The sequence below is a fragment of the Vibrio campbellii CAIM 519 = NBRC 15631 = ATCC 25920 genome (assembly GCF_002163755.1).
Taxonomy (GTDB): domain Bacteria; phylum Pseudomonadota; class Gammaproteobacteria; order Enterobacterales; family Vibrionaceae; genus Vibrio; species Vibrio campbellii.
In genome coordinates this window covers 2,535,853-2,766,538 of the sequence record NZ_CP015863.1, presented here as the reverse complement: position 1 = coordinate 2,766,538, position 230,686 = coordinate 2,535,853, and the positions used below count along the sequence as shown (strand labels likewise).

The following is a 230,686-nucleotide window of genomic DNA, read 5'->3' as shown; positions in this document are numbered from 1 at the left end:
TGGTACCGATGTTGCGGCGCTACCTGCGGCAATTCAGACTGTACAGCCTTGGCTAGAAGAACGTCTATAATTATTTAAAACACATCTTACGCTCAATCAATGTTCTTTGATTGGGCGTAATTTTTTTATGATAACCAAGTGGTTTAATTGACCGTATTTTAACCAGGTCATTTACGCTGCTTGGTTTTTGTTGTAACTACCGCTTATATAATTTCAATTAGTGGAATATGAGTGGTCCTAATGAGACTTTGGTCTTGGGAAGGTGAAGACTGGTGAAAAAGCCCCTTATCGTGCAAAAGTTTGGCGGAACCTCGGTGGGTTCAATTGAGAGAATCCACCAGGTAGCTGAACACATCATTAAGGCGAAAAATGATGGTAATCAAGTTGTCGTAGTTGTGTCTGCAATGTCAGGCGAAACAAACCGATTAATGGATCTCGCTAAGCAAGTAGATAGCGTTCCAACGGCTCGAGAACTTGATGTTTTGCTCTCTGCTGGTGAGCAAGTGTCGATGGCACTGCTGGCAATGACTCTGAATAAATTGGGTTATGCTGCGCGCTCACTTACCGGAGCACAGGCGAACATTGTGACGGACAATCAACACAATGACGCGACGATTAAACACATTGATACTTCTACGGTTATGGATTTGCTTGAGCAAGACCAAATTGTCATCGTAGCAGGTTTCCAAGGTGTGAATGAAAATGGGGATATCACCACATTAGGTCGAGGTGGCTCAGATACGAGCGCAGTGACACTGGCTGGTGCGTTAAGCGCTGATGAGTGTCAAATCTTTACCGACGTTGATGGTATTTATACTTGTGATCCACGTGTAGTAAAAAACGCTCAAAAGATGGCGGTGATTGATTTTCCTTCGATGGAAGCAATGGCCAGTCGTGGAGCGAAAGTGTTGCATCTCCCTTCTGTGCAGTTTGCATGGAAGAATAATGTACCGCTGCGCGTGCTTTCTACATTCGATGTGAATGAAGGCAGTTTGGTAAAAGGAGAAGCAGGCTTAAAAGCCGTCTCTGGTATAGCCATTCAACGTGACCTTGCCATGATTGAAGTCGACAACGAACATTTGTCCAGCATTACAAAGCAATGTCAGATGTTGGGTATCGACATTTGGAATGTGATCGAGGAAACAGATCGAACAGGTATCATGATAAAACAAGATGCATGTGCCAAGTTGGATCTGGTGTTCAGCGATAAAATCCGTAATAGTGAGGCTGTAAGCCTGTTGACCGCTGTGGGGCTTGAAGCCAATGTAATGGTTGACCACGCCTGCGAATTGTTGGCACAGCAAGATATTGCGATCAATTTCTGCTCAACGAATGCACTTACTATGATGCTGGTCTTACCACCCGAGTGTGTGGATGCAGCAGCAAACATTCTTCATGATGCTTACGTCACATCTAGCGAAGCAGTAAACATTCAGCAAAAACATGCCTTTTTGGGCTAACTTTCGGTCACAAGGTAGTTTACGAAAATATAACTTTTGTTGGATAATAGCTTTGTAGCAAGAATATTTAGAGATTACTCAAGGAGCAAAGAATGCTAATTTTGACTCGCCGCGTAGGCGAAACACTGATGATTGGTGATGAAGTGACTGTAACTGTACTAGGTGTTAAAGGTAACCAAGTACGTATCGGCGTTAACGCTCCGAAAGAGGTTTCTGTTCACCGTGAAGAAATCTACATGCGCATTCAAGCTGAAAAGGGCAATGGTAACGTTGCTTCTGGTAACTACTAAGCCGCTCCTGTTTACAGAGCTTAGTTTGAATGAAAAAGGCTAGCCGATGGGCTAGCCTTTTTAGTTTCTAATTAATGTCATTTTTTAAGAGAAGACTCTCTTTTTTTCATCATAATAGGGTGGTAAAGTTTGTTTAATAGTCACTTTGATTAAATCCGCATCGGTTAAGCGATTTTTGCGTTTTTTTTCAAAGAAAGTGTTTGACATATTTTCGGTAAAACGTAATATGTGCCTCCGCAAGACGGTGAGGTGGCCGAGAGGCTGAAGGCGCTCCCCTGCTAAGGGAGTATACGGTTTATCCCGTATCGAGGGTTCGAATCCCTCCTTCACCGCCATTCTTGCAACGTTGATTTATCAACAAAAAGTGCGTCCTTAGCTCAGCTGGATAGAGTACCTGGCTACGAACCAGGCGGTCGGAGGTTCGAATCCTCCAGGACGCGCCATATATCTTCTGAGATATAACAATGAAAACGGTGAGGTGGCCGAGAGGCTGAAGGCGCTCCCCTGCTAAGGGAGTATACGGTTTATCCCGTATCGAGGGTTCGAATCCCTCCTTCACCGCCATTCATTGACTGGCCCGACGGCCTTTTTTTTGTTTCGTAAGAAATGAATGTGATTTACTTCACAACTTCCTAGCAAGAAGATCTGCGCGTCCTTAGCTCAGCTGGATAGAGTACCTGGCTACGAACCAGGCGGTCGGAGGTTCGAATCCTCCAGGACGCGCCACTATTTAATAATTCGTTTGATAAACGGGTTATACAAAGTAAAATAAGACTATTGCGCGTCCTTAGCTCAGCTGGATAGAGTACCTGGCTACGAACCAGGCGGTCGGAGGTTCGAATCCTCCAGGACGCGCCACTCTTTAGGGTTTCTTTTATAGATATCCTGATATTGGGAATACCGATATCGAAAACTGCGCGTCCTTAGCTCAGCTGGATAGAGTACCTGGCTACGAACCAGGCGGTCGGAGGTTCGAATCCTCCAGGACGCGCCACTCTTTAGGGTTTCTTTTATAGGTATCCTGATATTGGGAATACCGATATCGAAAACTGCGCGTCCTTAGCTCAGCTGGATAGAGTACCTGGCTACGAACCAGGCGGTCGGAGGTTCGAATCCTCCAGGACGCGCCACTCTTTAGGGTTTCTTTTATAGATATCCTGATATTGGGAATACCGATATCGAAAACTGCGCGTCCTTAGCTCAGCTGGATAGAGTACCTGGCTACGAACCAGGCGGTCGGAGGTTCGAATCCTCCAGGACGCGCCACTCTTTAGGGTTTATTTTATAGATATCCTGATATCGGGAATACCGATATCGAAACTTGCGCGTCCTTAGCTCAGCTGGATAGAGTACCTGGCTACGAACCAGGCGGTCGGAGGTTCGAATCCTCCAGGACGCGCCACTCTTTAGGGTTTCTTTTGTAGATATCCTGATATTGGGAACACCGATGTCGAAACCTGTGCGTCCTTAGCTCAGCTGGATAGAGTACCTGGCTACGAACCAGGCGGTCGGAGGTTCGAATCCTCCAGGACGCGCCACTCTTTAGAAAAAGCCTCGCTTATGCGGGGCTTTTTTGTATCTGAGAACTGGCCCCCCTTTCTTATCGATACTGTCCTCAGTCATTCCAGCGTTTCTGTTTTAAGATTGTGCGACTTCTTGCCATCAACTCATTGCTAAACCTTCAGATCTAACCTAATCGTTTATAACCACCACAAGAAAGGATTACTCGATGTTAGGGAAGACTCTGATTGGCTGCACTCTTGGGTTGGTATGTGTAGCTCAAACCGCAAATAGCTCGGAAGGCGATGATATTCCTCAACGGGCTCAGACCGTCAGTGATGTTATAGACCGCCCAGGAGTGCTCACGCCGCGAGGACAGTGGTCATTCGACACATCACTTAGCTACACGCAAAACTCTTCAAATAAAGTCTCTGTGGTTGGTTATACCGTTTTACCAACATTGATCGTGGGACGAATTGAGGTCAGTGATGCTGATAGAACTACAGTTACGGTTGGCTTAGCCGCTCGCTATGGTTTGACCAACGCTACGGAATTGGAGGTTCGGTTGCCCTACGTTTATCGAAACGACCAGATTGCAACGCGCCCTATTCAGGACGGTTCGAATGCTGACGTGGTCAATACAACAATCGATGGTGGCGGGATGGGAGATGTTGAGCTTGCGATTCGCCACCAGTTTAATTTTGATAGTGCACCTTATTGGGTCGGTGGTTTAAGAGTCAAATCCGATACTGGGCGCTCGCCTTACGATGTTTCTATAGACGAAGGCAGTAATTCCTTTAGTGATGTGCCGACGGGATCTGGTTTTTGGAGTTTTGAACCCAACATTTCAATGATCTACCCAACAGACCCAGCGGTGCTGTATGCAAGCCTGAGCTACATCTATAACTTGGAAGAGAATGTTACTGTTGGAGATACCAAAGCAGACGTTGATCTTGGTGATACCATTGCGTTAGCGGGAGGGATGGGCTTTGCCGTCAATCCAGACTTGTCTTTTTCGCTAGGGGTAAGCCACAAAACGATTTTGAAAAGTAAAGTGAACGGCAGCTCGGCTGATGACGCGAAGTTACTTCAATTGGATGCACTGACGTTTGGTGTTAATTATGCCTTTAGCCCTAGAGCATCGCTCAACGTAAGTGCGCAAGCTGGATTAACCGAAGATACCCCAGATTTTCAATTAACGATTAGTGTGCCATTTAATCTGTAGTAGATGAATACAGAGGAATTTAAGGGTTGTTGTGATGACAGCCCCTTTTTGTACAAGCGCTTCTTGTGGGCAATTATTGGAGGTGATTCAACAGTGCGTCTTCTAGTTGCTGGTTTGCACGAATTTGATGCATTACGCCACTCACTTGCGCATCGATGTCGACCAGTGTACTTAAACCAATCACACTGTTATCTGTGGTGTTTTGAATGATGTTGATGATGCTGGAATTGATGAATTCTGAGCTAATGATATTTGGTTGATTCGGGTTCGTCACATCTGGTGAGTTTGCGCGGTTATCACTTATAAAGTTGCCTTCGCCAAATTGAATGATGTTGACGATGCCTTGATCGAGAGGGTTACCTAGATCATCTGAGCTATTGCTGCCGCTAATATTGGTAAGGTGGCCATTCTCAATAACTAAATTGGCAATGGTGGTATTTAGGATATCTTGTCCATTGATTGTGGTGGTAATACTTAATCCGATGTTGATGATGTAATCGTCAGTGACTTGAAAGCCACCACGAAGCTCGGACAACGAATTCGGTGAAAGTGGGGTTAACCCCGTTAGATCCACTTCATTCGCTAGAGAAAGTGTCGAAGTCAAAACACCGCATGTCAGAATCCACTTAGATAGCCTCATAACCACACCTCATCTAGTTCTCTCCAGCGACGGGGAGCGTAATGCTAAACACACCGAGAGAATCTCTTTGCACACCGCTTTCTAGGGGAGAGGAATGATAAATAGCAAACTTATCGTCAGTAATAAAACCAGATCGACCAACTTCAGCTTCGTTACGGATTAGAAGCACAATCCCTTGATAGTATTTCTGGAACTCTTCGTATTTCATGATCATGGTGCCCCGAGATGGATCGCCTAAGATTACGGAGTCTGCGTTCATTCCTCTGATCACCACGAAGTGCATGTAACCATCAAAATTGACGAGTGTGATCCCTGGGACCCCTACATTGCGAATCTTTTCTAATCCTACTTGAAAGCCGTCTGAGTTAAGTCCAATGGAATCGAGGTAAACTTTCATGTCTAGTAGTGAAAAGCCTTTCTCTTTGATCTTCTTTTTATCTCCCTTGTCGTACATGCTTTTAAAAATATCTTGTTCTGAAGAAGGGGTTTGATAGTGATAGGTCAATAGAGAGGCCAGTGCTGCTGAACCGCAACTGAAATCATACTGTTGACGAAATACATCACCAAATACGATTTCTTTGTAGCTTTTAACAGGCACAGAAAAATGTCCCCGATGAGGGAGAAACTCCAATGAATTGGCTGAAGCTGACAGAGCCAGCAACAGCCAAGGTAAGTTTTGCCAAACTTTCATATCAATATTTACTTGAGTGTCAGGTTAACGACGGTTGAGTTCTGGATTAGAACGTTGTTACCAGTATTCTGAATCACGCTCGATATCCCTGAACTGTCTGCGAACGCTCCTGATGAGAGTATGTTGTTTCCGCTCACGGTATTGGTCGCTACGTTATCTGAAGAAATGCCATCTACATCTGATTCTGCATAAACAAGGTCTAGCTCAACATTCTGGCCACCTCGTGCTTCATTCATTGTTTCTAGACTGACACTTTTATCAGATAACGTTATGTTTTCCGCGTGTGCGGAAAAAGCAACTATCATACCCAAGGTACACAGTGCCAAACGCATCGCTTTCTCCTAGCTTCCTTTACTCACCACCAGTAAACACACTGGCATTGGTAGCAACAGACTGTTGAATCAGTGAGTTCGCTCCGGCATTTTGTGCCACAGTTGTAATACCCGCAGCACTATCTAAACCGCCAAGGTTATTCACGTTTTCAACTTTCACTTTTGCGTCTTTCTCTCCTGCATCGTAAGTGACCGATGCTGAGTGAACTTGCCCCATCACTTCCGAGTTTGCTACGACCATATCTGTATCCATGTTGATTTGGTTGAAGCTGTCCGTGTTAGTTGTGCTTGAGTCACTGTTGTCGTTGTAGCTATCGTTTGTGCTGCTATCGCTGTTGTCGTTCGCGTAGCTTCGGTTATCGCTTTGATCACGATTATCACTTTGATCACGATTGTCCGAGTTGTTGTCAGCGTAACTACGGTTGTCACTATTGTCGTTATTACTACGTGTAGTGTTCATGCTGGAATCAGAGTTGTCGTTTGCGTAACTACTGCTGTTGTCGCTGCTATCGCTTTGGTCACGGTTATCTGATTGATCTCGGTAGTCTGCTTGGTCACGGTTATCGCTGTTGTCGTTGTAACTGCCATTCGTACTTGAGTTGGAGTTATCGTTCGCATAGCTACTGCTGTTGTCATTATTGCTTTGGTTGGTGCTCGCGTTGTGGTCACTGTTGTCGTTGTTACTACGCGTGGTGTTCATGCTTGAATCTGAATTGTCATTCGCATTATTGGTGCTACTGTTGTTGTAGCTACCGTTAGTACTTGCATTGCTACTGTCGCTGTTATCACTGTTGTCGTTGTTACTCCGAGTCGTGTTCATGCTTGAATCAGAACTGTCGTTCGCATTATTCGTACTGTTGTTGTTGTAACTACGATTTGTATTTGCATCAGCACTGCTGGCGTCATTTGTGCTGCTGTTCGTTTGTGTAGTGGTTTGTGTTGCCGTGTTTGCGCTGTTCGTCCATTGCTTATTGTCATCGCCATCATCAATACCGTTAGCAGCTAATACTGAACCACTAAAAAGAATCGCTGACATTGCGATAGCAAGCCCTGTTTTGTTAAGAGTCATGTTGATTACCCCATTTCCTGATATGTCCTAATTAAAAATGACTGCACGTAAACTTCTTGCTGCCTCCTTAACTGCGGAAGCGAGAGAATTATATGTAAGGTTTTTGGGGGGCGTTTCTTATGAATGAGAAAACTATCAGTAGTGAGTTGAATGAAGAATAGAAGCTAGCTGGCTTACTGATAAAAGCTAATTTTTATCATCAACTTAGTGAGAATAGCTCTCATTAGGGTGCTTCAAGTATGAAAATATCTAACTAATAAGGCTGAAAAAGTAGGTTTTTGCTCATCAGATGACTCAGCCTAAAATCTCAGCGGTTAAGTCGATGTTTAGACCCCTGAATTGAAGGTGTCAGTAAGAACAAGCAGTTAAATTAGGTTGGGTGGAAAGGTGTCGACTCTACATTTAAAAATGCTCAATCCTTTTGGTTATTTTACGTCGTAGGTGTGCCCGTAAAGTCAGCCTGAACTGCTATATTTTCTCTATTGATAATTTTATTGATCATCAATGTGGTGATCAGAAAACACTGGCACATGGAGGTAGGTAGTAAAGGTGTCAGCAAACAGTGGTGGATACTATGGGAACCAAGCATCTTCTCCTTCTAGCGGAGAATAATCTTCAAACCAGTTTAATAGAGGGGCAATTATCAATCGCACCTGATGTAAAAGTCAGAACGTGTTTACCAGAAGAGGCCGTCTTTCGCAGTCATACCATGAGCATCGATCTTGTACTTATTGACTATGACTTTATGAGGCGACTTGAATCCAGAGGTTTGCTCCCGGATTTTGATTTATTCGGTTGGCCGCTAATGATTCACAACGTACCAAGCAAGAGCGTTGAAAATGAATTGTTGCGATGGAAGCTACTTAAAGGCATTTTGTTACAAAGTGCTTCTGTGTCCCACATAAGTGAGAGTGTGGAATATATATTTCAAGGAGGATTGTGGTTACCAAGGGTGTATTTAGAAACGTTAATCAACAACTACCGACACTCGAATGTTTCGATGGAATGCCAACATGATTCGCTAACCAGTCGTGAGAGGCAAATTTTAGAGTTGCTGGCTTATGGAATATCAAACCAGCAGATCGCTTCACAGTTGTTTTTGTCAGAGAGTACGGTGAAAAGCCATATCTATAAGTTGTACAAGAAACTGGATGTACATTGCCGTCATGATGCTATCAAGATAGTGCGGATGAATGGGGGGTTAACCGCACAATAAGTACTCAAAAAGAATGCGTAAATAATCATAAGCTCATTCAAGAGCGGCTAGTTTAACAACCCGAGGGGCAAAGCTTTGCTCGTATCACCTTAATCGCATTTTACTTTTGGTGTGATTATTTAAGAAATAAATTGTAAACCAGTTGTTTTAATTTAGTTAAGTTGATATAGGCTTCTGTTTTTATTTTATTTTCCTCCTTAATTTAGATTGATTTTTTGAAATACCAATCGCAGTTTTTATAATCACTTTAATTTAGTGTGGTTATAAGTTAAACATTCTTATGTTCAACGATGATTTTCTCTCGAATTGTGATCTGGGTAGTGAATAAATAATCAATATTAAAGATTAATAAAAAGCTTTCTTAAACAAAATTGACAAAATTTAACCAATCGAGATAATCCATTGGTCGGGATTTGACGCTATTAGAGTCCTGCGCATTGTCAGGATGACAAAGAAAGGAAGCAACATGACAAATATAGGAAGCCTGCTAGTAGATGCGGCCACCCTGATGTTAACAGGGATGGCGGTCGTATTTATTTTCCTCACCATTCTAGTTTATCTCGTTCGGCTGATGTCCAAATTGGTACCGGAAGAAGTACCAGCGCCGATCGCAGCACCGAAAACAAATACCAAGGTTCAATCAACCTCTTCAGCTGTTAGTCCACAAGTAGTGGCGGCGATCTCGGCTGCGATTCATAAACATCGCGCCTCTGTCGCGAAGTAGCCGAAAGATAGGATTAAAAAGGAGTTTAAGAGCATGTCTAAACCACTCGCTATCACTGATGTGGTCCTTCGTGACGCCCATCAATCCCTGTTTGCTACGCGTATGCGTATCGAAGATATGCTGCCTATCGCAGCTGAGTTAGATAAGGTTGGTTACTGGTCTTTAGAGACCTGGGGTGGCGCAACATTTGATGCGTGTATCCGTTTCTTGGGAGAAGACCCATGGGAGCGTCTACGTGAGTTAAAAAAAGCAATGCCAAGCACGCCGATGCAAATGCTACTTCGTGGTCAAAACCTTCTAGGATACCGCCATTATGCTGATGACGTAGTAGAGAAGTTTGTTGAGCGTGCACACGTTAACGGAATGGATGTCTTCCGTATTTTCGACGCAATGAATGACGTACGAAACTTTCAAACGGCTGTTAAGGCTGCTGTGAATGTTGGTGCACATGCTCAGGGTACGCTGTCTTACACGACCAGCCCAGTGCATAACACAGAGACGTGGGTGGATTTAGCAAAACGCTTAGAAGACCTCGGTTGTCACTCTCTGTGTATCAAAGACATGTCTGGTTTGCTCAAGCCTTATGAAGCAGAAGAGCTGATCACTCGCATCAAAGCATCCTGTGATGTGCCTCTTGCGCTTCACTGCCATGCAACCACAGGGCTTTCTACGGCGACTGCAGTGAAAGCGGTGGAAGCGGGTATCGATATTCTTGATACTGCGATTTCGTCTATGAGTTGTACATACGGCCATACGCCTACTGAGACAGTGGTTGCGATGCTGCAAGGCACAGAGCGTGATACTAATCTGAAACTCGACCAAATCGAGCCTATCGCGGCTTACTTCCGTGAAGTACGTAAGAAATACGCCAAGTGGGAAGGTCAGCTAAAAGGTGTGGATTCACGCATTTTGATCGCCCAAGTTCCGGGTGGCATGTTGACCAACATGGAAGGTCAACTAAAAGAGCAAGGTGCTGCGGATCGTATTGATGAGGTATTGGAAGAGATCCCTCGTGTTCGTGAAGATCTTGGTTTTATCCCGCTGGTAACACCGACGTCTCAGATCGTTGGTACTCAAGCGGTAATCAACGTGCTGACAGGTGAGCGTTATAAGAGCATCACCAAAGAAACCGCTGGTGTTTTGAAGGGTGAATACGGTGCAGCGCCTGCTCCTGTTAATACAGCACTTCAAGCGAAAGTGTTGGATGGTAAAGAAGCTATTACTTGTCGTCCTGCCGATTTACTTGAAGCAGAAATGGAAAACCTAACGGTTGATTTGATGGAGAAAGCACAGTCTGATGGTATCAAGTTGGCAAGTGAGCGTGTGGATGACGTATTGACGTATGCTTTGTTCCCTCAAGTTGGCCTGAAATTCCTTAAGAATCGTGACAACCCAGATGCGTTTGAACCAGCACCAACCTTAGAAGCTGCGAAACCAGCTGCTGCACCTGCAACGCAGCCTGCTACTGGCGGTGTAGAAACCTACAGCGTGCGTGTTGATGGCCAAGTGTATGCAGTGGAGGTAGGCCCTCAAGGTCAATTAACATCTGTGACGCCAAATACAGCAACTGTACCTGCTCAACCTGCAGCGCCGAGCGCACCTGCAAATAGTGCTGCGGAAGCCGTACCAGCGCCACTTGCGGGCAACATCTTTAAAGTGAATGTTCAACCGGGTGCTGAAGTTGTGGAAGGTGACGTTCTCCTTATCTTAGAAGCGATGAAGATGGAAACTGAAGTTCGTGCAGCACGTGGTGGGGTAGTTCAAGAACTGAACGTGAAAGAAGGTGATGCCGTTACGGTTGGTTCGCCACTGTTGAGTCTAGCGTAAGGGAGTATCATGGACGGATTGATGACCCTATGGTCAGAAACAGGGATCGCTAACTTCGAGTTTGGCCAAATCTGTATGATGCTGGTTGGCTGTGCCTTGCTGTTTTTAGCGATTAAAAAAGGCTTTGAGCCCTTACTGTTATTACCAATTGGCTTTGGTGCCATCTTGGCAAACATTCCAAACGCTGGCTTTACCGATCCGGGCGGTTTGCTGTACTACGTCTACTACATCGGGATTGAATCGGGTGTATTCCCGCTGCTGATCTTTATGGGTGTCGGTGCAATGACAGACTTTGGTGCTTTGATTGCAAACCCGAAGACCTTGTGGCTGGGTGCTGCGGCACAGTTTGGTATTTTTGCGACGCTATTTGGCGCGATCTTACTGAACTATGTACCGGGTATGGAGTTCTCTATGGCGGATGCATCGTCTATCGCGATCATCGGTGGTGCAGACGGTCCGACAGCAATCTTCTTAGCGAGTAAACTGTCTCCTGATTTGCTAGGCGCGATTGCGGTTGCAGCATACAGCTACATGGCTTTGGTGCCGATCATTCAGCCGCCAATCATGAAAGCTCTAACAACCAAAGAAGAGCGTCAAATCAAGATGGCTCAGCTTCGTCACGTAGGCAAATGGGAGAAAGTATTGTTCCCACTTGCTGTACTACTAATGACGATTCTGTTCCTACCTTCGGCGACACCTCTGGTTGGTATGTTCTGTTTGGGTAACTTGATGCGTGAAGCAGGCGTCGTGGATCGCTTATCTAAAACGGCGCAAAACGAGCTGATCAACATCGTGACCATCTTCTTGGGGCTTGGGGTTGGCTCTAAGCTACAAGCCGAACAGTTCTTGAATATAGAAACGCTAGGTATCTTAGGGTTAGGTGCAGTAGCTTTCAGTATCGGTACTGGTGCAGGTGTTCTGATGGCGAAGCTTCTAAACAAGTTCTCGAAAGAAGACATCAACCCACTTATCGGTGCGGCTGGGGTTTCTGCGGTACCAATGGCGGCACGTGTTGTGAACAAGGTTGGCCTAGAAGCGAACCCGCAAAACTTCCTACTGATGCACGCAATGGGACCAAACGTAGCCGGCGTACTAGGTTCGGCCGTGGCGGCAGGTATCTTGCTGGCACTCGCAGGGTAGTCAGTAATCCTGAGTAAATTGGTTGATAATCAATGACAGAGAATTATCCACCAATTTACAAATTGGCGATTAACTTCGGCAAACAAAATGGTTTATAGTCAAAGGGATGCTTTTCGCATCCCTTTTTGTTTTCTGTCAGGGAATGGGTTATGGAACACAAACAGATAGCGATTACCGAGTTCGGCAACGTGGAAGTTCTTGCAATTCAAACTGCGTCAACGCCGACGCCTCAAGCAGGGGAAATCCTCGTTAAAGTGGCTTATTCAGGCGTCAATCCTATTGATGTAAAAACACGAGCAGGACTCGGCTGGGCTGCCGCGCAAAACAAAGATAACTTACCTTGGGTTCCCGGTTATGACATCTCTGGCAAAGTCGAGTCATGTGGAGAGGGGACATCGCGCTTTAATGAAGGTGATGAGGTGGCCGGGTTTATTGGCTTCCCAGTTCGAGGTGGTGGCTATAGTCAATATGTTTGTGTTCCCGAATCGGAGCTGAGTCATGTACCGAATACCGTGACATTAGAAGCAGCAGCGGCGCTACCCTTAGCTGGGCAAACGGCGGCTCAAGCATTAAGCAAAGCCAATGTGACGGAAGGCGACCGCGTTTTAATTCTTGCTGGTGCGGGTGGTGTTGGTCATATAGCGGTACAAATTGCAGTAGCGACGAAAGCAGAAGTGTTTACCACTTGTAGTGAACGAAATTTAGACTACCTCGCCACACTTGGCGCTCACGCAGTGAACTATCAATTTGCCCCAGTGTCAGAACGTGTTGAAGATGTGGATGTTTTGATTGATCTTGTTGGTGGCGATGCTGCTTTAGATGCCCTCAAATGTTTGACTGATAACGCTCGTGTCATTACGGTGCCTACCATTACCGCAGAGCTGATTTGTGAAAAAGCTAAACTATTGGGTTTTGAAGCCAGCGCTATGTTAGTCGAGCCTGAACGTGAGCAACTAGATACCCTACTTAACATGGTTGGGGTTGGATTGCTGAAAACTGAAATACAGCAGGTTTATCCGATGAATGAGGTTATTGAAGCTCACAAACAAGTTGAGTCGGGGCGGACGCGAGGCAAGGTCTTGCTTGATATGACATGTTAGAGGCATTTAATGCTGCCTTTGAAAACTTAGCACTCTGGTTCTCTGACTCCGCATTATGGGTGTTGTTCATGACAGGCTTTCTCAGCGCCACTTTATTACCTGGTGGCTCTGAGGCTGGATTGATTGCCACCTTATCGTTAAACCAATACTCAGTTTCTTCCATCATTATTGTTGCCACCATTGGTAATACCCTTGGCGGTCTTACTAACTATTGGCTTGGGTTGTGGATTCCAAATAAAACCCAAGATGAGAAGCACGCTCATACCGCATTGAAGTGGTTATCCGAATATGGGTATTGGGGATTGTTTTTTAGCTGGTTACCAGTGATTGGTGACCCGCTATGTTTAGCGGCAGGATGGTTAAGGATGAAATTTCTGCCGTGTTTGGTTCTTATATTTTTAGGCAAAGCCGCAAGGTATAGCTTGTTGGCCGCCATCTATCTCGGTTTATTTTAAGGAAAGCGCATGAGAATGTTTTGGGTAAGCGCGTGCTCACTATTAGTGATCACGGGCTGTGCATCAAACTCCCCTGTATCATCATTGCCTGATGGAGTTACTTTCGTCGAGTCATCGAAAGCGGAAGAAGGCAAAGTGAAAATCCCATACCAGAAATATCAACTCGATAACGGCCTTACGGTGATTCTGGCACCAGAAGATTCAGACCCATTGGTTCACGTTGATGTGACTTACCACGTAGGTTCAGCACGTGAAGAAATTGGTAAGTCAGGTTTTGCTCATTTCTTTGAGCACATGATGTTCCAAGGCTCTGAGAATGTGGGGGATCAAGAGCACTTCAAAATTATTACGGAAGCGGGTGGCACACTAAACGGCACCACTAACCGTGACCGCACTAACTACTTCGAAACCGTACCAGCTAACCAGCTAGAGAAAATGCTGTGGTTAGAGTCGGATCGTATGGGCTTCCTGTTGGATGCGGTATCGCAGCGTAAGTTTGAGATCCAACGCTCTACTGTGAAGAACGAACGTGCCCAACGTTACGATAACCGTCCGTATGGTTTGATGTGGGAACGTATGGCTGAAGCGCTGTACCCTGAAGGTCACCCATATTCATGGCAGACGATCGGTTATGTTGAAGATCTTGATCGCGTTGATGTGAACGATCTGAAAGCTTTCTTCCTACGTTGGTATGGTCCAAACAACGCGGTATTGACCATTGGTGGCGATATCGATGTTGAACAAACGCTAGCGTGGGTGAATAAATACTTCGGCTCTATCCCTCGTGGTCCTGAGGTTGAAAATGCACCGAAGCAGCCTGCGAAACTAGCAGAAAGCAAGTTCATCACCCTAGAAGACCGTATTCAGCAACCTATGGTCATGGTGGCATGGCCGACAACCTACAACGGTGAAGCAAATCAAGCGTCGCTAGATACGCTATCAAGTGTACTAGGTAGTGGTACTAACAGTGTGCTTTATCAAGACTTAGTTAAAACCCAGAAAGCAGTCGATGCAGGATCGTTCCATGATTGTGCTGAGCTGTCGTGTAACTTCTATGTCTACGCGATGGGAGACTCTGGTGACAAAGGCGATCTTACTAAGTTGTATGATGAGTTGATGGCATCGCTGGATAAGTTTGCCAAAGGCGGCGTAACCAAAGATCGCCTTGAACAATTGAAAGGCAAAACGGAAGCTGATGCGATTTTTGCTCTAGAAAGTGTGAAAGGTAAAGTAACGCAACTGGCGTCGAATCAAACGTTCTTTGGTAAACCGGATCTGATTGAAGAGCAACTTGAACAGCTTCGTGCGGTGACGCCTGAATCCGTTGAGAAAGCATACAGTGATTTCATTCAAGGTAAGAACAAGGTAACGCTGAGCGTTGTGCCACGTGGTAAGACCGAACTTGCGGTAAAACCTGCGACGTTTGTGACACCAAAGCGTACTTTGCCAGAGTACGAAAAGATCACTGATGACCAATTGGCGTACCGTCGAGCGACGGATAACTTCGATCGTTCTGTGCAGCCGCCTGCAGGTGCGCCAGTAGAAGCAACCATGCCGAAGTTGTACGACATCCACTTCAAGAATGGCTCTGAGTTACTGGGGACCATGAGCAGCGAGACACCAACAGTGACCATGCAGTTTAGTTTGCCAGCAGGGACACGATTCGTTGAGAAAGGTAAAGAGGGTCTTGCTCAGTTGACCGCGGCGATGCTGCAAGAAGGCACGACAAAACATTCAGCTGAAGAAATTCAAGCAGAGCTGGACAAGTTAGGCAGTGTGATTGCTGTTGATGCGACGGGGTATACCACAGACATCAGCGTTTCTTCTCTGGAGAAAAACCTAGCGCCAACGCTAAAGATTGTCGAAGAAATGTTGCTATCGCCAGCATTTAAGCAAGAAGACTTCGACCGCGTAAAAGCTCAAGCACTAGAAGGTTTGGTGTATGAACATCAAAAACCAAGCTGGATGGCATCGCAGGCAAGTCGCCAAGTGCTGTATGGCGATTCTATCTTTGCGCGTCCAAAAGATGGCACCAAAGCAGGATTGAAGGCTCTGACGCTGGATGATGTGCGTGACTTCTATTCGAAGCACTACACGCCACAAAGTGCCCAGATCATTGCGGTTGGTGACATCAATAAAGTAGATGTAGAGAAGCAGTTGTCTTTCTGGGCGAACTGGGAAGACGAAGCAGCACCATTGTATGCGCCACAAGCTATCGCGCCATTGGGTTCGCAAAAAGTACATTTGGTTGATAAGCCAGGCGCACCACAGAGTGTCGTCATGATGGTTCGTCAAGGTATGCCTTACGATGCTACGGGTGATTTCTATTTGGGACAGCTGGCAAACTTTAACTTAGCGGGTAACTTTAATAGCCGTATCAACCAAAACCTTCGCGAAGACAAAGGCTACACTTATGGTGCTTATGGTTATTTCTCCGGCAACGTAGAAACAGGTTCTGTTGTCTTTACAGCGCAAGTACGTGCAGATTCGACGGTTGCGTCTATCATCGAGATGGAGAATGAGTTGAACGAGTTCTCACAATCGGGCATGACTGACGATGAATTGAAATTTATGCGCCAAGCGGTCGGTCAAAAAGATGCACTGAAATACGAGACGCCAACACAGAAAGGCAAACTCATCAGTGATATTTTGAAATACAACCTAGATAAAGATTACTTACAGCAACGCAACGCTATTGTTGAGACTGTCGATAAAAAGACGCTCAACGCTCTAGCTGAAAAATGGTTCGACCCGAATGACTATCAGATAGTCGTTGTCGGGGATGCGAAATCCCTTCGCCCTCAACTAGAAAAGTTAGGGAAAGACGTGGAAGAGCTTGAAATCATTCGATAGAGTACACATTTAATAGCGGAGAGGAGACTCTCCGCTATTCGTTTCTAACTAGATAAATGACTTTTTGATGGGTTATTTATCTAGATGGATTATATATCAATAACTTAGCTTTCACTTGCCACGCTTGGCGAGTGTCCTGCTCCCAATATAAGCGAACCTCATTTTGACTGATTTTGCTGCGCGACTAAAACAAGTTGCATCAAACCCAGAAGTATTTAAGCAGTTTGGACGCGGTGTTGAGCGAGAAACTTTGCGCTATCGTCAGGATGGACACCTAGCAACAACACCTCATCCAGAGGGTTTGGGCTCAGCGTTCACAAACAAATGGATCACGACCGACTTTTCTGAGTCCCTACTGGAATTTATTACGCCAGTATCACACGAGATCCCTGAATTAATGGGGCAGTTGAAAGACATTCATCACTTCACGCAAACCAAAATGGGTGAAGAGAAAATGTGGCCACTTTCAATGCCATGTTACGTGGGTAGCGAGGATGATATTCAGCTCGCTCAGTATGGCTCATCAAACTCAGCAAAAATGAAAACGCTTTACCGTGAAGGCCTAAAACGCCGTTACGGTAGCTTGATGCAAATTATCTCGGGCGTGCATTTTAACTTCTCTTTCCCTGAGTCATTTTGGGACGCCTTGCATGGTGAACAAGATGAAGAAGCACGCCAAGACACGAAATCAGACGCGTACTTTGCGCTGATTCGTAACTACTACCGCTTTGGCTGGATGATCCCGTACTTCTTTGGTGCGTCACCGGCACTGTGTGGCTCGTTCATTCAAGGTCGTGAAACCGATCTTCTATTTGAAAAAATTGGCGGGACTTTATTCCTACCAAAAGCGACCTCTCTGCGTCTAAGTGATCTCGGTTACACCAACAGTGCGCAAAGCGTGCTTAAGATTGGCTTTAATTCTATCGGCCAGTATCTTGATGGTTTAAGTGACGCGATTCGACGTCCATCCGAAGAGTTTGCTGAGATTGGCGTGAAAGTGGATGGTGAGTACCGTCAGCTGAACTCAAACATTCTGCAAATTGAGAATGAACTTTACGCCCCAATTCGTCCGAAGCGCGTAACGAAGAGCGGTGAAAAACCTTCTGAAGCCTTGCAGCGTGGTGGTGTGGAATACATTGAAGTTCGCTCGTTAGATGTGAACCCATTCAGTGCCGTTGGCGTGAGTGAAGAGCAAGTACGCTTCCTTGATTTATTCCTAACGTGGGCAGCGCTTTCTGACTCAGACCCAATGGACAACTGTGAACTTGAATGCTGGCGTGACAACTGGAACAAGGTGATTGTCTCTGGTCGTGAGAAAGGCTTGATGCTGCAAATCGGCTGCCAAGGCGAGCGTCTATCTCTGCAAGATTGGGCACACCGAGTGTTCGCTGATCTTCGCCAGATTGCGGTTGAAATGGATAGTGCGGCTGGTGGTAATGCGTACCAAGCGGTGTGCGACAAACTAGAATCTTGGATTGATGAACCAGAGCTGACCATTTCTGGCCAACTGCTTGAATTAACAAAAGAGCACGGCGGTTTAGGTAAAGTGGGTTGTGCGCTTGGCATGAAGTTCCGTGAAGAAAACCTAGCACACAGCTATGAGCAATATTCAGCTGACGCTATGGAAACGGAAGTTGCGACATCGGTAGAGAAGCAAAAACAAGCAGAGCAAAGTGATACGTTATCTTTCGATGATTTCTTAGAAGATTACTTTGCTTATCTAAAACAATAATCAGTAGTAAGGACAGGGATTGGACATTAAGCCGTTAGTCGTGTCTGTGCTTGGGAGCGTGATTTTAGCCGGTTGTGCGACTGCGCCCCCAAAGCAACAAGACAACCTATGTGAAATATTCCGAGAAAAATCTGGTTGGTATGAAGATGCCAAAGATATGGAAGAAGAGTGGGGCACGCCAATCAACGTGGCCATGGCGATCATCAAGCAAGAAAGTAGTTTTCGCCACGATGCTCGACCACCAAAAGATTACATTCTTGGCTTTATTCCATGGGGGCGTGTAAGCAGCGCATACGGCTACGCTCAGGCTCAAGATCCTGCTTGGGATGATTTCCAAGATGCAACGGGACAAGGCGGTTCACGTACTAACTTTGACGACTCCATGATGTTTGTTGGTTGGTATACCCATGAAACTCGTCGCCAATTGGGCATCTCGTTGTGGGATCCTTACAACCAGTACCTTGCCTATCACGAGGGGCGTGGCGGATACAAACGTGGATCTTATAACAGCAAACCAAGCTTGATTAAGGTTGCAAGACGCGTAGAGCAAACCGCAAAGACATATGGCTGGCAGCTGAAACAATGCCGTCAGGAATTAGAAGACAACAGCGGCTGGTTCTTTTAGCTCATCTAATTGACTTTTAGGTGAGGGAATGAACAAAAAATAACGACCAATACTCGAGAGTGTTGGTGATTACAATCAGGAGAGATGTAATGCCTTTATTAGACAGCTTTACCGTAGACCACACGCGTATGAATGCACCAGCGGTTCGTGTGGCTAAAACGATGCAAACTCCAAAAGGAGACACCATCACGGTATTCGACCTACGTTTCACTGCTCCAAACAAAGACATCCTTTCTGAGAAAGGAATTCATACATTAGAGCACTTGTACGCAGGCTTTATGCGTAATCACCTAAATGGTGATAGCGTTGAGATAATTGATATCTCACCAATGGGTTGCCGTACTGGTTTCTACATGAGCTTGATTGGTACGCCTTCAGAGCAGCAAGTGGCTGACGCTTGGATTGCCGCGATGGAAGACGTACTAAAAGTAGAAGACCAAAACAAGATCCCTGAGTTGAACGAATACCAATGTGGTACAGCAGCGATGCACTCTCTGGATGAAGCGAAGCAAATCGCGAAGAACATTCTAGAAGCGGGTGTGGCGGTGAATAAGAATGATGAATTGGCACTGCCAGAGTCAATGCTGAAAGAGCTACGTATCGACTAACTTAGTTTTTAGTTTCGACAGCTGAAAACAAAAGAGCCTGACAATGTCAGGCTCTTTTTTGTTGATTGGAATATTGGAAGAGGTGTACTTAACTGCTCTGTTTCAGCTTTGGATACACCTTCACCAGCTTGATTCGGTTCTCTTCAATATCGACAATTTCCATTGGATGCCCAGCGACTTGAACGCTTAAGTGGCTCTCTGGAATATCTTCTAAATGCTCCAGAATCAGACCATTCAAAGTTCGTGGGCCGTCGGTTGGTAGTTTCCACTTCAAGCCTTTGTTGATATCACGAATGTTGGCGCTGCCTTCAATCAAGAAGCTGCCATCACCTTGCGGAGTAATTTCTTCCGATAAACTTGGTGCGATAGAAGTGGTAAATTCGCCAACGATCTCTTCCAAGATATCTTCCAACGTCACCAGACCGTTAATGTCGCCATACTCATCGACAATCAAACCGATACGCTGTTTGTTGCGTTGAAACTTCAACATTTGCACGTTCAGAGGTGTGCCCTCTGGAATGTAGTACACCTCATCGGCAGCACGCAGTAGTGTTTCTTTGTTGAATTCGTTCTTTTCTAGCATCAAGCGGTACGCTTCACGAAGGCGCAGCATGCCAACCACTTCATCAATCTGATCACGGTACAGCACAATACGGCCATGAGGAGAGTGAGTCAGCTGGCGGACGATAGATTTCCAATCGTCATTGATATCGATCCCCGTGATCTCATTACGTGGCACCATGATGTCGTTCACGGTGACGTGCTCCAGATCCAAAATCGAAACCAGCATGTCTTGGTGGCGACGAGGAATGAGGCCGCCCGCTTCGTTGACCACGGTACGCAGTTCTTCTGAGCTTAAGTGATCCTCAGTGGTGTGATCTGCTTTCACACCAATCAAACGAATAAAGCCATTGGTAATGAAGTTCACCAACATCACCAGTGGTGACAGTATCTTCATCAGAATGGTAAGAAGGATACTACTTGCGTAAGAAACACGCTCTGGGTAAAGCGATGCGATGGTTTTCGGCGTGACTTCGGCAAACACCAAGACAACCATGGTGAGTGCACCTGTTGCTATCGCGACACCTAAATCACCATACAAACGCATACCAAGAATGGTTGCGATGGCAGAGGCTAGGATATTCACGAGGTTGTTGCCGATAAGGATGAGACCAATCAGGCGATCTGGGCGGTCTAGTAGTTTTTCGACTCGCTTGGCCCCTTTATGCCCATTATTGGCTAAGTGCTTTAAGCGGTAGCGGTTCAAAGACATCATCCCTGTTTCAGAACCGGAGAAGTAACCTGATATGACGATAAGACACGCGAGTAGCGCAAATAAGATACCCGTAGATATGTCGTCCAAAACGCTGCTGTTCCTTGTATGTGCTTGGTTAATTTATGACCGAGCTTGGCCATTAAGTCAATGGAATAAGGGGTACTCTATTTTATTTGCCCATCAATATAAAGAATAAGGAGCACAAGGTTCCTTATTAATTGCAATTTTATAGATGGAGAACATCAACTTAAAATGATCTCTTTCACAAAGCGACTACCGAAGTATGCCAAGGTTAACAATGTCGCTCCCGCAACGGCAAACCAGGTAACCTTCTTACCACGCCAGCCTTTCTGGTAGTGCCCCCAAAGCAGAATCGAGTACACAATCCAAGCGATGAAAGAAAGAATGCCTTTGTGTGCTTTACCCTGGGCAAACATGTCTTGCACAAAGATAAAGCCAGTCAATAGAGTGCCTGTCAGTAGCAAGTTACCAATCAATATAATCTTGAACAGTTGGCGCTCAACCATCATTAAAGGTGGCAAGTTCGGGTTGATTGCTAATGACTTCTTCGCTTTAAGCTTGTGATCGAGCCACGCCAATTGCAGTGCGTAAAGCGCACCAATGGTTAAAGTCGCGTAGGAGAACAACGCAAAAGAAATGTGAATAAGTAGCTTAGGGTCGTTTTCTAAATGCTTAATAAAGGTGCTTGGTAAGAACGTAGCAGCAGTTAAATTGATGGCAGCAAAGCTATAAACCACAGGAAGAAGGAACCATAGGCGGTTCTTTAGCATCGCCACACTCATTACCAGCGAGATGATAAAGCTGATCAAAGAGGCAACATTAAGAATGCTGAGGTTTTGTCCTGAACCGTCGAAAATCAGATCACTCAGAATCCAAGCGTGAAAAACCAACGCACATGCCGCGCTGGCAAATACGGTTTTCGCTTTGATTCCAGACTGCTGAGAGAGTCCGGGAATGATGGTCGCAATTGCCAAAACGTAAAGAATGGCGGCTGCGATGGCAATTAAGCTATCCATGAATCTTAAGAGTTATTGTGCACAATGGTGAAAATTATACCTTGCATTACTCTTTGGGGCTATGGGCGATGCCTCATCAATCACGAGAGATGAGATATTGAAATTAACGAGTTAGCCCTCAAGTTAAGGATAAGAGCAGTGTTCGGGTATGACTGTGACGTTGGCTAAGGTATACTCACACTAATTAATCGCCATTTTAGCGAAGAGACAAAGATGTTTGAGAATTTAACGGATCGATTATCCAAAACGCTGAAGAATATCAGTGGCAAAGGTCGTCTGACCGAAGACAACATTAAAGAAACCCTACGTGAAGTACGCATGGCACTATTGGAAGCGGACGTTGCGCTTCCTGTTGTACGTGAATTTGTAAACCGCGTTAAAGAAAAAGCGGTTGGCGTAGAAGTTTCTAAATCCCTAACGCCGGGCCAAGAATTCATCAAGATCGTTCAAGCTGAGCTTGAAGCGGTAATGGGTGAGTCTAACGAAGCGCTTAACCTAGCAGCACAGCCGCCAGCAGTACTTTTGATGGCAGGTCTACAAGGTGCGGGTAAAACCACATCGGTAGGTAAGCTATCTAAGCTTCTGAAAGAGCGCGATAAGAAGAAAGTCTTGGTTGTGTCTGCCGACGTTTACCGTCCTGCGGCGATCAAACAGCTAGAAACCCTAGCATCAGACATCGGTGTCGACTTCTTCCCATCTTCACCAGATCAAAAGCCACTTGATATTGCTAACGCAGCAATTGATCACGCGAAGAAGAAATTCTACGACGTATTGATTGTCGATACCGCGGGTCGTTTGGCTATCGATGAAGAAATGATGGGTGAGATTAAAGATCTTCACTCTGCGATTAACCCGGTTGAGACGCTGTTCGTTGTTGATGCAATGACAGGTCAAGATGCTGCGAACACAGCAAAAGCATTCGGTGATGCGTTACCGCTAACTGGTGTGATTCTGACTAAAGTGGATGGTGATGCACGTGGTGGTGCGGCGCTATCGGTTCGTCATATCACGGGTAAGCCAATCAAATTCCTAGGTGTGGGTGAAAAGACCGACGCACTAGAACCGTTCCACCCTGATCGTGTTGCATCGCGTATTCTAGGCATGGGTGACGTACTGTCACTGATTGAAGACCTACAACGCAATGTTGACCAAGAAAAAGCAGAGAAACTAGCGAAGAAGTTCAAAGAGAAGAAAGGTTTTGACCTTGAAGACTTCCGTGAACAGCTAGGTCAGATGCAAAACATGGGTGGCATGATGGGCATGCTAGATAAGCTACCAGGTATGTCTCAGCTACCATCAGACGTAAAAGACAAAGTCGATGACAAGATGTTCAAGCAAATGGAAGCGATCATCAGCTCAATGACAATGAAAGAACGTCAACGTCCTGAAATCATCAAAGGTTCGCGTAAAAAGCGTATCGCTGCAGGTTCAGGTGTACAGGTTCAAGACGTTAACCGTCTACTGAAGCAGTTCACCCAAATGCAGAAGATGATGAAGAAAATGCAGAAGGGCGGCATGAAAGGCATGATGCGTAACATGCAAGGCATGATGGGCGGTATGGGTGGCGGCGGTGGCTTCAACCCATTTGGTCGTTAAACGATTGCCTAGACTTTAGTTTCAGGGTGTTAGCTACATCACAAACTTGAATTTCAATTTATGTTGGTGAAAAAGTAACTAAACCCCTTGCATTGCTCCGGGATAAGAGTAAAATTCCGGAGCTTTATTTTGGCACGAGACCCCAGGTTGTTCAGCTTTTTGGACGATTATTGGGGTTAATTTTATTTTTGAGAAAGCAAAGAGGACGACATGGTAACCATTCGTTTGGCACGTCACGGCGCTAAAAAGCGTCCATTTTATCAAATCGTAGTAGCGGACAGCCGCAACGCTGCAACTGGCCGTTTCATCGAGAAAGTTGGTTTCTTTAACCCAACAGCACAAGGTCAAGAAGAAGGTCTACGTCTAGACCTAGACCGCGTTAACCACTGGGTTGGCCAAGGCGCGTCTCTATCTGACCGCGTTGCTAAGCTAGTTAAAGACGCTCAAAAAGCGGCTTAATTTTACTTTAGAAGTAGAAACTAGTTTATGTCGATGAAAGGTAAAGAAACAATGAGCAACGAAAAGATTGTTGTAGGCAAGTTTGGTGCTACTTACGGCATTCGTGGTTGGCTTAAAGTTTTTTCCTACACAGACAATGCTGAAAGCATTTTCGATTACAGCCCTTGGTTTATTAACCAAAAGGGTACGTGGGTTGAGTACAAAGTAGAAAGCTGGAAGCGCCATAACAAAGGTATGGTGGCTAAGCTGGAAGGTCTGGATATTCGCGAAGACGCGCATTTACTGACCAACTTTGAAATTGCTATTGACCCTGCGGTACTGCCTGAATTGTCAGAAGATGAGTTCTACTGGCGTGAATTATTTGGGATGCAAGTAGTAACCACTAAAGGTTACGATCTAGGTGTCGTATCTGACATTCTAGAAACTGGCTCAAACGATGTTCTGGTTGTTAAAGCAAATCTAAAAGATGCTTTCGGGCAGAAGGAACGATTAATTCCGTTCCTTGAAGAGCAAGTGATCATCAAAGTTGATCGCGAAGCTCAACGGATCGAAGTTGACTGGGATCCTGGATTCTAATCTCCAAAATTACAGAGCGAGATAAACATGTGGGTTGGCGTTATTAGCCTTTTTCCTGAAATGTTCCGTTCTGTTACTGATTTTGGGGTAACAGGTCAAGCGGTTAAAAAAGGTCTTTTGTCGATTGAGACTTGGAATCCTCGTGATTTCACTCACGACAAACATCGCACTGTCGATGACCGACCTTACGGTGGTGGTCCTGGTATGTTAATGATGGTTCAGCCTTTGCGCGATGCCATTCATACCGCGAAAGCAGCCTCACCGGGTAAGACGAAAGTCATTTACCTTTCTCCTCAAGGTCGCAAGCTCGACCAGAAAGGAGTCGAAGAACTGGCAACGAATGAGAATTTACTTCTGATTTGTGGTCGTTACGAAGGGGTAGATGAGCGCATCATTCAATCTGAAGTCGACGAAGAATGGTCGATTGGTGATTTTGTGATGACGGGTGGTGAGATACCAGCCATGACGTTGATCGATTCTGTCTCTCGGTTTGTTCCGGGTGTATTAGGGGATTTCGCGTCAGCAGAAGAAGATTCTTTTGCAAATGGCTTGTTAGATTGCCCTCACTATACGCGTCCAGAAGTATTGGATGACAAAGAGGTACCAACGGTACTGATGTCAGGCAATCACAAGGATATTCGTCAATGGCGACTAAAACAGTCGCTGGGCCGAACTTGGCTTAGAAGACCAGAGCTCCTGGAAAACCTAGCTCTGACTGACGAACAGGAACAATTACTTGCTGAGTTCATTAGTGAACATAACGCAAAGTAACCTAATTTATTTAGTATCAGTTTATTCTAGGAATTTAAAAAATGAGTAACATCATCAAAGCTCTTGAAGAAGAGCAAATGAAATCAGACCTACCTAAATTTGCACCAGGTGACACTGTTGTAGTTCAGGTTAAAGTTAAAGAAGGTGACCGTGAGCGTCTACAGGCTTTCGAAGGCGTTGTAATCGCAATCCGTAACCGTGGTCTTCACTCTGCTTTCACTGTACGTAAGATCTCTAACGGTGAAGGTGTTGAGCGTACGTTCCAAACACACTCTCCAATCGTTGATAGCATCGAAGTTAAACGCCGTGGTGCAGTACGTCGTGCCAAGTTGTACTACCTACGTGAGCGTTCTGGTAAGTCTGCTCGTATCAAAGAGAAACTTGCTAAGAAGTAATGCTATAACTAGCGTTCTCATAGTAAACGGAGCCCATCTGGGCTCCGTTTTTTTATGTGCGAAAAAGGGCGCAGTGCTGAGGGAACGGACTTCGTCTTCGAGAATCGGGAACGCTACGCTTCGAGATTTGAGAGCGCATCGCTTTAGGAGCCGAGAGGTGTGGTTGGATGGTTAGTGCAAGAAATTTGGTCTCGAGGGTATTGACAGAACTTGTCCTTAGAAAGACAACATGAACCGAATCCCGAAAAACAAAAAGGGCCGATGCTCTCACATCAACCCTTCTCTTTATTTTCGAAGCGTAGCGCTGTCGTATCTCGACTCTAGCCTCTCAATTCTTTAGTACTGATCTTCAGACCAACCATCGCTGTCCGACATATCCGGAGCACCAGCAATGGTATTTTCTTCATCAGCCCATTCGCCAAAATCAATCATCTGGCACTGCTTGCTACAAAAAGGGCGGTGAGGACTTTGCTCGCCCCATTCAACGTCTGCGCCACATTGTGGGCATGGAACGACAGTAATTTTAGACATCGTCATTCGTCCTATTTATTCGGTGTTCAAAGGTATTAAGGCAATAGTAGTGCGTGTTGTGCTTAGCTACAAACCGCAAGTTCAAACTCGACGTCTTGCGTGCAAGCTTGACCACTTTCAAAGGCCATGAATTTGATGGCAAAACGGTTCTTATGACCCGAAATCATCGGGTAAACACCGTATTCCATTGGGATGTGTAAACGTAGGATATTGGCTTCATCCGCGTCACTTTGGAAGAACCCTGCGCGAGCGATTTGGGCTTTAAAATGGCCTGTTTCACGAGTCAGTTTCAGCCATAAAGCTAAGGCATCAGAGAGCGGCTTTAAGCTTGCTTGCCACTGGTCAGCATCGTGCTTTTTACGCTCAATCGGTAAGTGAAGCCAGTAATGCAAAGCAGGTAGGTCGAAACAACATGAACCACCCGGTAAGTTAAAACGCTGGCGGATTGAGCTTAAGAAACGATCTTCCTTAAGTGCTTGACCGAAACGCTCAGCCGTCATCAGTTGGCTATGAACGACATCGATCTCATTAAGCAGCTCGCCAAGTGCCTGTTGGTCGACACCATCAACATTTAACCAGTTACGATAAGCTAAACGCTGCTTCTCTAGATCTTTTGCCAACTCGCTTTTCAGCTGGATCTGCTCAAAGATTTCGACCATATCGAAAAGCGCGCGGAAGAAGAGCTGATATTGGTGGTTATCAGCAAAACTTGAGGCTAGATGAGCCTGACGCAGCAAAGACTCAACTCTTAAATAGATGCGAGTTTTTTCATTTAACGGATGTTCAAATTTGTGCGTGGTCATCGACATTAGCCTTGGTGAGTTTCATTCCTATTTTCGCAGATTTTTCTTACACATGGCTAGGTACTTTTCGTGTAAATCTGTGATTTGAAGCAAAAGATCTGGGTCATCTGGATTATTCTTCACCACATCATCCGCCAGAGCAAGCCGTTGCTCACGAGAAGCCTGGGACGCCAAGATCGCATTTGCCTGCTCTTCGCTTGCGTTATCGCGTTTTACAGTTCTGGAGATCTGGGTTTGTGGGTCAACATCGACGACAAGAACTCGATCACATAAGCTATCAAGCTTGTTCTCTACCAATAAAGGTACAACCAAGAGGGCATAGTCCGATGTGACTTGCTCCAAATCTTCGATCATCTTTTCACGAATCATCGGATGCAATAAACCATTAAGCCATGTTTTCTCTTCTGGGTTAGAGAAGATCTTTTCTCTTAATTTGGCTCTATCAAGTGTCTGATCATCGCGGACGATATCGGCACCGAAGTGCTCAATGATGGCATTTAGCCCTGGAGTTCCTGGCTCCACGACTTCGCGAGCCACGATATCAGCATCGACAATGTCGATCTTGAACTGCTGTTTGAATAGGTTTGCCACCGTAGTCTTGCCACTTGCAATACCACCAGTAAGGCCAATAACGAAAGCCATTTACACTCCTAGAATCGACGTAAAGTACCAGTTGAGGATTTGATGGCCCCAAATTAGGCTCACCCAGCCAGCAATCGCAAGGTAAGGGCCGAAAGGAAAGGCTTTCTCGATACCTTGTTTTTGCAAGCGCAGTTGGATAAGACCAAAGATGACGCCAACCACCGAAGAGAGCAAAATGATCATCGGTAGAGATTGCCAACCCAGCCAAGCGCCCAATGCCGCGAGGAGTTTAAAGTCACCATAGCCCATGCCTTCTTTGCCTGTTATAAGTTTAAACAGCCAGTAAACACTCCAAAGACACAGATAGCCTGCCATTGCACCAATGATAGAATCTTGTAGGCTGACAGGACTGATACCAGCAAAAGCAAGTGCGATACCTGCCCACATCAATGGTAGAGTCAGTTGGTCTGGCAACAACATGGTATCGAGGTCGATAAACGTGGCAGCAATCAATACAAAGGTAAAGAAAACCAGCGCTACAGTGAAGTAGCTAAAACCGAAATGAAAAGCGATAAAACCCGAACAAAACGCAGTAAGCAGTTCAATAAGAGGGTAGCGAGCACTGATGGGCGCTTGGCAGTTGTGGCACTTGCCTTTCAGTAATAGCCAGCTAATTACCGGAATATTGTCACGAATGCGAATTTGCATGCCGCATTGCTGACAAGATGAGCGCGGTACGCTTAACGTCAGCGTCTCTTTGGGTGGTTCAATCTTATATTCAGGGAAGGATTCAGCGCACTCACGTCGCCATTCTAGTTCCATGATCTTGGGTAAACGGTAAATAACCACGTTGAGGAAACTACCCACAATCAAACCGAAAATTGTGGCAAACACAACGAATAGCCATGGGTAGTACTGGAATACTTCCATATCTGTCTCTTGAGCGATGAATCAAATAAGCAAGATGCTGTTTTGATGGTATTAATTTGCTAAAGGATCATTCTATCCTAATACGCTCATCAAATTAAAGATTGGTAAGTACATTGCTGTGACTAGACCGCCAACCACCACGCCAAGAAAGACGATGATCAATGGTTCTAAAATCTTACTCAGATTATCAACGGTATTATCCACTTCAAACTCATAAATAGCGGCTATCTTGTTGAGCATATCATCCAATCGACCTGACTCTTCACCTATCATGACCATTTGCAGTACTAGCTCAGGGAAAACGTGACAGTTACGCATGGCAATATACATCGGCATACCAGCTGCAGTGTCTCGATACACTTCTTCAATTGCTAATTGATAGTGCATATTACCGGAGGTTTTTGAGGTTGTTTTTAATGCGGTGAGAATTGGAATACCCGCACTAAAGCTGGTTGCTAAAGTACGGCTAAACTTGGCAATGGCTGCTTTGGATAATACAGGCCCCAAGATAGGGACTCTTAAACTCGAACGCGCGGCTAAAAGGCGAAATGAATCGGATCGTTGCGACATAATTTTGCCGGAAATGAGCAGGCTCACAAAACTCAGTCCAATAAAGGGGCCCCAGTTTTGGGTCCAAGCAGAGAGGTTGAGTACCATCTGAGTAAAGGCGGGTAAGTCGGCTCCAAAACCTGTAAACATCTTTTCAAACTCAGGGATAACTCTAGTCAGCATTAAATAGGAAACCCCAAGCGCTACTAAAACCACCATCGCTGGGTAAATGAGCGCTTTAATTACTTTTGCGCGCAACTGCTCGCTCTTTTCTCGATAAGTTGCCAAACGTTCAAAGACTTGAGATAGGTTACCGGACTGCTCACCAGTCGCGATTAGGTCTGTATAAAGCGGATCAAAATGTGTACTGGCAGTGCGCATGGCTTTCGACATCGGTGTCCCTGCCTCTATCGCTCGTGTGACACTCATCAGAATCGATTTCATCTCGGCTTTTTTGTGGTTCTCTGAAACCAACTTAAGTGCCTGAACAATCGGTACGCCCGTCATTAGCATAGTGGCAATTTGGCGAGTAAATATCGTGATGTCTTTGCCTTTGACGCGATGACTGATCTTGGTGATAAAAGAAATGCTGCCTTTCTTCAGTTTCTTTATCTTGATGTGTTGAGCATCGAGGCGCTCTCTTACCTCGATTTCGGTCATGGCGAGCACGTTTCCAGAGGTTTTTTTACCCGAGCTATTAATGCCTTTCCAACGGTAGTTCTTGAGTTGAGGAGCGATGGTTTTCATAAACTGAGTGACTGCCTAATAATTCTTATAAATGTTAAAAGTAGAGAACGCGCTGCAATTCTCTGAAGCTGGTAATGCCTTGTTTGAGTTTTTCGATGCCAGACATTTGTAAGGTTTGCATACCATTGGCAATGGCGAGTTTTTCTAGTTCGTGTACAGAGGCGCCTTTGATGAGTGCTTCTGAAAGGGATTCGTCAAACTTCATCACTTCGTAAATGCCGGTTCGCCCTGAATAACCATGGGTACACTCGTTACAACCGTCGGGATTAGCTTGAAAGATCTGTTCGGTGCTGGTGATTCCAATATGTTGAAGTTGGCTGTTTGGATCTTGAGGTTGTCTACAATATGGACAAAGTTTTCTAGCCAAACGTTGGGCGATGATCAAACTGAGAGAGGAGGCGAGGTTAAAGCTTTCTACGCCCATATTAGACAAGCGAATAACAGTCTCGGCAGCTGAGTTTGTGTGCAAAGTGGAGAGAACTAAGTGGCCAGTCTGTGATGCTTTGATCGCGATTTCTGCTGTGTCGAGATCTCGGATCTCGCCTACCATAACCACATCAGGATCTTGACGTAAGAAAGAGCGAAGCGCCTCTGCAAAACCAAAGCCGATCTTTTGCTGAACTTGAACTTGGTTAATGCCGGGCAGATTAATCTCAACGGGATCTTCAGCGGTTGAGATATTGATTTCTGGTTTATTAAGAATGCTCAATCCAGTGTAGAGCGAGACCGTTTTACCGCTACCTGTTGGGCCTGTCATCAGGATCATACCTTGCGGACGGCGCAGGGCATCCAAATAAAGTTGTTTTTGTGAGTCGCTATAACCGAGCTTATTGATATCTAGTGCTGCAGAACTGCTGTCGAGCAAACGCAGAACAATCTTTTCTCCAAACAGAGTTGGTAGTGTGGAGACACGCATATCAATTGCAGTGTCTTGATTTAATTTGAGCTTGATGCGCCCATCCTGTGGTAAACGGCGCTCGGTGATATCAAGCTTAGATAAGATTTTTATCCGAGCTGAGAGACGACGGCTTAAATGACTCGGAGGCTGCTGAATTTCAATTAAGATGCCATCGCAACGCAAGCGCACGCGGTACATGTTTTCATAGGGCTCGAAGTGAATATCGGAAGCCCCTTTACGGACAGCATCGAGTAAAATTTGGTTGATATAGCGACTGACCGGCGATTCATCTTGGCTGAGATCTTCGATGTTCTCAATTTCATCCTCACCAATATCAACCAAACCCGCCAGTTCATCTTGGTTGATTTCTTTAAGACCGGATTTTTCTTGCCCAAGCGATCGGCCATACAAACGTCGAATGGCTGCTGTCAGCTCGCGAAAGTCAGCGAGGACAAGCTCGACTTGCAAGCCGGTTGCAAAACGAAAGTCATCTTCGGCTTGAAGGTTGGTTGGGTCAGCTACCGCGAGAATTAAAGTTGAAGAGGTGCGGTTAAGCGGCAAAGCGTTATGGCGAGTGATGAGATCGCGTAAGCCAAGCGTTTGGCATAGCGAAGCGTATTCGTATTGGTTAAGAGAAGTGCAAGAAAGCCCGAATACTGAGCTTAGGTGCTCCGTTAATTCATGAGATTGGAAAAAGCCAGAACTGAGTAAAGCCTCCGGCATCGAAATGCCAGAAGCTTTTGCTTGCTCAAGTAACGATTCTTCTTGGGAAAAGGTCAGTATTCCTGCTTGGCGAAGAACCGTTGAGAGGTTGGTTAGCATTAACAACTATGTTATTGGCAGCCATCAATTGCTGGGACTGTACCAGCACGAGCACAAGACCAACCTTCGGTTGCACTACGAGAGAAAGTTAAAGTATCAGTCGAGGCCATAGAGCTGTTTGAACCAAAAGCAAACTTTAGGGTTGGTACTCCACCTGAACCAGATCCAATTACCGATGTTAGTGTGCCTAAATCGTTAGCTGAAGCTACTGAACCTAAATCAGAAAGACCAGCAGCTGTGCTCGTTCCATTTTCTTGATAATATAGTTCAGCCGGAGTAATCAAGGATTTTAAGGTAGCAAGAGCTGATGCGGCTTCTGATTTTTTAACGTAGTCTTGATAAGCTGGTATAGCAACTGCTGCCAAAACACCAATAATCGCTACCACAATCATTAATTCAATCAGAGTAAAACCTTGCTGCTTCTTCTGTTTATTCGTGTTCATCTTGTTTCCTTAAGATAAATTTAGTTAATGCTTATGCATGGCACAGAAGAGTAAAAAGAGTAGAAACAAGTGGAAACTGGAAACGAAGGGGCTCTCGAGTGAGATAAAGATCTTTGCACTCTGGTTGCATATTGTGTGCAAGGTTTTGTGAGTGGTGTTATTTTTTAAACAGATAAAAATAAAGAGCCTTACGGCTCTTTATTGAGTTTTGATAAGTGTAACTCTATGAGAATAAGAGAGTTACTTGTGTTTTTTCACACTGGTTTACTTGAAGCGCATCGAAAGATCCATCGCTTTTAGGTGCTTAGTCAAAGCGCCTACTGAGATGTAATCTACGCCCGTTTCTGCGTATTCAGCGATAGTCTCTAAGGTTATATTGCCAGAGTTTTCTAGCGCAGCACGGCCAGCGTTGATGGCAACCGCTTCACGCATCATATCTTTGGTGAAGTTGTCTAACATAATGATGTCGGCGCCCGCTTCGATCGCTGCTTTTAGTTCATCCAAGCTTTCCGTTTCTACTTCAACTGGCTTACCTGGGTTCAACTGTTTTGCGGTGGTAATCGCTTGAGTGATACCGCCGCAAGCAATAATGTGGTTTTCTTTAATAAGGTAGGCATCGAACACACCGATACGATGGTTAAAGCCGCCACCGCATGCTACGGCATATTTCAAGGCACTACGCAGACCTGGAATGGTCTTGCGTGTATCTAACAGACGACACTCAGTGTGAGCAATTTTTTCTGCGTATTCAGCAGTGATGGTCGCGCAACCAGAAAGGGTTTGAATAAAGTTCATTGCGTTGCGCTCGCCAGTGAGCAAATCTCGAGCAGGGCCCGTCAGGGTGCAAAGCGTTTGGTTAGGCTCAACTTTGTCGCCGTCTTTGACATGCCACTCGATGGTCACTTTGCCACCTAGTTGTTTGAATACTTCATCTGCCCATGCTTGACCACAAAACACACCGTGTTCACGGGTGATGATGGTTGCTGTGTTAACAGCGTCAACAGGGATAAGCGATGCGGTGATGTCTTTGTCTTCATCCAATACTCCACCTAGATCTTCTTTTAGGGTATCGGCTACGGCGCGAGTGATTTCTAATGGAAGCTGTTGCTTAAGGTATTCTAGGCGTTCTTGGCTGTTGTGTGTGTTCTTCATCGCAAATCTTGTCTTGAAAGGGAGATGGCAACGAATGATACTCTCCGGTGTCAATAATTTCAGCAGTTAATTTGCAAAGTAGAGAGGTTGATATGTGCCTAAAAATCGAGAATGGTTGGTTGACGGAGGCTATGCACGTCCCATCGCCATTTTTTGATGCTCGTTCTGATAAAAATGACATCTCTCTGCTGGTGGTTCATAACATCAGTTTGCCGCCAGGGCAGTTTGGTGGCTCTTATATAGAAGACTTTTTCACGGGTAACCTCGATCCCAACGCCCATCCGTTTTTTGAGGTAATTCACAAAATGGGCGTTTCGGCACATTGCTTAATAAAGCGTAATGGCGAAATAGTCCAGTTTGTTTCATTTCTTGATAGGGCATGGCATGCAGGGCAGTCTAGCTTTGCTGGTCGTGAACGTTGCAATGATTATTCCATTGGTGTTGAGCTCGAAGGGACTGAGTTTGTTGCCTATACAGAAGAACAATATCAATCACTTACTGCTTTGACCCATGCGATCATGCAGACCTACCCGAAAATCACTTTACCTCGAATTACAGGGCATCAGTACATTGCTCCCTTGAGAAAAGCGGATCCTGGTCTAAGCTTTGACTGGGTCAAATACAGACAGCAATTACAAAGCTAACTTGTAGCGAAAGTGTAAATTCAAAAAACAGAAATAAATAAGGCATACACTCAGTTATGCCTTTTTTTGATACAAGAAATATGAGCGCTTGTTAAAAGTTAACTACATTTTGAACGTTTAAAACGGCTAGTGGTGCATAACTGTACAGATAATTTTGTCATTTTTTGTTTTTGTTGATCAAATTTACTAGCACGCAGACTTCCCATCTGTTTTGTTTATGTAATTGGTAATACCAATTTTATTGCTGTTTTAATGGTCGATTGTTATCAAAGTGTTGGCTGTAAGTCTGTTCTATGATTTAGGTCAACTTTTGGCTGGACAGTGACGTTTTAATTATGTTAATTTCTGCACCAACTTAAAATTGGTATTACCAATTACCTGCAAGAGTAGAAGAACAATAAATTATGGCTTATCAAAGGATTCGTCAGCCAAAGCTTTCTGATGTTATTGAACAAGAGCTAGAAAGGTTGATTGTGGAAGGAACACTCTCTCCGGGGCAACAATTGCCACCAGAGCGCGAACTCGCTAAGCAGTTCGATGTGTCTCGTCCATCTGTCCGTGAAGCCATTCAGCGTTTAGAAGCAAAACGTCTGCTTACTCGTCGTCAAGGCGGTGGCACATTCGTTAGCGAAAACATCTGGAAGAGTTTCTCAGACCCTTTGTTGAACCTATTGTCATCTCACTCCGAAACGCAGTTAGACCTGCTTGAGTCGCGCCATGCGATGGAAGGTATTTCCGCGTACTTTGCAGCATTGCGTGGTACCGATGAAGATTTTGCTCGTATTCAAGCATGCTTGAATCAAATCAGTGAAGAGCAAAAAGGCGACAACGTTGAAGCAGAAGCGGCGGCAGTTATGCAGTTCCTTATTGCTCTAACAGAAGCAGCACACAATGTTGTGTTACTTCATATCGTTCGTAGCCTTGCCCCTTTGCTTGAGCAAAATGTTCTACAGAATCTAAAGCTCTTACATCGCCGCGATGAAGTGGTCGATAAAGTAAGTAAACACAGAGCTAATATCGTGGATGCGATTGTTTCTGGTCAGCCTGAAAAGGCACGTGAAATGTCTCACTCACATTTAGCTTATATTGAAGAAACATTGTTGGATTTGACTCGAGAAGAGTCTCGACGAGAGCGTTCTCTGCGTCGAATTCAGCAAGGTAACGATTCTTAATACAAGAACCGCTTACTTAAATAAGTAGATCCAACCAACAGAAGGATAGATCGCCATGTCTGACATGAAGCATGACGTAGATGCACTGGAAACTCAAGATTGGCTACAAGCCCTTGAATCCGTTGTTCGTGAAGAAGGTGTAGAACGTGCACAGTTTCTACTAGAAACCGTTCTAGAAAAAGCACGTCTAGACGGCGTTGATATGCCAACTGGCATCAACACAAACTACATCAACACTATTCCAGCAGCACAAGAACCAGCTTACCCTGGTGATGTAACTCTTGAGCGTCGTATTCGTTCGATTATTCGCTGGAACGCAATCATGATCGTATTGCGTGCTTCTAAGAAAGACCTAGACCTTGGTGGTCACATGGCTTCTTACCAGTCAGCAGCAGCGTTCTATGAAGTTTGTTTCAACCACTTCTTCCGTGCTCCAAACGAGACGGACGGTGGCGATCTAGTTTACTACCAAGGTCACATCTCACCGGGTATCTACTCTCGTGCATTCGTTGAAGGTCGTCTAACTGAAGAGCAGCTAGACAACTTCCGTCAAGAAGTAGACGGTAAAGGTATCCCATCATACCCGCACCCTAAACTGATGCCTGAGTTCTGGCAGTTCCCAACAGTATCTATGGGTCTTGGTCCAATTTCTGCGATCTACCAAGCGCGTTTCCTTAAGTACCTAGACGGTCGTGGTCTGAAAGACACGTCTGCACAGCGTGTATACGCGTTCCTAGGTGACGGTGAAATGGATGAGCCAGAATCACGTGGTTCTCTATCTTTCGCAGCGCGTGAGAAACTGGACAACCTAACATTCCTAATCAACTGTAACCTACAGCGTCTAGACGGCCCTGTAATGGGTAACGGTAGCATCATCCAAGAGCTAGAAGGCCTATTTAAAGGCGCTGGTTGGAATGTTGTTAAAGTTATCTGGGGTAGCAACTGGGATGCTCTACTTGCTAAAGATACAACAGGTAAGCTTCTACAGCTGATGAACGAAACTGTAGATGGTGACTACCAAACATTTAAATCTAAAGATGGTGCTTACGTACGTGAACACTTCTTTGGTAAGTACCCAGAGACAGCTGCACTAGTTGCAGACATGACTGACGACGAAATCTTCGCACTTAAGCGTGGTGGTCACGAGTCTTCTAAACTGTACGCAGCTTACAAGAACGCAGCAGAAACTAAAGGTCGTCCAACAGTAATCCTAGCGAAGACTGTTAAAGGTTACGGCATGGGTGAAGCGGCTGAAGGTAAGAACATCGCGCACCAAGTTAAGAAGATGGACATGACTCACGTACTACACCTACGTGATCGTCTAGGTCTTCAAGACATCCTAACTGACGAAGCAGTGAAAGAACTTCCATACCTGAAGCTTGAAGAAGGTACAGCGGAGTACGAATACCTACACGCTCGTCGTAAAGAACTAAAAGGTTACACGCCACAGCGTCTACCTAAGTTCACTCAAGAATTCAAAACACCTGAGCTAGAAGAGTTTGCACCGCTACTTGGTGAGCAAAAGCGTGATATCTCTACAACAATGGCTTACGTTCGTACTCTTAACATCCTGCTTAAGAATAAGAACATTGGTAAGAACATTGTTCCTATCATCTGTGATGAAGCTCGTACGTTCGGTATGGAAGGTCTATTCCGTCAGATCGGTATCTACAACCCGCACGGTCAGGAATACACACCAGAAGATAAGGGCATCGTTTCTTACTACAAAGAAGCAACATCAGGTCAGGTTCTACAAGAAGGTATCAACGAGCTAGGCTCAATGGCTTCTTGGGTTGCAGCTGCGACTTCTTACAGCACGAACGATCTACCAATGATCCCGTTCTACATCTACTACTCAATGTTCGGTTTCCAACGTGTTGGCGACATGGCGTGGATGGCTGGTGACCAACAAGCTCGTGGTTTCCTACTAGGTGCTACTGCAGGTCGTACAACACTAAACGGTGAAGGCCTACAGCACGAAGATGGTCACTCGCACATCATGGCGAACACGGTTCCTAACTGTATCTCTTACGATCCAACATTCGCTTACGAAGTTGCAGTAATCATGCAAGACGGTATTCGTCGCATGTACGGTGAGAACCAAGAGAACGTGTTCTACTACCTAACTGTAATGAACGAAAACTACGCAATGCCAGCAATGCCAGAAGGCGCTGAAGAAGGCATCCGTAAGGGTATCTACAAGCTTGAGTCTTACGCTGGTGACAAGTCTAAAGTTCAGCTAATGGGCTCTGGTACTATCATGAACGAAGTACGTAAAGCAGCGACTATCCTAAGCGAAGAGTACGGCATCGCATCTGACGTGTTCTCTGTAACATCGTTCAACGAGCTAACTCGTGATGGTCAAGACGTAGAGCGTTACAACATGCTTCACCCAGAAGCAGAAGCGAAAGTACCTTACATTGCACAAGTAATGGGTACTGAGCCAGCTATCGCAGCGACTGACTACATGAAGAACTACTCTGAGCAAGTTCGTGCGTTCATGCCTTCTGAGTCTTACAAAGTACTTGGTACTGATGGTTACGGCCGTTCTGACAGCCGTGAGAACCTACGTCGTCACTTCGAAGTTAACGCAGGCTACGTAGTAGTTGCAGCTCTTACTGAGCTAGCGAAACGTGGTGATGTTGAGAAATCAGTAGTCGTTGAAGCGATTGCTAAGTTCAACATCGACACTGAAAAAACTAACCCACAATACGCTTAATAAAGCGCTTAACTAGAAGGTAAATAAGCAATGGCAATCGAAATTAATGTACCTGACATCGGTGCGGATGAGGTTGAAGTTACTGAAATTCTTGTAAGCGTTGGCGACAAGGTTGAAGAAGAACAGTCTCTGATCACTGTTGAAGGCGACAAAGCTTCTATGGAAGTTCCAGCGTCTCAAGCAGGTATCGTTAAAGAAATCAAAGTAGCGGAAGGTGATTCTGTTACGACTGGTTCTCTAATCATGATTTTCGAAGCCGAGGGTGCAGCAGCTGCTGCACCTGCTCCTGCAGCAGAAGCGGCTCCAGCAGCGGCTCCAGCTCCAGCAGCAGCGGCAGAACTGAAAGAAGTTCACGTTCCTGATATCGGTGGCGACGAAGTAGAAGTTACTGAAATCATGGTTGCAGTTGGCGACAGCATCGAAGAAGAGCAATCTCTTCTAACGGTTGAAGGCGACAAAGCATCAATGGAAGTTCCAGCACCATTCGCTGGTACGCTAAAAGAGATCAAAGTTGCTGCTGGCGATAAAGTAACAACTGGTTCTCTAATCATGGTATTCGAAACTGCAGGTTCAGGCGCAGCAGCGGCTCCAGCAGCAGTAGAAGCTCCAGCGGCACCTGCGGCGGCTCCAGCGGCAGCAGCTGACAAAGAAGTGAATGTTCCAGATATCGGCGGTGACGAAGTTGAAGTTACTGAAGTAATGGTAGCGGTTGGCGACACAGTAGAAGAAGAGCAATCTCTAATCACTGTTGAAGGCGATAAAGCTTCTATGGAAGTTCCTGCACCATTCGCTGGTACTGTAAAAGAAATCAAGATTGCAGCGGGCGATAAAGTAACGACTGGCTCTCTAATCATGGTATTCGAAGTAGCTGGCGCAGCTCCAGCTCCTGTTGCAGCACCTGCACAAGCAGCAGCTCCAGCACCTGCGGCGGCTCCTGCTCCAGCAGCAAAAGCTGAAGCGGCACCTGCAGCGAACGATTTCCAAGAGAACAACGACTACGCACACGCATCTCCAGTTGTTCGTCGTCTTGCTCGTGAATTCGGCGTTAACCTATCTAAGGTTAAAGGTACAGGTCGTAAGAGTCGTATCCTAAAAGAGGACGTTCAAGCTTACGTAAAAGATGCTCTTAAGCGTCTTGAGTCTGGCGCAGGTGCAGCAGCATCTGGCAAAGGCGACGGTGCAGCGCTTGGTCTACTACCTTGGCCAAAAGTTGACTTCAGCAAGTTCGGCGAAACTGAAGTTCAGAAGCTTTCTAAGATCAAGAAGATCTCTGGTGCAAACCTACACCGTAACTGGGTAATGATCCCTCACGTTACACAGTGGGACAATGCTGACATCACTGAGCTAGAAGCATTCCGTAAAGAGCAGAACGCGATCGAAGCGAAGAAAGACACTGGCATGAAGATCACTCCTCTTGTGTTCATCATGAAAGCTGTTGCTAAAGCACTTGAAGCGTTCCCAGCGTTCAACTCTTCACTTTCTGAAGATGGCGAAAGCATCATTCTCAAGAAGTACGTGAACGTAGGTATTGCAGTAGATACGCCAAACGGTCTTGTTGTTCCTGTATTTAAAGACGTGAACAAGAAAGGCATCTACGAGCTATCTGAAGAGCTTATGGCAGTTTCTAAGAAAGCACGTGCAGGTAAGCTAACAGCAGCTGACATGCAAGGCGGTTGTTTCACAATCTCTAGCCTTGGTGGTATTGGCGGTACTGCGTTTACACCAATCGTAAACGCGCCAGAAGTTGGTATCCTAGGTGTATCAAAATCTGAAATGAAGCCAGTGTGGAACGGTAAAGAATTCGAACCACGCCTACAACTTCCACTGTCTCTATCATACGACCACCGTGTGATCGATGGTGCAGAAGGTGCACGCTTCATTACTTTCCTAAACGGTGCACTATCAGACATTCGTCGCCTAGTACTGTAATTGAGAAAGTAATAGTTAAGGTGGCTTTCGGGTCACCTTAATTCTTTATATAAAAGACTATTTTTAGACGACAATTTCTTCCATCGTTCAGAAACTGAAAGATGAATTGTTGTCTAGCTCACAGGCTAACTTAAAGCTGCTTTCACACTGTTAACATCTCTGTAAAATATCGACCGTTTGAAAGCCTAATAATTTAAGAACATCTACTCAGCCTGTTAGGGATAATGACTACAAGAGGTCACAATGAGCAAAGAAATTAAAGCCCAAGTTGTTGTACTTGGTTCTGGTCCTGCTGGTTACTCAGCTGCATTCCGCTGTGCGGATCTAGGTCTAGAAACAGTACTAGTTGAACGTTACAGCACTCTTGGCGGTGTATGTCTAAACGTTGGTTGTATTCCATCTAAAGCACTTCTTCACGTTTCTAAAGTTATCGAAGAAGCGAAAGCGATGGCTGAACATGGTGTTGTGTTTGGCGAACCACAAACTGACATCAGCAAAATCCGTATCTGGAAAGAGAAAGTTGTAAACCAACTGACTGGCGGCCTTGGCGGTATGGCTAAGATGCGTAACGTTACTGTAGTAAATGGCTACGGTAAGTTCACAAGCCCTAACTCTATCCTTGTAGAAGGCGAAGGCGAGTCAACAACGGTTAACTTCGACAACGCTATCATTGCTGCGGGTTCTCGCCCAATCAAACTGCCATTCATCCCGCACGAAGACCCACGTATTTGGGATTCAACGGATGCACTAGAGCTGAAAGAAGTACCAGAAAAACTGCTTATCATGGGTGGTGGTATCATCGGTCTAGAAATGGGTACGGTTTACCACTCTCTAGGTTCTAAAGTTGAAGTAGTTGAAATGTTCGACCAGGTAATCCCTGCGGCGGATAAAGACATCGTTAAAGTTTTCACTAAGCGTATCAAAGACAAGTTCAAGCTAATGCTTGAAACTAAAGTGACAGCAGTTGAAGCGAAAGAAGACGGTATCTACGTTTCAATGGAAGGCAAAAAAGCACCTGCTGAAGCAGAGCGTTACGATGCCGTTCTTGTTGCTATCGGTCGTGTTCCAAACGGTGCACTTATCGATGCTGAAAAAGCGGGTATCGAAGTAGACGAGCGTGGCTTTATCAATGTTGATAAGCAAATGCGCACTAACGTTCCTCACATTCACGCGATCGGCGACGTAGTTGGCCAACCAATGCTTGCTCACAAAGGTGTGCATGAAGGCCACGTAGCGGCAGAAGTTATCTCTGGTAAGAAACACTACTTCGATCCTAAAGTTATTCCTTCAATCGCTTACACTGAGCCAGAAGTGGCATGGGTTGGTAAGACTGAGAAAGAAGCGAAAGCAGAAGGCATCAACTACGAAGTGGCAACATTCCCATGGGCAGCATCAGGTCGTGCAATCGCATCTGACTGTGCAGACGGTATGACTAAGCTTATCTTTGATAAAGAGACTCACCGCGTAATCGGTGGTGCTATCGTTGGTACTAACGGTGGTGAACTGCTTGGTGAAATCGGTCTAGCTATCGAGATGGGTTGTGATGCAGAAGATATCGCACTAACTATTCACGCTCACCCAACTCTACACGAGTCTGTGGGTCTAGCTGCTGAAGTATTTGAAGGCTCAATCACTGACCTTCCAAACAAAAAAGCAGTGAAAAAGAAAAAGTAATTTTTCTTGAACGTTGAATGATAAAAACCGCTGACTTGTCAGCGGTTTTTTTATTGGAAGAAAAGAACGCTGCGCTTGGAGATTCGGGAACGCTTCGCTTTAGGAATCGAGAGGTGATTGCTGGGAGGCTATTGAAAGAGGCTCGGCTCTAAAAGGAGTTGACGGGTTTTGTCCCTAGAAAGACAAAATAAAGCCGTTTCCCGTTTCCCGTTTCCCGTTTCCCGTTTCCCGTTTCCCGTTTCCCGTTTCCCGTTTCCCGTTTCCCGTTTCCCGTTTCCCGTTTCCCGTTTCCCGTTTCCCGTTTCCCAAAAACAAAAAAGGCCAATACCTAAGTATCAGCCTTTGATTTTTTAAGCCTAATTATTTTTTAGTGATGTTCACGGTTGTAGATGCATAGCATATCTAAGTATGCGCTTACTAGGTTCGTTAACTCAGCTTCGTTCTTAGAGCGGTTTGCTTGTACGAAAATAGAGTAGCAAATACCGTGGAATAGATTCGCCAAGTGTTCCGGTTCATGTTGGTCACAAACTTCACCACGCTCGATCGCTTTGATGAACATGTTTTGCACTAGAAGTTGGTTAGTGCGGTTTGTGGTCACGAATAATGGCCATACTTCATCACGTGTCGATGCGCTCCACTCAAACCAAACTTTCAGCCAATGGCAATCTTGGCTTACTAGCTCAATCATTGCATTAGTGATGTTGGCGATGTTTTCGCGCGCGTGGATGTCTAAGTCGATGTTATCCGACAAGAAGTTAGAGAACTGACGCACAACGTGGTTCAGAACTTCATCCACCAAATCTTCACGAGTAGGGAAGTAGTTAAATACCGTCGCAACAGAAACTTGAGCGATCTCTGCAATATCCGCGTGACCACCACGGCCAATGCCGCGACGAGCAAACACTTCAAGAGCGATTTCCATCAGTTGCTGTTTACGTTTTAAAGGGGAAAGCCTAGTACGAGGTCTCTTTGCAATTGAGTCCATATTTCTTTTTCCTTGCCATTTGAGTTGATGTTTTGGGGATAATCCCCTAATTGATTATTTTAATAGTTGCTTAAAGCACTGATGAGTGTAATGGTGCATATGTGCGAGGTCAACATCTGATGCACAATTTATAGACAGCAATGTCATTATTGATGTTTTATTTAATTAGATAAGTTCTAAAATTAAGACTTTCATTCAATAAATCAAAGCAATGGCAAGCGGCTTTTAACCCATGGTGCGGGGTGTTACACTACACGCCGCAAGATAAGGTGATCGTTTGCGTACGACCAACCTCAACCCACAAAGAAAATTGAGCACAGTATGAAACATACAGTAGAAGTCATGATTTCTGAGCAAGAAGTTCAGGAACGTATTCGTGAATTAGGCAAGCAAATTACAGAACGCTACCAAGGCAGCGAAGATCTGGTAATGGTTGGTTTGCTACGTGGTTCATTTGTATTTATGGCCGATTTGGCTCGTACAATCGAACTGACTCACCAAGTCGACTTTATGACCGCTTCTAGCTACGGTAATACGATGGAAAGCTCTCGTGACGTACGTATCTTGAAAGACCTTGATGATGACATCAAAGGCAAAGACGTACTGATCGTTGAAGACATCATCGACACAGGCAACACGCTAAACAAGATCCGTGAAATCCTATCTCTACGTGAGCCTAAGTCTATTGCGATTTGTACACTACTAGACAAGCCATCACGTCGTGAAGTTGAAGTGCCAGTTGATTATGTCGGTTTTGCGATTCCTGACGAGTTCGTTGTTGGTGTGGGTATCGACTACGCTCAAAAATACCGCCACCTACCATTTATCGGTAAAGTGGTACCACAAGAGTAATCGTTACTTTTGTCTAAAGAATACAAAAACGCCCGTTAAGCAATTAACGGGCGTTTTCTTTTATTTAGTCTGGTTAAGCTTATTGCTTAGCGACAAAGTAATTTGTTGTCTGCATTTAGAATCGTTGAGAGTGCTTTTTGGTAAGAAGCTTCCACGGTCTCTTTTGAGTTAGAACGGATGCCTAAGTACTCTAGGCGGCCATCTTCAATTCCATACACCACGCCATGAATTTCCACATCCTGACCACGTTCCCATGCGTTTTGCATGATGGTGGAGTTACCTAAGTTGTAAACTTGCTCGGCAACGTTGATTTCACCCAGTTTATCAGCGCGGTCTTCAAGGGGCATTTGGTCAAGGTAAGTGCGATGTTTAAAGTACAGATCACGAATGTGAAGTAGCCAGTTATTGATCAAGCCAAGTTGAGGGTTATCAATGGCAGCATTAACACCACCACAGCCGTAGTGACCACAAACGATGATGTGCTTCACTTTCAATACGTCGACCGCGTATTGCACTACAGAGAGGCAATTTAGGTCGGTGTGGATGACCTGATTAGCAACATTTCGGTGAACAAATAACTCGCCCGAGAAAAGCCCAGTTAATCGCTCTGCTGGAACGCGACTGTCTGAACAACCAATCCAAAGAAAGTCGGGCTTTTGACCCTCCGCTAGCTTCGCGAAATATTCTGGACGATCAGATTTGATTTCTTCTGACCACTTAGAGTTATTTTCGAATAATTGTTTAATTTCCGGCATCTGACATCTACTTCCCTAAAAATTAAAAAAACCAACCACTCACTATTGCTTATAAAGCGATCAGCGCTGTAACTATACACAATGTTACAATTTCGATCTCGTTAAATATTCATCAAAGATGACTCATCTGACGAGTTCTCGCAGTTAAAATCATAAAATATGCAGACATCATTCAGTATGCGAATAAACCTAGCCAATTCGCGGGTTTATTGTGTTTTTTTCTTTGACGAAATATTTGTTAGATTGATGGAATTTTGTCTTTTTAATGCGGGAGCAAATTCAATGTTCGGTAGTCGCTTTAAGGATATCAACTTGAAAGGGGATCTGTTTGGTGGTGTCACGACGGCCATTATTTCACTTCCTCTTGCGTTAGCCTTTGGTGTGGCATCTGGCGCGGGCGCGGAAGCTGGCTTATGGGGCGCGATCATGGTGGGGCTTTTTGCTTCGTTATTTGGTGGTTCTAATACCCTCATCTCTGAGCCCACTGGTCCAATGACGGTGATCATGACTTCGGTACTGACCAGCATGATGGCTAAGTATCCAGAAACGGGTATGGCCATGACGTTCACTGTGGTCATGATGGCAGGTGCCTTCCAGATTGTGCTTGGTACGTTAAAGCTGGGTAAGTACGTTACGTTAATGCCTTACAGTGTGATATCAGGATTCATGTCAGGGATTGGTGTGATTCTTATTATCTTGCAGCTGTCGCCTTTGCTTGGTCATGCAGCACCGTCTGGTGGAGTAATCGGGACGTTATCGGCATTGCCCGATACAATATCTAACTTAAAGTTTAGTGAGTTGTTTTTAGGCTTGTTAACGTTAGGTATCTTATTCTTCTTCCCGAAGCAGTATCGTAAATACGTTCCCGCTCAACTTGTCGCGTTGGTGGCGGTTACTTTGTTATCGGTGATTCTGTTTGATGCAGAAGACATTCGTCGAATTGGTGAAATCCCAGCAGGTTTGCCTTCTTTGGTCGTGCCACATATCGATCCTGCTATGTTCACTGAGATAGTTATTGATGCATTGGTACTGGGTACACTAGGTTGTATTGATACCTTATTAACCGCAGTGATTGGTGACTCTTTGACGCGTAAAGAGCACGATTCGGACAAGGAGCTGCGTGGGCAAGGTTTGGCAAACATGATCTCTGGTCTGTTTGGTGCGTTGCCAGGTGCTGGCGCGACAATGGGGACCGTAACCAACATCCAAGTCGGTGCTCGTTCACCATTATCCGGAGTCATTCGCGCACTGATTCTGGCATTGGTGGTACTGGTTGCCAGTGGCCTGACGGAGCCAATCCCAATGGCGGTGCTGGCGGGCATTGCGGTGTATGTCGGTTTCAATATTCTTGATTGGAGTTTTATCCAACGTGCCCACAAGGTGAGCTTCCCAGGTATGGCGGTCATGTATGGCGTGATGCTATTGACGGTGTTTGTGGATTTGATTGTCGCCGTTGGTCTTGGTGTGTTTATCTCTAACATCATTATCATTGAGCGCTTGAGCCGTGAGCAAGCACGCCAAGTTAAGGCGATCAGTGATGCAGATGAAGACGATGTTCCGCTGACTGACAGTGAGCGAGGGCTGTTAGATAGAGCCAATGGTAAAGTGTTGTTCTTTTATCTTTCTGGGCCAATGATCTTCAGTGTTTCGAAGGCAATTTCGCGTCAGCACTCCAGTATCTCAGATTACGAAGTGATGATCCTCGATCTAACAGATGTACCTATGATTGATGTGACCGTTGGTTTGGCGCTAGAGAACGCCATCAAAGATGCTCTGGATGCGAAGTGTGAAGTCTATTTACTGTGTCCAAACCAACGTACGCGTGAGCAGTTAGAGAAATTCCACGTGATTGACTTGGTACCTGATGAGAACACTTATAAGTTCCGTTACGAAGCATTGAATGCAGCGGTAAAACATGTAGAAACCGATGAGCACCAAATGCTAACGATGTAATCTAAGTCACTCATTTAAAAGCGCTATCAGAGAGGTTTGATGGCGCTTTTTACTATATGGCGTTGGGAGGATTTATAGTTATTTCTAATTTTATAGAAAGGTTTATTTGTATTCATCGTTATTCAACGATAAACTAATTCAACTTCAGTGCAATATCGCTTTCGACTCTTGAGTCGCTATCAATGATCCCCAACGGTATTGGCATTCACGATTCATCAACAGATGGCAATGATTACGCAATGTACGCATTAGAAATAGAACAGCTTCGCAAGACTTATGCGGGCGGATTTGAAGCGTTGAAGGGCATCAGCCTAACAGTAGAAAAAGGCGACTTCTACGCACTTCTAGGGCCAAATGGTGCGGGTAAATCCACAACAATTGGCATTATCTCTTCTTTAGTAAACAAAACCTCGGGTACGACGAAGGTTTTTGGCTACGACATCGATACGCATCTTGAATTAGCAAAGCAGAACTTAGGCTTGGTGCCACAAGAATTCAACTTCAACCAATTTGAAACGGTTGAGCAAATTGTGATGCAGCAAGCGGGCTACTATGGCGTATCCAAAGAGCTTGCTAAAGTTCGTGCGGAAAAATACCTAACTAAGCTCGATTTGTGGGAAAAACGCAAAGAGCGCGCGCGTAATTTGTCCGGTGGTATGAAGCGCCGTTTGATGATTGCTCGCGCTCTGATGCACGAACCTCAGTTGTTGATTCTTGATGAGCCTACGGCGGGTGTGGATATCGAGTTGCGTCGCTCAATGTGGGACTTCTTGAAAGAGATTAACCAAGAGCAGGGCATCACTATCATCCTAACCACTCACTACCTTGAAGAAGCGGAAATGCTGTGTCGTAACATCGGTATCATCAATAAAGGTGAGCTAATCGAGAATACGACCATGAAAGCACTACTCGGTAAACTGCGTGTTGAAACCTTCATTCTTGATGTCGAGTTTAATGGTGAGATGCCAGAGCTTGCGGGTGTGAATAGCCAAACAATGATCAATGGTTCATTAGAGATTGAATTGGACAAGAGCCAAGGTCTGAATTCAGTATTTAGTCAACTTTCAGAGAGTGGGGTGAAAGTACTCTCTATGCGTAATAAAGCAAACCGTTTGGAAGAGCTGTTTGTCAGCATCGTACGTGGAGGTAACCAATAATGTACAAGTTATATTGGACCGCTTTTTGTAGCCTACTGACGAAAGAGATCAATCGCTTCACACGAATTTGGGTGCAAACCCTTGTGCCGCCAGCGATTACGATGACGCTGTATTTCATCATCTTCGGTAGCCTAATTGGTTCTCGTATTGGTGAAATGAACGGCTTTAGCTACATGGAATACATTGTGCCGGGCTTGATCATGATGTCGGTGATCACCAACTCGTATTCCAACGTCGCATCGTCATTCTTTAGTTCTAAATTCCAGCGCAATATTGAAGAGTTGTTGGTTGCGCCAGTACCAAACTACGTCATCATTCTTGGTTTTGTTATGGGGGGAGTCGTTCGTGGTTTGCTGGTGGGCACCATCGTTACTTTCGTGTCGTTGTTCTTTGTTGATTTGCAAGTGGACCACTGGGGCATCATTATTGCGACGGTATTTATGACTTCGGTTGTGTTCTCACTCGGTGGCTTAATTAACGCAGTTTACGCGAGAACGTTCGATGATATCTCTATCATCCCGACGTTTGTATTGACACCACTGACTTACCTCGGCGGTGTGTTTTACTCAATCAGCCTATTGCCTGATTTTTGGCAAGGGGTGTCTAAATTGAACCCTATCGTCTACATGGTGAATGCATTCCGTTATGGCTTCCTTGGTGTGTCCGACGTGGGTATTGCCGCCTCGTTTAGCGTACTGACGGTATTTGTTGTCGCGCTTTATGCTGTGGCTCACTATCTAGTCACCAAAGGGATAGGCCTAAGAAGCTAATACAAAAAGTAATCGAAAGAGCAGCCATCAGAGCTGCTCTTTTTCTATGCACATCAATACAATCCCATACAAATTTTCGACGTTTTACATGCTAGGTTTCACTCATCTTTCGTAAATGCATCTGCTGTAAATGAGTGAAGCTATGAATGTCGTCCCATCTCCCCCTTTCTCTTTAAAATTACTGCGTCCCAAATACTGGTCTGTGTGGCTCGCTTTTGGTTTATTAGCGCTGATCGTTAATCTACTTCCTTATCCAGTGCTCCGTGCATTAGGCAGAGGTATTGGCACACTTGCTATGTCGCTGATGAAGCGCCGCAGAAATATCGCAAAACGAAACCTTAAACTCTGTTTTCCTGAATACAGTGATGCCAAATGTGATGACCTGGTAAAGGCAAATTTTAAATACACTGGCATGGCGTTGATAGAAACCGGAATGGCATGGTTTTGGCCTGATTGGCGTGTACAGCGTCTGACTCAAGTTGTGGGTAAAGAGCGCCTGCTTGAGCAAGAAAAGAATGGGCGAGGTGTGTTGGTGGTATGCAGCCATCACCTTAACTTGGAAATGACGGCGAGAATCTTTAGCCAGTTTGCGAAAGGCTATGGCGTGTATCGTCCGAACTCAAATCCCGCTTATGAATTTATTCAACATCGAGGCCGTACGCGTTGTGGGCATCAAATGATAGATCGCAAAGACGTAAAATCGATGCTCAAAGTCCTAAAGAATGGCCAGCGATTATGGTATTTGCCGGATCACGATTATGGTGCGGATAGCTCAGTCTTTGCGCCTTTCTTCGCTGTCAATCAGGCCGCAAGTACGGCGGGTTCGAGTGTATTGGTTGATGCAACCAAGTGTGCAGTGATGTCTGGTGTAACAGTAGTAAGCGACAATCAATACACCTTATATGTTGGTGGTGACTTGAGTGAACAATTTGAACGACGTAATCCGGTTAAAGCTGCGAGCATTTTAAACCAAGAGATTGAAGATATGATCCGAAGAGATATTCCAGCATGGATGTGGCTGCATAAGCGATTCAAGACACGTCCTGAAGGGCTTCAATGCGTTTATTCGTAACTCCTTTCCTCGGATACAAAAAAGGTCGGCTAAGTGCCGACCTTTTCGTTTATGTATTTCGCCTATTCAGCGCTTGCTGAGTTCGCTTCGCTTGATTCTTCTTCTTTGGTTTCTACGACCATATCAACCGTTTGGTTGTCGATTAGGCGTGCTTTACCCAAGAATGCAGACATCAGGATCACCGCTTGAGTGGTCTCAGCAGTAATAGCTTGAAGTGTACGAGCATCACGAATGAAGATTTCATCAGGCTGTAGACCCGCTGCACGCAGTTGGTCGTTCGCATCTTCAATCACTGAAGCGTAATCATCACGGCCACCACGCATCGCACTGCTGATCCAACGCATGGTGCGAGCAAGTACTGGGGCGCGTTGACGTTCATCAATGGTCAAAAGACCATTACGAGAGCTCATTGCAAGGCCATCCATTTCACGTACGGTTGGAACGCCGATGATTTCGATGTCCATCACCAAGTCTTCAACCATTTTGCGAATCACCGCAAGTTGCTGGAAGTCTTTCTCGCCAAAGCAAGCCACATCAGGTTGAACGATGTTGAACAGCTTGTTGACGATGGTTGTCACGCCACGGAAGTGACCTGGGCGAGACGCGCCTTCAAGAATGGTAGATAAGCCAGGAACATCAACAAACGTTTGTTTGTCCAAGCCTTCTGGGTAGATGATTTCTGGTGTTGGAGTGAACACCACTTCTACGCTTTCACTACCTAGTTTGCTCAGGTCTTCTTCTAGGGTGCGAGGGTAGTTATTCAAATCGTCTGCACGGTCAAACTGCATCGGGTTTACAAAGATGCTTACGACAACGACATCCGCGTATTCGCGAGCTTTACGAACAAGCGTAAGGTGGCCTTCGTGTAGGTTGCCCATCGTTGGGACAAACGCTACTTTGCGACCTTCACGCTTAAAGGTTTTTACCTGTTCACGAATCGCTGAGATTTCCGCAAAAGTTTGCATGCATTTATCCTCTAGGCAATGGTATGAGCTTCGTCTGGGAATGCACCGCTTTCAACTTCAGCCATGTATTGAGCCACGGCTTTGCGCATATCGCCTGTTTCAGCAAGGAAGTTTTTCGAGAATTTTGGCATGTAGTTCGCCGAAATTCCAAACATATCGTGCATAACAAGAATCTGACCGTCGGTCACATTACCAGCACCGATGCCGATCACTGGCACATCAAGAACTTGAGTAATACGAGCTGCCAATTCAGCAGGTACACATTCTAACAAAACAATTTGAGCGCCGGCTTCTTGCAAGGCCAATGCGTCTTTCACCATGCGATCGGCTTTTTCTTGATCGCGGCCTTGTACTTTGTAACCACCAAAGATGTTTACAGATTGTGGGGTAAGGCCTAGGTGAGCACAAACAGGAACTGCGCGTTCAGTTAGCATCTTAACGGTATCAACTAACCAATCGCCGCCTTCGATTTTTACCATATTTGCACCAGCACGCATTAGCGTTGCTGCGTTCTCACATGCTTGTTCAGGCGTTGCGTAGCTCATGAATGGCATATCAGCCATCAATAGACAGTTTGGGCTACCAGCGCGTACAGAGCGCGTGTGATAAGCGATATCTTCAACGGTTACTGGCAATGTATCTGTTTTACCTTGCAGAACCATGCCTAGAGAGTCGCCGACCAACAGTACTGGCATTTCTTGGCTTTCAAAAAGTTGGGCAAAGCTTGCATCGTATGCAGTTGAAGTAGCAAATTTACGACCTTCTTGCTTCCACTTAATCAGGTCGTTAATGGTCATTTTTTTCATTGTTTTATCCTCACTAGGAGTTGGCTATGACTGCCAAATATTGAGGCCGTTGCAATCTACTTGTTCAAGTAGTGACGACACCTCGGTCCCGTCTGGGAGTTGTAAACTTGGTGCAATTTCCGCAAGAGGGTAGAGTACGAACTCGCGCTCTCTCATTCCATAGTGTGGAACTGTCAGTCTTTCGGAATCAATCACCTCATTGCCGTATAGAATCATGTCGAGGTCCAAGGTTCTTGGGCCCCAGCGTTCTTCTTTACGGACACGCCCTTGTTCCTGCTCAATCGCTTGGGTGCAATCGAGCAGTTCAAGAGGCGTCAAATTGGTTTTAATCGCCACCACCGCATTGATGTAATCCGGTTGGTTTTGTGGCCCCATCGGCGTGCTACTGTAGAGCGAAGAGGCTTGCACAAACTCAGAGTTTGGTAGCGTTTTTAATGCCTCGATCGCTTGCTTCGCTTGGCTGACGGGATCAGCCAAGTTACTGCCAACCGCAATGTACGCTGTGATCATGATTTCGGCTTACTCTTTTTCTTGCGATAGGTTTTACGGCGGCGTTGGCCAGTTTTAGGCGCTTGGCCATCGAGATCACCAGCCATAGCTTGGCGCATTTCTCGGCCCGCATTTTGGAAAGTTTCCCACCACTTGGCAAGCTTCTGAGTGTCTCCACCCTCAATTTCACCGCGCATTTCAAGAAAATCAAAGCCAGCTCTAAATTTGTTGAGCTCCATTAGGCGGAATGCGCGTTTGCCATTGCGTCGTGGAAGACGTAATTGCAGCTGCCAAATTTCACGAATTGTCGCGGTATGACGGCGTGGAATCGCAATGGTACGTACTTGGTCATCAAGAATGATGTTGCTCGCTTCCATGATGGCGTCGTAATGGCACAGGTTATGCTGTCCCATCAGTTTGTCAGCCATTGCGCATAGCGGGTACCACAGCATGGCAGCAAACATGAATGCTGGGTTGATGCGTTTGCCTTCTTCGATACGCATATCGGTTGAATCAAGCACCAAATCAAGCATTTGTTCAGTGTGAGATTCGTAATCTTCAGTGAAGTGTTCAGCAATCGCAGGGAAAAGCTGCTGGAATAGGTTGTATTCACGCAGTAGGTGATAAGTTTCTAGACCGTGACCGGATTGAAGCATCTTCAACGATTCTTCGAATAGACGTGCCGATGGGATATCGCGTAGCAGCGGTGCCATCTCTTCAATCGGTGCTGCGGTGTCTTCTTCGATGTCGAAGTCGAGCTTCACAGCAAAGCGAATCGCACGCAGCATGCGCACTGGGTCTTCGCGGTAACGGGTTTCTGGATCACCGATCAGGCGAACAAGACGGTCTTCTAGATCCTCAATGCCACGTGCATAGTCGTGAATTGAGTAGTCTGCGATGTTGTAGTACATCGAGTTAATCGTGAAGTCACGGCGCTCTGCATCTTCATCAATAGTGCCGTAAACATTGTCACGAAGCAGCATGCCTTCTTTTGACTGCTGAGAGACGTTCTTGTTTTTTTGCTCTTGGTGGTGACCACGGAAGGTTGCAACTTCGATGATGTCTCGGCCAAACATAATGTGTGCGAGACGGAAGCGACGGCCAATCAAACGGCAGTTTCTAAATAGCTGTTTGATCTGTTCTGGTGTCGCGTTGGTTGCGATATCAAAGTCTTTTGGTTTTTGTCCAAGCAGTAAGTCTCGAACCCCGCCACCCACAAGAAAAGCATCGAAACCGGCACCGTTTAGTCGGTATAGCACCTTCAGTGCATTGTCACTGATCTGCTTACGCGAAATGCTGTGCTCTTCACGAGTAATTACATTGAGAGCGAGTTCTGGGATCATGGCAGATTCGCTTGTTGTATAGTCGTTTGTATTCATGTGCATCTGGCAATAACTGGGTTTAATCCAATCTTGCTTTGGTTAGTTTTTTACGCCACTAGGGCCAATTTTGCGGCTAATCATAGCTTACACAGCCCCGTTTGAGAATCATGGTGTGATCTCGATCTCTGCTGGAAGCTGTTCTAAACGCCAATTTTCGCAGCCCCAACGTAGGATTTCGTCTAGGTTAGCGGCTTTCATATCTTCAGGAATATCGAATCCTAAAAACGTCATAGCATGCAGCAGAGCAGGCTTCGGATTATCGACATCAATGGCTGTCGCATGATTTTGCTTCGACAATTTATTGCCGTTGCTGTCCATTGCCAATGGTAAATGTAAATAGCTGACTTCAGGCTGCCCAAGGATTTGGTACAAGCTGATTTGACGGCCTGTGGGCTCAATTAAGTCAGCGCCACGGACAACTTCAGTCACGCCTTGGTCAATGTCGTCTAATACTACCGCAAGATTATAGGCAAATAATCCATCTCGGCGTTTAATAATGAAATCTTCATTTACTAACGCTTCAGGAATGTTCATCAAACCGTGCTTCTGATCGAGGAAGTCGGCAATAGGCTTGGTCATTTTTAGGCGAATCGCGCCTTCTTTCAAGCCTTTGTCGCGGCAAGTGCCGGGATAATAACCACCGTGCTCTTTAATTTGCTTACGCGTGCACTGGCAATAGTAGGCATCCCCATTTTCTAACCAAGCATCGATTTGTGCTTGATAGAGGTGGTGTCGCTCGCTTTGATAAACCACCTCTCCATCCCAATGCAAGTGGTACACCTTAAGCGCGTCTAGAATCATTTCAGAAGCGCCTGGCATTTCTCTTGGTGGATCAAGGTCTTCAATACGAACCAGCCAAGTGCCTTGATTGGCTTTTGCTTGAAAGTAGCTGCCTAAAGCGGCCACTAAGGAGCCAAAATGCAATGGACCTGAAGGGGATGGGGCAAATCGACCCACATAGCGTGTCATGCGTGTATCTCGAAATATCCGGGTAAAACTACAAGCTTAGTGTTATAAAGCTAATCAAAACAAAAAGGGAGCCTGAGCTCCCTTTCAATAATCATAATGCTAGTTCAATTAACCTTGCATCTGTTTCTCTTTGATTTCTGCAAGCGTTTTGCAGTCAATACAAAGATCAGCAGTTGGACGTGCTTCTAGGCGACGAACGCCAATCTCTACGCCACAAGATTCACAGAAGCCGAAATCGTCTTCAGTAATTTTGTCTAGAGTTTTTTCGATCTTCTTGATCAGGCGACGCTCACGGTCACGGTTACGCAGTTCTAAGCTGAACTCTTCCTCTTGAGAAGCACGGTCAACTGGATCTGGGAAGTTTGCTGCTTCGTCCTGCATGTGGTGTACAGTGCGATCGACTTCTTCCCTGAGCTGATTACGCCAAGCTGTTAAGATCTTTGTAAAGTGTTCAACCTGCTCTGGTGACATGTACTCTTCACCAGGCTTTTCCTGATATGGCTCCACACCGGCAATGGCTAGGATGCCTATCGTTTTCTTCTTTGATTCTGGCATACAGCATCTCCTACTTACACCTAGTCAACTGCATTGCAGTCAATTTAAGGCGGGTATCTATAGCAAAAAGAGGCGGTGCAGGCAATTACTGAATCGCAAACTTATCGTCAATGTGAAGACGACATCATTTTTTCTCTTAATTGATAAACTCAATAGCAGAGAGTAACTTGACTTCAGTATTGCTCAGTTCGGCTTTGTAGCAGAGAACTTCTACTCCAGCGTCTTGTGCTTGTTTTAGTAACGTTGAATATTTCGCGTCTATATGGTGCGCCGCAGATACTTTTTCAATACCTGAATGCAAAACAGTGAATAAAAGTATGGCTCTACTTCCAGTTTGTGCCATTTCTGTGAGCTCTCGCAGGTGTTTTTGCCCCCGAGTAGACACAGCATCAGGGAAGTAACCTTGTCCTGATGGGCTTTCTTCATCAAGCAGCGTGACGCTTTTCACCTCTATATAGCACTTTGGTTTGTCACTTGCGCTGAGCAAGATATCAATTCGGCTATTTTCATTGCCGTATTTCACCTCAGTTTGAAGTTGGTCATATCCAACGAGTTCTGAAATGACATCATTTTCAATGGCTTCTACCGCTAATTGGTTAGCACGAGCTGTATTGATACAAATTCTGTGTCCTTGTGCGGTCTCACTAAGTTCCCAACTGTTTGGGTATTTACGCTTAGGGTTGTCAGAAGTGGAATACCAAACTTTGTTGCCCGGTGTTGCGCAGCCCGTCATTGCGCCGGTGTTTGCACAGTGTATGGTACGGATTTCACCACTATCTAGTTCGATATCGGCAAGGAAGCGTTTGTAGCGTTTGAGCAGAGTCGCTGACTCTAGAGCGGGTTTGAATTGCATTTGCTTATTTAGCCAAGAGTGTTTTTATGTACAATGTGGCCAACATTACAACATAGGGTATTTCCTTTGTCACAATTGCCGATTGAAGCCGTGATACCACAATTACTTACGGCGGTTAAAAATCAACATCAAGTGATCCTCAAAGCCGCCCCTGGTGCAGGTAAATCTACTTATTTTCCGCTGCAACTTCTTAAAAGACAAACCGTAACGGGTAAAATCGTGATGCTAGAGCCTCGTCGCCTTGCTGCACGAAACATTGCACGTTATTTAGCGCAGCAGTTGGGGGAGCAAGTTGGCGAGCGGGTGGGTTACCGTGTGCGCGGTGAGACAAAGGTGAGTAATCATACTCAGTTGGAAATCGTGACCGAAGGGATCATGACGCGCATGATCCAAAATGACCCAGAGTTAGATGGTATCGAGCTACTGATCTTTGATGAATTTCACGAGCGCAGCATTCATGCGGATACGGCCTTGGCATTTAGCTTAGAAGTGCAAGAAGCGCTGCGAGACGACTTAAAACTGGTGGTCATGTCGGCAACGCTTGACCAAGATGCTTTGCAATCCTTATTGCCAGAGGCGGATTACATTGAGTCGGAAGGTCGTAGTTTTGAGGTGGAAACGCGTTATTTACCGCTTGGGGCGAATGACCATCTGCCCACATCCATGGCAAAAACGATCGAGAACTTGATGGTAAAGGAATCTGGCTCTTTGCTGGCTTTCCTTCCCGGTGTTGCGGCGATCAAACAGGTCGAAGAGCGCTTGTCGCACTTACCTGATAACGTCGAAGTGTGTCCTCTGTACGGCCAACTTAGCTTTGCCGAGCAGCAAAAAGCCATCTCACCGGCTCCCTCTGGTCAACGGAAAGTCGTATTGGCGACCAATATTGCCGAAACCTCTTTGACCATTGAGGGCATTCGCTTGGTGGTGGATTCGGGCTTAGAGCGTGTGGCACGCTTTGATTTGAAAAATGGCCTGACGCGATTAGAGCAAGTGCGTGTGGCGCAATCTTCTGCGATTCAACGTGCCGGTCGTGCAGGGCGTATCGAAGAGGGGATTTGTGTTCGACTGTATGGTGAAAGCCAATTCAAGCAACAACCGCAAGTACCTCAACCAGAAATCCTACATTCAGACTTAGCAAGCTTAGTGATGGAGCTGGCATTCTGGGGCGCTGGGGATATCTCTGAGCTTAAATGGTTGAATATTCCTTCTTCTGCATCGCTTGCTCAGGCCAAACAGCTGTTAATTTCGTTGGGTTTACTCACCGAACAAGGCCAGCTTACTTCTGCAGGTAAGACGGCTCACGCTCTTGGTGTAGAACCGCGCTCAGCAGCTATGCTGATTCAGACGCAGCAGCACAGTGAAAAAATGCTAAATACCGCCTTGGCTGCGGTCGCCCTAATTGAAGAGCCGGAGCGCAATGCGACTAACGTAGCGCACAGCCTGCATCGCTGGGTAAGTGGAACACACACAAAGAAAGCCATATTACACAAGCGTTCTCAAACACTGGCGCACAAACTGGATACGGCATTCAGCCTAGCTAATGTTGATGAGCGAGCGCTGGCGTTAGTATTGAGCTTGGCTTTCCCAGATCGCATTGCGCAGCAACGTGTCAATCAGTATGGTCGTTTTACTTTGTCGAACGGGCATGGTGCAGAGTGTCGACCAGAAGAGACACTTGGTGGCTGTGATTACTTGGTCGCGATTGATTTAATGCGTTCGCATTCTAACTCAAGCCAAATTAACCTAGCTTGTGACTTAGATATCAAAGCATTACAAGAGACGTTCGATCACCTTTTCACGGTGACTGAACTGGTTGATTGGGATGAGAAAAAAGGCCGTTTGATTGCCGAACGCCAAATCAAACTGGGTCAACTGGTGATTAAGCGCGAAGCCTTGCCGAGTCCGGGTAAAGAAAAAATGACACAAGCTTTACTCACGTATGTCCGTCGTCAGGGCTTACAGAGTCTAAACTGGACACCGGCAGCGGATAATTTGTTAGAACGTATTCGCTGCGCAGTGGAATGGTTACCAGAGCAAGATTGGCCTAGTTTCGATGAAGCTCACTTGCTTAATAGTTTAGAAGAGTGGCTAGAGCCTTACATGAGCACGGTTTCATCGGTAAAAGATTTGGCAAAAGTGAACTTAGTGGAAGCGCTGAATGCTCGACTCGGTTGGCCTTTGAATCAAAATATTGATGAGTGGTTGCCAGAAGATTATCGCCTACCAACGGGTTCGAAAAAGCGCATTCGCTACCAGTTTGGTCATGAGCCCGTGCTATCAGTGCGTATACAAGAAGTGTTTGGCGAAAGTGCTTCTCCAACCGTGGCGCAAGGTCGCAAGCGATTGGTGTTAGAGTTACTTTCTCCAGCACAACGTCCTCTTCAGGTGACAACGGATTTAGCTGCCTTTTGGGCAGGAAGCTACAAAGAAGTGCAGAAAGAGATGAAAGGCCGATATCCAAAACACGTTTGGCCTGACGATCCTGCCACTCATGTAGCGACAACGAAGACAAAAAGACAATTGAATAATGACTGATACTAAAAAGCCCGGTGCAAAACGAGCACCAGCGAGGAAAACAACGTCAAGTAAAACGACAACCGCTAAGAAAAGCGGCGCGAAGCGACCGAGAAAATCGCCATCGAAAAAGCCAAGTAATGGCAAGCGCTCTTGGCTTAAAACTATTTGGTCATTTAGCTGGAAGGCGGGCGTCGCGTTAGCTGCGGTATTGTTGTTTGTTGGGATTTATCTCGATAGTGTGGTTAAAGATCGTTTTGATGGTCAGTTGTTTGATCTACCAACTGTCGTTTATGCGCGTATCCTCAATTTAAGTCCGGGTGAGAACATTACTATCAAAGAGATGCGTAATGAGCTTGATGTATTGAACTACCGTAAGGTGAGTCAGCCTCGTTACCCTGGTGAATACTCTTCTTCTTCAACGCGTATTGAGCTTATTCGTCGTCCGTTCGAGTTTGCTGATGGCCCTGAGCCTGATCGTCACGTCATGCTGCATTTCTCAAGCAGTGGTTTACAACGCATTCAATCTTTGGAATCCAAAGGCGATCTTGGTTATCTGCGCATTGAACCTAAGATGCTAGGAATGTTGGAAAAAGATCAGAATGAACAGCGCTTGTTCTTACGTCGAGATCAATTCCCAGAAGTGCTTGTCGATGCGCTGTTAGCAACCGAAGACCGTGATTTTTATCAGCATGATGGCGTTTCGCCGCTGGCGATTGGCCGTGCACTTGTTGCTAACATCAAAGCGGGTCGCACCGTTCAGGGCGGCAGTACCTTGACTCAGCAGCTAGCGAAAAACTTATTCCTGACACGCGATAAAACGTTATGGCGAAAAGTCCGTGAAGCATACATTGCACTGATTTTGGACTATCGCTACAGCAAAGACCGTATTCTTGAAGCTTACCTAAACGAAGTTTACTTAGGTCAGAGCGGTGGGGATGCCATTCATGGTTTTGCTTTGGCATCGCGTTACTACTTCGGTCAACCGATTCAAGAGCTTCGTATCGACCAACTCGCTATGTTAGTTGGTATGGTGAAAGGACCGTCTTACTACAACCCAATTCGCTACCCTGAGCGCACTAAAACACGTCGTGACTTGGTATTGCGTCTGTTGATGCAACAAGACATGTTGACAGCAGAGCAGTACGAACAAGCGGTAAATCGCCCGCTCGACACCCAGAGCAAACCTCGCATTGCAAGTCGTCAGCCTGCGTACTTCCAACAACTTAATATCGAGTTGAAAGAGAAGGTGGGTGATAACTTTAAAGCGGAAACCGGTTTACGCTTGTTTACTTCTCTCGATCCTGTTTCTCAAAGTAAGTTAGAGCAAGCTATCGCGAAGAAAGTCCCTGAACTTGCTAAACGTGCCGGAAAAGATCTAGAAGCCGCTGCTGTTGCGGTAGATCGTCATAGTGGTGAAATCCGTGCCATGGTCGGTGGTAAACGCGTTGGTTATGAAGGCTTTAACCGCGCCTTGAATGCGAGTCGTCCGATTGGCTCTTTGGTTAAACCTGCCATCTATCTAACTGCGTTAGAGCAACCCGAGAAATACAACCTTGCAACGACCCTGCACGATACGCCGTTAAGCCTAAAGGGCAGTAAAGGTTCGGTTTGGTCACCTCGCAACTTCGACCGCAAGTTCCGTGGCGATGTGCCGTTGTACTTAGCTTTGGCGAAATCCCTCAATGTACCAACGGTACGTTTGGGTATGGAACTGGGTATTCCAGAAGTTTCGGATACCTTAGAGCGCTTGGGGGTTGATAAGAACGAAATTCGTCCAGTACCTTCGATGTTCCTTGGTTCATTCTCGCTGACACCATTTGAAGTGGCACAGATGTATCAAACGATCACTAACTCAGGCAAGCGCGCTAAGTTATCGGCATTACGCTCGGTGATCGACATGGATGGTAATGTACTTTACCAGTCATTGCCGCGCTCATCTCAAGCGGTTGATCAGCAAGCTGCGTGGCTAACGACTTACGCGATGAAGCAAGGTGTTGCTCAAGGTACGGGACGCTTCCTACAAAGCCAGTTCGCATGGGCTGCGCTAGCCGGAAAAACGGGTACCAGTAACGATAGTCGTGACAGTTGGTTCGTGGGTGTCGATGGCCGTGAAGTAACCACACTGTGGCTTGGTCGCGATGATAACAAGTCGACCAAACTGACGGGTTCAAGTGGTGCATTACGTGTTTACGCGGAATACCTAAAGCAACGCGTCCCTGAGCGACTAGAGTTGCCTTGGCCAAAAGAAGTGACCACATTAGGTTTCCAAAAAGCCGCTAATGGCGCGCTGGAAATGAACTGTCGCAGTGAATACAAGCTGCCAGTGTGGGACAAGTCTGGGCAAATCAAACAGCAGTGTGAGAAAAAATCAAACTGGTTGAATAGCTTATTTGATTGGTAGGGCTACCAAAAACACCATCACTGACTTGTGAAGTTATTCAAATCTTAGTAAAAGTAATTGCTCGATATTCAACAAAGGAAGAAGTGAATGTTCAAAAAGTCGATTTTAAACCCGTGGGGGCGTTATGTTGCGCTATGGGTCTGCTCCTTTTTGATCGCGACGCCTTCCTTTGCAAAGCACGTTGATGATGATCACTCTCGCCCTAAAATCGCGGTGGTATTAGCTGGCGGTGGGGCGAAAGGTGCGGCTCATATCGGTGTACTCAAAGCACTCGAAGAAATGCACATTCCGGTCGATATTATTACGGGCACGAGCATGGGGGCTTATGTTGGTGGTCTGTACGCCACAGGCATGAGCGCCGATGAAATCGAAAGCTTTATCTACAGCGTCGATTGGAATAGCGGTTACCGAGACCGTGTTGACCGCAGCCAACGTCGTGTCCGCGACAAAGAATACGAAGACCGTTATCAAATCACCACAGACCTTGGATTAAGATTCGGGGAGATCCGTTCACCAACCGGTGTAGTGCAAGGGCAGAACATGCTACGCATTCTACGTGAAACAACGGGTAACTTAGGCCGATTCAGCTCTTTTGATAATCTTGCGATCCCATACCGCTCGGTAGCGACTGACATTGTCGAGTTAGAAGAGGTGGTTCTTGATAACGGTTATCTGGTTGATGCCATGATGGCGAGTATGTCGGTTCCTGGTGCGCTCCCGCCTTATGAACTTAATGGTCATATGCTGGTGGACGGTGGTGTTGTCAATAACATGCCAGTCGATATTGCTCGTTCAATGGGCGCAGATATTGTGATTGCGGTAGATATCAGCACCGACTACAAAAGCAGAGAAGACTTCACTGGCTTATTCACGGTTGCCGACCAACTCTCTAACTATCTTGTCCGTCGCAGCACGCAAGAACAAGCTGAAACCTTAAGTGGGGATGATGTATACATTCGTCCTGACGTAGGACAAATGGAGACGGTAGAGTTCGAAAAAATGCCAAGTGCTTTTCAAGCGGGCTATGACATTACCAAGGGGCTGCAATCTAAACTTGAAAACTTGAGTGTGTCGAATGCTGAGTACCAGCAATACATCGATCACAAACAAGAGATACGAAAAGAACTCAAATATGGTGATCAGCGCGTTGTTGATCAGATCGTTTTAGTAAATAACACCCACTACAGCGATGTACTCCTGACAAACCGTTTGGATCTGGAGACTGGGCGCTCATTGAAAACCGCAGAGATCGAGAAGGCGGTTGAAAATCTTTATGCCCTAGATCGTTTTGAATTGATCACCTACCACTTTGAAGAAATTGACGGGGTAAACCTGCTCGTCTTTGAGGTGAATGAAAAATCTTGGGGACCAAACTACCTCAACTTTCGCTTTTTTTTAGAGGACGACTTTAATACTGAAAGTCAGTATGGCATCGGTATGTCAGCTAACTTTACCAACTTTAACTCCCATGGTGCAGAGTTGAGAGTCAACGTTGATATGGGAACGGATAAGATGATCGAAACGGAGCTTTATTCACCTGTTTTATCGAGTCAGGAACTTTTCGTTTCAAGTAAGTTAAACTACAGCAACGAAAATCGAAGCGTACCTATCGGTGGTGATTTTACGACTCCAGATATCGCACGTGTATATGATTACCTACCAGTCTTGTACACCGAATTTATCACAGAGCTTTCTGCTGGGATACAGCCCACTTTGTGGCAAGAGTTAAGAGTCGGAGGCCGATATACTAAGGGAACTATCGAAGCATCGACTATTTCATCTTTTGAGGCGCTTGATTACGAGCGTTTGGGTGTATTTGCTAATTATCGATTAGATACTCTTGATGACTTTGCCTTCCCAAATAACGGTATGCTTATTGATCTGAGTTATTTGGTGTCCCATGATAAGAGTCCTGAGCTTTATAACCCGTTTCAACTGTCTGATACGATTGAAGATACCGTGTATGAAATTAGTGCACGTTTTAAAGGTGCGGTTACCTACAGTCGTCATACTCTAGTTGGGCAGGCTGAATATAGCTTTGTTGAGAGCAAAAACTCAATCGTACCACTTAACCCTAGAGAGCTCGGCGGTTTCTTGAATTTATCAGGTATCCCTCGTAATAGTCTCACTGGACAAAACTTATTTTATACAAGCTTGGTTTATCGTTATAAATGGATGGATAACGACTTCGGGCTGTTTCAAGCACCAGTATATTTAGGTGCATCCCTTGAACACGGTGGTGTTTGGTCAGACAACGATCTCAAGTTGCATGAGGCACCACTATATAATGCTGCGTCGGTTTTCTTTGGAGTAGACTCTCCAATTGGGCCGATCATGTTGGCATACGGTCGTACAGAGCAAGATTTAGACGCTGTGTACCTGATCGTTGGAACATCATTTAAATAACCGGGAAGAGGACAGCAAGATCTCCGAATATTTAGCCAAAATTTATCGGACTTTAGTCGTAAGTTGCTATGTTGGTCAAAATGATGAGATTTTAATTTAAGGTTAAATTTGCTATCCTTTCGTCCACAGTTTGGCCTCTACGGCGCTGTTTCTCAATCAGAATTGAATGAAAACAAGGGCAATGGAGAGCCAAGTTTCCAAGGATGTTCACTCCTTTACTTTGAAAAATAGTAATTAAAAAGGAGGAACCGCAATGAGAGGAAAAAAGTCGTGCTTGAAGCCTACCGTAAACACGTCGAAGAGCGTGCTGCCGAAGGAGTTGTTCCTAAACCGCTAGACGCTGAACAAGTTGCTGGACTTGTTGAACTTCTGAAAAATCCCCCACAAGGTGAAGAAGCCTTTATTCTTGACCTACTAGAGAACCGTATCCCACCGGGTGTAGATGAAGCTGCTTATGTAAAAGCGGGTTTCCTAACGGCGTTAGCAAAAGGTGAAGTGGAATCACCATTAGTAAGCCGTGAAAAAGCGGCTGAGCTACTAGGTACGATGCAAGGCGGTTACAACATCGCGCCTCTAGTTGAATTCCTAGACGATGATCTACTGGCACCAATCTCAGTTAAAGCGTTATCTCATACCCTACTGATGTTTGATGCTTTCTATGATGTGGAAGAGAAAGCCAAAGCTGGCAACGCATTCGCGCAACAAGTCCTGCAATCATGGGCAGACGCAGAATGGTTCACATCGAAGAAGAAAGTCGCGGAACAGATTACTGTTAAAGTATTTAAAGTGACTGGTGAAACCAACACCGATGACTTGTCTCCAGCACCAGATGCTTGGTCTCGTCCTGATATCCCAGTACACGCAAAAGCGATGCTGAAGATGGAACGTGATGGCATCGTGCCAGATCAACCAGGCAACGTTGGTCCTATTAATCAGATTGAAGAGCTACAAAAAGATGGCATCCCACTAGCCTACGTGGGTGATGTTGTTGGTACTGGCTCTTCTCGTAAGTCAGCGACTAACTCAGTGCTTTGGTTTATGGGCGAAGATATCCCATACGTACCAAACAAGCGCACTGGTGGTATCTGTTTAGGCGGTAAGATTGCTCCTATCTTCTACAACACAATGGAAGACTCTGGCGCACTCCCAATCGAACTAGACGTACAGAACATGAACATGGGTGATGTCATTGATATCTTCCCATACGAAGGCATTGTACGTAAAAACGGTGAAGAGATCTCTAGCTTTGAACTGAGCAAAGTACTGCTTGATGAAGTTCGTGCTGGTGGTCGTATTCCACTTATCATTGGTCGTGGTCTAACAAGCCGTGCTCGTGCATCACTGGGCCTAGAAGAAACAGACCTGTTTGCTAAGCCAGTTGACCCTTCTGAATCTGACAAAGGCTACACACTAGCTCAGAAGATGGTAGGTAAGGCATGTGGCGTTGAAGGTGTACGTGCAGGTCAATACTGTGAGCCTAAGATGACCACAGTTGGCTCTCAAGATACAACCGGTCCTATGACTCGTGATGAGCTAAAAGACCTTGCGTGTCTGGGCTTCTCAGCTGATCTTGTGATGCAGTCATTCTGTCACACGTCTGCGTATCCAAAACCAGTCGATGTAAACACGCACCATACTCTACCTGACTTCATCATGAACCGTGGCGGTGTATCACTTCGTCCGGGGGATGGTGTAATTCACTCATGGCTAAACCGTATGCTTCTGCCTGATACTGTAGGTACAGGTGGTGACTCGCATACTCGTTTTCCACTAGGTATTTCATTCCCAGCAGGCTCCGGTCTTGTTGCGTTCGCTGCGGCGACAGGTGTTATGCCACTGGATATGCCAGAGTCAATCTTGGTGCGCTTTAAAGGTGAAATGCAACCAGGTATCACGCTACGTGACCTTGTGCACGCGATTCCTTACTACGCAATTCAACAAGGTCTACTGACCGTTGAGAAAGCAGGTAAGATCAACGAGTTCTCTGGTCGCGTACTAGAAATCGAAGGTGTTGAGCACCTAACGGTTGAGCAGGCATTCGAATTATCAGATGCGTCAGCAGAGCGTTCAGCGGCAGGTTGTACAGTTAAGCTATCTCAAGAGTCTATCGAGGAATACCTAAACTCAAACATCACCATGCTTAAGTGGATGATCTCGGAAGGTTACGGCGACCGCCGTACTATTGAGCGTCGTATCACAGCGATGGAAGAGTGGTTGGCTAACCCAGAGTTGATGGAAGCGGATGCAGATGCGGAATACGCGCACATCATCGAAATCGACCTAGCGGATATTCACGAACCAATCCTATGTGCACCAAACGATCCAGATGACGCGCGTCTTCTGTCTGAAGTGCAAGGCACACAGATTGATGAAGTGTTCATCGGTTCTTGTATGACTAACATTGGTCACTTCCGTGCAGCAGGTAAACTGCTAGAGCAATTCGGTGGTCAACTAGATACTCGCCTATGGGTAGCGCCACCAACGAAGATGGACCGTGACCAACTGACGGAAGAGGGTTACTACGGTATTTACGGCCGCGCAGGTGTTCGTATTGAAACTCCTGGGTGTTCGCTATGTATGGGTAACCAAGCACGTGTAGCAGACAAAGCAACAGTAATGTCGACTTCAACGCGTAACTTCCCGAACCGTCTAGGTACAGGTGCAAATGTATACCTTGCTTCAGCTGAGCTAGCGGCGGTTGGTGCAATTCTAGGTAAGATTCCAACGAAGGAAGAGTACTTGGAATACGCGAAGCAAATCGATGCGACAGCTGCAGATACCTACCGTTACTTGAACTTCCACAAGATGGATGAGTACACCAAGAAAGCGGCAGAGGTTATCTTCCAAGAGCCTGCATAATTTTAGTGAGCTTTGCTAATACTTAATTAAGCGCCCACCATTCGGTGGGCGCTTTCTTTTTTGGAGCGCTGCGCTTCGAGAAGAGGGAGCGCTTCGCTCTAGGAATCGGGAGGTAAGCGCTGGAATATTAAAGATAACGTATGGGCTCAAAACACGTTGATAATATTTGTCCCTCAAAAGAAAAAATGAAACCGTATCCTGTGTCCTGTGTCCTGTGTCCTGTGTCCTGTGTCCTGTGTCCCGTCTCCCGCTTCTCCCATTCAACATCTCCCTGTATACTCCGCACCAAATTGATACGAAAAGGCGATCACGATGGAGTTTGAATTCATCCGCAACACATTGATGGGCGAATACTATGTCAAATGCAGCATGGGGCATGAGATTGTAGGTCGTTGGTTGCAAGAAGAAATTGGTAAAGACCCAGCGAAAATTGCGCAAGTTGAAGCCTTAATTGTTCAGGCATTTTCTTCGCCATCTCAAGAGCATAGATTAACTGGTGCAGAGATCAGTTTGATGATCCACGATGATGAGGTGCTAGTGCAAGAAAACGCACTGGGCCATGAGTATGAAGTGGAAATGGAAAGCGAGTTTGACTTCTACGATGCAGAGAGCACAGCAAGTTGTGGTATTGAGGACTTTTGTGCCTTGATAGAGCAATGGAAAGACTTTTTGAACATTTAATGCACAGTTTTGGGTAGTCGAAGTGGGATTGCCTTATATTTGTGAAAAGGGCGCACCGATATGGTGCGCCCTTTTTGTTTATAAGATTGTTATTTTTACTAATTCTATATAAATCAATTAGATAAAAAGTTGGCACGCCGCTTGGATTATTAAAAGTGTTTCAGGATGAAAGCTGCGGAGAAGATTCAATGAAAATCATTAATGCCATTATAAAACCTTTTAAGTTAGACGATGTACGTGAAGCATTGGCTGATGTCGGTATTGAAGGGATGACAGTATCAGAGGTTAAAGGTTTTGGTCGTCAGAAAGGCCACACGGAGCTATACCGTGGCGCCGAGTATCAAGTCGACTTTCTACCCAAAGTAAAACTAGAAATCGCAACGCATGCAGACAATGTGGAGCGCGTGGTAGAAGCCATCACTAAAGCCGCTCAAACCGGCAAGATTGGTGACGGTAAGATTTTTGTCTACGACCTAAACCAAGCGGTACGTATTCGTACTGGTGAAATGGACGCAGAAGCACTTTAAAGAACTCAAGGGATTGGAGAACTATCATGGAATTAACAACTACGGTAACCGAATTACGTTACGCACTCGACACCTTTTTCTTCCTCATTTCCGGTGCGTTAGTAATGTGGATGGCAGCAGGTTTTGCCATGCTGGAAGCGGGCTTAGTTCGCTCGAAAAACACAACAGAAATTCTAACCAAAAACATCTGTCTGTACGCGATTGCTTGTACCATGTTTCTATTGGTCGGTTACAACATCATGTATGTCGATAACGGCGAGGGCGGCTGGTTGCCATCATTTGGTGCGCTAATCGGCACACAGGCTGAAGGAGCTGACCACTCTCTAGAGTCGGATTTCTTCTTCCAAGTCGTATTCGTAGCAACAGCAATGTCGGTAGTATCTGGCGCGGTTGCCGAGCGCATGAAGCTTTGGTCTTTCCTCATCTTCTCAGCGGTACTGACGGCATTTATCTACCCAATGGAAGGTTACTGGACTTGGGGTGGCGGTTTCCTATCAGAAGCTGGCTTTAGTGACTTCGCAGGTTCAGGTATCGTTCACATGGCGGGTGCAGCAGCCGCTCTTGCAGGTGTATTACTTCTGGGTGCTCGTAAAGGTAAATATGGTAAAAACGGCGAAATCTACCCAATCCCTGGTTCAAACATGCCTCTAGCAACATTGGGTACCTTTATCCTTTGGTTTGGTTGGTTCGGCTTCAATGGCGGTTCTCAGCTGATGGTATCTGATTTTGAAAATGCAACAGCGGTAGGCCAAATCTTCCTTAATACAAACGCAGCAGCGGCAGCAGGTGCAATCGCGGCACTACTAGTATGTAAAACGACTTGGGGTAAAGCTGACCTAACGATGATTCTGAATGGTGCCTTGGCAGGTCTTGTTGCCATCACGGCAGACCCTCTATCACCATCACCGCTTTACGCAGTTGCAATCGGTGCTGTATCAGGTGCACTAGTGGTATTCAGCATCATCGGTCTAGATAAAGTGAAAATCGATGATCCAGTAGGTGCAATTTCAGTTCACGGTGTGTGTGGTTTCTTCGGTCTTATGGTTGTACCACTAAGCAACGGTGATGCAACGTTTGGTGCACAGCTTCTAGGTGCGGCTGTTATTTTTGCTTGGGTGTTTGGTGCGAGCTTAGTGGTATGGGCTATCTTGAAAGCTACCATCGGGGTTCGGGTATCGGAAGATGAAGAGCTAGAAGGGATGGATATGCACGACTGTGGTGTTGGTGCCTACCCAGAGTTCGTAAGTGTAAAATAATATTGATAATGTAATAAGTAGTTACAAACTTAGCTAAAAAAACCTGCTCATCTGAGCAGGTTTTTGTATAGATGAATTGTTTTCTCAAAAGACGTGCATATAATAATGCAACTGATAAACATTATCATTGATATGGTCAAGGACTGAATAATGAAAAAACTGCTAACTCTCTCCGCTCTAACTTGCGCGACTCTAGCTCCAACAGTAATGGCTGCTGAAGAAGTCAATGTATACTCTTACCGTCAACCTTTCCTAGTTGAACCAATGTTCAACGAGTTCACTAAAGAGACTGGCATTAAAGTAAACGTGAAGTTTGCGAAAAAAGGTCTAGCAGAGAAGTTGGCTCAGGAAGGCGAATACAGTCCTGCTGACGTTATTCTCACTGTTGATATCAGTCGTCTATCTGAACTGACAGAAAAGAAACTTGTTCAAAAAGTTGACAGTGAAGTTCTCGAGAAGAACATTCCTGCTCAACTTCAAGATGACGGCAATGAGTGGTTTGCACTAACGACCCGTACTCGAAGTGTTTACTCTTCTCGTGATCGCGTCGGTAAGCTAGGTGATAACTTCACTTACCTGGATTTGGCTAAGCCAGAATTCAAAGGCAAGATCTGTACTCGCAGTGGTAAGCACCCTTACAACGTTTCTCTAGTGTCTGCGATGATTGCACATCACGGTGAAGCTGAAACTAAAGAATGGCTAGAAGGCGTAAAAGCGAACCTAGCTCGTAAGCCTCAAGGCAACGATCGTGCTCAAGTTAAAGCTATCAAAGAAGGTCTATGTGACGTTTCTTTAGGTAACAGCTATTACCTAGGTAAGATGGTTAACGACAAAGAGCAAAAAGCTTGGGCGGATGCGGTATTCATCAACTTCCCTAACCAAGAGACAACAGGTACGCACGTGAACATCTCTGGTATGGCGATGGCGAAGTACGCGCCAAACAAAGATAACGCACTTAAGCTTATGGAATTCCTAGCGGGTGATACAGCTCAGAGCATGTACGCTGAAGTGAACTATGAATATCCAGTAAAGCCAGGTGTTAAGCCTTCTGAGCTAGTTGCATCTTGGGGTGAATTTAAAGCGGATACTATTTCTTTAGATGAAATCGCATCACATCATGAAGCGGCAACAAAGCTTCTAGATGAAGTGAAATTTGACCTTTAATTCCATGTGGGGGTATAACTATACCCCCATTTGATTAAAGGATATGAGATGTATTTGCAGCCGCATTTGTATTTCATACAGCCTTGCAGTATTTAGGCAATGAAGAATAAACATTCTCTATGGAAAACCAGTAGTGGGGTGATTACCCTGTTACTGGTTTTGCCGATCTTAGCGATCTTCTATACCGCCATTGGCGAGACGGATGACCTGTTCACACACTTGATGTCGACGGTCATGCCTACCTACATCTATAACACCGTAGTTCTGACTGCTGGTGTGATGCTCCTTTCTTTGATTCTCGGTATTCCAAGTGCTTGGTTTATGGCGATGTGTAAATTGCCAACTGAGAAGTGGCTGCAGTGGGCATTAGTTCTGCCGCTCGCGATGCCGGGTTATATCATTGGTTACATTTTTACGGATTGGTTTGATTTCGCTGGGCCGATTCAAATCTTCTTGCGTGATATAACCGGATGGGGACCGGGCGAATATTGGTTCCCAGATATCCGTACCTTGAGTGGTGCAACTTTCGTTCTTTCTCTTGTTCTTTACCCATATGTTTACTTGCTTTGTCGAGCCGCATTTATGGAGCAGAACGTTTCTTTGCTACAAAGTGCACGCCTATTGAAGTGTTCTCCTTCGGAAAGCTTTTGGCGCATCTCTTTACCCCTTGTAAGGCCTTCTATCGCTGTTGGTTTGTCTCTGGTTGCAATGGAAACCATTGGTGACTTCGGCACCGTCAGCTATTTTGCAGTGAACACCCTTACTACGGCGGTTTACGATACTTGGCTAGGCTACTCGAACCTAAATGCAGCCGCGAAAATCTCAGCAATGATGTTGATGATCGTGGTGCTATTACTGAGCGCAGAGCGTTATAGCCGCCGCAAACAGAAGTTGTTCCAAAGCCAGTTTAATAGCCATGAAGATTTTCGCTATGAACTTCAAGGTTGGCGAAAGTGGGGTGCACTGATTTGGTGTTGGGGGCTCGTTGCAGTAGCCTTTATTTTCCCATTGCTACAGTTAATTGATTACGCCATTACTTACTTTGCACAAAGCTGGACTCCGGAATTTCGTGCATATGCGTGGAACAGCTTAGTGGTATCTGTTGTGGCTGCCATCATCGGTGTTGCAATTGCATTGACTGTGAACTTCAGTCAACGTGTAAACGGCGGCCGCTCTAGCTTAGCTTTCATGCGTCTGTCTTCGATGGGCTATGCCGTCCCTGGTACGGTGCTGGCTATCGGCGTGATGGTTGCGGTGTTGTTTATGGATCACCGTGTTAACGATATTGCTAAAGCGATGGAATGGGGCAGACCTGGACTGATTTTTTCTGGCTCTATGTTTGCGCTGATTTTCGCGATGGTGGTGCGTTTCTCCGCTGTGGCGATTGGCAGTGTGGAAAGTAACCTAAACAAGATTTCCCCGTCGCTGGATATGGCTTCCCGTACCATGGGCTGTACGCCAAATACCATGCTTTGGCGAGTGCACTTCCCTCTGGTTAAGCGTGGTGCCCTAATTGCTGGTTTGTTGGTGTTTATTGAGTCGATGAAAGAGCTCAATGCTGCACTACTACTGCGACCATTTAACTTTGAAACCTTGGCGACGTACGTTTACAACTTCGCCTCGGATGAGCATTTGGAACTTGCTGCTCTACCAGCAGTATTACTGGTCCTTGTTGGGTTGATCCCGCTTGTTGTTGTTAACCGTTCACTGGAGCAAAGCCACTGATGAGCTGCGCATTATCTATTAAAAACCTAACTTGTCAGTATGACGATCAGACTGTTCTTGAGTCACTTTCTTTAGAAGTGGAACAAGGGCAGATTGTGTGCTTGCTTGGCGCGAGTGGTTGCGGTAAGACAACGCTTTTGAAAGCCATTGCAGGCCTGCTTCCTCTAAGTTCAGGTCAAATGAGCTTGAACTGCCTGACTATTGATGACGGCGAAAACTGGTTACCACCAGAGCAGCGTAATATTGGTATGATCTTCCAAGACTACGCTTTATTCCCGCATCTGACAGTGGCTGAGAACATTGCTTTTGGCTTGAAAAATGAAACGGCGCAGCAAAAGCTCCTCAAAGTAGAAGAAATGCTCGGCTTGGTTCACCTTAAAGGTTACGGTGATCGTTATCCTCACCAGCTTTCTGGTGGTCAGCAGCAGCGCGTGGCGATTGCCCGTTCACTGGCTTACAAACCGGATCTTCTGTTGTTGGATGAACCATTTTCCAATATCGACACTCAAGTTCGTCATGAACTGATCCGTGAAATTCGCAAGATCTTTAAAGAGCAAGGCGTAACCGCGATTTTCGTTACTCACAGTCGTGAAGAAGCGTTTGCTTTTGCTGATAAGATGGCAGTCATGAATCATGGTGTGATTGAACAGTATGGTACGGCATCGGAACTTTACTACCAACCTTCAAGTAAGTTTGTCGCAGACTTCTTGGGCGGTGGTAGTTATCTTGCTGCGAAGCGCATTTCTGACAGTGAATTTGAAACTCATCTCGGTGTGGTGGAAGCTAATGCTCAGCAAGAAATCCAAGTAGATGCTGAATGTGCATTACTGTTACGTCCTCAACATGTTCAAATTGCTGCTGATGAAGAGAGTGCGGTCAAAGTACTTGAGCAGCACTTTATGGGTGACCACTGTCGCTACGTGATTGATGTCAATGGTGACCGACTGTTAGCAACTTCAACTCAAGCGTTGAATGTTGGTGATAGTGTGACGGTGAAAGTCGAAACTCAAGGCGTGTTGGCTTTCGCCTAAGTAGTATCGTCAAAAATAAAAAGGCCCGGCGGGTATGTCGCCGGGCAAGTGCTCTTCACCTATAGGTACTGTGCTCGAAGCGGGCACAAGGTGCCAGTTATAGAGACAAGAAGTCTTTAAACTGCTGTAGAACACGTTCTGCAGTGTCTTTATCTTGCATCTCTGCAAAAATTCGTAGTAATGGTTCAGTACCTGAGAAGCGAGCGATGATCCAACCGCCGTTCTTGAAGTACACTTTCGCACCATCTTCATAGCTGACTTTTTCGATTTCAAACTCAAACTCAGGCAACTGCTTTTCAACATAAATCTTGTTGAACAGCACTTCTTTTTGCGCCGGTTTGAATTTGCAATCGCCTTCCGCCATGTGGGCATAACCGTACTTGCCGTAGATCTCATCCAGCAACTCAGACAGCTTTTTGCCAGTTACTGAAATCATTTCTACCAATAGGCTTGATGCGAATACGCCGTCTTTACCTTTGATGTGGCCGCGAATAGTCAGACCGCCAGAGCTTTCACCACCAATCAGTGAATCGTCAGCTTCCATTTGAGAGCTGATGTGCTTAAAGCCTACCGGAACCTCAAAGCATTTCTCGCCGTAATCTTCTGCAACTTTATCCAACAGGTGAGTGGTTGCGATGTTACGTACCACTGAGCCTGTCCAGCCTTTGTATTCAAGTAGGTAGTAGTAAAGCAGCAGTAGTACTTCATTTGGATGAATGAAGTTACCTTTCTCGTCGATAATACCAAGACGGTCTGCGTCGCCATCGGTACCGATACCGATGTCATAGCCTTCTTGTTTCACTAGGTGCATCAAGCGGTAAAGGGTTGCAGCACTTGGTGATGGCATTAAACCACCGAAATCTGGATTTTTGCCGTCGTTGATCACGTCGACTTCACAACGGCCGTTGATCAGCACGGTTTGTAGCGCGTTTTTCGCAACACCAAACATAGGGTCGATCAACACGCGTAGATTCGTCTTCTTGATCGCCTCGATGTCGATAAAGTCGATGATTGAGTCAACAAATTCGTTCATCGGGTTGATGATTTCAATGAGCTTATCTTCCACCGCTTGTTCAAAATCGACGCTTTTAACATCTTGCGCAGTGAGCGTAGCGATTTGCGATTCGATCTTTTCAGTGATGATTTCATCTGCGTCACGACCGCCTTCGATGAAGACTTTAATGCCATTGTAATCGGCAGGGTTGTGCGATGCGGTAATACATGCCGAGTACGCACAGCTCATTTCCTTCGCTTTAAACATTACGATAGGCGTTGGGACAAATTTGTCGATAAAGCTAACCACAATGCCGTTTGCTGCTAGAACTTCAGCGAACCAACGACCTGCTTTATCGGAAAGAAAACGACGGTCATAGCCAATCACAAAACCGCGATCAGCAACCGATTCATTATTCGTGATGTTTGCAACTGCTTGAGCGACCAAACGTACATTATCTTTAGTGAACTCCTCACCGATAAATGCACGCCAACCGCCGGTACCAAATTTGATCATGATTCGATCCTCGATAAGAGCGGCATCCCACCGCCTCTTAAATCTTTGCTAGCGAACCGATGCACTTATCAAACTCAAGTGCATCAGAGAAATCAAAGGGGAGAAGCTCTCCCCTAAAAGATGATTAACCTAGAGTAACGATAACTTCGTTTACTGAACCTTCCGCTTGAACTGGTACCGATGCACCATTTACTGCTTCACCGTTCACAGTAATTGACTTAACGCCTTTGCTTACTGAGTCTGGGTTAACCACTTTGATGTTGTACGTTGCGCCTAGCCATTGGCGAGTCACTTCGAAACCTGGCCAGTTTGTTGGGATACATGGATCGATAGTCAGACCATCGAAGCCTGTACGCACACCAAGGATAAAGTTGGTAACCGCGAAGTAAGCCCAGCCAGATGTACCTGTTAACCATGGGTGGTTTGCACGACCGTGATCTTGGTGGTCACGACCCATGATGAACTGCACGTATGAGTAAGGTTCTGCAATACGTTTTTCGATGATGTCGTTCTGGTTGTATGGGTTTAGTGCATCGTAGAATTTCATTGCACGGTCACCACGACCCAGTTTCGCTTCAGCAACCCAAGCCCATGGGTTTGGATGCGAGAAGATTGCACCGTTCTCTTTTACGCCTTGGTAAACGCGAGTTACGAAGCCGATGTCATCATTTGGTGTTGCAAAAGATGGTGAGTTTAGGTGAAGGCCGTATTCGGAGAACAGGTTCTCATCTACTGCGTCCATCGCTTTTTCGCCGCGCTCTTGAGATACCGCACCAGAAAGTACCGCAAGCGTGTTTGACTCTAGGTGTACTCGACCTTCTGCTTGTTGCGCAGTACCGATCTTGTCGCCATTCTTCGTTAGACCGCGGATGTACCAACCGCCTTCATCATCCCAAAGGTGTGTTTCACACGCTTCACGCACGTTTGCTGCCATTTCCGTGTATTTTTCAACGTCGTCTTCTTTACCTAGGTATTTCGCTAGGTCGATGAACTCTTGCAGTGCCCAGAAGTGTAGGAACGACACCATTGAAGATTCACCACCACCTAAGTTTAGACAGTCGTTCCAGTCTGCACGCAGACCTTTACAGATACCGGTCTGACCCACGTACTCCGCAGAGAAGTCTAGCGCTGCTTTCATGTGGTCATAAACGCTCGCATCACCGCCATCTGCGTAAGGGATCACTTCATCAAAGAAAGTGTGCTCACCGGTTTCCATCACGTACTTACAGATGGTTGGAACTAGCCATAGATGGTCATCAGAACACGTGTCTTCAATACCGTGGATCTTGTCTTCATCAGACGGAGTAGGAACAACTGTTGGTGATTTCGATGGTTTAACGTCAGCTTTCTCTGGATCGAACCAATCTGGATCGAATAGGTGTAGACCGTAACCCGCTTTCACTTGGCCGCGCAGCAGGTCAACGATACGTTTACGCGTCATTGCTGGGTTAGCATGAGGGACTGAGATTCCATCTTGAGCTGTATCGCGGTAACCAAGGCCAGTACGACCACCCACCTCAATGAATGAAGCAAAACGAGACCACACCACACAAGTTTCTGCTTGGTACAGTGTCCAAGCGTTGATCATGGTATCTAGACCTTCGTTTGGCGATTTCACTTGGAACTTGCCACAACGCTCATCCCAGTGTGCTTTGATGCCTGCAAATGCATTGTTGACTTCTGCAAGGTCTTGGTACTTAGCACGTAGACGCTCACCGTTGCCTTTACCGATACCTAGAATGTAAGCAAAGCGAACTTCTTCACCCGGTTGGATAGTAAATTGCTTGTGTAGAGAGCCACAGTGGTTGTAACAAGTTTGTGCTGTGTTGAAACACTTACCTTGTTCTACCGCTAGCGGGTTCGCTTCGTCACGGTACAGACCTAGGAAGCTGTCACGTTGGCCGTCGTACGAATCTGGGTCAAATGTTGAAGCTAGGTAGTAGAAACCTTCAAAATCGTTCGTGTTGTAGTACAGGTCGTACTCAATCACACCTTCGTTGTATGACGTACCAGCAGAGTACAGAGACATCTGATGGTTTTGGTTATCAGATTGAATGTGGCTGAATGAGAACTCAACAAATGAGAATGCGCTGATCGTACGTGGCTTATCTGAGGTGTTTTTAATCACTACATCCCAGATTTCAGCGTCTTCGCCTTTTGGCACGAACAGTGTTTTTGTTGCGGTAATACCGCTGTATTCACATTTGAACTTAGAGTAAGACAAACCGTGGCGAACTTCGTAGTTTGCTTGGTCAAGGCTTTTCGCAACTGGTTGCCAAGAGATTGACCAGTAATCACCTGTCTCATCATCACGTAGGTAAACGTAGTGTCCTGGGCGATCGAATGTCGCATTTGGACGGAATTTAGTAACACGGTTGTATTCTGGAGAGTTGTAGAACGAGTAGCCACCCGCGTTGTGCGAGATAACCGTACAGAACTTCTCAGTACCTAGGTAGTTTGTCCATGGTGCTGGTACGTCAGGGCGAGTGATAACGTATTCGCGATTCTCGTTATCGAAATAGCCGTATTTCATTTGTGTATTTCCTTTTTACTAAGCTGCGCCTGCAGCCAAAAATTTAAAAACTCTTTAAGCGTGATGCGTTGGCATCTGGCTTGGTATTACTTCCAAGGTTTGCGGTAATTCACTCCCTGCAAGTCGAGCAGAGGAAGGTGACCTTTCAAACGTGATAAATAGTCGGTCCAATCGCGGTGTTGTTTTTCAGTCCAACATGCTTCTGCCATGGCAGTCAGGCGAGGGAAAATCATGTAGTCCAGGCGCGATGGGTTGTTGATGATTTCGCACCATAGAGCGGTTTGAATGCCCCAAATGCGTTTTCTGATTGGGTCGTCAGCAGGGACTTCTGCTAACGGCTCGTAGTTGTAAGCTTTTTCTAGTGGCAGTGGATTTGCCCAGTCCACGCCCGGTTCTTCAGGTGCGTAGTCTTGGGCCATATCTAAGTAAGTGGTTTGTGCGGGTTGCAGCACTACATCGAAGCCTTGGCGAGCACAGTTCAATGCCGCTTCTTCGCTTAGCCATGAGTAGATCACCGTATCTTTGCTGACTTTGTTGCCGTGTTGAGCTTCTTCCCAACCCAGCATACGTTTACCCAGTTTGCGCAGTTTGTCTTCAGCATGACGTAGGAAGTGGCCTTGCAGTTCTTTGTAATCGGTGTAACCCAACTTCTCCATAAACGCTTGGCAAGCAGGACTTTTCGACCAGACTCCATTAGGCACTTCGTCTGCACCAATGTGAACATATGGGGCAGGAAAGAGCGCTGCGATTTCTTCAAGTACTTTGTCTATAAACTCGTAGCTACCCGGCAGAGCAGGGTTGATGACGTTGTCGTTGTAGTGCTGAATACTGCGATACTCAGTGGTGTCTTCTGCTTCAACCAATAGGTGTGGCAGAGCCTTAATCGCGGCACGACAATGGCCAGGTACATCAATTTCAGGAATGATGGTGATGCCACGTTGTGCTGCAAATTCGATAACGTCTTTGATTTCTTCTTGCGTGTAGAAACCGCCGTAGCGTTGAGACAAATGGGTGTATTGCGGCTCGATTGTTTCATCAATTCCGCGCCACGCCCCAATATCGGTAAGCTGAGGAAGAGACTTGATCTCGACACGCCAGCCTTCATCGTCAGTGAGGTGCCAATGGAACGTGTTGAACTTGTAGTGTGCCAATAAGTTGATCAGGCGTTTTACTTGCTCTACGGAATGGAAATGGCGAGCGCAATCCAGCATCATGCCGCGGTATCGAAAACGAGGGCTGTCTTTGATAGAGCAGCACACCACTTCCATGGTGTTGGTATTCTCGTCTCGTTTTAGTAGTTGCAATACGGTCGCGCAAGCATGAGTAAAACCTGACGAAGAGCCAGCTTCGATCTTGATCGACTCTTCAGAGACTTTTAGCTTGTAGGTGCCTTCATCCAAGGTTGGATTACTTTTGAACAGGATTTTTCCACTGTTTGAAGAAGGTAATTCAAATTGATAGATTCGCTTCAACTCATCCTGTAACCACGACTTGGCAGAAGTGGCTAAGTCGGTATAAATCGCGACACCAGCTTGCTCATCAAAGGTAAAAGAGTGATCGCTGACTTCAATATGATTTGGCTTAGGCAGTAAAGGTTGAGCATGTGTCAAGCTTGCAGGAATCTCACTGCGTTCACGATACGGTGAAGCGAGAACGATAGGAGTGACGTCCACTTGTGCACGTTGAGGAGTACCATCAACCACAAAGTCGATCATCGCTTCGTTAAAGCCATCCGAGTAATAACGGAATGGGTTGGAGCCAATACTAAATTCACAGTAATAATGGTGGTTGGCTGCCAGTACCATGCCCTCAGGCTCGAGCGTACAAAAGCTACCAACTTGAGTCAGGTGGCCATTTGAAACGCTATCAGGAAGGATGTAGCGATCAAAAGCAAAAGTTAAGCTCCAGCTGTTTAGGTCTTGGTCACTCAAGTTATGAAAGGTGAGTCCGAAGCGGCAGTTTTGTTTTTGCTCAGAAAGGACCACTAAATCAACACGGTATTCCATCTTCACTCCTACTCGACACTCACTGAGTAAAGGTTATGCTCTGGTTTGCCAGCAAACATAATGGCTCCTTCAATCGCATCAAACTGAGGCTCTACCACCCATTGTTGGACTGGTGGAGATAACCAATGCAAGATTCGCTCGGCAATGCTGCCCATCAAACAAATACGAGTTGCACCGCGCTTATTCAAAGCCACTAAAAACATCTCAATATCCGCTGCGGTTTGTTTAAGCATTTCTATTGCCAACACGTCACCTTGTTCTGCATGTTGGAAAATAGCAGGAGAAAATTGACCGTAATCGCGAGGCAAAGCCTGTTTAGACCACGCCACCACGTTGTCGACGTCATTTTCAAAATGATTCATAACATGGGCGGCTAGAGGTGTTTTTTCACGGATGCCATCTTCTGCTAGTAATACTTGTTGGATCAGACGCAGCCCCATGACTGCACCGCCACCTTGATCTGAGATCGGGAATTCACGCCCACCGACGACATGTTGCTCAAGGCCTTTAAGGAAAATGCCGCAAGAACCAGTTCCTGCAATCATGATTGCGCCATCTTCACCATTGTGTGCGCCGATACAAGCACCGTATGCGTCAGTGTTGAGTGTCATACTGGCAAAAGGATGTTCTAAAGCCATGAATGCTTGCCAAGAAGTTTTATGTTCAGCCCCCGCAAGCGCTAAACCTACGTGCATTGAGGCAAAGTCTTGTTGAGTGAGACCGCCTTGCTGCGCTGCTGAAGCAATAGATTCTAGAATCGATGCCATTGCGACTTCTGCTCCCAACATAATGTTGGCACTGCCACTTTTTGCTTCACCGATGAAGTTGCCTTGCGCGTCTTTGATACGAGCGCGACATGAGGTGCCGCCGCCATCAATACCTACAAAATACATCCCCATGTTTATTGCTCCTTCAATGCTTGATTAGTTGCTAAAGTTGAGATGTGCTGAGCCTGACTCATTACGGCGAGTAGGTACCAAGCACCATGTGGGATCCATTGTTCTCCCCAGCGCCAGTTTTGAAGCATGTCGTCTTTTTGTGCTGGTGGATTAAATGCGATGTCTTCCTCATCTTCGAAACCGCCAGTGATGCCGTTACACACACCACCTTTTGCGTTGAAGAAACCATATTGAGGAAGGTAATCAGGGTTATTGCGGCCATGACCGTCCAACATACACATGTCGTACGGGTTTAGACCCACAACCCAGTTGATAGAATCTTGTGCAAGTTTAGAAAGCTGTTGTTTTAGAATTTCTGACTCGATAAAAGGTTGTGCTAAATACGCCATGGTTGCCAGTGAACCCAAGCGGGCATTCTCACCTTGCCACCAATAACCGGACTCGTTGTTGTGCGCCACGAAGAACGCGTCACGTTTGGCTTCATCCACACCTTTTACGTATTGGCGAGGGTAGCCAAATGGGTTCTTCACTTTGTTGGTGATAGAAACTTCAAACTTACAAGCGTTATTGATGGTTTGTTTTATTGATGATGCGCGCTCAGAGTCGTCTTCAATCGACAAGTACTCACATAGTGCAATAACAGGAAGCCCCGCTTCGGCTGCATGGAAGTACGGTCGACTGCCATCTTGGTTCGCAGTCCAGAAGTGTTGAATGTGTTCATCACTTGTTTGACGAGCTGAAAGACGTTTTGCCCACAAGCGGCTTTCTTCTAGGTAGCGTGCTTCTTTCGTTGTTTTGAATAGCTCGACAGCGGCAAGCAGTGCGCAGTATTCATCGATGATGTTCTCTTGACCATCGTTTAGATATTGGGTGTTGTGTTCTTTTAGGTGCCAATAACCATTTTCTGCCGCATTGCGATATTTTTGTTGGTCGAACTTACCGTGAAAGTCTAGGCGTGCTGCTGAGGCTAATGCCGCAATGCTAACGCCAGCTCCTTGTCGGTAACCAGCTTGGTAGTCATCAAACTTATGACCAAGTTGAGTTTCGTAGGCGCAGATTTCACGTTGAGCTGTGTCCTTACTCCACTTGTCGAACACCGTCATGTAGAAAAAGCCTTTTTCGTTTTGCATACGGACAAGGAAATCAGCGCCGAATAGTGCTTCTTCAATGAGGCGAGTTGCTGTGAATTTAGCCAGTTTCTCGTTGCCTTGGAGCAGAGACAAACCTTTCAACATATTCCAAACCACCATAGGGATTTGTTGAGGGTTGAGGTAATTGGCATAAGACAAGTGGCTTAGGTATTTGCTGACGTCACCTGATGCGTCATACCAACCGCCGTGAACATCAGCCGTCTCGTTAGAGTTAAGTAGTGGTGCTTGACGATCTTGTTGATCGAAAATACCGCCACAGCGTTGCGATTTAAAATAGTGGATCACATCGGATAGAGTGTGATCGAGAAGAATGTGTTCGCCGATCTCAAAGTGAGATGAGCGTAAATGATCGAAACGAAGATAGTAGTGACCTGGAGTATTAAATGAAGAAAAGTCGATCAGGTAGAAATGACCTTGATGCCAGTTCGCTACTTTACCTTGCTTCTCAACGGTTAGGGTAGCAACCGTCTGATGACTATTGGCGCAAACCAATAAAGCCGTATAAGAAGAAAGGCGTGATCGGCTCGTCTGGATGATCGCTTTTTTAGGGCCCAGACGCTCATAACCAATATGGTTAGTCAGTAGCAGCATTCAATTTCTCCGGGAAACAATAAAATATAAAGGGAAAAAGGGGTCAGGTTGATGCCTGACCCTCGTATGATTAATCTTCGAATAAGTAACAACGAACAAAGTGGTTATCGGACAGTTGCGTCACACCAGGCAGTCGCTCGCGACATTTTTCTGTGGCATGAACACAGCGCCCAGCGAATGGACAGCCCACGGATTCTGGTGTCCACAGTGGGATCTCACCTTTGTTGCCTTTCAGTTTCTCGTGGATTGACTTCGATGGATCTGGCACAGCTGAAACCAGTAGCTGCGTGTACGGGTGTTGAGGATCATGAATGATTTCCTCTGTATCACCCCATTCAACCATGTGGCCCACGTACATAACTGCGAGATCTTCAGCGATGTAGCGCGCTGTTGCGATGTCGTGAGTGATATAAAGTAGAGACATTTGCTTCTCAAACTTCATCTCTTCCATCAGGTTAAGAACACCGGCACGAATTGAAACGTCGAGCATTGACGTTGGTTCGTCAGCCAGTACCACTTCTGCGCCGACCGCAATGTTACGAGCCAAGTTCACACGTTGGCGCTGACCACCAGAAAGCTGGTGTGGGAACTTTTGCGCGGTCTCTTTTGGCGGAATCAGACCAACTTGTTCTAGTAGGTCGTACACTCGCTCTTCCAGTTCCTTCTTGTTGCCCGGTGAAACCTTCTTGTGGATCAACAGTGGGCGAGCAATATGGTGGAAGATATTGTGTGTTGGGTTTAGCGAGCCAAACGGATCTTGCCATACCATTTGCACGCCTTCGCGGTAAGCCATCAAATCGTTACGAGAGGTGATGTCTTGGATATCACGACCTTTGTACTCGATGATGCCATCCGTTGGTGCGTACATTTTCGCAATCATTTTTGCGGTAGTAGATTTACCTGAACCAGATTCACCTACTACTGACAAACCGCGGCTTTTGTACATTTTGAAAGATACGTCGTTGATTGCACGCATCTTAGATTGCTTGATTGAGTTACTGTTTAAAGGGAAGTCCTTAACGACATTTTTACCTTCAATCAGCAGTTCGCCGAATTGTTTGCTCATAATTCTCTCCAGTGTAATTTTCTTCTTAGCTAGCGTTATTTTTTGTTGTTAAACCTTAGCTTGAGCAATGGTGTCGCCGTACAAGTGGCAGTTTGAGAGACGACCTGGTTCAATTTGACGTAGCTGAGTCGGTACTCGTGTACAAGCTTCGTGAACGCGGTCACAGCGAGCTTGGAAGCGGCAGCCTTGTGGAACTTCTAGTAAGTTCAGAGGGTTACCCGGAATACCAGTTAATTTGGTCTTAGGACCAGTTAGTGGAGGGAAAGAGCTACCCAAACCTTTGGTGTAAGGGTGGTAAGGACTTTCCAAAATTTGCTTAGAAGGTGCAACCTCAATTAGCTCACCCGAGTACATGATGCCGATGCGGTCAGAGAACTCGACCATCAATGACAAGTCATGGGTGATGAACAGAATCGAGAAGCCAAATTCTTCTTTAAGCGCGTAAATCTTTTGCAGAATTTCACGTTGAACCACCACATCTAGTGCTGTAGTAGGTTCATCCATGATGATCATTTTCGGGTTCAGAGCCAAAGCGATAGCGATAACCAGACGCTGACGCATACCACCAGAGAACTGGTGCGGGTAATCGCTCAGACGGCTAGGGTGGATATCTACGATTTCCAATAGACCTTCTGCACGTACTTTGGCTTGAGCGCGAGTCATGTTGGTATGACGCATGATTACGTCACAGAACTGCTCTTCCATCGTCAGTACAGGGTTCAAAGCGTTCATCGCACTCTGGAATACCATCGACATTTCGCTCCAGCGGAACGACTGCATACGCTCATCGCTGTATTGAAGGATATCTTCGCCGTTGAAAATAACTTCACCACCTGTGATAAACGCTGGCGGCTTATGAAGGCGCATTAGCGAGAATGCAACGGTTGATTTACCACAGCCAGATTCACCAGCTAGGCCAAATACTTCGCCTGGTGCAATATCGAAGCTGACGTTGTTACAAGCGCGGACATCGCCCGCATCTGTAATGTAGTCCACGCATAGGTTACGGATAGAAATTAGTGGTGCAGTCATGATTATTTATCTCCGCTCCATAGTGCATTTTGTGGTGCCAATTCTGGCTCACGTTCTTTCTTGTCTTGTGCTGCCATTTTCTTCCAGCGCTTCATACCTTTGTGAGAACGAAGCTGAGGGTTGGCAATTTCATCGACTGCGAAGTTCAGTAGAGCAAGGCCAGTAACCAGTAGAGTCAGTGCAATACAAGGAGCTAGTACTTCCCACCAAGCGCCGATAAGCATCGCTGATGAAGTCTGTACGTTGTACAGCATGATGCCCCAGCTGATGGTGTTTGCATCGCCTAGACCTAGGAACGAAATTACCGCTTCTGTGTTGATTGCTAGCATTACCGAGCCGATGAAGCTTGCGCCTACGATTGGGATAAGGTTTGGTAAAATTTCAACGAAGATGATACGCATGGATGATTCACCAAGAACCTCTGCGGCTTTAACGAATTCTTTCTCGCGTAGTGCCATGGTTTGAGCTCGCACAACACGTGCACCCCAAGCCCAGGAGGTCCCGGCGATAATCAACGCAATGGTGAGCGGTCCTGCCTCCCCGATAAACGCAGCGAGTACGAACAGTAGTGGTAACTGTGGGATAACCAGCATGATGTTCATTGCAGCACTCAGTACGTCATCGACACGGCCGCCGAAGTAACCTGCTGAGATACCAATGACTGTTGCTAAGAAACACACGATGATACCAGCGCCGAAACCAACACCCAGCGATACTCGAGCGCCGTAAGCAACTTGAGACCAGATGTCACGACCCATACGAGATGTACCTAGAACGTGGTCTGCCTTTTTCGACATAAGCAGCGAACGACGATCATCTGCTAGGTTTTTTGCAACCCAGCCATCAGGGTTGTTTTGTGCTTGTTTTACAACAAAGCCAGGGTATTCGTGTGGGTTACCAGTACGTTTGTCTGGCGCGTGTTGAGTGATCAAAGGTGCAGCTACTGCCACAAAGATGAATACTGAGATAATTGCCAAACCAACACGTGCGAACGCGTTACCTAAAATCAGTTTAAATAGTTCTTTCATGATTATTTGCCTCCCTTACGTAGGCGAGGGTCTAGAATCATGTACAGCATGTCAGCCATTAGGTTGAAGCACAGCATGAACATCGTCATGATGATTAACTGACCTTGAAGTACTTGGTAGTCACGTGCGTGAATTGCGTTTAGAAGAACCGTACCTAGACCCGGGTAGTTGAAGATCATCTCGATGATTAGCTGACCACCGATTGCCATACCTAGAGACATTGAAAGTGCGGTTACACTTGGTAAAAGTGCGTTACGAGCTGCGTAGTTGAATACTACTCGGTTTTCGCTCAGACCCTTACCTTTTGCCATTGTGATGTAATCTTCAGCAAGAAGGTTGATCATGTTGTTACGCATGTTTACTAGGAAGCCACCAATCTGAACAATCGTCGCACAGAACAATGGAAGAATAGCGTGGTAACCCACGTCTTTTAGGAACTCCCAGCTTGTCCAATCTGGCACAGTACCCGGGGTGTAGGCGTAGCCTGATGGGAACCACTTAAGACCGATGGCAAAGATGAACATCGCTAGCATCGCGATAACCATTTGTGGAATCGCTTGAACGATCAGTGTGCCCGGTGTTACGAATGCATCGTATCGGCTACCACGTTTCCAAGCTGCGAAGATGCCTAGTACAGAAGCAATCGAGAATGATAGTACAACTGCAGTACCTGCTAGGAACAATGACCAACCGAATGCGCCACCTAGTAGAGAGTTAACTGAAAGCGGGTAGAACTGGATAGAAGTACCTAGCTCCCAGCTTAGAATGTTTTTGATGTACGACAGGTACTGAATGTAGATTGGACCATCTACGAAACCCAGCAGTTCTTTCATTGCTGCGATTCGCTCTGGCGTTACCTGTACTGATGCGTTAGCAAACATCATGGTAACTGGGTCACCAGGCATTGCTCGCGGAATAATGAAGTTTAACGTCGCTGCAACCAAGAGCGCGACAAGATAGAACGACAAACGTCTTAAAAAATAACCCATAACTCACACCTTACTCACCCAGATTTTTTCCCTGTTTCTGGTTTCAGGTCGCTCATAGCGAAATTTAGAGCGAAAAATCCCCTGACGACGAGCGCCATATGTTGGTTTAGTAACAAGGGGATTTTTATAGGCGGCACACGGGATGTGTGCCGCTAGAAATGAACTTCTACTTATTTAACTGGTTTTAGGTCCAGTACGTGAAGTAGACGCTCTGGGATACCAGCCCAAATGTTTGGACGGCCCTTAGGATTTTCTTCGTTCCACCAACCAGTGAAGCGAGTTGTGTTGTATTGGTACATGTAAGCACCAGACATCACAGGGATAGTCACTTGGTCTTGAGCGATGATTTGCTGAATACCGTGAGCGATTTCTAGCTGCTCTTGCTTGTCAGCTGTCTTGTAGAAGCTGTTTAGAAGACCATCTAGCTTGTCGTTCTTGTAGAAGTGCATCGCGAAGCGAGGCATACCGTCACCAGATTGTAGTGCTGAGTTGTAAGCACTGTTCCAGTAAGTGTATGGGTCTGCACCGTGGAAGTAGTTGGTGTACGCAACGTCGTAAGTACCTTCAAGCATTGCTTGGTTGTACACAGAGAAGTCTGGTGTACGAGCACGTGCTTTGATGCCTACTTCTGCAAGTTGCTCAACAGCAAGCTGTACAGTGTTGTTGAAGTCAGTCCAACCGTTTGGAGATTGGATTAGTAGCTCGAAAGACTTACCAGATGGTGTGTCAACGAAACCGTCTTTGTTTACATCTTTAAAGCCAGCTTTCGCTAGAAGCTTCTTAGCACCTTCAGCGTTGTACGAGTTGTAACCTTTGTACTTGTCGTGAGTCTTCTCGTCAGACCAAGCTTCGAATGCGTAGCCAAGACCAGATGCGAAGTCGTTCACTGTACCGCCGCCGTAGAATGCGATATCAATGATAGTTTGACGGTCAAGAGCCATAGAGAATGCGCGACGGAAGTCAACGTTAGTTAGTGCTTCGTTTTTCGCTGCATCTGGGTTCTTGAAGTTTACTACGAACGCTTGAGTACCTGCTGGCGGGTACCAGTAGTGGTGTTTAGGGCTCGCTGCTGCGTAAGTGCGGTCGATGTCTGGAACGAATGAAGAAGTCCAGTCCATTTCGCCGTTAACAATCTTACCTAGGAACTGGTCATTGTTCGCGATTTGAGGAACACGCAGACAGTCAACGTCTAGGTTCGCTGCATCCCAGTAGTTCGGGTTTTCACACTGGATGTATAGTTGCGGAGTGAAAGTGTCGATCTCTGTAAATGGACCAGTACCTACTGGGTTTTCGTTCGTGAACGTTGAAGGATCTTTCACTTTGCTCCATACGTGCTTAGGTACGACAGGTACTTTAGCAATTTCGTAAGGAACGTTTGAGTTTGCTTCGCTTAGACGGAACTTAACTTTGTAATCGTTAACTTTCTCTACGCCAGTAACCCAAGAGTTGATGCCAGATTGGTCTAGTTCTGGCTTCTCTTTTACTAGGTTGAAAGAGTAAACAACGTCATCAGCGGTAAACGCTTGACCGTCAGACCATTTCACGCCTTTACGAATATCGAAAGTTACGCTCATTAGGTCGTCAGACATTTGGAAGTTTTCTGCTAGACGGAATACTGGCGTGTTGCCGTGCATTTCGTTGAAAACAACTAGCGGCTCGTAGATAAAGTCAGTAGTTGTGTGCAGGTTAGTTGCACCCAAGAAAGGGTTAAAGTTACGAACAAAAGTTGTAAACTCTTTTGGGTGGATAGTCAGTTCACTGCGCTCAGCGGCTGTAGCTACTGATGCGAAACCTGTAGTAGCCGTTGCAATAATTGCTGTTGCTAGTGCTGTTTTTTTAATATTGGCAAGCATAGCTGTTCCTTACTATTTGCTTTCATTTCACTAATGGAATTGAATGTCATCAATTGATAAACACTCTCCAAGGCCCACCTCTTCGCTCCACGTTAAATTTGTTTCGCTCTAAGAGTGGCCTGTAGGCCTTAGGCAGGAGTAAGAAAACACCTTATCCACAAATTAATCAAACTTGATTCCCGTTAAAAACGTTAAAAACCACAGCAACTCCGTCATAAACGTCATTTTGCTTGTTTTTAAGTCAATCCATGCGAGAAAATAAACTTTGATATGCGTCGCAGTCTATATCCTGATTAATGTTGTGTGTTAGTAGTTACTTACTCATTTGGTTCCTTTCAGTCAGTGTTTTCTGTTGTTGTACGGTATTGGCGATCTGGCTCACACCTGAAAATTTTGTTAATTAACTAGGTGAAATTTAATCTGCCGTTCTGTTGTGATTGACTTCGCAATCTGTATCAAATGTTGCTCAATTTTCCCTTGTAGAGGAAAAATAAGTAAGTTTTGACAGCAAAATTTGGCTACTGATTATGCTTTTTTTATTCAGGGAAGGAAGTGATTTGAAGGCACTTTTGAAGAAAGTTATGAGTTAAAAATGACGATGAAAAGTGTGGTATTGGAATCGCTTTGGTTAAGCGCTTCATACGTGTTTTTGATAGCTTGCTTCCAGCTTCTTATACGCTAAATGCTCAGCCTCATCGTTGCTCTGTACGCTAAATCGCTTGTTTCTTGTTCTGAGTAAGGGGAAGCATGGCATTGAAATTGATAAAGGCAGGGATAAAAAAGCCCCGCTGAGTCGCGGGGCTGATATTTGGTGATTTGCGTTAGCTCGTAAGGAGTCTTTGCATCTTATCGCGCTGTGCCTCTATGTAGGCGCGTTCTGGGCTTTGTTCTTTACAGTGCTCCAGAATGAACTCAATTGAGCTTAGTACTGTCCTCCAGCGCGGTGTCTTAGGCAAAGTCTCAATACGCATGTATTTATCGAGCGTACGTGTTTGCAATGTACTGCGGTCGAGGTAGACGCGCCATAAACCACTTTGTTCAGCAAAGGCAAACTTGGTTTCTCCAGTCACCGATTCCCAATATTCCAATGCATGAGTCATCGTATCGACTAATACTTCGCGCATCAGCTCTTGTTTGTCCTTCTTGTTACCCAATGCTTTATCAGCAAGGCGAGTAAACTCACCGCCAAGTTCTTTCAGCTTCTGCAGCTGGTCTTTATCACCATCAAATGCGTAACTTGAAAGTACTTCAACTGCCGTCTCTAGGTTATGGATACGAGCTGCATTCGCTCCGCCTCCTACATTGAAGATATACATGACATCTAAACCAGAGCCTTCAGGCAGCTTGAGGATGTCTGCTTCAATGTTTTGACGAATATCTTCGATGTAGATATCAATCTTGCCACAGTAGTGCGGCTGCTTAACCGTAAGGAACTTAGGTGCAATTAGCTCATCAGCGGAAGAACGTTTTAGCTGTTCTAGGCTACGTTTAAATAGCTTACATGCTGCTTCGTTTGCAAAGCGAATACGTTGATCTTCACGAAGACAAATAATCGCCTCAGGTGCCGATTCTAGCTGTTCTAGCAGTCTACCTTGTGTCTCGAGCAGGCTGGCTTCGACTTCAGCACGCTGGCGTAGCTCCGATTCCAGTAACTTGTTCTCGATGTGGCGCATTTCAGCCTGACTTGCCGTCAAGTGGGCCTGAATACGTGCCGCGAGCTCTTGCTTATTAAATGGTTTGGTTAGGTAATCGTTCGCTCCCGCTTCAAAGCCCCTAACGCGGTCTTCGGTTTGGCTTAGCGCTGTGAGCATAATGATTGGCAGCTCTGCATGATCGTAAGTTTCACGCAGTTCACTACAAACCTGATAGCCACTCATGCCTGGCATCATAATATCCAGTAGCAGCAACTCAGGCTTCTCTTGTTCAATTAAAGCGAGTGTCTCAGGGCCGTCTGAAATGGTACGAACTCGGTAGCCTTCAAGTCTTAAGAAGCTTTCAAGAACGCGCAGGTTGACGGGCTCATCATCAGCAACGTACAGCAATGGACCATCTGGGTTTTCAGGTAGAGACAAGTCGTCATTGTTGTCAAAGTTCGCTTCTGGAATTTGGAAATGCCCGCGAGCGGCAAGGCTTTCCGTCGCTTTGATTTCTTCTTCACTAGCGAGTGGCAAGGTGAAGCTGAATGTCGTTCCGACCATAGGTTGGCTGCTGACATATAATGAACCGCCCATCAACTCGATAAGTTGACGGCTGATTGATAGACCTAGACCTGCACCTTGGCGGTAGCGACTAGCATCTTGACCTGCTTGGATAAGAGGTTCGAAGATATGCTCTAGGTGTTCAGCTGGAATACCCTGACCAGTATCGACCACTTGTACTCGGACTTGATCGTCTACAACGGTCGCTGAGATAACGATTTTGCCTTCTGAAGTGTACTTAATAGCGTTGCCAATTAAGTTATACAGCACTTGTTCCAAACGCTGAGGATCTGCTGAGACTGCTTTCAGATCCGCTGGCACTTGATTAATGATGCGGATGGTTTTGTTACCCAATAGGTGACCAGAAAGCTCCAGCACCAAGCGTGTTGCACTGGCTAGGCTCACTGCAGACTTTTGGATATCCATGCTGCCGTAGCGCATCTTGTGGTAATCCAATAGATCATCAACGAGGTTTGCTAGGCGCTGACCACTCTTGATGATGATGTCCAATTGGTACTTCTGGCTCGCAGGTATCGCGCCATTTGCACCAGACACCAGTGTCTCTGCAATGCCAACCATACCGTGCAATGGTGTGCGTAACTCGTGAGAGGTTGTCGCTAGGAATTCATCTTTCAGCTTATCTGCCAACTGCAATTCTTCGTTTTGCTTTTGGATCAGTTTGATGTTGCTCTCTAGCTCTTCGTTTTGTTGCTTGATGGTTTGGATCTTTTCACGAATTGAGCGCTGCATACGCTCAAAGCTGATCGCTAGTCGACCGATTTCATCTTTACGTTCGGTATTAAAGGTGGTTTCGTCCAGATCGCCAGCAGATACTTTCTCCGCTGCCCAAGTCAGCTTAAGCAGCGGAGATGTGATGAAATTAGATAAGTAGTGTGAAGCAATCACAACCAAGATGATCGCTATTAGCATCGCAATGACAAACAGTTTCTCGAGCTGATGGACACGTGCAAAGGCCTCTTTCTCAGGAAGCTGTACAACGAGAGCCCAAGTGAGACCGCGAGTCTCAATAGGTGCAAATGCTGCAATCATCTCTTCGCCTAAACGGTTGCTGTATGTGCCCACTTCCGTTTCGCCAGCTAAAGCTTTGTCGACGATCTCTAAACTGTTTTGGATGTCTTCTTGCTTGGTGTTGATGGTACGAGGTTTGTGGTCACTGCCAATTAATAAGGTATCAATTGAAGAGTCACGATTGATCTCTGCAATCAGCTTTGTGATGCCATTGTTCGGCAAGCGGAACATTGCATAGCTGTGCAGATAGCCTTGCTGAATAATAGGCGCACCCAACCAAGCGACTTGCTTACCGTTTTCAATGTCAAAGTCGGATACCACGACAGGCGTGTAATCTTCATTCACTTTTCGGCGCGCGCTTACATCCTCGGAGAGGCGTTTAAATGTTTTTCCCAAAGCGGTGTCTTTGTAACGGCCGCTGAGGAGGTTGGTGCCAAAGTTATCATCTTTATTGATTGAATAAGTAACGTTACCGTCGATATCAACTAATAAAATATCGTTGAAATCAGAGCGTTTTAATAGCTCGAGGTAAGCCCAGTGATAACGTTTATGCAAAAGACGATAACGTTCACTGCCAACGTAGTTGGAAGATTCTGGCAAAATCGACGTTTTGATTTGATCGCCGCTGCCTTTGATATAGCGTTGCTGTGCATTCTCTCTTGCTTCATCGATATCGTGGCCTAATCGGCTAAAGGCATTGACCAAACCGTAGAATCGTCCGCCACTGGCATAAGCCAACTCTGAGCGAACAAAGCCCATAACTTCGGTTTCTTGAGCTGCAAAGTAGTCGATGATCTGTTGTTGTTTGGTATCACGGACTGAGAGTAAATGGGATGTGCTCTGTTCTTCCAAATCTTTACTGTGGGATTGGAGGAAGAAAATAGCAGTTATCGTCAGTGGCGTAATACTAAGAACCAAAAACGCGGTCATTAGCGTGCTTTGCAGTCGCTTAAATTTCTGCTTTTTGTAGAATTTAAACATGGATAAGATTACAACTCATTAAAGGGCAGCGACCAATTTACTGGGGCTTACCGAGGTTCTCGTTAAAACGGACAAGAAGTTAAATGCGATAGAATTAACAAAATTAACGAGTTTTTTTTCTTTGACAAGAAAGTTGATTGCAAAGCGTGGGGAGCGACGCAGTTTTTCGTTGAGTTGGGCGGTTTTTGGCAAAGAGTTGCGCAGGATTTCACCTGCGCAACCAAGGGTTAGGATTTTTTCGCGTAGTAGATAGAGAATTTGTTGGTCTTATTTAGCGTCTCGCAATTATTGAAGGCTTTCTGAATAATTGGCGGATACTGCAAGAAACTGTTCGCCACAATGATCATTTCACCGTTGGCCATCATGTACTTTGGTGCTTGACCTAACAGAGTTTCTGCTGCGTTGTAGTTGGTGTCTAAGCCACTGTGAAATGGTGGGTTACTGACAATAAAACGGTAGTCTTTAGCCGTGTCTGAGTAGATATCTGAGGCAAAAACTCGACCTGATAACCCATTCGCCTCGAGTGTTGCTTGGCTAGAGGTAATGGCATAAGCGTTAATATCACACATCTCAATCGCGATCTCTGGGTTTGCTTTAGCCATAAATGCACCCAGCACACCAGCACCACAACCAAAGTCGAGTACCTTGCCTGAAAGCTTAGGTAAGGTTTCAAGCAGAAGACGACTGCCTAGGTCAAACTCACCATGGCTAAATACACCAGGTAGACTCTTAACGGTAAGAGATTGTTCACCGAGTGTAATTTCGTAAGATTTAAACCAGTCGGCTTGATTGAACGGTTTTGGTTGGTTAAGGCAAGTGCCCCAGTAAAATGAACAGCGACGAGCAGAGTCGTATTTTTTAACCGGGCCGTATTCTTTGAACATCTTCTCAATGCTCTTGATGCCTGAGCGGTTCTCACCAACGACGACGATTTCTGTATTGATGCCTAACTTAGCCATCAACATTGCCAGTAAGTATTCTGCTTCCGCCTTGGCTTTTGGCCAGTATAAAAGCACCATGTCTGCTTGAGTCTCAATATCAAACTCTGAACCAAAGTGACTCTTCACTTTGTCCGATGTGCGAATTTGACGGTAGCAGCTGTAGTTAGAAGTAAATACTTCAACAGAATCACAATGAGCTACTAACTCAAGAGGGAACAGGTCTTCAACTTCTCCAGCAACTAAAACGTGTTTGCCGTTGAAGTATTCAAGTTGGCGCTGAGCTATTTGGCTAGGAGCGATATAAGCAGACATAAATTTGGTTCATCAGAAATAATTAGGGCCAGATTTTCGCATAATCTGGCCCAAGCTTGAAGTGAATAAGCGGTCGTTAGCTATTGTCTTGTTGATTGAGGAAGTCTTTAAACTCCTCTTCGTAGATATTGAATAGCACCATTGTCACGGCAAAGATCAGTGGACCGTAAATAAGACCAATCAAACCAAATAGATGCAGACCACCCAGCAGTGAGAAGAAGATCATGAGCGTGTTCATGCCTGCACTGCCTTGCATCAGCAGTGGGCGCAGCAGGTTATCGATCGAGCCAACTACGAGAACACTCCACACTGTTAGGAATATAGCCCAAGTTGTGTCGCCAGTTAGGAACAAGTAAGCGGCTGCTGGAATCCAAATTAGCGCCGTGCCAACTACAGGGATAAATGACGCAAAGCCCATCATAGTGCCCCAGAACAAGCCAGGGAAACCTGCAAGCCACATACCGATACCACCAGCAAAGCCTTGAGCAATCGCGGTTAAGAATGACCCCATTACAGCGGATTTTGAGACCTGTTCAATCTCGGTCAGGATCTTATCTTCTTGGCTGCGAGAGAGCGGCAGAATATGGCGCATCGCTGAGATGATCTTGTCGTGGTCACGCAATAGGAAGAACAACACGAACAACATCAGGAAGAAGTCCATCAGGAAGTTGGTTGCATCCCCTAGGATTTTGGCACTGATAGCAACAAGGTTTGAACCAAATGATGTGGCGAATTGGCCAATTTTCTCAGCGATGGCTTGTGGTTCGATTTTGTCGAAAGGTAAGTACTCATTAACCAGTGCTAACCCTTTGACAACCCAAGGATGTTGGAAGATATCTTGGATACCACCATTGCTTACCCACTTGTAGGTGTTTTGCGAAAATACCGACCCTTGCTGCACGATAGCAGCAAATACAAACAATAATGGAATCACAATAATAAAGGTGAGAACCACACAAGAGAGCAGTGAAACCAAGTTTTTGTGGTTTGGCAGTTTTCGTTCAAACCACTCATGTATTGGGAACATGAGTAGAGAAATAATAAACGCCATTACGATCGAGTTGATGTAAGGCTCGACCAATAAATAGCAGGCAAAAGCAGCGGCGAGCAGCGCAACAACTAGCACTCGATGACTCGACGTGATTTTTACATTATTCGGCATGTGATTAATCCAACTTAAGGATGATTTATGTTTTACGCCTTATACCACAGCGCAAAATCTTTATTACTTTGCACCTACGATTCTTTCAAGCTTATGACATAGCTGAATTGGGAAGGGGCAATTGACCTTGTTATAATGACCACAAATCAGACTGTTATCAATCAAGAGATAGAAAGATGGGTTGTTGTAGCGGCGATAAGAAGTGCAAAAGTGAAAAGAAAGCCAAACGTATACCATGGTTTGGTATTGTTCTTGGCGTGTTAGCTATCCTCGTGATTGTGAATTGGCAAGCCTAATCCAGATAATAAAAAAGGACCTTGAAGGTCCTTTTTTGAGATTGTTGTTCTGGTAAAGAACGCTTATTTTGCTTCTTCAGCCAGAATTGCGAAACAGCGATCAGCAGCTTCTAGTGTTGCATCGATTTCTTTTGAACCGTGAGCAAGAGAAGTAAAGCTTGCTTCGAATGCTGATGGTGCAAGGTATACACCGTGTTTTAGCATTAGGTGGAAGAAACGCTTGAAGCGCTCAACATCGCACTTTGTTACGTCTTCGTAGCACGTTACGGTTTCTTGGTCAGTGAAGAAGAAACCAAACATGCCGCCCACTTGGTTTACTACCATTGGGATACCGTGCTTTTCTGCCAGTACTTTGAAGCCTTCAGCAAGTTGTTTGGTTTTTGCTGCAAGACGTTTCTCGTTGCCTTCTTCTTTTAGCAGGTTCAAACATGCAAAGCCCGCAGCCATTGCTACTGGGTTACCTGAAAGTGTGCCAGCTTGGTAAACTGGACCTGTTGGTGCAACGTATTGCATTACTTCTTTACGACCACCGAAAGCACCTACTGGCATACCGCCACCGATTACTTTACCTAGCGTCGTTAGATCAGGCTTGATGTTGTAGTGTGCTTGTGCGCCGCCTAGTGCTACGCGGAAGCCTGTCATTACTTCATCAAAAATCAGTAGTGCACCTTCTTGGTCACAGATTTCACGTAGACCTTCGTGGAAACCTTCTACTGGTGGGATACAGTTCATGTTGCCCGCTACTGGTTCAACGATGATACATGCGATCTCGCCTTTGTTTGCTGCGAACAACTCACGTACTGAATCTAGATCGTTGAATGTTGCGGTTAGTGTGTGCTTAGCAAAGTCAGCAGGAACGCCAGGAGAACTTGGTTGGCCAAGAGTTAGCGCACCAGAGCCAGCTTTTACTAGCAAGCTGTCTGCGTGACCGTGGTAACAGCCTTCAAACTTCATGATTTTGTCACGGCCAGTAAAGCCACGAGCAAGACGGATTGCACTCATGGTCGCTTCTGTACCAGAGCTCACCATGCGGATTTGTTCCATTGATGGCACTAGCTCAGACACTAGCTCTGCCATGGCAATTTCCATTTCAGTTGGCGCACCAAAACTCAGGCCACGTTGTGCAGCATCGATAACAGCTTCACGGATAACCGCGTGGTTATGACCTAGAATCATTGGACCCCAAGAGCCAACGTAATCAATGTACGCTTTACCATCGGCATCAAAAATCAGTGCACCGTCTGCTCGTTCGATAAATAGCGGAGAACCGCCAACGCCGTTGAATGCACGAACTGGTGAGTTCACACCGCCAGGAATGGTTTGCTGAGCCTTTTGATATAGCTCTGATGATTTGGTCATGGGGTTATCCTCTTTTGATTGCTCGGACCAAGTGGAGCGCATTGTACCTAGCTAATCTCAAGTTAGAAACGTTTTGGGTAATTTATGTTGGTACGGACGATGTAAACTTACATATCAGTATCTGTTCTAAAGAATCAGCGGTGAATACTTGAACGAGTTTGTCAGGTATTGGATAATCGCCCTAATTAGCAAAAATTTGACGTCTCGCTTCAGGCTTGACGCATTACACGAGTGAGAGAGGTCTTCGTGAGCGAAGTAAACGTACCATTGTCTTTTTCTGATGCAGCAGCATCACGCGTTAAGGCGCTGATTGCAGAAGAAGAAAACCCAGCATTGAAATTGCGCGTATATATTACTGGTGGTGGCTGTAGTGGTTTCCAATACGGCTTTACATTTGATGAGAGCGTAAATGAAGGCGACACAACCATCGTAAACAGTGGCGTAACACTGGTTGTAGACCCAATGAGCCTGCAATACCTAATTGGTGGCGTGGTTGATTACACGGAAGGTTTAGAAGGAGCACGCTTCTTCGTTAATAACCCAAATGCGACGACAACTTGTGGTTGTGGTGCATCATTCAGTGTTTAATTAACACGACAACAGGCAGCCAATTGGCTGCCTGAGTTTTACGTAGCAGGGAGTCACGTAAACGCACTCCAGTTCCACAGAGGGCTGTGAGCTAAAAATAAAAAGGACTTTGTATGTCTGAAGCTTCTCTCGGACGACGCCTTGTCGAACGTCCATGGCTAGTTTCTTTAACACTGATTCTCGTACTTGCTGCATGGCTTACAATAGGCCAACTTAAGGCGCAAGACGAAGCGAGGTTATCATCTTCCCCTCAATCCGATGACACGCCTGTTGCTAAGGTGATGTTCAACTCTTTTACCGCCCAGCCAACCAGTAAAACCATAGAGTTATATGGACGAACTGCGCCGAATAGACAAGCTCGTTTAGGGGCAGAAGTTGCGGGTAAGATCATTCGCTTGAACGTTCAGAAAGGGCAACGTGTTAAAGAAGGGCAGGTGATTGCCAACATCGACGAGCGCGATCTCGATATTCAACTTAAGCGCGCTAAAGCGATGTTGCATGTCAAAGAGAAAGAATTTAAAGCGGCAGAATCTCTGAAAAACCGAGGTTTGCAAGGTGAAGTTGCCTTTGCCACGGCACAAGCTGCACTTGTTGATGCTCGCGCAAACCTGAGTAATGTTGAAACCGCACTTAAAAACACCAAAGTCAGAGCGCCTTTTGACGGCATTCTTGACCATCGATTCGTTGAAGTGGGGGATTTTGTTGGTGTTGGCGATCCTATTGCGACCGTCATTGACTTAGAGAAGTTAGTCATTGAAGCGGATGTGAGTGAGCGTCATATCCAATATTTAAAACAAGGCCAGCAAGCTGATGTCAGAACCATTGATAACACCCACCATCAAGGTGTTATCCGTTATATCGGGCGCGTATCTTCTACTTCGACCAACACTTTCCCGATTGAGATTGAAATCAGTAACGATGAAAGTGCAATGCCTGCGGGTGTTAGCGCTGAGGTGGTATTGTCGCTAAGTGAAGTGATGGCAGTGAAAGTAACCGCTGCAATGCTCGCGCTCGATGAAGAAGGCAACCTTGGCATCAAAGCACTGCGTGATCAGCATGTCCACTTTGTTCCTATTCAACTTGTGAAAGCCGAAAAAGATGGCGTTTGGCTCTCAGGACTGGGCGACCAAGTGGACATCATCGTACTCGGGCAGGGCTTTGCTCGTGATGGTGATTTAGTAATGGCGACCAAAGTGGATGACGCCATTGAAGCTGCGAACCAGCAATAAGGAGGCAATATGTTTGCTTTGATTGATGCTGCGTTATCGCGTGCACGTACGATGCTCACCTTGTTGGTGATGATTTTGATTGCTGGTGTGATCACCTACATTACGATTCCTAAAGAATCGAGTCCAGACATCACCATCCCTATTATCTATGTTTCGGTAGGTCACCAAGGCATTTCGCCAACTGATGCGGAGCGCTTATTAGTTCGCCCAATAGAGCAAGAGCTGCGTTCGATTGAAGGCGTAAAAGAAATGACCGCGGTTGCTTCAGAAGGCCATGCCTCGGCTACGCTTGAATTTAGTGTCGGTGTTGATCTGGCTGAAGCGATGGCAGATGTGCGTGACGCCGTCGATCTTGCCAAACCTAAATTGCCTGAAGACAGTGATGAGCCAACAGTAAATGAAGTGACGTTCGCATCAGAAGAGCCTGTCCTCACTTTGGTTCTGTATGGCACCGTCCCTGAGCGCACAACAGTACAAATTGCTCGAGCACTGCGTGACAAGCTAGAAAGCTACCGTCAGGTGCTTGAAGTTGATATTGCCGGTGATCGTGAAGACATTGTTGAGATCGTCGTCGATCCGCTGTTGATGGAAAGCTATGGTCTGGATCAAGCAGACATCTACAACTTGATTGCTCTCAATAACCGAGTTGTGGCAGCGGGTTTCGTGGATACTGGCTATGGCCGTTTTTCAGTCAAAGTTCCTTCCGTATTTGATTCTCTCAAAGACGTATTAGAGTTACCCATTAAGGTAAACGGCAAAGAAGTGATTACTTTTGCCGATGTGGCGACTGTGCGCCGAGCCTTCAGTGACCCTGAAAGCTTTGCTCGCTTGGATGGTGCCCCTGCTGTTGTATTGAATGTGAAAAAGCGTGCTGGCGAGAATATCATTGAAACGGTGGAACTCGTTAAAGAGGTTCTGACTGAAGCGCAAAAGCGAGCGGATTGGCCAAACAACTTGCAGGTCAAATATACGTGGGATCAGTCCGATGACGTCAAATTGATGCTCAACGACCTACAAAACAACATCCTTTCCGCGATTATCTTAGTGGTTATCGTCATTATCGCGATACTTGGTGTGCGGACCGCTCTTTTGGTGGGGATCTCTATTCCTGGCTCATTCCTTACCGGCTTATTAGTGCTTTCGGTGTTTGGCTTAACGGTCAACATTGTGGTGCTATTCGCGCTGATCATGGCCGTAGGTATGCTGGTGGATGGCGCTATCGTGGTGACCGAATTTGCTGATAGGCGGATGCAAGAGGGCACGCCACGTAAAGAAGCATATCGGGACGCGGCAAAACGAATGGCGTGGCCTATCACCGCTTCGACGGCAACGACCCTTGCTGCGTTTGCTCCGCTATTGTTCTGGCCGGATATTACCGGCGAGTTCATGAAGTATCTGCCGCTAACATTGATTGCAACGCTCACCGCTTCGTTGATGATGGCGCTGCTGTTTGTTCCGGTTATTGGTGGGATTATTGGTAAGCCACAAGTGGTTAATCCTAAAAGCCAGCAAGAGATAATTGATCTTCATAATGGCGAGTTTGATAAGGCTACTGGTATTACCAAGCTCTACTATCAAGCGCTCTCGGTCGCTATCAAGCATCCACTTAAAGTTCTGTTCAGTGCCATACTACTCGCTGGTGGTGTCGGTTTTACTTATAACAAAGCAGGACTAGGGGCAGAGTTCTTCCCAGAAGTGGACCCCGCTTTCTTTACCGTCAAGGTGCGTTCTTACGGCGATTTATCGATCAACGAAAAAGATGTCGTGATGAAAGAGATTGAAAAAGTCATGTTAGGGCATGATGAATTTGAGAGTGTCTATACGCGCACCGGAACGGATTCAAATGATGGTGATGAGATTGGTCAGATTCAAATAACGCCCGTCGATTGGCAATATCGTCGCAAAGTGAAAGACATCATTGAAGAACTCAAACAAACCACTAACCAATTCTCGGGTGTTGAGCTGGAGTACAAGTTTCCCGATGCAGGTCCGCCGGTTGAACACGATCTTGTGATTGAAATGTCGGCGCAAAACTCAAGCATTGACCAGTTAGACAATGCAGCCAAAATGGTTCGTTACTGGGCTGACCGTAATCCTGCTTTAACTAACTTAAGTGATACAACCAATAAAGAGGGGATTGATTGGCAGATTGATATCCGCAGAGACGATGCCTCTCGCTTTGCAGCTGATGCAACTCTGGTTGGTAATACTGTCCAGTTCGTGACTAACGGTTTGAAGATAGGTGATTATCTACCCGATGATGCTGATGAAGAAGTCGATATCTTAGTGCGCTACCCACAAGATAAGCGGGATATCGGACGTTTTGACCAGTTACGTGTAAAAACGGCGGCAGGTTTAGTGCCGATCACAAACTTTGCGCAGATTAAACCAGATCATAAGCAAGATACAATTCGACGTGTTGATGGCAGACGCGTGGTGAACATCAAAGCAGATATGGTTGAGGGTTATAACCTTGCCCTTGAATTGCCCAAGATAGCCGCAGAAGTAGAGCAGTTGGGCTTGCCTGCTAGTATTGAGTTTAAAATTCGCGGGCAAAACGAGGAACAAGAAAACTCTTCTGCTTTTTTACAAAGTGCTTTCATGGTTGCACTTGGCGTGATGGCTTTGATCCTGATTACTCAATTCAACAGCTTCTACCAAGCATTTTTGATTTTAAGCGCAGTGCTGTTTTCTACCGTTGGCGTGTTTGCTGGCTTGCTTATTTTTCAGAAGCCTTTTGGTATTATTATGTCGGGTATTGGGGTGATCGCATTAGCTGGTATTGTGGTGAACAACAATATCGTATTAATTGATACCTATAACCAAATGCGCAAGCGTGGGTTAGAAAAATCAGACGCAATTCTACGTACGGGCGTACAACGCCTGCGTCCAGTGTTACTGACCACAGTCACTACTATCCTGGGTTTGCTGCCAATGGTGCTAGAGATGAACATCGACTTAGTTAACCAGAAGATTGAATTTGGTGCGCCAAGCACGCAGTGGTGGTCTCAATTAGCAACCGCAGTTGCTGGAGGTTTGGCTTTTGCCACTGTGTTGACGCTGGTGCTTACACCGTGTCTTTTGATGCTTGGCCGTGAACACAATATTGATGAACCAGATCCCGAAACAAAAGAGGCAGCTTAGGCTGCCTCTTTGTCATTGTTCAATTTAAATCGTTTTAGCTACTTCATCGCCAGTAATTTACTGTAGCGATCCAGCTTAGCCATGCTGATCTTTGCGTTTGCCAAGAAAGTTTGTTTTGCTTTACCAGTCAGAGATTTCGACTGCGGTAAGTTTACCGTTCTTGGGTTTTTATGAACGCCGTTAACCAAGAATTCGTAGTGCAAGTGTGGGCCAGTTACACGGCCAGTACCACCCAACGTACCGATGGTTTGACCTTGCTTAACGCGTTGTCCCGTTTTTACTGTTCGCTTAGTTAAGTGTAAGTATTTAGTAATATAGGTATTGCTGTGTTTAATAAACACGTAGTTACCATTGAATTTGTTGTACGCTGATTTTTGCACAACACCATTGCCCGCAGCCCAAATTGGTGTGCCTACAGGCGCGGCATAATCGGTACCTCTGTGAGGGCGAACTCTCCCGGTAACTGGGTGTAAGCGACGAGGATTAAAGTTAGAGGTAACACGACGGAAATCCAAAGGTGCTCGTAAGAAGGCTTTCTTCATCGCTCGGCCATTTTCATCGTAGTACTTACCGCTCTTCTCATCTAAGATTGCGGTAAAGGTGTCTCCTTGGTTGTAAAAGATTGCAGCAATGATTTTTCCGCGTCCAATCACTTCGCCTTCAACCACTTCCTCTTGGTAAAGCACGCGGAAGGTATCGTTTTTACGAATGTCCAAAGCAAAGTCGATATCCCAACCAAAAATTCCCGCCAGTTCCATAATTTGGTTTGCATTCAAACCGGATGAAATCCCTGCATTCCAGAAGTTGGATTTGATTGTTGCTTCAGCGTAGTTGTATTGGTAATCGACTTCTTTTTTGTCTACCTCAGAAACGTATTTGCCACCTTGCAGTTTAATGCGGAACGTTTCAAAGGCATTGAGTGTGCGTTTTAGTTGAATAAAGTCGTTATTTTCATCAAAGCCAAATTGCAGTCTGTCGCCGGGGCGTAGTCGAGTGAGTTGCTGTTTGATTTCTTTATCTGAAGTAATCAGTTCATGCAGAAGGCGAGGAGATAAACCGACGCGGTTGAAAAGTACAGCGGCACTTTCACCATTTTTGACTTTGTATGTTTCCCAGCGCAAAACAGAAGGAAGAGTAGAAGAAGCGCTTCGCTCGGGAGATTCCACAGAAATCGGTACCGAGTAATGCTCACCGACTTTGAGTCGGCTTTGCTGCGGATCGAGGTCTTGCGGATCGGGTAAGAAAAACAGCGCGACGATGATCAGCGCACTAAAAAAACCGATCAGTACTTTGTGCAAGAGCGGTAGTCGGACAAAAATCGAATGCATGAGGTACTTGATTACTAAATTAAACGTAAAAATTGACAACTACCTAGTCTAACGTGTTTCAAAATGCATCGCTATTCAAGTAAGATGTTCAGCTATTATATTTTTGCCAAATCTGTGGGAGTGAACAAGAATGGCGAGCATTGAAGCTGCATTAGCCGAGATTAAGCGCGGTGTTGAAGAGCTGATTCCAGAAGAAGAGCTGATCGCAAAACTAAAAGAAGGTCGTCCTCTACGTATTAAATTGGGCGCCGATCCAACAGCACCTGACATTCACCTAGGCCATACGGTTATTTTCAATAAGCTTCGCTTGTTCCAAGAACTAGGTCATGAAGTGACGTTCCTAATCGGTGACTTCACTGCAATGGTTGGTGACCCAACAGGTAAGAACTCAACTCGTCCACCGCTAAGCCGTGAAGATGTTCTGCGTAACGCTGAAACGTACAAAGAGCAGGTGTTCAAAATCCTAGATCCAGCTAAGACAAAAATTCAGTTCAACTCTGAGTGGCTATCTGAGCTTGGCGCAGAAGGTATGATTCGCCTTGCAGCGAACCAAACCGTTGCTCGTATGCTAGAACGTGATGACTTTAAAAAGCGTTACGCTGGTGGCCAGCCAATCGCTATTCATGAGTTCATGTACCCACTACTTCAAGGTTGGGACTCAGTAGCAATGGAAACGGACGTTGAGCTTGGTGGTACTGACCAGAAGTTCAACCTACTGATGGGTCGTGAACTGCAAAAATCTCACGGTCAAAAGCCTCAAGCTGTACTGATGATGCCGCTTCTAGTAGGTCTAGATGGTGAGAAGAAGATGTCTAAGTCTTCTGGTAACTACATTGGTATCAGCGAAGCTCCAAGCGAAATGTTTGGTAAGATCATGTCTATTTCTGACGTTCTAATGTGGAGTTACTACGAGCTACTGTCTTTCCGTCCATTGGAAGAAATTGAACAGTTTAAAGCTGACGTAGAAGCAGGTAAGAACCCTCGCGATATCAAAGTTCTGCTAGCGAAAGAAATCATTGCTCGTTTCCACAGTGAAGCGGATGCAGATGCAGCAGAGCAAGAGTTCGTTAACCGTTTCGCGAAAAACCAAATTCCTGACGAAATGCCAGAGTTTGATTTTGAGGCCGGCACGCCAGTAGCAAACCTACTGAAAGAAGCGGGTCTATGTGCTTCAACTTCTGAAGCAATGCGCATGGTTAAGCAAGGTGCTGCTAAGATTGAAGGCGAGAAAGTTGCTGATGCGAAGTTTGCTCCTGAAGTAGGCACTTACGTATTCCAAGTAGGTAAACGTAAATTCGCACGTATTACTATCAGGTAATCCATAACTGCTCAAAATGAAAGCGCCCACTGGGCGCTTTTTTTGTATGAAAATTTGGTGAATCCACAAGAGATTGACTGTAAAAGTGACGCATTTTTGCTACTATACGCGCGCTGCTAGGTGAGCAGCTTTATCGGAGATTTACATGAACAATACCGACCATCCTCCCAGTTGTTGGGTGAGTAAGATTAAGGGAGCGAAATAACCCGCTTCGGTATTGGCGATCTCCGCCTTACCTGAGTGGTGAGGCATCTTTTCTAATTTTTCCTTCTCGTTATTTCCTTTCATAAATTCTGAATAGACAGTGCTTTGGTATTGATGTTTTCGCATATCCAGTGTTTCTAATACACGCATGGACTGTGCTGAAGGCTTTTTGCGTGCGTTGTCGATGGTCGTTACCAATGCCAATCGGGAGATTCGCCATGACGGTAATGAACAACACTTTTATTGAAACAACACCAAACTTTTCTGAAGTAGAAATTGGTGCCGCTCGTAATGCGTTTTTGCGATACGAGCAAGAGCAGCAACTGCATTTACTCACCATTATGCCTATCGATGAGGCGGTTGGTATTTTGCAGCACTGTTCAGTTGGCTATGTAAATAGCTTGATTGCTCAACTTGAACAAGCTGGGCATGACAAACGTGCTCGTCACTATGCTCACCAGTTAGGTCTGCATATGTCGGAGGTTGATACACCAGACGGTTATCTTTCTACGAGCGTGCTAGGGCATGTGAAGCAGCGTATTGGCTGGATCGTTGCTCTTGCGTTACTAGGGATTGTGTCTGGCTTAATCATTGCTCAATATGAAGACACATTGAGCCAACTTGTTTTGCTGGCGGTTTACATGCCGGTTATCGCGGCGGCTGGTGGCAACACGGGAACTCAAGCTGCAACTTTGGTGATTCGTGCTCTTGCAACAGGAGAGCTTAAGAAGCGCCAATGGTTGGAGGTTTTGTGGAAAGAAAGCCGCGTAGCTCTGTTTATCGCGTTAGCGATTGCTATCGTGATGGTCGGCCGCATCATGTTATTCAGTGGCGGGCAATCGACAGGAGGCTTTGCGATTGAGGATATCGCGTTGGCGATTGCCGTCGCGTTGTTTATTCAGGTGACCATTTCAACCACGCTAGGCGGATTACTTCCTATTATTGCTCGAGCTTGTAAACTGGACCCAGCCGTTTTGGTGAGCCCAGTCTTAGCATCGATTGTCGATATTTCAGGGATGTGGATCTACTTTTCCGTGGTGAACTACTTCTTAGGCATTGCCTGACTGAAACTCACAATGTCTTGGTAGAATAACTTCTCAAACTGCGTAATAGGGGGGACGACAGGCTTGTTATCGTCCCTCTTTTCTGGAAAGTAGTCCGATACAAACTGAACAAATAAAGTATTTGGTTTTCCGTTCTTATCTAATCCATAGCCTGCCATGTTATAGGTTCCGTACAGCGAACCGCTCTTCGCTATCAACTGACCTTTGATCGGTGCTTTACGCATACTTTTACGGTATTGCAAGGTGCCCGACTCACCAGACTTCGGCATAATTGCGATCAGGTTAAGCTCCTTCTCATGCTGCCAAATATAACGCAAAATGGCCGCCATAGAAGTGGCTGAAATTCGGTTATTGCGCGATAAGCCAGAGCCGTCTTCCAGTCTTGCATTACGAATATCGACACCCGTATTGGCAAAGATAATTTGTTTGATGGCTTCTGTACCGTTAGTAAAGCTTCCCGGTTGAACAAAAAACTTCGCACCAAGGGTTTTAGTCAGCGTATCTGCAATCAAGTTGTCAGAGTGTTTGAGCATTTGGTCTAAAAGTTGTGGCAACGGTTTAGACTTATGTACAGCGAGCAACTTACGAGGCTTTTTTGGTGCTTTACCAATTCGAATATTGCCTTTTAATGAGATACCAATTTGCTTGAGTAACTTTTGTACTTTTTGGCTGGTATAGCGTTCAGGATCTTGCACAGCAAATTTAAGAGGAAGCGGTTTGTCGCCGCGGTCAACCAGACAGCCTGTCAGTTCATATTGGTTGTCAGGGTTGGCTATTAGGTCTAAATCACAGTGGCGGCTCTTCTGAACGCTTCTAGAGACGGTTTGAACACTGGTTTTTACGTTTATTGGTTGATGTTCTGGGACGTAGACGCGAGTAGAACCATTTTTTTGCGTGTAGATAGAAGCTTGGACACAGTTATCATTCAACGTAATCGCAGCAGCTGGGGCACTGTAGCAAACCCCAAGAATATCCCATGGCCAACCTACAGCACGATTATAACCAGTAAAAGCGCTGTTATCTAACCAAAGGTCGCCTTTGATTTGACTCAAGCCATTTTTCTTGGCTCGTGTCAGCATGGTCTTTAGATCTTGAGTCAGTAGCGTTGGGTCCCCAGAAAAAGTAAGTACCGTGTCTGAGTTTGAGCTCTCTAAGGTGGTGCGAAACGCAAAGCTGTTTCCCAGTTCAAGTTTTGCCGCTAATGCAGTGACGACCTTTAGCGTGCTGGCTGGTGGGAAATACTGCTCAGTGGGATGAACGCCTTTTAGCTCACTTTGCCCATTAAGTTTTTCAGCAACCAAGCTGACACGAGAGCCTTCTGGCAGAACCTCTTGATGAGGATAAGCCATTGATGTGATAGGGACGAAACTAGAAAAAAGTAATAAAGACCAACTTAAGCGCATAATGACAGTTCGAGAGGTTAGTTATGCAATTGAGTATATAACGAAAAATTGCAGAATTCTGGATATAAAAAATGCCCGCATAAGCGAGCATTTTATCTTCAAGTCGTAAGACTGAATTAGAAGTCGTAACGTAGACCTAGAGCTAGCTCGTCTTCTGCGTCAGCTTTAGTTGCTGGTACTGCAGAACCATTGCCGATCTTATCACCTTCAGAAATTAGGTTGAAGTTGTACGATACGTAGCCACGGAAGTTAGGCTTGAAGTAGTAAGACGCGTCAACAGCAAAGTTGTTTGCAGACGTTTCGCTGTTAGTTTCTGCGTTGTTGTATGTAGTTGTGAATACTGTCTGGCCTAGAGTGTATGCAGCTGCTAGTTCGTAGCCCGTGTAATCATCACCGTCAGTTAATAAACCTGCAAAGTATAGGTCGTTCATTGTGTATGATGCTGCTAGCATGTATTCACTGACGTCGAATTGGTCTGCGTAACCTGCACCAAGTTCAAAACCAGTGTCTGCGAAAGCGTAAATTGCAGATAGAGAGTAGCCATCTGCGCCGTTGTCAGTGTATTCAGTGCCTGCTTCGTTCAGTTCACGGTCAGCAAAACGGTAGCTAGCTTTAACAGCTAGGTTTTCGAATTGGCCTTTGTAAGATAGCATGTTGTCAGAACGGTCAGCTGCAGGTAGTTTGTCAGCAGCAGAGTTGCCAGCGTATGCCATGATATCTGTGAAGTCAGTAATAACGCCTAGCGCACCGTCGTTTTTACCGTAAGTTACTTCACCGAATGCACCGCCAAGACCAGCGTATGCGTAACGAGTGTCTAGATTGCTGTTGCCGTCTACGTCGCCGTTTTCAGCTGTAGTGAACTCACCTTCCCAGAAACCAACACCGTATAGGTTGTCGTTGATTGCTTGAGTACCAAGGAAGTTTAGACGGATACGAGAGTTGTCCGCTACATCGCCATCTTGAATAGATAGACGTGCTTCAGCACGGCCGCCCATTTCTAGAGAAGTACCGTCTTGGTTGTAAAGCTCAGCTGCGTTCACGCCAGTTGCCATAGCTGCTGCAGATACAGAAAGAGCAATTAGAGTCTTTTTCATCTTATTTGTCCTAGTTAGCTGTCCATAATCATTGTTTTATGGGGGAGAGGTTATCTCTCACAAGTTATCGTTGTGCGTATGGTTTCATTCGTGAGAATCGCCCACATTTGAAAAACCGATGACGTAACAACTTGCCGGACATGTTTTACTGCTAAAGTTTCCCTATGAGTTAGTAAAATGATATAAATCCAACTAATGAACAGTGTTCAATTGTTTGCTTTTGTTTTTTAAGTTGTTGTTAAATATTGATTTGTGTCGCTATGACATTAGTCTGACATTGATTTGTTTTTATCTTTTTTGATGTTTTTAGTGTAATGAACAGTGTTGTTTTTCAATAAACTGCGATGATGGTTAAATCTAAAAGCCATTGATGACAAGGTATTAAGCACGCAATTGGATGGCAAAATCGAATTAGGGTGATTTCATATCCCAGTTTGTTTAAACTAATCAAAACAGAATCTTTGAACGTACTACCCAATCATCATGATTGGGTAGGCTTTTTTTGTCCAAAGACACCTTTGGCCTTGAGGTTATATAATGGAAAAAGTTCCAATGACACTACGTGGCGAACAATTGCTACGTACCGAGCTTGATCGTCTACTAAAGCTTCGCCCGCAAATTTCAGAAGCAATCGCAGAAGCGCGTGAACTAGGCGACTTGAAAGAAAACGCTGAATACCACGCAGCTCGTGAAGAGCAGGGTATCTGTGAAGCACAAATTCGTGACATTGAATACAAACTGTCTGTCGCTCAAGTAATTGACGTAACATCGATGGACAACACTGGTAAGGTGATTTTTGGCTCAACCGTAACTCTGATTGATTGTGATACGGAAGAAGAGAAAACCTACCAAATCGTGGGTGACGACGAAGCAGATATTAAAGCAGGTCGTATCTCAATCAGTTCTCCAATTGCTCGTGGCCTGATCGGTAAGATGGAAGGTGACGAAGTGGTTATTCAAACCCCTGGTGGTGCGAAAGACTTCGAAATTGACAGCGTTGAGTACATCTAATTAGGCGATGCTGTCTATTCGCTGATATAAACAGTAGATGCAAAAAAGGTCGCCCATGGCGACCTTTTCTTCTTCCGCTGCGTAAGTAGGGGTTACTTACGTGGGATTTCGATTTTACGCTCTTCAGACTGGCGGTATAGCACAAGTACTTTACCAATTGTCTGAACTTTTTCAGCGCCCGTCTCACGTACGATAGCGTCGATGATCAGCTGTTTTGTCTCACGGTCTTCTGATGCAATTTTAATTTTGATCAGTTCGTGGTGGTCAAGAGCGATTTCAATTTCTGCTAGCACGGCTTCTGTAAGTCCATTTGCGCCCATTAGCACAACAGGTTTTAAACTGTGAGCCAGGCCTTTTAGGTGCTGCTTTTGTTTGGTGCTTAGGTTCATTACGCGGCCAATTTTCTTTAAAATAAGGGTTGAAAACAGCTATTTTAACGCCATCTATTGCTGAAGACTATAATTTATTGAGTAATAGGTTGAGCCTATTAAAACAATAGCTCCTAATTACGCCTTGTTGGGATTAAAATGAGTAAACAAAAACATTCGGCTAGTTCTGGTCGTTGGTTGAAAGAACACTTTGATGATAAATACGCAAACGAAGCTCGTAAAAAAGGCTACCGTTCTCGTGCTTACTTCAAAATTGAAGAGATCCAAACAAAAGATAAATTGTTGAAATCTGGGATGACTGTCGTCGATTTAGGCGCCGCTCCAGGTGGATGGTCTCAATATGCTGCTAATATAATAGGTGAAGAAGGTCAAATCATTGCATGTGACTTATTGCCTATGGATCCAATCGCTGGCGTAAGCTTCCTACAAGGTGACTTTCGTGACGAGGCAGTATTAGATGCTCTGTTAGAAAGAATCCAACCTTCAATGGTAGACGTATTAATGTCTGACATGGCGCCTAACATTGCTGGTAATAATTCTGTAGATCAGCCACGAGCTATGTATTTAGTTGAATTGGCTTTAGATATGTGTCGACAAGTTCTAGCACCTAATGGTAGCTTTGTCGTAAAGGTTTTCCAGGGTGAAGGCTTCGATCAATTTGTGAAAGAAGTCCGAGACATGTTTAAAGTCGTAAAAATCAGAAAACCAGACTCATCGCGAGCTCGCTCACGAGAAGTCTTTGTTGTAGCCACTGGTTACAAAGGTTAACCATTTCGCTGGTTTAGAGTATGGTTAACACTATAGCTACAGGTAATGAACTGTAGTACCCTACCTTTAATTACAATTAGTTATCGAGAGGCTGACACCTTGAGTGACATGGCAAAAAATTTAATTCTGTGGCTTGTTATCGCTGTCGTATTGATGTCGGTATTCCAGAGCTTTGGCCCTGGAGAAAGCAATGGCAGAACCGTGGATTACACCACGTTTGTACAGGAAGTTGGCCAAGGCCAGATTCAAGAAGCAACTTTTAAAGACGGTGAGATTAGCTTTGTTCGTCGCGGCGGCGGTGCCAAAATGGTTACTTACATGCCAGTGTATGATCAAAAGCTTCTGGATGACCTAATCAATCAAAACGTGAAAGTGCAAGGTACGCCTCCTGAAGAGCAAAGCCTACTTGGCACAATTTTCATCTCTTGGTTCCCTATGATCTTACTGATTGGTGTATGGATTTTCTTCATGCGTCAAATGCAAGGCGGCGGCGGTAAAGGCGCTATGTCTTTCGGTAAGAGCAAAGCTCGCATGATGAGCGAAGAGCAAATCAAGACTACTTTTGCCGACGTTGCAGGTTGTGACGAGGCAAAAGAAGATGTTAAAGAACTTGTTGATTACCTACGTGACCCAAGCCGCTTCCAGAAATTAGGCGGTAAGATTCCAACAGGTGTTCTAATGGTTGGTCCTCCTGGTACTGGTAAAACGCTTCTAGCGAAGGCTATTGCCGGTGAAGCAAAAGTGCCGTTCTTTACTATCTCTGGTTCTGACTTCGTAGAAATGTTCGTAGGTGTTGGTGCATCTCGTGTGCGTGACATGTTTGAGCAAGCGAAGAAAGCAGCACCTTGTATCATCTTTATCGATGAGATCGATGCGGTAGGTCGTCAGCGTGGCGCTGGTGTTGGTGGTGGTCACGATGAACGTGAACAAACCCTAAACCAAATGCTGGTTGAGATGGATGGTTTCGAAGGTAACGAAGGTATCATCGTTATCGCAGCAACTAACCGTCCTGACGTATTGGACCCTGCGCTATTGCGTCCTGGCCGTTTTGACCGTCAAGTGGTTGTTGGTCTTCCAGATGTACGTGGTCGTGAGCAGATCCTTAAGGTACACATGCGTAAAGTGCCTCTAGCAGGTGACGTAGAGCCTTCTCTAATCGCACGTGGTACTCCAGGTTTCTCTGGTGCTGACCTAGCAAACTTAGTAAACGAAGCTGCATTGTTCGCTGCGCGTGGTAACAAGCGCAACGTTTCAATGGTTGAGTTTGAACTGGCGAAAGACAAAATCATGATGGGTGCAGAGCGCCGTTCGATGGTGATGTCTGAAGAAGTAAAGGAGTCAACAGCTTACCACGAAGCAGGTCACGCGATTGTTGGTCGCCTCGTACCAGAACATGATCCGGTGTACAAAGTGTCTATCATTCCACGTGGTCGTGCGCTTGGTGTGACTATGTACCTACCAGAACAGGACCGTGTGAGCATGTCTCGCCAACATCTAGAATCAATGGTTTCTAGCTTGTACGGTGGTCGTCTAGCGGAAGAACTTATCTACGGTGCTGATAAAGTATCGACGGGTGCATCGAACGATATCGAACGTGCCACTGATATTGCTCGTAAGATGGTGACGCAATGGGGCTTCTCTGAGAAACTTGGTCCGCTACTGTACGCGGAAGAAGAAGGTGAAGTGTTCCTTGGCCGTAGTGTGACACAGACTAAACACATGTCTGATGACACGGCGAAGCTGATCGACGACGAAGTTCGTAAGATCATCGACCGCAACTATGACCGTGCGAAGAAAATCTTGGAAGATAACATGGACATCATGCATGCGATGAAAGATGCGCTAATGAAGTATGAGACCATTGATGCTGGCCAGATTGATGACCTAATGGAGCGCAAATCTGAGATCCGTGAACCTGCTGGTTGGGGCGACAAGCCAAGCAATCCAGAAGATAACGATAAGCCTCAAGCGAAGCCTGAAGTAAAAGTAGAAGAGAAGCCTGTTGAGCCTACAAAACCTGTAGAGCAATCAACGTCTCAAGAAGCGACTTCAAGCGGAGCGCCAGAAAAGAAAGACTCTGAATAAAGAGTAGTCTTTGATAATAAACCCCGAGTTAAGCTCGGGGTTTTTGTATCTGTTGTGATTATTAACACTATGATTATTAAAGCAAACAACAAATCTCTCGATCTTTCTCGCCCACATGTTATGGCAATCCTCAATGTCACGCCTGACTCATTTTCTGATGGTGGTAAATTTAACTCACTTGAATTAGCGCTTGCTCAAGTTGAGAAAATGATCGCCGCTGGTGTGAGCATCATCGATATCGGTGGTGAATCAACGCGACCAGGTGCCCCTGATGTTGAATTAGAAGAAGAACTGCAACGTGTGATTCCTGTTATCCAAGCGATACGTGATAGGCACGATGTTTGGATTTCTGTTGATACCAGTAAAGCTGAAGTGATGCGCCAAGCGGTTGCTGCTGGCGCAGACCTCATTAACGATGTTCGTGCGCTTCAAGAGCCAGGAGCATTAGAGGTCGCAGCAGAAGCTAACTTGCCAATTTGCCTGATGCACATGAAAGGCCAGCCACGTACGATGCAAGCCAATCCTCAATACGATGATCTGATGGAAGATGTCTCTGCATTCTTTCAAGAACGAATTGCTGCTTGTGAGGCTGTGGGTATCGATAAGTCTCAACTTATCCTTGACCCAGGTTTTGGTTTTGGCAAAACCATAGAACACAATTATCATTTGCTCGCTCATCTCGATAAGTTCCATGAATTTGGCTTGCCAATCCTTGCTGGTATGTCGCGTAAGTCCATGATTTTCAAGTTGTTGGATAAGCCAGCGGCTGACTGCACCAATGCGAGTGTCGTCTGTGCGACTATCGCGGCGATGAAAGGCGCGCAAATTATTCGAGTTCATGACTTTGAAGAAACCATTGAAGCAATGAAAGTGGTTGAGATGACGAACAAAAATATCTAAAAGAATTAAGGAAAGTTTTATGTCTGATAAAAGACGTTATTTCGGTACTGATGGCGTACGCGGTAAAGTTGGACAATACCCAATTACTCCAGATTTTGTACTGAAGCTTGGCTGGGCAGCTGGTCGTGTACTAGCGAAACAAGGCACAAAAAAAGTTATCATCGGTAAAGATACGCGTATCTCTGGTTACATGCTTGAATCTGCTCTTGAAGCCGGTCTTGCCGCTGCTGGCCTGAAAGCAACCTTTACTGGTCCAATGCCAACCCCAGCGGTTGCTTACCTAACGCAAACCTTCCGAGCGGAAGCGGGCATCGTTATTTCAGCGTCTCACAACCCTTACTACGACAACGGTATTAAGTTCTTTTCATCTGAGGGTACTAAGCTTCCGGATGATATCGAGCTTGCTATTGAAGCTGAGCTAGATAAAGACATTGAATGTGTGGAGTCAGCTGAGCTTGGTAAAGCAACCCGCCTGAACGACGCGGCTGGTCGTTACATCGAGTTTTGTAAGAGCACCTTCCCACCAGATCTTAGCCTAGCGAACGTGAAGATTGTGGTTGATTGTGCCCATGGTGCTACTTACCACATCGCTCCTAATGTATTTAAAGAGCTAGGTGCTGACGTTGTTGCAATGGGCGTTGAGCCAAACGGTACTAACATCAATGCTGAAGTCGGTGCGACAGACGTTCGTGCGCTACAAAAACGTGTTGTAGAAGAGCAAGCTCACCTGGGCCTTGCGTTCGATGGTGACGGTGACCGTATCATCATGGTTGACCATTTGGGCAACAAGATCGATGGTGACCAAATTGCTTACATCATTGCTCGTGATGCACTGCGTCGCGGCGAACTCAAAGGCGGTGTCGTTGGTACGCTAATGACTAACTTAGGTATGGAAAATGGCCTGAAGCAATTGGGTATTCCGTTCGTGCGTGCTGCGGTTGGCGACCGTTACGTGATGGAGCAACTACTTACTAAAGGTTGGAAGATCGGTGCAGAAAACTCAGGCCACGTTATCTTGCTAGATAAAGTGACTACTGGTGACGCTATCGTAGCAGCGTTACAAGTACTTGCCTCTGTTGTCGGTAGCGAAATGACATTGCACGATCTGTCTCAAGGTATGACGCTTTACCCACAAGTACTAGAGAATGTACGTTTTGCTGGTGAAAGCAACCCACTAGAAGCGCATGCAGTGCTTGACTCAGTTGCAGAAGTAGAAGCAGAGTTGGGCGACAAAGGCCGAGTATTACTGCGTAAATCGGGCACTGAACCACTTATTCGTGTAATGGTGGAAGGTGAAGATGCGGAACTTGTTCAAAGCTCTGCGCTTAAGATTGCAGAAGCTGTAAAAGCAAGTTGTTAATCATTGCTTTAACCCATTCTGCGAGAGGAAAGGGCAACTTTTGCCCTTTTTTTGAGCGCTTAGTGCGTTGGTGGTGACTTTTTACTAATTTTCCCTTGTCAGCGTTACTGGCTTTCGCTAGTATTGCTCCGCCTCCCGTTAGGAGGTCGCTAGCCTTGTTCATAAATAAACGCGATTGTTTTTGAACGGCGCTGGCTCAACAATTTGGAACATAGGTGGAAAAAAATGTTTTCAGTTCTACTTGTGATTTACCTGTTGGCGGCGCTTGGTGTGATTGGCCTTGTGTTGATTCAACAAGGTAAAGGCGCAGATATGGGAGCCTCGTTCGGTGCAGGTGCTTCAAACACAGTGTTTGGTGCAAGCGGCTCAGGTAATTTCTTAACCCGAACAACTGCTATTTTAGCAACCGTATTTTTTATCGTTAGCTTGCTACTTGGTCGTATGTCTACGCATAAGACTGAGTCACAATGGGTAGACCCAACACTAGGTCAACCAGTTGTAGAACAAGTTAAAGATGCAGCAAGTGAAGTTCCAGCACCTACAGGTGATGAGATTCCACAATAAGCTGTAAAGGTTTATGTAGCCGAGATGGTGAAATTGGTAGACACGCTAGCATGAGGTGCTAGTGCCTTAGGTGTGAGGGTTCGAGTCCCTCTCTCGGCACCATGAATTTACAAACTTGTAAATCACTTAGTTGAGCGTATAATGCTCAGCAAGTCGGACGCGGGGTGGAGCAGCTTGGTAGCTCGTCGGGCTCATAACCCGAAGGTCGTCGGTTCAAATCCGGCCCCCGCAACCAATCTCTTCTTTCATATGGAAAGAATGATTCGATTGGCAAGTTTGCACAGTGCTAACCACATTGTGAGTTAAGAAAAGCAATTTTTGGCTATTCTTAACGTATCAGGGTCCAGCAGCATAAAACCCCGACTTTCGGGGTTTTTTGTTATCTGAGTTTTTGTAATTTAACTCGGATCACTGCTTGGTTTTTTGATTGGGCTCTGAGCCCTTTTTTTGTTTCTGGAGTGGTTCAAATGACTGGTTTAGAAAGACAACTTACTGAAATGCTTGAAGCTCCTGTAGAAGCAACAGGCTACGAGTTGGTTGGATTAGAATTTATTCGTGCGGGTGCGCACTCAACGTTGCGTATCTACATCGACCATGAAAATGGTATCAACGTAGATGCCTGTGCTGAAGTTAGCCATCAGGTAAGCGCAGTATTAGACGTTGAAGATCCAATTTCTGTTGCTTACAGCCTAGAAGTTTCTTCTCCAGGCTTAGAAAGACCACTTTTCAAAGCAGCACATTACGAGCAATTTATTGGTCACGAGGTCAGCATCGTATTGAAAATGGCTGTTGCAAACCGTCGTAAGTGGAAAGGTATTATCCACAGCGTTGATGGTGAGACAATTGCAGTTACTTGTGAAGGGCAACAAGAAGAGTTTGCTCTAAGTAACATTTCAAAAGCTAACCTGATCCCTAAATTTTAGTTCCCTAAAAAATTTGAAGCTTAGAGGCTAAATACAATGAGTAAAGAAATTTTAGCGGTAGCAGAAGCGGTATCGAACGAAAAAGCGGTACCTCGTGAGCGTATCTTTGAGGCTCTTGAGATTGCTCTAGCAACTTCTACAAAGAAAAAGTACGAAATCGAAATCGATGTACGCGTAGCTATCGACCGTAAAACGGGTGAGTTTGAAACATTCCGCCGTTGGTTGGTTGTAGAAGATGTTGAAAACCCAACAAAAGAAATCTCTCTAGAAGCTGCACAATACGAAGATGCAGACATTCAACTAGGCGATTTCGTAGAAGACGATATCCCATCGGTTACATTCGACCGTATTACGACGCAAACTGCTAAGCAAGTTATCGTACAAAAAGTACGTGAAGCTGAGCGTGCGCAAATCGTAGAGCAGTTCATCGACAACGAAGGTGATTTGATCACTGGTGTTGTTAAGAAAGTAAACCGCGAGACGGTTGTACTTGATCTTGGTAACAACGCAGAAGCGGTAATCCTACGTGATGACCAACTTCCTCGTGAAAACTTCCGTCCAGGTGACCGTGTTCGTGGTCTTCTGTACAAAGTTGCTCCTGAAGCGCGTGGTTTCCAGCTGTTCATCACTCGTTCTAAGCCAGAAATGCTGGCTGAACTGTTCCGTGTAGAAGTGCCAGAGATCGCTGAAGAAATCATCGAACTTAAAGGCGCTGCACGTGATCCAGGTTCTCGCGCTAAGATCGCTGTTAAAACAAACGACAAGCGTATCGACCCTGTAGGTGCGTGTGTTGGTATGCGTGGTGCACGTGTACAAGCAGTATCTGGTGAGCTTGGCGGTGAGCGTATCGATATCGTTCTTTGGGACGATAACCCAGCTCAATTCGTTATCAACGCAATGGCACCAGCTGATGTTGCTTCTATCATCGTTGATGAAGATGCACACTCAATGGACATCGCTGTTGAAGCTGACAACCTAGCGCAAGCTATCGGTCGTAACGGTCAAAACGTACGTCTAGCATCTCAACTAACTGGTTGGGAACTGAACGTAATGACTGTGGCAGATCTTCAGAAGAAACACGCTGAAGAGTCTCAAGCGTCTATCGAAAACTTCATGAAGTACCTAGACATTGAAGAAGACTTCGCTCAACTGCTTGTTGAAGAAGGTTTCTCAACGCTAGAAGAAATCGCATACGTTCCAGTTAATGAACTGCTAGACGTAGACGGCCTAAACGAAGAGCTTGTAGAAGAACTTCGTAGCCGTGCGAAAGACGCACTAACGACAATTGCCCTAGCGCAAGAAGAGTCTTTCGAAGGTCTAGAACCTGCTGAAGACCTACTAGGCCTTGAAGGTCTAGAGCGTGAGATGGCATTCAAGTTGGCAGCAAAAGGTGTAGCAACACTAGAAGATCTAGCCGACCAAGGTATCGATGATTTAGAAGGTATTGAAGGCCTGACAGAAGAACGCGCAGGTGAGCTTATCATGGCTGCACGTAACATCTGTTGGTTCGGCGAAGAAGCATAATATCAGCAAGGAGGAAGCGGCATGACACAATTAACAGTTAAAGCTCTGAGTGAAGAGATTGGTACTCCAGTCGACCGCTTAATGGAACAACTTGCTGACGCTGGCATGAACAAAGCGAGTTCTGACCATGTATCGGATGAAGAGAAGCAAAAGCTTCTCTCTCACCTGAAGAAAGAGCACGGCGATAAGTCGGGCGAATCTGAACCTACTAGACTGACGCTTCAACGTAAGACTCGTAGCACGCTAAGTGTTGCAGCAGGTGGCGGCAAAAGTAAGGATGTTCAAGTAGAAGTGCGTAAGAAGCGCACATATGTGAAGCGCAGCACTATCGAAGACGACGCAAAACGTGAGGCTGAGGAAGCAGCAAAACGTGAAGCTGAAGAGCTTGCGAAGCGTGAGGCTGAAGAACAAGCCAAACGTGAAGCTGCAGAGAAAGCACAGCGCGAAGCCGATGAGAAAGCGAAACGTGAAGCGGATGCAAAACGTGAAGCTGAAGAAAAGGCAAAACGCGCACAAGCTGATAAGGCTAAGAAAGAAATGAATGCAAAAAACGCGGATGCTAATACGCAAGCGAAGAAAGAAGCTGACGAGCTAAAGCGTCGTCAGGAAGAAGAAGCCCAACGTAAAGCTGAGCAAGAAGCGGCTAAGCTAGTTGAAGAAGCTCGTAAACTTGCAGAAGAGAACGAAGCTCGTTGGTCTGAAGAAGAGACTAAAAAGAAAGAGCTTGAAAACTCTGACTACCACGTAACTACTTCTCGTTACGCTCGTGAAGCTGAAGATGCAGCTGACCGTAAAGAAGAAGGTGGTGCTCGTCGTAAGAAGAAGAAACCAGCAAAAGAAGAGCAATCACGCGGTGGTCGTAACCAACGTGGTGGCAAAGGCCGTAACAAAGGCAAACTTGCTAAGCCAACTTCAATGCAACACGGTTTCGATAAGTCTGCGACTGTAGCAAAACAAGACGTAGTAATCGGTGAGACAATCGTTCTCTCTGAACTTGCTAACAAGATGTCGGTTAAAGCGACAGAAGTTATCAAAGTAATGATGAAGATGGGCGCTATGGCGACTATCAACCAAGTGATCGACCAAGAAACAGCACAACTTGTTGCTGAAGAAATGGGTCACAAGGTAGTTCTTCGTAAAGAGAACGAACTGGAAGAAGCAGTGCTATCTGATCGTGATACAAACGCAGAAGCAGTACCACGCGCTCCAGTAGTAACAATCATGGGTCACGTTGACCACGGTAAAACGTCAACACTTGACTACATCCGTCGTACTCACGTTGCTTCAGGCGAAGCGGGTGGTATCACACAGCACATCGGTGCTTACCACGTTGAAACTGACAACGGCATGATCACGTTCCTTGATACTCCTGGACACGCGGCGTTTACTGCTATGCGTGCTCGTGGTGCTCAAGCGACAGATATCGTTGTTCTTGTAGTTGCAGCAGACGATGGCGTAATGCCACAAACAGTTGAAGCGATCCAGCACGCGAAAGCGGCAGGCGTTCCTCTGATTGTTGCTGTGAACAAGATCGATAAAGAAGACGCGAACCCAGACAACGTTAAGAATGAGCTAGCTCAATACGACGTAATCCCTGAGGAATGGGGCGGTGAGAACATGTTCGTTCACATCTCTGCTAAACAGGGTACAAACATCGACGGTCTTCTAGAAGCAATCCTTCTTCAATCTGAAGTTCTAGAGCTTACAGCTGTAGCAGAAGGCATGGCATCTGGTGTTGTTGTTGAATCTCGTCTAGATAAAGGTCGCGGTCCAGTTGCAACAGTACTTGTTCAATCAGGTACGCTAAACAAAGGCGATATCGTTCTTTGTGGTCAAGAATACGGCCGTGTTCGTGCAATGCGTGACGAACTAGGTAAAGAAATCACAGAAGCTGGTCCATCTATCCCTGTAGAGATCCTAGGTCTTTCAGGCGTACCATCTTCAGGTGATGAAGCAACAGTAGTACGTGACGAGCGTAAAGCGCGTGAAGTAGCGAACTACCGTGCTGGTAAGTTCCGTGAAGTGAAACTTGCTCGTCAGCAGAAATCTAAACTAGAGAACATGTTCTCTAACATGACTGCTGGTGAAGTTGCTGAACTAAACGTAGTACTGAAAGCTGACGTACAAGGCTCTGTAGAAGCAATCGCAGACTCTCTACTGAAACTGTCTACTGACGAAGTAAAAGTGAACATCGTTGGTTCTGGTGTTGGTGGTATTACTGAGACTGACGCAGTTCTTGCAGAAGCTTCAAACGCAATCATCCTTGGCTTTAACGTACGTGCGGATGCATCTGCTCGTCGTGCGATTGAAGCAGCAAGTGTTGACCTACGTTACTACTCAATCATTTACCAATTGATTGACGAAGTTAAACAAGCAATGGGTGGTATGCTTGCTCCAGAATTCAAGCAAGAAATCATTGGTCTTGCTGAAGTACGTGACGTATTTAAGTCACCAAAACTGGGCGCAATCGCTGGTTGTATGGTTACTGAAGGTCTAATTAAGCGTAACAACCCAATCCGCGTTCTACGCGACAACGTTGTTATCTACGAAGGTGAGCTAGAATCACTTCGTCGCTTTAAAGATGACGTTCAAGAAGTTAAGAATGGCTACGAGTGTGGTATCGGCGTTAAGAACTACAACGACGTTCGCGTTGGCGACCAGATCGAAGTATTCGAAATCGTTGAAATCAAACGTACTCTAGACTAATTGACTAAAATTACTAACCGTCTGAAAGACAAACAGTAATTGGTTGTTGAATACACCATGGGGGGCTGGCTTGACCATCCCCCCATTCTTTCTATTTAAGAGAATGAATATGTCAAAAGAATTTAGCCGCACGCAGCGCGTATCACAGCAGCTGCAAAAAGAACTTGCGATGATCCTTCAACGTGAAGTTCGTGACTCTCGCCTAGGCATGGTTACGATTTCAGACGTAGAAGTGTCACGCGATCTTGCTTACGCAAAAGTATTTGTTACTTTCCTATGTGTGGGTGAGCAAACACCAGAATCATGCTTAGCAGCACTACGTGAGCACGAAGTGCACATCCGTATGATGCTTGGTAAGCGTATTCGCCTACGTCTAACGCCTGAAATCCGTTTCTACTACGACAACACACTAGTAGAAGGTATGCGCATGTCGAACCTAGTTTCTGAGGTTGTGAACGAAGATAAACGTAAACAGCAAGATTCAGGTCGCGAAGAAGATCAGGCAGGGGAAGAGTAATGGCTCGTCGTCGTAAAGGTCGTCCAATTAATGGCGTTATCTTGTTGGACAAACCAACAGGTATTTCTTCCAATGATGCACTGCAAAAAGTAAAGCGTATCTACTTTGCTGAGAAAGCGGGTCATACGGGTGCATTGGACCCACTAGCGACGGGCATGTTGCCAATCTGCTTAGGTGAAGCAACCAAGTTCTCTCAGTTCTTGTTAGATTCAGACAAGCGCTACCGCGTAATCGCAAAGTTAGGTGAGCGTACTGATACGTCTGACTCTGATGGCGAAGTGGTAGAGACGCGTCCTATTGATGTGAACCTAGAGAAGTTAGAAGCGTGTATTGATACGTTCCGTGGTGAATCAGACCAAGTTCCTTCAATGTTCTCAGCATTGAAGTACCAAGGTAAGCCATTGTACGAGTACGCTCGTAAAGGCATCGAAGTGCCACGTGAATCTCGCAAGATCAAGGTATACGAAATCGTACTTCACCGTTTTGAAGGTGATGAAGTTGAGATGGAAGTACATTGCTCAAAAGGCACTTACATCCGTACTATCGTTGATGACCTAGGTGAAATGCTTGGCTGTGGCGCACACGTGACTATGCTTCGTCGTACTGGTGTTGCTAAGTACCCATACGAAAAAATGGTGACGCTAGAACAACTTAATGAGTTGCTTGAACAAGCACATCGCGATGAAGTAGCACCGAAAGAGTTGCTTGATCCACTGCTGTTGCCAATGGACACTGCCGTTGAAGATTTGCCTGAGGTAAACCTAAACGCTGAGCTAACTAACTTAGTACAACACGGTATGCCAGTGCAGGTACTGGGTGCGCCAGAGGGTACCCCAATTCGCATGACTTCTGGTGAAGATAAGCTGTTTATTGGCGTTGCTGAAGTGAACGACGATGGAAAAGTGGCACCAAAACGTTTGGTGGTTTTCCGTGACGAAGAGTAACTTCACTAAGCTCTAGAAAATACCGGCGATAATGCCGGTATTTTTATATTGCGCGGGTGAGGAAACTTCCCTATAATTCGCGCTTCGCGTAGCGGCTGAATCAGAGATTGGCTGCTACAACTTTAAACCTACTCTTATTAGGAGAGAATTATGTCTCTGAATGCAGAAACTAAAGCAGCAATCGTTGCAGAATACGCACAAGGCGAAGGCGACACTGGTTCACCAGAAGTTCAAGTAGCTCTACTTACAGCTTCTATCAACCACCTACAAGGTCACTTCAAAGCACACAAAGGCGATCACCACAGCCGTCGTGGTCTTCTACGTATGGTTTCTCGTCGTCGTAAGCTTCTAGACTACCTAAAAGGTAAAAATCTAGCTCGCTACCAAGACCTAATCAAGCGTCTAGGCCTACGTCGCTAATCAGCGACTGCATAGCAGTTTGTCTAAAAGGGGCTTTATGCCCCTTTTTTGTTGCCCGTTACTTATTTTGACTGCTATAGCTTAGCCAAATCAGACTTATGCCGTTATACTACACGCGGCTCAATCTCGTTTAGAGATTTTCACTAGGCTCATTGCATTACAGTCAACCACGTCGACCAAAAGGTCGCGACTATTAAAAGTGAACTGAACGCCACATTAGTTTGTTTTTACTAGTCGCGATTCGTAATGCCTTGGGTATCAATCAATACTCTCTAAGCAAATCAATCGATGCGCTTGGAAACAAGGAATAACAATGTTCGAAAAACCAGTTGTTAAAACGTTCCAGTATGGTAACCACACAGTTACTCTAGAAACTGGCGTTATCGCACGTCAAGCTACGGCTGCAGTAATGGTTACTATGGACGATACAGCAGTATTCGTTTCTGTAGTTGGTAAAAAAGAAGCGGTTGAAGGTCAAGACTTTTTCCCTCTAACAGTTAACTACCAAGAGCGTACTTACGCAGCAGGTAAAATCCCTGGTGGTTTCTTCAAGCGTGAAGGTCGTCCTTCTGAAGGCGAAACGCTAACGGCTCGTCTAATCGACCGTCCAATCCGTCCACTATTCCCAGATGCATTCAAAAACGAAGTACAAGTTATTGCAACAGTAGTATCTGTGAACCCAGACGTTCAACCAGACATCCCAACAATGATTGGTACGTCTGCTGCGCTAGCTATCTCTGGTATTCCGTTCAACGGTCCTATCGGTGCTGCGCGTGTTGGTCACATCGATGGTCAACTAGTACTTAACCCAAGCAACACTGAGCTAGAAACATCTAAGCTAGACCTAGTTGTTGCGGGTACTGAATCTGCAGTACTAATGGTTGAATCAGAAGCTGACAACCTAACTGAAGAAGAAATGCTATCTGCTGTTGTATTCGGTCACGATCAACAACAAGCTGTGATCAAAGCAATCAACGAATTCAAAGCTGAAGTTGCTACTCCTGCTTGGGATTGGGTTGCTCCAGCAGAGAACACTGCGCTGGTAACTAAGATTGCTGAACTTGCTGAAGCAAAACTGGTTGAAGCTTACCAAATCACTGAGAAGATGGCTCGTTACGACCGCATCCACGAGATCGCTGGTGAAGTTAACGAAGTGCTGCTTGCTGAAGATCCAGAAGCAAACACAAAAGAGATCCACACTATCTTCCACGATCTAGAGAAGACGGTTGTACGTCGCAGCATCATCGCTGGTAACCCACGTATCGACGGTCGTGAAAAAGACATGGTTCGTGCGCTTGACGTACGTACTGGTGTTCTTCCTCGTACTCACGGTTCTTCACTATTTACTCGTGGTGAAACTCAGGCGCTAGTAACTGCGACTCTAGGTACGCAGCGTGACGCTCAAATCATCGACGAACTAACGGGTGAGCGTAAAGATCACTTCCTACTACATTACAACTTCCCTCCATACTGTGTAGGCGAAACTGGTTTTGTAGGTTCTCCTAAGCGTCGTGAAATCGGTCACGGTAAACTGGCGAAACGCGGTATCGCAGCAGTAATGCCTTCTGTTGATGAGTTCCCATACACAGTACGTGTTGTATCGGAAATCACTGAATCTAACGGTTCTTCTTCAATGGCTTCTGTATGTGGTACTTCTCTTGCTCTTATGGACGCAGGTGTGCCAATCAAGTCTTCTGTTGCGGGTATCGCAATGGGTCTTGTTAAAGAAGGCGACGACTTCGTGGTTCTTTCTGACATCCTTGGTGACGAAGACCACCTAGGTGACATGGACTTTAAAGTAGCAGGTACTAACACTGGTATCACTGCACTTCAAATGGACATCAAGATCGAAGGTATCACTAAAGAGATCATGCAAATTGCGCTTAACCAAGCTCAAGGTGCACGTAAGCACATCCTATCTGTAATGGATGAAGCTATCTCTGGTGCTCGTGAAGACATCTCTGAATTCGCTCCTCGCATTCACACAATGAAGATCAGCGCAGAGAAGATCAAAGACGTTATCGGTAAAGGTGGTGCAGTTATCCGTGCTCTAACTGAAGAGACTGGTACAACTATCGAAATCGAAGACGACGGTACTATCAAGATTGCAGCAACTGAAGGTGCAGCAGCGAAAGAAGCTATCCGCCGTATCGAAGAGATCACTGCTGAAGTTGAAGTAGGTCGTATCTACACTGGTAAAGTTGCACGTTTGGCTGACTTTGGTGCATTCGTAACGGTTCTTCCTGGTAAAGATGGTCTAGTACACATCTCTCAAATCGCTGAAAAACGCGTTGAGAAAGTGTCTGACTACCTAACTGAAGGTCAAGAAGTTCAAGTTAAAGTTCTTGAAATTGACCGTCAAGGCCGTGTACGTCTAAGTATGAAAGAAGCAGTAGAGAAGCCAGCAGAAGAAGCAAACGACGCTTCTGAAGCAAAAGGCGAGTAATCTAAGTTTCGACTTTTGGTCTTTTATTAGCTTAAGAGCCTGAAAGCATGCTATAAAAGGGGAGCATTTTCGCTCCCCTTTTTTTTGGCCTGTTTCACCAATTATCGCCTCAAGCGAAGTTAACTAGCCTATAGTGCATAAAGAGAAACAGACCCAGAGCGGTCCAAACAGGAGTACCAATTAGTGAAATGGTTTCAAACCGCAAGTTTATGTGTTGCTATCGCGCTGACCGGTTGTGCTAATACCTCTCAACAATCGGCACAACAGTGGATCTACCCTCCGATGGCGGTACCGCTACAACCAAGCGTGCAACAAGAAGTTCAGATTGCGCGCCTTTCCCAGCTTTTACAGCGTCCAGACCTGAGTGATGAAGTTCGCGCTAAGATGCATTACGAGCGTGGTAACTACTATGACAGTGTTGGCCTGCGTGATCTTGCTCGTTTGGACTTCAATCAGTCTTTGCAACTTAACCCTGCTCAACCAGACATCTTTAACCTACTAGGCGTGTATTTCACTCAAGTTGGCGAGTTTGATGCGGCTTACGAAGCGTTCGATTCGACATTAGAGCTAGCACCAGAGAATTCATACGCAGAGCGTAACCGTGCGATAGCTTTGTATTACGGCGGCCGCATCGACCTAGCTCTGGAAGACATGACTAAGCATTATGAAGAAATGCCGAGTGACCCGTTTCGCGCACTGTGGCTTTACATCATTGAAGCTGAACAAAACCCAGAGCAAGCAAAAGCGAACTTAGAGAAACGTTACCAACGCGATCGAAGCGAAGAGTGGGGCTGGGTTTTAGTTGCGATCATGCTGCGTGACGTGTCTGATGATGCTGCGCTTAAAGCTATCATGGATGGCACGCGTGAGAACTACCGCCTTGCTGAGCGTTTAACAGAAACTTACTTCTACCTTGGTAAGCGTTACCAACTCGAGGGTGATATTGCTGACGCGATTTCGTTGTACAAGCTGGCGATCTCTTTCAACGTTTATGAATACGTAGAGCACCGTTACTCTTTCTTGGAGTTGGCGCAAATCTACGATCAGTTGCAGCAAGAACAACTTGCTAAGCTCAAAGCTGAGCAAGAGCAATAAGAAGAAAAATAACCATGAGCCGCTCAACCAGAGCGGCTTTTTTGTGCTTGAAGAACTTGGATGTCTTCACTAAAATAGTTAGCCTTGCTAACTAAATGGGCAAAGCATAATGGCATTAGAAAAAAGCCTGATTGATTTAGAACGCTTTTGTGCCAAAGCGTGGCGTGTTTATGCTAAAGAAGATCCACTTTCGCACCTGAGTTTTAATGAGTTTGATTACTTGCGAGTGATTCAACTGCACCCAGAAGGTGTACGCATTACCGACTTAGCGGAAGAGCTTCAAGTTACCAAACCTTCGGCTTCAAATATGGTGGTTCGTTTGGAGAAAAAGGGCTTGGTAAGGCGTATTGCTTGTAACGAAGATGCTCGCTCTAAACGCGTGCTATTAACGGAAGAAGTGATAGCTGAAATGTCTTTGGAACAAGTGGTGTATAAAGATATTTCACAGCAGCTTATGCGTAAGTTGGATGCGAAAGAAGCACAGCAATTGAAAGCGCTATTAGATAAAGCGCTAGGAAATTAAACCTATTTTTATTCTTTTATCAATTTAGTTAGCTTTGCTAACTATTGGTGGTAGTCATGCAAAACTCTATTTATAAACAGTTTTGGAAATACACAATTCCGACCGTTGCAGCCATGCTGGTTAACGGCTTGTATCAAGTGGTGGATGGTATCTTTATCGGTCGGTATGTCGGTGCTGACGGATTAGCGGGGATCAACGTTGCTTGGCCAATTATCGGCTCGATACTCGGTATCGGTATGATGGTGGGTGTAGGTACGGGCGCACTCGCCTCTATCAAACAAGGTGAAAAAGACAGTGAGGGCGCGAAACGCATTCTCTCAACTGGTCTATTGCTTTTAGTCGCTCTGATGCCAATAGTGGCGACAACCTTGTTTTTCTTCGCCGATGAATTTATTCGCTGGCAGGGCGCTGAAGATCGTGTTTACGAGCTTGGTTTGCAGTACCTGCATATCCTGAGTGTCGCGTGTGTGTTCTCGCTGGGTTCGATTGCAGTACCGTTTTTGCTGCGTAATAATGATAGCCCTAACTTAGCCACCATCTTGATGGTGATCGGCGCGGTAATCAATATCGTGCTCGACTATATCTTTATCGCTTGGCTGGGCTGGGAGCTTACCGGTGCTGCAATTGCGACCGCTCTGGCGCAGATGGTTGTGACGATTTTGGGGGTAGGGTACTTCTTTACTTCCAGAGCAAACATGCGCTTGTCTTTCGGCGATTTGAAGATGCAGTTTGATGTCATTCCTAAGATTGTCATGATAGGCACGTCTAGCTTCTTTATGTATGCGTATGGCTCAATGATGGTTGCGCTGCACAATGCATTATTTGCCCAGTACGGTAGTGCGTTGTTGATTGGTGCTTACGCCATCTTGGGTTATATCGTGACAGTCTACTACTTGATCGCTGAAGGCATTGCTAATGGTATGCAGCCTTTGGTGAGCTATAACCATGGTGCACGCAATCAAGACAATATTCGTAAGCTGTTGAAGGTCGCAATGGGCACGTCAGTACTCGGTGGTGTCGCGTTTGTTATTCTCATGAACATCTTCCCTTACGAGTTTGTGTCGGTGTTCAACAACGCAGACCAACATCTGATTGATGCGACGGTGGTCGGTATCCGTCTACACATGTTTGCGCTGTTCTTAGATGGCTTCTTAGTGGTTGCGGCGGCGTACTACCAATCGGTAAACAAAGGCAGCAAAGCGATGTTTGTGACCATTGGTAATATGGTGATTCAATTGCCTTTCTTGTTCATCATGCCGAAGTTATTGGGAGTGACGGGTATTTGGATTGCGTTCCCATTGTCTAACATCGCCTTGAGTCTGGTGGTGATGACAATGTTGTGGCGTGATATTAAGAAGATAATGAATGAGAGCTCTCCAGAGCCGAGTGTTCAAGTCTCTTAACCGAATATTAATACGAAAAAGCGAGGTCAGTACCTCGCTTTTTTATTGGCTTGAAACCCTGATTAGGGCTTAGATGTTTTTCACCTCTAAGCCAGCAAGTTGATGCCAGTAACCGTTACATTGGCGGTCTTGGAGCTTGCCTGGGTTGGTGCCTTTCTCATTGGAACGGAACTGGTCTAGCTCAGAGAAGGTGCTAAGGCCAAGTGGGCTTAGACGAACCACATCAACCAAACCTTCCATACTTGGCAGATCGTTGATCAGGTTGTAGCAGTAACCAGACTGAGTTTGGATGCCGTTGAGGTTAAATACTTCCTGACCTTCTTGGCTGCTTACTTGGATACCTGTTGGGTACTTAATACAGCAAGTTTCGCAGTCGTCTTTAGCTTTGTTTTCTGCACGAGCGGTAAAGCAGCGCGCCGAGTAAGCCAGCGGTAGGTAGCCGTGGCTAAATACTTCCACTTCAAACTTATTGCGAATGCCAAGTTCATCACATTGAACCAATGTATTGCTTAGCCATTCGCGAGACAGCTCTACAGGCATACACCAGCGGATCATGCCCTGTTTTAGGAACAAGTTAAGCGTGTGCGCGTTGTAAGTGTTAACCGCTGGGCCAACGACGAAAGGCACTTTGTGCTCAGAAGCCAGTTGAACCGCAGACACATCGTTGGCTTCAATCGCGAAGTCACCGTTGTCGATGTACTTCTTCATGATGTTCACTTCACTTGGCGCTTCTAATAACGCCATCGTGGAAAGCACGACTTGTTTGCCAGATGCAGACAGTTCTTTCGCGATATAAAACCAATGTGCAGGCTTCATTTCACGACGTTTTGAACATACGGTCTCACCAAGGTAGATGATGTCCGCAGAGCTTGATTTCGCTTGTTCATAAAACGCTTCAACGTCTTGCTTTGGCCAGAAGTACAACAACGGACCAAGTGCGTATTTCATTGAGTTATCCATCTTAACCTCTACTGCCATTTACGGTGGTAAGCACCAAGTGTGGTTTGCGTACCTTCAGACACGTTTGCCAATGCTGCATTCCAAGCCGCTTCAACTTGGTAAGCCTCTGGATTTGCTTGGTAACGATCAATCGCTGCACGCCACGTGCGCGTCACTTGTTCTACGTAAGCAGGGCTACGTTGGCGACCTTCAATTTTTACGGAAGCGACATTGGCAGCAAACAGCTCAGGCAACATAGAAAGGGTGTTCAAACTGGTTGGCTCTTCCAGTGCGTGGTAGCGTTTTTTCTCACCTTCAATTTCAGCTTCGAAACGACCTTTACACAAGGTTGGGTAGCCCGCGTTTTCACCAGCGCTGTAACGATCGATCAGGATGTCGTTAAGACGAGATTCCAGACCGTTTTCTGTTTCTTGCCAGCGAACGTATTTCGCCGGAGAGCACGCACCAACGGTGTTTGGTGATTCGCCAGTCATGTATGAAGACAGGTAGCAGCGACCTTCTGACATGATGCACAGGCTACCAAAAGCAAACACTTCTAGCTCGACATCGCTGGTGATGTTGCGAGAAAGCTGTTTTACCTGATGGATAGACAGTACGCGAGGCAGTACAACACGTTTGACGTTGAAGTTTTGCTTGTAGAAATCTACCGCAGCAACGTTGGTGGCTGATGCCTGTACAGAAAGGTGCAGTTCGAGCTCTGGGTATTTGTGAGCAGCGTACTCAAGTACCGCAATGTCAGCCACGATCAGTGCATCGACACCCAGTGCCGCTGCGTTGTCGACAGCGTTTGTCCAACGTTCAAAACCATTCGGGTGGGCAAAAGTGTTAAGTGCAACGTGGATCTTTTTGTTGCGGTCATGAACGTATTGCACCGCTTTTTCTAGCTTCTTGCCGTTGAAGTTCAGACCAGCAAAGTGACGAGCGTTGGTGTCGTCTTTAAAGCCGATGTATACGGCGTCTGCACCGCAATCAATCGCGGTTTTTAGCGCAGGCAAGTTACCTGCAGGACACAAGAGTTCCATATGCTCACAATCATAGAGAATAAAAAGGTGCCCGCATTTTATGAAGAATTATGAATAGCGAAATTGACCTAAGTTAGGTTTAGCGCAATAAAGTTGAGATTTACCCCTTGAGAGTAAGGGGTAACACTCAGATTTTGTTGCAGTTGAGATCAGTTCTTATGACGGCGGTTTTGCGCAAACAACTCTTCAACCTCGTGTTTAGGTTGAGGACGGTAAAAATGGAAGCCCTGAATCGAGTTACATTGCAGGTTCGATAGCAGTATCGCTTGTTGGTGGGTTTCCACACCTTCGGCGACCACGGTCAAATCCAATGATTTACCAAGGTTGATGATGTTCTCAATCACTGTTACCTGTTTCGGGAGCGTATCGATATCGTTGATAAACGCGCGGTCGATTTTTAGCTCATCGATAGGGAAGCGTGCTAAGTAGGAAAGGGAAGAATAACCTGTACCGAAGTCATCGATAGACAATGCGAAACCAAGCTTCTTGATCGCATTAAGCATTTGCAAAGTGTGTTCGCTGTCGCTCATTACCGCACTTTCTGTTAGCTCGAAGGTAATGCAGCTTGGGTCAAGTTCGGTCGTGCGCAGTAACTTCTCCATGTAGTCGATCAGTTGTGGGTTACCAAACTGCTCTGGAGAGAGGTTGATCGCCACGCGTCCCGGTAGAATGCCTTGCAGTTTCCAGCGTTTTACTGTGTTAAACACATCACGCATGACCACGCGACCAAGGTTTTCAATCAAGCCTGCACGCTCTGCTACGGGGATAAATGCGCCCGGGCTGATGTAGCCTTCGACTGGGTGTTTCCAACGCACAAGTGCTTCGGCACCGTTAATGCTGAAGTCACGTGCGTTAACTTTTGGTTGGTACCACACTTCCAAGCCGTTTTGCTGCAAGGCTTTTTGTAGCTCAATCTCCAGCCACAAACGCATGCGCGCCTCTTTGTTCATCTGATCATTAAATTTAATCAGACGATTACGACCGCGATCTTTTGCTTCGTACATCGCGGTATCAGCGTTTTGCAGTAGAATGCGCGCGTCTTGTCCATCTTCTGGATAGCGGACACTACCGATAGAACACGCAAGGCGTTTACTGAAATGATGCAGATCGAAAGGTTGGTTGATCAGAGAAATAATGCGCTCAGAGAGGATCTCCGCCATGCGAGTGTTTTCTGGCTCAGGCAGGATAATGCCAAATTCGTCGCCACCCAAGTGACCAATGATGGCTTGATTAGGTAAAGAACGTTTTAGGCGGGCGGAGACTTCTTGAATCACTTTGTCACCGATGTGATGGCCCAGTGAGTCGTTAATGTTCTTAAAGTTATCGATATCGAGGTAGAAAACCAGCAGCGGTGTCTGACTCTTGATGAGTTGTTCTAGTCGCTTGGTAAAGCCAAAGCGGTTATACAGCTTGGTCAGCGAATCGATGTGCGCGTCTCCGTTGGAGTTGGAAGAGAGCAGCTTTGGTGCGTCATCGGCGTCTTGAATCAAAATGATTTGAGAATCACTACCGAGAATCGCCGTGGTATCGGCATGCAACTGTACTTTTCGTTCGAACCCACAACGCGCGCTAGTCAGGCACACAAAAGGTTTTTCAGAAAGCAGCGTACTGATGCGATGGGTGAAGACTTTTTTGCTGTTTTCATCGATAAATAGCCGAGTCAGCTCTTCACCAAGTAGCTCATGTGGTGAATTCAACCCGAGTAAACGTGCGGAGGCTGGGTTGGCAGAAATGATGATGTCATCTTCCACCAATAACAAACCGTCAGGTAGGAGTTGAGTTAACTTGGCGAATTTGCTTTCTGACTCTTCTAACGAGCGAACCAGAATTTGTTTTTCAGACGTATCTATGGCATGGAAAACCACGAAGCGGATTTCGTTTTCTTCATGAACCGGAGAAAGACTGAAGTGAAGGCTGGTTTCAAGGTCGGTCTCGTCTAGCGTGATTTCTGCTTCAACATGATCGCCTTTGAACGCGCGTTGGTATTAGGGCGTGAGCTTTTTGTAGAACTGCTCTCCCAGTACTTGGCTGTCGTTTAGACCAACGATGTCGTCGTGTCTTAAGCCTGCAATGTCACAATAGCGATCACTCACCATTCGATAATTGTGTTTATTATCAAGAATAGCAAAAAAGAATGGGCTATTTGAGGTAAGCGTTGCAAACCAATGTTGTAATTGCTGGGAAGGCATTAAGGTGTTACCGATCTCCAATGAGCCTGATTATTCGTCCGTGTAATAAAAACGCTATTTTGATAACTATAACTTTGAACATACCGTTATTAAAGCGTTTATCCACGACTTAGCGTCAATAATACACGTAAGGTCAAAAAAACGACGCTTGAGTGAGAAAAACTGCCTACTTCTAAAACAAACAGATTTATTGATACACAACAGGTACTGGTATTACGCTATTGCGTAATATAGGCGACCTTATGACAAAGTAACGGATAATTAGCGTGTTAAACAAGATTCGCAGTCAACTAGTAAAGAACGCAGCATCAATTTTGCGATCTCCAGTCCAGTTATTGCCACAAACTGTTCAGAAAAAAGCCTTGTTAGAAGGTTTGAAAATGGTATTTAAAGAAGCGCTTGAAGATGGCGATTTTGAATTCCTTGAAGATAAGTGGCTGAAAGTTGCGATTAAAGACTTGAACTTAGCATGGTATATCAGCTACCAAGACGAAAAATTAGTGGTAGCAAAGAAACCGGTTCAGGAAGATGTGAGTTTTAGTGGTAACCTTAACGACCTAGTACTTATTGCTGGTCGTAAAGAAGACCCTGATACACTGTTCTTCCAACGTCGTCTTTCTATTGAAGGCGACACTGAGCTAGGCTTAGAAGTGAAAAACCTGATGGACAGTGTCGACTTAGAGCAGTTACCAAAAGCGATGCAAGTAGCACTGAACCAATTGGCTGACTTTGTTCAGAAAGGGGTTCAAGCGCCTGCACAAGAAACCGGAGTAGCGAATGCTTATTCGAACTGAAGCCCCTGCGGACATTCTCACCATTGACCGCTTATTAAAACATGCCTTCCCAACGGAAGCGGAAGCCAACTTAGTGATGAGTTTGCGTGAAAACGGTAAGCTCACTTTGTCTTTGGTGGCATGCACCGATGAAGGTGAAGTGGTTGGTCACGCGCTGTTTAGCCCTGTGACGTTGAATGGTGAAGATTTGTCGTGGCAAGGTCTTGCGCCTTTGGCTGTACATGAAGATTACCGTCGCCAAGGTATTGCAGCTGAGTTGATCAAAGAAGGCTTTGATTCACTACGTGATTTTGGTTACCCAGTGTGTGTGGTGTTGGGCGCTCCTGACTACTACGGGCGTCAAGGTTTTAGAGCCAGCGAAGAGATGGGCTTCGATTGTGCGTGGGAAGTACCACAAGGTGTATTTCGCGTCGCAGAATTGGTGGAAGGGCAATGTGACGGACGTTCAGGTCGCATCGATTATTCACCAGAGTTCTCTGAGCTATAATCGCTAAATTGAATGACAAAGCCCGCTGTAAAAAGCGGGCTTTGTTTTTGAGCGGGCTATTTTTCAGTCGTCAATAGGAAAGCGGTTTAATCCTGCTCTTTAACGCGCTTCTTACCCCAGATTTCGATTTTTGCTTTTTTGCTCATACCAGCGGCATTCAGTGTCATGTTGCCCCAGCTTTTGTATTCCATCTCTAGACGTTTGAACTTCGCGTCTTCAGATCCGGGTAATGTCCAAGGGCGTGTCGACATGCCTTTTGTCAGAGTGCCAACCATAGTTTTGAGCTTTTTCTCACTGCCGTCGGTCATGGTCACTTTCATTTTCTTAATGCTCATGGTGCCTTGAGTGCACTTGATTTTGATCTTGCTGAACTGACGATTCTTAAACAGACCGTTTGGTTCTACTGTGTCGGTTTCAGTTTGGAAGCTCACGGTTTTTTCGGCGATCAGCTCCCAACCATCGTTGCTATCCTTAGCGAAAGTGTTAAAGCTGGTGGTTGCGATAAGTAACGTAATAGCGAGTGATTGGAAAAGCTTCATAACACCTCTGACTTTAAATACGAAATTTTGATAGGATTGCCTCGTTCAAATAGGTGACAAAAGATGTCAATTAACGAGAAACAATATTTACACGAAATGGGGATCAGCACTTGGGAGCTGAGTCACCCAGAAAGACTGGAAGGCTATCAATCGCCATTATTGGATTTGCAGAGTTCTTGTAAACTACTATTGGTATCGCCAATGTGTCCAGAAAACGAGACAGCTTTGATGTTTGAGCGTGTATTAAAAAGCATTAAGCTCACGCTCGACGACGCTCTGCACCTAGAGCCTGAGCGCTTATCCATGCTGGGTGAGCATCAACTAGAATGGGTGTGGTTCGCAGGCTGTGAGGCAGATGCCAGCATTAATGCTAAGCAACTGACGTCACCGCTATTACAAGATATTGATGGCAACAACGAACAACGCCGCGCATTGTGGCAACAAATCTGTTCGTACTCTTAACGGAGCTAACGCGTGACAATTGAAATTACGCCGATGCGTGCTGAGCACCTCGACCAAGTTTGGCAGATCGAGCAACAAGCGCATTCTCACCCTTGGGCAGAATCTTTGGTGCGTGACTTATCCAGTCGCGGCGCTTGCCATCATGTGATGCTGGAAGGTGCTCAAGTGATTGGTTACTTCTACGGACAGAATATTGTCGGAGAAGTGACGCTATTAAATATTGCCATCGCACCCTCTCAACAGGGGAAAGGGCTAGGGCAAAAATTGCTGGATGCATTTATCGAACACTGCGAGCAAGCGAAAGCAGAGAGCGCCTGGTTGGAAGTGCGCGAAAGTAACCACTCAGCTATCCATATTTATGAGCAAGCAGGCTTCAATGAAGTGGACCGTCGTTACAACTATTACCCAGCCAGAACGGGCAATGGTAAAGAGGACGCCATCATTCTGAGTTACCTATTTGTGATTTAGTTTTAATTCACTACGAATTACCTCATCAACACTTACGCTATAAATGCTTATCTGACTTCGAGGCTTGTGAACATGTAATAATAATTTTTTTAATTTTTTACATCTCTTGTGTGGAGCTAGTTTTCGATTGCTGGCGCTAGGGCATGTGAGCCTTTGTGAAAGAGAGAAATGAACTGAGCACATTGAGTTCATGTCTTTCCTGTTTGCTAGCATAGCGATAATAAGCGAGAATACGCACAATATCGAATAGTAGATATGCTTGCCCATTTTGTGAGCATGAAAGTAATTTAGAAGATAAACTAATGTCAAATCCCCTTTTTTTAGGCGAAGTTTCTAAGCGCAGAACGTTCGCTATTATTTCTCACCCGGATGCGGGTAAAACCACCATTACTGAAAAAGTACTGTTATTCGGAAACGCGATCCAAAAAGCAGGTACGGTTAAAGGTCGTGGTAACGCACAGCACGCAAAATCAGACTGGATGGAAATGGAAAAGGAACGTGGTATCTCGGTTACTACTTCTGTAATGCAGTTCCCTTACAACGATTGTCTGGTAAACCTACTTGATACTCCTGGACACGAAGACTTCTCGGAAGATACTTACCGTACTCTAACGGCGGTTGACTCATGTCTAATGGTTATCGATGCGGCGAAAGGTGTCGAGGATCGTACTCGTAAGCTGATGGAAGTAACGCGTCTGCGTGACACGCCAATCGTAACCTTCATGAACAAACTTGACCGTGACGTTCGTGATCCAATGGAAGTATTGGATGAGGTAGAAAACGAACTTGGCATGATGTGTGCGCCAATTACGTGGCCAATCGGCTGTGGTAAAGAGTTTAAAGGCGTTTACCATATTCACCGTGACGAAACGATTCTGTATGAATCTGGCCACGGTCACGAGATCCAAGAAGTTCGCATCATCAAAGGTCTAGACAACCCTGAACTTGATGAGAAAGTAGGTGAAAGCCTAGCCGCAAGCGTTCGTGAAGAGCTTGAGCTTGTTATGGGCGCTTGCCCTGAGTTTGATCACGAAGCATTCCTTGTTGGTGAACTAACGCCAGTTTACTTCGGTACAGCACTAGGTAACTTTGGTGTTGACCACATGCTAGATGGCTTAACTGAGTGGGCGCCAGCGCCGAAAACTCGTCAAGCGGTAGAGCGTGATGTGGAAGCGACAGAAGACAAGTTCTCAGGCTTCGTATTTAAGATCCAAGCAAACATGGATCCAAAACACCGTGACCGTATCGCCTTCATGCGTATCGTATCGGGTACTTACACACAAGGTATGAAGATGAACCACGTTCGTCTTGGCAAGCAAGTAAGTATCTCAGATGCGGTTACCTTTATGGCGGGTGACCGTTCTCGTGCAGAACACGCTTACGCGGGTGACATCATTGGTCTACACAACCACGGTACGATTCAAATTGGTGATACATTCACTCAAGGTGAAGCGCTGAAGTTCTCTGGTATTCCAAACTTTGCGCCAGAACTGTTCCGTCGTATTCGTCTAAAAGATCCATTGAAGCAGAAACAGCTACTGAAAGGTCTGGTTCAGCTTTCTGAAGAAGGTGCGGTACAGGTATTCCGTCCATTGCAAAACAACGACCTGATCGTAGGTGCGGTTGGTGTGCTTCAGTTTGACGTGGTTGTGGCTCGCTTGAAGTCAGAATACAACGTTGAAGCGATTTACGAAGGTGTAAACGTAGCAACCGCTCGTTGGGTTGAGTGTGGCGATGCGAAGAAATTGGATGAGTTCCAACGTAAGAACCAAACTAACCTAGCATTGGACGGTGGTGATAACCTAACGTACATCGCGCCAACTATGGTTAACCTAAACCTAGCGCAAGAGCGTTTCCCTGATATCGATTTCCGTGCGACTCGTGAGCACTAATCGAATCTAACTCGCTTTATATCGCGTACTAGATCATAAGCCGCCGTTAGCTATACACTTAGCTAACGGCGGTTTTTGTTTGTTAAACAGAAGAGGTTGCAATGAGCTGGTTTAAGAAAGGACTCAAACGCTATGACGATTGGTGCAAAGAGATGGGGCTAACGCCTGATCAAAAGCGCAGTTGTGTACCGTATAAACAAGACCCGGTTCATGAAGACGAGCCTGCTAAAAAAGCAGAGCAAGAGAAAGCAAACAATGAAACTGTTTGATACCCACTGCCATTTTGACTTCGAGGTCTTCCAGGATGACTTTGCAAATCAAGTTGAGCTTGCGCGTGACCAAGGAGTAGAGCGTATCTTGATTCCTTCCGTCGGGCCGAGTAACTGGGCTCGTATTCAAGCGCTGGCCAACCAATACTCTGACCTTTATTACGCGCTGGGCTTTCATCCCTATTTTCTACAAACAGGGTTTGAGCAGTCTGTTCCAGAGCTGGAATCGTTACTTTCCTCGTCCAAGCGACAATGCGTTGCGATAGGAGAGTGCGGTTTGGATTTTGCAATAGATGTTCCCACCGAGCTTCAAGAGCAGGCACTGGAGTTGCAATTCGAACTGGCAAGACGGTTCGATCTGCCCGTTATTTTACACAGCCGAAAAGCGCATAATCGTCTCATCCAACTAGTCAAAGCTGCCAAGCTTCCTAAAGGTGGTGTATTGCACGCGTTCTCTGGCAGTCATCAGCAGGCGATGGAATGGGTTCGATTAGGTTTTCTTATCGGAGTCGGAGGCACAATTACCTATCCAAGAGCCAATAAAACTCGCGACGCGATTCAAAGATTATCACTTGAGAATATCGTTTTAGAAACGGACGCTCCGGATATGCCTATACTTGGCTATCAGGGCGAGCCTAATCACCCTTCAAAACTGATTCATGTATTGAATGAGCTCTCTCTGTTGCATACAGAAAGCAAGCAATCGATTGCCTCTCAGCTATGGGAAAATAGCAATTCTGCCTTCTTTATATGTGAATAAAATCTAAAGATGGTGTTTAAAAGCGAAAACGTTTCCCTTCTTATTGTGAGATAACTCACAAACGGGAGTGAATCAATGATGAATCTTATAAGAAAGTGTGAGGGTGGCATTACTTTAATTGATTCTGCATGAGTATAATTGCCCCCGCTTTATAGCTCCATTTTGTAACACGCCAATAAATAACTTATAAGGAAGTCATAAACTATGAGCCTGTTTATGAGCCTAGTCGGTATGGTAGTGCTTCTTGCTATTGCATTTGCATTCTCATCTAACCGCAAAGCTATCAACTTTAGAACTGTGGGTGGCGCATTTGCTATCCAATTCATCCTTGGTGCATTTGTTCTTTACGTACCTTGGGGCCGTGATCTACTAAACGGTTTCTCTACTGGTGTTTCTAACGTTATCAACTACGGTAACGATGGTTCATCTTTCCTATTCGGTGGTCTTGTTTCTGACAAGATGTTCGAAGTATTCGGCGGCGGCGGCTTCATCTTCGCATTCCGCGTTCTTCCTACACTGATCTTTTTCTCTGCACTGATTTCAGTTCTTTACTACATTGGCGTAATGCAGTGGGTTATCAAGATTCTTGGTGGTGCACTACAAAAAGCGCTTGGCACTTCTCGTGCGGAATCAATGTCTGCAGCAGCTAACATTTTCGTAGGTCAAACTGAAGCACCTCTAGTTGTTCGTCCATTCGTACCAAAAATGACTCAATCTGAGCTATTCGCGGTAATGTGTGGTGGTCTAGCATCTGTAGCTGGTGGTGTACTAGCAGGTTACGCTTCAATGGGTGTTCCTCTAGAGTACCTAGTAGCTGCATCATTCATGGCAGCACCGGGTGGTCTACTATTCGCTAAGATTCTTCACCCAGAGACTGACCAGCCTCACGAAGACATCGAAGAAGCAATGGACGGTGGCGACGAGAAGCCAGCTAACGTAATCGACGCAGCAGCGGGCGGTGCGGCTTCTGGTCTACAACTAGCACTAAACGTTGGTGCAATGCTAATCGCATTCGTAGGTCTTATTGCTCTTATCAACGGTATGCTAGGTGGCATCGGTGGTTGGTTCGGTATGCCTGAACTAACACTAGAACTTATCCTAGGTTACGCGTTCTCTCCACTAGCATTCCTAATCGGTGTTCCATGGGACGAAGCAGTTGTTGCTGGTTCATTCATCGGTCAGAAACTAGTAATCAACGAATTCGTTGCATACTTGAACTTTGTTCCTTACATTGGTGAAAACGCTCAAGTCGTTGCGGCAACTGGTGAAGTAATGTCTGAGAAGACAACAGCTATCATCTCATTCGCACTATGTGGCTTCGCGAACCTTTCTTCTATCGCGATCCTACTTGGTGGTCTAGGTAGCCTTGCACCAAACCGTCGTTCAGATATCGCTCGCATGGGTATTAAAGCAGTTCTTGCTGGTACGTTGTCTAACCTAATGGCAGCGACTATTGCAGGCTTCTGCCTTAGCCTTGCAGCACTTTAATTAGAATCGGTTCTTAATATATAGACGCCGTTTTAAATCATGCCCTGTAGCAAGAGATTGCTGCGGGGCATTTTTCGTTTTTCGGGCCTAAAAAATTAACCGCACGTAGGTCTACGTGAGTGGCTTACGCAGTTGGTGGAATAGGGGCTGGAAAATTTTGAGATACAAACCGTTTGCGCTCTATTTGGTGCTACAGTTTTGCGGTGAATATCTATAATGTAGTAATCACGATATCGTGGTAATGAATACCACCTAATCACAGAGTGAATGTTACATACTCGATGGGCAAATGAATTGCCCTCAATATCAAATCAAACAAGCGTTTTATTGTTTGATGTGATATTAAAGACACCGCAATCATAGATTGTTGTGCCATAGGCCAAACTGGTACTGTGCGGTGACAAGGATAGCAATTGGTATATGATTTTTCGCAGTATATGCCGAGTCTTCAGGGAACCAAGTCCGTTCATAAATAGACTGTTTAGCCAATTTCTCACACTGTCTTGACTTGTTGATTATAGTTAGAGAAGTGATGTGAGGCTGAGTAGTGAATTTTTTGAATATTGATCGGAGATAGAAATGAGCGATTTAAAAGCAGCAGCGCTACGTGCACTGAAACTTATGGACCTTACTACGCTAAATGATGATGACACTGATGCAAAAGTGATCTCACTATGTCATGACGCGAAATCAGCAGTAGGTAACACAGCTGCAATCTGTATTTACCCTCGCTTTATTCCTATTGCTAAGAAGACACTTCGTGAGCAAGGTACGCCTGAAGTTCGTATCGCAACGGTAACGAACTTCCCACACGGTAACGACGACATTGAAATCGCCGTTGCTGAAACAAAAGCGGCGGTTGCTTACGGTGCAGACGAAGTAGACGTAGTTTTCCCATACCGCGCTCTAATGGCGGGTGATGAGAAAGTTGGCTTCGAACTAGTTAAGCAATGTAAAGAAGCTTGTGGTGACATTCTTCTTAAAGTGATCATCGAAACAGGTGAACTTAAAGAAGAAGCACTCATCAAGAAAGCATCTCAAATCTGTATCGAAGCAGGTGCTGACTTCATTAAAACTTCAACTGGTAAAGTGCCAGTAAACGCAACACCAGAATACGCTCGCATGATGCTTGAAGTTATTCGTGACATGGGTGTTGCAGAAACTGTTGGTTTCAAACCAGCAGGTGGTGTGCGCACTGCTGAAGATGCAGCTGCATACCTAGCAATGGCTGACGAAATCCTTGGTGACAACTGGGTTGATGCTCGTCACTACCGTTTCGGTGCTTCTAGCCTGCTAACAAACCTACTTAATACATTAGAAGTATCGGACGAAGTCGCTGATCCAGCAGCGTACTAATTCCAACAATACGTCTGAACGGTAGCACCAGCTTTGGTGCTACCAATCCTCTTCTATCCTACTTTTTCCATGGCTCATAATGAGCTTGGGGAGGCACTAATGTATTTACCACAAGAAATTATCCGTAAAAAACGTGACGGCGAAGTTCTAACAGCCGACGAAATCAACTTCTTCATTCAAGGCGTAGCAAACAACAGTGTATCTGAAGGTCAGATCGCCGCATTTGCTATGACAATCTTCTTCAATGAAATGACGATGCCAGAGCGTATCGCACTAACGTGTGCAATGCGTGATTCAGGTATGGTTATCGATTGGAGCCACATGAACTTTGGTGGCCCAATTGTCGATAAGCACTCTACTGGTGGTGTGGGTGATGTGACTTCTTTGATGCTTGGCCCAATGGTGGCAGCATGTGGCGGTTTCGTACCTATGATCTCTGGTCGTGGTCTTGGCCACACTGGCGGAACGTTGGATAAGCTTGAGTCTATTCCTGGCTACAACATCACTCCGACAAACGACGTATTTGGTCAAGTAACCAAAGATGCAGGCGTAGCAATCATCGGTCAAACTGGTGACCTAGCGCCAGCGGATAAGCGCGTTTACGCGACTCGCGATATCACAGCAACAGTAGACAACATCTCACTGATCACGGCGTCGATTTTATCGAAGAAGCTTGCTGCAGGTCTTGAATCTTTAGTGATGGACGTAAAAGTTGGCTCTGGTGCATTCATGCCAACTTACGAAGCGTCTGAAGAGCTAGCAAAATCAATCGTTGCGGTAGCAAACGGTGCTGGCACTAAGACTACGGCAATTCTTACGGACATGAACCAAGTATTGGCTTCTTCGGCGGGTAACGCAGTGGAAGTTCGCGAAGCGGTTCGTTTCTTAACGGGTGAATACCGTAACCCTCGCCTACTTGAAGTGACCATGGCTTCATGTGCTGAAATGTTGGTGCTTGGCAAATTGGCTGAGAACACAGAAGACGCACTTGCGAAACTGATGGAAGCGCTAGATAACGGCAAAGCGGCTGAGTGCTTCGGTAAGATGGTAGCTGGTCTAGGTGGTCCTGTGGATTTCGTAGAAAACTACGATAACTACCTAGAAAAAGCAGAAATCATTAAACCAGTATACGCAACAGAAACTGGCGTTGTATCTGCGATGGATACACGTGCTATCGGCATGGCGGTTGTTTCAATGGGCGGCGGTCGTCGCGTTGCGACAGATGAAATCGACTACGCAGTTGGTTTCGATAACTTCATCCGTCTTGGTGAAGTAGCAGATAGCGACAAACCTCTTGCGGTTATCCACGCTCGCACTGAAGAGCAGTGGGAAGAAGCAGCAAAAGCACTTCGCAGTGCAATCACTGTAGGTGGTGAGTACACACCAACTCCAGAGGTTTACCGCCAAATCCGTGCAGAAGATCTTTAATCGAATAAGTAATTACACAAGGCCTACTCAACCATAATAAGAAGCCGAGTGGGCCTAAGGAACGAGCAATGAAAAGAGCATTTATTTTAGTACTAGACTCATTCGGCATCGGCGCAGCTGCAGATGCAGAACAATTCGGTGATGTAGGTTCAGACACGCTAGGTCATATTGCTGACCAGTGTGAGCAAGGCTTAGCAAATAACGACAAGCGTGAAGGCGCGCTTCGTCTTCCAAACCTATCTAAACTAGGTCTGGCAATGGCGCACAAAGAGTCAACCGGTCGTTTCGCACCAGGCCTAGACGCAGACGCTGAAATCATCGGTGCATACGGTCACGCTGCAGAGCTTTCTTCAGGTAAAGACACACCGTCTGGTCACTGGGAAATCGCAGGTGTTCCTGTTCTGTTTGATTGGGGTTACTTCACTGATAAAGCAAACAGCTTCCCGAAAGAGCTGACTGACCGCATTCTTGAGCGTGCTGGTCTGGACGGTTTCCTTGGTAACTGTCACGCTTCTGGTACTCAAGTTCTTGACGATCTTGGTGAAGAGCACATGAAGACTGGTAAGCCAATCTTCTACACATCTGCTGATTCTGTATTCCAAATCGCATGTCACGAAGAGACTTTTGGTCTAGATCGTCTACTTGAGCTTTGCCAAATTGCACGTGAAGAGCTAGAAGATTACAACATCGGTCGTGTTATCGCGCGTCCATTCGTTGGTGCTGGTAAAGGTCAATTTGAGCGTACCGGTAACCGTCGTGACCTTTCTGTTGAGCCACCATCAGCAACTGTGCTTCAGAAGCTAGTTGAAGAGAAGCAAGGTGATGTGGTTTCTATCGGTAAGATTGCGGATATCTACGCAAACTGCGGCATCACTAAGAAAGTGAAAGCGACAGGTATCCCTGCATTGTTCGAAGCAACGCTAGAGCAAATTAAAGAAGCGGGTGACAACACCATCGTATTCACTAACTTTGTAGATTTCGACTCAGCTTACGGTCACCGTCGTGACGTAGCGGGCTACGCAGCAGCACTTGAGTACTTCGATGGTCGCATCAATGAAGTGCTAGAGATTATGGAAGAAGACGATGTGCTTATTCTAACGGCAGACCACGGCTGTGATCCAACATGGCCAGGTACTGACCATACTCGTGAGCACATCCCAGTGATTGTTTACGGTAAGAAAGTATCAGCAGGTTCACTAGGCCGTCGCGATAGCTTTGCTGATATCGGTCAAACATTGGCGACTTACTTCGGTACTTCTCCAATGGATTACGGTAAGAACTTCCTATAATTAGTTAGGTTTTGAAAACTAGGAGCTTGATGGCTCCTAGTTTTATGTTGGCAGCATGGAAGTGCTGCTTGTCGGAAATGAGATTATTCTAGCCAAACCGCCAGTAGCAGTGCGGATCGCTAGAGACAGGTTAAGGAAAAGAAACATGGCAACTCCACATATCAACGCAGAAATGGGTGCTTTCGCAGACGTCGTTCTGATGCCGGGTGACCCGCTACGCGCAAAATACATCGCAGAGACTTTCCTTGAAGATGTAGTTCAAGTGTGTGACGTTCGTAATATGTTTGGTTACACAGGCACTTACAAAGGTCGCAAGATCTCGGTAATGGGCCATGGCATGGGTATCCCATCTTGTTCTATCTACGTGACTGAGCTGATCAAAGACTTCGGTGTGAAGAAAGTGATCCGTGTAGGTAGCTGTGGCGCTGTGAACGAAGACATCAAAGTACGTGATGTTGTTATCGGCATGGGTGCTTGTACTGATTCTAAAGTGAACCGTATCCGCTTCAAAGGTCATGACTTTGCGGCTATCGCTGACTACAAAATGGTTCGCGCAGCAGAAGAAGCAGCAAAAGCTCGCGGCGTTGATGTGAAAGTAGGTAACCTATTCTCAGCGGAACTGTTCTACACGCCTGATCCAGAAATGTTCGACGTAATGGACAAGTACGGCATTGTTGGTGTTGAAATGGAAGCTGCTGGTATCTACGGTGTTGCTGCAGAGTACGGCGCAAAAGCGCTAACTATCTGTACTGTTTCTGACCACATCAAAACTGGTGAGCAAACGACATCTGACGAGCGTCAAACTACGTTCAACGACATGATGCTGATCGCTCTAGATTCAGTATTGCTAGGTGATGAAGAATAAGGTGAGAGCCATCTACTCTTCTGCTTATCAGCATTAAAAAACAGCCCGCATCATGCGGGCTGTTTTATTTTCTAAATTCGCTTTTTGAATTATTTGGTTAGCAACAGGTTTTCTGCTTTCTTGCGGCGGATCGGCTGTCTGCGCAAGATCATGATGAACAACATGCCACACACAAAGCTCATCAGTACCATCATGTACATGTAGTGATCACTCTTGCGGTAATGGTGATCAGAAATGGCGGTGACTCGACCGGTTTCAAATGTCACTCTCACAAAGCCAATCAAGGCACCATCCGATAACACAGGTTCTACGAGCTGTTGTCGGCCAATGGATGCGGTTGCAAGAGGGGTGTCTAGCCCCAAAACTTCACGCACCGACAGGGCTTCTTCACTAGACGCTAAGCGCACGCCTTGTGCGTCGTAAATAGTCGCGTCGAATACCAAGCGGTCTTGAGCAAGCTGGTTGGTTAGCTTCAATAGACGCTCTTGGTCTTTATTGATGATCATCTCGCCGGCAGACAATGATGCCTGCGAAATCAAAACTTTGGTCAGGGTTTCAAGCTGCTGTGCTTGTATCTTCTCATTACCCTTACTGATCACGACACTGTTCTTGATGGTGATGAAAAGCATCACACACAACAGGATCAGAGCCAGAATTCGTAGGGCATTCCTTACTGAGAACAAGGATTCACTCATGCTCTTTACTCGTCCATTCAAATCAAAACAAAGACTTGCCTTTTTAGCTTGTTAAGGTAACGTTTTAGCAAAGTCACAAGGGATTATATACATGGACGCGTCAAAAAGCTTGCCTATCAGAAAGCATACGACTCTTTTAAAACGACTACCCGAAACTCGGTTTGCGACACAACTCGATAAAGCCAAGGCGAATTGGATTGTGTTTGGCGAACATCTTGAGCCTCGTAACTTCGAAGACATCGACTTCTTTACCGGTTTCTACAATCCTATTCTGGATACGTGGAAAGTCGGCCAATATGAAGTGGCATTAATGGCGGGCAATCTTACGCCTGAACATGAAACCATCCTAAAAAGCCTAAAATTGGATTACGCTTCTCTGCAGGAAGTGCCAGATCTTTCTGCGCCGGGTTTGGTCGTGTTTGATATGGACTCAACTGCGATTCAAATCGAGTGTATTGATGAAATTGCTAAACTTGCTGGTGTTGGTGAAGAAGTCGCAGAGGTGACTGAGCGTGCCATGCAAGGTGAGTTGGATTTCGAGCAAAGTCTACGTCAACGTGTCGGTAAACTGAAAGGTGCCGATGAAGCGATTCTTGAACAGGTGCGCAGCCAGTTGCCATTCATGCCAGATTTCGAAGCGCTGATTGCAACTTTTAAAGCGCTTGGGTGGAAGACTGCTATTGCTTCCGGTGGTTTTACTTACTTCTCAGACTTCATTAAAGACAACGTGGGATTAGACTTTGCGCAGTCCAACCAACTGGAAATCGTGGATGGCAAGCTGACCGGTGAAGTACTGGGTGAGGTTGTATCAGCTCAAACAAAAGCGGATATCTTGGTTGAGCTTGCGGAAGAATACGAAATCGAACAACACAATACGGTTGCCGTCGGTGATGGTGCGAACGATTTGGTGATGATGGCTGCGGCAGGCCTTGGTGTTGCTTATCACGCCAAACCTAAGGTTGAAGAACAAGCACAAACCGCTGTTCGATTCGCAGGTTTAGGTGGCGTACTGTGTATTCTTTCTGGTGCGTTGGTTAAGCAGCAGAAAATCAGCTGGAAAGCGAAACCTTAGTTGGTGCTTCTTCCAAATAAACATAGAAAAACACCGCCATCTCGGCGGTGTTTTGTTATTCCGTTAGCTCTAAGCGAACAATCACTTCTTCGGTAATATCTTCAAATTCACTGTAGCCAACTAAGGCGGTTAACTCTTTTTCTAACTTGCTGGCTTGATGAACCCCAAATTGGGTTAAATCGCTCAGATCTTGACGCAGTAATGATGTCATTGGATCGAAGATCGGCGCCGTCGAGATACGTGTGGCATAGAACTCACCCATCATCCGCGCTTTCTTGATGAATTGAATCCGCTCTTTCACGCTGGTGAAGTCTTGCTGCATTTTCGACTCAATCGCAGTGATCTTATGACCGACTTTATTCACGCTAATATAAATATCTTGGTGACGAGCCTGCGCGCCATCAATACGTTTGATCGGATCGGCAATCAAAGTATTTGAGCGGCCTTTAAACAGTGGTTCGAGCGAATATTGTTGGTTGTGACCGAGACGTGCGTACAACTCGATGTGTTTTGCCAACGGTAAGTTCACTCCGATCACCGGTGTCTTGACCGAAGAAGCGGCGCTTTTGCTGATAAAGATCGGGGTGCTTAACGTTCTTGAGAGCAATACGCTGTGCAGCCGCTCTAAGAGAGCATTACTTGGTAGCATCTCTTTTTGTGGGATCAACTTGTCTTGGTTGTGCTCAATAATGCTGTTGAAAAAAGCAATCACACGCATGGTTTTGCTTTGTTCATCGATAACCAATTGAACACTTCGACCGTCAGGGCTAATACGAATCACACGGTATGGCACATCCGAGAGTGGTAGCTTTTTATCGTAAAGCTGCAATTCACGAAAGTTAATCTGCACTTCTTGCCCTGAACGCAGCGCAGTGGGCTCGTCCAATTTCAGCCCTAGGCCTCGCTTGGAAATGTCCATAGTGAAGCCAGTTGCTTTGGCATTGCCAATGTCTAGCTCCAAAGGCGTTTTGAAGCGATAACGAGGCTCTTTACGGCGCGATTGCGCATCGAAGTAAATTCCTTTTGGACTACCAAGGATTTTTCTTGGATGGCGAAACTCATTCAGGGTATTTGCTGGCACTCTTGGCTTTTCAGTCAGCAAGTAATCTTGGCCTGATTTTTCATCGGCAATTTCTTGTAAGATACCAACGTGTGTCAGCTTCTGTGAACTTTCTGCTAACTCAGAGGAGAAGGCCGCAAGATCATTTTTCTCTTGCTCAGATAACTCGAAGATAGAAATGCGGAAAGCGCGCCAACTTTTTCGCTTGGCGCCTAAATGCCAGAAGAGTTGACGCTGTTCTCTTGTCGCCTCTGGACGTAGCATCGAATAGAAGTAGGTTTTGCCTTCATGCTCATGGGTAAAAGAGTACAGCACATTGGTTGCTCCTTTAACGCCGGGAGCAATTAACGAAGCCATTCTCTTCGGGTTGAATAGCGAGCCGAAGACTTGTTGGTTGCGCTCATCATGCCAGTACTGCCACATCTTTTGGTTATTGGGCGTGAGCATGGCGAGTTTGAGCTCGCTGCCTTCAAAAAACAGCGGCAGATTACTGGTGTGCTTAAGCGCAATGTGCTCATAGCCGCGCGTGCGAGCACGAATGATTTTGTCCTGATTGTCATGTCGAGCGCGTTTCGCTGTACTGTTGAGTGCCTCATCAATCACGCGAGCAATGACATTGGTTTCCGTTAACCGCATAGTTCTTAGGTAACGAACGGAATCATTCTCGTAGCAGTCATCTACCGCCAGCACACGATACGTGATCGGTTTTTCGACGCCCGCCACTTGAGACATACTGGCAAACTCGGTAAAGGTAACTTGAATGACTTCACCCAAGCTGTACTTGAAGGCGCTAGGTACTTTGAATTTCGCTCCCGAACAAGAAAGGTCAATACTCAGACCGTGGATCACTTGTTCTTTTGAACGAACGATTTCCACTTGAGACTGTACTTTTAAGCGTTTCTCTTGACGTTTTAAGTCATACCCGAGGTGCACAGGCTCTGCGAGAAAAGGGCTTTTCGGATCGGTAAGCGATCGTTCTTCATTCTTACCATTGTTTTTGCTCATTACACGGAAGTTATTACGTGTATTGACCAAGGCTTCCCACATGCCCTCGGTGTAACCACCATACTTTTTCAGGTTCTTGTGGTAAGCGTTAAAGGCGACATCATCCAACCAATGTGGGATGCCATCTAATAAGTATTCACGACATTCGCCTTTCACTCGACCTCGTAAATCAATGCTCTTTTTACAAGGAGCCATGACACGGTTGAGTTCCATCTTCACTAGAATTTTGGCCGATGGTGGTTCTCCTTCGGTCAATTGACCCAGGACGAAATCAAAGTCATCAGCGCCGTAAACAGGGATCAGGCGTTCTGCGAGCGAGAGAATTTCAGATTGCTGCATTATTTCTGTTAAAGTATGTCGTTATTCGAATTATATCGGCTAAGCAGAGCAAAGCTTGAGTATATCAAGAGTTCATCTTCGATACGGTCATGACATGGCGGTGCTTGGTCACATTTGTTGAAAAAACCGAGTGTTTAAGAATTGAGGCATCATGGCGAAAGCAAAACGAGCGTATGTTTGTAATGATTGTGGCGCGGATTTCCCACGTTGGCAGGGGCAGTGTAATGCGTGTGGTGCATGGAACACGATTACTGAAGTTCGTATTGCTGCATCGCCAACGGTAGCACGCAACGAACGCTTATCTGGTTACGCAGGCTCAGCAACGGAATCACAAGTTCAAACCCTGTCAGAGATTGATCTGCAAGAAGTGCCCCGTTTTACGAGTGGCTTTAAAGAGCTAGACCGAGTACTTGGTGGTGGCGTGGTTCCGGGCGCTGCGATTCTTATCGGTGGTAACCCCGGCGCAGGTAAGTCGACTTTGCTTCTGCAAACCATGTGTCTGTTGTCTTCGCAAATGCCTACTCTCTATGTGACGGGTGAGGAATCGCTCCAGCAAGTGGCAATGCGTGCCTCACGACTTGGGTTGCCAAAAGAGCACCTGAAGATGTTGTCGGAAACGAACGTCGACAAGATTTGCCAAATTGCAGAGAAAGAACAGCCGCGCATTATGGTGATTGACTCGATTCAGGTAATGCACGTGTCTGACGTTCAGTCCTCGCCAGGTAGTGTCGCGCAGGTACGTGAATCGGCAACCGCGCTGACGCGTTATGCAAAGCAAAATAATGTGGCCGTCTTTATTGTTGGTCACGTAACAAAAGATGGTACCCTTGCCGGCCCTAAAGTACTTGAGCACATTATTGACTGTTCAGTTCTACTCGATGGTGGCACTGATAGTCGCTTCCGAACCTTACGTAGCCACAAAAACCGTTTTGGTGCGGTGAATGAACTTGGCGTCTTTGCCATGACGGGGCAGGGACTGAAAGAGGTCAATAACCCTTCGGCGATTTTCCTATCCCGCGGTGAAGAGGAGACGTCGGGTTCGTCCGTTATGGTGGTGTGGGAAGGCACGCGTCCTCTATTAGTAGAGATTCAAGCGCTGGTGGACTACTCACAATTGTCAAACCCACGTCGCGTCGCGGTGGGCCTAGAACAAAACCGTCTGTCTTTATTATTGGCGGTGCTGCATAAGCACGGTGGCCTACAAATGGCCGATCAAGATGTGTTTGTGAATGTCGTTGGTGGTGTAAAAGTCACAGAGACCAGTGCTGACCTTGCGCTAGTTATGGCGCTTTTGTCGAGTTTTCGCGATCGTCCACTACCAAAAGATGTGGTGGTGTTTGGTGAGGTCGGCCTAGCGGGAGAGATTCGCCCAGTGCCGAGTGGCCAAGAGCGTTTGAATGAAGCATTCAAGCACGGCTTTAAGAAAGCGATCGTACCAGCAGCGAATATGCCAAAGGGCGGTATTCCTGGTATGCAAATCCATGGCGTTAAAAAACTGTCGGAGGCTATCGAAGCATTTGATGAGTTGTAAACGCCATCTTGTGCCCCAATTTAAGGGGTAACAATAATGTTGAATCTATTCTCATTATTATCGAATTAGCAGACAAATTGCGAAGTTTGACTATTATTTGAGGGTGGAAAATCGACGTTAAAATTTTTTTTGTTCCAATAGCACGCAAAGGTATCCGTCTTGACAGATTGTGATATACTCTGCGCGCACTTTATACCTTATTAACAGAGTAAGACAATGACTGATTTATCAAAATACAGAAACATTGGTATTTTCGCGCACGTTGATGCGGGTAAAACTACCACAACTGAGCGTATCCTGAAGCTTACTGGTAAAATCCATAAGACTGGTGAAGTACACGACGGCGAGTCTACAACTGACTTCATGGAGCAAGAAGCTGAGCGTGGTATTACAATCCAGTCTGCAGCAGTAACTTGTGAGTGGAACGGTCACCGCCTGAACGTAATCGACACTCCTGGACACGTAGACTTTACAGTTGAAGTATACCGTTCACTTAAAGTTCTTGACGGTGGTATCGGTGTATTCTGTGGTTCTGGTGGTGTTGAGCCTCAGTCAGAAACAAACTGGCGTTACGCGAACGACTCAGAAGTTGCTCGTCTGATCTTCGTAAACAAACTAGACCGTATGGGTGCAGACTTCTTCCGCGTTGTTGACCAAGTTAAGAACGTACTAGGTGCAAACCCACTAGTTATGACTCTACCAATCGGTCGCGAAGACGACTTCGTTGGTGTTGTAGACGTACTAAACCGTAAAGCTTACGTTTGGGACGAAACTGGTCTGCCAGAAAACTACGAAATCCAAGACATCCCAGCTGACATGGTTGACGATGTAGAACAGTACCGTGAAGAGCTAGTTGAAACTGCTGTAGAGCAAGACGACGATCTAATGGAAGCTTACATGGAAGGCGAAGAGCCAACTATCGAGCAACTAAAAGCTTGTATCCGTAAAGGTACTCGTGACCTAGCGTTCTTCCCAACGTTCTGTGGTTCTGCATTCAAAAACAAAGGTATGCAACTTATCCTTGACGCTGTTGTAGATTACCTACCAGCTCCAACTGAAGTTGATCCTCAGCCTCTAACAGATCCAGAAACTGGTGAGCCAACAGGTGAAGTTGCTACAGTTGACGCTGACGCGCCACTAAAAGCACTTGCGTTCAAGATCATGGACGACCGTTTCGGTGCTCTAACATTTATCCGTATCTACTCTGGTCGCATGAAGAAGGGCGATACTGTTCTTAACTCTGCAACTGGTAAGACTGAGCGTATCGGTCGTATGTGTGAGATGCAAGCTGACGAACGTAACGAACTTACTGAAGCTCAAGCTGGTGACATCATCGCTGTAGTAGGTATGAAGAACGTTCAAACTGGTCACACTCTATGTGATCCTAAGCACGAATGTACTCTAGAAGCTATGATCTTCCCAGAACCAGTAATCTCTATTGCTGTTTCTCCAAAAGACAAAGGTTCTACTGAGAAAATGGGTATCGCGATCGGTAAAATGGTTGCAGAAGATCCATCATTCCAAGTTGAGACTGATGAAGATTCAGGTGAAACTATCCTGAAAGGTATGGGTGAACTTCACCTAGACATCAAGGTAGACATCCTTAAGCGTACTTACGGCGTTGAGCTAGAAGTAGGTGCTCCACAGGTAGCTTACCGTGAAACTATCACTCAAGCAGTTGAAGATAGCTACACGCACAAGAAGCAGTCTGGTGGTTCTGGTCAGTTCGGTAAGATCGACTACCGCATCAAACCAGGTGAGCCAAACTCAGGCTTCACGTTCAAATCAACAGTTGTTGGTGGTAACGTACCTAAAGAATTCTGGCCTGCGGTTGAGAAAGGCTTTGCGTCAATGATGGATACTGGTGTTCTAGCTGGCTTCCCAACTCTAGACGTTGAAGTTGAACTATTCGACGGTGGTTTCCACGCAGTTGACTCATCAGCAATCGCTTACGAAATCGCAGCTAAAGGTGCATTCCGTCAGTCTATGCCTAAAGCAGGCGCGCAACTTCTTGAGCCAATCATGAACGTTGACGTGTTCACTCCAGAAGACAACGTTGGTGACGTAATCGGTGACCTTAACCGTCGTCGTGGTATGATCAAAGACCAACAAGCTGGTACTACAGGCGTTCGTATTAAAGCAGACGTTCCTCTATCAGAAATGTTTGGTTACATCGGTCACCTACGTACTATCACTTCTGGTCGTGGTCAGTTTTCTATGGAATTCGCTCGTTACGCAGCATGTCCATCGAACGTTGCTGAGCAAGTAATCGCAGAAGTTAAAGAGCGCGAAGCTAAGAAGTAATTCTTAAACTAACGCTTTAAAATATCAAAGCCCCGCCTAGTGCGGGGCTTTTTAATATCTCTCGATAGGCAAGCGGTCCTATATTGCTCGTTTACCTTACGCTTCTTTTAATTGAATCGCTGGCTTTTCTTCAATGGTGTTACCTTTAAGGCATCGCTTTTACTTCGACAGTTATCGTGTCTTGGTATTTACCAGCTCGGGCAAAGTCGATATTTCCTAGCGTCACTTCGAGTGGTACTCCCCATCGCTTAGTACTCTCGTTGTTAGAGAAGGTATAAACCGCTTTCTGGTTAACCAAAGCGTTATTGAATCGCAATGTATACGGTATAGTAATATTGGGTTCTGATTTCTGTTTCAACTCTCCATACTTTTGTTTCACAACCAGCCTAACGTTAGAATTTGAGAGAAGATCGAAGTCAGAGCGGTAAGTTCGGTTCGATTCCAGATCGCCAAGCTGAAAGCGATAACCTGAGTTACCAGAGCGTTGCATGTTTGGGGCATTAGGGGCAGAGTTAAAAGCAACGAAAGCAGGAACGTTGAGCTTCACTTTTGCGTTTTTTGACTTTTGCTTTTTGCCCAAGGATATTGTGGCTTCGAGCAGTCCGTTGTAATTACCAGATGCAGCAACTTTCGCTTCTGGAACCTTTATCCAGAACTTTGTCCTTTGGCTATTATCCAAAGGTAGCTGAAAACCTTTATTAGGGAAGTGACTCAACTGCCGAAAGTTTTTGTCCAGAATCGTCACAGATAAACTGGCTCCAATTGAACTTAAGTAACTGGACTGTTTATTGTTGACCGAGACCATCGCCATCGGAAATCGACAGGTCTGAATATCGCGAGATAGCTCCAAATAAACTGGAATATAAGCCCCTAAGTCACGTTTAAATTCAACGTTACTTCGGTCAACGTTTAGTGTCCATTTGCCACTGCATTCTGCCCATACGGGTTGAGATAATATGGCGAGACTGAACACTGATATTTGGAATAAGTGTTTCATTGTTTATCCCTCTTTAATAAGTAAAGTGGGTAGATAAATCAGATTTTTATTGGTTTCTGGTACGTTTAGTTTTGTTGGGCTGAATCCTTCAACCGTGATGGTGTAGGTGCCCGGAGCAATACCTTCTACAACAAATCGACCTGATCGATTGGTGAAAAAGTCATAGGTTTTCTGTTGTCCAACTAACTGCCCTTGGTAGAGCTTTAGTGGTTTTTTAGAACTGATTTCAAGTGTGCCAATTATGGTCTTTGACGCGATTGAGCCGATGTTTATTAGATGGCCAGTTTGTGACCCTGGTGTGATGTTGTATTCGTGGTCACCAAAGTCATAGCCGACAGGAGCATCTGGGACATTGATGTAGACACTAGACAACTGATGCCCACCAGATAGTTGAACGGCATTATTTATCGCCGAAGTTGAAATCGCTTCAGCTGGGTCGTCGGCAACGGCGTTGATTTCAACATCAGCATCCAAAGAGTCATGAACGGCGACGATGGCAACAGGTCCATTGATAGGACGTGACCAAGCTAAGTTGCCATCAGCCAGCGTCAGCGCCGTACTTGCTCGCAATGAAGCGGTTTGGTAACTGTCGGAATTGTCAAAGTCGAGGTGAGAGACTTTAGCATCAGTGATGAAGCGGTTTGCCACATAATTGCCCTCTACAGAATAAGTTTGAGAGTCGGCATCACCTTCTGCTGTCAGCGCATAGCCATAGCTGCCTGTGTAATCATCGGAAGGGCGTTGAAATTGAGCTCTGTAAGTATCGGGCTCGTTGGAGTAAGAGACGTTTGCATTGTACTCCCCAGACACAGAGTTCCAGTCCCAGTCTGCAGAGAAAGTGAAGCGCGTCTCGTCAATGTTATCGTTTGGATTCTCCTCTTTCTCTACACCAGCAGAGAGTGACAGGCTGTAAAATTGCCAAGCGACTTCAGATGAAGCAAGCCATTCAACCTCTTCCTCTTCGAAGTCACGATAGTCTCCACTTAATATTAGACTAAGGTCATCTGTAATGGTGAGCACGTAGTTAGAGAATATGCGTAAGCCTGTTCTTGGTTCGGCTATTTGCCAAGGTAATGCGAAGTACTTATCTTGGTATTCGACGCCGAGACGAAAGTTTGGAGAGCCATAGCTATCCGTTCCCCACACTTGATGGGAATAGTCTAGGCTGTAGATACTGCCAGTTTCATCATTAGGTTTATTGTTTTGCGCAGATGCTCGAACACCTACATTCCCCCAATCAGAACCGATAGTGGCAATAACGCCAAGTTGTTGGCCCTCAGGGTGGTAAAGTCCGTTTACACCCAGCGTTAATATGTCGCTGATACCGTAGTCGTAGTATCCCGACGTGACCCACTGTTCATCGTCGTATTTAAAGTTGTTATCCTCGATCGTCGAGATTAACCCAGAGTAAAAACCGAAGTCAGAAATGCCCTCACGAAGTAAACGAGAGTTAAAAAATTGACTGTAAACGATAGTGTCGGTGCGGCCTGATTGATAGCTAATGTCTAACCGCACATCATTAGTACCTGACACGAGAGGCAGATCATCCAGTGTATATCGGCCCGGTGGCAATCTAATCTCGGTGAGGAAGATATCGTTAATGTAGATTTCGACATCGGCGCTTTCATTTAATACTAGAGGTTGCGTCCCGCCGTTCTGAATGTTTCTGGTGGGCTGTAAATCTTGGTACAAACGTTCAAAAGCGACTCCGCCCAGAGGCGTGCTCGGCAGATGGCCAGCACTAGTTTGGGTCACATCCCCAAAGGTTAAGCGCCAAGGTGTGCTGGGTTCATCGAAAAAAAGACGAGCTTCACCACGATAGACATCGGAATTGACATTATTACCGCCAGTGACGAAGCCGGAGACATCAAGGTTTGCCCCTCGAACGCCACCAATATTGGCTCGAACTAACCATTCCCCTAGCCAAGTTTGCGTGTCTTCGGCGTTAGAATCGCTAAATAAGGTGTAATCAGTACTGGCGTTCAGTGTATTTTGTATCGTCCAGAATGCGCTTTCCGAGTACTGTGCAGGCTCGTATTTGCTTCCGAAGGAGAGTAAAAAGTCCGCGGCTGCAGACTCATCTATGACTAGATTAATGCTTTGGTCGGATGTGTCGAAATTTGCGTTGATTCCCATACGAGCCAATTGTTCAACCGTGATATATTCTTCAGAGAATCCTCTCAATGCCACGAGAGTTTCATCATTTATCAGTTTCTCTACTGACTGAGCGAGCTGTTCAACGTTGATTGAATCTACGGTCATACCGTCTGAGTACGCGCTCACTTGGCCGATAGTATTTTCACCCCAAATGACAGGGAATGGGAACGACCAGCTATGAGCTAATGCAGCTTTTACAGTGAAAACTAGAATAAAGTGTAAAATGAGATTTTTCATAAAAACCTCACTAGTCTATTGTTTTAACAGAAACTGTTTGGGGCTGCCCCAACTCACTTGGTAGAGTGTACTTTACCGTTGACCCCGGCATTAAATAAGCACTGGTTTTGTTACTTAACGCTTCCCAATCGACTGTTTTGTTTGACTTACCACCTGAGAAACTAAATTCCATGCCATTCATGTTCAGTACGCGTTTACCGTCATTTCTGATTGCAATTTGATTGTTTTTAATGGTAGCGGTTGGAATGGACTTACTTGAAGCTGGAGAAACAAAAGCTAACGTAGCAAACTCCAATAGCATGGAGATAGAACTATCTTCTTCATTCTCCTCAGTTTGGTTGTCGAGTTCTATCTGGGTAAAGACGATTCGATATGTCTCAGTTTTTTTTATTGGTCTTTTGGGCGTGTAACGGACGCGAAAGGTTTGGGACTTTTGCCCGTCGATTTTAGCTTGAGGGGGGAGAATGAGAAACTCGTCCTCCGATGGTGTCAGGATTTCCTCGCCTGAAGAGAAATCGGCTTGATAGACATGGACTTCCAGCAGTATTGGGTCGTCCTCCACATTCGTTACTTTGTACAACCCTTGAGAGTTTCGGCCAACGTCGTCTAGCTCTAAATAGATTGGACTGACCTCGTACGCGAAAATAATTGAACTGAACAAAAAAGAAAAAAGAAGTGTGGTGATCCTAGCCATAGATATTTCTCCCTAAAACAAGCTTGGCCCGATTATCGAGCCAAGCTTGTATCTGCCTTTTAAGACGATATCTATAAAGTGTCGTTCGGTTACGGCATTACAGGGCCTGATGCAGAAAGGCTCACTTTGATACGACCTTTATATTTACCAGCTCGTGCAAAGCCTGAATCTTCAGGTTTGACGTAAATAGGATGTTTGTTGATCTTGTTCACTAAGTGCTCGCCCACTGAAGGAATTGGCGACGCCATTTTTTCCATACCATGATCGTTCTTAGTATTCGCAACGGTTTCAGAACCGATTTTCACTTTGTAGTTAATTTTTTCGCCCATGTTGTGCTTGGTCACACCGCGCAGTTTGTATGCGGTTACGGAGAAATCTAGGTCTGTGCCGTAGTTACACCAAGCTCTTAAATTACCCACTAACACTTTCTTGTTGTTAAAACCGTTGTCCCACGAATCGGTGTGCACTTTATTGGCCTTGCGTAGAACATTGTTTTTCACATCTTTCTTACCGATTCGAAGCAGGCAGCGTTTTGGTACTCGGCCCTCAATTCGGATTGTTTTTTGGTCGGTTTTACTCAGTGTTGTAAAGTCCACTGGGTTGTTAAATTGAACCGCAGAAGCGCCAAAAGAAAGCGATGCGGCTGCTACTGCTGTAGCAAGAAGTAATTTTTTCATAACTCAATCCCTCGTTAGTCACAATGCGTTGTTTAAATCGCATTATCAGCTTATGAGGGACTCAGCTTCTCCACATCACCAACAAAGGTGAGACCCTGGTAATAGTTGGGGTGAAAAAGGGATGAATTTGTTTCTACTCGATTTTACTTCACCTTTCTATTGTTGAATTGGTCAATAATGTCCTTTGTTTCTTATATTTAGGTTAGAGTGTTTTTTTGCCATCGCCATTAATTCGTAGCGAGAGTGTACATTTAGTTTGTGTAAGACGTTTGAAGCATGAGTTTTGATGGTATTGATGCTGACATTTGATTGCCTTGCTATCTGTGTATTTGAGAGCCCTTGAAGCATCAGCTTGCAAATCTCACCCTCTCTTTTCGTAAGCAGAAACTTTGTGCTTAAGTAGTCTGCTGTGAGAGTAGGATCCTCACCACCTTCTTGATAGTGGTAGATAGCTTTATTCAAAATAGGGCGAGGAAACCACACGTCTCCTTGAGAAACGGCAGAAAGCGCCTTTGGAAGAAGTTCTAAACGGGAGCACACTTGCCCTGAATACCCCTTTTCTAGCCATTCAAGTGAAGAGACAGATGAAACATTCATTGCGACCCACTTTTCTTTTCTCTCCATGGGACAAATTCCGTATCGCTTTGGGCAAGGCATGGATTTTACGTCGAAAAGGATAATGCGTTGTGATGCCTCTTCATCCAAATGGGTGAATGTATCGCTAGTGGTGAAGCTCACTAAGGGAAAAGAAAGTTTAACTAAGTCGCGAATCACTCTTGTGTATGACATATCTTTGCTTAGCAGATGTACTGCTAAAGGTTGGGTGCTTAGTTCCATTGCAACAAATCCTGTTGGTCTAATTCTGCTTTAATTTTTGATATATATGGTTTTTTATATTTTTAATATTGGCAGTTTAGCGTGTTACGCAACCTCATTAGTTATGGGTTGTACGCAACTTGTGTATTAAAAGGTTAGTACCAAATGATGAGATTACAATGGATAGGGGGGATGGGTCTTAGGTTGAATCAAAAGTGAGAATTGTGTGTGAGGAGAGATTAAGCGGGCTCACCCTCGCTTAAAGAAACAGCAAAGCAAGGGTGAATTTGGAATGAGACGGTACTAGGGGGTTATAATTCTTCTTCCCAAACAACCAGCTCGCCTTTTGGCCAGTTGTGGCCAAGTTCATGGTACTTCTGTTCTAGGACATGGCGTTTAATCTTCAAGGTCGGTGTTAGAATACCGTTCTCGATACTCCACGGCTCTTGAATCATCAGCACACCTTTTATTTGCTCGTGTGATTCCAGTTCTTGGTTCATACGAGCGATCACTTTGCGAGTCGTTCGTGCGTAGCGTTCTTTATCGAAGTTCGGGAAATCGTGAGGTACAACCAACAAGATTGGCCCTGGCAAGCCTAGGCCGATCAAACACATCATTTCGACGCGGCTGTATTCGAACAGTTTCTTCTCAATAGGAACCGGTGCTACGAACTTACCTTTTGAAGTTTTAAAGGTGTCCTTCTTACGGCCTTGGATAGTGAGATAACCATCCGCATCGATTGAGCCGATGTCACCCGTGTGCAGCCACCCTTTGGAGTCAAACGACTCTTGTGTGGCGATATCGTTTTTGTAGTAACCTGAAAACAAGCCTTTACCACGGACCATGATTTCTTCATCGTCAGCGATCTTCAGTTCAATACCAGGGCCGGCATTACCTACTGAGCCAATTTTATCGGCACGGAATGGGTAGTTAAGTGTGCTGTAGGCGAAAGACTCCGTCATGCCCCAAGCTTCCGTGATGTTTAAGCCTACGCTGCGATACCACTCGAGCAATGCCGGTGATACAGGCGCAGAGCCACAACCAAGAACACGCGCTTGATCTAAACCAAGGCCATCTGCCAGCTTCTTCTTGATCAGTGAGTTAATGAACGGGATCTTTAGTAGAATGTTGAGCTTTTTCTGCGGAAGTTTGTCTTGAATACGTTGCTGGAACAAGGTCCACAAACGAGGCACGGAAATAAACAGTGTCGGACGATGCATTTTTACATCTTCGATAAAGGTATCGAGAGACTCTGGGAAAGCCGTAGTTACACCACCCATAATGGATGAGCCGAAGATGTATACACGCTCAGTAATGTGAGCAAGTGGCAAATAAGAGAACAATCGGTCGTTTTCTTGAATCCCAATATGATTAATTAACTGCTGAACTGACCAACTGAACGCACCGTATGTCAGCATTGCCCCTTTCGGCAGACCTGACGTTCCTGAGGTGTACACTAGAGACATGAGCTTGTCATCATGGTGTTGTGGACGCTCTGCGCTTGGTTCTACATCGGTAATAATCTCAGTAAACTGATATTGGCATTTCGGCGCAGTATCGTAAGGAAGTGCAATGCTAATTAAATCTGGCATTGATTCGATCACTTGTTGCGTTGCCGCTGGATCATCTAACTTACCGCCGATCAGAGCTTTACTCTCACTGTGTGTCACACAGTACTCGATTGTATCCGCACCCGCAGTTGGGAAAACAGGCACACTAACGTAATCGCCAAGCATCATGGCCAAATCACAGATGAACCATTCTGCACAGTTTTTCGAGACTAAGGCCACTTTATCGCCTGGCTGTACACCAAGGTTACGTAAAGCGCTGACAAGCCTTAACGCTTGATCGGCAACTTCCGCATAAGTGAACTCAACGAATTGTCGGTTGATGATTTGTTTTAGGTAGACTTCATCTGGGCGTTCCGCTGCCCATTTGAGAATCATTTCATTTGGCGGCGGGAGAGCGCAACCAGCGGTTTGTTCTGGGTTAGGCTGATTCATTGTAGATGACTCCATGTCTTCTCTCGTTTGTATTTGTAGTTGTTAAAACATTGTTAACCTTAGCATGTTAGCTCATTATACGGGAATGCATTTAGATGAAATCTGTGCGAAAGGTAGCGTTAGATAATGAAAGCGGCTCAGTCATCATTAATTAAAACTGCTTACGATGGCTAGCGGGGGGAAATCCGTCTTTCTTTTTGAAGGTACGCTAGAAATACGACACATCTCGATAGCCACACTGGTTAACAATATAGGCAATCCTCATATTCTTTTTCCAATGACATCTTTCCATTTCAACGATGGTTGAATTGGTATTGCCCAAACAAAGTAAACGCAGTTAGGGTGAGGTGTGTTGATCGATGTTTGATATTCTGAGCAGCACATCGCCATTTAAACAAACCACATTCCAAAGAGTTTGCTAAGCTCGAAACTTATGACAAACGTTAGCGTTTATAGGAGAGTCCAAACATCCATGCTGGCGGTGATTTGACCATGGATAATCATGCCAGTCATGATGCCTGATGCGACAAAGAATACAATCATCCAAAGCACTGACAAGTTAAGTTTCTTATGTAAGTAGAAGCCAGCTATCACAAGAGCGATGTCAATTGGAGCAACCACAGCGCTGCTGAATACCGGTTGGTAAAGGGCTGCTAATAGTAAACCAACGACCGATGCGTTTACGCCGTTGATTGCACCTGACACTGCAGGTTTACCAGCCAGCGCTTGCCAATTCTTTAGCACGCTAAGCAGCAATAAAAAGCCCGGTAAGAACACACCCAATGTTGCGACCAACGCGCCTAGGACAGGTGCATCAGACAGCTCGTAACCAATATAAGTTGCGAAGGTAAACATCGGTCCCGGTACCGCCTGCGCTGCGGCGTAGCCCGTTAGGAACGCGTCTTGGCTGAGTTGATCGCCAACGATGTTTTGCAATAGCGGAAGTACCACGTGACCGCCACCGAACACTAAGCTACCTGCTTGGAAGAAGTCGCTAAACAATCCAAGCATTGGCAGGGTGTGAGCCACAAACGGCAAACCAATCAGAAGTACCGCGAACAGTGCCAATGGTGCAATGGTTGGTTCAAAAGGTTCGGCAGGCGCTGCAGATTCCCTCTTTAGGTATTGAGTACCAATCAACCCCGCCACCACAAGCACCAGCATTTGAGTTGCGATGCTCGGTGCAACCAATAAGGCAATCGCGGTTGCCACACACAAGCCGGCTGTTAGTTTGGTTTGACAGAAGTTTTTGTACATTCCCCAAGTCGCATCCGCCACCACAACGACCGCAAGCAACTTCAAGCCATGAATGATGTTTTGGAACAACGCCGTATCGGTGATCTGGCTGCTTACCATCGCAAGCGCCAACATGATGATCACGGAAGGCAACGTGAAGCCAAGAAATGCCATGCATGCGCCGCCTAGGCCTCCGCGTTTGTAACCCAGAGCAAAGCCAACTTGGCTAGAACCAGGACCCGGTAAGAATTGGCTCAAAGCCACGATCTGTGCGTATTCGCTGTCATCAATCCATTTGAGCTTTTCAACGAACGTTTGGCGGAAGTAACCGATGTGCGCCGCAGGGCCACCGAAACTGATCCAACCAAGCCAAAAAAAGGTTTTAAAAATGGTAAACATGTTGAGCCTGTTAAATCTCCGATAAAACTGCATCTACTGTAAGAAATGTACTAAGATGATTCAAATTAATAGTTTTAATTTCATCTATGAATGAAATGGGATAGGGCTTGTTCTGTGAAAGATGACATCCAGTGGCGAAATATCGACTTAAATCTGTTGGTGACCTTTTCTTATCTATACCGCTATCGCAGTGTGAGTTTGGCGGCGGAGAAAAGCTTTGTCAGTCAGTCTGCCATGAGCCACAGCTTGTCGCGCTTGCGCGTGTTGTTTGATGACCCATTGTTTGAGCGTAAAGGCCATAAGATGGACCCAACCGAGCACGCGCATCATATCGCGCCGACGGTGCATCATTTATTGGACTCGATTGCCAAAGACTTACTGACGAAGTCGGCTTTCTTGCCAGAAAACTACGTCGGCGTGTGCCGTATTGGTTTAACTGATTACGCTGAATTTATCTTCGCCCCACTGCTTTATGATGAAATCCGTAAGCATGCGCCAGAAGCCCAAATCAGTTTTATTAACGTCAACCGCAGCAATTACGTGGCGATCACGGAGCACGATAAGTTAGATGTCATCATCGGAAGTATGCCTGTGCTCGACGATAACTTTGAGAGCCAGTACCTCTACACAGAAAAGCACGTATGTCTGTGTGATAAGCGAGTTCTGAAGGGTGAAACACAATTGTCGATTCACGCTTTTGCCAATATTGAACAAGCCCTAGTGAGTCCTGATGGCAGCTTGAGTACACAAGTAGACAAAAAGCTTGCGGAACATGGCTTGAGCCGAAAAGTCACCGTTGCTTCACGTAACTTCCTGACGATCCGAAACTTACTTAAACAGCGTGAGTTGGTTGCGATAGTGCCGGAGAAAATGGCGCAAGCGGAAGGGTTCTCGGACGATTTGGTGAGCGTCCAGCCGCCGATTGCCGTGGCGGATTTTGATATCACTATGTTGTGGCATACCAGTCGTAATAACGAGGATAAAGGAATTTGGCTGCGACAGCTGGTATACCTGCTCCTTAGAGCTGAACAGGATAGTAGCCGACTGGAAACGAACTAAAATTTTGCACAACTGAATCTAGCTATTTAAGAGCTGCTATAGTGATTTCAGTTAAATTCTCGTTATTCTGGGATATTGATTGACTTTGTGGTACCACGAAGTTTTAGCTTGTTTGGTACATAGACTTTTAGAGGTATCTGACGGCTATCTCGATGTTTTTCTACTAACAAGTTGACGCCTTGGATCCCCATCATCTCCGCATTAATACGTATTGTTGATAGTGGCGGAAAGGTAAAGCTTGCGGTTGGAATATCATTTGTGCTGATCAAGGCTATATCCTCGGGGATTTTCAATCCAAACTCATGCACTGCGCGCAAAACACCAATTGCAATAGAGTCTGAGTTGATGAAAATCGCGGGTGGGAAATTACCTTTCGATAGCATGTCTTTTGCTAAGTTGTAACCTGATAAGCTCGAAAACTCACAACGGTAGATGTCTCTTTCTGATACCAAACCTTTCAGAGTGCCGTACTCCAAAAAAATATTTTCACCTATATTCTCAGTGTTTGAAGAGGTCTGCCCACCAATAAACCCGACTCGCTTATAGCCCTGCTCGACAAAGACGTTGATTGCTTGCTTAGTTACTTCATTGAGGTCAGAGCTTACACTGTCGTATAGGCTTTTATCGTCAGAAAAGTTGATATAGCAGATGCTATGAGTGAGACGCTTTGGTAAATTATCGATACTCGTTTGACTTGCTCCGCCAACGAAAAGAACCCCCGTAATTGTTTGGGTGTCAATATTCATTTCGCCTTGGTAGTGATTGGTAAGAGTTATTCCTAACTTTTCGCATTGAGCTTCCATTCCGTGACGTATCGACAAGAAATAAGGATCATTTACCTCAAGTTCTTGGCTGTAGTTGTAAAGAGCCCAAAAGTGGTGTTTTGGCGTGCCCTCTCGTATTGCTTTTCTAGAGCTGCTGGTGCGATATTCCATTTTTTTCGCTATTTCTAATATTAGAGCCCTCGTCTCTTTTTTGACATTCAGAGTGGGATCGTTATTCAACACACGCGATACAGTCGCGAGTGATACATTCGCTTCCATTGCTATATCTTTTAATGTTGCCATGTTGTCCTTTATGCCGAGAGGCTTTAAACCTAGGGAAATGCGATTGATGAGTGCTGATTGTATTCAGTCGTATTTGGGAGCACAAATAATAAGTTCGTTCTAAAAGGTAAATTAGGTATCCCCAGATGTTTGAAGCGGGGACAAAAACCACAACGACAATGTATATACTGTTGTGGTTTTTCGTTCAAACTTGCTTTACTGATATCTGAGATTATGACTGATGTGGGTTTTCTTTGCTTTGCTAATGATGAACGAGTACATGATCGAATACTTGTCGAATAAATGGTGCACCTACTTTTGAGCCTCCGTTTCCGTGTTCGATCACGACCGTTGCCACATACTTTGGGTTCTCGTAAGGGGCAAATGCAGTAAATAAAGCATGATCAAGCAGATGGTTTGCCAGTTTTTTCGAATTATAGATTTCGTCTTTTCGTAGACTGTATACTTGTGCTGTGCCAGATTTACCGCCACTACTGTACTCCGCGCCCTTAAACGCGCGGCGACCAGAGCCATGAGCACCATTGTTTACAAGGCGCATCGCATTGATTGGAATATCCCAGAATTTATCCGGTACGTTATCGATTGACGGTAAGTCTTTAGGTTCTACGTCGACTTGTTTTTCAAAGTTGTCCCCATGTTCAATCACCGCTTTGAGCAGATGTGGTGCTTTGATTTCACCGTGGTTGATAAGCAAAGATGTCGCTTTCGCTATCTGCATTGGCGTTGCTGTCCAGTAACCTTGCCCAATACCAACAGGCACGGTATCGCCTTGGTACCAAGGGGTTCGATGACGAGCTACTTTCCACTCTCGTGTTGGCATATTGGCGCTGCTTTCCTCGTAGATGTCGATGCCAGTTGGTAGGCCAAAGCCGAATTTATTCATCCACTTCGAAATGCGGTCGATACCAAGATCAAAGGCGATTTGGTAGAAGAAAGAGTCCACCGATTCCTCGATAGCTTTAGTTACATCAACGTTGCCGTGGCCCCAGCGTTTCCAATCTCGCCATGCTTTGGAATTAGGCTTGGAGCCAGGAATGCGCCAAACTCCGTGATCATTGCGCACCGTGTTTGGTGTAATAACATGCTCTTCAAGTCCCGCAACAGCCATAAAAGGCTTAATGGTAGAGCCTGGAGGATAGACACCGAGCGTAGCCCGATTAACGAGAGGGCGAGCAGGATCGTTCAGTAGCGTGTTGTATGCTTTACTGGAGATACCGCTGACAAATGGGTTCGGATCGTAGCTTGGGCTGGATGCCATTGCGAGTACACTGTTATCACGTGGGTCAAGTACAACTGCGCTACCCTGACGATTGGCGAGTGTTTCGTATACGAATTGTTGTAATTCAATATCAAGGTTCAAAACGATATCTTTACCAGCGATAGGAGGCACATATTTAATGGTGCGAATCACACGACCTCTGCTGTTTACTTCGACTTCTTCATAGCCTTTGGTACCGTGAAGAATATTTTCGTAGTAGCGCTCCACACCCAGTTTGCCGATGTTTCGCGTTGCTTGATAGTTCTTGGCTTGCCCCTCTTCCTCTAGACGGTGTAAATCTCGGTCGTTGATGTGAGAGACATAGCCAAGGACATGAGTCAGTTGTTCACCGAAAGGGTAGAAGCGTTTGAGATCCGCTGTAACAAATACACCATTAAATTCGTGTTGATGAACAGAAAAGCGCGCGACTTGTTCGTCATTCAACTCATGCTTGATGGTGACAGCACGGAACCTACGGGTGTGGTTGTAGCGTTTTTTGAATGATTCAACTTGCTCAGGTGTTATGTCGATATAGTGGGTCAATTTTTCTATTAACACATCTAAATCACCTGCTTGCTCAGGGATCATGTCTAGGTTGTACACTGGGCGGTTCTCGGCAAGCAAAACGCCATTTCTGTCATAAATTAACCCGCGTGTTGGCGCGATAGGAAGAATTTTAATTCGGTTATCGTTTGAACGAGTTTGATAATCTTTAAACTGGTTAACCTGCAGGTTGTAAAGATTCGCGACCAATCCCCCTAACAAAATAACCATGCCGATGAAAGCTACGATGGCACGGTTTTTAAACAACCGCACTTCTTGGTTGTGGTCTCGAAATTCATTTCGTTTGCGTAGCATGAGAGGCCTTCAGATCTGTTTTTATTCTTCGCATGCCCCGATAAAAGGAAAAGACACGATCGAGTCTTGTTACAAAATGTTACAGTTGGGGCGAGACTACTGTAGCGGGCTTTATCTCTCGTTTTGTAAGAGCAATGTCAGATATCGACTGCAGGAAATCGTCAGGTAGCCCGTCGCGAAAATACAGACAAGTTGATGGTTAAACAAGTGGTAGTGCTGTGTAATCTAGCAAAAGCTAAGATGCGTGGTGAAACCTCTGAGTGCATGTTGCTGTGTGCCGAAACTGATGACGAATCAGAAAGTGTTCTGCTAACGCCGGAACGCGCCATGCCTGCTGGTGTGAGAATCGTTTAGTGTCTAATCATATATTGTTTGTATAACAGTTATTTATGCTTTAGATCTCATTTTATAAACGAATCAATAGAATCATATTCACCTTTATTTATAATTTCTGCGCTTTTAAAAGCTGTCTAACAGTATGAAAAAATTAGGAAATTATAATGAAAAAAGTATTGCCATTATTGGCTTTAGGAGCAGTGGTTGCTTCGGCGTCGGTTCAGGCGGAAGGTAATTGGTACATTGGTGCGGATATTTTAAATTCTGATATCAAGTCAGACTTTCATTTTAAAAAGGATTCAGCGTCTGGTCTAAGTCTTAGTGTTGGGAAGGAGCGAGTATATTCGCAAAATCTCACATTGGCTTTCGAGGGGGAGTTCATTCACTTCGGTAGCACTGATTATAATGGTTACGTTAATGATGGTTACGGTACCTACCCAGCAAAGCTCGAAGTTGAAAGCTATGCAGTGAATCTTAATATGAAACCAAAGTATTATTTTTCAGGCACTGGTATCTATGTGGGCGCTATTGCTGGATTTGGTGTTATGGGAGTAGATTTGAATAGGAAGGTACCATCTAAACCTACTTTATCTGCTGCAGATGATGCTAGCAGCATAGGGTTTAACTACGGTGTTGAAGCGGGTTATGAATTTGCTTCAGGCCTGATCGTTTCCGGTGGTTACCGTGCTTCCTCAGTAACGATCGATGTTGAGGGCGGTGGTGATAAAGATTTTGATTTCAACAGCCTGTACGCTGGTATTGATTACAAGTTCTAATCTTGAACAAGCAGAGTATGAATAATAAAAGGGAGTCTCTAGGCTCCCTTTTTAATTAGGTTGTCAATCAACTCATAATGATGATCTTGTACGCCCGCTAAGTTGCCATATTTTGGCTGGTGGCGGTCGTTTTCTTTGGCATGATGCCAACCAAGGGTATGGCGAACGAAGTGCTCAGCAAACGCGTGAGAGACTTCCAAGCATCCAGCGAGAACAGTATCCACATAGCTTTGCATGATGGGACTGCGCGAGCAGGGTGGCAACGGATCGTTTTTCACATAAACCCAAATGCTGTGCTCCGAGTTAAAAGTGGTCTCTGCTTCAATCTGATCAGGACGGATTTGAATACGATGGTAGCCACGCTCGCGTCGGTCAAATTCCACCAGCGCTAGATCGTCGACTTCAAGCAGCACGCCATTGACTTGCCCTTCGCCTTCATTCACAACCAAGGGTGACAAGATATAGCTGTCGTCAACTTTGCCCCAATAGCGCACCAACCCATGAGCGGTGACTGGGATGGCTTCTCCCGTTTGACCCGTTAACTTGCGCGAGGCGGCATTGATTAAACTGCCGTAGCCAAATATATACATCGTGATTGTTCCCTTTTACTTCGACGAATTCCGTTCTCTCCGTTATACCTAAATATGATATCTAAGTCATTCTTACTGAGCCCAGCATTTTCGTTCTTGGGAGGAAATGCCTCCACGGCATCAGGCGCAATGTTTTACCTCTAAAGGGTAGGTAGTATGATCTTATAACATGTATTTTTTATGCGTGTTTGTGTTAAGATCGAACGCGTAGAATTTTTGAACGGTATCATATGGGTACTTAAGGGCATCACAATGCTGAATATCACCGATAAAAAAGTGGAAGAGAAAATCCCTGCATGGCTGCGATTAGGGTTTAGACCGTTTTTCCTGTTTGGCTCTATTTATGCTGTTGTCGCAATTGCGGTATGGGTATGGATGTTCCAAACCGGACAGCCAAGTGCATTGAGTGTTCCGGCGTTGTGGTGGCACGTTCATGAAATGTTGTTTGGTTTTTCAATGGCAATAGTAGTGGGCTTTGTACTGACTGCAGTGCAAAACTGGACGGGCATTAACGGCACGAAGCACTACACCTTGCTAGCATTGTTTTTTTTATGGCTTGCTCCTCGAGTTCTACTTTGGACGCCTGCACCACTTTGGTTAACTAGCAGTGTTGAAGCGCTGTTTTTACTGTTTGTAGCGTATGAGATCGGCATACGAGTTTATCGTGCTAAAGGGTGGCGTAACCTATTTTTTGTTCCGTTATTCTTGCTCGCCATCTTTGCCAACTTTGCCAGTTACGCAACGGTGAAAGGCATGCCGCCATTTTCCTCTTCTGCGGTATGGCAAGCGATGCTTTGGTGGTTCACTTTGCTGCTTTCTATCATGGGCGGACGAGTGATTCCATTTTTCACCGCTCGTCGCTTTAACTTCGAAAAGGCTAAACCGCTGATGTGGTTAGATTGGCTCGCCAACCTACCTTTGGTTATGTTGTTCGTGTTGAGTTTCTTCCCTGTGACGTTTGCGGAACTTGGTCAGCCACTTATGTTGTTTGCTGGAGCGGCACAGTTGGTTCGATTCCTGCGCTGGAAGCCTTGGCTGACACTTAGCGAGCCGTTGGTGTGGTCGTTACATGCGGCTTATTTGTGTCTGCCTTTGAGTCTGATTTTACGTGGTAGTTGGGATAATGCGTTTGCGAACCACAACTTAATTCATCTGTTTGCTATCGGCGCGTTGGGTGGATTGATCTTAGCGATGATTGCTCGAGTGACTATGGGGCACACAGGACGCATGATTTACAAAGGCCCAAACATGAGCATCGCTTTTGCTGCCGTGATTGGTGCGGCGTTAGCAAGAAGCCTAGGCGTGATTTTTGACCCTTCACACATGCTACTTTGGATCGATGTCAGTGCCTCCTTGTGGATTCTGGCTTTCGGTATGTTTGTATGGCGATTCGGAATGATGCTGATGAAACCAAGAGTGGATGGTCATCCCGGATAGTCACAGTTAAGATTTGATAAAGAAGGGCTCAACCAACGGTGTGAGTCCTTTTTATTTGAGCTTGCTTCCGCAAATGACCCACAATTAGTAAGATAATTGTTAAGAATGTGAAAAGCGTTGAATTCTATAGTGGGATTTGAGCGTGCTAGAAGGTGCGGACTCCGCTACTCTGTAGATGTTATTGCTCATATGCATATGAGTGATTAGCTAGCCAATTGACGTTTTAGACCCATAGGTGTCTTTTCGTGTAATTACATGGCCGCTTAGTTCTATACCTCCGTGGAACTAAGCGGCGTTTTTCGTTTTGTGGTTAGGTAAAATTAGATATTCCCTTCGCTGAAGTCTTTTTGGAAATACAGCACTTTCTGTAGGTAGCGTCTTGCTTCCCCTTTTGGATGTTGGGTGGTTAGCGCATCATAAACCTGAGTCGGGTTAAGGCTGTTAAGCTCATTCATCATAGGTTTAATTTCCTTGTCAACATTGGTTTTTTATTCGAAAGATAGAACACAGAAATATGCCATTTTATTTTTTGTGATGATAATCAAAAATAAAAAGAATAATAATAACAAAATAGATATTGAGTTTTTCTTTATTGATTTTTCTGTATTTTTTGTTTGGTCTAGATGTGATCAAGGATGAATTTATAAAATAAGTTGTTGTTATTTATTTTGTTTATTCTTCTTATGTATATGATTGGCGCGAAGTATTTAGACCAAGAAAGAGATGTTATGAATAAAAAAATAATATATATATCAGTATTATCTGCTTTTTTTGCTAATGGAGTATATGCAAATAATGAGTCTGGAGAGCTAATAAGCTTATGGGAGAAAGCAGAGACTACTGTTCTAAATAATAATGAACTAGACATAATTAAGAGTTTTGGAGAAAAAACGTCTAAGCTCAATCAAAGAACTTATAATACTGCAGGTGTAAGAGTCCCAAGGATGCCTAACTCTAGTAGTGGAAATAATATCGTTAACTACGGTTTTAACATCCTATCTCAAGAACCAACCAACTATAACTGCCTCTCACAAAGCGGGACGGTTGAGGTTCCAAACTTCTCTAAAGTAGTTGATGGAAAGGTGGTGATTAATACCACTGAAATTAATGAGTTTTTCGAAATGAATACTTCAGCAGGTGCGAGTGGAGGTTTTGGTAAATTCTCGGCTTCTGCGAGTTATAAGAGGAAGATTACTCGAGATTTTAGAGAGTTAAGTAATGCGACAACCGTTGCGTTTACTATTAAAAACCAAACCAAAGAAAAAATAACGGAAGTATGGCCAGAGCTAAGCTCTAGAGCACAAAGACTTCTTCAAGCAGGAAGTCAGGCCTCTAAAATTAATTTCCGAAATTTATGTGGAGATGCAGTCATCAGCAGTGCCATCTATGGAAAAGAGATTGCTGTGTTGATTCAAGTTGAATCAAAAACTAATGAGCTAAAAAAATCGAAAGAAGTTGCCAAGGAAATAGCAGCTTCTTACGGTGGACTAGTTGGGGGCTCTGCAAGTCAGTCTACGATTGAAAAATACCGTCGTTACCAAAATGATTATAACTTTAAGATCAGAGCCTACATTGTTGGTGATGAAACTGTTATCTCTGATTCCGACCTGCTTAACTTTAAAGAAAAATTAGTACGATTTGAGGAAAGTGATAGTCAAGTACTTAGTCCAATTCGTTATGAAACGTCTGAATATTTAAATCCAACTAATAAATCCTACTGGCAAACATTTTTAGACTATCGTCCGATAGGACAAAAGATGAAAAAGTGGGACCACTTTATGGACTTTGAGTACGCACCTCGCTGTCCTTCCCAGTCTTACGCTCAGTTGTGTGTTCAAACTGCTAATAAATATGTAGATATGTATGGAAAGTGTGAGAATGCGAGAAGTTGGAGTAATTGTTTTTCTCCGGAACAGTCTCAATGTACTTTGCTTCAAGGGCAACTATGTAATCAGTTAGAGAAAGAAGATCCTATAATTGAAGACAAACCTATATGGAAAGAGATATCAAAATCGGGTAGTTGGAGTGAAAAATCTATCCCTAGGGAAAATGTTACTATACCAAGCAACGCAATTAAAGTTAGAGTAACTTTCGAGATACGACGTTCTGTGATGCCTTTTACGAAAGGTCCTAAGGTTAGAGAAGAAACGATTACCATTGATTGGGAAACTAGAGCTTACTTTAGTCATCCATTCTTAGCAATAAGTGGAGCACGTTTATTTGAAAAAAATGAATATTGGAAAGGCTCGAAACAGATGAAGCGTTACGATTATAGTAACTTTAAAAAAATTGAGTATTTAGTAGAAGATCGACCAAACTAAAACTTTTTATTCAGTAGCTTTGTAAACAACATCACAATAGCTTTTAGCTATTGTGATGTTGTTATTTTTATATTGTATTCCTTTCACTGAAGTCTTTTTGGAAATACAGCACTTTCTATAGATAGCGTCTCGCTTCCCCTTTTGGGTTTTGAGTGGTGAACGCATCATAAACCTGAGTCGGGTTAAGGCTGTTAAGCTCATTCATCGCGCGTTTTCGGTTACTATCGAAGGTAGAAAGCACGCCGACTGTGCCGCCGTTATAGGCTGAAATCATACTAAAGTGTTTCGAAGTTGGATGTTTTACATCTCTTAGATAGCGGTTTTTCAATATATAGAAATACGCTGCACCAGTATCAATATTATTGGCAGGATCGAATAAGTATTCTTTGGTTGGAATACCCGGTTTGTTTTTCACCAAATTAAATACATCAGCACCGGCGGTTTTTGGGATCACCTGCATTAAGCCGTAAGCCCCTGCATGAGAGATCGCATAAGGGTTAAAGTTGCTTTCGGTTTTGATCACGGCGAAGATTAGATCTTCAGACAAGTCATATCGTTTAGCTGCATCACGTACCAAGCCTGCATACTGGTATTCTCGCTGCTCTAGGTGATCTTTCACCATGTTGATTTCGACATAGTAAGCACTGCCGCGTTTAATGTTGAGTGTTCACCGGAAAAAGAAAAAGCCTGCGGGGTGCAGGCTTGTATTAGGAGAGTCCAATTTAACTTACTTGTGAGAGGCTAACGACTTTCTGTTGCAGCTTCTCTTGTAGATATTCTGCCAGTGCGATTTTCTCCTCTTCGTTCATGTATAAACCAAGTTTTGTACGACGCCATAAGATGTCTTCATCGGTGAGCGCCATTTCGTGATTAATCAAGTAATCAATTTCACGTTGATATACGCCGCTTGCTTGCTGTGAGAAGCAATGACCAAGATCTTCTACGCTGTTAGTGCCTTTCATCAGGTCCCAAGTTTGGGTACCAAACTGAGTCACATAGCGCAGCAACATCGCTTCTGACGCCCATGAGTATTTCGCATGAATCATCTTCACTAGCTGCTCACGGCTACAACTGAAGTTACCGCCAGGAAGCGTTTGATTTGCCGTCCAGTCTTTCCCCATTTCTGGTAGGAAAGGAGCAAGTTTGTTTAGGGCTGCCTCACCAAGCTTACGGTAAGTCGTGAGTTTACCGCCGAATACAGAAAGTAACGGTGCTTGATCGTATTCAGCATCCAGCTCTAGAGTGTAATCGCGTGTGATGGCTTGCGGTGAGTCTGACTCATCATCACACAGCGGACGTACACCGCTGAACGACCACACAACATCATCCTTGTTTAATTGCTGGACGAAATGCTGATTGACGACATCGATTAGATAATCGACTTCTTCCTCTGAAATAGATACTTTTCGAGGGTCGCCTTTGTATTCTACATCCGTCGTACCAATGATCGAGAACTTATCTAAGTAAGGGATCATAAACACGATACGGTTATCTTTGTTTTGTAGGATGTAGGCTTGTGGCTCGTCATGGATACGAGGAACAACGATGTGTGAGCCTTTGATCAAACGAATGTTACGAGGAGAAGTTTGATCTAATCCTTCATCAAAGAATTGCTTCACCCATGGACCCGCGGCGTTTACTAGGGCCTTCGCTCTGCGTTCGAAACGTTGGTCTGTGGTGACGTCATGAATAGTGACATGCCAAATACCGCCTTCACGGTGTGCTTTTTCTACGCGGCAGTAGTTGCGAACTTCGGCATTGTTCTCTTTTGCAGCCAGAACGTTAAGTAACACTAGACGCGCATCATCTACCCAGCAATCTGAATATTCGAAACCAGTTTTCATTTCCGGTTTTAGAAGACCAGATTTTGCAAGATTGATGGTTTTGCTGCCTGGAAGAGTGGTTCGTTTACCCAAGTTATCGTAAAGGAACAAACCACAGCGGATCATCCAAGCTGGGCGTAAAAATGGTCGATGAGGTAAACGAAAACGCATAGGCCATGCGATGTGTGGTGCTTTACGTAAGAGTACTTCTCGTTCAGCGAGCGCTTCCGAAACCAAACGAAACTCATAGTGCTCAAGGTAACGTAATCCACCGTGGATCAGTTTTGAACTTGCAGAAGAGGTTGCCGATGCGAAGTCGTTAGCTTCGTACAAACCGACGCTTAGACCACGGCCAGCAGCATCAGCAGCAATACCGGCCCCGTTAATGCCGCCGCCGATCACGATCATATCTAGAGTAGGGGATGAATTCGTCGTGGAAGCATTTTGTTGTATACTCATAAATTTGACCTCTTGGTGAGCGAACGAGCATTTTGGAATATGGGTTAATCCTAGCTTAGCTTTCGTTTTTGATCATTATTTATTTTCGTTTATGAGCGTTTTGTGTGATTTGGGCACAAAAAAACCTCTACCTAATTAAGACAGAGGTCATTTATGTGCGTAAATAGTGAGTGTAAACGCTATTCGGTTGCGACTCTTTCTATTTGTGTATCAATCACTTCGAGCGGAACTGCGGCTTCTTTTAGAATTGCGAGAATCTCTTCTGGTGGTTGTTTGTTGGTGAATACCATGTTCAATTGCGCGATATTGCCCAGTTTCACCATCGCATTACGGCCAAACTTCGAATGGTCAACGGCAAGGAATACGCTGCGACTGTTATCGATAATCGCCTGTTTAACGCGAACTTCATGGTAATCAAAGTCCAGCAGTGAGCCATCAAAGTCGATACCACTGATGCCCAAAATACCGAAATCGAGGCGGAATTGTTTGACGAAATCGAGCGTCGCTTCACCGACAATGCCGCCGTCTCGGTTGCGAACTTCACCACCCGCTAAAATCACTTTGATTTCCGGGTTCGGTAAAAGAATGGTGGCAACATTAATGTTATTGGTCACCACGCGAAGCTGTTTGTGGTTTTTATTGAGCGCTCGAGCGACGGCTTCTGGAGTAGTGCCAATATCAATAAACAAGGTTGCGCCATCTGGAATGTGTTTTACGAGTTCTTCCGCAATGACATCTTTTTCATTGAAGTTAAGCGCTTTACGCGTGTTGTATGAGGTGTTCTCTGAACTGAGAGGAATGGTTGCACCACCGTGGTAGCGACGAATTTTGTTTTCATCTGCGAGGTCGTTTAGGTCGCGGCGAATAGTTTGAGGACTAACATTAAATTTTTCTACCAGCTCATCCGTGCTGACATAGCCTTGTTTTTTCACCAACTCAACAATCTGTTGGTGTCTTGGTATTTGCTTCACTTAGCACTCCCTTGTGCACTGGTAATCGCCAATGCTTCAAAATCGAAAATAGAAACTTGCTCTATTGTGCTCGAATTAGCGCATTGTGAGAAGCTGTGGGAGTGTGGAATCCGCGATCGAACGCAAAAAAAGAGCGCCTACTCGGCGCTCTTTACGATTAATCAGGGGAAACTAATCGTTTATCAGAAATTAATCGTCTTCGTCGTGAAGCTCAGACCAGGTTTGAGCACACTTAACTGCGCGCTTCCAACCTTTGTAGCGACGGTTGCGTTTCTCTTCATCATCATGTGGTTCGAATGTGCGATCGAGCACTGCTTTGTCTTGCAGTTCATCAATGCTACCCCAGAAACCAACCGCTAGACCCGCTAGGTAGGCTGCACCCAAAGCGGTTACTTCAGTTACTTGAGGACGGTGAACTTCGGTATTAAGAACATCAGATTGGAACTGCATCAGGAAGTTGTTCGCCACTGCACCGCCATCCACACGAAGGTTCGCGAGCTTGATGCCCGAGTCTGCTTGCATCGCATCTAGCACATCACGAGTTTGGTAAGCGATGCCTTCCAAAGTTGCACGGATAATGTGGTTAGAGTTCACGCCACGAGTTAGACCGACAATCGTACCGCGAGCGTAAGCGTCCCAATATGGTGCGCCCAGACCAGTAAATGCAGGAACAACGTAAACACCATTTGAAGTATCCACTTTGGTTGCAAAGTATTCTGAATCTTCAGCGCCAGCCAGAATCTTCATTTCATCACGTAGCCATTGAATGGACGCGCCACCCATGAATACCGCACCTTCAAGAGCGTAAGCTGGCTCGCCTTTTGGACCACATGCTAGCGTGGTCAACAGACCATTTTTCGATGTGACCTTCTCTTGACCCGTGTTCATCAACAAGAAACACCCAGTGCCGTAGGTGTTCTTCGCTTGGCCAGCTTCTACACACATCTGACCGTAAAGCGCAGCTTGTTGGTCACCTGCAATACCAGCGATTGGGATACGAGTACCGCCTTTACCACCAATGTTGGTTTGGCCGTAGATTTCTGATGAGCGTTTAACTTCAGGCATCATGGATGCAGGGATACCCATCTCATCCAGCATTTTCTGATCCCAGCATAGGTCGTTGATGTTGAACAGCATGGTACGAGATGCGTTAGTGTAATCCGTTACGTGAACGCGACCTTGTGTCATCTTCCAAACCAGCCAAGTATCAACGGTACCGAACAGCAGTTTGCCTGCTTCAGCATCTTCACGTGCGCCTTCAACGTTATCTAGAATCCACTTCACTTTTGTACCTGAGAAGTAAGGGTCTAGCACCAGACCTGTATTGTCGCGAACGTAATCTTCTAGTCCGCGCGCTTTTAATTCTTCACAAATATCAGCAGTACGGCGGCATTGCCATACAATTGCGTTGTAAACCGGTTTGCCTGTTTCTTTGTTCCATACAATTGTCGTTTCACGTTGGTTGGTAATACCGATACCTGCAAGTTGGTCGCTACGGATACCGGTTTTCGCAAGTGCTTCAACCAAAGTAGAGCTTTGAGTTGCCCAGATTTCCATTGGGTCATGCTCAACCCAACCAGCCTCTGGATAAATCTGAGTAAATTCTCGCTGAGCGACGCTTACGATATTCGCGTCATGATCCAGAATGACAGCACGAGAGCTTGTCGTGCCTTGGTCTAGGGCAACAATGTATTTTTGCTCAGTCATGGTAAGAATCCTTTTGTTTCGTTATTTCTATTTTAGTAAATGTTCGAATGAGTTGGTTTTAAGCTTGAGCTTGTTCTGCTTCTTCTTCGGTCTCGCACTGATTAGGAATAGTACAGCCATGACCTTGTTGTGGCAGATACGCAGCAATTGCTTTCGGGTACAACCAACCACCGAAACAAGCACCTGCGATAGGAGCAAGAATTGGAACAATAAAGTATGGGATTTCGCGTGCACCGGTCAGTGCGTAATCCCAGCCTGCAAAGTAAGCAAACAGTTTAGGGCCGAAGTCACGAGCAGGGTTCATCGCAAAGCCAGTAAGTGGGCCTAAAGAACTACCGATCACCGCAATGAGAATACCGATAAGTAATGGATTCATCGCGCCGCGAGGTGCACCGTTGTTCTCATCACCAAGAGCAAGAATGGCAAACATTAGCACTGCAGTAATCACGAATTCCACAGCAAAAGCGCCAAAGAAAGAAAGAGAAGCGTGTGGGTAAGTCGAGAAAATGCCTGCTGTGGCCAGAGCCTCTTTGCTGCTACGAACGAAGTTGTGTGCGATTTCGTAATCAGTAAACAGGTTACTGTACAAGCTGTAAACCAAAGCGGCAGAGCAAAATGCACCGAGCATTTGAGCAATGATGTAAGGCACTACTTTTGCCTTATCGAAACCATGGAACATGGCTAATGCGATGGTAACGGCAGGGTTGATGTGTGCACCGGATACGCCCGCAGTACAGTAAATAGCGATGGCGACGCCAAAGCCCCATACAATACTGATTTCCCATTGACCAAATTGAGCTCCGGTCAACACTAATGCAGCAACACAGCCTACGCCAAAAAAGATAAGTAATCCTGTACCGATAAACTCGGCCAAACATTCTCCGAGCAGTGAGGGGTGTTTGTTCGTTGTCATGTTAAGAGTCCTTTAATATTTATGCTTATTTAGCACGATTCTATTGTGCATATGTAAACGTTTGCGAAAACAAACGAGCAGCAAAAGTGAGCGTTTGAGCATGGATTTGTTAATCAAACTCTTCGTTTTTGTTAATTGACGCATCTTTTGCTCAAAAAGGAAACTCGATAAAACTATTCAGAAGCTTCTACTTCGATTTTTCGGTTTAAAACTACCGATGTGAAAATCAATGCACAAACTGGTAAGAGGAGTTTTGTGAAGCTGCTTCGTGAATGGTGGTAAATTGTTCAGATTACTGGTTGAAAACTAACCCTAAAGAGCTAGCTAACACCAATGATGATAAGGGATTGCTGATACTTATTGACTCGATACTCTACTTTCATACACGGCTAAGAGAAGGGGGCCTTCCTTAGGTCTGGTCAGTAAGCTTTAACGTCGAAAGCATGCCTCAATGAGCTTTAGTGAGTGTGAGAGCGACATCAACCTCAGTTGTTAATGGAATGACATTGTGGCAACACCCCGTATTTAGCCTTGATGACTGGCGTTAATTGTGTCCAGTTGCTCAAACTCAACCTTTTATCCTAATTCTGTGGTTGTTTGAGTGCTTGGTTTGCTTAAAACTGCGGTTAATTTGTTCGTTTTCGCATTTAATGTTGTATGCGAATAGTAACGAAATTTGGTTAAAGTGGAAGCGCAGTCTAATTTAAAGTCTCTAATTTTCTGTATTTACTGAAATTTAATTCTTGTGCAACATTTGTCACAGAAATAAAAATCGAATTTCATAAAATGCACCAACTTTCGAACGAAACTCCTTTTTGCTCGTTCGCGATTTAAGACTCCTTACCATCGCTCAATATAATTATGAGGTTCCTATGTTTGGAATATTCAAACCCAAGGCGCACATTGATCGCTTGTCGTCCGACAAGATCGATAGCACCTATTCTCGCTTACGTTGGCAACTCTTTATCGGCATTTTTGTTGGCTATGCAGGCTACTATCTGGTCCGTAAAAACTTCAGCTTGGCGATGCCTTACCTAATTGAACAAGGCTTTAGCCGTGGTGATCTAGGTGTTGCCTTAGCTGCAGTATCTATTGCTTATGGTTTATCAAAATTCTTAATGGGCAGTGTTTCTGACCGCTCTAACCCTCGTTACTTTTTAAGTGGCGGTCTATTAATGTCAGCGCTGGTGATGTTCTGTTTCGGCTTTATGCCTTGGGCGACTGGCAGCATTACCGCAATGTTTATTCTATTGTTCCTAAACGGTTGGTTCCAAGGTATGGGGTGGCCTGCCTGCGGTCGAACCATGGTTCACTGGTGGTCACGTAAAGAACGTGGCGAGATAGTGTCGGTTTGGAACGTGGCACATAACGTAGGTGGCGGTTTGATCGGCCCTATGTTCATTCTTGGCCTTTGGGCATTTAACGACGATTGGCACACCGCTTTCTATGTTCCTGCATTTTTTGCCACGCTCGTTGCTGTCTTTATTTGGTTCACGGTAAGAGATACTCCGCAGTCTTGTGGTCTTCCGCCAATTGAAGAGTACAAAGACGATTACCCTGACGATTACGACAAGTCACACGAAAAAGAAATGACGGCGAAAGAAATCTTCTTCAAGTATGTCTTTTCTAATAAGTTGTTGTGGTCAATCGCGATTGCGAACGCGTTTGTTTACCTGATCCGCTACGGTGTGCTGGACTGGGCGCCGGTATACCTTAAAGAAGCGAAGGACTTCTCGGTTGATAAATCTTCTTGGGCTTACTTCCTATACGAGTGGGCTGGTATCCCAGGTACGCTATTGTGTGGTTGGATTTCAGACAAGCTATTTAAAGGTCGTCGTGCTCCTGCCGGTATTCTATTTATGGCGTTAGTCACCGTCGCTGTGTTGGTTTACTGGTTCAACCCAGCAGGTAACCCAGCAGTCGATATGATGGCGCTGGTTGCAATCGGCTTCTTGATTTACGGTCCGGTAATGTTGATTGGTTTGTATGCGCTAGAGCTTGCTCCTAAGAAAGCGGCAGGTACGGCTGCGGGTCTAACGGGTCTATTTGGTTACTTAGGTGGTGCAGTAGCGGCAAACGCGATTCTTGGCTACACCGTAGACCACTTTGGTTGGGATGGCGGCTTTATCATCCTTATCGGTTCATGTATCACGTCCATCGTTTGTTTGACTTACGCATTTCTTGGCGAGCGTGCTCACCACGAACAAAAAGCGCGTGAGAAAGAAGCATTGGCGTCATAAAACCTTAAAGGGGCAGTGGAATACTGCCCCTTCAAATAAGTTAAGGAAATAACAATGAAAATAAAGTCAGTATGCATTACTTTTTTGGCGTGTAGCCTATCTGCCGGAGCTATTGCCCAGCCCCTTGTTATCGCTCACCGTGGCGCGTCCGGTTACTTACCCGAACATACATTGGAAGCCAAAGCCCTTGCGTACGCAATGAAACCAGATTACATCGAGCAAGATGTGGTGATGACTAAAGACGATCAATTGGTCGTGCTGCATGACCACTATCTCGATCGCGTGACCGATGTAGCTGAGCGTTTTCCAGATCGAGCTCGTAAAGATGGCCGTTACTACGCGATTGATTTTACGTTGGCAGAAATCAAATCACTGCGCGTGACAGAAGGCTTCAAAATCAATGATAAGGGTGACAAGGTAGCAGGTTACGCGACTCGATTCCCAATGTGGAAATCAGACTTCACCGTCCCTACCTTTGCTGAAGAGATTGAGCTGATCCAAGGCTTAAACAAAACGCTGGGTTATGACATCGGTATTTATCCTGAGATCAAAGCGCCGTGGTTCCATCGCCATGAAGGTAAAGACATTTCAAAAGCAGTACTTAAAGTCTTAAAGCAGTACGGCTACGACTCACAAGACGACAAAGTGTACCTTCAGTGTTTTGATGCCAATGAACTTCAGCGTATTAATAGTGAACTCATGCCTGCAATGGACATGGATTTAAAGCTCGTTCAGCTCATGGCTTACACCGACTGGAACGAGACCATGGAGTACAAAGGCGACAAGGCAACACCATACAGTTATGACTGGATGTTTGAAGCCAATGGTATGAAGAAGGTCGCGGAATATGCGGAAGGAATTGGTCCTTGGAAGCCAATGTTGGTGGATGACAAATCAACCAAGGATAACATTATCATCAAACCTCTGATGAAAGCGGCAAAAGACGCAGGTTTGCAAGTTCATCCTTATACTTTCCGAGCGGATCCGGGGCGTATTCCTGCTTACACCGATAGCTTCGATGGCATGATGGACATCTTCTACAATCAGGTGAAAGTGGATGGTTTGTTTACTGACTTCCCTGATAAAGCGGTGAGCTTTCTAAACAAGCAAAGTTCTAAAAACTGAGTGTTTGAAACGCTCATTATTACGTCACACGCCATGTCGTAACAATGTGCCATCTATCAGGCAATAAAAAATCCCCCAACAGTTTCCTGCTGGGGGATTTTTCGTAGGGCTAATTCACGAATGAATTAGTTGTTTTTATGCAGTTCGCTGTTCAGTTCAACCGCGCTCTTGTTTGCAAGACACTCGATTTGACCTGTTACAGAGTTACGACGGAACAGTAGGTCAGAAACACCAGCAAGATCGCGTGCTTTCACTACTTCTACTTCTTGGCCTGCAGAATCTAGCATGCGCACTTTAGAGCCAGCGGTTACGTATAGACCTGATTCGATAGTACAACGGTCACCCATTGGGAAACCAAGACCTGCGTTTGCGCCTAGTAGAGAGTTTTCACCGATAGAAACCACAACTTTACCACCGCCAGATAGCGTACCCATGATAGATGCGCCGCCGCCGATGTCAGAGCCGTTACCAACCACTACGCCAGCAGAGATACGACCTTCAACCATGCTCACGCCAGTTGTACCTGCGTTGAAGTTGATGAAGCCTTCGTGCATTACCGTTGTGCCTTCGCCAACGTGTGCGCCAAGACGTACGCGAGAAGTGTCAGCGATACGAACGCCAGTTGGTACCACGTAGTCCACCATTTTAGGGAACTTGTCTACGCAATCTACGCTTAGTGCACGACCCGCTAGGCGAGCTTCGATTTGACGCTCTGCTAGTTCAGGTAGATCGATTGGACCTTCGTTAGTCCATGCGATGTTGTGTAGTAGACCGAAGATGCCGTCTAGTACCGTGCCGTGCGGTTGAACTAGGCGGTTAGAGATAAGTTGAAGTTTTAGGAAACCTTCAGCAACGCTTTGTGGCTGCTCGTCAGTTGCAAGGATAACCAGTACAAGTGGTTGTGCTGATTCTGCTGCTTTTGCTGCGAAAGATGCGTTTGCCGCATCGTCGTTTGCTTCAAATGCTGCTGCCAGTTCTGCGCTTTGTGCAGCAGAGATCTCGATAGCTTGGTTGCCTTGCTCGTAACCTGCTACTGCTGCTAGTGCGTTAACAAGCGCTTCGCTTGGGTTAAGAACTGGGTTTGGGAAAAACGCTTCGATAATTTTGCCATCGCGGTTTTTAGTTGCCGTACCAAAGGCTAGAGAGAAGAAAGCCATAGTTGATCTCCATTTGTTGAGTCTTGTGTCTCGTCTGTTCACTGACAAGAAATAATTAGGTTGTCAGCCATCATAAAGAGAGTGTTGGGGAGTTTAAAGAGGGGAAATGGAGAAAGTCTGTAGATGGATACCTTTTGTCTTTTTAGAGATATGTTTGTCTGATGAGAAATGTGTCGCAAAAGCCATATCAGGCCGATTTTGGGCAGAGACACAGTGAAGTTGAAGAAGGGGACATCGCAAAAAATAAGGGGAGGACCGAAGTCACTCCCCCTACACTGGGTTTGTTGGATTTACTGGCTTTGGATAGTAAAGCGATAAATCGAATTAAAGGCTTGGCTCACTGAGCTCTACTGCAAGTGCAACCGTTGCACCAACCATTGGATTGTTGCCCATACCGATGAAGCCCATCATCGCTACGTGCGCTGGTACTGAAGAGCTACCTGCGAACTGAGCATCGGCGTGCATGCGACCCATGGTATCGGTCATACCGTAAGAGGCAGGACCTGCCGCCACGTTGTCTGGGTGTAGAGTACGACCAGTACCACCGCCTGATGCCACAGAGAAGTAAGGCATGCCTTCACGGTTACGTTCTGCTTTGTAGATGCCTGCTACAGGGTGTTGGAAGCGAGTCGGGTTGGTTGAGTTACCAGTAATGCTCACATCCACTTGCTCTTTGTGCATGATAGCCACGCCTTCACGCACATCGTCTGCACCGTAGCAAAGGATCTCACCACGTGGACCTTGCGAGAATCGACGACGTTCTACTTCCACTAACTCACCAGTTTGGTAGTTGTATTGAGTGCGTACGTAAGTGAAACCGTTAATGCGTGAGATTAGGTAAGCGGCGTCTTTACCCAAACCATTTAGGATAACTTTCAACGGATTTTTACGTGATTTGTTCACATTCAATGCGATTTTGATTGCGCCCTCTGCCGCTGCGAATGACTCGTGACCAGCAAGGAAAGCAAAACAGCCACTTTCTTCATTTAATAGACGAGCCGCCAATGCGCCGTGACCGATACCCACTCGACGTTGCTCTGCGACGCTGCCTGGTTTTGTGCATGCCTGAAGACCTTCACCGATGATGTTTGCAGCTTCTTCTGCTGTTTTTGCTCCGCGGAAAATCGCCAAAGCGGTGCCCAGTGTGTAGGCATCGGCAGCGCTTTCAAACGCGATAGGTTGAGTGTCCATCACTAGTGCTTTAGGGTCGATACCACGTTCCATACAGTATTGGTAAGCCTCTTCCAGAGAAGAAAGTTGCATTTCGTCTAATGTGCGACGTACAGATTCAGTAATTGGAGTGTTCATAATCTCTTTCCTCTTGGTGGCAATTATTGTTGGCGTGGGTTGATGGTAGATACGGCTTCGTCTAAACGACCGTAAGTCCCCGTTGCTTTGTCTGCGGCTTCTGCAGCAGATACGCCTTCGTTGATGGCTTTCATCATCTTGCCTAGGTTGAGATATTGGTAACCAATTACTTCTTTGTTTTCGTCTAACGCGAGTTTTGTTACGTAGCCTTCAGCCAGCTCCATGTAACGCACGCCTTTTGCTTTAGTTGAGTAGCTAGTACCCACTTGGCTGCGTTGAGTTTGACCAAGGTCTTCCAGTGCCGCACCAATTTCCAATCCGCCTTCAGAGAAAGCAGATTGAGTACGACCGTAAACAAATTGAAGGAAAATTTCGCGCATCGCGACGTTGATAGCATCACACACCAAGTCGGTATTCAGAGCTTCAAGAATGGTTTTACCGGTTAGGATTTCTGCGGCCATCGCTGCGGATTGAGTCATGCCAGAACAGCCGATCGTCTCGATCAAAGCTTCTTCGATGATGCCGTTTTTAACGTTGAGGGTCAGTTTTGCTGCACCTTGTTGAGGAGCGCAAGCACCAACGCCGTGGCTAAGACCAGAAATCGCGATAACGTCTTTTGGATTTATCATTGCGCCTTCAACAGGGATCGGTGCAGATGCATGAAGATCGCCGCGTTGAATCGGGCACATTGATTGGATTTCGTGTGAGTATTGCATAATGTTTTCCCAGTGTACGATATCCAGCATATTGGTCAGACTCAACGGCGTTGACTGCTCTTGTTCGCTCCATCAAATAGAAAAACTATGTTCAGGAGGCTTACGCGTTTATGGCCTTGTTGAGTTAACAACTATTTTGGATATCTTTTTAATTTTTGAGAAAACAGGAGCGGGGTTGGAGAAGAGTTGAATTGCTCACTACAGAACTCTTGCTCTCACAATATAGGTGAAAGCGTTTCCAACAGGGCTGACCTGTTTTCGTTTCTGTAGGAGTCATTAGCTTTAAAGCGGTTTGAATCTTTCGATTCTGGTGGCACCCCATCACCGTGTGCTTTTAGAGTAGATCTAAGTCACGCTAATCTGCAACATGAAATTTAGAGTAATTTGGGATATTAAATCGGTTCTTTATATTGCTAGAGATATATGGCGATAGATGAATGGCATAAAAAAACGCCGCATAATGCGGCGTTTTCTCGAAACAAATGAGAGGCTTATGCAGCGTCTTCTTGTTCGCTATCTTCTTCAACAGCTTCAAGCTTCTTTGCTTTTTTTGGTGCAGGTTTACGTTTTGCACCCAGAGCGTAAAGCACTTCTTCTTTGTTTTGCGCAAGGTACATTGCAAGATCTTCTTGCTTACCTTCATCTTCTAGAAGTTCACTCTTACCTAGCAGTGAGAATAACTCGTCCGCCATATCCAGCATTTTGTCGTATGCGTCAGCTTCCGCTTTAGAGGTAAAAGTCATTTTCTCTTCTCCATTGCGTTCTACCACGTACTTGACGATTACAGCCATGGTTGGTCCTCTAAGTTAATTTGTTAAATTTTATACTGGCTTTTTATACAGTTTTTGACCAATTAAGTCTAGCGTCAACGTTCATAATGAGAGATAAATTCAATCGAGTGCACATTTATTGTGCTTGGCGGTTTAATGATGTTTCGAAGCTTTGCAGATCCATCCATATATTTAAAAAGCATATCCTGTGCAATGATGTTATATCCTTTGTTTTGTTGTGGTTTTGTTGTTTGCGTTAAGGAATTGTGAACAAGCGTTTTTAATTACTAAACATACTAATGTTAGATGTAATAGTAGACTTTAACGCTTAAAAATAACCCAATGTGAAATAAATAATGATAAGAAAAGCAAAAAGAAAAATAGTAGCGGCTCCAACACCAATGGCCGGTTTAGCTCTTGGAATTGCAAGTTTAGGTTGGTGTTGGGAAAACGTTATTCCACTTAATGGTTATGGTCAATGGTTGAGTGCTGCTGTTGCTAGTGTATTACTGGTCATTTTGGCAATTAAGTTTCTTTTTCATAATCATATGCTTAGAGAAGAGTTAGCCCACCCCGTTGCAGGTAGTGTTGTTCCGACCTTTGCGATGGGCGTGATGGTAGTTTCAAACTCGGTAGGGCAGTTTTATCCCGTCGTGGGGGATACAATTTGGCTGATTGCAGTTGCATTACATGTCGTGTTTCTAATTAGTTTTGTCTGTCATCGTGTTAAGGGCTTTGAGCTCCATCAACTTGTCCCAGGTTGGTTCGTACCACCGGTGGGGATTATCGCCGCGGGTCTTTCTTTCTCTGGCAACCCAACACTGGAACCGATTGCATACTTCACACTCATTTTTGGTATGGTATCCCAGGCCATCATGTTACCAATAATGATTAACCGCTTCATATTCACCCATGAAATTCCGGATGCGGCTAAGCCAACTATAGCGATTATGGCAGCGCCTGTAAGTGTATCTTTAGCGGGATACCTGACGGTGGTGTCATCACCTTCGCCGGTAATTATCGCTCTGTTATTCGGTATAGCGGTGCTAATGACCGTAATCATTTATCTGGCGTTGTTTAAACTACTGAGGTTACCTTTTAGTCCTGGCTTTGCCGCATTTACCTTCCCAACGGTGATAGGCGCTACCGCGCTGTTTAAAACGGCAGATTGGATGGCAAAGAGTAACTTAGCTGCTCATTACGTTCAGCAAGTAACTGATATGGCAATGCTTGAGCTGCTTGTCGCGACTGTAGTTGTTAGCTATGTATCTTTTCAGTACGTTAACCACCTCCTAATTAAACAACTTCGATTGACCTCTGACTGCTCGTAGCCAATGCTCGCTTTCGCTAAAGCATCAATTACGGAATTCAACTGAACACTTGTTTCTCTTAGGAGCAAGCGTTCTTGTTTAGGTCATTTAAGTCGAGAGTCTAAACGCCGCTAAAAGTACTTCTGACTTCGGCTTCCTCAGCAGTTTCAAGGTTATGAGCTACTCCAAGTTTGGCTGAACTCAATAAATTTACGTAGTAGTGGGTTTTGATACTTATCTTTGTGGATCAAAAGCCAGAAGCGACGCTTCATATCCAATGGCATGTTGAGCATTTTTACCCGACCATCGCGAATTGCAGGCTCTGCGGATAGGCGTGATAAACAACCTAAACCAAGCCCTGCTGATACTGAGTTGATCAATGCTTCCGTTGTATTGAGCTGAAAAGCTTCATGCCAGTGCTCTAGACGCGGAGCGATGGCGCGCATAAAGAACTCTCGAGAACCAGAACCCGCCTCACGCAGAATCCATTCTGTGTCTTCGAGCTCGTTTAGGCTGATAGGCCCTGCGTCGAAGTTAGGGTAGTCCGGCGGACAAATCACACACATTTCGTCTTCACTGAATTGCGTTGATTCCAACTCTGGGTGTATGGTCTTGCCCTCAATGAGCGCGATGTCGAGTTCGTAAGCGATCAACATGTCACAAATCTGGGCAGAGTTGGAGATGAACAAACTCTGCGACTGGTGATTCGTTTCATCACGAAAATCACTTAACAGGTAAGGTGCGACTTGGTTGCCAATGGTGTCGCTGGCACCAATGCGTAGCAAGCCTGATAAAGTTTGGTCGCCATCGAACACACTCTCAATATCCCGAGCTCGGTTGAGTAGTTCGTCTGCGAGGGGCAGAAGTTTTTGTCCTTCTTGGTTGAGAATCAAACGGTTGTTCACTCGATCAAATAAGTGATGACCAATTTGTTTCTCTAGTTCAGACAACGCCATACTCACGGCCGCCTTAGAAAGAAACAGACTTTCCGAAGCCGCAGTTAGCGTCTTGTGCTGAGTGATCGTAGTAAAAACTTTCAGTTGTTTAAGAGAGATATGACTAGGCATGATATTCCGTTAATTAAATCTGAACGTTAGTTTTAAATAATTAGATATATTGGAACGAAGTGCAAGAGTAATATACATCCCATAGAAAGTTAGCCTAGATTTGAGGTCGTAATGATTCAAAGAACAAAAGCAAAAGTAATGGGAGCACCAACCCCAATGGCGGGTCTGGCTCTTGGTATTGCGAGCTTAGGTTGGAGTTGGGAAAACTTCGCCGAATTAAATGGCTATGGACAGTGGATTAGCGCAGTTATTGCAAGTGTATTATTAGCAATCTTGGCGATTAAGTTTCTTTTTCACAATCATTTGTTGAGACAAGACCTTGCGCACCCTGTGGTAGGTAGTGTCGTTCCCACTTTCGCGATGGGAACCATGGTGGTTTCAAACTCATTAGGGCACTTTTTCCCTGTTGCAGGTGACGTGCTTTGGTTAGTGGCGGTAGCTCTACATATCGTGTTCCTAGTGAGCTTCTTGTACCACCGCGCGAAAGACTTCGAACTACACCACATGGTGCCAAGCTGGTTCGTACCACCAGTGGGTATTATCGTTGCAGACGTGTCTTTTTCTGGTAACCCAGTGCTTGCACCAATTGCACACGGTGCGTTGGTCTTCGGTATGGTGGCTTACGCGGTGATGTTGCCAATGATGATCTACCGTTTCATGTTCACCCATGAAATTCCAGATGCAGCAAAACCAACCATGGCAATCATGGCGGCACCAGCGAGCCTGTCGTTGGCTGGTTACCTAACTGTAACAGCGACGCCTTCGCCAGTGATTATTGCTCTGTTGTTTGGTATCGCGGTATTGATGACAGCCATCATATACTTAGCCTTCTTTAAATTGCTAAGACTGCCATTTAGCCCAGGTTACGCAGCGTTTACCTTCCCAATGGTGATTGGTGCGACAGCTCTGTTCAAAACAGCAAATTGGATGGAAGCAAATGGCCTAGCAGCGCACTATGTACAACAAGTTCGCGGTCTAGCAGGTATCGAATTGATTGTGGCAACGATTGTGGTGACTTACGTAGGTTTGCAATACATCAATAACTTACTGATTCAACCGCGTTTAGTGACAACACATCACGCATAAGTCTTACTCGTAAAGCAAAGTCTCTTGGTCTCTCTCGCCAAGAGGCTTTTTTTGTATCGGTAGGGAGGGTTCTAAAGCTTATCTGAAGATAAAAAAATGCCACCCAAATAGGGTGGCGGAAAATTAGATACAATTTTAATACATCAAACTTTAGTAACCGCGGCCATTGTAGTGAGAGTTCTCATGCAGAAGATGGCAACTCGAAATTTACTCTCCTCTGGTATGCCTACTTGTCTGATAGGCGCGCGTTCTTCTTATCCTTTTTTATAGAAACGTGACATTTCATCGAGAGAATCTTGAATCACGTTCACTGGTACTTGATGTTCCTTATCCACTTTCAGTTGATTATTGACTTGTTGAGAGTGCCCGCCAGGGTTTACCACTAACATGGTTTCTTTCCCTACCAGCGCATAGTTGTAATAGCTGCCCGCAATAAACCAATCACGCGGAACACCATTCTCAAATAGGTCTTGTCCCACGCTATACGATTGGGTGTCGCCTTTAACGTCGAATAGCTCGTTCATTAGGGTTGGTACAATGTCATAGTGTGTGGTGCGATAGTTGATCTGTTCTGGCTGATGATCCGGAAGATAAAGGTATAGCGGGACATGCACTTGAGTGTCACTGTAGTTACCCGTGTGACCCCAGTAGTTCATCTTATGATCGTTAAATTCCTCACCATGGTCGGAAGTGATCACCACAATAGTGTTCTCTAAGTCGACATTTTTGAGCACTTTTGCAATCAAGCTGTCGATGAAATACAACGAGTTTTTATAGCGATTATGGTAAAGCGAGGCGTCAAAATCGTTGTTCAGAAGAATATGATCGACGCGCTCCCAATAAGGTTTGAACTTAGCGAATTCAGGTTCTGGAAAACTGGTGCCATGGGCGGAATCGTAAAACAAGAAGCTGAAATACGGCTTGTCGTTATCTTGCTTTTGAAACTGAATAAACTCATCGGTGATCTGCTGGTCACGTTTGATTTGTGTTTCGCCAGTTTGCTTAAGGGTGAGATCTTTCACCTTCTTAAAGACGGTGCGCGATAAAGGCGGGCTAGTTAATGGTGCTGAACCAAAAATACCCATTCGATAGCCTTGATTTTGCAGGGTATCCATGAAGACGGGGGATTTTTGACTCGCATAAAAGCTGTCCCAGTAAGTTGCTGGCAAGCTGTAGAACAGACTAAAAATGCCCGCCTGAGTAGAGTTACCACCGCTCATGTGTTGAGAGAAGTTGGCCGTTTTTTCGCTGAACTTGCTGACATTTGGCATGATCTCTGGTATTGCGTCACTGTAGCGCCACGCATCAATCAAAATGAATAACACATTCGGTTGCTTGTCTTTCGCTTCTACATTTATAGGGGCGAGTGGGTAGTTCAGTGAACTGCTTTCAATATTCTTTAGCTCCACTCGGTTTTGTGAAGCCATACTTTCATCCACTAAGTGATGGCGATAGATAAAATTACGTGCCGTTAACGGGTAGTAAAGAGGCCAGTTATTAGAGAACTGGCTGACTTCGTCGTCATAGAGCGCGTTCTTATAGGCGTGGATAACCTGAGTACTCAGCAACAAGCCAAACCAAACTGCCACGATCACGAACTTTGCTCGGCTCTGAGCCAGTTTATTGGCTAACCAAACAGTGAATGCCAAACCAATGGCGAGCAGTGCAATGTCGCTAATAAAAACTAGCCAACTCATCCAAGATATTTCAAATACGTCGCGACCGCCTTCGAAGAACATGCGGATCAGTAGACCATTGATGTGCAGTTTGTATTGCTGGAAAACGAGGATATCGACTTTCAGCGTGATCAAGATTGCGATTGCAATGGCGATCACAACGACTCTGAACATGCGCGTCGGCAAAAAGGACAGTAATAAACAACCCAACATCAGCGGAAGAGCAATTAAACCCAACCAGCCAAATTGTGTGGCAAGTAAATAATATTCTTGCAGAAAGGTGAGCGGTTCTGCTTGGTTGTTTGACAGCAAAAATGGGTAACAAGCGATCGACAGATAAAGCGCAAAGCAAGCAAAAAATGCAATCAGCCAAGCGCCATTTGAAGAAAATTTGCGCAACATAGTTTTGGTATTCCAGTGCTTTTCTCATCCCTATCAAATCAGAACAAAGTGTGGTTTAGCGTGACATCAAAACGATTTGACCCCCGCAGTTCTTCGTTTCCCACTCAATATTCAATTTGATGAGTATTGTTGTAAATATTTGCGTTAATTATAAAACAGTGTTTTTTATCATGAAATAGTTGTGACTGATGTCACGCTTTGTATTTGCGTGTAAGACGTGACTTACAAATGTCAGTTGCTGGTTATTTGCGCAGAGTTCGGGTGTTCTCTAACCTTTTGTTATTTAAGCTATCGAGATCGCTCTAGGAATATATGCGGCTGTGCTAAGCTTGCTAGCAGTTTCCATTGGCGCTCGGTGCACTTACTTTGTTTACTGTCTATCACTCCAATCAGGTCGATGTTCTCAAATCACTTCTTGTTGAACTGATTCGCATCAATCCATTAGAAAATCCATTCGAAAAAGAGCAAATTCTGGTTCAAAGCCCGGGTATGTCTCAGTGGTTAAAAATGGAATTGGCGAAAGAGTTTGGTGTTGCGGCAAACTTAGAATTTCCGCTGCCAGCGACTTTTATTTGGGATATGTTCACCCAAGTATTGGCTGATGTGCCTAAGCGCAGTGCCTTCAACAAAGAAGCCATGACGTGGAAGCTGATGCACTTGCTTCCGGGTTTGTTGAACGAAGCGTCATTCGAACCTTTGGCACGTTATCTTCAGGACGACAGTGACAACTCCAAGCTTTATCAATTGGCAGAGAAAATTGCCGATATTTTCGATGGCTATTTGGTGTATCGTCCAGAATGGATTGCAAGCTGGGAAGCAGGGCAAACGGTGCCCGAACTTGAAGACGAGCACCCATGGCAACCGGTTTTGTGGCAAGCATTGTACGATCACACGGTTACCCTTGGGCAATCGCCTTATCATCGTGCCAATTTGTACGAACACTTCATTGATACGCTAGAAAACTTCAACGGCAATTTTGATCATCTGCCGAAGCGTCTGTTTGTGTTTGGTATCTCTTCACTGCCGCCACGTTACATGGATGCGCTCAAAGCCATTGGTGAACACATTGATGTGCATTTGATGTTTACCAACCCCTGTCGTTATTACTGGGGTGAAGTACGTGACCGTAAATTCCTAGCTCGCTTAGCAGCAAAACATCGTCAGCACGTGGTGTGGCAAGAAGACCATTCTGAAGTGCAAGGTGAGAGTGAGCAGTTAAAAGGTTCACTAGAAGAAAACGTAGTGGATGAGCTGCATACTGATGTGGTGGGTAACAGCTTGTTGGCGTCGATGGGTAAACTTGGGCGCGATAACATGTATCTGTTGTCGCAGCTCGAATCCCATGAGATAGAAGCTTTTGTTGATGTCGAGCGCGACAGTCTGCTTCATCAACTTCAAGCTGACATTCTTAATTTAGAAGAGCACCAAGACGACGAGCAAATCGACAGCAGCCAGCACAAACAAGTGGTGAGTTTGGGTGACAAATCTCTGAGCTTGCACTCTTGCCACAGCCCTATGCGAGAAGTGGAAGTGCTACACGACCAGCTTCTGGCGATGTTCGATGCCGATCCGACACTGAAACCGCGCGATATTATTGTCATGGTGGCAGACATCAATGCCTACAGCCCTGCGATTCAGGCGGTATTCGGCAATGCGCCGGGTGAGCGTTTCATTCCTTACTCGATTTCAGACCGAACGGCCGATCAAGAAAGCCCAATTTTGGCGGCTTTCATGCAACTTGTTAATTTACCGAATACACGTTGTTTGGCTTCTGAATTACTTGAGCTGTTAGAAACGCCGGCGATTTTGAAGCGATTCGACTTAAGCGAAGATGACTTCCTTCAAGCCAAACTATGGGTGGAAGAATCTGGTATTCGCTGGGGGCTAGATAGCCATACGGGCAGCGAATTTGAACTGCCAGAAACACGCCAAAACACATGGCAATTTGGTATCCAGCGTATGTTACTAGGTTACGCGATGCCAGAGTCTGCTGGTTTGTTTGAAGCGCAAGAGGGTAGCCTCTCGCCATACAATGAAGTGCAAGGTATGGGCGCAGAACTGGCCGGTAAGTTAGCTCACTTTATTCAACAAATTAGCCAATATCGCCGCAAACTTTCCCATGTTCAGTCCATTAATGCATGGCGTGAAACCTTGGTGGCGATGTTGGATGACTTCTTCTCTGTTGAGCTAGAAGGGGAAATGGCGCTTAAGTCGATTCGAGATACCTTAAGCCAGCTGAAAGAGCAGCTAACCGATGCGGCATTTGATGATGCTTTGTCGCCTTCTATTGTTAGCCAGTATCTACAAAACAAGCTGTCAGGAACACGGGTCAGCCAGCGCTTCCTTGCCGGACAAGTGAACTTCTGTACTCTGATGCCGATGCGTTCGATCCCATTTAGAACCGTGTGTCTACTCGGTATGAATGATGGTGTTTACCCGCGCTCAATGCCACCAGAAGGTTTTGACTTAATGACAGGGCGCCCTAAACCGGGCGACCGTTCACGTCGAGACGATGACCGTTACCTATTCTTAGAAGCCATGCTGTCTGCGCAACAAAGTTTGTACATCAGTTACGTTGGGCGTTCTATCCAAGACAACACTGAGCGCGTGCCGTCTGTTCTGGTGTCGGAGTTGATGGAATATTGCCATCAGAACTACTGCCTAGATGGCGATCAAGACCTGCCAGTCGATGACTCCGGCGATACGCTACTTAATGAGTTAGTGAATGTGCATGCCATGGTGCCATTCAGCCCAAGCGCATTCCAAGGTTCTCATTCAAGCTATGCCAAAGAGTGGATTCCAGCGGCGTTGACCCAAAGCAACCAATCACAAGGTCATGCGCGTGGCGAGTTTAACCGCGCATTGGATGATTACTTACTCGGTGCAACCATCCCAATCGAGTTGGATTTGGTGGAATTACAACGCTTCTGGCGTTTGCCGGTACAGTATTTCTTTAACCGCCGTTTAAAAGTGATGTTCGAGCCGCCATTGCCTGTGATGGAAGATGATGAGCCATTCGTATTAGGTGGTCTAGAAAGCTATCAAATGCGTGATGAGCTACTGGAAACCTTGCTTGAAACCGCCATTGCTCAACCATCGGCAAAAGCAGACGTGCTCAAGCACTTTATGAGTGAGCAACGCGCGCAAGGCAAATTACCGGTTGGTGCATTTGGTGATATCGAGTTTGAGACCAACCGCGTGCAAGCGGAAGAGCTGGTGGATAAGTTGGCGTTTTTATCTGGTGCTCCGCAAGACGATTTAGAAATCGATCTTACCTTCGATGTGCTTGGTGAAGGAAAAAACATCCGTCTAACTGGTTGGCTAACTCAGTGCTATCAGTCCGGTTTGATTCGCTACCGCAGCGGTAAAATTCGTGCGCAGGATTACCTTGCTGCATGGATTGATCATCTTGCTATGTCTGCCTCTGGTCAGCCTAGAAAGACCCACGTTATCGGTTATGACCGCAAGGAAGGCGCGGTGCATTTAGTTTACCCAGCAATGGCAGACGCTGCGCAAGCGAAACAACTACTTGCTGAATTAGTACGCCTGTTTTTTGAAGGCATGACCAAGCCATTACCATACTTCCCGAAAACAGCACTGGCGTGTGTTGAGGCGGGCTTTAGTCGTGGCCACTGGGCTGATGACGAAGAGAAATCGCTGAAGAAAATGGCGGATGCATTCAATGATGGCTATATGAGTCCAGGTGAGGGAAATAACGCGTATATTTCGCGTATTTGGTCTACTTGGAATGACGAGCTTGCAGCAGAAGTTCGCATGCTGACCGCATTGGTTCTTCAAGGCGCAAGACTGGCGGCGATGGATGCCGATGATGAAAAGTAAGTTGGATTATTTAGATAAAGAAGAGAGTAGGGTGGCCGCCAGAAAATCATTATTTTTTGTAGGGCGTTCGCTGTACGGCCACAAGGTCAGAGGGACCATGATTCGTTTGAGTGTTTAGCCTGATCATTTATCAATACGTTAAAGTGATTGCTCTGTTATCAGTGCTCATCTCGTGACGCGCATACTAGCGGTTGAAGATCAGGATAACCGTGAGTGAGATCCCACTAACCTCTAAATATTCCAACTTGTTAGACATATAAATAGAATTTTTAACGACAGATCACAGTTCGGTCAGTCGATAATCCGGAGAGATTCAGCGTTATGGCGCAAATGTCAGTTCCAACTCCACTGCAAACCATGACTTTTCCACTGTATGGTGCAAGGTTAATTGAAGCATCGGCAGGTACGGGTAAAACCTTTACCATCGCAGGCTTGTATCTGCGACTCCTACTAGGGCATGGCACTGCCGATACGAAGCACCGCGTGCCGTTGACCGTCGATCAAATTCTGGTGGTGACCTTTACCGAAGCTGCAACAGCGGAGCTGCGTGATCGTATTCGTGCGCGTATTCACGACGCGAGGATCGCATTCGCTCGCGGACAAAGCTCAGATCCTGTGATTCAACCTTTGTTGGAAGAAATCGAGGATCATAAGCAAGCCGCCGAGATCCTTTTGCAAGCGGAACGCCAAATGGATGAAGCCGCGGTGTACACCATTCATGGTTTCTGCCAACGCATGCTGACGCAAAACGCTTTCGAATCTGGTAGTCGTTTCAACAATGAGTTTGTAACGGACGAAAGCCACCTAAAAGCGCAAGTGGTTGCCGATTACTGGCGTCGTAACTTCTATCCTCTGCCATTCGCTTTGGCAGGAGAAGTGCGTCAACTATGGGGCTCACCATCGGATCTACTGTATGACATCAGTAACTACCTCACGGGCGCGCCGCTAAGCCTCTCTGTTCCTGCAATGCAAGGTGGTCTTGCCGATTTGCATGAGCAAAACTTAAAGCAAATTGATGCTTTGAAAGCCCAGTGGCGTGATAGCCAAGATGACTTCCTCGCGTTGATTTCTGATTCCGATGTCAACAAACGCAGCTACACCAAAAAGTCTTTGCCCACGTGGTTAGAAGCGGTCAATACATGGGCAGCAACAGAAACCACGGGCTATGAATATCCAGATAAGCTGGAGAAGTTCGCGCAGAATGTGTTATTCGAGAAAACTCCGAAAGGCACTGCGCCACAGCACTCGGTGTTTGAGGCGATAGAAGCCTTCCTTGCCAACCCAATCAGCTTAAAAGCACCATTGTTAGCTCATGCGATTGAGCATTGTCGCGTGATGCTGGCAAAAGCAAAAAATCAGAAACAATGGTTGTCATTCGATGACTTGCTGACTCAGCTTTCTGCCTCGATTGATACCGATGAAACCGCATTACTGACGGAACGCATTCGCACGCTTTATCCGGTAGCGATGATCGACGAATTCCAAGATACCGACCCACTGCAATACAGTATTTTCAGCCGCATTTATTTGGATAACCCTGAGTGCGGTTTGTTTATGATCGGTGACCCGAAGCAGGCGATTTACGGCTTCCGTGGTGCGGATATCTTTACCTACATCAAGGCACGTAACCAAGTTAGTGCTCACTACACGCTTGGCACCAACTGGCGATCAAGTGCCGATATGGTATTGGCAGTGAACCAGATTTTTGCTCTGCCAGATAGCCCGTTTATTTATGACTCCGACATTCCATTCCATTCAGTGGATTACAGCCCAAGTGCCGACAAACGCGTTTGGACCATGGGTGGTCAAAAGCAACCTGCACTGACTTATTGGCTGCAAGAAGCGGAAGATAAACCTCTGCCAAAAGGCGAATATCTCACCGCTATGGCAGAGGCGACAGCAAGCCAAATTCAAACCATTTTGACCGCGGCGCAACAAGGCCAAGCGTGTTTGGTCAATGGAGAAAAGCAGAAGCCAGTTAAAGCGGGCGACATTGCAGTATTGGTGCGAACGGGTAGCGAAGGTCGCATGGTCAAACAGGCGTTAGCAGACCGAGGCATTGCCAGCGTGTACCTTTCTAACCGCGATAGCGTGTTTACCAGTTCTGTCGCACAAGACTTACAGCGTTTGCTGCAAGCGGTGTTAACGCCAGAAAATGACAGAGCATTACGTGCCAGCCTTGCATCAGAATTATTCACTCTGGATGCTGCCAGCTTAGACGCCCTCAATAACGACGAAACCGTGTGGGAAAATGCGGTTAATGAGTTCAAAGAATACCGCAAACTTTGGGTGCAGCGTGGCGTGCTACCTATGCTGCGTGCAGTGATCAGCAAGCGCCATATTGCTGAGCGTCTGCTAGAAGAAGGGGCGAGCTCACAAAGCGAAAACGGTGAGCGAGTACTTACCGATTTGATGCACATTGGTGAGCTATTGCAGCAAGCGAGTAACGAATTAGACAGCGATCACGGCTTGCTGCGTTGGTTAGCACAATCTATCAGCGATGCAGAGCACGGGTTGGGTGGCAGTGATGACCAAATTCAACGTCTGGAATCAGAGCGTAACTTGGTGCAAATCGTCACCATTCACAAATCCAAAGGTCTGGAATATGACTTAGTCTTCCTGCCATTTGTGTTTGGTTACCGAGAAGCAAGTGAAGCCAAATACTACGACGCTGAGAACGATCGCACCGTGCTTGATATCACGGGTAACGATGCGTCGTTAAAACAGGCAGATAAAGAGCGCCTTGCTGAAGACTTGCGCCTTATCTATGTAGCGCTAACGCGTGCCGTGTATGCCTGCTTTATTGGTGCTTCACCACTACGCAATGGCCGCTCAACCAAAGAGCCAACTGGCGTGCATCACAGTGCGATTGGTTATTTGGTGCAAAATGGTCAAGAGGGCGGCATTAACGATTTGTTTGTTGGGTTGAAGAAGCAGCAAGAGAATCTCGATAATGTCGTGATTTGTGATCCCCCAAAGCAGCACGACGAGATGTATGTTGCGGAGCAAACAGAGTTGGATGCACTGACAGCTAAAGAGCTGCAAAACCCGATTGATAGAAACTGGCGAATCACCAGTTACTCGGGCTTGGTTAAACAAGGTTCTCATCATGCCGAGCATGACGCGACGATTGAAATTACCGGCTTTGATATCGATTCTTCAGAAGAGCAAGATGAGGCGGAATTGGTTGAGCCAGAACGCTCTATCTTCAACTTCCCGCGTGGCGCACGTCCGGGTACTTTTCTGCACAGCTTATTTGAGGAAATTGAGTTTACTCAGCCCGCGACAACGGAAGAGAACACCCAAATCATCCTCGGCTTGATGGAAAGTGAACAGCTTGATGAAGAGTGGCTGCCAATCCTGCAACAGTTGATTGATACCGTGCTGGCAACGCCTTTGGATAGCAAAGCACTGCTACTCAATCAGAAAGGTCCGGCGCAACGTTTGGTTGAGATGGAATTCTTACTGCCGATTGAAGTGCTATCTGCACCAGCATTGAACCGCGTGATTCAACGTCATGATCCGCTGTCTGCTAAAGCGGGCGATTTGGGTTTCCAAACCGTGCAAGGCATGTTGAAAGGCTTTATTGACTTGGTGTTTGAGCACCAAGGCAAATACTACGTCCTCGACTGGAAATCGAACCACTTAGGTGATGATGTGTTCCACTATCATGGCGATGTGTTGAAGTCGGCGATGGCGGATCATCGTTACGATCTGCAATACCAAATCTATGCTTTGGCGCTGCATCGTTTCTTACGCAGCAGATTGCCAAATTATGATTATGAACAGCACTTTGGCGGTGTTTATTACCTGTTCTTGCGTGGTATGGATGGGCAAAGTGATCATGGTATTTTTTCTGCCAAGCCAACCTTTGAATTTTTACAAGAGATGGATCATTTGATTGATGGTCAAGCACCTGACACGCGATCCAGCGAATCTGGTCAGATGGAGTTAATTTGATGAAAACCAATGATCTTCTTTCTGAGCAAAGCAGCCCTCTGGCAACAAAAGATCTAGCGGCAACACGAGATCTATTGGCAACTTTAGAATCGTTGGCAAAAAAAGGGGCGATTCGCCAATTGGATTTCCAGTTCGCGCGCTTTATCTATTCGCAAGTTGAGCAACAAGCGAACAGCCAAGAACTGGCATTTATTGCTGGTGTGGTCAGCAGTGAATTAGGCAAAGGGCACATCTGCTTGCCTCTGTTTGACAGCCAAGGGCAGCCAACAGACCTTGCCAGTAAGCTCGGTCTATTTGGGGAGTCTGCGTTAGCGCTTAATACTCAACTGCAGGGCGTCAATTGGGTGGAGCTTCTGCAAGTATCGCCTTTGGTTGGTACTCAAGGTGAAGCTTTGCCAATGATGTTTGATGGCGAGCGTCTCTACTTACATCGTTACTGGCACTATGAAGTGACGTTGGCGGACAAACTTAATCAACTCAGTGCGGCTGTAAACCTACAACCTCAAGAGTTCACACGTTTGTCTGAGTTGCTACATCATTTGTTTGCTCGTCAGTACCACTTTCTGTTCAATGCATTAGCCAAGGCGGTAGAGGCAGGAACCAGCAACCAGGTGCTACGCCAGCAATTAGTCTGTGACCATTTGGATGTGGTCACTGTAGACAGTCTCGATTGGGCTGACATTGATGCGGCGGTCTGCCAAGCAAAACAGGTTCATGAATTGCAAGTCCTGGACAAGCTTGTACCGTTATCAGCTTGTGTTAACTGGCAGAAGGTCGCTGCTGCGGTGGCACTGACGCGTCGTTTTGCGGTGATTTCTGGTGGGCCGGGTACGGGTAAAACCACCACGGTAACCAAATTGCTTGCCGCGCTGATTGAGCAAGCAGGACAAGAGAAAAACCTCACCATCAAGCTGGTGGCGCCAACAGGTAAAGCGGCAGCGCGTTTGACGGAGTCTATTGGTAAAGCGATTCAAGAGTTGCCAGTGGAGCCTGAGCTTAAAGCGAAAATTCCAACCGAATCGAGCACTTTGCATCGCCTATTGGGCGCGATCCCAAACAGTTCAGAGTTTCGTCACAACAAACAAAATCCGCTGCACCTCGATATTTTAGTGGTGGATGAAGCCTCCATGGTCGATCTGCCGATGATGTACAAAGTTGTGGATGCACTGCCAAAGCATGCGCGTTTGATTCTTCTCGGAGATAAAGACCAGTTGGCATCGGTAGAAGCTGGTGCGGTGCTAGGTGATATCTGTTCGTTCCATGCATTTGGCTTTGGCAAAGAGCAGGCGTCTGCGGTCGCGAAGTTGACAGGCTTTGACACTTTGGCGTACAGCACCAATAGTAATGCTTCTATTGCCGATAGCTTATGTATGCTGCAAAAGAGTTACCGATTCGACGCTCGCTCTGGTATCGGCCAGCTAGCAAAAGCGGTCAACGCTGGCTCAGCTGCAAAAGTAGACGACGTTTGGAATCGTGATTTTGCTGATATCGAGCATTTTGCACTGAGTAGTCAAAACTACAATCAGATGATGCAGACTTTGGTCTCTGAATATGGTCGTTATCTAAAACGCATCGGGCAGCAAGAGATTGACCAGAAGACTGGGGAGCCCGAAACTCTAACCCACAAAGCCAAAGCAGTGCTGGATACCTTTAACCAATGCCGATTATTGTGTGCCATTCGTGAAGGTGATTTTGGTGTGACAGGTTTAAACCAACGCATTGAAAAAGCACTAGCTGCACGTAAGTTGATTCAAACCCAAGACGAGCTTTGGTATCACGGCCGACCTGTGATGGTCACGCGTAACGATCATGGCTTGGGGTTGTATAACGGTGATATTGGCATTTGTATGCGAGACGACAGCGAAGGTGAACCGCGTCTTAAAGTGTTCTTTGAACTGCCAGATGGAAGCGTGAAGTCGGTGCTGCCAAGCCGAGTGCCTGAGCATGAAACCGCGTACGCGATGACCATTCATAAATCACAGGGCAGTGAGTTTGAATACACGCTAATGATTTTGCCGCCAGATTTCAGTCCAATCCTCACTCGCGAGCTGATCTACACTGGTATTACTCGCGCGAAGAAACGTCTTGCGATGTTCGCTGAGATGAATGTTCTCAAGCGCGGTATTAAAGTGAAAACCACTCGAGCGAGTGGGTTGGTATCTCGTTTATCTAGTTAAAACAAAAAGACCGAGCGCGATGCTCGGTCTTTTTTAATTTTGTGTAAACGCATTGGTAAATGACACGCTGCGAATTTTGTACTGCTGTTGGTAAGCCAAGATAAAATCTTTAGTGGCGTCATTGACGGGAAATACGCAGTGGACGTCTAGCCCTCCCAGAAAATGGTTATCCGCCATATCCCAGAAGCTTTGAAGTGAGTTGCAAATAATGGTTTTCATAACAGTGCTCATCTTATTCATTGTAAGAGTAACAACTGTCCTTGATGCGTCATGCAGAGCAGCTAAGCTTGCTCCGCACTTTAGGGTGATAGTTATTCACCTAGATCCATTTGTCGATTGTTTGAAATACGACCGTTTGTTGCGCAGAGTATAACCAACAGCATGTATATTGAAAAGGTTAAATTGCGACCAATATCAATGTAAAGCTTTGCATAATTATTTAGTCGTAGAACGTACTGAGTTTCGTTCCTCCTCATAGGTCTAACGCGAGGATTTTCGACTTACGCTGGAAGTTGTACAGCCCTTGCTTTGCCCCTGGTAGATAATCGACGCTCACCTCATAGAAACCTTGTTCTCTAAACCAATGCAGACTGTGTGTCGTCAGGACAAAAATCTGATTGATACTGTCTGACTTAGAGCGGTGCTTCATGTAATTGAGTAGCAATAATCCACGATTACCGTCGCGATAGTCTGGGTGGATCGCCACGCAAGCCATCTCCGCTTTTTGCTCCTCAATATATGGGTACAAAGCCGCGCAACCGATGATCAAGCCGTCTTTTTCAATAATGGTGAATTTATTAATTTCTTGCTCAAGTTGCTCGCGAGAACGCCTTACTAGCACGCCTTGCTCTTCTAATGGGCGAATCAGATCTAAAATACCGCCAATATCGTCGATGTCCGCTTCACGTACCTGTTCGGCACTGGCCATCACTACTTGTGTACCGATACCATCGAAAGAGAACAATTCTTGGATGAGTGCGCCATCCACTTTGTAGCTGATAAGGTGGCTTCGTGGCACTCCTGCACGGCAAGCTGCAATAGAGCCTTTAAGAAAACGTAATGTACCGGAGTTATAGTCGGGGTTTGGTGCGGTGTTCTCAGTAAGCTTCTTAATGACATGCTCTGCTTCGATAGGAAACAGTTCAGCGACGGCGTTACCGTTATCGTCAATCACACCTTGCTCTGAGCAGAAGCCAATCAGTTTGTCGGCTCCAAGCTTTATCGCCAACTGGGTGGCCACTTCTTCTGAAAGCAGATTAAAGCATTCGCCTGTGACTGAGCTGGCAATTGGACCAAGTAACACAATGGAGCCTTGATCGAGTGTGCGATGGATAGCGTCAGTATCGATTCGACGAATGCGGCCGCTGTGACAATAGTCGACGCCATCATCAACACCGAGCGGTTGAGCAATGACAAAGTTGCCGCTCACGACGTTCAGTTGAGTACCTGCCATTGGCGTATTATTTAGACTCATAGATAAGCGTGCAGTAATGGCCAGTTGAAGTTGCCCTGCGGCTTGCATAACTACTGAAAGGGCTGCTTCATCTGTGATACGAACGTTTTTGTGATATGGCGTGGTAAGGTCCTGTTTCTCCAGTAGTTGATTGATCTGAGGTCTAGCTCCATACACCACAACCACTTTAATGCCCAAGCTATGCATTAAAGCAATGTCGTTGATAATGTTGCCAAAGTTTTTATCAGCAACCGCTTCGCCTCCAAGCATCAATACCATGGTTTTTCCACGGTGTGCATTCACATAGGGTGTGGATTGACGGAATCCTTTAACCAGAGCAGTACTACGAATTTTCACTACAGCCATTCCTTGTGTTTATTTATGCTTTAATATTGTCTTTTTATTCAATTGTTGGCAAGCCAATTTTTTGGAATAAAGTACAAACATCGTGAGCGTGGTGCTTGGTTGTGTTTGGCCGATGGGGGTACAATGCATGGGTCTAGTTCAAACACGTGAGCCTCATGTCTTCAGTTGTAAATAAGAATGCTGCGATCGCTGCTCAAACCGAGCAAAATTCCTCAACCAAATCGACATTTCGAAAGTGGGTCGAACGTTCACTTACGCTGACGGCGCTCATCGGTACTTTTGCCGTTTTGATGATGTACGGTGATTTGATTACGCGCTATGTAAATCCGCCGACCCCTAAATCGACCATCTATGGAAAATGGGTCGAGCAAGATGTTGCTCCCTATGCTCGAGAAGAGTTTGTTCTGAGTGAGAGAGGAGTGACGGTACGCGGATCAACTGTTGCGACGGACTTTAAGTTTGATGGTGATACGTTGTCATATAAAGTGGGCTCTACGGTACGCACATTTGAGTTTACAGATCAGCACTACGCAGAGATAAAACTGGACTCAAATGCTCATTACCTTCCCGTGTTTCGTTTGGAAGGTCATTCTAATTTAGCGGTTCGCTAACCTCCGTTTCTCAAAGCGTGATTCGTTGCGTGTGGCAGGGAATCGCGTTTTGTCACATCTTTATGTTCTTGCGACTTTTCACAAACATTTTCCGGACAATCGTTTGATTCCATTGCTGTTATTATCCTCAACCCAGTTTAAATGGATAAAATGGCAGCAAACCAAGTCTTTGCCTTAGCGCTGATACACTTTGTCGCAGCTTTTCAATTGCGTCGTTTGCATTTGTTTGCCATCCTTTTGCTATCTTCTTTTACGGAAAAAACACGTGTTTAAAAAACTCCTTCCTATTGTCTCTTTAAGTCTGCTATTTGGTTGTGCGGCTGAGCCAGAACAAAACCTACTTGCTAAGCAAGATTACGATGGCGAGTTTTCGCATATTTTGAATAAAGCCGATGTTGTTGAATCGAACAAACCACAAGATTTCACAGAGTTCAACAAACAAGCAGAACAGGTTGTGATTAATTCGCCTTCAATGGCAAAAATGTACCAGCCACTTTACGAGAAGTTGAGCGAATGGGCATTGCAGAGTGGTGATACGACTGCGCTCAGTGCTTACGGCATTCAAGCCGCGCAGCTTGGTGGCGGTGACAAGAAGGGTAACGTGTTGTTCACCGGTTACTTCTCACCAGTGATGGAATTGCGTCACGAACCAAACGAAACGTTTAAATACCCAGTGTATGGCAAGCCGGTTTGCAGCTCAAACTGTCCGACACGTGCCGAGATCTATAACGGTGCGCTAGAGGGACAAGGTCTCGAGCTTGGCTATGCACCTAATATGATTGACCCGTTTATGATGGAAGTGCAGGGCAGCGGCTTTGTTCATTTTGAAGATGACGATACGTTGGAATACTTCGCTTACGCAGGCAAGAACAACAAAGCGTACGTGAGTATTGGCCGAATTCTAATTGAGCGTGGTGAAGTGCCACGTGAAGAGATGTCACTTAAAGCTATCAAAGATTGGGTAATGAAGAATGATGAAGCAACGGTTCGCGAGTTGTTAGAGCAGAACCCTTCTTATGTCTTCTTTGCGCCACAAGCCGACGCGCCAGTAACGGGCTCTGCGGGCATTCCTTTACTGCCAATGGCATCGGTAGCAGGCGATCGTTCGATTCTACCTATGGGTACGCCAATTTTGGCGGAAGTGCCGCTACTTAATAAAGATGGTACATGGAGTGGAGCACACCAGCTTCGTCTTCTTATTGTGTTAGACACTGGCGGAGCGGTGAAACAAAATCATCTCGACCTATACCATGGTATGGGACCACGCGCGGGTACAGAAGCGGGTCACTACAAGCACTTTGGTCGTGTATGGAAGTTGGGCTTGGAAAACACGCCAACGCAAGCACCTTGGGCTTTGCCGCCAGAGAAGTTACAATAAGCGCCTAGCGAGAGGAATCGCCTCTCATCATCTAGACATTTCCTCAAAGAGTGCGTATAAATCGCACTCTTTGTTTTTCTATCGATCATCTGGAACTTCAATATGCGTGAACTCGATACTCCGGCATCTGACAGCTACAACCAACGTTTTGGTGGCACTCGTCGTCTCTACGGCAACAGCGAAGTAGAAATTCTTCGTGCTGCACACGTGTGTGTGATTGGTATTGGTGGCGTAGGTTCTTGGGCGGTAGAGGCGCTGGCACGAACTGGTATTGGTGAGCTGACGCTGATTGATATGGATGACGTGTGTGTGACTAACATTAACCGTCAAATCCACGCGATGACTGGCACGGTTGGTCAAAGCAAAATTGAAGTGATGGCAGAGCGCGTTAAGCTGATTAACCCAGAGTGTAAGGTGAATCTGATTGACGATTTCATCACGCCAGATAACCAGCACGAGTACTTGAGCAAAGAGTTCGATTACGTGTTGGATGCGATCGATAGCGTAAAAGCAAAAGCGTCTCTACTGGCTTACTGTCGTAGCAACAAGATCAAAGTGATCACGACAGGCGGTGCTGGTGGTCAAATCGATCCAACCCAAATCATGGTGGCGGATCTGACCAAGACTATCCAAGATCCACTGGCGAAGAAGATCAAAGATACATTGCGTCGTCATCATAACTTCCCGAAAAATCCAGCGCGTAAGTTTGGTATCGATTGTGTTTTCTCTACGGAGCAATTGAAGTACCCACAAGCCGATGGTTCAGTATGTGGCGTGAAATCGACAGCAGAAGGTCCAAAACGTATGGACTGTGCGAGTGGTTTTGGTGCGGCGACGGTTGTAACCGCAACGTTCGGTTTTGTTGCAGTATCACGCATCGTTGAAAAGCTGATTCAAAAGCATAAGAAGTAATTCAAAGAAGAGAGCGCACCAATGACTGATTTTCCTGTTTCGCCGTTTGGCACCGACATCAGCAGTGAAGACATCGCCGCAACCATGCAGCAATTTAAAGGTTGGGAAGACCGTTACCGTCAGGTGATTCAATGGGGGAAAAAATTGCCTCAAATGCCTGAGGAGCTTAAATCAGAGCAAGTTACGGTATCTGGTTGTGAGAGCCTAGTGTGGCTGGTGAGCAAAGAGCAAGAAGGCGTATGGCACTTCTGTGCTGATTCTGACGCGCGCATCGTTCGTGGTCTGATTGCCTTGGTGATGGCGGCTTACGACGGTAAAACGGCAGAGCAAATCCAAGCGTTTGATATTGATGCTTACTTTGAAAAACTGGGCTTAATTGCCCACCTAAGCCCATCGCGTGGCAATGGTTTGAAAGCCATTGTTGAGCAGATCAAAACACAGGCTCTGTAATAGCGATTAGTTAACACTGCGCAAAGAACAGAATAAAGAAAAGGGTTGAAGACAAACGGTTTCAACCCTTTTTCTATAAATCTATAGTGGTATTTTTATTGTTAAAGCATATCGACCGCTTTCTCGACGGCAGCAATCAGCTTCTCAACATCTTCTAACGTATTGTATATACCAAAAGAAACACGCACCGTGCCTTTGACGTTAAGCGCATCCATCAGAGGGTGAGCACAGTGATGCCCTGCACGAACAGCGATGCCTTGTTGATCAAGCAGGGTGGCAATGTCTTGATGGTGAACACCATCCATCACAAAAGTAAGCACTGAAGCGTTCGGCTGATAACCGAGGATTTGAATGTCGTCCAGATGAGTCAGTGCTTGGTAAGTTTTGTCTTGCAGAGAATGCAGATGTGCCTCTACTTCGGTTTGGTTAAAGCCTTGGTACCAATCGATAGCTTTTGCTAGCGCAATTGCGCCGGCGACGTTCGGTGTACCCGCTTCAAACTTACCCGGCAAGGCAGAGAAGGTGGTTTTCTCGAACGAGACTCTTTCAACCATTTTGCCGCCGCCGTGCCATGGTGGCATCGCTTCTAAAAGTTCAAGCTTGCCATACAGAACGCCAATCCCAGCGGGTGCATACAGCTTGTGGCCAGAGAAGACATAAAAGTCGACATCGAGCTCTGCCAAGTTCAATGGTTCATGAACAATACCTTGTGCACCATCGACAACAACAACAGCGCCTACCGCATGTGCCATGGCGATGATTTTCTCGATAGGTTGACGAGAGCCCGTTACATTGGTGATTTGTGCGCATGCTACGATTTTACAGCGCTCCGACAACAGTGCTTCAAATGCATTGATGTCGAATTGGCAATCGGAGGTCATCGGAACTTTAACGATTTTCGCGCCCGTTTGCTCCGCGACAATTTGCCAAGGCACGATGTTTGCGTGATGTTCCATTTCACTGATCAGAATTTCATCACCCGCTTGGAGCGAGTTTCGAGCATAAGTTTGCGCGATGAGATTTAGTGCTTCGGTTGCGCCGCGCGTCCAAATAATTTCTTTTGAGCTGCCTGCCCCAATGAACTTCGCAACGGTTTCACGAGCCGCTTCAAATTGGCTGGTCGCGTTGGCTGTTAAGCTATGACTGCCACGGTGCACGTTAGCATTTTGTGCACTGTAGTAACGGCTAATCACATCGATCACGCACTGCGGTTTTTGCGTTGTTGCTGCGCTATCAAGGTAGACCAAAGGTGACTGGTTGACGTCTTGATTTAGGGCGGGGAACTGTTCGCGTACAGCGTTTACGTCAAACATTATTCGTCACCGAACTCGTGATAGTGCAGCGTTGGGATGGTAACTAGAGGCTCTGCGACCATCCATCCATGCTCTTTACCAGAAAGTTTGATAATGATTTCCATCGCGAACTCAAGCGCGGTTCCTGGCCCCTGACTCGTCAGTAGGTTGTGATTCACATCCATGGTGACGCGTTTAGCTCGCCATTTGTCTTCAGGAATATGAGATTGGAAGCTTGGATGGCATGTCATCAAGGCTTCGGGGTAAAGGTTGTGGTGTTGCAAAACCAGAGCAGGTGCAGCACAAATTGCCGCCACCAGCTTACCTTCGTACATATGCTGTTTCAGGATCTCAATCATGATTGTGCTATCACGGAAGGTTTCTGCACCACCTACGCCACCAGATAGAACAATCGCATCAAACTCGTCATCGGCAATATCAACCAGCTTGCAATCCGCGGTTAGTGTTACGCCACGAGATGCTTTCATAGTCAGTGCACCATCGAAATCTGCGCTTGCGACCGTTACGTCATAGCCCGCACGAACCATCAAGTCGATAACGGTTACCGCTTCCATTTCTTCTGTGCCCGGCGCGATAGGTACTAAGATCTTTTTATTCATTGTTCTGTCCAGCTTTGTTCAATCTGTTTGATGCGTTGATAGAGTTTGGTATTCTCTGGCGTGCTAATGTGATGCTTTTCGGCGGCTTGCAGTAGATAACCAGTAATAAAGTCTATCTCGGTACAACGTTGGTGAAAAACATCTTGCCTCATAGAAGAGTAGTTGGCTGCTGTAGCGTTAACCACTTGCATGATAGTGGCATGCAAAGAGTCAAAATCTACCTCGACCTCTTCTTTACTCATGACTTCCACTAACTCATAAGTGATGTTCGCCAATTTAGTGGCAAACTCAGGAGCGGCAAGCTCACCATTCTTACATTGGTGAATTGCGGTCAGTGGGTTGATAGCACAGTTGATCGCGAGTTTAGTCCACAAAGCAGCGTTGATGTTTGGGTTCCAATTTACCTCGGGCAAAGCGTGGTTCATCACATCTGCTAAGAAGTCACATTGAGCACCTTTAGCATTAAAACTACCCAGTTGAGTATTCCCCTGACCAGTGTGAAGAACCTGCTCTTTACTTGGTTTGTAAGCACCGTGTGTTGTTGTGGCAACGATTAATGGGTTATCAGGCAGTTTTGCTTCCAGTAGCGGTGCAGTGCCCATACCGTTGTGCAGTAACATCACGATGGTGTCTTCACTGATATAGGGAAGAAGAGGCACAATAGCTCCCTCTACTTGCCACGCTTTTACCGTTACAACAATCAGATCTGCATTTTGCACAGAAAGGGTGTTTTGATTGGCAAAGTTTATAGCAGGGTGATTATCAAGTTGTAGCAACTGCTCGCTGTTTGAGCTTCTTCCCCATAAGGAAACATTGTGCCCAGCAAGTTTTAATTTAGTCGCCCAGAGTGAACCGACGGCCCCAGGGCCAAGGATGAGAATATTCACCAAACGCTCTCATTAAAAAGGTTTGCTGCAAGGATAATGAGGGAAAAAAGGAAAGCAAATAAAAATGGCGCCAAGAGGCGCCATTTTTGGGGAACTTATCGGTTTTATTAGAACTTGTAAGTTACAGCAACGTAGTGACCGAAGCCAGTTGTTTTACCAGCTAGACCGTCATCTTTAAGACCATATACGTCTTTGTAGCCTTTTAGACCGTAACCAACTGCGAAGCGATCTGAGTGCCAGTAGATACCGTTGAACATAGCACCACCGTTAGTAGTGTTAAGTGCACTGTTATCGTCATTCATACCAAATTGGTAATCGATGTAACCTTGGTAAGAAATGAATGAACCGTTCTCGAAGAAGTAGAATGGTTTGAACCAGTTGGTCGAGATTTGGAAGCCGTTCCAGTCTTTTTTGTTACCATCGTAAGTGCCGTATAGGTTTAGACCGATTTTGCCTAACCATGGAACCATTACGTCAGAGCCAAGACCAACCTTTTGGGTGTTTACAGAGATTGGGTTCGTTTTGTAATCGGTACCATCCCATTCCATTAGAGTTGCAACGTATAGTTCTTGAACTGGACCGAAAGATAGGTCTTTGCCCGTTACCGCGTCAAGAGACATACGAGGTGCGAACTTCATAAAGATTTTAGGGTCGCCTACTTTATCGCTGCCAGGGTCAGAAGCCAGGTTAAATACATCCACGTAACCGTAAAGATCAAAGATACCAGAGCGACCGCCGAACTCCATTTCTAGGTAGTCGTGTGAAGACTCGTTTGGAAGCTCGTCGAATGCACCCATTAGGTTGAATTGCATCCATTTGTAATCGTTTTTGTGGATATCGCCGTCTGAGTAGTCAGCAGCCATAACTGGCGCTGAAGTAGCCGCTAGAAGGCTAAGAGCTAAAAGTGATTTACGCATAAGGGGACTCTCTATGTTTGTAATGATTCAGAACACGCAATCTGTGCTGCGCTTTCCAATTGGCGGGAATAATAGCGATAAAAATCCCAAATGAAAGTGATAAAGGATGCAAAAATGAAGGTTTTTAGTGAAGCTCGTCACGAAATAAGTTTATTTCACGGAACTTTTTTATTGTTGCATTGGTTTGCAATAGATATGTGACTCAGATCGTTTGCGTAATCGTTTTTATGACTTATTAAGCCAGTCGATTAACCAACATAAATCGTTAGTGATCTCTCGAATACAGCGTTCGTATGAGTTTGGGAATCAAAGAGGACGATTTAATGAATGAAGTCATGTTATTCCCTTTAACCTCAGTTGTACTGCCAGAAGGAAAGATGAATCTGCGCATTTTTGAGCCACGCTATCAGCGCATGGTCAAGGAGTGCAGTGTCCGAAACGTCGGTTTCGGGGTTTGTCTGGTTGGCTGTGGGGACGATCCAAAAGCAGTAGGGAATGTGTCGTCTATCGGTACTTTGGTCACTATCGTTGATTTTGAAACACTCAGTGATGGGCTTCTTGGTATTACCGTGGCGGGAGAGAGACGTTTTATTGTCAAAAGGGTGAGGGCTGATTCTGATGGCCTTCGCCACGCTGAAGTCGAGTGGTTAGACAATTGGCAAGAGCCAAGGTCTCATCCCGACTTCCTCTATCTAAGTCATCAACTCGCTCATGTGTACGAACAATTTCCTCAATTAGGGACGCTTTACCAACACCGCTTTTACGACGATCCATCATGGGTCGCTCAAAGATGGCTTGAACTTCTTCCACTAGATTGTGAGCTGTTTGAGCAGTTGGTTGGAGCAGAGGATTGTCTACCTGCATTGCACTTTCTTAATGATGCTATAGAAGCCCCACTTCAAAGAGAGACTAGGATATGAAAGGACTTACAAAAACCGCAGTAACTTTGGTTGCTGTGCTAGGGATTGCTGCGTGCGGGTCAGACAGTGATTCGATTAAGTATTCTAATTTGCAAGCGGTACATGCTTCTTCTGATGCGCCTCTTGCAAATGTATGGATTAACGAGCAAGCTGCTTTGACGGGCGTCGACTATGGCGTTGGCTCTGGTTACGTGAGGCTACCTGAAGGGGCAAACTCAGTTCAAGTTGATGTGCAGTTGCCCGGTGGAGATGTCGCGACTGTCGTAGACAAAACAACGCTCGATCTGGACTCGGATCTTTATTACACCGCATTTGTCGTGGGTGACGCTTCTGGAGCACCAAACCCTGTTGAGCCTCTTATCGTGACTCGAAGCGCGACTTCCATGGCTGATGCAAACAGTTTAGATGTTCAGGTAGTACATGCTGCTTCTGGCGTGCCAGCTGTAGATCTTTACGTCACTGAGCCTGGAGTGGCGTTGGCAGACTCATCACCGATTACTAATCTAGCTTATAAAGCGTCGACGGATGTGCTGAACATTCCTGCAGGCGATTATCAAGTGAGACTAGCTGTCGGTGACACAGTAGCGTTTGATTCGGGCACGATCCCTCTACCAGCTAATGCTAACTTGACGATCGCCGCTATTAAGACAGGGGATTCCAACAGTACTTCTCCGGTGAAGTTAATGGTATTGAATGGTTCTGGTTCTTCTATACTTGAAGATAAGGGAAGCCAAGCAGAAGTGCGCGTTGGTCATTTAGTCGATGGTGCACCTGTTGTTGATGTTCATGTCGACGGTGCTGCGTTTGCTCCGCTTTCGGATTTGGAATTCAAACAAATTCGTGGGTACTTGGACCTTGCGCCAAAAGCATACGATATTGATGTGTATGTTGATGGTACAACGACGGATCCAATTATCGACGTTGACGGTTTAGAAGTGAAAGGTGGTATGGATTACAGCATCTATGCTGTTGGCGTTGTCGCACCTGCAATCGCAATTGAACCGCTGGTAGTCGAAGACATGCGTCGTGCAGTCGCAACCAGCGCAACGTTAAATGTCACGCACGCAGCAGCGAATCCAGTGGCTGAAATGGTTGACATCTATCTCACAACTAGCGCAGGAATTGACGGAAGTGATCCAGCAATAGCAAACTTCGCGTATAAAGATAGTGTGCAAGGTGTTTACGTTGCCGAAGGTTCTTATTTTGTCACTGTGACAGTGGCGGGAGACCCAAATACAGTAGCAATTGATTCTGCGCCTGTAACGGTAATGAACGGCGTCGTATATCAAGTAGTCGCCATCGATGATGGCAATAACGGTGGCTTCAATCTTATTGTTGGTGACATCACCGACTAGGACGAAAGGGGGAGGGGAAAACTCCTCCCGATTATTAAGGCTGATTATGATGAGTGAAAGCCCACAAAAGCTCGGGCGAAGCGAATGGAACGATTATATGGACAAAGTGAAAGCGCGAGACAAAGACGCTTTTGCCTTCGTATTTCGTTTTTATGCACCAAAGCTTAAGCAGTTCGCCTACAAACATGTTGGTAATGAGCAAGTTGCAATGGAAATGGTGCAAGAAACCATGGCGACTGTTTGGCAAAAAGCTCATTTATATGATGGCACAAAAAGTGCCCTGTCGACATGGATCTATACCATCATCCGTAACCTTTGCTTCGACCTTTTAAGGAAACAGAAAGGTAAGGATTTACACATTCATTCTGATGACATTTGGCCGTCAGACTACTACCCACCTGATTTGGTTGACCATTATTCACCTGAGCAAGACATGCTCAAAGAACAGGTAGTCAAATTTTTAGACATACTGCCGAAAAACCAAAGAGAAGTACTCCAAGCGGTGTACCTCCAAGAACTTCCACACCAACAGGTCGCAGAGTTGTTCGACATACCTTTGGGCACCGTGAAGTCTCGCTTGAGGCTAGCGGTAGAAAAGCTAAGGCATTCGATGCACACGGAGCAATTATGAACAAACATCCAGACAAAACATTGTTAGAGGCATATGCTTCCGGAAGTATTGATGCAGTTTCTGGTCTGGTGGTTGCCACTCACCTAGAAACTTGCCCCAAATGCCGATCTTATGTCAATCAACTAGAGGCGGCTCAGGCCAGTTTGGTGAACGATATACCGTCTATTTATGACGCTGAGTTTGATAGCATGCTCAACGACATTATCACTTCAGAACCAACGTCTGACAGCATCATTGTTAGAGATGTCGCCAAAGTTATGGTCGCAGACAAAGATTTCAAACTACCGAAAACACTGAGCCGTTTCTCAGACTTGGTGGGCGAATGGAAGAGCTATGGGGGCAAAGTCTACAGTGCACAGATTGATCTAGGGGAAGAAGCGCGCGTCAACCTTATGTATATAAGCGAAGACGTGAGAATTCCGCAGCACACGCACAAAGGTCAGGAATCAACGCTAGTTTTACAAGGTGGCTTCAGTGATGAGGACGGGCATTACGAAGTTGGAGATGTACTTGTACGAGATGCATCTGCAAAACATAGCCCATTCACCAAGCCTGGCGAAGATTGCTTATGCCTAACTGTATTGACAGAGCCAATGATCTTCACACAAGGTGTGGCGAGAATCTTCAATATGTTTGGCAAAGGTATGTATCCTTAACGAGCATCCAGAATCAGAATCAGAATCAGAAACAGAAAACCACCGCATCGCGGTGGTTTTTGTTTTTCATTTCTCTTCTTAGTTTCTCTGTCTCGCTTTTTCTAGCAACTCAGTGAAGTAATGTCGCAATGAATAAAGCATGATCAAACTCGGGACGACCATTACCGCAGTAATCACAAAGAAAGTCGTCCAGTCATTCAGATAATCAACTAATTCGCCACTGAACGAAGCTAGGGTAGTCCTTCCAAAGTTGCCCAGCGAGGCTAACAAAGCGTACTGAGTTGCAGAGAATGCTTGTCCAGTCAGGATAGTCAAGAACGAAACAAAAGCGACGGTCGAGAAAGCGGTTGTGAAGTTATCGACAATGATCGTCGCTAAGAACAGATGCTCATTCGGGCCGACTTTCGCAATCCAAGCAAACATCAAGTTACTTGCCGCCATGGCGATACCGCCAATCATCAAGCCACGTACAATCCCAAACTTAACGTTAAATATGCTGCCAACAAAGGTGAACAGCATGGTTGCGCCCCAGCCAATCAGTTTCGAGTAGTAGCCAATTTGTTCATTGCTAAAACCTATCTCCTTATAGAAGGCAATCGACATGCGTCCCAAGAACGCCTCACCAATTTTGAATAGGAAAACAAATAACAAAAGCGTGACGGCAACACGAACGCCATTACGATTGAAGAAATCCAAGAAAGGTTCCACAACGGTAACGGTAAACCAAGCCACCAGTTTGGAGCCCACTACTTCTTTGTGACGTTGTTCTGCTTCCAACTGCAGTTGTTCACGTTGTGTTTTTGGTTCACCCACTAAAAGAGTGAAAATCATCAAGAGCACAACGATAAAAGCCATGCCGTAATAGACACCATTCCAGCCTATGCCATCGGCATTAATGAACGCTAAATAGCCTGGTAGTGAATAACCCGTCCACCAACCAATCACCGCCATAGCAGAAGCTTGCGGAAGTTTCGATTCTTCCGTCTTAGGAAAGGTATCAATACGGAACGCATCAATCGCAATATCCTGTGTCGCTGAGGCAGTGGCAATACACAATGCGAGAAGTGATGTGAAAATCAGGTTTTCAGCGGGGTTCACACCGGCAATAAACAGAGTAGCAACAAGCACGATACTCTGGCATAGGAAAATCCAGCTACGACGTTGTCCAAGTAAGCGGTGCAACACAGGTAGTTTGACGCGATCGACCAATGGCGCCCATAAAAAGTTGATCGCATAAACAGCAAATACGCTACCAAAATAGCCGATTGCCGATAACGTCAAACCAGCATCTTTTAGCCAGCCTGACATGTTTGAACCAATAAGCACCCAGGGGAAGCCACTTGAGCAGCCAAGCATGAAAACCCAAAGTAAGCGTTTATCGAGGTAACTTTTTACCGTTTCCAACCAAGTGATGGAAGGTAATGAAGACATAAATCAATCCGTTAAAATAGAGCCACTAAAAGAGAAAGCCCTTCGAATATTCAAAGGGCTTATGATTTTGGCTACTTGAGTAGTGTTGCTTTGGTGATGACGATTTGTGTCTCTGGGACATCGCGCATGCGACCGATGGATTTGGTTGGCTGAGTCGCCATTTTTTGAATGACATCGAAGCCTTCGGTGACTTCACCAAATACTGCATAACCCGGTGGGCGAGAACCGAAGTTTAAGAAGTCATTGTCGACCAAGTTTACGAAGAACTGACGTGTTGCCGAATCAGGAGCATTGGTGCGCGCCATTGCAATAGTGGCACGGTCATTGTTCAAACCGTTATTCCCTTCGTTTTTGATTGGTGCGTAGGTCTTAACCATTTGCATGTCTTGGTTAAAGCCACCACCTTGCGCCATAAAGCCAGGAATCACGCGATGAAAAATCGTACCTTCGTAGCTACCATCTTCCACATATTTAAGGAAGTTCGCGACCGTAACGGGTGCTTTTTCTTCATTTAACTCTACGGTGAAGTTACCTAACGTAGTTTCAAACGCCACTTTAGGACCAGCAAAAACGCTGCAGCTCAGAAGTGCGAGAGAAAGAATAGCTTTACGTAGCATTAGAATCGCTCCTGCATGTATTGGCGAAGTTCAGGGTCATTCGCGATCTCTTTTAGAGTTAGAGCCACGACATCATTCAATGTTTGTTCAATGTCAGAGTCTGAAGCGCTTAGTGTGCCTGAACGTTTAGCAGTACCAGTATAGGTCTTAACAAGCTTGCCTTGCGGAGTTTCTGCGGTAATTTCTAGAACGACTTTCGCATCCATCTCGTTTTCCATTACAGAGTGCTTTACGTTTACCAACGCTTCTTCCACTTCAAGCTCAATCGAGTTATCGCTGTTCAGATCTGAATGGAAACCTTGAGAAGAGAATTGCTTCTCTAATGCTTCTTCAAGAGAAATACGTAGGTTTTGTTTCGCATGAAGAGGCAAAATATTTGAACGACCGTTATCGACTAGAGCAACATACTGAGCCGCACGTACGTCTTTACTGGTTAGACTGTAGCTCTTGCCTTGTGCGATTGGGTTCGTGCTTAGCGTCGTCTCAGGCATCAGGTTCAGTTGAGGTTGTTGTGGCGCCGAACATGCAGCAAGCAAGGCAACCGAAGCCGCGAGTACCAGTTTTTTCATCTTATTATTCCTTTTAAACATATTGCTAAAGTCAGGACTTTATTGCTTGGCGCCTAATTTAGCAGGATTTTTCGTTGCCTGTAAAATCACGAACTTATTGTTAGAAGCGACTAATTTCACATTTTTGTCGCCAAACAGACGTTTCAGCTTCGCATAGTAACCAAGGTGACGGTTACCTATGACCAATAATTTACCGCCTTGGTTCAGTATTTGTTTCGCATCGCAGAACATTTGCCACGCAATGTGGTCAGTGATCGCTTGCTGCTGATGGAACGGTGGGTTGCACATCACCATGTCTGCACAGTCTGGGGTGAAACCATCTAAGCAGTTGTTCGCAATGCATTGAATATCGCGGGCGTCGCCTAGGTTATCGAGCAAGTTTTGTTTTGCTGACTCGATAGCCATAAAGCTTTCATCCACGCTGGTTAAACGAGCTTGAGGATTTAATTGCCCCATTTTTACTGACAGCACACCATTACCACAGCCAAGGTCGATGACGTGTTTCAACGTTGGATCTTGAGGAAGGTGTTGCAGCATAAAACGTGCGCCGAGATCCAAGCTTTCGCCTGAGTATACATTTGGCAGGTTTTTCAGTCGAATACTCTCACCTTCAATGCCCCAAATCGTCATTGGGTCGACATCTATGACTGGTTGAGCATTGGCAGTTGAGAATACTAAACGATGCTTTTTCCACGCTAGAGAGGTTTTAGTCTCGCCTAAGTAATTCTCAAACAGTTTGAGTGTCGACGTATGGATCTCTTTCGCTTTGTTGACCGCAACAATAGGGCAGGATGCTGGCAACGTTTTACGCAGTTGACTGAGTAACCAAACTAGATGGCGGTTACTTTTTGGCAGTTGCATCAAAACTAAGTCTGTATTCTCTGGAATGTCATCCATCGTAGAGAGAAAAGACACTTGATTGCATTGGTTGTCTGCAAGGTTTTGTTGCGCACCCTTGTGTGAGATGAAAGAGTCACCCATCAACGTCACATTGTGCTTGTCTGAAAACCAGCATGCCAACGCACCGAAGTTATCATTAACAACTACGATATTTTGATTATCTGGCAACGCCATTTCTTCTACGTGATTGATAAGGTACTCATCACCCGCATCCCATGCTTGAAGAGTTTCGTTGGAGCGCTTTGGGAAACGATGCAGCGTGAGGCTACGATCGTGAAGGTCTAATTCGGTTTTCATAACTAAACGTAAGTCGATTTGGAAATTAGTGATTATTGTCGCAAATGATGAAGGCTCAAGATACAAAAAGCTGTCAAATTTACTGATTTTCACAGGCTTTTAGCGAACTGTGTGGATTGTGAAAGAGGGAGCAGGGACGTTTCGTTGATTTCATTTGCTGAACTAGAGTATATACTTACCTGATTAGTATTAATGAGGACTAAATATGATCCAAGAAATCATAGAAACGAAACTGCACAGTGAGCTGCAACCTAATTTTTTAAAAGTGATCAATGAGAGTTATATGCACAATGTTCCGCCTGGCTCTGAGAGCCATTTCAAAGTGATTGTGGTCAGCGATGCATTTACTGGTCAGCGCCTCATTGGACGTCACCGTCAGGTACACACTGTACTGGCGGATGAGCTTGAGAATCACATCCATGCCTTGGCGATTCACACTTATACCAATGAAGAGTGGCAACAAGAACAAGATGGTGCGCCAGATAGCCCTATGTGTATGGGTGGCGGTCGCTAGGAAGCGATTACAACAATGATTTAAAAAGATGGTTTCAGCCATCTTTTTTGTTTTACATCTTTCAAGGACAAAAATTTGGTACAAATAAAAGTTAAATAATGTATCAAAAAGTGTTCAATAAATTAGTAAAATTAATGCATATTTCAAACGTACAAATGTCCTATTTCCATAGCTAATTTATGGGCTTTGGCATTTGTGCGTTCGGTCAAACTTATGACTATTCTTTAACTTTTTACAGCTCGTTCTACCGAAATAAACCTTCCTTTCCCAATATTGGTCATGGCATCAAGTTCCCAAAAAATGCTAGACTACGGCACCTGATAAATCTCGCCTAATATTTGTGACGAGATAATTAATAGGATGTTGCGATTTTGATGTTTTAAACAGCATCAAAACCGGACACTGATGTCGTGTCTAAAAGTTACGCAATCAAAAGAATCTTTTTCCCGATAAAAGTAGTGCAAGTGCGTATGATTACAATAAAGAAGGGCTTGGATCTTCCTATCGCAGGAGCTCCATCCCAGGTGATTAATGATGGTAAGACCATCAAAAAAGTCGCCTTGCTTGGCGAAGAGTACGTTGGCATGCGTCCTACCATGCATGTCCGCGTTGGCGATGAAGTGAAAAAAGCGCAAGTTCTTTTTGAAGACAAAAAGAACCCTGGCGTGAAGTTCACTGCTCCAGCAGCCGGTAAAGTGATCGAAATTAACCGTGGCGCTAAGCGTGTACTTCAATCAGTAGTGATTGAAGTGGCAGGCGAAGAGCAGGTTACGTTTGATAAGTTCGAAGCAGCTCAACTAGCAGGTCTAGATCGCGAAGTGATCAAGACTCAATTGGTTGAATCTGGCCTTTGGACCGCTTTACGTACTCGTCCGTTCAGCAAGGTTCCAGCAATCGAGTCTGCTACTAAGGCTATTTTCGTAACTGCGATGGATACTAATCCACTAGCAGCACAGCCTGAGTTGATCATCAATGAACAACAAGAAGCATTCGTTGCAGGTCTAGACATTCTTTCAGCCCTGACAGAAGGCAAGGTTTACGTATGTAAGTCTGGCACTAGCTTGCCACGCTCTTCTCAGTCAAACGTAGAAGAACACGTCTTCGATGGCCCTCACCCAGCAGGTCTTGCTGGCACCCACATGCATTTCCTATACCCAGTGAATGCAGACAATGTGGCATGGAGCATCAACTACCAAGACGTTATCGCGTTCGGTCAGCTTTTCCTAACGGGTGAGCTTTACACTGATCGTGTTGTGTCTCTAGCTGGTCCTGTTGTGAACAACCCACGTCTTCTTCGTACAGTTGTAGGTGCTTCTCTTGAAGACCTAACTGACAACGAGTTGATGCCTGGCGAAGTTCGTGTGATTTCTGGCTCAGTATTAACTGGCACTCAAGCTATTGGTCCTCACGGGTACTTGGGTCGTTATCACGTGCAAGTTTCTGTGCTGCGTGAAGGCCGCGAGAAAGAGCTTTTCGGCTGGGCTATGCCTGGAAAGAACAAGTTCTCTGTTACTCGCTCATTCCTTGGTCACATCTTCAAAGGCCAATTGTTCAATATGACAACAACGACCAATGGCAGTGATCGTTCCATGGTTCCAATTGGTAACTACGAGCGTATTATGCCTCTGGATATGGAACCGACTTTGCTACTTCGTGATCTATGCGCAGGCGATACAGACAGTGCAGTTGCACTAGGTGCGTTAGAGCTAGACGAAGAAGACGTAGCATTGTGTACTTTTGTTTGTCCGGGTAAATACGAGTACGGTGAACTACTTCGTGAATGCCTAGATAAGATCGAGAAGGAAGGGTAATTTCCATGGCTCTTAAAAAGTATCTTGAAGACATCGAGCATCACTTTGAACCGGGCGGTAAACACGAAAAGTGGTTTGCTCTTTATGAAGCAGTCGCAACTGTTTTCTACACACCTGGTCTAATTACAAAAAAAAGCGCGCATGTTCGTGATAGCGTTGACCTAAAACGTATCATGATCATGGTTTGGCTAGCCGTATTCCCAGCAATGTTCTGGGGGATGTACAACGCGGGTGGTCAAGCTATTGCAGCACTTAACCATATGTACGCTGGTGAACAACTAGCGACAGTTATCTCAGGTAACTGGCACTACTGGCTAACAGAGATGTTTGGCGGCACCATCGGTGCAGAAGCGGGCGTTGGCAGTAAGATGCTACTGGGGGCGACCTACTTCCTACCAATCTACGCAACAGTCTTTATTGTTGGTGGTTTCTGGGAAGTGCTTTTCTGTATGGTGCGTAAGCACGAAGTTAACGAAGGTTTCTTTGTAACTTCTATTCTATTCGCACTTATCGTTCCACCAACGCTACCTCTATGGCAAGCGGCACTGGGTATTACATTCGGTGTTGTTGTAGCTAAAGAGATCTTCGGTGGTACAGGCCGTAACTTCCTGAACCCTGCTCTTGCAGGTCGTGCTTTCCTATTCTTCGCTTACCCAGCGCAAATCTCGGGTGACGTAGTATGGACTGCGGCTGACGGCTTCTCTGGTGCAACTGCTCTTAGCCAGTGGGCTCACGGCGGTAGCGGCGCATTGATCAACAACGTCACTGGCGCTCCTATCACTTGGATGGATGCATTCATCGGTAACATCCCTGGCTCAATTGGTGAAGTATCAACGCTTGCTCTAATGATCGGTGCAGCGATGATCGTTTACATGCGAATCGCTTCATGGCGCATCATCGCAGGTGTAATGATCGGTATGATTGCAGTATCGACACTATTCAACGTGATCGGTTCTGACACCAACCCAATGTTCAACATGCCATGGCACTGGCACCTAGTACTAGGTGGTTTTGCATTCGGTATGTTCTTTATGGCAACAGATCCAGTATCGGCGTCATTTACTAACGGCGCTAAGTGGTGGTACGGCATCCTAATCGGTGCAATGTGTGTGATGATCCGTGTAGTTAACCCAGCTTACCCAGAAGGTATGATGCTGGCGATTCTATTCGCGAACCTATTCGCACCTCTGTTCGACCATGTAGTTATCGAGAAGAACATCAAGCGGAGACTAGCACGCTATGGCAAGTAATAACGACAGCATTAAAAAGACGCTGGGTGTTGTTGTCGGGTTGAGCCTTGTTTGTTCAATCATCGTATCAACAGCAGCAGTAGGTCTGCGTGACCAGCAAAAAGCTAACGCTGTACTAGATAAGCAATCAAAGATTGTAGAAGTTGCGGGTATCGACGCTGAAGGTAAGAAAGTTCCTGAGCTTTTTGCTGAGTACATCGAACCTCGTCTAGTTGACTTCAAAACTGGTGATTTTGTAGAGAAGGCTGAAGACGGCTCTACAGCAGCTAACTACGACCAACGTAAAGCAGCGAAGGATCCAGCAGAGTCTATCAAGCTAACGGCTGATGAAGACAAAGCTAAGATCCTACGTCGTGCTAACACAGGTATCGTTTACCTAGTGAAAAACGGTGATGATATTTCTAAAGTTATCATCCCAGTTCACGGTAACGGCCTATGGTCAATGATGTATGCATTCGTTGCGGTTGAAACTGACGGTAACACTGTTTCTGGCATTACTTACTACGAGCAAGGTGAAACTCCTGGACTTGGTGGTGAAGTAGAAAATCCAGCATGGCGAGCTCAATTCGTTGGTAAGAAACTCTTCGACGAGAACCACAAACCAGCAATTGAAGTTGTTAAAGGTGGTGCTCCAGAAGGTTCTGAACATGGTGTTGATGGCCTGTCTGGTGCAACACTTACAAGTAACGGTGTTCAGCATACATTTGACTTTTGGTTAGGTGATATGGGCTTTGGTCCTTTCTTAGCAAAAGTTCGTGACGGAGAACTGAACTAATGTCTAGTGCACAAAACATCAAAAAGAGCATTATGGCGCCAGTATTGGATAACAACCCAATTGCGCTGCAAGTTCTTGGTGTATGTTCTGCTCTTGCAGTAACTACAAAGCTGGAAACAGCATTCGTTATGACTATCGCAGTAATGTTTGTTACTGCTTTATCTAACTTTTTCGTTTCTCTTATCCGTAACCACATTCCTAACAGTGTGCGTATCATCGTTCAGATGGCAATCATTGCTTCATTAGTAATTGTGGTAGACCAAGTGCTTAAGGCTTACCTATACGATGTTTCAAAGCAGCTATCGGTATTCGTAGGTCTAATCATCACGAACTGTATCGTAATGGGTCGTGCTGAGGCATTTGCGATGAAGTCGCCACCGATCCCTTCATTTATTGATGGTATTGGTAATGGTCTTGGCTACGGCTTCGTACTAATCACTGTTGGTTTCTTTCGTGAGCTTTTAGGCTCAGGCAAGATATTCGGCATGGAAGTACTTCCTTTGGTGAGCAATGGCGGTTGGTATCAGCCAAACGGCCTAATGCTACTTGCACCATCGGCATTCTTCTTGATTGGTTTCCTGATTTGGGCAATTCGTACGTTCAAGCCAGAGCAAGTAGAAGCTAAGGAGTAAGAGCATTATGGAACATTACATTAGCTTGTTGGTTAAATCGATTTTTATCGAAAACATGGCTTTGTCTTTCTTTTTAGGTATGTGTACTTTCCTTGCCGTATCTAAGAAAGTAAAGACTTCCTTCGGCCTAGGTGTTGCGGTAGTGGTAGTGTTAACTATCGCAGTTCCTGTGAACAACCTTGTTTACACTCACATTCTCAAAGAGAATGCGTTGGTCGAGGGTGTTGACTTAAGCTTCCTTAACTTTATCGCGTTTATCGGTGTTATCGCTGCATTAGTACAAATCCTAGAGATGGTTCTTGACCGTTTCTTCCCACCTTTGTACAACGCGCTTGGCATCTTCCTACCGCTGATCACAGTTAACTGTGCGATTTTCGGTGGCGTATCTTTCATGGTAACTCGCGATTACAACTTCGCGGAATCGATCGTTTACGGTTTCGGCTCTGGTGTAGGCTGGATGTTAGCGATCGTCGCTCTTGCAGGTATCCGTGAGAAGATGAAGTACTCAGATGTACCTCCTGGTCTACGTGGTCTAGGCATCACGTTTATCACTGTAGGTCTAATGGCGTTAGGCTTTATGTCTTTCTCTGGTGTTCAACTGTAAGTCGGGTAAGCCGCAACAATTAAGGAATAGTCAATGGACATTATTCTTGGTGTAGTGATGTTTACTCTGATCGTACTTGCGCTAGTACTAGTGATTCTTTTCGCTAAGTCTAAGCTTGTACCAACAGGTGACATTACAATTTCTGTGAACGATGACCCATCACTGGCGATCGTTACACAACCAGGTGGCAAGTTACTATCTGCGCTAGCGGGCGCTGGCGTATTCGTATCTTCTGCTTGTGGTGGCGGTGGCTCTTGTGGTCAGTGTCGCGTAAAAGTTAAATCAGGTGGTGGTGACATTCTACCTACCGAGCTTGACCACATTACTAAAGGTGAAGCGCGTGAAGGTGAGCGTCTAGCGTGTCAGGTTGCAATGAAAACTGACATGGACATCGAACTTCCTGAAGAAATCTTCGGCGTTAAGAAGTGGGAATGTACAGTTATCTCTAACGATAACAAAGCAACATTCATCAAAGAGCTTAAGCTACAAATCCCAGATGGCGAATCAGTACCTTTCCGTGCTGGTGGTTACATACAGATTGAAGCGCCAGCTCACCACGTTAAATACGCGGATTACGATATTCCTGAGGAATACCGTGAGGATTGGGAGAAGTTCAACCTATTCCGCTACGAGTCTAAAGTTAATGAAGAGACAATTCGTGCATACTCTATGGCTAACTACCCAGAAGAGCACGGTATCATCATGCTTAACGTTCGTATCGCAACTCCGCCGCCAAATAACCCAGACGTTGCACCTGGTATCATGTCATCGTTCATCTGGTCTCTAAAAGAAGGCGACAAGTGTACGATCTCTGGTCCATTCGGTGAGTTCTTCGCGAAAGATACTGACGCTGAGATGGTATTCGTTGGTGGTGGTGCAGGTATGGCTCCAATGCGTTCTCATATCTTCGACCAGCTGAAACGTCTGCACTCTAAGCGTAAGATGTCATTCTGGTACGGTGCACGTTCTAAGCGTGAAATGTTCTACGTAGAAGACTTCGATGGCTTAGCGGCTGAGAACGATAACTTCGTATGGCACTGTGCACTGTCTGATCCACTTCCAGAAGATAACTGGGATGGTTACACTGGCTTCATTCACAACGTTCTTTACGAGAACTACCTACGTGATCACGAAGCGCCAGAAGACTGTGAATACTACATGTGTGGTCCACCTATGATGAACGCTGCTGTAATCGGCATGCTGAAAGATCTAGGTGTAGAGGATGAAAACATCCTTCTAGATGACTTCGGTGGTTAATCCCCCAAGTGATTGAATCTATGGCTAGCTCTTTAAGAGCTAGCCATTATTTTTTGTAGAAATAAAAACCATATTCAACAGTTGCTATAGGAAATCGGTTTGTCTTGAGAGAACCCATTTTCCATATCAATTTAACGACAATAGGAGTAAACAAGTGAAAAAGTGGCTTGTTGCATTCGCTTCTCTATTGGTTCTAGCTGGTTGTGAACAGCCTGCAGATCAAGTTCATTTAAGTGGCCCAACAATGGGTACCACATACAACATTAAATACATCGAGCAAGATGGCCTGCCATCGCCTGAAGTTTTGCAAACAGAAATCGATCGCCTACTTGAAGAAGTGAACGATCAGATGTCGACTTACCGTGAAGATTCAGAGCTTAGCCGTTTTAACCAACACCAGACCAGTGAGCCATTTGAAGTATCACCGCAAACGGCAACGGTAGTGAAAGAAGCGATTCGCTTGAACGGTCTTACTCTAGGCGCACTAGACGTAACCGTTGGTCCACTGGTGAATCTTTGGGGCTTTGGTCCAGAAGCTCGTCCAGATGTGGTTCCGACAGATGAAGAGCTATCAGCTCGTAAAGCAAACACAGGTATTCACCATCTTTCGGTTGAAGGCAATAAAATGTCGAAAGACATTCCAAACTTGTACGTTGACCTATCGACTATCGCAAAAGGTTGGGGTGTTGATGTGGTTGCGGATTACCTACAATCACAAGGCATTCACAACTACATGGTAGAAGTTGGCGGTGAAATGCGTTTGAAAGGCATTAACCGTGAAGGTGTGCCATGGCGTATTGCCATTGAAAAGCCGACTGTTGATGAGCGCTCAATTCAAGAAATTATTGAGCCTGGCGACATGGCAATTGCAACAAGTGGTGACTATCGTAATTACTTTGAGAGCAATGGTGTGCGATACTCTCACATCATCAATCCGCAAACAGGCAAACCAATCCATCATAAAGTGGTGTCTGTAACGGTACTGGATAAATCGTCGATGACGGCTGATGGTCTTGCAACTGGGCTTATGGTTCTAGGTCAAGACAAAGGCATGGAAATCGCGAACGAGAACAACATTCCTGTTTTCATGATCGTGAAAACGGATGATGGTTTTAAAGAGCTGGCTTCGGAAGCATACAAGCCGTTCATGAAGAAATAACAACAAAAGTGAGCATGTCCTTATGAGTACATTTCTAATTACTTTTGCTGTCTTTGTTGCGGTAATTGCAGCGATGGCAGTGGGTTACATCTTCCAAAAGAAGGTCGTAAAAGGTAGCTGCGGCGGCCTTGGTGCGGTTGGTATTGACAAAGTATGTAACTGCCCAGAACCATGTGATGCACGTAAAAAGCGTGAGGCACGTGAAGCACTGCGCGCTGAAAAGCTAGCTGCGTGGGAAAAAGACCGTATTGCTTAATTGAGCTATAGTCAGAATGAAAAAACCCAGCCAGCGGCTGGGTTTTGTTTTTTGTAATCGAGAAACAGGGCGCTATTGGTAGATAGTCTGGTTTCGACCACTTTCTTTCGCTTGATATAAACGGTCATCAGCCACTTTAATCTGTTGATCAAGGTTTCCTTCAACACTCGATACACCAATACTTATGGTTACTTGGATGCTATTGTTCTGATAAGGGATTGGTGTTTTTTCAACACGCTGGCGCATCTGCTCCAATCGGGTGACGAAGTCGTCATAACAGCCACTGGCTTGAATACAAAACTCTTCCCCGCCAAAGCGAGCAATTACATCGCCTGGGAAATAGACCTTCAAGATATTTGCCACCATCACAAGTGCAGCATCACCGCCACCATGCCCGTAGTTATCGTTCACTTTCTTGAAAAAGTCGATATCCAACATCGCGATATTACGTTTTTCGCAGCCGCTACATGCTTGCCCAAACAAGAAACGTCTATTCCACAAGCCTGTGAGAGCATCTTGGTTCGCCATTCTAAACAGCTCTGTTGTTGCTTCCTTCATGTCCAAGATTTGATGAACTCGGCAGAAGAACTCTTCTTGATTGAAAGGCTTATACAGAAAGTCATTCGCACCTGCTTTGAGAAAGCGAGCGGTCATTGTGCGATCGTCACTGCCTGAGATACCAAGAATAGCGAGTTGGTTCTTATCTAATTTCTGGCGTAACTCGCGAATCATGGTAATGCCGTTTTTTACTGGCATATCGTGATCAGTCAGCACCAACGTAATATCTGGATTCTGCTCGATTAGCTTAATGGCTTGTTGGCCATCTTCAGCCTGAAGTGTTTGTATATACTGGTGCTCTAGTAGTTGAACCACATGGCGACGAACCGTCATTGAATCATCGACCACCAAACACTTATGGTGTTGATTGTTCGTTAATCGTTTGAGGAGTGGAAGTAGGTAGGATACCGACGCCATACTGTCCTTTAAGATGTAATCGAGGACACCTTTGGCTAACATTTTTTCGCGAGCATCATCTTGAAACATAGCCGTCAGCACGATGACTTTTTGCTGGTGGGAAAGTACCAAGTCGATAATTTCGCCATCTTGTGCGTCGGGCAGGCAATAGTCGAGAACGGCACAAAGCAATTCTGGTTGAGTTGCTAAAATCGATTGGGCTTCACCATAGTTTTCTGCAGTGAGTACCTCATAACCTGCTTGGTTTAACAGCTGCTGTAAGTAGTTTTTAAAGGCACGGCTGTCTTCGACGACCAGTATTTTATTACTCAAAAAGTTTCCCTACTTTGGTGTATAAATCAACTTTAGTGTTATAAGTATCAATAATAATGAAACGCAATTTAAATGCTATGAAAAATTCTTGATCTCTGATAGCAGATAACACTATTTCCAATGTGTCTATTTATCGCTATACTGTTTTTTTAAACAGTGTTTTTTGTGTGCAAAACGTGATTGAGCGAGTCAGAAAAATTATTCACGTGGATATGGACTGCTTTTATGCCGCGGTAGAGATGCGTGATAACCCAAGCTATCGTGGTGTTGCACTTGCTGTAGGTGGTCATGAGAAGCAGCGAGGCGTGATCAGTACGTGCAACTATGAAGCGCGTAAGTTTGGTGTGCGCAGTGCAATGCCAACAGCGCGTGCGCTCCAGATTTGCCCTAACTTACTTGTCGTTCCGGGGCGAATGCATGTGTACAAGCAAGTTTCTCAACAGATCCGAGCTATCTTCGAACGATACACTCAGCTCATTGAGCCGCTGTCCCTTGATGAGGCATACCTTGATGTAACGGACTCCACTGCCTGTCGAGGCTCTGCCACCCTAATCGCAGAATCGATTCGTCGCGACATACATACGGAGTTGGGGCTAACGGCATCGGCAGGTATTGCGCCAATTAAGTTTCTTGCCAAAGTTGCTTCAGACATGAACAAGCCCAATGGCCAGTTTGTGATTCCACCCGATAAAGTCCAAGAGGTAGTCGATAAATTGCCTTTGGAAAAGATCCCAGGTGTTGGCAAAGTGAGTTTGGAGAAGCTGCACCAAGCTGGCTTCTATCTATGTGAAGACATAAAAAACAGTGATTACCGTGAGTTGTTGCGCCAATTTGGGCGCCAAGGCGCTTCATTGTGGAAGCGCAGCCATGGTATTGATGACCGCGAAGTGGTGGTGGAACGCGAACGTAAATCGGTTGGGGTAGAGCGTACGTTTAGCGAAAACATTGCTACTTATGATGAGTGCTGGCAGGTGATCGAAGATAAGCTCTTCCCTGAACTAGAGAGACGTTTAGAGAAAGCCAGCCCGGATAAGTCGATCATTAAGCAGGGTATCAAGCTCAAGTTTGCTGATTTTCAACTCACAACGATTGAGCACATTCACCCTCAGCTGGAGCTTGAAGATTTCAAAGTGCTGCTGAGAGATATTCTTAAGCGCCAAAACGGCCGAGAAATAAGGCTGTTAGGCTTGAGTGTGATGCTCAAGCCTGAACAACAAGCACGCCAATTGAGCTTCTTTTAAGCTCGTGCTAACTCAACCTGCTTTAGAACCTGTTCAAAAGAGACATTCGCCATTGAGCCATAGCCTCGCAGTTTGCTAGCTTTAAGCTGAGCAATGATTGGCGTGCTGATCCCACACAGGAAGCGAGCTACGGCGGCATTGCTAATCGCCGTTGGTGAAAGCTGAACAAACTCATCAACCCAAGCGGATAGGTGAGTCAACTCAGGTTGCTCTTGTTGTGGCTGAGGGAACGAAGCGATTTGTCCACGACATACTGAGCAGTGACCACATTGCGTCGGTGCATTGTGATCAGCAAAGTAATGCGCTAATTGATGGCTCAAGCAGTCCGATGATTGGAACAGATCCAACATAGTATGAATTCGTTCAATGTCTTTTTGTTCTTTGGATTGGAACAGCTCAACCAAATGCTGAGAAATCACTTCTTGATTTTGAGTCGCAGGGAGAACCGAATACACATCCGTGAGTTGCTTGCTTTCTAATTCAATCCAACCGTTTTGGTGGAAGTAATCAAGCGCCGCAACCACGCGGCTACGCTCAGATTGATAGTTCATCCACAAGGCTTCTAAATCCACTTGGCACCAAACTTTCGCTTTGGTTGAACAAGCAAAAATAGCTTCAACAAACTGACGTCGTTCGCCTTGGAACTGATTGAGGATGAAAGACTGGTCTTGTAAGAACTTGAAGCGATATTCCGCGAAATAGCTGTATTTGGCTTCAATCACTTTTGCCAGCTCTAAGTAAACCAATGAGGTCTTCAGTGGCAGTTGACGAATATTGCTGTCGCGAGATAAGCGCAGCGCCATCACTTCCCACTGAGGTGTGTTCTCGCGAATTTGTTCTAATACATAATTGATTGAGCTTGGCTCTGGTGTGTCACCGTAAACAAAGTTCTCTAATACTGTTAAGCCAGAGGTGTTCCCCAAAAGAATACACTCCGAACGTTGCCCATCTCGTCCAGCGCGCCCGATTTCTTGTGCGTAGTTTTCGATAGATTTCGGTAAATCGAAGTGAATAACACGACGAATGTCGGATTTATCTACTCCCATACCAAACGCGATTGTGGCGACAATACAGTCGATTTGCGAGTCCATAAACTGCTGTTGGATTTTCTCTCGAATATCGCTCTTCATACCCGCATGATAAGCGTGAGCATTGATGCCTAAACGAATTAATGAGCTGGCTACTTGCTCCGCGGTTTGCTGCTGAGTTACGTACACGATACTCGGCAGTTTAGGGGCCGCAGCAATGATGTCATTCAGCTGTGTTTGCTTATTTTCTTCCTCGCAAGGCACCACCGAGATATCGAGATTAGAGCGATAGAAACCGGTAACGGTAACGTTCTCGCTAGCGATATCAAACTTACTTTGCATGTCCTCGATAACTGCTGGCGTAGCGGTTGCGGTCAGCAAGAGGGTTTGAGGGATATTCAGTTCACGCTGGTATTGCGGCAGTTTAAGGTAGTCTGGACGGAAGTTATGACCCCACTCCGAGATACAGTGCGCTTCATCAACCACCATGAGAGAAAGTGGGATTTGACGAATGAACTCGCGAAAACGTTCGTTCTTGAGTCGCTCTACCGAGATCATCAAAATCTTGATATGTCCATTCTTTACGCCAGCCATCACCTGTTGGGTTTCTTTACGACTTTGGCTACTGTCGATAGATGCCGCAGCAATGCCTCTGCCTTGTAAGAAACTAAGTTGATCTTTCATCAGCGCAAGAAGCGGTGAAATCACCAATGTCAGATGTGGTAACTGGGTAGCAGGAAGTTGGTAGCAAAGCGATTTCCCTGAGCCAGTTGGGAAGATGGCTGCGGCTGAGTGTCCGTTCATTACTGCTTCAATCACCGGCTGTTGGCCGGATCTTAATGAGTCAAACCCGAACACGGATTGAAGCGTTTGCTGAAGCGAGTCACTTTGCATAATAGGGAAACCTTGGTTTGATGATAAACTGGATTACATTAACACACCCTGAGTGCCTAACGCGCGTCCTAAAAGTATGAACAAAGCCGATTTAGTCCAAATAATCATTAAACAACTCGAAGACAAACTGCACGTTGCTCACGCCTCGACGCAAAGAGCCATTGACGCTGCGACGGATGAAGAGACCGTACCTGAGCACAAGTACGACACATTAGCACTTGAGGCATCCTATCTGGCACACGGGCAAGCAATGCGTGTACAAGAGAGTGAAGAAGAGCTTCGCCAGTACCGCACTCTTGTGTTGCGTGATTTTGTTGATGCACGTATCGCGGTTGGTGCTTATGTGGAATTAGTCGACGAGAATGATGTTGAAAAAGCCTTCTTTATTGGCCCTTGCTCCGGTGGACTGACCGTTGGTTGGCAAGGCAAAGAAGTGTTTGTTCTCACGCCGAAATCCCCCCTTGGTTGTGCTTTGGTCGGCAAAGAAGAAGGGGAAGACATTGATGTGAAAATTGGCGATAAAACAACTTGTTATGAAGTCGTGACGGTTTGCTGACATCTTATCCATAGTTGCTTGTTATAGTTAAACAGAATAACCATGAAAAAGAGAAAGTAATGAAGAAACTGCTCACACTCTCATTGTTGACCATCAGCGCCAGTGGCTATGCAGCCCAGTGTCGCGTCGATATTAACAACGAAGTTCGTATGGATGGTCAGAACTTAGAAATCGTGCATACCAATGGTGAAAAAGCGGTCGTCGACGAAGACAATAACCTGTTTATCAGAGGCGAGCTGATCGAGCTTGATGATGATCAGAAAGCGGCAATCGAGAATTACCGCGAGAAGATGAATGCTTACATTCCGCAAGCAAAACAGTTGGCAAGTGATGGCTTAGCATTGGCAAACGATATTATAGATGACATCGCGGTTAGCCTTGATGCACCAGATTCATTTGATAACGTGAAAGTCGCAGTAAAAGACTTCTTTGCTGATGTAGAAGCCCGTTACTACAAAGACGGTGATTTTATTCTACCTGCTGATAGTTTTGATTCGATGACTGAATCATGGTCACAAGACTTCGAAAAAGCACAAGAAATCTTTAACAAAGAATTCCTAATCAGCGCGTTTGATGCGTTGTCTGCCAAAATGAAAGAAGACGGCGGCTTGAACTTAACCGCACTGTCTGAAAGCATGACCGAACTGCAAGCTAAGGTTCAAGAACGCTTAGCAGAACACTCGGAAGACGTAGAAAAACAAGCGGAAGACTTGTGTGAATCTCTGGATGATATGGCGGTTGAAGAACAAGATCTGCTGAAGAAGATCCCCGAGCTAAAAGATTACCAAGTCTTCACCATTTAATTTGTGAAGCACAAACAACAAAGAGCGCCTATCAAGGCGCTCTTTTTACTTTGGTGCTATTCAGAATCTACGCGGATTATTGCGCATTCATCTGAGTCAATTTGTCACCCACTGGCTTAGAGAAGTTAAAGCCATCATGTTCATCCCAGTTGATTGACCATGTCATCACACCTGCGTAATTCGGGTGGTTGAATGCTGGTTTCACTGTGCCACATGAGATGCCTTTGGTCAGACAGTCTAGCGCGTCTAGAATGTTCTGAGTTGGAGCCTGGCCTGAGTTAGCGGAGCTCGGACCGGATGGCAAACCAATCGCCACTTGGTCATCACGCAGTGGTTCAAACATGGTGCCGTCTGCCAATTCAAAACCCTCAATCAGCATCTTAGACTGTGCCACCATCATATCCACAGACCCTTCTGGAGCCGAGCCAGGCATGTATGGATTTGGCAGGCCGCCGTTGTTGTATAGCTGAACGTGTAGAAGGTCGAGAGTACTGCGTGTCTCGTTAATCACGGGAATATACGCTCCCCAAATTCCGCTGTAAGCAATGTAGCCACCTTGTACGTAAGGGTGCTCTGGCGCCATGGTTAGGTACATATCGCCGCCCATGTTTTGCTCGATTTGCAACAAAGCACCACCTAAACGTGCTTGGATTTGCGAACCATGGAGCAGATTAGAGCCACTTTCTAGGTCCACATCCAAACCATCGAAGCCCCATTCGGCAATCAATGCGGTCAGGCTCGATACAAAGTTTGCTTCATCTTGGTCTGTGTTGAGCGTGATTGTGCCTTCTGCGCCACCAAGAGACAGAACGAACTTCTTACCTTTAGCTTGCAGTGCGGCCATGTCTTGCTTGAATTGAGTTGGGTCTAGCGCAGGACAATCACTGTAGATATCGCCAGAGTACAAGTTGAAATGCACGGTACCATCGCTGTTGCGGTCGTTTTCGGCAAAGGCAATATCAATCACATCCCATGCATCAGACATGTCAGCGAGGCGGATAGGACAGCCTGCACCGTTCACGAAGTTGTGCCAGTAACCAATCAACTTATGACGTTTCTCAGTTTGTTCAACAACGGTAATCGAAGCGGCATCAGAAAGCGCTGTTGTGCCTGCAAGATCAGTGGCTTGAGCGCTTACCGTAAAGCTACCAATCGCGGCAGGTGTCCAGTTCGCTGAGTAAGGTGCGGTTGTGTCGGTTGCGACAATTGCTCCGTTCACCATAAAGTCTACGTGTTTCACGCCAGAGGTTAGTGAAGTTGCATCTGCGCTTAGAACGAGATTCTTACCTAAACCGACGGTTTGACCTGCACTCGGTGACGTCAATGAGATCACCAAGTCTTGGTCACTCACCGTCACGTTAACGACTGACTCGGACGTGTTGTTATCGTTGTCTGTGGCAACGGCTTTTAGTTGATTCGCGCCAACTAGCGTTGCATTCCATAGAACGGAATATGGTGCTCGAGCAACCACACCTAAACTGGTGCCATTTGCGAAGAACTCTACTTGAGCCACACTACCGTCTGCATCGCTGGCATCTGCGGACACTTCAACGTTGTCGCCTGCGAGTAATACTTGTCCTTCGCTCGGTGCGGTAATAGCCACTTGAGGCGGCGTCGAACATGCACCTAGGCCTGTCCATGCATCTTGCCAGTACAAACCTTCTCCCGGCTCATAAGCCCAGGCTGCATCAGAAGAACACCACCCCGCAACATCACAACGATATTTCTGGTTTAGGTTGGAGACGAGCGCACCAGCTTCATAGCGGTTGCCGGCAACGTAAGGCACTGCGTCTGCACAGCCTCCAGAGCTTGAATCGTTGACGACGAGAGAGACTTCTTGGCTCATGGTCGATAGATTTGAATCGTCGGTCGCCTGTGCTTTAAAGGTGTGAGTTCCAACTGCTGCAGTCCAGATGTATTCATATGGAGCCGAAGTATCGACAGCAACGGACTGGTTGTTTACGAAAAACTCAACTTGCGTGACTAAGCCATCGCTGTCTGCTGCATCGGCTGTTACCGAAATAGTGTCACCTACACTTGGCGTTTCTGTAGCTGTTGGGCTCGTGAGAGATACGGTTGGAGGTGGTAATTCGGTTTGCGGTTGAACGAAGATAGACACGATGGTTGTGGTGATCGCACCTTCATTGTCGGTGGCGATAGCTGTTAACTGAGAGACACCTTCTACCGCTGTCCATTCCGCTTGGAAAGGGGATTGGGTAACAACAGCAACGGTCTGGTTACCAGCAAGGAATTCTACTTGAGCGACCTGACCATCTTCGTCAGTTGCGTTCGCCAATAAAGTGATCACGCTGCCTTCTGGAATTTGCGCATTATCTGCAGGAGAAGAGAAGGACACCGTCGGAGGTAGGTTTGTACCACTACCATCACATTGTCCAAGACCTTTCCATGCTTCCCATGGCCCCGAGTTATTGACCGGATCATTGCCTTGCGTCCAATAAGCTGCCTCATACGCGGCGCCTTTAGTTTGTACTTGATCGTCAGAATTATAAACGATGGAACTATCCCAGACCGATAAATCTTGGCAATTGTAGGCTTGAGCTTGGTAGCTGACACTGAGTGCTGCAACGACCGCACCATGCAGTAGCGTGACCTTCATTTTTCTCTCCTTGAGTTACTCGATGTTCGAAAGAACATGAACAAATACATCCCCAAGTATCATCAAGATGACTTGGGTATAGTTAGATAACTAGTTGATAAATAGACCTGATGAGGAAAAATCGAAGCAATTTTTTTTACTTTTCAACACGAAATCACGCTGAACTATTCGTGCTTTACAACGCGGCTCATTATTTTTCGGCTCACTTCACGCTGATTTATAAATCCATCAAAAGGGGCGAATGGGAGACTTGGTGAATATGAGATGTACGTGGAAATTTACAAACTGAATGTCTGCTAATTGATCTAATTGTCGAGTAATTAACCTAATCACTCTTGTTGAGTAGAAGATATTGCTATAGTGTACTAGTCAGCTAGTTCATTGGTATTTTGTGTGAGTGGTATGACACAACAAACTTCTTCTCAGCCTCGTGAGCATTTTGGCTCACGCCTTGGATTCATCTTAGCGGCAGCAGGTGCTGCAGTGGGTCTAGGTAACATTTGGGGCTTTCCTACCCAAGCAGCAAGCAACGGCGGCGGTGCCTTCTTGTTGGTGTACTTGGTGATGATTCTTATCGTTGCATTCCCAATGCTGGTGGTAGAAATGGCGATCGGTCGTCATGGTCAAGCCAAC

The 230,686-nt window shown here is 45.7% G+C and carries 187 protein-coding genes, 12 tRNA genes, 4 pseudogenes and 1 riboswitch (2 of these 204 running past the window's edge); of the genes and pseudogenes, 120 read left to right on the top strand and 83 right to left on the bottom strand.

Going from position 1 to position 230,686, the window contains the following annotated elements; all coding sequences use genetic code 11:
• The 14 genes from alaS to A8140_RS13170 all read left to right on the top strand — a co-directional run.
• Positions 1 to 70 carry the 3' portion of an alanine--tRNA ligase gene (gene alaS, locus A8140_RS13235; RefSeq protein WP_005531690.1) on the top strand. The gene continues 2,528 nt to the left of window position 1, outside the view, so the window shows 70 of its 2,598 coding nt (coding positions 2,529–2,598); its start codon lies off the left edge, out of view; its stop codon occupies positions 68 to 70.
• 202 nt (positions 71 to 272) lie between these two features.
• Entirely contained in the window at positions 273 to 1,460 is a 1,188-nt protein-coding gene (locus A8140_RS13230) for an aspartate kinase (RefSeq protein WP_038862771.1), read from the top strand.
• Positions 1,461 to 1,552: 92 nt separating this feature from the next.
• Complete coding sequence (csrA, locus tag A8140_RS13225) at positions 1,553 to 1,750, top strand: carbon storage regulator CsrA (RefSeq protein ID WP_004415691.1); 198 nt, start codon at positions 1,553 to 1,555, stop codon at positions 1,748 to 1,750.
• Positions 1,751 to 1,993: 243 nt separating this feature from the next.
• Positions 1,994 to 2,085, top strand: a tRNA-Ser gene (locus A8140_RS13220).
• Between the two features lie 31 nt (positions 2,086 to 2,116).
• A tRNA-Arg gene (locus tag A8140_RS13215) sits at positions 2,117 to 2,193 on the top strand.
• Between the two features lie 29 nt (positions 2,194 to 2,222).
• A tRNA-Ser gene (locus A8140_RS13210) sits at positions 2,223 to 2,314 on the top strand.
• 85 nt (positions 2,315 to 2,399) lie between these two features.
• Positions 2,400 to 2,476: transfer RNA gene (locus A8140_RS13205), tRNA-Arg, on the top strand.
• Positions 2,477 to 2,531: 55 nt separating this feature from the next.
• Positions 2,532 to 2,608, top strand: a tRNA-Arg gene (locus A8140_RS13200).
• 59 nt (positions 2,609 to 2,667) lie between these two features.
• A tRNA-Arg gene (locus A8140_RS13195) sits at positions 2,668 to 2,744 on the top strand.
• Between the two features lie 59 nt (positions 2,745 to 2,803).
• Positions 2,804 to 2,880 (top strand) — tRNA-Arg (locus A8140_RS13190).
• A gap of 59 nt (positions 2,881 to 2,939) precedes the next feature.
• Positions 2,940 to 3,016 (top strand) — tRNA-Arg (locus tag A8140_RS13185).
• Positions 3,017 to 3,075: 59 nt separating this feature from the next.
• Positions 3,076 to 3,152: transfer RNA gene (locus A8140_RS13180), tRNA-Arg, on the top strand.
• Positions 3,153 to 3,211: 59 nt separating this feature from the next.
• Positions 3,212 to 3,288: transfer RNA gene (locus tag A8140_RS13175), tRNA-Arg, on the top strand.
• A gap of 191 nt (positions 3,289 to 3,479) precedes the next feature.
• A complete protein-coding gene (locus A8140_RS13170; protein WP_005534093.1) occupies positions 3,480 to 4,475 on the top strand; it encodes a transporter in 996 nt (331 codons plus the stop codon).
• A gap of 73 nt (positions 4,476 to 4,548) precedes the next feature.
• Here the strand turns inward: A8140_RS13170 and A8140_RS13165 are convergent, their stop codons facing one another.
• Genes A8140_RS13165 through A8140_RS13150 form a run of 4 tightly spaced genes read right to left on the bottom strand, consistent with a single transcriptional unit; the run spans position 4,549 to position 7,207 of the window.
• Entirely contained in the window at positions 4,549 to 5,115 is a 567-nt protein-coding gene (locus A8140_RS13165; protein ID WP_005534091.1) for a hypothetical protein, read from the bottom strand.
• Positions 5,116 to 5,128: 13 nt separating this feature from the next.
• A complete protein-coding gene (locus A8140_RS13160) occupies positions 5,129 to 5,806 on the bottom strand; it encodes a C39 family peptidase (RefSeq protein WP_005534088.1) in 678 nt (225 codons plus the stop codon).
• A gap of 8 nt (positions 5,807 to 5,814) precedes the next feature.
• Positions 5,815 to 6,138 (bottom strand): hypothetical protein, encoded by a 324-nt coding sequence (locus A8140_RS13155; protein WP_005534085.1) that lies wholly within the window; start codon positions 6,136 to 6,138, stop codon positions 5,815 to 5,817.
• Positions 6,139 to 6,157: 19 nt separating this feature from the next.
• On the bottom strand, positions 6,158 to 7,207 hold the full coding sequence (locus A8140_RS13150; protein ID WP_005534083.1) for a hypothetical protein: 1,050 nt from the start codon (positions 7,205 to 7,207) through the stop codon (positions 6,158 to 6,160).
• Positions 7,208 to 7,781: 574 nt separating this feature from the next.
• Between A8140_RS13150 and A8140_RS13145 the strand changes: the two genes are divergently transcribed.
• The 10 genes from A8140_RS13145 (at position 7,782) to luxS (ending at position 19,487) form a co-directional block, all read left to right on the top strand.
• Positions 7,782 to 8,423 (top strand): helix-turn-helix transcriptional regulator, encoded by a 642-nt coding sequence (locus tag A8140_RS13145; RefSeq protein WP_033000407.1) that lies wholly within the window; start codon positions 7,782 to 7,784, stop codon positions 8,421 to 8,423.
• A gap of 466 nt (positions 8,424 to 8,889) precedes the next feature.
• A complete protein-coding gene (locus A8140_RS13140) occupies positions 8,890 to 9,147 on the top strand; it encodes an oxaloacetate decarboxylase subunit gamma (protein ID WP_005534078.1) in 258 nt (85 codons plus the stop codon).
• A 33-nt stretch (positions 9,148 to 9,180) separates the two neighbouring features.
• The gene (gene oadA / locus A8140_RS13135; RefSeq protein ID WP_005534076.1) at positions 9,181 to 10,974 is read left to right on the top strand and encodes a sodium-extruding oxaloacetate decarboxylase subunit alpha; all 1,794 of its coding nucleotides are present in this window, start codon (positions 9,181 to 9,183) and stop codon (positions 10,972 to 10,974) included.
• Positions 10,975 to 10,983: 9 nt separating this feature from the next.
• Positions 10,984 to 12,114, top strand: a complete 1,131-nt coding sequence (locus A8140_RS13130) for a sodium ion-translocating decarboxylase subunit beta (protein WP_005534074.1) — start codon at positions 10,984 to 10,986, stop codon at positions 12,112 to 12,114.
• Positions 12,115 to 12,263: 149 nt separating this feature from the next.
• Positions 12,264 to 13,214 carry an NADP-dependent oxidoreductase gene (locus A8140_RS13125; RefSeq protein WP_005534072.1) on the top strand — a complete coding sequence of 317 codons (951 nt, stop codon included), beginning with the start codon at positions 12,264 to 12,266 and terminating at the stop codon, positions 13,212 to 13,214.
• Complete coding sequence (locus A8140_RS13120; RefSeq protein ID WP_005534069.1) at positions 13,208 to 13,669, top strand: YqaA family protein; 462 nt, start codon at positions 13,208 to 13,210, stop codon at positions 13,667 to 13,669. The genes A8140_RS13125 and A8140_RS13120 overlap by 7 nt, the downstream gene beginning before the upstream one ends.
• Before the next feature lie 9 nt (positions 13,670 to 13,678).
• A complete protein-coding gene (locus A8140_RS13115; protein ID WP_033000405.1) occupies positions 13,679 to 16,522 on the top strand; it encodes a M16 family metallopeptidase in 2,844 nt (947 codons plus the stop codon).
• Between the two features lie 163 nt (positions 16,523 to 16,685).
• On the top strand, positions 16,686 to 18,254 hold the full coding sequence (gshA, locus tag A8140_RS13110; RefSeq protein WP_005534065.1) for a glutamate--cysteine ligase: 1,569 nt from the start codon (positions 16,686 to 16,688) through the stop codon (positions 18,252 to 18,254).
• A gap of 19 nt (positions 18,255 to 18,273) precedes the next feature.
• Positions 18,274 to 18,879: a transglycosylase SLT domain-containing protein gene (locus A8140_RS13105; protein WP_005534063.1), complete on the top strand. Its 606-nt coding sequence runs from the start codon at positions 18,274 to 18,276 to the stop codon at positions 18,877 to 18,879.
• A gap of 89 nt (positions 18,880 to 18,968) precedes the next feature.
• Positions 18,969 to 19,487, top strand: a complete 519-nt coding sequence (luxS, locus tag A8140_RS13100) for an S-ribosylhomocysteine lyase (protein ID WP_005534061.1) — start codon at positions 18,969 to 18,971, stop codon at positions 19,485 to 19,487.
• An 88-nt stretch (positions 19,488 to 19,575) separates the two neighbouring features.
• Here the strand turns inward: luxS and A8140_RS13095 are convergent, their stop codons facing one another.
• Positions 19,576 to 20,850 carry an HlyC/CorC family transporter gene (locus A8140_RS13095; protein ID WP_005534059.1) on the bottom strand — a complete coding sequence of 425 codons (1,275 nt, stop codon included), beginning with the start codon at positions 20,848 to 20,850 and terminating at the stop codon, positions 19,576 to 19,578.
• A 155-nt stretch (positions 20,851 to 21,005) separates the two neighbouring features.
• On the bottom strand, positions 21,006 to 21,800 hold the full coding sequence (locus tag A8140_RS13090; RefSeq protein ID WP_005534057.1) for a cytochrome C assembly family protein: 795 nt from the start codon (positions 21,798 to 21,800) through the stop codon (positions 21,006 to 21,008).
• Between the two features lie 213 nt (positions 21,801 to 22,013).
• Here A8140_RS13090 and ffh point away from each other — a divergent pair, with 213 nt between their 5' ends.
• From ffh to rplS, 5 genes are all read left to right on the top strand, one after another.
• Positions 22,014 to 23,396 (top strand): signal recognition particle protein, encoded by a 1,383-nt coding sequence (ffh, locus tag A8140_RS13085; protein ID WP_005462555.1) that lies wholly within the window; start codon positions 22,014 to 22,016, stop codon positions 23,394 to 23,396.
• A gap of 210 nt (positions 23,397 to 23,606) precedes the next feature.
• Positions 23,607 to 23,855, top strand: coding sequence for a 30S ribosomal protein S16 (rpsP, locus tag A8140_RS13080; protein WP_004410028.1), 249 nt, complete (start codon positions 23,607 to 23,609; stop codon positions 23,853 to 23,855).
• A gap of 27 nt (positions 23,856 to 23,882) precedes the next feature.
• Positions 23,883 to 24,431, top strand: a complete 549-nt coding sequence (gene rimM / locus A8140_RS13075) for a ribosome maturation factor RimM (protein ID WP_005534055.1) — start codon at positions 23,883 to 23,885, stop codon at positions 24,429 to 24,431.
• A gap of 27 nt (positions 24,432 to 24,458) precedes the next feature.
• Entirely contained in the window at positions 24,459 to 25,202 is a 744-nt protein-coding gene (gene trmD, locus A8140_RS13070) for a tRNA (guanosine(37)-N1)-methyltransferase TrmD (RefSeq protein ID WP_005534054.1), read from the top strand.
• A gap of 41 nt (positions 25,203 to 25,243) precedes the next feature.
• Positions 25,244 to 25,597, top strand: a complete 354-nt coding sequence (gene rplS / locus A8140_RS13065; RefSeq protein ID WP_005379971.1) for a 50S ribosomal protein L19 — start codon at positions 25,244 to 25,246, stop codon at positions 25,595 to 25,597.
• Between the two features lie 336 nt (positions 25,598 to 25,933).
• Here rplS and yacG read toward each other — a convergent pair whose 3' ends face one another.
• The 8 genes from yacG to nadC form a co-directional block, all read right to left on the bottom strand.
• A complete protein-coding gene (gene yacG / locus A8140_RS13060) occupies positions 25,934 to 26,128 on the bottom strand; it encodes a DNA gyrase inhibitor YacG (RefSeq protein WP_005534053.1) in 195 nt (64 codons plus the stop codon).
• Positions 26,129 to 26,190: 62 nt separating this feature from the next.
• Positions 26,191 to 26,931: a cell division protein ZapD gene (zapD, locus tag A8140_RS13055; protein WP_005534051.1), complete on the bottom strand. Its 741-nt coding sequence runs from the start codon at positions 26,929 to 26,931 to the stop codon at positions 26,191 to 26,193.
• A 27-nt stretch (positions 26,932 to 26,958) separates the two neighbouring features.
• Positions 26,959 to 27,573: a dephospho-CoA kinase gene (coaE, locus tag A8140_RS13050; protein WP_005534049.1), complete on the bottom strand. Its 615-nt coding sequence runs from the start codon at positions 27,571 to 27,573 to the stop codon at positions 26,959 to 26,961.
• On the bottom strand, positions 27,574 to 28,443 hold the full coding sequence (locus A8140_RS13045) for a prepilin peptidase (protein ID WP_005534046.1): 870 nt from the start codon (positions 28,441 to 28,443) through the stop codon (positions 27,574 to 27,576).
• A 72-nt stretch (positions 28,444 to 28,515) separates the two neighbouring features.
• Positions 28,516 to 29,739, bottom strand: a complete 1,224-nt coding sequence (locus A8140_RS13040) for a type II secretion system F family protein (protein WP_005534044.1) — start codon at positions 29,737 to 29,739, stop codon at positions 28,516 to 28,518.
• Between the two features lie 34 nt (positions 29,740 to 29,773).
• Positions 29,774 to 31,459 (bottom strand): type IV-A pilus assembly ATPase PilB, encoded by a 1,686-nt coding sequence (gene pilB / locus A8140_RS13035; RefSeq protein WP_005534041.1) that lies wholly within the window; start codon positions 31,457 to 31,459, stop codon positions 29,774 to 29,776.
• Positions 31,460 to 31,470: 11 nt separating this feature from the next.
• A complete protein-coding gene (locus A8140_RS13030) occupies positions 31,471 to 31,902 on the bottom strand; it encodes a pilin (protein ID WP_005534039.1) in 432 nt (143 codons plus the stop codon).
• 264 nt (positions 31,903 to 32,166) lie between these two features.
• Positions 32,167 to 33,054, bottom strand: a complete 888-nt coding sequence (nadC, locus tag A8140_RS13025) for a carboxylating nicotinate-nucleotide diphosphorylase (protein ID WP_005536694.1) — start codon at positions 33,052 to 33,054, stop codon at positions 32,167 to 32,169.
• Between the two features lie 92 nt (positions 33,055 to 33,146).
• On the opposite strand from nadC, the gene ampD reads away from it, so the two are divergent.
• From ampD to lpdA, 5 genes are all read left to right on the top strand, one after another.
• Positions 33,147 to 33,698, top strand: a complete 552-nt coding sequence (ampD, locus tag A8140_RS13020; protein WP_005536692.1) for a 1,6-anhydro-N-acetylmuramyl-L-alanine amidase AmpD — start codon at positions 33,147 to 33,149, stop codon at positions 33,696 to 33,698.
• Between the two features lie 404 nt (positions 33,699 to 34,102).
• On the top strand, positions 34,103 to 34,870 hold the full coding sequence (gene pdhR / locus A8140_RS13015) for a pyruvate dehydrogenase complex transcriptional repressor PdhR (RefSeq protein ID WP_005428674.1): 768 nt from the start codon (positions 34,103 to 34,105) through the stop codon (positions 34,868 to 34,870).
• A 55-nt stretch (positions 34,871 to 34,925) separates the two neighbouring features.
• On the top strand, positions 34,926 to 37,589 hold the full coding sequence (aceE, locus tag A8140_RS13010; RefSeq protein ID WP_005536691.1) for a pyruvate dehydrogenase (acetyl-transferring), homodimeric type: 2,664 nt from the start codon (positions 34,926 to 34,928) through the stop codon (positions 37,587 to 37,589).
• A 30-nt stretch (positions 37,590 to 37,619) separates the two neighbouring features.
• Complete coding sequence (gene aceF / locus A8140_RS13005; RefSeq protein WP_038862976.1) at positions 37,620 to 39,518, top strand: pyruvate dehydrogenase complex dihydrolipoyllysine-residue acetyltransferase; 1,899 nt, start codon at positions 37,620 to 37,622, stop codon at positions 39,516 to 39,518.
• A gap of 243 nt (positions 39,519 to 39,761) precedes the next feature.
• Positions 39,762 to 41,192 (top strand): dihydrolipoyl dehydrogenase, encoded by a 1,431-nt coding sequence (gene lpdA / locus A8140_RS13000; protein ID WP_005531721.1) that lies wholly within the window; start codon positions 39,762 to 39,764, stop codon positions 41,190 to 41,192.
• A 367-nt stretch (positions 41,193 to 41,559) separates the two neighbouring features.
• Here lpdA and opaR read toward each other — a convergent pair whose 3' ends face one another.
• The gene (gene opaR, locus A8140_RS12990; protein WP_005531723.1) at positions 41,560 to 42,177 is read right to left on the bottom strand and encodes a transcriptional regulator OpaR; all 618 of its coding nucleotides are present in this window, start codon (positions 42,175 to 42,177) and stop codon (positions 41,560 to 41,562) included.
• Between the two features lie 321 nt (positions 42,178 to 42,498).
• On the opposite strand from opaR, the gene hpt reads away from it, so the two are divergent.
• The gene (hpt, locus tag A8140_RS12985) at positions 42,499 to 43,029 is read left to right on the top strand and encodes a hypoxanthine phosphoribosyltransferase (RefSeq protein WP_005531725.1); all 531 of its coding nucleotides are present in this window, start codon (positions 42,499 to 42,501) and stop codon (positions 43,027 to 43,029) included.
• 86 nt (positions 43,030 to 43,115) lie between these two features.
• Here the strand turns inward: hpt and can are convergent, their stop codons facing one another.
• Entirely contained in the window at positions 43,116 to 43,784 is a 669-nt protein-coding gene (can, locus tag A8140_RS12980; protein ID WP_005531727.1) for a carbonate dehydratase, read from the bottom strand.
• 282 nt (positions 43,785 to 44,066) lie between these two features.
• Between can and A8140_RS12975 the strand changes: the two genes are divergently transcribed.
• From A8140_RS12975 to A8140_RS12960, 4 genes are all read left to right on the top strand, one after another.
• A complete protein-coding gene (locus A8140_RS12975; protein ID WP_005531729.1) occupies positions 44,067 to 45,737 on the top strand; it encodes a SulP family inorganic anion transporter in 1,671 nt (556 codons plus the stop codon).
• Between the two features lie 239 nt (positions 45,738 to 45,976).
• Positions 45,977 to 46,894: an ABC transporter ATP-binding protein gene (locus tag A8140_RS12970; protein ID WP_005531730.1), complete on the top strand. Its 918-nt coding sequence runs from the start codon at positions 45,977 to 45,979 to the stop codon at positions 46,892 to 46,894.
• Positions 46,894 to 47,664 carry an ABC transporter permease gene (locus tag A8140_RS12965; RefSeq protein ID WP_005531732.1) on the top strand — a complete coding sequence of 257 codons (771 nt, stop codon included), beginning with the start codon at positions 46,894 to 46,896 and terminating at the stop codon, positions 47,662 to 47,664. Before A8140_RS12970 ends, A8140_RS12965 begins: the two co-directional genes overlap by 1 nt.
• A 142-nt stretch (positions 47,665 to 47,806) precedes the next feature.
• Complete coding sequence (locus A8140_RS12960) at positions 47,807 to 48,736, top strand: Kdo(2)-lipid IV(A) acyltransferase (RefSeq protein ID WP_005531733.1); 930 nt, start codon at positions 47,807 to 47,809, stop codon at positions 48,734 to 48,736.
• Between the two features lie 62 nt (positions 48,737 to 48,798).
• Here the strand turns inward: A8140_RS12960 and panC are convergent, their stop codons facing one another.
• The 7 genes from panC to sfsA form a co-directional block, all read right to left on the bottom strand.
• Positions 48,799 to 49,701 (bottom strand): pantoate--beta-alanine ligase, encoded by a 903-nt coding sequence (panC, locus tag A8140_RS12955; protein ID WP_005531734.1) that lies wholly within the window; start codon positions 49,699 to 49,701, stop codon positions 48,799 to 48,801.
• 11 nt (positions 49,702 to 49,712) lie between these two features.
• On the bottom strand, positions 49,713 to 50,507 hold the full coding sequence (panB, locus tag A8140_RS12950; protein WP_005531735.1) for a 3-methyl-2-oxobutanoate hydroxymethyltransferase: 795 nt from the start codon (positions 50,505 to 50,507) through the stop codon (positions 49,713 to 49,715).
• Between the two features lie 24 nt (positions 50,508 to 50,531).
• Positions 50,532 to 51,017, bottom strand: a complete 486-nt coding sequence (gene folK / locus A8140_RS12945; protein WP_005531736.1) for a 2-amino-4-hydroxy-6-hydroxymethyldihydropteridine diphosphokinase — start codon at positions 51,015 to 51,017, stop codon at positions 50,532 to 50,534.
• On the bottom strand, positions 51,014 to 52,381 hold the full coding sequence (gene pcnB, locus A8140_RS12940; protein WP_033000145.1) for a polynucleotide adenylyltransferase PcnB: 1,368 nt from the start codon (positions 52,379 to 52,381) through the stop codon (positions 51,014 to 51,016). The genes folK and pcnB overlap by 4 nt, the downstream gene beginning before the upstream one ends.
• A 102-nt stretch (positions 52,382 to 52,483) precedes the next feature.
• The gene (gene gluQRS / locus A8140_RS12935) at positions 52,484 to 53,347 is read right to left on the bottom strand and encodes a tRNA glutamyl-Q(34) synthetase GluQRS (protein ID WP_005531738.1); all 864 of its coding nucleotides are present in this window, start codon (positions 53,345 to 53,347) and stop codon (positions 52,484 to 52,486) included.
• A 108-nt stretch (positions 53,348 to 53,455) separates the two neighbouring features.
• The gene (dksA, locus tag A8140_RS12930; RefSeq protein ID WP_005439389.1) at positions 53,456 to 53,902 is read right to left on the bottom strand and encodes an RNA polymerase-binding protein DksA; all 447 of its coding nucleotides are present in this window, start codon (positions 53,900 to 53,902) and stop codon (positions 53,456 to 53,458) included.
• Between the two features lie 136 nt (positions 53,903 to 54,038).
• The gene (gene sfsA, locus A8140_RS12925) at positions 54,039 to 54,755 is read right to left on the bottom strand and encodes a DNA/RNA nuclease SfsA (protein WP_005531739.1); all 717 of its coding nucleotides are present in this window, start codon (positions 54,753 to 54,755) and stop codon (positions 54,039 to 54,041) included.
• A 66-nt stretch (positions 54,756 to 54,821) separates the two neighbouring features.
• Between sfsA and hrpB the strand changes: the two genes are divergently transcribed.
• From hrpB to A8140_RS12875, 10 genes are all read left to right on the top strand, one after another.
• Positions 54,822 to 57,290: an ATP-dependent helicase HrpB gene (gene hrpB / locus A8140_RS12920; protein ID WP_005531740.1), complete on the top strand. Its 2,469-nt coding sequence runs from the start codon at positions 54,822 to 54,824 to the stop codon at positions 57,288 to 57,290.
• The gene (gene mrcB / locus A8140_RS12915; RefSeq protein WP_005531741.1) at positions 57,283 to 59,673 is read left to right on the top strand and encodes a penicillin-binding protein 1B; all 2,391 of its coding nucleotides are present in this window, start codon (positions 57,283 to 57,285) and stop codon (positions 59,671 to 59,673) included. The genes hrpB and mrcB overlap by 8 nt, the downstream gene beginning before the upstream one ends.
• Positions 59,674 to 59,760: 87 nt before the next feature.
• The gene (locus A8140_RS12910) at positions 59,761 to 62,079 is read left to right on the top strand and encodes a patatin-like phospholipase family protein (RefSeq protein WP_005531742.1); all 2,319 of its coding nucleotides are present in this window, start codon (positions 59,761 to 59,763) and stop codon (positions 62,077 to 62,079) included.
• Between the two features lie 270 nt (positions 62,080 to 62,349).
• Positions 62,350 to 64,938 (top strand): bifunctional aconitate hydratase 2/2-methylisocitrate dehydratase, encoded by a 2,589-nt coding sequence (gene acnB, locus A8140_RS12905; protein WP_005531743.1) that lies wholly within the window; start codon positions 62,350 to 62,352, stop codon positions 64,936 to 64,938.
• A 312-nt stretch (positions 64,939 to 65,250) separates the two neighbouring features.
• Positions 65,251 to 65,619 (top strand): YacL family protein, encoded by a 369-nt coding sequence (locus A8140_RS12900; protein WP_005531744.1) that lies wholly within the window; start codon positions 65,251 to 65,253, stop codon positions 65,617 to 65,619.
• 188 nt (positions 65,620 to 65,807) lie between these two features.
• Positions 65,808 to 66,146, top strand: coding sequence for a P-II family nitrogen regulator (locus tag A8140_RS12895; protein WP_005439398.1), 339 nt, complete (start codon positions 65,808 to 65,810; stop codon positions 66,144 to 66,146).
• Positions 66,147 to 66,172: 26 nt separating this feature from the next.
• Positions 66,173 to 67,402, top strand: coding sequence for an ammonium transporter (locus tag A8140_RS12890; RefSeq protein WP_005531749.1), 1,230 nt, complete (start codon positions 66,173 to 66,175; stop codon positions 67,400 to 67,402).
• A gap of 150 nt (positions 67,403 to 67,552) precedes the next feature.
• Positions 67,553 to 68,566 (top strand): Fe(3+) ABC transporter substrate-binding protein, encoded by a 1,014-nt coding sequence (locus tag A8140_RS12885; RefSeq protein ID WP_005531752.1) that lies wholly within the window; start codon positions 67,553 to 67,555, stop codon positions 68,564 to 68,566.
• Between the two features lie 99 nt (positions 68,567 to 68,665).
• Complete coding sequence (locus tag A8140_RS12880; protein WP_033000147.1) at positions 68,666 to 70,291, top strand: ABC transporter permease; 1,626 nt, start codon at positions 68,666 to 68,668, stop codon at positions 70,289 to 70,291.
• A complete protein-coding gene (locus A8140_RS12875; protein WP_005425293.1) occupies positions 70,291 to 71,322 on the top strand; it encodes an ABC transporter ATP-binding protein in 1,032 nt (343 codons plus the stop codon). Before A8140_RS12880 ends, A8140_RS12875 begins: the two co-directional genes overlap by 1 nt.
• A 97-nt stretch (positions 71,323 to 71,419) precedes the next feature.
• Here A8140_RS12875 and A8140_RS12870 read toward each other — a convergent pair whose 3' ends face one another.
• The 14 genes from A8140_RS12870 to hemL all read right to left on the bottom strand — a co-directional run bounded on the left by A8140_RS12870 (position 71,420) and on the right by hemL (position 94,258).
• Positions 71,420 to 72,832 (bottom strand): phosphoglucomutase/phosphomannomutase family protein, encoded by a 1,413-nt coding sequence (locus tag A8140_RS12870; RefSeq protein WP_005531757.1) that lies wholly within the window; start codon positions 72,830 to 72,832, stop codon positions 71,420 to 71,422.
• Between the two features lie 124 nt (positions 72,833 to 72,956).
• The gene (locus tag A8140_RS12865; protein WP_005531759.1) at positions 72,957 to 75,365 is read right to left on the bottom strand and encodes a glycoside hydrolase family 94 protein; all 2,409 of its coding nucleotides are present in this window, start codon (positions 75,363 to 75,365) and stop codon (positions 72,957 to 72,959) included.
• A gap of 86 nt (positions 75,366 to 75,451) precedes the next feature.
• On the bottom strand, positions 75,452 to 77,371 hold the full coding sequence (locus A8140_RS12860; protein ID WP_005531761.1) for a beta-N-acetylhexosaminidase: 1,920 nt from the start codon (positions 77,369 to 77,371) through the stop codon (positions 75,452 to 75,454).
• Positions 77,372 to 77,379: 8 nt separating this feature from the next.
• Positions 77,380 to 78,270 (bottom strand): glucosamine kinase nucleotide-binding domain-containing protein, encoded by an 891-nt coding sequence (locus A8140_RS12855; RefSeq protein WP_005531763.1) that lies wholly within the window; start codon positions 78,268 to 78,270, stop codon positions 77,380 to 77,382.
• Between the two features lie 2 nt (positions 78,271 to 78,272).
• Positions 78,273 to 80,012, bottom strand: coding sequence for a glycoside hydrolase family 9 protein (locus tag A8140_RS12850; RefSeq protein WP_005531765.1), 1,740 nt, complete (start codon positions 80,010 to 80,012; stop codon positions 78,273 to 78,275).
• Positions 80,013 to 80,082: 70 nt separating this feature from the next.
• Positions 80,083 to 81,078: an ABC transporter ATP-binding protein gene (locus A8140_RS12845; protein ID WP_005531767.1), complete on the bottom strand. Its 996-nt coding sequence runs from the start codon at positions 81,076 to 81,078 to the stop codon at positions 80,083 to 80,085.
• A 48-nt stretch (positions 81,079 to 81,126) separates the two neighbouring features.
• Positions 81,127 to 82,110 (bottom strand): ABC transporter ATP-binding protein, encoded by a 984-nt coding sequence (locus tag A8140_RS12840; RefSeq protein ID WP_005439411.1) that lies wholly within the window; start codon positions 82,108 to 82,110, stop codon positions 81,127 to 81,129.
• 2 nt (positions 82,111 to 82,112) lie between these two features.
• A complete protein-coding gene (locus A8140_RS12835; protein ID WP_005531769.1) occupies positions 82,113 to 83,138 on the bottom strand; it encodes an ABC transporter permease in 1,026 nt (341 codons plus the stop codon).
• 2 nt (positions 83,139 to 83,140) lie between these two features.
• Positions 83,141 to 84,127: an ABC transporter permease gene (locus tag A8140_RS12830; protein ID WP_005531770.1), complete on the bottom strand. Its 987-nt coding sequence runs from the start codon at positions 84,125 to 84,127 to the stop codon at positions 83,141 to 83,143.
• Positions 84,128 to 84,297: 170 nt separating this feature from the next.
• On the bottom strand, positions 84,298 to 85,980 hold the full coding sequence (locus A8140_RS12825) for an ABC transporter substrate-binding protein (protein ID WP_005531772.1): 1,683 nt from the start codon (positions 85,978 to 85,980) through the stop codon (positions 84,298 to 84,300).
• Between the two features lie 821 nt (positions 85,981 to 86,801).
• On the bottom strand, positions 86,802 to 90,188 hold the full coding sequence (locus A8140_RS12820) for a response regulator (RefSeq protein WP_005531775.1): 3,387 nt from the start codon (positions 90,186 to 90,188) through the stop codon (positions 86,802 to 86,804).
• 227 nt (positions 90,189 to 90,415) lie between these two features.
• On the bottom strand, positions 90,416 to 91,441 hold the full coding sequence (gene rsmC / locus A8140_RS12810; RefSeq protein ID WP_005531776.1) for a 16S rRNA (guanine(1207)-N(2))-methyltransferase RsmC: 1,026 nt from the start codon (positions 91,439 to 91,441) through the stop codon (positions 90,416 to 90,418).
• Positions 91,442 to 91,517: 76 nt separating this feature from the next.
• Positions 91,518 to 92,603 carry an AI-2E family transporter gene (locus tag A8140_RS12805; RefSeq protein ID WP_005425277.1) on the bottom strand — a complete coding sequence of 362 codons (1,086 nt, stop codon included), beginning with the start codon at positions 92,601 to 92,603 and terminating at the stop codon, positions 91,518 to 91,520.
• Between the two features lie 359 nt (positions 92,604 to 92,962).
• Entirely contained in the window at positions 92,963 to 94,258 is a 1,296-nt protein-coding gene (gene hemL / locus A8140_RS12795) for a glutamate-1-semialdehyde 2,1-aminomutase (protein ID WP_005425271.1), read from the bottom strand.
• A 246-nt stretch (positions 94,259 to 94,504) separates the two neighbouring features.
• On the opposite strand from hemL, the gene erpA reads away from it, so the two are divergent.
• From erpA to A8140_RS12780, 3 genes are all read left to right on the top strand, one after another.
• Positions 94,505 to 94,846, top strand: coding sequence for an iron-sulfur cluster insertion protein ErpA (gene erpA / locus A8140_RS12790; RefSeq protein ID WP_005425270.1), 342 nt, complete (start codon positions 94,505 to 94,507; stop codon positions 94,844 to 94,846).
• Positions 94,847 to 94,959: 113 nt separating this feature from the next.
• Positions 94,960 to 96,075, top strand: coding sequence for an efflux RND transporter periplasmic adaptor subunit (locus A8140_RS12785; protein WP_005530361.1), 1,116 nt, complete (start codon positions 94,960 to 94,962; stop codon positions 96,073 to 96,075).
• A gap of 9 nt (positions 96,076 to 96,084) precedes the next feature.
• Positions 96,085 to 99,219, top strand: a complete 3,135-nt coding sequence (locus A8140_RS12780) for an efflux RND transporter permease subunit (RefSeq protein WP_005530358.1) — start codon at positions 96,085 to 96,087, stop codon at positions 99,217 to 99,219.
• A 38-nt stretch (positions 99,220 to 99,257) separates the two neighbouring features.
• Here the strand turns inward: A8140_RS12780 and A8140_RS12775 are convergent, their stop codons facing one another.
• A complete protein-coding gene (locus tag A8140_RS12775; protein ID WP_005530355.1) occupies positions 99,258 to 100,547 on the bottom strand; it encodes a peptidoglycan DD-metalloendopeptidase family protein in 1,290 nt (429 codons plus the stop codon).
• 130 nt (positions 100,548 to 100,677) lie between these two features.
• Here A8140_RS12775 and tyrS point away from each other — a divergent pair, with 130 nt between their 5' ends.
• On the top strand, positions 100,678 to 101,865 hold the full coding sequence (gene tyrS / locus A8140_RS12770; RefSeq protein WP_005530353.1) for a tyrosine--tRNA ligase: 1,188 nt from the start codon (positions 100,678 to 100,680) through the stop codon (positions 101,863 to 101,865).
• Between the two features lie 141 nt (positions 101,866 to 102,006).
• Here tyrS and A8140_RS12765 read toward each other — a convergent pair whose 3' ends face one another.
• A complete protein-coding gene (locus tag A8140_RS12765; RefSeq protein WP_033000025.1) occupies positions 102,007 to 102,273 on the bottom strand; it encodes a hypothetical protein in 267 nt (88 codons plus the stop codon).
• A gap of 14 nt (positions 102,274 to 102,287) precedes the next feature.
• On the opposite strand from A8140_RS12765, the gene A8140_RS12760 reads away from it, so the two are divergent.
• Positions 102,288 to 103,133, top strand: coding sequence for a magnesium transporter (locus tag A8140_RS12760; RefSeq protein WP_005530349.1), 846 nt, complete (start codon positions 102,288 to 102,290; stop codon positions 103,131 to 103,133).
• Here A8140_RS12760 and dacB read toward each other — a convergent pair.
• Both dacB and A8140_RS12750 read right to left on the bottom strand, forming a co-directional pair.
• Positions 103,112 to 104,536 (bottom strand): serine-type D-Ala-D-Ala carboxypeptidase, encoded by a 1,425-nt coding sequence (gene dacB, locus A8140_RS12755; protein ID WP_033000022.1) that lies wholly within the window; start codon positions 104,534 to 104,536, stop codon positions 103,112 to 103,114. The two genes, A8140_RS12760 and dacB, sit on opposite strands and share 22 nt — an antisense overlap.
• A 116-nt stretch (positions 104,537 to 104,652) precedes the next feature.
• Positions 104,653 to 105,630 carry a porin gene (locus tag A8140_RS12750; protein ID WP_005530345.1) on the bottom strand — a complete coding sequence of 326 codons (978 nt, stop codon included), beginning with the start codon at positions 105,628 to 105,630 and terminating at the stop codon, positions 104,653 to 104,655.
• A gap of 537 nt (positions 105,631 to 106,167) precedes the next feature.
• Between A8140_RS12750 and greA the strand changes: the two genes are divergently transcribed.
• Positions 106,168 to 106,641 carry a transcription elongation factor GreA gene (gene greA, locus A8140_RS12745; protein WP_005530343.1) on the top strand — a complete coding sequence of 158 codons (474 nt, stop codon included), beginning with the start codon at positions 106,168 to 106,170 and terminating at the stop codon, positions 106,639 to 106,641.
• Positions 106,642 to 106,733: 92 nt separating this feature from the next.
• Here the strand turns inward: greA and yhbY are convergent, their stop codons facing one another.
• Positions 106,734 to 107,030, bottom strand: a complete 297-nt coding sequence (yhbY, locus tag A8140_RS12740) for a ribosome assembly RNA-binding protein YhbY (protein WP_005530341.1) — start codon at positions 107,028 to 107,030, stop codon at positions 106,734 to 106,736.
• Positions 107,031 to 107,168: 138 nt separating this feature from the next.
• On the opposite strand from yhbY, the gene rlmE reads away from it, so the two are divergent.
• From rlmE to vmrA, 17 genes are all read left to right on the top strand, one after another.
• Complete coding sequence (gene rlmE, locus A8140_RS12735) at positions 107,169 to 107,798, top strand: 23S rRNA (uridine(2552)-2'-O)-methyltransferase RlmE (protein ID WP_005530339.1); 630 nt, start codon at positions 107,169 to 107,171, stop codon at positions 107,796 to 107,798.
• A 108-nt stretch (positions 107,799 to 107,906) separates the two neighbouring features.
• Entirely contained in the window at positions 107,907 to 109,883 is a 1,977-nt protein-coding gene (ftsH, locus tag A8140_RS12730; protein WP_033000020.1) for an ATP-dependent zinc metalloprotease FtsH, read from the top strand.
• Between the two features lie 69 nt (positions 109,884 to 109,952).
• Positions 109,953 to 110,783, top strand: coding sequence for a dihydropteroate synthase (gene folP, locus A8140_RS12725; protein WP_005530336.1), 831 nt, complete (start codon positions 109,953 to 109,955; stop codon positions 110,781 to 110,783).
• Positions 110,784 to 110,802: 19 nt separating this feature from the next.
• Positions 110,803 to 112,143: a phosphoglucosamine mutase gene (glmM, locus tag A8140_RS12720; protein ID WP_005530334.1), complete on the top strand. Its 1,341-nt coding sequence runs from the start codon at positions 110,803 to 110,805 to the stop codon at positions 112,141 to 112,143.
• A gap of 225 nt (positions 112,144 to 112,368) precedes the next feature.
• A complete protein-coding gene (secG, locus tag A8140_RS12710; RefSeq protein WP_005530332.1) occupies positions 112,369 to 112,707 on the top strand; it encodes a preprotein translocase subunit SecG in 339 nt (112 codons plus the stop codon).
• Between the two features lie 18 nt (positions 112,708 to 112,725).
• Positions 112,726 to 112,809: transfer RNA gene (locus tag A8140_RS12705), tRNA-Leu, on the top strand.
• Between the two features lie 56 nt (positions 112,810 to 112,865).
• Positions 112,866 to 112,942: transfer RNA gene (locus tag A8140_RS12700), tRNA-Met, on the top strand.
• A 232-nt stretch (positions 112,943 to 113,174) separates the two neighbouring features.
• Positions 113,175 to 113,630, top strand: coding sequence for a ribosome maturation factor RimP (gene rimP / locus A8140_RS12695; protein WP_005530330.1), 456 nt, complete (start codon positions 113,175 to 113,177; stop codon positions 113,628 to 113,630).
• A 36-nt stretch (positions 113,631 to 113,666) separates the two neighbouring features.
• Positions 113,667 to 115,154 (top strand): transcription termination factor NusA, encoded by a 1,488-nt coding sequence (nusA, locus tag A8140_RS12690; RefSeq protein WP_005530328.1) that lies wholly within the window; start codon positions 113,667 to 113,669, stop codon positions 115,152 to 115,154.
• A gap of 21 nt (positions 115,155 to 115,175) precedes the next feature.
• Positions 115,176 to 117,860, top strand: coding sequence for a translation initiation factor IF-2 (infB, locus tag A8140_RS12685; protein WP_005530326.1), 2,685 nt, complete (start codon positions 115,176 to 115,178; stop codon positions 117,858 to 117,860).
• 109 nt (positions 117,861 to 117,969) lie between these two features.
• The gene (gene rbfA / locus A8140_RS12680) at positions 117,970 to 118,377 is read left to right on the top strand and encodes a 30S ribosome-binding factor RbfA (RefSeq protein WP_005431935.1); all 408 of its coding nucleotides are present in this window, start codon (positions 117,970 to 117,972) and stop codon (positions 118,375 to 118,377) included.
• Positions 118,377 to 119,321, top strand: coding sequence for a tRNA pseudouridine(55) synthase TruB (gene truB / locus A8140_RS12675; protein ID WP_005530324.1), 945 nt, complete (start codon positions 118,377 to 118,379; stop codon positions 119,319 to 119,321). The genes rbfA and truB overlap by 1 nt, the downstream gene beginning before the upstream one ends.
• 150 nt (positions 119,322 to 119,471) lie before the next feature.
• Positions 119,472 to 119,741 (top strand): 30S ribosomal protein S15, encoded by a 270-nt coding sequence (gene rpsO / locus A8140_RS12670; RefSeq protein ID WP_005380094.1) that lies wholly within the window; start codon positions 119,472 to 119,474, stop codon positions 119,739 to 119,741.
• A gap of 313 nt (positions 119,742 to 120,054) precedes the next feature.
• On the top strand, positions 120,055 to 122,187 hold the full coding sequence (gene pnp, locus A8140_RS12665) for a polyribonucleotide nucleotidyltransferase (protein ID WP_005530322.1): 2,133 nt from the start codon (positions 120,055 to 120,057) through the stop codon (positions 122,185 to 122,187).
• A gap of 183 nt (positions 122,188 to 122,370) precedes the next feature.
• Entirely contained in the window at positions 122,371 to 123,282 is a 912-nt protein-coding gene (gene nlpI, locus A8140_RS12660) for a lipoprotein NlpI (RefSeq protein WP_005530320.1), read from the top strand.
• 109 nt (positions 123,283 to 123,391) lie between these two features.
• Positions 123,392 to 123,805, top strand: coding sequence for a MarR family winged helix-turn-helix transcriptional regulator (locus A8140_RS12655; RefSeq protein ID WP_005530319.1), 414 nt, complete (start codon positions 123,392 to 123,394; stop codon positions 123,803 to 123,805).
• Positions 123,806 to 123,861: 56 nt separating this feature from the next.
• On the top strand, positions 123,862 to 125,208 hold the full coding sequence (vmrA, locus tag A8140_RS12650; protein ID WP_005530317.1) for a sodium-coupled multidrug efflux MATE transporter VmrA: 1,347 nt from the start codon (positions 123,862 to 123,864) through the stop codon (positions 125,206 to 125,208).
• Positions 125,209 to 125,277: 69 nt separating this feature from the next.
• On the opposite strand, the gene A8140_RS12645 is transcribed toward vmrA, so the two are convergent.
• The 3 genes and pseudogenes from A8140_RS12645 to A8140_RS12635 all read right to left on the bottom strand — a co-directional run bounded on the left by A8140_RS12645 (position 125,278) and on the right by A8140_RS12635 (position 129,379).
• Positions 125,278 to 126,156: a U32 family peptidase gene (locus A8140_RS12645; RefSeq protein ID WP_005530316.1), complete on the bottom strand. Its 879-nt coding sequence runs from the start codon at positions 126,154 to 126,156 to the stop codon at positions 125,278 to 125,280.
• A gap of 20 nt (positions 126,157 to 126,176) precedes the next feature.
• Complete coding sequence (ubiU, locus tag A8140_RS12640) at positions 126,177 to 127,190, bottom strand: ubiquinone anaerobic biosynthesis protein UbiU (RefSeq protein WP_005530314.1); 1,014 nt, start codon at positions 127,188 to 127,190, stop codon at positions 126,177 to 126,179.
• 149 nt (positions 127,191 to 127,339) lie between these two features.
• Positions 127,340 to 129,379 (bottom strand): annotated as a pseudogene (locus A8140_RS12635) (sensor domain-containing protein).
• Positions 129,380 to 129,645: 266 nt separating this feature from the next.
• Here A8140_RS12635 and ubiT point away from each other — a divergent pair.
• Both ubiT and A8140_RS12625 read left to right on the top strand, forming a co-directional pair.
• The gene (gene ubiT / locus A8140_RS12630) at positions 129,646 to 130,173 is read left to right on the top strand and encodes a ubiquinone anaerobic biosynthesis accessory factor UbiT (protein ID WP_005530312.1); all 528 of its coding nucleotides are present in this window, start codon (positions 129,646 to 129,648) and stop codon (positions 130,171 to 130,173) included.
• Positions 130,157 to 130,660, top strand: coding sequence for a GNAT family N-acetyltransferase (locus A8140_RS12625; RefSeq protein WP_005530310.1), 504 nt, complete (start codon positions 130,157 to 130,159; stop codon positions 130,658 to 130,660). Before ubiT ends, A8140_RS12625 begins: the two co-directional genes overlap by 17 nt.
• Before the next feature lie 86 nt (positions 130,661 to 130,746).
• Here the strand turns inward: A8140_RS12625 and A8140_RS12620 are convergent, their stop codons facing one another.
• On the bottom strand, positions 130,747 to 131,199 hold the full coding sequence (locus A8140_RS12620; protein WP_005530309.1) for a hypothetical protein: 453 nt from the start codon (positions 131,197 to 131,199) through the stop codon (positions 130,747 to 130,749).
• A gap of 63 nt (positions 131,200 to 131,262) precedes the next feature.
• Between A8140_RS12620 and A8140_RS12615 the strand changes: the two genes are divergently transcribed.
• The 10 genes from A8140_RS12615 to deoD all read left to right on the top strand — a co-directional run bounded on the left by A8140_RS12615 (position 131,263) and on the right by deoD (position 141,476).
• Positions 131,263 to 131,661, top strand: coding sequence for a DNA polymerase III subunit psi (locus A8140_RS12615; RefSeq protein ID WP_005431900.1), 399 nt, complete (start codon positions 131,263 to 131,265; stop codon positions 131,659 to 131,661).
• Between the two features lie 12 nt (positions 131,662 to 131,673).
• Complete coding sequence (gene rimI, locus A8140_RS12610; protein WP_005530308.1) at positions 131,674 to 132,129, top strand: ribosomal protein S18-alanine N-acetyltransferase; 456 nt, start codon at positions 131,674 to 131,676, stop codon at positions 132,127 to 132,129.
• Positions 132,130 to 132,431: 302 nt separating this feature from the next.
• Positions 132,432 to 134,021: a peptide chain release factor 3 gene (gene prfC / locus A8140_RS12605; protein ID WP_005530307.1), complete on the top strand. Its 1,590-nt coding sequence runs from the start codon at positions 132,432 to 132,434 to the stop codon at positions 134,019 to 134,021.
• Positions 134,022 to 134,122: 101 nt separating this feature from the next.
• Positions 134,123 to 134,290, top strand: a complete 168-nt coding sequence (locus A8140_RS25405; RefSeq protein ID WP_005530306.1) for a DUF5363 family protein — start codon at positions 134,123 to 134,125, stop codon at positions 134,288 to 134,290.
• The gene (locus A8140_RS12600; RefSeq protein WP_005530305.1) at positions 134,277 to 135,050 is read left to right on the top strand and encodes a TatD family hydrolase; all 774 of its coding nucleotides are present in this window, start codon (positions 134,277 to 134,279) and stop codon (positions 135,048 to 135,050) included. The genes A8140_RS25405 and A8140_RS12600 overlap by 14 nt, the downstream gene beginning before the upstream one ends.
• A 204-nt stretch (positions 135,051 to 135,254) precedes the next feature.
• Complete coding sequence (locus A8140_RS12595) at positions 135,255 to 136,538, top strand: NupC/NupG family nucleoside CNT transporter (protein WP_005530304.1); 1,284 nt, start codon at positions 135,255 to 135,257, stop codon at positions 136,536 to 136,538.
• A 579-nt stretch (positions 136,539 to 137,117) separates the two neighbouring features.
• A complete protein-coding gene (gene deoC / locus A8140_RS12590) occupies positions 137,118 to 137,894 on the top strand; it encodes a deoxyribose-phosphate aldolase (protein ID WP_005530303.1) in 777 nt (258 codons plus the stop codon).
• Between the two features lie 99 nt (positions 137,895 to 137,993).
• Positions 137,994 to 139,322: a thymidine phosphorylase gene (deoA, locus tag A8140_RS12585; protein WP_005530302.1), complete on the top strand. Its 1,329-nt coding sequence runs from the start codon at positions 137,994 to 137,996 to the stop codon at positions 139,320 to 139,322.
• Positions 139,323 to 139,390: 68 nt separating this feature from the next.
• The gene (locus A8140_RS12580; protein ID WP_005530301.1) at positions 139,391 to 140,611 is read left to right on the top strand and encodes a phosphopentomutase; all 1,221 of its coding nucleotides are present in this window, start codon (positions 139,391 to 139,393) and stop codon (positions 140,609 to 140,611) included.
• Between the two features lie 145 nt (positions 140,612 to 140,756).
• On the top strand, positions 140,757 to 141,476 hold the full coding sequence (deoD, locus tag A8140_RS12575; protein WP_005449118.1) for a purine-nucleoside phosphorylase: 720 nt from the start codon (positions 140,757 to 140,759) through the stop codon (positions 141,474 to 141,476).
• Positions 141,477 to 141,565: 89 nt separating this feature from the next.
• On the opposite strand, the gene A8140_RS12570 is transcribed toward deoD, so the two are convergent.
• The gene (locus tag A8140_RS12570) at positions 141,566 to 142,171 is read right to left on the bottom strand and encodes a YtjB family periplasmic protein (RefSeq protein WP_005530300.1); all 606 of its coding nucleotides are present in this window, start codon (positions 142,169 to 142,171) and stop codon (positions 141,566 to 141,568) included.
• A 91-nt stretch (positions 142,172 to 142,262) separates the two neighbouring features.
• Here A8140_RS12570 and serB point away from each other — a divergent pair, with 91 nt between their 5' ends.
• The gene (gene serB / locus A8140_RS12565) at positions 142,263 to 143,243 is read left to right on the top strand and encodes a phosphoserine phosphatase (protein WP_005530299.1); all 981 of its coding nucleotides are present in this window, start codon (positions 142,263 to 142,265) and stop codon (positions 143,241 to 143,243) included.
• 55 nt (positions 143,244 to 143,298) lie between these two features.
• Here the strand turns inward: serB and A8140_RS12560 are convergent, their stop codons facing one another.
• The gene (locus A8140_RS12560) at positions 143,299 to 145,647 is read right to left on the bottom strand and encodes a PilZ domain-containing protein (protein WP_005530298.1); all 2,349 of its coding nucleotides are present in this window, start codon (positions 145,645 to 145,647) and stop codon (positions 143,299 to 143,301) included.
• Between the two features lie 151 nt (positions 145,648 to 145,798).
• Here A8140_RS12560 and radA point away from each other — a divergent pair, with 151 nt between their 5' ends.
• Both radA and fusA read left to right on the top strand, forming a co-directional pair.
• The gene (radA, locus tag A8140_RS12555) at positions 145,799 to 147,178 is read left to right on the top strand and encodes a DNA repair protein RadA (RefSeq protein WP_005530297.1); all 1,380 of its coding nucleotides are present in this window, start codon (positions 145,799 to 145,801) and stop codon (positions 147,176 to 147,178) included.
• Positions 147,179 to 147,394: 216 nt separating this feature from the next.
• Positions 147,395 to 149,482, top strand: a complete 2,088-nt coding sequence (gene fusA / locus A8140_RS12550) for an elongation factor G (RefSeq protein WP_005530296.1) — start codon at positions 147,395 to 147,397, stop codon at positions 149,480 to 149,482.
• Between the two features lie 145 nt (positions 149,483 to 149,627).
• Here fusA and A8140_RS12545 read toward each other — a convergent pair whose 3' ends face one another.
• The 7 genes from A8140_RS12545 to chrA all read right to left on the bottom strand — a co-directional run bounded on the left by A8140_RS12545 (position 149,628) and on the right by chrA (position 158,698).
• Positions 149,628 to 150,479: a hypothetical protein gene (locus tag A8140_RS12545; RefSeq protein ID WP_005530294.1), complete on the bottom strand. Its 852-nt coding sequence runs from the start codon at positions 150,477 to 150,479 to the stop codon at positions 149,628 to 149,630.
• Positions 150,480 to 150,482: 3 nt separating this feature from the next.
• Positions 150,483 to 152,873, bottom strand: a complete 2,391-nt coding sequence (locus A8140_RS12540) for a fimbria/pilus outer membrane usher protein (RefSeq protein WP_005530292.1) — start codon at positions 152,871 to 152,873, stop codon at positions 150,483 to 150,485.
• A 10-nt stretch (positions 152,874 to 152,883) separates the two neighbouring features.
• Complete coding sequence (locus A8140_RS12535; protein ID WP_005530290.1) at positions 152,884 to 153,567, bottom strand: fimbrial biogenesis chaperone; 684 nt, start codon at positions 153,565 to 153,567, stop codon at positions 152,884 to 152,886.
• An 89-nt stretch (positions 153,568 to 153,656) separates the two neighbouring features.
• Positions 153,657 to 154,244 (bottom strand): hypothetical protein, encoded by a 588-nt coding sequence (locus A8140_RS12530; protein WP_005427453.1) that lies wholly within the window; start codon positions 154,242 to 154,244, stop codon positions 153,657 to 153,659.
• A 171-nt stretch (positions 154,245 to 154,415) separates the two neighbouring features.
• On the bottom strand, positions 154,416 to 155,081 hold the full coding sequence (locus A8140_RS12525) for a response regulator transcription factor (RefSeq protein WP_005530288.1): 666 nt from the start codon (positions 155,079 to 155,081) through the stop codon (positions 154,416 to 154,418).
• Positions 155,082 to 155,371: 290 nt separating this feature from the next.
• Positions 155,372 to 157,063 (bottom strand): AMP-binding protein, encoded by a 1,692-nt coding sequence (locus tag A8140_RS12520; protein WP_005530286.1) that lies wholly within the window; start codon positions 157,061 to 157,063, stop codon positions 155,372 to 155,374.
• 450 nt (positions 157,064 to 157,513) lie between these two features.
• Positions 157,514 to 158,698, bottom strand: coding sequence for a chromate efflux transporter (gene chrA / locus A8140_RS12515; RefSeq protein ID WP_005530284.1), 1,185 nt, complete (start codon positions 158,696 to 158,698; stop codon positions 157,514 to 157,516).
• Between the two features lie 114 nt (positions 158,699 to 158,812).
• Here chrA and A8140_RS12510 point away from each other — a divergent pair, with 114 nt between their 5' ends.
• Positions 158,813 to 159,757, top strand: a complete 945-nt coding sequence (locus A8140_RS12510; RefSeq protein WP_005530282.1) for a LysR family transcriptional regulator — start codon at positions 158,813 to 158,815, stop codon at positions 159,755 to 159,757.
• A gap of 62 nt (positions 159,758 to 159,819) precedes the next feature.
• Here the strand turns inward: A8140_RS12510 and ebgR are convergent, their stop codons facing one another.
• Both ebgR and mrdA read right to left on the bottom strand, forming a co-directional pair.
• On the bottom strand, positions 159,820 to 160,824 hold the full coding sequence (ebgR, locus tag A8140_RS12505) for a transcriptional regulator EbgR (protein WP_038862714.1): 1,005 nt from the start codon (positions 160,822 to 160,824) through the stop codon (positions 159,820 to 159,822).
• Positions 160,825 to 161,065: 241 nt separating this feature from the next.
• Positions 161,066 to 162,940 carry a penicillin-binding protein 2 gene (gene mrdA, locus A8140_RS12500; RefSeq protein WP_005530280.1) on the bottom strand — a complete coding sequence of 625 codons (1,875 nt, stop codon included), beginning with the start codon at positions 162,938 to 162,940 and terminating at the stop codon, positions 161,066 to 161,068.
• Between the two features lie 186 nt (positions 162,941 to 163,126).
• Here mrdA and A8140_RS12495 point away from each other — a divergent pair.
• Both A8140_RS12495 and A8140_RS12490 read left to right on the top strand, forming a co-directional pair.
• Positions 163,127 to 163,294 (top strand): annotated as a pseudogene (locus tag A8140_RS12495) (tRNA-binding protein); the annotation flags it as partial.
• A 146-nt stretch (positions 163,295 to 163,440) separates the two neighbouring features.
• Positions 163,441 to 164,052 (top strand): outer membrane beta-barrel protein, encoded by a 612-nt coding sequence (locus A8140_RS12490; protein WP_005530276.1) that lies wholly within the window; start codon positions 163,441 to 163,443, stop codon positions 164,050 to 164,052.
• Positions 164,053 to 164,090: 38 nt separating this feature from the next.
• Here A8140_RS12490 and A8140_RS12485 read toward each other — a convergent pair whose 3' ends face one another.
• Positions 164,091 to 164,642, bottom strand: coding sequence for a gamma-glutamylcyclotransferase family protein (locus tag A8140_RS12485; RefSeq protein ID WP_005530274.1), 552 nt, complete (start codon positions 164,640 to 164,642; stop codon positions 164,091 to 164,093).
• Positions 164,643 to 164,894: 252 nt separating this feature from the next.
• Between A8140_RS12485 and A8140_RS12480 the strand changes: the two genes are divergently transcribed.
• Entirely contained in the window at positions 164,895 to 166,079 is a 1,185-nt protein-coding gene (locus A8140_RS12480; protein ID WP_005530272.1) for an NnrS family protein, read from the top strand.
• Positions 166,080 to 166,399: 320 nt separating this feature from the next.
• Here the strand turns inward: A8140_RS12480 and A8140_RS12475 are convergent.
• Positions 166,400 to 166,543, bottom strand: a pseudogene (locus tag A8140_RS12475) (membrane-bound lytic murein transglycosylase MltC); the annotation flags it as partial.
• Positions 166,544 to 166,807: 264 nt separating this feature from the next.
• Here A8140_RS12475 and A8140_RS12470 point away from each other — a divergent pair.
• A complete protein-coding gene (locus A8140_RS12470) occupies positions 166,808 to 168,400 on the top strand; it encodes a hypothetical protein (protein WP_038862731.1) in 1,593 nt (530 codons plus the stop codon).
• Positions 168,401 to 168,515: 115 nt separating this feature from the next.
• Here A8140_RS12470 and A8140_RS12465 read toward each other — a convergent pair.
• From A8140_RS12465 to A8140_RS12445, 5 genes and pseudogenes are all read right to left on the bottom strand, one after another.
• Positions 168,516 to 169,058: pseudogene (locus A8140_RS12465) on the bottom strand (transglycosylase SLT domain-containing protein); the annotation flags it as partial.
• 64 nt (positions 169,059 to 169,122) lie between these two features.
• Positions 169,123 to 170,682, bottom strand: a complete 1,560-nt coding sequence (glpD, locus tag A8140_RS12460; protein WP_033000634.1) for a glycerol-3-phosphate dehydrogenase — start codon at positions 170,680 to 170,682, stop codon at positions 169,123 to 169,125.
• 179 nt (positions 170,683 to 170,861) lie between these two features.
• A complete protein-coding gene (locus A8140_RS12455) occupies positions 170,862 to 171,653 on the bottom strand; it encodes a DeoR/GlpR family transcriptional regulator (protein ID WP_005536115.1) in 792 nt (263 codons plus the stop codon).
• A gap of 189 nt (positions 171,654 to 171,842) precedes the next feature.
• A complete protein-coding gene (glpK, locus tag A8140_RS12450) occupies positions 171,843 to 173,360 on the bottom strand; it encodes a glycerol kinase GlpK (RefSeq protein WP_005536117.1) in 1,518 nt (505 codons plus the stop codon).
• A gap of 58 nt (positions 173,361 to 173,418) precedes the next feature.
• Entirely contained in the window at positions 173,419 to 174,273 is an 855-nt protein-coding gene (locus tag A8140_RS12445; RefSeq protein WP_005536119.1) for an MIP/aquaporin family protein, read from the bottom strand.
• Positions 174,274 to 175,145: 872 nt separating this feature from the next.
• On the opposite strand from A8140_RS12445, the gene glpT reads away from it, so the two are divergent.
• Both glpT and glpQ read left to right on the top strand, forming a co-directional pair.
• Positions 175,146 to 176,513, top strand: coding sequence for a glycerol-3-phosphate transporter (gene glpT / locus A8140_RS12435; RefSeq protein ID WP_005536121.1), 1,368 nt, complete (start codon positions 175,146 to 175,148; stop codon positions 176,511 to 176,513).
• A gap of 54 nt (positions 176,514 to 176,567) precedes the next feature.
• Positions 176,568 to 177,638, top strand: a complete 1,071-nt coding sequence (gene glpQ, locus A8140_RS12430) for a glycerophosphodiester phosphodiesterase (protein WP_005536123.1) — start codon at positions 176,568 to 176,570, stop codon at positions 177,636 to 177,638.
• Between the two features lie 125 nt (positions 177,639 to 177,763).
• Here the strand turns inward: glpQ and dapD are convergent, their stop codons facing one another.
• The 4 genes from dapD to A8140_RS12405 form a co-directional block, all read right to left on the bottom strand.
• Positions 177,764 to 178,795, bottom strand: coding sequence for a 2,3,4,5-tetrahydropyridine-2,6-dicarboxylate N-succinyltransferase (gene dapD, locus A8140_RS12425; RefSeq protein ID WP_005536126.1), 1,032 nt, complete (start codon positions 178,793 to 178,795; stop codon positions 177,764 to 177,766).
• A gap of 324 nt (positions 178,796 to 179,119) precedes the next feature.
• The gene (locus tag A8140_RS12415; protein ID WP_005536128.1) at positions 179,120 to 180,103 is read right to left on the bottom strand and encodes a GGGtGRT protein; all 984 of its coding nucleotides are present in this window, start codon (positions 180,101 to 180,103) and stop codon (positions 179,120 to 179,122) included.
• Positions 180,104 to 180,126: 23 nt separating this feature from the next.
• Positions 180,127 to 180,819, bottom strand: a complete 693-nt coding sequence (locus A8140_RS12410; RefSeq protein ID WP_038862733.1) for an iron-sulfur cluster assembly scaffold protein — start codon at positions 180,817 to 180,819, stop codon at positions 180,127 to 180,129.
• 260 nt (positions 180,820 to 181,079) lie between these two features.
• A riboswitch (Fluoride riboswitch) is annotated at positions 181,080 to 181,154 on the bottom strand.
• 156 nt (positions 181,155 to 181,310) lie between these two features.
• Complete coding sequence (locus A8140_RS12405) at positions 181,311 to 181,610, bottom strand: YebG family protein (RefSeq protein ID WP_005386503.1); 300 nt, start codon at positions 181,608 to 181,610, stop codon at positions 181,311 to 181,313.
• Between the two features lie 335 nt (positions 181,611 to 181,945).
• Here A8140_RS12405 and A8140_RS12400 point away from each other — a divergent pair, with 335 nt between their 5' ends.
• On the top strand, positions 181,946 to 182,920 hold the full coding sequence (locus A8140_RS12400) for a TDT family transporter (RefSeq protein ID WP_005529453.1): 975 nt from the start codon (positions 181,946 to 181,948) through the stop codon (positions 182,918 to 182,920).
• Between the two features lie 152 nt (positions 182,921 to 183,072).
• Here the strand turns inward: A8140_RS12400 and A8140_RS12395 are convergent, their stop codons facing one another.
• Positions 183,073 to 183,966 carry a LysR family transcriptional regulator gene (locus A8140_RS12395; RefSeq protein WP_005529451.1) on the bottom strand — a complete coding sequence of 298 codons (894 nt, stop codon included), beginning with the start codon at positions 183,964 to 183,966 and terminating at the stop codon, positions 183,073 to 183,075.
• A gap of 111 nt (positions 183,967 to 184,077) precedes the next feature.
• On the opposite strand from A8140_RS12395, the gene A8140_RS12390 reads away from it, so the two are divergent.
• Positions 184,078 to 185,052 (top strand): TDT family transporter, encoded by a 975-nt coding sequence (locus tag A8140_RS12390; protein WP_005529449.1) that lies wholly within the window; start codon positions 184,078 to 184,080, stop codon positions 185,050 to 185,052.
• A 254-nt stretch (positions 185,053 to 185,306) separates the two neighbouring features.
• Here the strand turns inward: A8140_RS12390 and A8140_RS12385 are convergent, their stop codons facing one another.
• Positions 185,307 to 187,130 (bottom strand): DUF3413 domain-containing protein, encoded by a 1,824-nt coding sequence (locus A8140_RS12385; protein ID WP_005529447.1) that lies wholly within the window; start codon positions 187,128 to 187,130, stop codon positions 185,307 to 185,309.
• Positions 187,131 to 187,496: 366 nt separating this feature from the next.
• Here A8140_RS12385 and recC point away from each other — a divergent pair, with 366 nt between their 5' ends.
• The 3 genes from recC to recD all read left to right on the top strand — a co-directional run bounded on the left by recC (position 187,497) and on the right by recD (position 197,107).
• On the top strand, positions 187,497 to 190,970 hold the full coding sequence (gene recC / locus A8140_RS12380; protein WP_005529445.1) for an exodeoxyribonuclease V subunit gamma: 3,474 nt from the start codon (positions 187,497 to 187,499) through the stop codon (positions 190,968 to 190,970).
• Between the two features lie 321 nt (positions 190,971 to 191,291).
• Complete coding sequence (gene recB, locus A8140_RS12375; protein WP_005529443.1) at positions 191,292 to 194,930, top strand: exodeoxyribonuclease V subunit beta; 3,639 nt, start codon at positions 191,292 to 191,294, stop codon at positions 194,928 to 194,930.
• A complete protein-coding gene (gene recD, locus A8140_RS12370) occupies positions 194,930 to 197,107 on the top strand; it encodes an exodeoxyribonuclease V subunit alpha (protein ID WP_005529441.1) in 2,178 nt (725 codons plus the stop codon). Before recB ends, recD begins: the two co-directional genes overlap by 1 nt.
• Before the next feature lie 33 nt (positions 197,108 to 197,140).
• On the opposite strand, the gene A8140_RS12365 is transcribed toward recD, so the two are convergent.
• Together A8140_RS12365 and argA are read right to left on the bottom strand one after the other, a co-directional pair.
• Positions 197,141 to 197,326 (bottom strand): hypothetical protein, encoded by a 186-nt coding sequence (locus tag A8140_RS12365; RefSeq protein WP_005529439.1) that lies wholly within the window; start codon positions 197,324 to 197,326, stop codon positions 197,141 to 197,143.
• A 253-nt stretch (positions 197,327 to 197,579) separates the two neighbouring features.
• Positions 197,580 to 198,917, bottom strand: coding sequence for an amino-acid N-acetyltransferase (gene argA, locus A8140_RS12360; protein WP_005529437.1), 1,338 nt, complete (start codon positions 198,915 to 198,917; stop codon positions 197,580 to 197,582).
• Between the two features lie 164 nt (positions 198,918 to 199,081).
• On the opposite strand from argA, the gene A8140_RS12355 reads away from it, so the two are divergent.
• The 4 genes from A8140_RS12355 (at position 199,082) to csdE (ending at position 202,277) form a co-directional block, all read left to right on the top strand.
• The gene (locus tag A8140_RS12355) at positions 199,082 to 199,537 is read left to right on the top strand and encodes a DUF2850 domain-containing protein (RefSeq protein ID WP_005529435.1); all 456 of its coding nucleotides are present in this window, start codon (positions 199,082 to 199,084) and stop codon (positions 199,535 to 199,537) included.
• A 265-nt stretch (positions 199,538 to 199,802) separates the two neighbouring features.
• The gene (gene mltA / locus A8140_RS12345; RefSeq protein ID WP_005529430.1) at positions 199,803 to 200,915 is read left to right on the top strand and encodes a murein transglycosylase A; all 1,113 of its coding nucleotides are present in this window, start codon (positions 199,803 to 199,805) and stop codon (positions 200,913 to 200,915) included.
• A 102-nt stretch (positions 200,916 to 201,017) separates the two neighbouring features.
• Entirely contained in the window at positions 201,018 to 201,827 is an 810-nt protein-coding gene (gene tcdA / locus A8140_RS12340) for a tRNA cyclic N6-threonylcarbamoyladenosine(37) synthase TcdA (protein WP_005427322.1), read from the top strand.
• 21 nt (positions 201,828 to 201,848) lie between these two features.
• Positions 201,849 to 202,277 (top strand): cysteine desulfurase sulfur acceptor subunit CsdE, encoded by a 429-nt coding sequence (gene csdE / locus A8140_RS12335; protein ID WP_005529427.1) that lies wholly within the window; start codon positions 201,849 to 201,851, stop codon positions 202,275 to 202,277.
• Positions 202,278 to 202,378: 101 nt separating this feature from the next.
• Here the strand turns inward: csdE and csdA are convergent, their stop codons facing one another.
• The 4 genes from csdA to A8140_RS12315 all read right to left on the bottom strand — a co-directional run bounded on the left by csdA (position 202,379) and on the right by A8140_RS12315 (position 205,993).
• The gene (gene csdA / locus A8140_RS12330; protein WP_005529424.1) at positions 202,379 to 203,590 is read right to left on the bottom strand and encodes a cysteine desulfurase CsdA; all 1,212 of its coding nucleotides are present in this window, start codon (positions 203,588 to 203,590) and stop codon (positions 202,379 to 202,381) included.
• Positions 203,590 to 204,189, bottom strand: a complete 600-nt coding sequence (locus A8140_RS12325; protein ID WP_005436618.1) for a DJ-1 family glyoxalase III — start codon at positions 204,187 to 204,189, stop codon at positions 203,590 to 203,592. The genes csdA and A8140_RS12325 overlap by 1 nt, the downstream gene beginning before the upstream one ends.
• Positions 204,186 to 205,076, bottom strand: a complete 891-nt coding sequence (gene panE / locus A8140_RS12320; RefSeq protein ID WP_005529422.1) for a 2-dehydropantoate 2-reductase — start codon at positions 205,074 to 205,076, stop codon at positions 204,186 to 204,188. Before panE ends, A8140_RS12325 begins: the two co-directional genes overlap by 4 nt.
• Before the next feature lie 107 nt (positions 205,077 to 205,183).
• Entirely contained in the window at positions 205,184 to 205,993 is an 810-nt protein-coding gene (locus A8140_RS12315; RefSeq protein ID WP_005529420.1) for a nucleoside-specific channel-forming Tsx family protein, read from the bottom strand.
• A 323-nt stretch (positions 205,994 to 206,316) separates the two neighbouring features.
• On the opposite strand from A8140_RS12315, the gene A8140_RS12305 reads away from it, so the two are divergent.
• Genes A8140_RS12305 through A8140_RS12290 form a run of 4 tightly spaced genes read left to right on the top strand, consistent with a single transcriptional unit; the run spans position 206,317 to position 209,555 of the window.
• Positions 206,317 to 206,913 carry an LON peptidase substrate-binding domain-containing protein gene (locus A8140_RS12305; RefSeq protein ID WP_005529417.1) on the top strand — a complete coding sequence of 199 codons (597 nt, stop codon included), beginning with the start codon at positions 206,317 to 206,319 and terminating at the stop codon, positions 206,911 to 206,913.
• Complete coding sequence (locus tag A8140_RS12300) at positions 206,910 to 208,268, top strand: DUF4397 domain-containing protein (protein ID WP_005529415.1); 1,359 nt, start codon at positions 206,910 to 206,912, stop codon at positions 208,266 to 208,268. Before A8140_RS12305 ends, A8140_RS12300 begins: the two co-directional genes overlap by 4 nt.
• A gap of 46 nt (positions 208,269 to 208,314) precedes the next feature.
• Positions 208,315 to 208,899 (top strand): RNA polymerase sigma factor, encoded by a 585-nt coding sequence (locus tag A8140_RS12295; protein WP_005529413.1) that lies wholly within the window; start codon positions 208,315 to 208,317, stop codon positions 208,897 to 208,899.
• Complete coding sequence (locus tag A8140_RS12290; RefSeq protein WP_005529411.1) at positions 208,896 to 209,555, top strand: ChrR family anti-sigma-E factor; 660 nt, start codon at positions 208,896 to 208,898, stop codon at positions 209,553 to 209,555. Before A8140_RS12295 ends, A8140_RS12290 begins: the two co-directional genes overlap by 4 nt.
• A 78-nt stretch (positions 209,556 to 209,633) precedes the next feature.
• Here A8140_RS12290 and A8140_RS12285 read toward each other — a convergent pair whose 3' ends face one another.
• The 4 genes from A8140_RS12285 to A8140_RS12270 form a co-directional block, all read right to left on the bottom strand.
• Positions 209,634 to 210,986 (bottom strand): AmpG family muropeptide MFS transporter, encoded by a 1,353-nt coding sequence (locus A8140_RS12285; protein WP_005529409.1) that lies wholly within the window; start codon positions 210,984 to 210,986, stop codon positions 209,634 to 209,636.
• Between the two features lie 71 nt (positions 210,987 to 211,057).
• Complete coding sequence (locus A8140_RS12280) at positions 211,058 to 211,603, bottom strand: peptidylprolyl isomerase (RefSeq protein WP_005529407.1); 546 nt, start codon at positions 211,601 to 211,603, stop codon at positions 211,058 to 211,060.
• Positions 211,603 to 212,172 (bottom strand): YajG family lipoprotein, encoded by a 570-nt coding sequence (locus A8140_RS12275; protein WP_005529405.1) that lies wholly within the window; start codon positions 212,170 to 212,172, stop codon positions 211,603 to 211,605. The genes A8140_RS12280 and A8140_RS12275 overlap by 1 nt, the downstream gene beginning before the upstream one ends.
• 39 nt (positions 212,173 to 212,211) lie before the next feature.
• The gene (locus A8140_RS12270; protein ID WP_032999946.1) at positions 212,212 to 213,369 is read right to left on the bottom strand and encodes a methyltransferase; all 1,158 of its coding nucleotides are present in this window, start codon (positions 213,367 to 213,369) and stop codon (positions 212,212 to 212,214) included.
• A gap of 205 nt (positions 213,370 to 213,574) precedes the next feature.
• On the opposite strand from A8140_RS12270, the gene bolA reads away from it, so the two are divergent.
• The 9 genes from bolA to nqrM all read left to right on the top strand — a co-directional run bounded on the left by bolA (position 213,575) and on the right by nqrM (position 221,627).
• Entirely contained in the window at positions 213,575 to 213,883 is a 309-nt protein-coding gene (bolA, locus tag A8140_RS12265; protein WP_005529401.1) for a transcriptional regulator BolA, read from the top strand.
• 470 nt (positions 213,884 to 214,353) lie between these two features.
• Positions 214,354 to 215,694: a Na(+)-translocating NADH-quinone reductase subunit A gene (locus A8140_RS12260; RefSeq protein ID WP_005529398.1), complete on the top strand. Its 1,341-nt coding sequence runs from the start codon at positions 214,354 to 214,356 to the stop codon at positions 215,692 to 215,694.
• 5 nt (positions 215,695 to 215,699) lie between these two features.
• A complete protein-coding gene (locus A8140_RS12255; protein WP_005529396.1) occupies positions 215,700 to 216,944 on the top strand; it encodes an NADH:ubiquinone reductase (Na(+)-transporting) subunit B in 1,245 nt (414 codons plus the stop codon).
• Positions 216,934 to 217,719, top strand: a complete 786-nt coding sequence (locus A8140_RS12250; RefSeq protein ID WP_005529394.1) for a Na(+)-translocating NADH-quinone reductase subunit C — start codon at positions 216,934 to 216,936, stop codon at positions 217,717 to 217,719. The genes A8140_RS12255 and A8140_RS12250 overlap by 11 nt, the downstream gene beginning before the upstream one ends.
• Positions 217,719 to 218,351, top strand: a complete 633-nt coding sequence (locus A8140_RS12245) for an NADH:ubiquinone reductase (Na(+)-transporting) subunit D (protein WP_005529393.1) — start codon at positions 217,719 to 217,721, stop codon at positions 218,349 to 218,351. The genes A8140_RS12250 and A8140_RS12245 overlap by 1 nt, the downstream gene beginning before the upstream one ends.
• Before the next feature lie 7 nt (positions 218,352 to 218,358).
• Positions 218,359 to 218,955, top strand: coding sequence for an NADH:ubiquinone reductase (Na(+)-transporting) subunit E (gene nqrE, locus A8140_RS12240; protein ID WP_005529392.1), 597 nt, complete (start codon positions 218,359 to 218,361; stop codon positions 218,953 to 218,955).
• A gap of 33 nt (positions 218,956 to 218,988) precedes the next feature.
• A complete protein-coding gene (gene nqrF, locus A8140_RS12235; RefSeq protein WP_005529391.1) occupies positions 218,989 to 220,212 on the top strand; it encodes an NADH:ubiquinone reductase (Na(+)-transporting) subunit F in 1,224 nt (407 codons plus the stop codon).
• A gap of 154 nt (positions 220,213 to 220,366) precedes the next feature.
• Entirely contained in the window at positions 220,367 to 221,371 is a 1,005-nt protein-coding gene (locus A8140_RS12230) for an FAD:protein FMN transferase (RefSeq protein WP_005529390.1), read from the top strand.
• A gap of 22 nt (positions 221,372 to 221,393) precedes the next feature.
• The gene (gene nqrM, locus A8140_RS12225; protein WP_005529389.1) at positions 221,394 to 221,627 is read left to right on the top strand and encodes a (Na+)-NQR maturation NqrM; all 234 of its coding nucleotides are present in this window, start codon (positions 221,394 to 221,396) and stop codon (positions 221,625 to 221,627) included.
• Positions 221,628 to 221,699: 72 nt separating this feature from the next.
• On the opposite strand, the gene A8140_RS12220 is transcribed toward nqrM, so the two are convergent.
• On the bottom strand, positions 221,700 to 222,914 hold the full coding sequence (locus A8140_RS12220) for a diguanylate cyclase (RefSeq protein ID WP_005529388.1): 1,215 nt from the start codon (positions 222,912 to 222,914) through the stop codon (positions 221,700 to 221,702).
• A 176-nt stretch (positions 222,915 to 223,090) separates the two neighbouring features.
• Here A8140_RS12220 and dinB point away from each other — a divergent pair, with 176 nt between their 5' ends.
• Positions 223,091 to 224,155, top strand: a complete 1,065-nt coding sequence (gene dinB, locus A8140_RS12215) for a DNA polymerase IV (protein ID WP_029388858.1) — start codon at positions 223,091 to 223,093, stop codon at positions 224,153 to 224,155.
• Here the strand turns inward: dinB and A8140_RS12210 are convergent.
• Positions 224,152 to 226,077 (bottom strand): RecQ family ATP-dependent DNA helicase, encoded by a 1,926-nt coding sequence (locus A8140_RS12210; RefSeq protein ID WP_005529386.1) that lies wholly within the window; start codon positions 226,075 to 226,077, stop codon positions 224,152 to 224,154. The genes dinB and A8140_RS12210 overlap by 4 nt on opposite strands.
• Before the next feature lie 76 nt (positions 226,078 to 226,153).
• On the opposite strand from A8140_RS12210, the gene A8140_RS12205 reads away from it, so the two are divergent.
• Positions 226,154 to 226,633, top strand: a complete 480-nt coding sequence (locus A8140_RS12205; RefSeq protein ID WP_005529385.1) for a GreA/GreB family elongation factor — start codon at positions 226,154 to 226,156, stop codon at positions 226,631 to 226,633.
• Positions 226,634 to 226,692: 59 nt separating this feature from the next.
• Complete coding sequence (locus A8140_RS12200; protein ID WP_005529384.1) at positions 226,693 to 227,436, top strand: YggN family protein; 744 nt, start codon at positions 226,693 to 226,695, stop codon at positions 227,434 to 227,436.
• 76 nt (positions 227,437 to 227,512) lie between these two features.
• Here the strand turns inward: A8140_RS12200 and A8140_RS12195 are convergent, their stop codons facing one another.
• Positions 227,513 to 230,053, bottom strand: coding sequence for an Ig-like domain-containing protein (locus A8140_RS12195; protein WP_005529383.1), 2,541 nt, complete (start codon positions 230,051 to 230,053; stop codon positions 227,513 to 227,515).
• A 402-nt stretch (positions 230,054 to 230,455) separates the two neighbouring features.
• Here A8140_RS12195 and A8140_RS12190 point away from each other — a divergent pair, with 402 nt between their 5' ends.
• Positions 230,456 to 230,686, top strand: the 5' portion of a protein-coding gene (locus tag A8140_RS12190; RefSeq protein ID WP_005529382.1) for a sodium-dependent transporter. It continues 1,134 nt past the right edge of the window; 231 of the gene's 1,365 nt are visible here — the first part of the coding sequence; its start codon is at positions 230,456 to 230,458; the stop codon falls past the right edge of the window.

Excerpts from the sequence above, each read along its gene's own strand:
- csrA (WP_004415691.1), top strand. The coding sequence starts at position 1,553 with ATGCTAATTTTGACTCGCCGCGTAGGCGAAACACTGATGATTGGTGAT.
- A8140_RS13170 (WP_005534093.1), top strand. The coding sequence starts at position 3,480 with ATGTTAGGGAAGACTCTGATTGGCTGCACTCTTGGGTTGGTATGTGTA.
- A8140_RS13165 (WP_005534091.1), bottom strand. The coding sequence starts at position 5,115 with ATGAGGCTATCTAAGTGGATTCTGACATGCGGTGTTTTGACTTCGACA.
- A8140_RS13160 (WP_005534088.1), bottom strand. The coding sequence starts at position 5,806 with ATGAAAGTTTGGCAAAACTTACCTTGGCTGTTGCTGGCTCTGTCAGCT.
- A8140_RS13155 (WP_005534085.1), bottom strand. The coding sequence starts at position 6,138 with ATGCGTTTGGCACTGTGTACCTTGGGTATGATAGTTGCTTTTTCCGCA.
- A8140_RS13150 (WP_005534083.1), bottom strand. The coding sequence starts at position 7,207 with ATGACTCTTAACAAAACAGGGCTTGCTATCGCAATGTCAGCGATTCTT.
- A8140_RS13145 (WP_033000407.1), top strand. The coding sequence starts at position 7,782 with ATGGGAACCAAGCATCTTCTCCTTCTAGCGGAGAATAATCTTCAAACC.
- A8140_RS13140 (WP_005534078.1), top strand. The coding sequence starts at position 8,890 with ATGACAAATATAGGAAGCCTGCTAGTAGATGCGGCCACCCTGATGTTA.
- oadA (WP_005534076.1), top strand. The coding sequence starts at position 9,181 with ATGTCTAAACCACTCGCTATCACTGATGTGGTCCTTCGTGACGCCCAT.
- A8140_RS13130 (WP_005534074.1), top strand. The coding sequence starts at position 10,984 with ATGGACGGATTGATGACCCTATGGTCAGAAACAGGGATCGCTAACTTC.
- A8140_RS13125 (WP_005534072.1), top strand. The coding sequence starts at position 12,264 with ATGGAACACAAACAGATAGCGATTACCGAGTTCGGCAACGTGGAAGTT.
- A8140_RS13120 (WP_005534069.1), top strand. The coding sequence starts at position 13,208 with ATGTTAGAGGCATTTAATGCTGCCTTTGAAAACTTAGCACTCTGGTTC.
- A8140_RS13115 (WP_033000405.1), top strand. The coding sequence starts at position 13,679 with ATGAGAATGTTTTGGGTAAGCGCGTGCTCACTATTAGTGATCACGGGC.
- luxS (WP_005534061.1), top strand. The coding sequence starts at position 18,969 with ATGCCTTTATTAGACAGCTTTACCGTAGACCACACGCGTATGAATGCA.
- A8140_RS13090 (WP_005534057.1), bottom strand. The coding sequence starts at position 21,800 with ATGGATAGCTTAATTGCCATCGCAGCCGCCATTCTTTACGTTTTGGCA.
- ffh (WP_005462555.1), top strand. The coding sequence starts at position 22,014 with ATGTTTGAGAATTTAACGGATCGATTATCCAAAACGCTGAAGAATATC.
- rpsP (WP_004410028.1), top strand. The coding sequence starts at position 23,607 with ATGGTAACCATTCGTTTGGCACGTCACGGCGCTAAAAAGCGTCCATTT.
- rimM (WP_005534055.1), top strand. The coding sequence starts at position 23,883 with ATGTCGATGAAAGGTAAAGAAACAATGAGCAACGAAAAGATTGTTGTA.
- trmD (WP_005534054.1), top strand. The coding sequence starts at position 24,459 with ATGTGGGTTGGCGTTATTAGCCTTTTTCCTGAAATGTTCCGTTCTGTT.
- rplS (WP_005379971.1), top strand. The coding sequence starts at position 25,244 with ATGAGTAACATCATCAAAGCTCTTGAAGAAGAGCAAATGAAATCAGAC.
- yacG (WP_005534053.1), bottom strand. The coding sequence starts at position 26,128 with ATGTCTAAAATTACTGTCGTTCCATGCCCACAATGTGGCGCAGACGTT.
- zapD (WP_005534051.1), bottom strand. The coding sequence starts at position 26,931 with ATGACCACGCACAAATTTGAACATCCGTTAAATGAAAAAACTCGCATC.
- coaE (WP_005534049.1), bottom strand. The coding sequence starts at position 27,573 with ATGGCTTTCGTTATTGGCCTTACTGGTGGTATTGCAAGTGGCAAGACT.
- A8140_RS13045 (WP_005534046.1), bottom strand. The coding sequence starts at position 28,443 with ATGGAAGTATTCCAGTACTACCCATGGCTATTCGTTGTGTTTGCCACA.
- A8140_RS13040 (WP_005534044.1), bottom strand. The coding sequence starts at position 29,739 with ATGAAAACCATCGCTCCTCAACTCAAGAACTACCGTTGGAAAGGCATT.
- pilB (WP_005534041.1), bottom strand. The coding sequence starts at position 31,459 with ATGCTAACCAACCTCTCAACGGTTCTTCGCCAAGCAGGAATACTGACC.
- A8140_RS13030 (WP_005534039.1), bottom strand. The coding sequence starts at position 31,902 with ATGAACACGAATAAACAGAAGAAGCAGCAAGGTTTTACTCTGATTGAA.
- nadC (WP_005536694.1), bottom strand. The coding sequence starts at position 33,054 with ATGAAGAACACACACAACAGCCAAGAACGCCTAGAATACCTTAAGCAA.
- ampD (WP_005536692.1), top strand. The coding sequence starts at position 33,147 with ATGTGCCTAAAAATCGAGAATGGTTGGTTGACGGAGGCTATGCACGTC.
- pdhR (WP_005428674.1), top strand. The coding sequence starts at position 34,103 with ATGGCTTATCAAAGGATTCGTCAGCCAAAGCTTTCTGATGTTATTGAA.
- aceE (WP_005536691.1), top strand. The coding sequence starts at position 34,926 with ATGTCTGACATGAAGCATGACGTAGATGCACTGGAAACTCAAGATTGG.
- aceF (WP_038862976.1), top strand. The coding sequence starts at position 37,620 with ATGGCAATCGAAATTAATGTACCTGACATCGGTGCGGATGAGGTTGAA.
- lpdA (WP_005531721.1), top strand. The coding sequence starts at position 39,762 with ATGAGCAAAGAAATTAAAGCCCAAGTTGTTGTACTTGGTTCTGGTCCT.
- opaR (WP_005531723.1), bottom strand. The coding sequence starts at position 42,177 with ATGGACTCAATTGCAAAGAGACCTCGTACTAGGCTTTCCCCTTTAAAA.
- hpt (WP_005531725.1), top strand. The coding sequence starts at position 42,499 with ATGAAACATACAGTAGAAGTCATGATTTCTGAGCAAGAAGTTCAGGAA.
- can (WP_005531727.1), bottom strand. The coding sequence starts at position 43,784 with ATGCCGGAAATTAAACAATTATTCGAAAATAACTCTAAGTGGTCAGAA.
- A8140_RS12975 (WP_005531729.1), top strand. The coding sequence starts at position 44,067 with ATGTTCGGTAGTCGCTTTAAGGATATCAACTTGAAAGGGGATCTGTTT.
- A8140_RS12970 (WP_005531730.1), top strand. The coding sequence starts at position 45,977 with ATGTACGCATTAGAAATAGAACAGCTTCGCAAGACTTATGCGGGCGGA.
- A8140_RS12965 (WP_005531732.1), top strand. The coding sequence starts at position 46,894 with ATGTACAAGTTATATTGGACCGCTTTTTGTAGCCTACTGACGAAAGAG.
- A8140_RS12960 (WP_005531733.1), top strand. The coding sequence starts at position 47,807 with ATGAATGTCGTCCCATCTCCCCCTTTCTCTTTAAAATTACTGCGTCCC.
- panC (WP_005531734.1), bottom strand. The coding sequence starts at position 49,701 with ATGCAAACTTTTGCGGAAATCTCAGCGATTCGTGAACAGGTAAAAACC.
- panB (WP_005531735.1), bottom strand. The coding sequence starts at position 50,507 with ATGAAAAAAATGACCATTAACGACCTGATTAAGTGGAAGCAAGAAGGT.
- folK (WP_005531736.1), bottom strand. The coding sequence starts at position 51,017 with ATGATCACAGCGTACATTGCGGTTGGCAGTAACTTGGCTGATCCCGTC.
- pcnB (WP_033000145.1), bottom strand. The coding sequence starts at position 52,381 with ATGCACATGAATACAAACGACTATACAACAAGCGAATCTGCCATGATC.
- gluQRS (WP_005531738.1), bottom strand. The coding sequence starts at position 53,347 with ATGACACGCTATGTGGGTCGATTTGCCCCATCCCCTTCAGGTCCATTG.
- dksA (WP_005439389.1), bottom strand. The coding sequence starts at position 53,902 with ATGCCAGAATCAAAGAAGAAAACGATAGGCATCCTAGCCATTGCCGGT.
- sfsA (WP_005531739.1), bottom strand. The coding sequence starts at position 54,755 with ATGCAATTCAAACCCGCTCTAGAGTCAGCGACTCTGCTCAAACGCTAC.
- mrcB (WP_005531741.1), top strand. The coding sequence starts at position 57,283 with ATGACTGATACTAAAAAGCCCGGTGCAAAACGAGCACCAGCGAGGAAA.
- A8140_RS12910 (WP_005531742.1), top strand. The coding sequence starts at position 59,761 with ATGTTCAAAAAGTCGATTTTAAACCCGTGGGGGCGTTATGTTGCGCTA.
- A8140_RS12900 (WP_005531744.1), top strand. The coding sequence starts at position 65,251 with ATGGAGTTTGAATTCATCCGCAACACATTGATGGGCGAATACTATGTC.
- A8140_RS12895 (WP_005439398.1), top strand. The coding sequence starts at position 65,808 with ATGAAAATCATTAATGCCATTATAAAACCTTTTAAGTTAGACGATGTA.
- A8140_RS12890 (WP_005531749.1), top strand. The coding sequence starts at position 66,173 with ATGGAATTAACAACTACGGTAACCGAATTACGTTACGCACTCGACACC.
- A8140_RS12885 (WP_005531752.1), top strand. The coding sequence starts at position 67,553 with ATGAAAAAACTGCTAACTCTCTCCGCTCTAACTTGCGCGACTCTAGCT.
- A8140_RS12880 (WP_033000147.1), top strand. The coding sequence starts at position 68,666 with ATGAAGAATAAACATTCTCTATGGAAAACCAGTAGTGGGGTGATTACC.
- A8140_RS12875 (WP_005425293.1), top strand. The coding sequence starts at position 70,291 with ATGAGCTGCGCATTATCTATTAAAAACCTAACTTGTCAGTATGACGAT.
- A8140_RS12870 (WP_005531757.1), bottom strand. The coding sequence starts at position 72,832 with ATGATCAAATTTGGTACCGGCGGTTGGCGTGCATTTATCGGTGAGGAG.
- A8140_RS12865 (WP_005531759.1), bottom strand. The coding sequence starts at position 75,365 with ATGAAATACGGCTATTTCGATAACGAGAATCGCGAATACGTTATCACT.
- A8140_RS12860 (WP_005531761.1), bottom strand. The coding sequence starts at position 77,371 with ATGGAATACCGTGTTGATTTAGTGGTCCTTTCTGAGCAAAAACAAAAC.
- A8140_RS12855 (WP_005531763.1), bottom strand. The coding sequence starts at position 78,270 with ATGGGGATGTATTTTGTAGGTATTGATGGCGGCGGCACCTCATGTCGC.
- A8140_RS12850 (WP_005531765.1), bottom strand. The coding sequence starts at position 80,012 with ATGCTGCTACTGACTAACCATATTGGTTATGAGCGTCTGGGCCCTAAA.
- A8140_RS12845 (WP_005531767.1), bottom strand. The coding sequence starts at position 81,078 with ATGAGCAAACAATTCGGCGAACTGCTGATTGAAGGTAAAAATGTCGTT.
- A8140_RS12840 (WP_005439411.1), bottom strand. The coding sequence starts at position 82,110 with ATGACTGCACCACTAATTTCTATCCGTAACCTATGCGTGGACTACATT.
- A8140_RS12835 (WP_005531769.1), bottom strand. The coding sequence starts at position 83,138 with ATGAAAGAACTATTTAAACTGATTTTAGGTAACGCGTTCGCACGTGTT.
- A8140_RS12830 (WP_005531770.1), bottom strand. The coding sequence starts at position 84,127 with ATGGGTTATTTTTTAAGACGTTTGTCGTTCTATCTTGTCGCGCTCTTG.
- A8140_RS12825 (WP_005531772.1), bottom strand. The coding sequence starts at position 85,980 with ATGCTTGCCAATATTAAAAAAACAGCACTAGCAACAGCAATTATTGCA.
- A8140_RS12820 (WP_005531775.1), bottom strand. The coding sequence starts at position 90,188 with ATGTTTAAATTCTACAAAAAGCAGAAATTTAAGCGACTGCAAAGCACG.
- rsmC (WP_005531776.1), bottom strand. The coding sequence starts at position 91,441 with ATGTCTGCTTATATCGCTCCTAGCCAAATAGCTCAGCGCCAACTTGAA.
- A8140_RS12805 (WP_005425277.1), bottom strand. The coding sequence starts at position 92,603 with ATGCCGAATAATGTAAAAATCACGTCGAGTCATCGAGTGCTAGTTGTT.
- hemL (WP_005425271.1), bottom strand. The coding sequence starts at position 94,258 with ATGACCAAATCATCAGAGCTATATCAAAAGGCTCAGCAAACCATTCCT.
- A8140_RS12785 (WP_005530361.1), top strand. The coding sequence starts at position 94,960 with ATGTCTGAAGCTTCTCTCGGACGACGCCTTGTCGAACGTCCATGGCTA.
- A8140_RS12780 (WP_005530358.1), top strand. The coding sequence starts at position 96,085 with ATGTTTGCTTTGATTGATGCTGCGTTATCGCGTGCACGTACGATGCTC.
- A8140_RS12775 (WP_005530355.1), bottom strand. The coding sequence starts at position 100,547 with ATGCATTCGATTTTTGTCCGACTACCGCTCTTGCACAAAGTACTGATC.
- tyrS (WP_005530353.1), top strand. The coding sequence starts at position 100,678 with ATGGCGAGCATTGAAGCTGCATTAGCCGAGATTAAGCGCGGTGTTGAA.
- A8140_RS12760 (WP_005530349.1), top strand. The coding sequence starts at position 102,288 with ATGACGGTAATGAACAACACTTTTATTGAAACAACACCAAACTTTTCT.
- dacB (WP_033000022.1), bottom strand. The coding sequence starts at position 104,536 with ATGCGCTTAAGTTGGTCTTTATTACTTTTTTCTAGTTTCGTCCCTATC.
- A8140_RS12750 (WP_005530345.1), bottom strand. The coding sequence starts at position 105,630 with ATGAAAAAGACTCTAATTGCTCTTTCTGTATCTGCAGCAGCTATGGCA.
- greA (WP_005530343.1), top strand. The coding sequence starts at position 106,168 with ATGGAAAAAGTTCCAATGACACTACGTGGCGAACAATTGCTACGTACC.
- yhbY (WP_005530341.1), bottom strand. The coding sequence starts at position 107,030 with ATGAACCTAAGCACCAAACAAAAGCAGCACCTAAAAGGCCTGGCTCAC.
- rlmE (WP_005530339.1), top strand. The coding sequence starts at position 107,169 with ATGAGTAAACAAAAACATTCGGCTAGTTCTGGTCGTTGGTTGAAAGAA.
- ftsH (WP_033000020.1), top strand. The coding sequence starts at position 107,907 with ATGGCAAAAAATTTAATTCTGTGGCTTGTTATCGCTGTCGTATTGATG.
- folP (WP_005530336.1), top strand. The coding sequence starts at position 109,953 with ATGATTATTAAAGCAAACAACAAATCTCTCGATCTTTCTCGCCCACAT.
- glmM (WP_005530334.1), top strand. The coding sequence starts at position 110,803 with ATGTCTGATAAAAGACGTTATTTCGGTACTGATGGCGTACGCGGTAAA.
- secG (WP_005530332.1), top strand. The coding sequence starts at position 112,369 with ATGTTTTCAGTTCTACTTGTGATTTACCTGTTGGCGGCGCTTGGTGTG.
- rimP (WP_005530330.1), top strand. The coding sequence starts at position 113,175 with ATGACTGGTTTAGAAAGACAACTTACTGAAATGCTTGAAGCTCCTGTA.
- nusA (WP_005530328.1), top strand. The coding sequence starts at position 113,667 with ATGAGTAAAGAAATTTTAGCGGTAGCAGAAGCGGTATCGAACGAAAAA.
- infB (WP_005530326.1), top strand. The coding sequence starts at position 115,176 with ATGACACAATTAACAGTTAAAGCTCTGAGTGAAGAGATTGGTACTCCA.
- rbfA (WP_005431935.1), top strand. The coding sequence starts at position 117,970 with ATGTCAAAAGAATTTAGCCGCACGCAGCGCGTATCACAGCAGCTGCAA.
- truB (WP_005530324.1), top strand. The coding sequence starts at position 118,377 with ATGGCTCGTCGTCGTAAAGGTCGTCCAATTAATGGCGTTATCTTGTTG.
- rpsO (WP_005380094.1), top strand. The coding sequence starts at position 119,472 with ATGTCTCTGAATGCAGAAACTAAAGCAGCAATCGTTGCAGAATACGCA.
- pnp (WP_005530322.1), top strand. The coding sequence starts at position 120,055 with ATGTTCGAAAAACCAGTTGTTAAAACGTTCCAGTATGGTAACCACACA.
- A8140_RS12655 (WP_005530319.1), top strand. The coding sequence starts at position 123,392 with ATGGCATTAGAAAAAAGCCTGATTGATTTAGAACGCTTTTGTGCCAAA.
- vmrA (WP_005530317.1), top strand. The coding sequence starts at position 123,862 with ATGCAAAACTCTATTTATAAACAGTTTTGGAAATACACAATTCCGACC.
- A8140_RS12645 (WP_005530316.1), bottom strand. The coding sequence starts at position 126,156 with ATGAAATACGCACTTGGTCCGTTGTTGTACTTCTGGCCAAAGCAAGAC.
- ubiU (WP_005530314.1), bottom strand. The coding sequence starts at position 127,190 with ATGGAACTCTTGTGTCCTGCAGGTAACTTGCCTGCGCTAAAAACCGCG.
- A8140_RS12625 (WP_005530310.1), top strand. The coding sequence starts at position 130,157 with ATGCTTATTCGAACTGAAGCCCCTGCGGACATTCTCACCATTGACCGC.
- A8140_RS12620 (WP_005530309.1), bottom strand. The coding sequence starts at position 131,199 with ATGAAGCTTTTCCAATCACTCGCTATTACGTTACTTATCGCAACCACC.
- A8140_RS12615 (WP_005431900.1), top strand. The coding sequence starts at position 131,263 with ATGTCAATTAACGAGAAACAATATTTACACGAAATGGGGATCAGCACT.
- prfC (WP_005530307.1), top strand. The coding sequence starts at position 132,432 with ATGTCAAATCCCCTTTTTTTAGGCGAAGTTTCTAAGCGCAGAACGTTC.
- A8140_RS25405 (WP_005530306.1), top strand. The coding sequence starts at position 134,123 with ATGAGCTGGTTTAAGAAAGGACTCAAACGCTATGACGATTGGTGCAAA.
- A8140_RS12600 (WP_005530305.1), top strand. The coding sequence starts at position 134,277 with ATGAAACTGTTTGATACCCACTGCCATTTTGACTTCGAGGTCTTCCAG.
- A8140_RS12595 (WP_005530304.1), top strand. The coding sequence starts at position 135,255 with ATGAGCCTGTTTATGAGCCTAGTCGGTATGGTAGTGCTTCTTGCTATT.
- deoC (WP_005530303.1), top strand. The coding sequence starts at position 137,118 with ATGAGCGATTTAAAAGCAGCAGCGCTACGTGCACTGAAACTTATGGAC.
- deoA (WP_005530302.1), top strand. The coding sequence starts at position 137,994 with ATGTATTTACCACAAGAAATTATCCGTAAAAAACGTGACGGCGAAGTT.
- A8140_RS12580 (WP_005530301.1), top strand. The coding sequence starts at position 139,391 with ATGAAAAGAGCATTTATTTTAGTACTAGACTCATTCGGCATCGGCGCA.
- deoD (WP_005449118.1), top strand. The coding sequence starts at position 140,757 with ATGGCAACTCCACATATCAACGCAGAAATGGGTGCTTTCGCAGACGTC.
- A8140_RS12570 (WP_005530300.1), bottom strand. The coding sequence starts at position 142,171 with ATGAGTGAATCCTTGTTCTCAGTAAGGAATGCCCTACGAATTCTGGCT.
- serB (WP_005530299.1), top strand. The coding sequence starts at position 142,263 with ATGGACGCGTCAAAAAGCTTGCCTATCAGAAAGCATACGACTCTTTTA.
- A8140_RS12560 (WP_005530298.1), bottom strand. The coding sequence starts at position 145,647 with ATGCAGCAATCTGAAATTCTCTCGCTCGCAGAACGCCTGATCCCTGTT.
- radA (WP_005530297.1), top strand. The coding sequence starts at position 145,799 with ATGGCGAAAGCAAAACGAGCGTATGTTTGTAATGATTGTGGCGCGGAT.
- fusA (WP_005530296.1), top strand. The coding sequence starts at position 147,395 with ATGACTGATTTATCAAAATACAGAAACATTGGTATTTTCGCGCACGTT.
- A8140_RS12545 (WP_005530294.1), bottom strand. The coding sequence starts at position 150,479 with ATGAAACACTTATTCCAAATATCAGTGTTCAGTCTCGCCATATTATCT.
- A8140_RS12540 (WP_005530292.1), bottom strand. The coding sequence starts at position 152,873 with ATGAAAAATCTCATTTTACACTTTATTCTAGTTTTCACTGTAAAAGCT.
- A8140_RS12535 (WP_005530290.1), bottom strand. The coding sequence starts at position 153,567 with ATGGCTAGGATCACCACACTTCTTTTTTCTTTTTTGTTCAGTTCAATT.
- A8140_RS12530 (WP_005427453.1), bottom strand. The coding sequence starts at position 154,244 with ATGAAAAAATTACTTCTTGCTACAGCAGTAGCAGCCGCATCGCTTTCT.
- A8140_RS12525 (WP_005530288.1), bottom strand. The coding sequence starts at position 155,081 with ATGGAACTAAGCACCCAACCTTTAGCAGTACATCTGCTAAGCAAAGAT.
- A8140_RS12520 (WP_005530286.1), bottom strand. The coding sequence starts at position 157,063 with ATGAATCAGCCTAACCCAGAACAAACCGCTGGTTGCGCTCTCCCGCCG.
- chrA (WP_005530284.1), bottom strand. The coding sequence starts at position 158,698 with ATGTTTACCATTTTTAAAACCTTTTTTTGGCTTGGTTGGATCAGTTTC.
- ebgR (WP_038862714.1), bottom strand. The coding sequence starts at position 160,824 with ATGGCAACATTAAAAGATATAGCAATGGAAGCGAATGTATCACTCGCG.
- mrdA (WP_005530280.1), bottom strand. The coding sequence starts at position 162,940 with ATGCTACGCAAACGAAATGAATTTCGAGACCACAACCAAGAAGTGCGG.
- A8140_RS12490 (WP_005530276.1), top strand. The coding sequence starts at position 163,441 with ATGAAAAAAGTATTGCCATTATTGGCTTTAGGAGCAGTGGTTGCTTCG.
- A8140_RS12485 (WP_005530274.1), bottom strand. The coding sequence starts at position 164,642 with ATGTATATATTTGGCTACGGCAGTTTAATCAATGCCGCCTCGCGCAAG.
- A8140_RS12480 (WP_005530272.1), top strand. The coding sequence starts at position 164,895 with ATGCTGAATATCACCGATAAAAAAGTGGAAGAGAAAATCCCTGCATGG.
- A8140_RS12470 (WP_038862731.1), top strand. The coding sequence starts at position 166,808 with ATGAATAAAAAAATAATATATATATCAGTATTATCTGCTTTTTTTGCT.
- glpD (WP_033000634.1), bottom strand. The coding sequence starts at position 170,682 with ATGAGTATACAACAAAATGCTTCCACGACGAATTCATCCCCTACTCTA.
- glpK (WP_005536117.1), bottom strand. The coding sequence starts at position 173,360 with ATGACTGAGCAAAAATACATTGTTGCCCTAGACCAAGGCACGACAAGC.
- A8140_RS12445 (WP_005536119.1), bottom strand. The coding sequence starts at position 174,273 with ATGACAACGAACAAACACCCCTCACTGCTCGGAGAATGTTTGGCCGAG.
- glpT (WP_005536121.1), top strand. The coding sequence starts at position 175,146 with ATGTTTGGAATATTCAAACCCAAGGCGCACATTGATCGCTTGTCGTCC.
- glpQ (WP_005536123.1), top strand. The coding sequence starts at position 176,568 with ATGAAAATAAAGTCAGTATGCATTACTTTTTTGGCGTGTAGCCTATCT.
- dapD (WP_005536126.1), bottom strand. The coding sequence starts at position 178,795 with ATGGCTTTCTTCTCTCTAGCCTTTGGTACGGCAACTAAAAACCGCGAT.
- A8140_RS12415 (WP_005536128.1), bottom strand. The coding sequence starts at position 180,103 with ATGAACACTCCAATTACTGAATCTGTACGTCGCACATTAGACGAAATG.
- A8140_RS12410 (WP_038862733.1), bottom strand. The coding sequence starts at position 180,819 with ATGCAATACTCACACGAAATCCAATCAATGTGCCCGATTCAACGCGGC.
- A8140_RS12405 (WP_005386503.1), bottom strand. The coding sequence starts at position 181,610 with ATGGCTGTAATCGTCAAGTACGTGGTAGAACGCAATGGAGAAGAGAAA.
- A8140_RS12400 (WP_005529453.1), top strand. The coding sequence starts at position 181,946 with ATGATAAGAAAAGCAAAAAGAAAAATAGTAGCGGCTCCAACACCAATG.
- A8140_RS12395 (WP_005529451.1), bottom strand. The coding sequence starts at position 183,966 with ATGCCTAGTCATATCTCTCTTAAACAACTGAAAGTTTTTACTACGATC.
- A8140_RS12390 (WP_005529449.1), top strand. The coding sequence starts at position 184,078 with ATGATTCAAAGAACAAAAGCAAAAGTAATGGGAGCACCAACCCCAATG.
- A8140_RS12385 (WP_005529447.1), bottom strand. The coding sequence starts at position 187,130 with ATGTTGCGCAAATTTTCTTCAAATGGCGCTTGGCTGATTGCATTTTTT.
- recB (WP_005529443.1), top strand. The coding sequence starts at position 191,292 with ATGGCGCAAATGTCAGTTCCAACTCCACTGCAAACCATGACTTTTCCA.
- recD (WP_005529441.1), top strand. The coding sequence starts at position 194,930 with ATGAAAACCAATGATCTTCTTTCTGAGCAAAGCAGCCCTCTGGCAACA.
- A8140_RS12365 (WP_005529439.1), bottom strand. The coding sequence starts at position 197,326 with ATGAAAACCATTATTTGCAACTCACTTCAAAGCTTCTGGGATATGGCG.
- A8140_RS12355 (WP_005529435.1), top strand. The coding sequence starts at position 199,082 with ATGTCTTCAGTTGTAAATAAGAATGCTGCGATCGCTGCTCAAACCGAG.
- tcdA (WP_005427322.1), top strand. The coding sequence starts at position 201,018 with ATGCGTGAACTCGATACTCCGGCATCTGACAGCTACAACCAACGTTTT.
- csdE (WP_005529427.1), top strand. The coding sequence starts at position 201,849 with ATGACTGATTTTCCTGTTTCGCCGTTTGGCACCGACATCAGCAGTGAA.
- csdA (WP_005529424.1), bottom strand. The coding sequence starts at position 203,590 with ATGTTTGACGTAAACGCTGTACGCGAACAGTTCCCCGCCCTAAATCAA.
- A8140_RS12325 (WP_005436618.1), bottom strand. The coding sequence starts at position 204,189 with ATGAATAAAAAGATCTTAGTACCTATCGCGCCGGGCACAGAAGAAATG.
- A8140_RS12315 (WP_005529420.1), bottom strand. The coding sequence starts at position 205,993 with ATGCGTAAATCACTTTTAGCTCTTAGCCTTCTAGCGGCTACTTCAGCG.
- A8140_RS12305 (WP_005529417.1), top strand. The coding sequence starts at position 206,317 with ATGAATGAAGTCATGTTATTCCCTTTAACCTCAGTTGTACTGCCAGAA.
- A8140_RS12300 (WP_005529415.1), top strand. The coding sequence starts at position 206,910 with ATGAAAGGACTTACAAAAACCGCAGTAACTTTGGTTGCTGTGCTAGGG.
- A8140_RS12295 (WP_005529413.1), top strand. The coding sequence starts at position 208,315 with ATGATGAGTGAAAGCCCACAAAAGCTCGGGCGAAGCGAATGGAACGAT.
- A8140_RS12290 (WP_005529411.1), top strand. The coding sequence starts at position 208,896 with ATGAACAAACATCCAGACAAAACATTGTTAGAGGCATATGCTTCCGGA.
- A8140_RS12285 (WP_005529409.1), bottom strand. The coding sequence starts at position 210,986 with ATGTCTTCATTACCTTCCATCACTTGGTTGGAAACGGTAAAAAGTTAC.
- A8140_RS12280 (WP_005529407.1), bottom strand. The coding sequence starts at position 211,603 with ATGCTACGTAAAGCTATTCTTTCTCTCGCACTTCTGAGCTGCAGCGTT.
- A8140_RS12275 (WP_005529405.1), bottom strand. The coding sequence starts at position 212,172 with ATGAAAAAACTGGTACTCGCGGCTTCGGTTGCCTTGCTTGCTGCATGT.
- A8140_RS12270 (WP_032999946.1), bottom strand. The coding sequence starts at position 213,369 with ATGAAAACCGAATTAGACCTTCACGATCGTAGCCTCACGCTGCATCGT.
- bolA (WP_005529401.1), top strand. The coding sequence starts at position 213,575 with ATGATCCAAGAAATCATAGAAACGAAACTGCACAGTGAGCTGCAACCT.
- A8140_RS12260 (WP_005529398.1), top strand. The coding sequence starts at position 214,354 with ATGATTACAATAAAGAAGGGCTTGGATCTTCCTATCGCAGGAGCTCCA.
- A8140_RS12255 (WP_005529396.1), top strand. The coding sequence starts at position 215,700 with ATGGCTCTTAAAAAGTATCTTGAAGACATCGAGCATCACTTTGAACCG.
- A8140_RS12250 (WP_005529394.1), top strand. The coding sequence starts at position 216,934 with ATGGCAAGTAATAACGACAGCATTAAAAAGACGCTGGGTGTTGTTGTC.
- A8140_RS12245 (WP_005529393.1), top strand. The coding sequence starts at position 217,719 with ATGTCTAGTGCACAAAACATCAAAAAGAGCATTATGGCGCCAGTATTG.
- nqrE (WP_005529392.1), top strand. The coding sequence starts at position 218,359 with ATGGAACATTACATTAGCTTGTTGGTTAAATCGATTTTTATCGAAAAC.
- nqrF (WP_005529391.1), top strand. The coding sequence starts at position 218,989 with ATGGACATTATTCTTGGTGTAGTGATGTTTACTCTGATCGTACTTGCG.
- nqrM (WP_005529389.1), top strand. The coding sequence starts at position 221,394 with ATGAGTACATTTCTAATTACTTTTGCTGTCTTTGTTGCGGTAATTGCA.
- A8140_RS12210 (WP_005529386.1), bottom strand. The coding sequence starts at position 226,077 with ATGCAAAGTGACTCGCTTCAGCAAACGCTTCAATCCGTGTTCGGGTTT.
- A8140_RS12205 (WP_005529385.1), top strand. The coding sequence starts at position 226,154 with ATGAACAAAGCCGATTTAGTCCAAATAATCATTAAACAACTCGAAGAC.
- A8140_RS12200 (WP_005529384.1), top strand. The coding sequence starts at position 226,693 with ATGAAGAAACTGCTCACACTCTCATTGTTGACCATCAGCGCCAGTGGC.
- A8140_RS12195 (WP_005529383.1), bottom strand. The coding sequence starts at position 230,053 with ATGAAGGTCACGCTACTGCATGGTGCGGTCGTTGCAGCACTCAGTGTC.